We start from the raw sequence: 230,686 nt of genomic DNA on the forward strand, positions 1-230,686 counted from the left end.
TTCACGGTTCTCAGTATGCACAAATAAGATTGAGTGAGTTTTATTTTTATGGTGTTAGCGTTAAACGAGATATTGAAATGGCATATGCATGGTCTATGATTGCTAACGATTCCTTTATCTATTTTAATAAAGAAGGTTACAAAAGACATGCTTCGGAAAGATATAAAGAAAATATTCTGAATGAATATAACAACGTTAACTTAAAAAATCTGATTCCGCTACAAATGACGAAAATAGAGATAGAGAGAAGTGTCGCGCTGGCGTCAAAAATCAAAGAAACGTTGGTTGAGGATGACTACTATTCCTGGGAGGTTCAAATGGATGCGGTTCCGCCGGCGCCTTGATGTTCAACGTTTGGTTTGTACCTGTATGCGATTATTCATCGGCCGTATAATGAGACAACAAGTGTCTGCTCGCGTAGGGCCAATACGCGCAGCGCCATCGGGCATTCCGAGTTCTGACATCAGAAAAAGGCCCGCACTAGCGGGCCTTTTGTTGATTCATGCCAATTACAGGCTGGAAACGTTCTCGGTCAGGTATTTTGCTACGCCGTCCGGAGACGCGTTCATACCTTCTTTACCTTTTTCCCACTGTGCCGGGCATACGTCGCCGTGCTCTTCGTGGAACTGCAGCGCGTCAACCATGCGCAGCATTTCGTCGATGTTACGACCCAGCGGCAGATCGTTAACCACCTGGTGGCGAACAACGCCGTTAGCGTCGATCAGGAAAGAACCGCGCAGAGCAACGCCAGCTTCCGGGTGCTCGATGCCGTAGGCTTTCTGGATTTCGCGTTTAATGTCAGCAACCATTGCGTATTTCACTGCACCGATGCCGCCTTTGTCGACAGGGGTGTTACGCCATGCGTTGTGGACAAATTCGGAGTCGAAGGAAACGCCAACAACTTCAACGCCGCGTTTCTGGAATTCTTCGTAACGTTTGTCGAATGCGATCAGTTCAGACGGGCAAACGAAGGTGAAGTCCATCGGCCAGAAGAACAGAACGGTAGTTTTACCGTTGGTATGCTGTTTGAAGTTGAAGTTTTCAACGATCTCACCGCTACCCAGTACCGCAGCTGCTGTGAAATCCGGAGCCTGACGAGTTACCAGTACCATATAATTCTCCTGCAATGTTAAGGGGTTTTTGGAACGCAACGCGGGCCAGTATAGAGAGTGTTCGTGAATAAGACAAAGAGGCGTTGGCAATCAATGAGACAGGTTTTGTCTATCAATCTTTTGCCGGATGACGGCTACGGCTTATCCGGCGGGGAATGCGGGTTGCAATCAAAGGGTTTTACGCCGCGCCTGGTCCATCATTTGCGGATAAAACTGCCAGAATCGCTCTTCTAACGCATCGTAATGCGTATTGAGGTCATACCATGAGTCGCGTAGGGCATCGAGCCGTGGACGGCGGCTGGCCATGCCGTTCAGGACGTTCTGGATAAAATCCATGTCCCGGTAGCGCTCAAGCCATTTCTCTGACCATATATAGTTATTCAGATTGATAAAGCGTTGCGGCGATTCCGGCAAAATAGTGGTTACCTGGGTACGGGCATAGCGCACAAAGTCCGTCAGCGGGAAGTCAGGGGAGATCTCCGACCAGTGGCGCGACAGAAAATGATCCCACATGACATCCAGCGTAATCGGCGCGACGCGGCGCGTTTCGCTACGAAACCATTCTTTGGCTTCACGCACCTGCGGCAGGTTATCTGTCATCACGTCGATACGACGATGCATGAAGATGCCTTCTACCACATCAGGCGAGTAGTGCGTTTCCGGATTACCCCGGACAAAATCGGCCAGCAGATTGCCGGAAAGCGAACTGTCGGCAAGGTGAGCGAGATGCAAATGTGCAAGAAAATTCATCGTTAAATGTTTATCCAGAGGGGTAAAGGTTGCAGGGAGAACGCCCCGGCACTAGACTACCCGCCTCTTATTTTAGTCTGAGTCAGTGTCATGCGCGTTACCGATTTCACCTTTGAACTACCCGAATCCCTGATTGCCCACTATCCGCAAGCTGAGCGCAGTAGCTGTCGCTTGCTGTCTTTGGACGGGCCGACGGGCGCGCTGACGCACGGTACTTTCACCGATTTGCTCGATAAGCTCAACCCTGGCGATTTGCTGGTCTTTAACAACACCCGCGTCATTCCTGCGCGTCTGTTTGGTCGTAAAGCCAGCGGCGGTAAAATTGAAGTGCTGGTCGAGCGTATGCTGGATGACAAACGTATTCTGGCGCATATTCGTGCCTCGAAAGCGCCGAAACCGGGCGCCGAGCTGCTGCTGGGCGATGACGAAAGCATTAAAGCAACGATGGTGGCGCGCCATGACGCGCTGTTTGAAGTTGAGTTTAACGACGAACGCAGCGTGCTGGATATCCTCAACGCGATTGGCCATATGCCGTTGCCGCCGTATATCGACCGTCCGGATGAAGACGCCGACCGCGAGCTGTACCAGACCGTGTACAGCGAAAAACCGGGTGCCGTCGCTGCGCCGACCGCGGGTCTGCATTTTGACGATCCGCTGCTGGCTAAACTGCGCGATAAAGGCATTGAAATGGCGTTCGTCACCCTGCACGTTGGAGCGGGCACTTTCCAGCCGGTGCGCGTAGACACTATTGAAGAACACATTATGCACTCCGAATATGCGGAAGTGCCGCAGGATGTGGTGGACGCGGTGCTGGCGGCGAAAGCGCGCGGTAACCGCGTGATTGCGGTGGGCACCACCTCCGTACGTTCACTGGAAAGTGCGGCGCAGGCGGCCAAAAACGATCTAATCGAGCCGTTCTTCGGCGATACACAAATCTTTATTTATCCAGGCTATAAATATCAGGTGATTGATGCTCTGGTCACCAACTTCCACCTGCCGGAATCGACACTGATTATGCTGGTTTCCGCATTTGCTGGTTATAAAAACACCATGCACGCCTATCATGAAGCGGTAAAAGCGGAATATCGCTTTTTTAGTTACGGGGATGCGATGTTTATCACGTACAATCCGCAGGCTATTTCTGAGCGTGTCGGGGAATAAGTTTCCGGCATGAGTGTTTAAAACGTCGGACTGTTTTTCTGACGCAGGAGTGAAGATGAAATTTGAACTGGATACCACAGACGGTCGCGCTCGCCGCGGCCGCCTGGTTTTTGATCGTGGCGTAGTAGAAACGCCTGCTTTTATGCCGGTCGGTACTTACGGCACAGTAAAAGGCATGACGCCGGAAGAAGTTGAAGCGACCGGCGCACAGATCATCCTCGGCAACACTTTCCACCTGTGGCTACGCCCGGGGCAGGAAATCATGAAACTGCACGGCGATCTGCACGATTTTATGCAGTGGAAAGGGCCGATCCTCACCGATTCCGGCGGCTTCCAGGTGTTCAGCCTGGGCGATATCCGGAAGATAACCGAACAAGGCGTGCATTTCCGTAACCCGATCAACGGCGATCCGATTTTCCTCGATCCCGAGAAGTCGATGGAGATTCAATACGATCTCGGTTCCGATATCGTGATGATCTTCGACGAATGTACACCGTATCCGGCCGACTGGGACTATGCTAAACGCTCGATGGAGATGTCTCTGCGTTGGGCGAAGCGCAGCCGTGACCGTTTTGATAGCCTCGGCAACAAAAATGCGCTTTTTGGCATCATTCAGGGCAGTGTTTACGAAGATTTACGTGATATCTCCGTCAAAGGTCTGGTAGATATCGGCTTTGATGGCTACGCTGTCGGCGGTTTGGCTGTCGGTGAGCCGAAGGAAGATATGCACCGCATTCTGGAACATGTTTGCCCGCAGATTCCGGCAGATAAACCGCGTTACCTGATGGGCGTCGGTAAACCAGAAGATCTGGTTGAAGGCGTGCGTCGCGGTATCGATATGTTTGACTGTGTGATGCCAACGCGAAATGCCCGTAATGGTCATTTGTTTGTGACTGACGGCGTGGTAAAAATTCGTAACGCGAAACATAAAAGCGACACCAGTCCGCTCGATGCTGAGTGTGATTGCTACACCTGTCGCAATTATTCGCGCGCTTACTTGCATCATCTCGACCGTTGCAACGAAATATTGGGCGCGCGTCTCAACACGATTCATAACCTTCGCTACTACCAGCGTTTGATGGCGGGTTTACGCAAGGCTATTGAAGAGGGTAAATTAGAGAGCTTCGTGACTGATTTTTACCAACGTCAGGGTAGACCAGTTCCACCTGTGAACGTTGATTAATTTTAATAATGAGGGAATTTGAATGAGCTTTTTTATTTCTGATGCGGTAGCGGCAACAGGTGCTCCGGCGCAGGGCAGCCCGATGTCTCTGATTCTGATGCTGGTGGTGTTTGGTCTGATTTTCTACTTCATGATCCTGCGCCCGCAGCAAAAGCGTACCAAAGAACACAAAAATCTGATGAACTCCATTGCGAAAGGCGATGAAGTGCTGACTAACGGTGGTCTGGTGGGTCGCGTGACCAAAGTAGCAGAATCTGGCTACATCGCTATCGCGCTGAACGACACCACTGAAGTGGTTATTAAACGTGATTTCGTAGCTGCCGTTCTGCCGAAAGGCACCATGAAGGCGCTGTAATTTATTGTTTTCCCAAAGGGAACTGCCGTGTTAAACCGTTATCCTTTGTGGAAGTATGTCATGCTGATCGTCGTTATTGTCGTCGGTCTGCTCTATGCGCTTCCCAACCTGTATGGTGAGGATCCGGCTGTTCAAATCACTGGCGTGCGCGGTGCCGCCGCCAGTGAGCAAACGCTGATCCAGGTCCAGAAAACGTTACAAGAAGATAAAATCACACCTAAGTCTGTGGCTCTGGAAGAGGGTGCTATTCTCGCGCGCTTCGACTCCACTGATACCCAACTGCGCGCACGTGAAGTATTAATGGGCGTACTGGGCGATCAGTACGTCGTGGCGCTTAACCTTGCTCCGGCAACCCCGCGCTGGCTGGCTGCCATTCATGCAGAACCGATGAAACTCGGTCTTGACCTGCGTGGCGGCGTTCACTTCCTGATGGAAGTGGATATGGATACCGCGCTGAGTAAGTTGCAGGAACAAAATATCGATAGCCTGCGCAGCGATCTGCGTGAAAAAGGCATTCCTTATACTACCGTTCGCAAAGAAGATAACTACGGTCTGAGCATCACTTTCCGTGATAGCAGCGCCCGTGATGAAGCTATCTCTTACTTGAGCAAACGTCACCAGGATCTGGTTATTTCCAGCCAGGGCAGCAATGCACTGCGCGCTGTAATGACCGATGCGCGCCTGAGTGAAGCCCGTGAGTACGCGGTACAGCAGAACATCAACATTCTGCGTAATCGTGTTAACCAACTGGGTGTTGCTGAGCCGGTGGTACAACGTCAAGGTGCTGACCGCATCGTGGTCGAACTGCCGGGTATTCAGGATACCGCGCGTGCGAAAGAAATTCTGGGCGCAACCGCGACGCTGGAGTTCCGTCTGGTAAACACCAACGTTGACCAGTCCGCTGCAGCATCGGGTCGTGTTCCGGGTGATTCGGAAGTGAAACAGTCTCGTGAAGGTCAGCCTGTTGTGCTGTACAAGCGCGTGATCCTGACCGGTGACCATATCACCGATTCCACTTCCAGCCAGGACGAATATAATCAGCCGCAGGTTAACATCTCGCTGGATAGCGCGGGTGGTAACATCATGTCCAACTTCACCAAGGACAACATCGGTAAGCCGATGGCGACCCTGTTCGTGGAGTACAAAGACAGCGGTAAGAAAGATGCTAACGGTCGTGCAGTACTGGTGAAACAGGAAGAGGTGATTAACATTGCCAATATCCAGTCTCGCCTGGGTAACAGCTTCCGTATCACCGGTATCAACAACCCGAACGAAGCGCGTCAGCTTTCTCTGCTGTTACGTGCCGGTGCGTTGATTGCGCCGATTCAGATTGTGGAAGAACGTACCATCGGCCCAACCCTGGGTATGCAGAACATTAAACAGGGTCTGGAAGCGTGTCTGGCCGGTCTGGTGGTGTCTATCCTGTTCATGATCTTCTTCTATAAGAAGTTCGGTCTGATTGCGACCAGTGCGCTGATTGCTAACCTGGTATTGATTGTCGGTATTATGTCGTTGCTGCCGGGCGCTACGCTAAGTATGCCGGGGATTGCGGGGATTGTCTTAACCCTTGCCGTCGCGGTCGATGCGAACGTACTGATCAACGAACGTATCAAAGAAGAGTTGAGTAACGGGCGTTCGGTGCAGCAGGCCATCAACGAAGGTTATGCGGGCGCATTTAGCTCCATCTTTGATGCGAACATTACGACGCTGATCAAGGTCATCATCCTGTACGCAGTTGGCACCGGGGCAATTAAAGGGTTCGCGATTACTACCGGTATTGGTGTGGCGACGTCGATGTTTACCGCGATTGTCGGTACACGTGCCATCGTAAACCTGTTGTATGGCGGCAAGCGCGTCAAAAAGCTGTCAATCTGAGGAGTGCGAAGTGGCACAGGAATATACTGTTGAACAATTAAACCACGGCCGTAAAGTCTGGGACTTTATGCGCTGGGACTACTGGGCTTTCGGCATTTCAGGTTTCCTGCTGATTGCGGCCATCGTGGTGATGGGCGTACGCGGGTTTAACTGGGGTCTCGATTTCACCGGTGGTACGGTTATTGAAATCACGCTGGAAAAACCGGCCGATATGGACGTGATGCGCGATGCACTGGAGAAAGCGGGCTTCGTTGATCCGCTTCTGCAGAACTTCGGCAGCAGCCACGACATTATGGTACGTATGCCGCCAACTGAAGGTGCAGACGGCGGTCAGGTGCTGGGCAGCAAAGTGTTGAGTGTGATTAACGAATCCACCAACCAAAACGCCGCGGTGAAGCGAATTGAATTCGTGGGTCCGAGCGTGGGGGCTGATCTGGCGCAAACCGGTGCGATGGCGCTAATGGCGGCGCTGATCTCCATCCTGGTGTACGTCGGTTTCCGCTTTGAGTGGCGACTGGCGGCGGGGGTGGTTATCGCTCTGGCGCACGACGTGATTATCACACTTGGGATCCTGTCGTTGTTCCATATCGAGATTGACCTGACGATCGTCGCATCACTGATGTCGGTAATCGGTTACTCGCTGAACGATAGTATCGTTGTATCTGACCGTATTCGTGAAAACTTCCGCAAAATTCGTCGCGGTACGCCTTACGAAATCTTTAACGTGTCACTGACTCAAACGCTGCACCGTACGTTGATTACGTCCGGTACAACGTTGATGGTTATTCTGATGCTGTTCCTGTTCGGTGGTCCGGTACTGGAAGGCTTCTCGCTGACGATGCTGATCGGTGTTTCCATCGGTACCGCATCCTCTATCTACGTGGCATCGGCGCTGGCGCTGAAGCTGGGTATGAAGCGTGAGCACATGCTGCAGCAGAAGGTCGAGAAAGAAGGGGCGGATCAACCGTCGATTCTTCCTTAACCATTAAGAGTGAAGATACTGGAATCCCGATCGTAAGGTCGGGATTTTTTTTGCCTGTGAATTAGCGACAGGCAATTATCTTTTCCTGTCGCCATACTACTGACAGTATGCTGTCAGTAGTCCTGTCTTATAGTCCTTCTGAGATTACCCACACAGGCAGGAGGAAGTATGAGCAACGTAATTAATTGGTTTGAAATCCCTGTAGCACAAATGGATCGCGCCATCGCTTTTTATGAACCAGTGATGCAGGTTTCTTTGCGTCGGGAGAACATGGACTGCGCTGAGCTGGCCGTATTTCCGCATCAGGATCCCGCTCCCGGCGGGGCGCTGGCTAAATTTGAAGGTATTACTCCTTCAGCGCAGGGCGCTATTATTTATCTGCATACGGACGATTTGACTGCAACGCTTGAACGCGTCGCCACTGCTGGCGGTCAGTGTGTGTTTGGCCCACTCGAACTGGGGCAGGACATTGGTACGATTGCGCTATTTACTGACAGCGAAGGCAATCGTGTTGGTTTACATCAACCCGCGTAATATTTTCAGCACTGAGGATTAAAATGAGCAGACGCGCCGACCGCTTGTTTCAGATTGTACAAATCCTGCGTGGCAGGCGAGTGACAACGGCGGCGCTGCTGGCAGAACGTCTTGAAGTTTCTGAACGGACGATTTATCGCGATATCCGCGATCTCTCTTTATCCGGCGTGCCCATTGAAGGCGAAGTGGGCAGTGGATACCGCTTAATGGCGGGGTTTGATCTGCCGCCGTTGATGTTAACTCAGCACGAATCAGAAGCGTTGATGGTAGCGATTCGGTTGCTGAAAACATGGGGCGGGGATTCACTCTCACAGGCGCTGGAATCAGCACAGGAAAAAGTGTTGGCGATATTGCCGCCAGAGAGTCGGCGCAGAGCCGAGCAAACGCGGATTTTCGCGCCAGATTTTGGTAATCAGCCGCATTCACGCAGTGCGTTCGATCTCATACATCGCGCGGTTTCAGCTCAGCAGGTGCTGGCGCTGCATTATCGCGATGAGTCCGGGAACCTCTCGTGGCGCGACGTTCAGCCGCTGGGATTATTTTTCTGGGGCGAGCACTGGCTGCTGGTTGGCTGGTGCGAGAAGCGTGATGATTATCGTTGCTTTCGCGTTGATCGATGTCTGAAGATCACGCCACTCGACAGGCACTTTCGCGAATCTGCGGAGCGTTCGCTAAGTGACTTTTTACGTAAAGTACGCTGTGAAGACCAGCCATAAAAAAGCCAGCGGTTAAGCTGGCTTGTTTGCGATAAATTGTCTGGATTAGAAGTTGTAACCTACGACCAGGTAACCACCCCAACCGGTAGATTTCGCGCTGAAATCGCCTTCGCCCCAGTTCAGAGTATCCCCACCTTTCCACTGACCGCCGTTATGGAAGTAACGCGCTACGACAGAGTAGTGCCAGTGATCGTAGTTCAGCGCCAGGACGTGGCTGGAAGCGATAGAGTTGCTGGTGCGGTTCGGGTCATCACCCAAATCTGAGCCCCAGTCGAAGTTGGTGAAGCCGATGTAGGTCAGTTGGCCGCCCCAAACCTGGGTGATCGGCACAAAGTATTTCACTTTGAAACGGTAGCCATCCCACTCGTTTTCGTTGGATGCGCCATAGTTCTGCCACTGGTATTTAGCATAGACGTTCAGGGACAGACCCATCGGCAGACCGGTATCGATATCGGTACCCAGACCCATATACCAGGTGCTCTGGCGGCTGGCTTTGTTATCACCCATGTCGTAGATGTAGTTGTTGGCGAAATACCATTCTTTGAACGGACCAAAGCTCAGGTCAGCGCCGGTCAGTTTGTCGATGGAGAAACGCGGTTCGATTTCCATAAACAACGGGGAACCGTCAGACCAGATACCTTTATCGTTGCCGTTACCCCAGTCGAAGGTTTTCGGAATATCGATGTAGCCATAGAAATCAAACCAGTCTTTTTTGGCAAATGCTTCGTATTCCAGATACACGTCGTTGTTCAGTTTCGGAGAGAAACGGGTGTGATAGCTACCCACCACGTTAACGCTCTGGTGCCACCAGTCGGACAGATATTGCGGTTTGTCATTTTCTGCTGCGTTGGCAGTAAAAGACGAGGAGAGCGCCAGCACTGCACCGGCTGCAAGTAATGTTTTTTTCATATGTATGCCACTGTTTGAAATCCCTTTCGGGAGTGAAAAATGCGCAATTTGCGTTTCTAAATATTTCGTAATTCTTCGGAGCCTATTATAAAAATCATTGTTCACAAAAATATGTCTTGTTTCACAGTTCTATCATTTACGTAATCGATTGCGTTCACGTTTGCGTACTTTAGGCGGCGAATTGTACTGGCTCTCATGAATGTTGCCAAGTTTTACCAGAAATATCGGTTATGTCAGAGGAGTAACAAAATGGAGCGGAGTGATGTTGCGGAACGCACAAAACGTTCCGCAAAAAAGTTTATTGGCTAACAGGCTGGATGTCGTGGATGCGAACAAATCCTAACCTCTCTGGAGTGAGGCCATTTATCTGCAACGGAATGTCTACGTCGCTGGGAGCAAGAATACTCGCCGGAGCGTTGACCAACTGGTTGTGAACGTTCACTTCCTGATAATTGTCCGTGGTGCCCTGAATTTGCCCGTACTCGACGGTGGCGCTAAAGGCGGGTAAAGGCGTGTTGGATTCACCCTGAATCCGTAGCGTCAGGCGCGTACCATCCGCGTTCGGTGCAATGTTTACCAGCGACATGCGTAAAGTGCCAATCTGGCTGTCCAGCCGTGCCGGAGTTTTGGAACCCGGTAGCAGATAGACGCCGCTGGTTGATTTTGCATTCAACATATTTTGTTGCGTAATTTTTACTGTTTCCTGATTAAGCTGCGCCATCTCTTTATTCAATGTGCTAACGCTTTGATGCATCTGGCGTACTTCGCTTTGCTGTGCGCAGGCACTAAGACTAAAGAGACTTCCCACCAGGAGAATTCTTAGGTAACGTCTTGTCATTGTGATTACTTCCTTCATTGTCGCGATAGCATAATGGTAGTGTGGACTGAGCACGAAGGCATCGATCCTTTGTCTCAAAAGCGCAGTGCCTTTGTTGTCACGGCAGTTCAGGGTAAAATAGATTCTGTTAACCACTGAGGTACAGGACGCCGTATGCATTGCCCATTCTGTTTCGCCGTAGACACTAAGGTAATTGACTCTCGTCTTGTAGGCGAGGGCTCCTCGGTACGCCGCCGTCGGCAGTGTCTGGTCTGTAACGAACGTTTCACCACTTTTGAAGTGGCTGAACTTGTCATGCCGCGCGTTGTGAAAAGCAACGACGTGCGTGAACCCTTTAATGAAGAAAAGCTGCGTAGCGGCATGCTCAGAGCGCTTGAGAAACGGCCTGTTAGCGCGGATGACGTCGAAATGGCGTTAAACCATATCAAATCACAGCTGCGTGCGACTGGTGAGCGTGAGGTGCCGAGCAAGATGATTGGCAACCTGGTGATGGAGCAGTTGAAAAAGCTCGATAAAGTCGCCTACATCCGCTTTGCCTCTGTCTACCGGAGTTTCGAAGACATCAAAGAATTTGGCGAAGAGATTGCTCGCCTACAGGACTAAGCCATGCAGGATGAATTGTACATGGCGCGTGCGCTGAAGCTTGCTGCGCGCGGACGTTTTACCACTCACCCCAACCCCAACGTGGGCTGCGTGATTGTGAAGGATGGGGAGATCGTCGGTGAAGGATATCACCACCGTGCGGGCGAACCGCATGCCGAAGTTCATGCTCTGCGGATGGCTGGAGAAAAAGCGCAAGGGGCAACGGCCTATGTGACGCTTGAACCCTGTAGTCATCATGGTCGCACGCCGCCGTGTTGCGATGCGCTGATTGCGGCGGGTGTATCGCGTGTGGTTGCGGCGATGCAGGATCCCAATCCGCAGGTCGCAGGACGTGGGCTCTACCGTTTGCAGCAGGCGGGCATCGACGTCAGCCACGGGCTGATGATGAGCGAAGTTGAGCAACTGAATAAAGGCTTTCTCAAGCGCATGCGTACGGGATTCCCGTATCTGCAGCTTAAGCTTGGCGCGTCGCTTGATGGCCGTACGGCGATGGCCAGCGGTGAAAGCCAGTGGATTACCTCACCACAGGCGCGCCGCGATGTGCAACGCTTGCGCGCGCAAAGCCATGCCATTTTAACCAGCAGTGCTACGGTGCTGGCAGACGACCCTCAGCTTACCGTGCGTTGGTCGGAGCTTGGGGAGTCAACTCAGGCGAGTTACCCGCAGGAAGAGTTGCGCCAACCAATCCGCATTGTTCTGGATAGCCAGAATCAGGTCACGCCGGAGCACCGTATTGTCCAACAGCCTGGAGAAACCTGGATTGTCCGGACTGAAGACGACCCCCGTAGCTGGCCGGAGACGGTTCGTAGCCTGAAGGTGCCGGAACATAACGGGCATCTGGATCTGGTGGTGCTGATGATGCAACTGGGCAAACAGCAAATTAACAGTATTTGGGTTGAGGCAGGCCCAACGCTCGCGGGGGCATTATTACAGGCCGGTTTGGTCGATGAGCTAATCGTGTATGTTGCGCCTAAACTGTTAGGCAGCGATGCGCGTGGATTATGTGTGCTTCCAGGCCTTGAGAAACTGGCTGACGCACCCCATTTCAAATTCAATGAGATACGCCAGGTGGGCCCGGACGTTTGCCTGCATTTAACGACTGCGTGAGGCTTTCTGATTTAGAGGAAGCAGCGCACAGAATATTATGATAAAATCCGCCCCCCTTACGGGGCCATAAATCGAACCCGAAGGAAGAATATGAACATTATTGAAGCTAACGTTGCTACCCCGGACGCTCGCGTCGCCATCACCATTGCGCGTTTCAACAACTTTATCAATGACAGCCTGCTGGAAGGGGCTATCGACGCCCTGAAACGTATTGGCCAGGTTAAAGATGAAAACATTACCGTTGTTTGGGTTCCAGGTGCATATGAGCTGCCGCTGGCCGCTGACGCACTGGCAAAAACCGGTAAATACGACGCGGTGATTGCGCTCGGTACGGTGATCCGTGGCGGTACCGCGCACTTCGAATATGTGGCTGGCGGTGCAAGCAATGGCCTGGCGCATGTCGCTCAGGACAGTGGCATTCCGGTAGCCTTCGGTGTTCTGACCACCGAAAGTATTGAACAAGCCATCGAACGTGCTGGCACCAAAGCCGGCAACAAAGGCGCAGAAGCTGCACTGACTGCGCTTGAAATGATTAATGTATTGAAAGCCATTAAGGCCTGATTTTTGTAAGGGGAAATCCGTGAAACCTGCTGCTCGTCGCCGCGCCCGTGAGTGTGCCGTCCAGGCGCTCTACTCCTGGCAGTTGTCCCAGAACGACATCGCTGATGTTGAATACCAGTTCCTGGCGGAACAGGACGTTAAAGATGTCGACGTTCTGTATTTCCGTGAACTGCTGTCCGGGGTGGCGACTAACAGCGCGTACCTGGATGGATTAATGAAGCCTTACCTGTCTCGTCTGTTAGAAGAGCTGGGTCAGGTAGAAAAAGCCGTACTGCGTATTGCGCTGTTTGAACTGTCTAAACGTAGTGATGTGCCGTACAAAGTGGCCATCAACGAAGCGATTGAACTGGCGAAAACCTTCGGCGCTGAAGATAGCCATAAATTCGTGAACGGCGTACTGGATAAAGCAGCACCTGTGATTCGCCCCAACAAAAAGTAATCCCGAGGCCGGCTGGATGGTGGAAGCTGTTTCCGCTGTCCCCGGCTTTTTCTTTTTTTTCTGCTGAGGCATAACGTATGGCATGCGGCGAGTTTTCCCTGATTGCCCGTTATTTTGACCGCGTAAGAACGTCTCGTCTTGATGTCGAAACCGGTATTGGTGACGACTGCGCACTCCTGAATATCCCTGAAAAACAGACGCTGGCGATCAGTACCGATACGCTGGTGGCAGGCAATCACTTCCTCCCCGACATTGATCCCGCCGATCTCGCCTGGAAAGCACTGGCGGTGAATTTGAGCGATCTGGCGGCGATGGGGGCCGATCCTGCGTGGTTGACGCTGGCACTCACGTTACCTGACGTTGATGAAGCCTGGCTTGAAGCCTTCAGCGATGGCCTGTTTGAACTCCTTAATTACTATGATATGCAGCTGATTGGCGGTGACACCACGCGTGGGCCACTGTCGATGACGTTGGGTATCCATGGCTACGTCCCCATTGGGCGGGCCTTAAAACGCTCTGGTGCGAAGCCGGGGGACTGGATTTATGTTACCGGTACGCCGGGAGACAGCGCGGCGGGGCTGGCGATTTTACAGAATCGGTTGCAGGTTGGAGATGCAAAAGACGCAGACTATCTGCTTAAACGCCATCTGCGTCCCACGCCGCGTATTTTACAGGGACAAGCCCTGCGCGATCTGGCCAGTGCGGCTATCGATATCTCCGATGGCCTGATTTCCGATCTGGGGCATATCGTTAATGCCAGCGGCTGTGGCGCGCGGGTTAACGTCGATGCGCTGCCTTACTCCACGGCATTCGCCCGGCACGTTGAGCCGGAACAGGCCCTACGCTGGGCGCTCTCGGGCGGTGAAGATTATGAGTTATGCTTTACCGTACCGGAAATTAACCGTGGTGCGCTGGATGTGGCGCTGGGAAATCTCGGCGCAGCGTTTACCTGCATTGGGCAGATGAGCGCAGACGTGGAAGGCATTCACTTTACGCGCGATGGAAAATCCGTCACGTTTGACTGGAAAGGATATGACCATTTTGCCGCGCCTTAAAAAAGATGTCGCCAAAAGCCGCCTGAGTATGCGCAATCCGTGGCACCTGCTAGCCACCGGTTTTGGCAGCGGGTTGAGCCCAATTGTTCCTGGCACGATGGGATCGCTGGCGGCGATCCCTTTTTGGTATTTAATGACCTTTCTACCGTGGCAGCTGTATTCACTGGTGGTGATGTTATCTATCTGTATCGGCGTTTATCTGTGCCATCAAACGGCGAAAGATATGGGTGTGCACGATCACGGTAGCATTGTCTGGGACGAGTTTGTCGGGATGTGGATTACCCTGATGGCGCTGCCGACCAATGACTGGCAGTGGGTTGCCGCCGGATTTGTGATTTTCCGTATTCTGGATATGTGGAAGCCGTGGCCGATTCGTTGGTTCGATCGCAACGTGCATGGCGGGACGGGGATCATGATCGACGATATTGTGGCCGGAATACTCTCTGCCGGAATTTTGTATTTTATCGGTCATCACTGGCCGGTAGGTATCATTTAACCCTTTTGGGGGCTGTTGTAGGCCCGATAAGCGTCGCGCCATCGGGCAATCAGTGCCGGATGCGCTATGCTTATCCGGCCTACAATTAGCCATCGCCAATACTTATTTAAATCCCACCACCGGATGCTGTTTGTACGGTGTTTCCAGCTCGGCAATCTGCTCCGGCTTCAGCGTTAAATCCACCGCATTGAGCAACTCATCCAGCTGTTCCTCGCGCGATGTGCCGATAATCGGCGCTGCTACACCCGGTTTGCTCAGCAGCCAGGCCAGCGCAACCTGCGCGCGCGTTACGCCCAGTTCCCCACTGACGCCGGTCAGCCGTGCGGCAATTTGCGCGTCGTTTTCATCGCTCTCGTTGTACAAATTTTTACCGACTTCATCGGAAACCAGACGTGCTGTCGTTTCTCCCCATGGGCGCGTCAGGCGTCCACGTGCCAGTGGACTCCAGGGGATCACTGCCACACCTTCCTGGTAGCACAGTGGCAGCATTTCGCGTTCTTCTTCGCGGTAGATCAGATTGTAGTGATCCTGCATGCTAACGAACTGCGCCCAGCCGTGTTGCTTCTGTAAGGCCAGCGCCTGAGCAAATTGCGAAGCGTGCATGGAGGAGGCGCCGATATAGCGCGCTTTACCGGCTTTCACGACGTCGTTTAGAGCCTCAAGGGTTTCTTCAATAGGTGTGTTGTAATCCCAGCGGTGAATTTGCAGGATGTCGACATAGTCCATACCCAGACGTCTGAGGCTGTCGTCGATTGAGCGCAGGATTTGTGCGCGGGATAATCCTTCTGCTAAATCATCAACCTGGTGAAAAACCTTGGTAGCGACCACGATATCTTCGCGGCGGGCGAAATCACGCAGCGCGCGACCGACAATCTCTTCGCTACTGCCAGCGGAGTAGCTGTTGGCGGTATCGAAAAAGTTAATGCCGCCCTCAAGGGCGTGTTTGATTATCGGGCGGCTGCTTTCTTCAGGTAGCGTCCAGGCGTGATTGCCGCGATTAGGCTCGCCAAACGTCATGCAGCCCAGGCAAAGGCGGGAGACCCGTAGGTCGGTTTTTCCTAAGATGTTGTATTTCATCAATCCACTCCTGCTTAGCTCGTGATGAATTAAGCATAGCAGGAGCGGGGAGGGGATTATGCCAGCCAGGCCTTGATTTTGGCCTCAATTCCGACGGCATTCAGACCCAGATCGGCGCGAGCTTCATCCTGAGTTCCCTGCGGGATGAAGAAGTCTGGTAGGCCAATGTTCAGCACCGGGACGGGCTTACGATGGGCCATCAGCACTTCGTTTACACCGCTGCCAGCACCACCCATAATGGCGTTCTCTTCAATGGTAACCAGCACCTCGTGTTGGGCAGCCATTTCAAGGATCAACGTTTCATCCAGGGGTTTCACAAAACGCATATCGACCAGCGTGGCGTTCATCGACTCTGCGACCTGAGCGGCTTCCGGCATCAGGGTACCGAAGTTGAGAATTGCCACTTTCTCCCCGTGACGTCTCACTATACCTTTCCCGATAGGCAGTTGTTCCAGCGGGGTCAACTCTACGCCCACCGCGTTACCGCGCGGGTAGCGCACGACCGTTGGACCGTCGTTGTAGTGATAGCCGGTGAACAGCATCTGGCGGCATTCGTTTTCATCACTCGGGGTCATAATGACCATTTCCGGGATGCAGCGCAGGAAGGAAAGATCGAACGCCCCTTGATGGGTTTGTCCATCTGCGCCAACAATTCCTGCCCGGTCAACGGCGAACAGAACTGGCAGTTTCTGGATGGCGACATCATGCAGCACCTGATCGTAGGCGCGCTGCAGGAAGGTCGAGTAAATAGCCACGACCGGCTTATAGCCGCCAATCGCCAGACCGGCAGCAAACGTCACCGCGTGCTGTTCGGCGATCGCCACATCGAAGTAGCGGTCCGGAAACTTACGTGAAAATTCCACCATACCGGAGCCTTCGCGCATCGCCGGGGTGATTGCCATCAGCTTATTGTCTTTCGCCGCGGTTTCGCACAGCCAGTCACCGAAGATTTTTGAATAGCTCGGCAGGCCACCGCTGCTTTTCGGCAGGCATCCGCTGGACGGATCGAATTTTGGTACCGCGTGGAAGGTGATTGGATCTTTTTCTGCCGGCTCGTAACCACGACCTTTTTTGGTCATGATGTGCAGGAACTGCGGGCCTTTCAGATCGCGCATGTTCTTCAGTGTGGTAATAAGCCCCAGCACGTCGTGCCCGTCCACCGGACCGATATAGTTAAAGCCCAGTTCTTCAAACAGCGTACCCGGCACAACCATGCCTTTAATGTGTTCTTCGGTACGTTTGAGCAACTCTTTAATTGGCGGCACGCCGGAGAAGACTTTTTTCCCGCCTTCGCGCAGCGAGGAGTAGAGTTTGCCAGAGAGTAGTTGCGCCAGATGATTGTTCAGCGCGCCAACGTTCTCTGAAATCGACATTTCATTGTCGTTGAGGATAACCAGCATGTCGGGCTTAATATCGCCTGCGTGGTTCATCGCTTCAAACGCCATCCCGGCGGTGATAGCGCCGTCGCCAATCACACATACGGTACGACGTTCTTTGCCTTCTTTCTCAGCGGCAACCGCAATACCGATACCTGCGCTAATGGAGGTTGAAGAGTGCCCAACGCTCAGTACGTCATACTCGCTCTCACCGCGCCACGGGAACGGATGCAAACCGCCTTTCTGACGAATGGTGCCGATTTTATCACGGCGTCCGGTCAGTATTTTGTGCGGGTAAGCCTGATGTCCTACATCCCAGATTAACTGGTCAAACGGGGTATTGTAGACATAGTGCAGCGCGACGGTGAGTTCCACCGTGCCCAGACCAGAGGCGAAGTGCCCGCTGGAACGGCTTACGCTGTCGAGCAAATAGCGGCGCAGTTCGTCGCAAAGCTTTGGCAGGCTCTCTTTTGGCAGCAGACGTAACTCCTGGGTGGAGTCGACCAGCGCCAGGGTCGGGTATTTGGCTATATCAAAACTCATCGCAAGCTCATGGGATATGTTGGTTTATTTATCACGCTGGATTATGTAGTCCGCTAGCGCTTCCAGTGCCGAGGTATCGAGTGACTGTGCGGCCAGCAAACTTAGCGACTGGCGGGCATCCTCGATTAAATCCCGGGCTTTATTCTGGGCTTGCTCAAGACCCAGAAGTGCAGGATAGGTACTTTTGCCAAGCTGCTGGTCAGCACCCTGACGTTTACCCAATGTTGCAGTATCGCCTACCACATCCAGGATGTCATCCTGAACCTGGAAGGCCAGACCGATGCTTTCTGCGTATTTGTCGAGTATTGCCAGGCATTCTCGCCCTTTATCGCCTGCGCTTAATGCTCCCAGACGTACGGCGGCGCGAATCAATGCCCCGGTTTTATGGCGGTGAATACGCTCCAGCGCATCCAGCTCAACCTGATGACCTTCAGCTTCCAGATCCAGCGCCTGACCGCCGCACATACCGGCGATACCGCTGGCCTGAGCCAGTTCAGAGATCATCGCGATGCGGTCACGGTCAGATACTTCCGGCATTGGAGCGTCGCTGATAATGGAGAATGCCAGCGTTTGCAGCGCATCTCCGGCCAGGATCGCGTTTGCCTCACCAAATTTTACGTGGCAAGTCGGCAGACCGCGGCGCAGGTCATCGTCGTCCATCGCGGGTAAATCATCGTGCATCAGCGAATAGGCGTGAATGCATTCGACGGCGGCAGCGGGAGCATCAAGCGTACTCAGGCTGACACCAAACATCTGACCGGTCGCATACACCAGGAACGGGCGCAGGCGTTTACCGCCTAATAATGCGCCATATTGCATGGTTTCGACCACGGGAGTGTTCTGAAAGGGCAGTGGCGCGATAAAACGGCTCAGTGCCTGGTTGGCCTGCTCAACGCAAGCCTGTAACTGCTGCGTAAAATCCATTTACTCATTATCCGGTGTAAAAGGCGTAAGGGCCGCGTCTTCAGTATCTGACAGCAGGATTTGTACGCGCTGTTCAGCCTGTTGCAATTTGACCTGTCCCTGACGCGCCAACTGTACGCCACGTTCGAATTCGTTCAACGCTTCTTCTAACGGCAGGTCGCCGCCTTCCAGACGGGTAACAATTTGTTCCAGCTCGCTCAGCGCGGTTTCAAAACTGGCGGGCGCTTCATTTTTCTTCGGCATAATGAATGTCTGACTCTCTGTATTGGCAGCACAAGACTATGGTAACGGACTCGCACTGATAAGCAAATAACGCGCAATGTGCACAGTAGCCGCGTGATGGTGATATACTTGCGCGCCTGGATGCAGTCGCGGGTATGGGCTGCTGTATTTTTTTCCATTACAAGTCATTCAGACTTGCCTAAGAACCATTGCCGCCATGAAGTTTATCATTAAATTGTTCCCAGAAATCACCATCAAAAGCCAATCTGTGCGTTTGCGCTTTATAAAAATTCTGACAGGGAACATTCGTAACGTTTTAAAGCACTATGATGAAGACCTTGCCGTTGTCCGTCACTGGGATCACGTTGAGGTTCGCGCTAAAGATGAAAGCCAGCGTCTGGACATTCGCGACGCGCTGACCCGTATTCCGGGGATCCACCACATTCTCGAAGTAGAAGACGTGCCGTTTACCGATATGCACGATATTTTCGAGAAAGCACTGGTGCAGTATCGCGACCAACTAGAAGGTAAAACCTTCTGCGTACGCGTTAAGCGTCGTGGTAAGCATGAGTTTAGCTCCATTGAGGTGGAACGTTATGTTGGCGGTGGACTGAACCAGCATATTGAATCCGCGCGCGTGAAGCTGACGAAGCCGGACGTGACTGTTAATCTTGAAATCGAAAACGACCGTCTGTTGCTGGTTAAAGGCCGCTATGAAGGTATTGGCGGTTTCCCTATTGGTACGCAGGAAGACGTACTGTCGCTGATCTCCGGTGGTTTCGACTCCGGCGTGTCCAGCTACATGCTGATGCGTCGCGGCTGCCGCGTGCACTACTGCTTCTTCAACCTTGGCGGGGCAGCGCATGAAATCGGTGTTCGCCAGGTGGCGCATTACCTGTGGAATCGCTTCGGTAGTTCGCATCGCGTGCGTTTTGTTGCTATCAACTTTGAACCGGTGGTTGGTGAGATCCTGGAGAAAGTTGATGACGGCCAGATGGGCGTGGTTCTCAAGCGTATGATGGTTCGCGCGGCGTCGAAAGTCGCTGAGCGCTACGGCGTACAGGCGCTGGTAACCGGTGAAGCACTGGGCCAGGTGTCCAGTCAGACGCTGACCAACCTGCGTTTGATCGATAACGTATCAGACACCCTGATCCTGCGCCCACTTATCTCCCATGATAAAGAGCACATCATCAATCTGGCGCGTGAAATTGGCACCGAGGATTTTGCTCGTACCATGCCGGAATACTGCGGTGTAATTTCAAAAAGCCCGACGGTGAAAGCGATCAAATCGAAGATTGAGGCCGAAGAAGAAAACTTCGATTTCTCTATCCTCGATAAAGTGGTTGAAGAAGCGAATAATATTGATATTCGCGATATCGCCCAGCAGACGCAGCAAACCGTGGTAGAAGTGGAAACCGTGAGCGGTTTCGGCCCGAACGATGTGATCCTGGATATCCGTTCTGTGGATGAACAGGATGATAAACCGCTGAAGGTTGACGGCGTGGACGTCGTTTCTCTGCCGTTCTACAAGCTGAGCACCAAATTCGGCGATCTGGACCAGAGCAAAACCTGGCTGCTGTGGTGTGAACGCGGGGTGATGAGCCGCCTGCAGGCGCTGTATCTGCGCGAGCAGGGCTTTGAGAACGTGAAGGTGTATCGCCCGTAAGCGTTACGCTTGTAGCAAAAAAAACCTCGCGATGCGAGGTTTTTTTATGTGCGTTTATGGATAAGGCAATGCCATTTTAGATTCTGTATTCTATAGTTGCGCCAATTACATTATCCCTTATGGTAGAGCATAGTGTATCAACGCGCCTTAGCAAAATGGTGACGCCCAATAAAACTTATTCACAAACAAATTATATGGCATAAAGTGACCACTATCTTCCGGAAACTGCATCAGTTACATGGCTACGTAAGCCAAAAATATAAAGAACATATTTGATTAATACAGGGACGGAGCATTGATTATGATGTCGGATCATCAGAAACAGGCACTATTCAGCGTCAGCGTGCCGGGCGGTTCATTATCGTTCGCGCAATATCTTTGGGGCGGTCGGCTGGCGTTGCGGTGGTTGCCTGCACATCATCGTAGGCTTGAGAAGTTGTTGATATGGCTCTGTATTGCTGTCGTGCTATGTTGTATTAGCTATTTTTTGGGCACGTATAAGGTTGTATTCAGAAGTTGGTCGAGAGAAACGGGTGAATATCTCTTTAAACTCCAGGGAGAAGGGGTAATATCTATTTGTCTGGGATGTTATATCCTCGGCATATTGGTGGCTCGTTTACTCTTTGCAAATTATTCACGGCGTTCACACCATAGTTTTTACGAATCTAATAGCGGAATTCACAGCGGATATAATCTGCAGATTACCGACTCGGGCATTTCCTGGAGTGTTGATGACTACTATTCTTTTGTTGCGTGGGAACGGCTGAAGGGCGTTACTACACATGATGGTATTGATTATTATGATTTAGGTACGCTTGGATTTTTGTGGATACCCGCTGCGTTGGCTGATTATCCGCGTACTTCCATGCGGGAGTTTATCAATAAAAAGCTCCGTGAGAATGCGAAAAAGTGAAAACCAGAATATATATTTGGAGGCGGCAATATACCCGACAAGTGCAACGCCATCGGGCATATCATATTTGTTACTCGTAGTAGTTATAAATTCCCGCTGCCATCACCAGTTGTGATGCAACTTCGTAAGCCTTTTCACGACTGACCAGAAGATCAATGATTTTCAAACCGAAATCGATTGAGGTTCCCGGTCCCTGGCTGGTTAACAGGTTGACGCGCGGATCCCATACGACGCGCTTGTCCTGCCATTGATCAGCGGGGATTTGGTCTTTCAGCGCCGGAAAACCGGTCATGTTACCGATGGGGAAAATATCGTGCGGGACGAGGACGGTGGCAGCCGCGGCACAGATTGCCGCGACAATGCGTCCGGAGCGATGAAACTGCTTCACGGTTTCGACCAGCAGAGGGCTGTCGCGAAAACACTCGGCGCCTTTAATACCGCCCGGCAGTACGATAATGTCGAAATCGCCGTCAGCAACTTCGACTAATGGCGCATCCGCCAGCAGTTTCACACCGCGCGAGCACACGATCGTCAGGTTGCCATCGCTGGCGACGCTGGCGGTTGTGACCTTAATTCCGCCGCGAACCAGTAGATCGATAGTAGTAACCGCTTCGGTTTCTTCACTACCAGGGGCGAGACATACCAGTGCTTGAGCGCTCATACTCACTTTCCTTTCTTTTAACCATTTCAAACAGGCGGGCATTTTCCGGAACGGCGATGCCGTGCGCGCGTGCACGTTTTAACAAATAACCGGTAATGTAGTCGATCTCGGTATGACGCATGGCGCGAATGTCCTGCAGCATAGATGAGATATTTTCCGCCGTACTGTCAATCACTTGCTCGACATAATAGCGTAAATCATCCGCTGATGTGTGGTGGCCTTCGCGTTCGATCACCGCTGCTACTTCCTCGCAGATGAGCGCTATTTTTTCCGGATGATGGCGTAACTCACCGTTTGGGCAATCCCATAATGCGGTCAGCGGGTTAATGACGCAGTTGACGGCCAGCTTGCGCCAAAGCTCGGCGCGAATAGTGTTATGCCAGGCGACGTCCGGCAGCACCTCTTGCAGGGTTTCAGCCAGATAGCTGAAATCGCCGTCTTGCTCACGCGCCGGCCCAATACGCGTTGTTCCCTGAGCGACATGAATGATGACGTTCCCGTCACGGCGTGCTGCGTGGGTGGTGGTTCCCATCAGCAAGGGTTGCTTAATGTTATGTAACTCTTCAATCGTCCCCATGCCGTTGTGAATAAGCAGAATGGGCGTGGTTTCAGGCAGAATTGCAGACAGGCCTTTTACCGCATCAGAAACCTGCCAGGCCTTCAGGGTGACTAGCAGCAGGTCACTTTTTGCCAAAAAGTCGGGATCATTTGCCGTCAGGGATTCATTAAAAACTGAGCCATCCGTGTCGATCAGGTTTACGCTGCAGTAGGGTTGCGGTACGCGCAGCCACCCTTGCACCTCATGTCCATGTTTGCACAGCGCTGTAAGCCATAGCTGTCCTAACGCTCCACATCCCAGTACGGTAATTTTCATTCTTCCTCCTCACCTGCAACAGCACCAGGTGTTAATCCATATCGACCGCACCCTATTATTGTTCGCAGATGTCGCTACCACGTACAATGAAAGGATACAGCCTAGTATAGCGCTGTCTGTTGAGTAACTTTGCAGGTATTATGCTTCGCATCAAAAATGAAGGGAGAGGAAAAGATGCCATCTTTCGATATTGTCTCTGAAGTTGATCTTCAGGAAGCCCGTAACGCGGTGGATAACGCCAGCCGTGAAGTCGAGTCACGCTTTGATTTTCGTGGCGTTGAAGCCACTTTTGAGCTGAATGAGTCAAATAAGACGATTAAGGTGCTGAGCGAGTCTGATTTTCAGGTTAATCAGCTGCTGGATATTTTGCGTGCCAAGCTGCTGAAACGCGGTATTGAAGGCACCTCACTGGACGTACCAGAAACTTTCGTGCACAGCGGTAAAACCTGGTTTGTTGAAGCTAAGCTGAAGCAGGGCATTGAAAGCGCGGTGCAAAAGAAAATCGTTAAGCTGATCAAAGACAGCAAGCTGAAGGTGCAGGCGCAGATTCAGGGTGAAGAAATTCGTGTGACCGGTAAGGCGCGTGACGATCTGCAATCCGTCATGGCGCTGGTTCGCGGTGGCGATCTCGGCCAGCCGTTCCAGTTTAAAAACTTCCGTGATTAAGTCGTAATGCCTGATCCGGCCTACAGGTCGCACACGCTATTTGTAGGCCGGACGAGACGTTAGTTACCATCCGGTAATCATCACGTCTGGCTGATGGTCTGCTCAACCTCAAATCGATTGGTGACTTTGCTGTCGATTTTCACGTAGGCCGAATGCTCTTTCGCCACAATTAACACTTCGCTTATTCCTTCTTTCGCCAGCAGGCGCTGCTTTAACGTGTCATCTGCGGCAATTTCTGGTGGAATTTCCACACGCAGGCTGCTGACGTACGGTGGCTCTTTCATTGTGCTTGCCACAATCAACCAAACTGCCGCCAGTAGCGCACCGGCCAGAAATACGGCCTGACCATCAAACATTTCAACCACCCAACCGCCGAGCGAACCGCCAATCGCCACGCCAAGAAACTGGCTGGTGGAGTAAACACCCATTGCCGTGCCTTTGTAACCCGCAGGCGATTCTTTGCTGATAAGCGAGGGGAGGAGGGCTTCCATCAGGTTGAAGGCGAGGAAGAAAATCTGCACGCCCGCAATCAGACCCCAGAAACGCACGTTAGCGCTCCACAATACAATCTCTGCAATAAGGATTAGTAACACGCAGGCGAGGAACACGCGTTTCATCCGGCGCTTCACTTCGGCGTAAATGATGAACGGCACCACGGAAACAAAGGATAGCAGCATCGTCACCAGATAAATTTTCCAGTGTTCTGCGGCGGGGAAACCGGCTTTCGCCAGTTGTCCTGGTAACGCGACGAAAGTGGACATCAGCAAAATGTGCAGGCACATAATGCCGAAATTGAGCTTCAGCAGTTTGGGCTCCGCCAGCACTTTGCTGAAGCTATCTTTTACCATGCCCGATTCACGGTTTAGTACGTGGCTGGTGCTATTGGGAACGACCCAAATGGTCAGCACGATACCCGTGGTAGCAAGGGCGGCAATCATCCAGAACAGCGCGTGGAGCCCCAGCGCATGGGTAACGATTGGCCCCAGCACCATCGCAATGGCAAAGGTGATACCAAAGCTGACGCCGATAAACGCCATCGCTTTGGTGCGGTTTTGCTCGCGGGTTAAGTCGGAAAGCAGCGCCATCACGGCCGCGGCAATTGCTCCGGAACCTTGCAATGCGCGACCAAGAATAATGCCCCAGATTGAATCGGAGAGCGCGGCAATCACGCTGCCGAGAACGAATACAGCCAGTCCGCCGACAATAAGCGGCTTACGACCAATGCGGTCAGAGAGCAGACCAAAGGGGATCTGGAAGACGGCTTGCGCCAGGCCGTAAATGCCGATGGCAAGGCCAATCAACGCTTCGCTGGCGCCCTGTAGCGCCATACCGTACGTGGTCAGAACCGGTAGAACCATAAACATGCCAAGCATGCGCAACGAGAATACGGTCCCTAAACCCCAGGTGGCGCGCAACTCACCGGGCGTCATTTTGTAATCGTTCATTCCCACCTCTGTATTAATTTCGCGCCTAGTGTAAAGCGCTAAGCAGGCTGGGTAAATATGCGCTTTATTAACAAATGTTGGGGTTGTGAGGGGAGTCGGCTGGAAACGAAAATGCCGGATGACGATACTCACGTATCTTATCCGGCCTACAAGCAATGTGCTTTTTTGTAGGCCGGATAAGGCGTCAGCCGCCATCCGGCATAGAAGATGTGACGATTAACTTACCAGACGTAAGTCAGCAGGTTCTGCGAGTTTGGCACCATAAAGTCGACGGACATCATCACGGAAAGCGCGGTAATGGCGATGATGGAGAAACCGAACAGCTTGCGCGCCCAGACTTTGTCATCTTCCACTTTATAACCGCGCAGCGCCATGCCCAACCACCAGACGCTCACCGCCGCAGCAACAATCAGGTATTTATAACCTGCATAGCCGCCCAGGGTTAGCATCAGCGTGGCGATAGCAAATGCGATGATATACAGCGTGATATGGTTTTTCGCGACTGAAATGCCTTTCACCACCGGCAGTACTGGGATGTTGGCAGCCTGATAATCCTTAAAGCGGAAAATCGCAATCGCGTAAGAGTGCGGCATCTGCCACAGGCTGAAAATAGCCAGCAGAATCAGCGCACCGCTATCGAACTCACCGGTTACGGCGCAGTAGCCAATCACCGGCGGCGCAGCGCCGGAGAGTGAGCCAATCAGCGTGCCATAAACGGAATGGCGCTTCATGTACAGGCTATAGACGCCCACATAGACCACGAAGCCCATTACCCCCAGCCAGCAGGCCAGAGGGTTCGCGCCAAACCACAGCAGCATAAAGCCAGCAATACCCAGCAGGGTGGCGTATACCAGTGAGACCGCAGGGGAAATCAGACCTTTAACCAGCACGCGGTTTTTGGTCCTCTCCATCTTCCTGTCGATATCCCTGTCGATGTAGTTGTTAAATACACAACCCGACGCCACAACCAGTGACACCCCAACCAGCGTGTAGATAAACAGGGGATAATCAATGCTGCCTTTCGAGGCCAGCAGGAACCCCCCAATCACCGAGATCAGGTTGCCAAAGATGATGCCTGGTTTCGTTACTTGCAGGTATTGCTTAAACATCATAATCGCCGCTCTTAGTGCATCATCATGTTGTAGTTAAGGTTCCACATAATCCAGATGGAGCCCACAACCAGGATGGCGATGATTAGCACAGTAAAGACAAAGGCCGTCATGTTCCAACCTTCATCAGATTTGCTATTCATGTGCAGGAAGCACACCAGGTGCACCAGAATCTGTACCACTGCCATTGCCAGAATAGTTCCCAGAATGACGGCCGGAGAGGCAGAACCTGTCATCACCATCCAGAACGGAATGACCGTCAGGATGATCGACAGGATAAAACCTGTCATGTAGGTTTTTACGCTGCCATGGGATGCGCCGCCGCTCTCGTTAGCATGACTCATTACATCGCCCCCATCAGATAAACAACAGTGAACACACAGATCCATACCACATCCAGGAAGTGCCAGAACAGGCTCAGGCACATGATGCGGGTACGGTTAGTACTGGTCAGGCCGCGACGAGCGACTTGCACCATCAGAACCGCCATCCAGATAAGACCGGAGGTGACGTGCAGACCGTGCGTGCCGACCAGCGCGAAGAACGCAGACAGGAAACCGCTACGATCCGGGCCCATGCCGTTAACAATCAGGTGATGGAATTCATAGAGTTCCATCCCGATGAATCCGGCACCGAACAAGAAGGTCAACGCCAGCCAGGAGATAACTTGGCTCTTGTTGTTCTTGTACATGGCAATCGCTGCCATGCCGTAAGTAATGGAGCTGAATAACAGCAGGAATGTTTCAACCAGAACGAACGGCAGTTCAAAAATGTCTTTACCTGTTGGGCCACCTGCGGTGCCGTTCACCAGAACGGCATAGGTTGCAAACAGAATAGAGAACAGAATGCAGTCGCTCATCAGGTAGACCCAGAATCCGAAGATCTTGGTCTGGCCTGCATCGTGGTGCCCGTGTTCGTGCGCGTGGGCAGTCGCGTGCGTTAAAGTATCAGTTGCCATTTTTCAGCCCTGCCTTAGTAATCTCATCGAAATGCTGGTTTTCCAGTTTTTCGACTTCCGGGACCGGCACGTAGTAATCCACGTCTTCATCAAAGCTTTTCACAATCCAGCTGATGATCATGCCTGCGAAGCTTGCAATCGCCAGCCACCAGATATGCCAGATCATGGCGAAACCAAACAGTGTTGCGAAGGCGGTAATGACGATACCGGCACCGCTGTTCTTCGGCATATGAATTTCTTCATAGTGCGCAGGCTGCTTGTACGCTTCACCTTTTTCTTTCATTTCCCAGAAGGCATCACGCTCGTGAACGTGCGGCACAACGGCAAAGTTATAGAACGGAGGCGGGGAAGATGTTGCCCACTCCAGCGTACGACCACCCCATGGGTCACCGGTCAGGTCACGGTTCTGCTCGCGGTCGCGAATAGAAACGTAGATCTGAATCAGCTGGCACAGGATACCCAATGCAATCAGCGCGGCACCGCAGGCGGCAACGACCAGCATCGGATGGAACTGCGGGTCAATCTGCTGGCTGAGGCGACGGGTCATACCCATGAAGCCCAGCACGTACAGCGGCATAAATGCCACGAAGAAGCCGATGATCCAGAACCAGAATGCGCGTTTACCCCAGGTTTCGTTCAGCGTGAAGCCAAACGCTTTTGGCCACCAGTAGGTCATACCTGCGAAGCAGCCAAATACGACGCCGCCGATGATAACGTTATGGAAGTGCGCAATCAGGAACAGACTGTTGTGCAGTACGAAGTCTGCACCCGGAACCGCCAGCAGTACGCCGGTCATGCCGCCGACTGAGAAGGTCACGATAAAGCCAATCGTCCACAGCATCGCTGAGTGGAATACGATACGGCCCTGATACATGGTGAACAGCCAGTTGAAGATCTTCACCCCGGTCGGGATGGCGATAATCATGGTGGTAATACCGAAGAAGGCGTTTACGTTAGCGCCTGCACCCATGGTGAAGAAGTGGTGCAGCCAAACAACGAACGACAGAACGGTGATACACACGGTTGCCCACACCAGCGAGGTGTAACCAAACAGACGTTTACGTGAGAAGGTTGCTGCGATTTCGGAGAACACCCCGAAGACCGGCAGAACCAGGATGTACACTTCCGGATGGCCCCAGGCCCAAATCAGGTTGATGTACATCATCATGTTGCCGCCCATATCGTTGGTAAAGAAATGGGTACCCAGATAGCGATCCAGGGTCAGCAACGCGACGGTAACCGTCAGGATTGGGAAAGAGGCGATAATCAGGATGTTCGCGCACAGAGACGCCCAGCTGAATACCGGCATCTTGAACATGGTCATTCCTGGTGCACGCATCTTAATGATGGTCACAAAGAAGTTGATACCGGTCAGGGTTGTACCAATACCGGACAACTGGACTGCCCATATCCAATAATCGACCCCGACGCTTGGACTGTACTCTATTCCCGAGAGCGGCGGATACGCCAGCCAACCGGTCTGCGCGAATTCACCCACGCCCAGAGACAGGTTAACCAGGATTACGCCGACAACGGTGAACCAGAAGCTCAGGTTGTTCAGGAACGGGAATGCAACGTCACGTGCACCGATCTGCAGTGGAACCACCAGGTTCATCAGACCGATAACAAATGGCATTGCCACGAAGAAGATCATAATCACGCCGTGAGCCGTGAAGATCTGATCATAGTGGTGAGGTGGCAAGAAGCCCGCTTCACCTGCAGAAGCCAGCGCTTGCTGACTACGCATCATGATGGCGTCGGCAAAGCCACGAATCAACATGACGATTGCAACAATGACATACATGATGCCAAGGCGTTTGTGGTCAACCGAAGTCAGCCACTCTTTCCACAGGTAGGTCCACTTACCGAAGTAAGTGATTAGGCCCAGTAAGGCCGCACCACCGATGATAATGGCAGCGATCGTAACCATGACAATGGGTTCATGGAACGGCACTGCATCCAGCGTCAATTTTCCGAACATCGTATTCTTCCTCGGCCCCTTAGTGAGCGGATTCCGCGTGGCTCATGTCCATGCCTTCCATGCCTTCGTGTGCGTTGTGCTCACCTTCGGGTTGGGTCATGTCCATGCTCTTACCGTGAGCCATAAATTTGTTAATAACATCTTTAAACAAATCGGGTTTCACGTTGGAGAAGTATTCCACCTGGTTGTATTCGCTTGGCACAGCCACTTTCTCGAACGCAGCCATGTCGCTCATGGTGTTCGTGGACTGTTTAGCTTTAGCAACCCATTGGTCGAATTCGGCGCGGTCCTTTGTTGCGATAGCCTTGAACTTCATACCGGAGAAGCCTGGTCCGCTATAGCTTGCGGAGATACCATCATAAGTACCGACTTCGTTGGCGATCAGATGCAGTCGAGTCTGCATACCGGCCATGGCATAAATCTGGCTACCCAGACGCGGGATAAAGAAGGAGTTCATCACGGAGTTGGATGTCACTTTGAACTCAACCGGAGTATTCGCCGGGAAGGCGATTTCATTCACGGTAGCGATACCCTGTTCCGGATAGATGAAGAACCATTTCCAGTCCATGGAAACCACTTCGATGGTAATGGGCTTCTCGTCATGCGCCAGCGGTTTGCTTGGCTCAAGAGCGTGAGTGGTTTTCCAGGTCAGAACGGCAAGGAAAATGATGATTAAGATCGGCACCGTCCAGACCACAGCTTCCACTTTATTGGAGTGTGACCAGTTCGGGCTGTACTTCGCATCTTTATTGCTTGCACGATACTTCCAGGCAAAACCAACAGCCATCAAGATGGCAGGAATAACGACAATCAACATCAGGCCAAATGCCGTCAGTATCAGTGAACGTTGTTCCAGTCCAATCTGTCCTTTAGGGTCAAGCAGCGCAGAATTACAGCCACTGAGTAACGCAGTGCCTGCAATTAATGACAACCATCCCAAACTTTTATTGTATTTCCTGAGTCTCATTTAACGACCTCAATTCCACGGGACCGGGTGGCGTTTAAAGTGTGAGGGCATTTTACGGGAAGGTTACATTACTGTAAACATCCTTGGATCTGTGTTACTGGGTTCTGCCGTGCATGTCACATATGTTGCAATATATGTCGCTTTGACTTTAAGAACCTGTTGCAACATCACGTTATAACGAAAGCAGGCAGGCGGGGGACAGGCTGAGGGCAATTGGTATAACCAATACGAAAATAAAACAATTGCTTAACAATTGATTATCAATAAAAAGACAATTTGGGAACAAAAAATAAATCTGTAGTGGCTGAATCGAGTAAGGAAAATAAAATATATAAAAGGCGTCAATAATTTCCAAATTCTTTGGCGCACAAAATAACAAATATTATTTTTATCAATTGTTGTTTATTTAGCCGTTATAATTACGCAAGGTGATTACAACGGCTTATTAATACGGTTTTTTACGCCAGACGGTTTTTGCGCAGAGCCAGATAATCCAGCAATCCGCCAAAAATCACCCCGCAGACCGCGACCGCCACCGAGACTTCAAGTAGTTCCGGCAGGAAGGAGAAGTTGGTGTAATCCAGCGCATTCATGGTTAACAGCAGCAGCCAAGCCAGCAGCAGGCAGCAGCCCACTACCAACGTCATTAATGCCAGACTGTATGCTCCACGAAATTCCGTACGCGGAATAAAGCTTTCATTTTGCCAGCTATGTTCCAGGGTCTGGCGACATACCAGCAGCAGTATGAGGCCGGGGATCGCTGCAAACACGGAGAACAGATAAAATGTCGGCCAGCCGTGTGCTTCGACAAACCAACCCGCCACCGGGCCAACATAAACGCGACCAACGGCTGAAAGCGCGGAGAGCAGGGCGAACTGGGTCGCTGAGAAGGACTTATTGCACAGCGTCATTAATAAAGCGACAAACGCCGCCGTGCCCATTCCGCCACACAGGTTTTCAAAGAAGACGGCGGCCGCCATACTGAACATGTGTTTGTCAGTGATGGACAATAGCCAGTAGCCTGCATTTGACGCCCCTTGCAGAATGCCAAATATCAGCAATGCGCGGAACAGCGAAAGGCGCTGCATCAGGATCCCGCCGTACAATGCACCAACGATGGTTGCCAGAAGCCCGAGCGTTTTATTCACCACACCAACCTCACCCGCATCAAATCCAACGCCGCGGATCAAAAAGGTGGTGGTCAGGCTCATGGCGAAGGCATCCCCGAGCTTATACAGCACAATAAGCAGCAGGATAAGCCAGGCGTTGTTACGACCAAAGAAGTCGCGCAGCGGAGCCGCAACCGCCTGTTCCAGCGTTTTAGGTACCGGAATGGTATCAGTCGGTTCAGGTGCTAACAGGGTGGCGATGATACAAGGAATCAACAGCGCTGCCATCAGCCAGTACATCCCTTGCCAGCCCAGCCAGCGATCGGCCATCCACAGGGCCAGTCCGCCTGAAACCAGCATCCCTAATCGATAGCCCAGCACGCTGATAGCAGCGCCGGTGCCGCGCTCTTCTGCGGGCAACACGTCGGTTTTCCAGGCATCAAAGACGATATCCTGCGAGGCCGAGCAAAAAGCGATCACCACTGCGAGTGCGGCCATCCAGCGTAACTGTGTGCCAGGCTCCAGAAAGCCCATCGCGGCGATAGAAATTAACAACAGCACCTGGGTCGCCAGCAGCCAGCCGCGACGTCGACCTAAAAACGGTGGCGTGTAACGGTCCATCAACGGGGACCAGAGAAACTTAAATACGTAGGCCTGACCTACCAGGGAAAAGAAACCGATGGTTTTAAGATCGATATTCTCGACCGTCATCCACGCCTGAAGCGTACCGGAGGTGAGTGCGAGCGGTAAACCGGAGGCGAACCCCAGAATAAGCAGGATAGCTGAGCGTGGTTGCTGAAAAATACGTAAGTAATGACTGGACATGGGCTTCTATAGGCCCGACGAACGCCGGGCCATATGGGCAGAAATTAACGAGCGTTCTGCTTGATGAAATCGTGAACGCTGGTGTCCTGAGACATATCAGCGATGGTGTCGGTCAGCACGCTGTTAACGGCGTCAGCGATATTTTTGTTAGAGGCCTGCAGTGCGCCTTCAACAGAATAGCTTGCGCGGTAGTTTTTGGTCATCTTGTTGCCGTTAGCAGCGGTCGCAATGATGGCGATATCTGCTTTGGTGGCAATGTTATAGCGCACGCTACCCTGAGACACGTCAGCGTACAGCTGGCTAACAATGATTTGCAGGTTTACAGCGCCGTTTGGTCCAATCATATAACCGCGTGCGGTCATCTGTTTTTCCAGTACTTCTTGCAGCAGGAAGCGCAGATCGCGGGACGCAGTCAGCGTAACCAGTTGGTTGTCGCGGGTGACTTTTGCCAGCGCTTGATCCTGACGCTGGTCGGCACCGTTGATGCTAACGGTCACGCCCATCAGGCTTGGGTCCTGCTGTGGCAGGGTAATTTTCGGGGAGACTTCAATAGTGGTCGGCGGCGTTGCGCATCCAGCTAACATGAACATTGCGACTAACGGGAAGAGGATTTTTTTAAACATGCCAGGGCTCTCAGCGAATCTAAATTGTATGGTTGGAGAAAATTCCCGCCATCATAACATCGCCAACGATGAGGGGAAGTGGGTAACGCATGTAAATTCATTGTGTTGTCCGTTTTATGACTTTGTGGAGACCATAAACGGACTTTTTGCAATAAAACGAAGTGAGGATTCAGTGAACTTCATCCGTTTGGCTGAGAAAATCAGACAAGCGCTAATTTTTTGTTGCTAAGGTGTAATGAAAACGGTAAAAGCGGCTAGTATTTAAAGGGATGGGTGACATCTCAGCGTTGTCGGAGGAAAATTTCATGATGATTCGTGAGCAAATAGAAGAAAAATTAAGGGCAGCGTTCGAACCCGTGTTCCTCGAAGTTGTGGATGAAAGCTATCGTCACAATGTCCCGGCTGGTTCTGAAAGCCACTTTAAGGTTGTGCTGGTTAGCGATCGCTTTACAGGTGAACGTTTTCTTAATCGTCATCGGATGATTTACAGCACGTTAACGGCGGAGCTTTCCACAACCGTTCATGCTCTTGCCCTGCATACCTACACCATTAAGGAGTGGGAAGCGTTGCAGGATACGATTTTTGCATCGCCTCCGTGTCGTGGGGCGGGAAGCATCGCGTAAAACGGATTTGCAACAACCGACGCTTTTCCAGTATGTTGCTACAGATTATGTGAAAACGGCCTGCGGGCCGTTTTGTTTTGTCTGAATTCTGGGGCAGTCGTACAGTATTCAGACAAAAATTAGCCGGGAATTGTGAAAAAAGCCGCAGCAACGCGCGATAACCGTTCTCGACTCATAAAAGTGATGCCGCTATAATGCGCGTCTTATTTTTCGGAATGTCTTCGGGATGATTCTGACGACAGGGAATGTGATTGCTTATGAGAACATCCCAGTTCCGCGAAGCCAACAACCTGTGCTTGCGGAGAAGAGTTGACCGAGCACTGTGATTTTTTGAGGTAACAAGATGCAAGTTTCAGTTGAAACCACTCAAGGCCTTGGCCGCCGTGTAACGATTACTATCGCTGCTGACAGCATCGAGACCGCTGTGAAAAGCGAGCTGGTCAACGTAGCGAAGAAAGTGCGTATTGACGGTTTCCGCAAAGGAAAAGTACCGATGAATGTTGTTGCTCAGCGTTATGGCGCATCTGTTCGCCAGGACGTTCTGGGCGATCTGATGAGCCGCAACTTCGTTGACGCGATCATCAAAGAAAAAATCAATCCGGCTGGCGCACCGAACTACGTTCCGGGCGAATACAAACTGGGTGAAGATTTTACTTACGCGGTAGAGTTCGAAGTTTACCCGGAAGTTGAGCTGACTGGTCTGGAAGCAATCGAAGTTGAAAAACCGGTTGTTGAAGTCACCGACGCTGACGTTGACGTGATGCTGGATACCCTGCGTAAGCAGCAGGCTACCTGGAAAGACAAATACGGCGCTGCTGATGCAGAAGACCGTGTAACCATCGACTTCACCGGTTCTGTAGACGGCGAAGAGTTCGAAGGCGGCAAAGCGTCTGACTTCGTACTGGCGATGGGGCAGGGTCGTATGATCCCAGGCTTTGAAGAAGGCGTTAAAGGCCACAAAGCTGGCGAAGAGTTCACTATCGACGTGACTTTCCCGGAAGAGTACCACGCTGAAAACCTGAAAGGTAAAGCAGCTAAGTTCGTTATCAACCTGAAGAAAGTTGAAGAACGCGAACTGCCGGAACTGACTGAAGAATTCATCAAACGTTTCGGCGTTGAAGATGGTTCCGTAGCAGGTCTGCGCGCTGAAGTACGCAAAAACATGGAACGCGAGCTGAAAGGCGCTGTGCGTAACCGCGTTAAGTCTCAGGCGATCGAAGGTCTGGTAAAAGCTAACGACATCGACGTTCCGGCTGCGCTGATCGACAGCGAAATCGACGTTCTGCGTCGTCAGGCTGCACAGCGTTTCGGCGGCAACGAGAAACAAGCTCTGGAACTGCCGCGTGAACTGTTCGAAGAACAGGCTAAGCGTCGCGTAGTTGTTGGTCTGCTGCTGGGCGAAGTGATTCGCACCAACGAACTGAAAGCTGACGAAGATCGCGTTAAAGGCCTGATCGAAGAGATGGCTTCTGCTTACGAAGATCCGAAAGAAGTGGTTGAGTTCTACAGCAAAAATAAAGAGCTGATGGACAACATGCGTAACGTCGCTCTGGAAGAGCAGGCTGTTGAAGCCGTTCTGGCGAAAGCGAAAGTGACTGAAAAAGCCACTTCCTTCAACGAGCTGATGAACCAGCAGGCGTAATTCGTCGCTTTTTTAGCACGAATTTCGTACGCAAGCCCGTCACCTTTTGGTGGCGGGTTTTTTTTTGTCACGCATTTTGCATGGGAAGAGTGCGAAAACAGCGTTTCAGTGTTAGCGTTACAACAAAAGATTGTTATGCTTGAATTATGGCGATGTCGTACCCATTACTGAGGGACTAGCTGATAATCCGTCCATAAGGTTACAATCAGCACAGCAGGTTTTTTCAAATTTTATCCAGGAGACGGAAATGTCATACAGCGGCGAACGAGATAACTTTGCACCCCATATGGCGCTGGTGCCGATGGTCATTGAACAGACCTCACGTGGTGAGCGCTCTTTTGATATCTATTCTCGTCTACTTAAGGAACGCGTCATTTTTCTGACCGGCCAGGTCGAAGACCATATGGCTAACCTGATCGTGGCGCAGATGCTGTTCCTGGAAGCAGAAAACCCAGAAAAAGATATCTACCTGTACATCAACTCCCCTGGTGGAGTGATCACTGCCGGGATGTCTATCTATGACACCATGCAGTTTATTAAGCCGGACGTCAGCACCATTTGTATGGGCCAGGCGGCCTCAATGGGGGCGTTCCTGCTGACCGCCGGGGCGAAAGGCAAACGTTTTTGCCTGCCTAACTCTCGCGTCATGATCCACCAGCCTCTGGGCGGTTACCAGGGCCAGGCAACGGATATTGAAATTCATGCCCGTGAAATCCTGAAGGTAAAAGGGCGCATGAACGAACTTATGGCGCATCATACGGGTCAATCTCTTGAGCAGATTGAACGTGATACCGAGCGCGATCGCTTCCTCTCCGCTTCTGAAGCGGTAGAGTACGGTCTGGTCGACTCGATTTTGACCCATCGTAATTAATGCCCAGTGCGCAGGTGTGCCGCTATAATTACCTGGAGCGGCACAACGCTGACTAGCGTCTTGCGCCTGAGAATGGCATTTGCGTCGTCGTGTGCGGCACAAAGAACAAAGAAGAGGTTTTGACCCATGACAGATAAACGCAAAGATGGCTCGGGCAAATTGTTGTACTGCTCTTTTTGCGGCAAAAGCCAGCATGAAGTGCGTAAGCTGATTGCCGGTCCATCCGTGTATATCTGCGACGAATGTGTTGATTTATGCAACGACATCATTCGCGAAGAGATTAAGGAAGTAGCACCGCACCGTGAACGCAGTGCGCTGCCGACGCCACATGAAATTCGCAACCACCTGGACGATTACGTTATCGGTCAGGAGCAGGCGAAGAAAGTGCTGGCGGTCGCGGTATACAACCATTACAAACGTCTGCGCAACGGCGACACCAGCAATGGGGTTGAGTTGGGCAAAAGTAACATCCTGCTGATTGGCCCGACGGGTTCCGGTAAAACGCTGCTGGCTGAAACGCTGGCGCGCCTGCTGGACGTTCCGTTCACTATGGCCGACGCCACCACGCTGACCGAAGCCGGTTATGTGGGTGAAGATGTTGAAAATATTATTCAGAAACTGTTGCAGAAGTGCGATTACGACGTGCAGAAAGCACAGCGTGGGATCGTCTATATCGATGAAATCGACAAGATTTCTCGTAAGTCTGATAACCCGTCCATTACCCGTGACGTTTCTGGCGAAGGCGTACAGCAGGCGCTGTTGAAACTGATCGAAGGTACGGTTGCTGCCGTTCCGCCGCAGGGTGGTCGTAAACATCCTCAGCAGGAATTCCTGCAGGTTGATACCTCCAAGATCCTGTTTATCTGCGGTGGTGCCTTTGCCGGTCTGGATAAAGTGATTGCTAATCGTGTTGAAACTGGCTCCGGCATTGGTTTTGGCGCAACGGTAAAAGCGCAGTCTGATAAAGCCAGCGAAGGTGAACTGCTGTCGCAGGTCGAACCGGAAGATCTGATCAAATTTGGTCTGATCCCTGAGTTCATCGGTCGTCTGCCGGTTGTGGCAACCCTGAGCGAACTGAGTGAAGAAGCGCTGATTCAGATCCTCAAAGAGCCGAAAAATGCCCTGACCAAGCAGTACCAGGCGTTGTTCAATCTTGAAGGTGTTGATCTGGAGTTCCGTGAGGAAGCGCTGGATGCGATCGCCAAGAAAGCGATGGCGCGTAAAACCGGTGCCCGTGGTCTGCGTTCTATCGTCGAAGCCGCGCTGCTTGACACCATGTACGATCTGCCTTCTATGGAAGACGTCGAAAAAGTGGTGATCGACGAGTCGGTGATTGGCGGCCAGAGCAAGCCATTGCTGATTTACGGTAAGCCGGAAGCACAGCAGGCATCTGGCGAATAATTCATCAATTCATACAGACATTTAATTAAAAAGGGGGGATTTTATCTCCCCTTTTATTTTTCCGTAAACATGGCGTTGAATGTGTGGGAAACATCCCCATATACTGACATACATGTTAAAGGTGGTGTGAAGCACAGTCGTACCACCTGATTACCTGGCGGAAACTAAACTAAGAGAGAGCTCTATGAATCCTGAGCGTTCTGAACGCATTGAAATCCCCGTATTGCCGTTGCGCGATGTGGTGGTTTATCCGCACATGGTCATACCCTTATTTGTAGGGCGGGAAAAATCTATCCGTTGTCTGGAAGCGGCTATGGACCATGATAAAAAAATCATGCTGGTCGCACAGAAAGAAGCGTCAACGGATGAGCCGGGTGTAAACGATCTTTTCACCGTCGGGACCGTGGCCTCTATTTTGCAGATGCTGAAACTGCCTGACGGCACCGTAAAAGTGCTGGTCGAGGGGTTACAGCGCGCGCGTATTTCAGCGCTGTCTGACAACGGCGAGCATTTCTCTGCGAAAGCAGAGTACCTTGACTCGCCTGCTATTGATGAGCGCGAACAGGAAGTGCTGGTGCGTACTGCTATCAGCCAGTTCGAAGGTTACATCAAGCTGAACAAGAAAATCCCACCAGAAGTGCTGACGTCGCTGAACAGCATCGACGATCCTGCACGTCTGGCGGACACCATCGCTGCGCACATGCCGCTGAAGCTGGCTGACAAACAGTCCGTGCTGGAGATGTCCGACGTTAACGAACGTCTGGAATATCTGATGGCGATGATGGAGTCTGAAATCGATCTGCTGCAGGTTGAGAAACGCATTCGCAACCGCGTGAAAAAGCAGATGGAAAAATCCCAGCGTGAGTACTATCTGAACGAGCAGATGAAAGCTATTCAGAAAGAGCTCGGCGAGATGGACGATGCGCCGGACGAAAACGAAGCGCTGAAGCGTAAGATCGACGCGGCGAAAATGCCGAAAGAGGCAAAAGAGAAAGCGGAAGCGGAACTGCAGAAGCTGAAAATGATGTCTCCGATGTCGGCGGAAGCGACCGTAGTGCGTGGCTACATCGACTGGATGGTTCAGGTACCGTGGAATGCGCGTAGCAAGGTCAAAAAAGACCTGCGTCAGGCGCAGGAAATCCTCGATACCGACCATTACGGTCTGGAACGCGTCAAAGATCGTATCCTTGAGTATCTCGCGGTCCAAAGCCGTGTGAATAAAATCAAGGGGCCGATCCTGTGTCTGGTTGGGCCGCCGGGGGTAGGTAAAACTTCTCTGGGGCAGTCCATCGCCAAGGCGACCGGGCGTAAATACATCCGTATGGCGCTGGGCGGCGTGCGTGATGAGGCTGAAATTCGCGGTCACCGCCGGACCTATATCGGTTCTATGCCGGGTAAACTGATCCAGAAAATGGCTAAAGTGGGTGTTAAAAACCCGCTGTTCCTGCTTGATGAGATCGACAAAATGTCTTCCGACATGCGTGGCGATCCGGCTTCCGCACTGCTTGAGGTGCTGGATCCAGAGCAGAACGTGGCGTTCAGCGATCACTACCTGGAAGTGGACTACGATCTCAGCGACGTGATGTTCGTTGCGACCTCTAACTCCATGAATATTCCGGCGCCGTTGCTGGATCGTATGGAAGTGATCCGTCTGTCCGGTTATACCGAAGACGAGAAGCTGAATATTGCAAAACGTCACCTGTTGCCGAAACAGATTGAGCGTAACGCGCTGAAAAAAGGTGAGCTGACGGTCGACGATAGCGCCATTGTAGGCATTATTCGTTACTACACCCGTGAAGCGGGCGTGCGTAGTCTGGAGCGCGAAATCTCCAAACTGTGCCGTAAAGCGGTGAAACAGCTGTTGCTCGACAAGTCGCTGAAACATATCGAGATCAATGGCGATAATCTGCACGACTATCTGGGCGTACAGCGCTTTGATTATGGCCGCGCGGACAACGAAAACCGCGTTGGTCAGGTAACCGGCCTGGCGTGGACGGAAGTGGGCGGCGATCTGTTGACCATCGAAACCGCCTGCGTACCGGGTAAAGGTAAACTGACCTACACCGGTTCTCTGGGTGAAGTCATGCAGGAATCTATTCAGGCTGCACTGACCGTGGTACGTGCGCGTGCGGAAAAACTGGGTATTAATCCGGACTTTTACGAAAAACGCGACATTCACGTTCACGTACCTGAAGGAGCGACGCCGAAAGATGGCCCAAGTGCGGGTATTGCCATGTGTACCGCGCTGGTTTCTTGTCTTACCGGTAACCCGGTTCGCGCCGACGTGGCGATGACCGGCGAGATCACCCTGCGTGGTCAGGTTCTGCCAATCGGTGGTTTGAAAGAAAAACTGCTGGCGGCACACCGTGGCGGTATTAAAACGGTCTTAATTCCTGATGAGAACAAACGTGACCTGGAAGAGATTCCGGATAACGTAATTGCCGATCTGGACATCCATCCGGTGAAACGCATTGAGGAAGTTCTGGCTCTTGCGTTGCAAAATGAACCCTCTGGAATGCAGGTTGTGACGGCAAAATAGTGACCTCGCGCAAAGAGCATTAATAAAAACAGGGCTGGCAGGCCATTTCGGGCTTGCCAGCCTTTTTTTGTATAGCTAATTTAGATGACGGATTAGGCTTGCCATCATTAACGGGTGTTGTAAGGGCATGGCAGGCCTGATATAACTGCTGCGCGGTCGCACTTTGAAGGATTCAGGTGCGATATAAATTATAAAGAGGAAGAGAAGAGTGAATAAATCTCAACTGATCGACAAAATTGCTGCAGGGGCTGATATCTCTAAAGCTGCGGCTGGACGTGCGTTAGATGCAATTATTGCTTCTGTTACCGAATCTCTGAAAGAAGGTGATGACGTAGCGCTGGTAGGTTTTGGTACTTTTGCCGTTAAAGAGCGTGCTGCCCGTACTGGTCGCAACCCGCAAACAGGTAAAGAGATCACCATTGCCGCGGCTAAAGTACCGGGCTTCCGTGCAGGTAAAGCACTGAAAGACGCGGTAAACTAAGTGATTTCCCCTTTGGGGATGTGACGAAGTACAAGGGCGCATCGACTGATGTGCCTTTTTTATTTGTAATTCCGGTACTTTCTACGTGTTGTGGGCTGACAATTACCCCTGTTTCTTGTCACAATAGGCCTTTGTGCGCAGCGTTCAGGAAACGCTATGCTGCGTGAAGCATATATACTCAAAATCCTTGCCGCCGTTGTTGTGTCAACGCGCAGGCGGCTTTAGAGATAACGCGTATAGTCATCTACAGCGGAGTGTGGTTACACCATGATGGACAGCTTACGCACGGCTGCTAACAGTCTCGTGCTCAAGATTATTTTCGGTATCATTATCGTGTCGTTCATTTTGACCGGCGTGAGTGGTTACCTGATTGGCGGGGGCAATAACTTCGCCGCCAAAGTGAATGGCCAGGAGATCAGCCGCGGGCAGTTCGAGAATGCGTTCAACAGCGAACGTAACCGCATGCAGCAACAGCTGGGCGATCAATACTCCGAGCTGGCCGCGAACGAAGGTTACATGAAAACGCTGCGTCAGCAGGTGCTGAATCGTCTTGTTGACGAAGCGCTGCTGGATCAGTATTCCCGCGAGCTTAAGCTCAACATCAGCGACGATCAGATTAAACAGGCTATTTTTGCCACGCCTGCTTTCCAGGTCGACGGTAAATTTGATAACAACCGCTATAACGCAATTGTTAATCAGATGGGCATGACTGCAGACCAGTACGCTCAGGCATTACGTAATCAGCTTACTACCCAGCAGCTGATTAACGGTGTTGCCGGTACGGACTTTATGCTGAAAGGCGAAACGGACGAACTGGCGGCGCTGGTCGCACAGCAGCGGATCGTGCGCGAGGCGACGATTGACGTTAACGCACTGGCCGCGAAGCAGTCTGTTACCGAGCAGGAAGTTGCCAGCTACTACGAGCAGAATAAAAACAACTTTATGACGCCGGAACAGTTCCGCGTGAGCTACATCAAGCTGGATGCTGCTGCTATGCAGGAGACGGCCAGCGATGCTGATATTCAGTCTTACTATGACCAGCATCAGGATCAGTTCACTCAGCCGCAGCGTAACCGCTATAGCATCATTCAGACCAAAACTGAAGATGAAGCCAAAGCGGTACTGGACGAGCTGAATAAAGGCGGTGACTTTGCTGCGCTGGCGAAAGAAAAATCTGCCGATATCATCTCTGCCCGTAAAGGCGGCGATATGGGATGGCTGGAAGATTCAACCACCCCGGATGAGCTGAAAAATGCCGGTCTGAAAGAAAAAGGCCAACTGTCTGGCGTAATTAAGTCTTCCGTTGGTTTCCTCGTTGCGCGTCTTGACGACGTACAGCCTGCACAGGTTAAACCGCTGAGCGAAGCCCGTGACGACATTGCGGCAAAAGTGAAGCAGGAAAAAGCGCTGGATGCCTACTATGCGCTGCAACAGAAAGTCAGCGATGCGGCCAGCAACGATAACGAATCTCTGGCGGGTGCAGAGCAGGCAGCAGGTATGAAAGCGGTTGAAACGGGCTGGTTTAGCCGTGACAGCCTGCCGGAAGAACTGAATTTCAAACCAGTCGCTGACATCATTTTCAATGGTGGTCTGGTTGGCGAGAACGGTACACCTGGCAGTAACTCCGATATCATCACCGTGGATGGCGATCGCGCGTTCGTGCTGCGTATTGCAGAGCACAAAGCTGAAGCCGTGAAGCCACTGGCTGAAGTGAAAGAGCAGGTAACTGCGCTCGTTAAGCACAATAAAGCAGAGCAGCAGGCGAAGCTTGATGCCGATAAACTGCTGGCGGATCTGAAAGCCGGTAAAGGTGATGAAGCGATGAAAGCTGCGGGTCTGAGCTTTGGCGAGGCAAAAACGCTGAGCCGTACGGGTCAGGATCCGTTGAGCCAGGCTGCCTTTGGTCTGAGCCTGCCGGCGAAAGACAAGCCGAGCTACGGCGTAGCGAACGACATGCAGGGTAACGTTGTTCTGTTGGCGCTGGACGAGGTGAAAGCCGGTTCTATGCCTGAAGCGCAGAAGAAAGCGATGGTTCAGGGGATCACTCAGAACAACGCGCAGATTGTCTTCGAAGCGCTGATGAGCAACCTGCGTAAAGCCGCAAAAATTAAAATCGGTGATGCGCTGGAACAGCAGCAATAACCGAGGCAGTTCGCAAAAAATTGCAAAAAGTTGTATCTACCAAAGGCCGCTTTCGCGGCCTTTTCCATTTCTGATATTTGCCATTTGTCTGCCGTTCTGCACCTCGCTATCGTGATTCCACTGTTAACAAACAAGGAGAAAACAGTATGAAACATGGAATCAAAGCCCTGCTTATCACTCTTTCATTGACCTGCGCTGGTATGGCCCAAACTGTATTGGCGGCTGATCCTGTCGCCAAAAGCCAGGCGACTCAAACCAAAGCGGAAAATTCAGGGACGGCACAAAGCAAAGCCACACTGCCCGCTAAAGCAAGCGACGATGAAGGCACCAGGGTAAGCATCAACAGCGCTTCTGCGGAGGATTTAGCGCGAGTCATGAATGGCGTAGGTCTGAAGAAAGCGCAGGCGATTGTGAGCTATCGTGAGGAGTACGGACCGTTTAAAACGGTGGAGGACTTAAAGCAGGTGCCGGGTATGGGCAGTTCGCTGGTGGAGCGTAATTTGGCAGTTTTAACACTTTAATAACTTGCACAGCGCTGAAAATTTGCCAGACTAGAGAGGTCATACCAGTTATGGCCTCACTACCCTGAATATATTCCTATAAAAACGTAAGGTTCCTGCGCTATGCAAACACAAATCAAAGTCCGTGGTTTTCATCTTGATGTCTATCAGCACGTCAACAACGCCCGCTATCTCGAGTTTTTGGAAGAAGCCCGCTGGGATGGTCTGGAAAACAGCGACAGCTTTCAATGGATGACTGCACATAACATCGCTTTTGTGGTCGTGAATATAAATATTAACTACCGTCGTCCAGCGGTGCTAAGCGACCTGCTGACCATCACTAGTCAGGTGCAACAGCTAAATGGCAAAAGCGGGGTGTTAAACCAGACTATTACCCTGGAGCCGGAAGGGCAGGTAGTGGCCGACGCGTTGATTACCTTCGTCTGTATTGATTTGAAAACGCAAAAAGCGCTGCCGCTGGAAGGGGAGTTACGCGAAAAACTGGAGCAGATGGTGCAGTAGCTCAACGTTGCCTGATGGCGCTTCGCTTATCAGGCCTACGGGCGATATTGTGTACGATGAATGCTGTCGGTAGGCCGGATAAGGCGTTTACGCCGCCATCCGGCACTATTCGCTCAATTATTTCAGGCCGGTTTTCTGCTTCATTGCCGCCATCACTCCCGGTTTATCCGCCAGATAATGGTTCAGGCCGTTGGCACGCAGATTACACGCCGCACAGTGACCGCAACCGTCACCTTTGATGCCGTTATAGCAGGTTAGTGTTTCTTCGCGTACCAGGTCCAGCTTGCCCCAGTAATCAGCCAGCGCCCAGGTTTCGGCTTTATCGATCCACATCAGTGGGGTTTCAAAGCGAATATCTTTCGCCATCCCCAGGCTTACGGCATGGTTCAGGGCTTTGACGAACTCATCGCGACAGTCCGGGTATCCAGAGAAATCCGTTTCACAAACGCCGGTAATGACAGCCTCTGCCTGCACCTGGTACGCGTAAATTGCTGCCAGCGTTAAGAACAGAATATTGCGTCCTGGCACAAAGGTATTGGGAATGCCGTTCGCATCCGGTTCATAATCGGGTACCGGAATATTATCGCGGGTCAGGCTGCTGACAGCCAGTTCACTGAGCAGCGTGACATCAAGCACTTTGTGCGCGCGTGCGCCAAGTTTTAAGGCCAGGTCACGTGCGACATCAATCTCAGCGCGATGGCGCTGACCATAATCAAAGGTCACGCAGTGCACTTCATCATACTGATGCAGCGCTTGCGCCAGACAAGTCGTGGAGTCCTGACCTCCACTGAATACAACAACGGCACGTTTCATGGCTTTTCCTGACAAAATAACGAAGCCCTTATGGTAGCGCCTGGGCGTGTCGCCGACCAGCTTCTTCACGCTGAAGGAGGTGGCAGCCAGGCTTCGGTAAACTCAAACCAGCCACGAGGATTCAGGCGTACGCCGTTCACCCCTGGTGGCGCGCTGATGCGATAGTGATAATTGAACAGTGGCGTCAGGGTAGCGTCATGCATTAGCGTGGCGAAAACTTGTTGTAAAGCCGCGTGGCGATCGTCCTCATCGGCCTGGATTTGTAGGGCATCCAGGGTCGTTTGCAAATGTGTGTATGCTGGCGCATTCAATACATGTGACCAGAGCTGATCGCAGCGCAGCCACTGTTCGAGAGTATATTCAGGTGCTTCACCAATCAGCCTGTCGCCCATCATCAGGTCAGCCTGGGCTAGGGGATGATTGCCATCCCAGTTTTTAGCATTATGAAAAATAAGCGTTAATTCACAGCCGAGCAGAGCCAACGCATGGCAAAGCTGTTCAGCCATAGCGTGAAGTTCTACCGGCAGATGATAAGCCAGCGTCAGCTTTTCCGGTAATGCTACCTCGTCGAGTTCATCCCATTGCGGGATACTCCATCCGGGCAGCAGCGCATTGCTCGGCGTGATCAGATTTTCATCCACTTCAAGCGTTTGTAGCAGGGAAGAACGGTGGATAATATCGACCAGTCGACGAGCCTGCTGCGTATTCAGGCGCGCGCTTTTTCTGAGTGTGAGATAGCAAAAACCAAGGCTGATGCCGCTGCTTACCTGGCTTAGCATAGGTAACTCTTCGGGTTTACCAATCGCAATTTGCACCGGATGGCGGCAGCTGGTGCCCAAATCCTGGGAGAAGAGCTGCGGGGTTATCCAGTATTCAATGGCTTTTAGCAGCGGATGACTCAGATGGTAGTGATCGTGACTCTCGATACGCACCAGCTCAGGAGTAAACAGTGTCAACCGGAACGGGCCGGTACCCACAAACGGGTGCTCAGGATGCGCCAGGTGACTGCTGTAGCTCGCCAGACGGTGCGCCAGCCAGAAGTCGGGACGATGCAGAATAAAGGTCAGACACTGGGGATGCGTAACCTCAATGCGCTTTACGCTGATAAATAGCTTATTCAGCGCAGGTAACTCTAACAGCTTCAGCAACTGTTGATGTAGCTGCGTGCTGCTTACCGTATCGCCGTTATGCCAATGCAGGGTGGAACGAATATAGAAATCCCAGCGCAGGCCGTCAGCGGAGATATTCCAGTGGTGGGCTAAGTCTCCACAGGGACGTTGCGTAGTGCTGTCAAATCGGGTCAGGCCAGAGAAAACTTGTCCAGCAAGGTGTTGCTCCGCGCGGCCGGGGAGAAATCCAGGGTGCAAAGGGTCAAGCTGGCGATAATAGGGGATACGCAGGGTTGGCGTGTCGTTTTGCCATTGGCCGCCCATAAACGGTTGTAGCAACGTTCTTAATTCTCCCGGTGCTAACTGAGCGAGTTCCAGCACGCTAAGCTGTTCTCCCTTTTGCAGCGCCTGTTCCATCATGGTGTTGCGTAGGGAATCCGGCGTCACCAAAAAGCGTAATTGCCCGCGTTTCCCACGCCCAGATTGGGCGTGCCACTCCAGCCAGCCAGCATCCTGCGCTTGCTTCAGCAGGGTACGCACGTGGCGCTCACTGCAAAAACAGCGTTCGGCCAGTTCCCCGACGGTCACCGACTGCGGTTCGCCGTTCGAAGGCTGCCACAGGCGTTGGTACTGGTTCAGGCGATTCAACAATCTCATATAAACCCGGAACAATTTATTTTATCTATTCACTATTACTTCCGTATATCTCAGGTGATACTGAATCACAAGTTAACCGCGTCACAGTGTGGAGAAAGAAATGGCTCGTCTGGCTGCATTTGATATGGATGGCACCCTTTTGATGCCGAATCACCATTTAGGTGACGAAACGCTTTCAACGCTGGCGCGCCTGCGTGAACGCGATATCACCCTGACATTTGCCACTGGCCGCCATGTGCTGGAAATGCGCCACATTTTGGGTTCTATTTCACTGGACGCCTTTTTGATCACCGGTAACGGCACGCGCATTCACTCTCTTGAGGGCGATGTGTTGCACCGTCAGGATCTGGATCCGAATGTTGCGGATATCGTGTTACATCAGAAATGGGATACCACCGCCAGCATGCATGTCTTTAATGACAACGGTTGGTTTACCGGACAAGAGATCCCCTCGCTGCTACAGGCGCATGTGTATAGCGGATTTCGCTACCAGATCGTCGATGTGAAACGTATTCCGGCTCATCAGGTAACGAAGATCTGTTTCTGCGGCGATCATGAGTCTCTGATCCAGTTGCGCATTCAACTGAATGAAGCGCTGGGAGAACAGGCGAATCTCTGTTTCTCCGCGGTTGATTGCCTTGAGGTACTGCCGCTGGGCTGTAACAAAGGATCCGCGCTGGCGGTGTTGAGTGACCACTTAGGATATTCAATGTCCGAGTGTATGGCGTTTGGTGATGCTATGAACGATCGCGAAATGTTAGGCAGCGTTGGGCGCGGCCTGATTATGGGTAACGCAATGCCGCAACTGATGGCTGAACTGCCTCATTTATCGGTGATTGGACATTGCCGTAATCAGGCGGTGTCACACTTTTTGACGCATTGGCTGGACAATCCGCATCTACCTTATTCCCCCGAATGAGAGATCCCTTCCAGCAAGCCAGACTTCGCGTCTGGCTTTTTTTTGTCTGCTTAGTGTGTATTCAGCAACTGGGCAAGTTCCGCTTTCCACGGCGTTAAATCACCGATGTGCGCGTCAACCCATTGCGGGTTGTAGTAGGTTTCCAGATAGCGTTCACCGCTGTCGCAGAGCAGCGTCACCAGTGAACCGGTTTCTCCGGCGTTGCGCATGCGCGCGGCAAGTTGCAGCGTTCCCCACATGTTAGTGCCGGTTGAGGCACCGACTTTACGACCCAACTGCGTTTCCAGCCAGTGCGCGGTAGCCACGCTGGCGGCATCCGGCACGCGCAGCATTTCATCGACCACGTCAGGAATGAAAGAGGGTTCTACGCGCGGACGCCCGATACCTTCAATTTTGCTTCCTACCGGGCTGCGCAATGTCGCATCGCGATCCTGCCAGAAGGGCAGAAAAACCGAATTCTCCGGATCCACTACCATCAGGCGAGTATCGTAGCCCTGACAGCGGATATAGCGGCCAATGGTTGCTGAGGTGCCGCCGGTGCCAGCGCTCATCACGATATGGCGGGGAACGGGATTGGGCTCGCACTGCATCTGACGAAAGATGCTGTCGGCAATATTATTATTGCCACGCCAGTCGGTGGCGCGCTCAGCATAAGTGAACTGGTCCATGTAATGACCGTTCAGTTCACGCGCCAATTGTTCAGAGGCCGCGTAGATTTCGCAGGCGCTTTGCACGAAATGACAGCGACCGCCGTAAAATTCAATCTGTTCAACTTTACGTTTCGCCGTACAGGAAGGCATGACGGCAATAAACGGCAGCCCTAACAGTCGAGCGAAATAAGCCTCAGATACCGCCGTTGAACCGGACGATGATTCAATGATGGTGGTGCCTTCTTTGATCCAGCCATTGCACAACCCGTACAGAAACAGTGAGCGCGCCAGACGATGCTTCAGGCTCCCGGTCGGATGCGTGCTCTCATCTTTTAAATAGATCTGAATGCCCGGAAACGCCGGTAGCGACAGACGAATGAGATGTGTATCTGCAGAACGCTGATAATCCGCGTTGATTTCATTGATGGCGTTTTTAACCCAGGAGCTATTCATCATTAATAAATATCCATTTGTCATTTTGTGCCCAGAATAGCGAAAAGCACGGAAAAAATTGTTGCCATTTAGCCTTTAAAATAGAATGTAAGTAGAAAATTCTTCTCTGTGGAGTGGATATGCTAGACAAAATTGACCGTAAGCTGCTTGGCTTACTGCAACAGGACTGCACCCTTTCTTTGCAGGCGTTAGCAGATGCCGTTAATCTGACTACCACTCCCTGTTGGAAACGCCTCAAACGGCTCGAGGATGACGGTGTTCTGCTGGGCAGAGTCGCCTTGCTGGATCCGGAAAAACTGGGGCTGGGCTTAACCGCGTTTGTGCTGATCAAAACTCAGCATCACAGCAGCGAATGGTATTGCCGCTTTGTCACTGAAGTGACCGGAATGCCCGAGGTTCTGGGGTTCTGGCGTATGGCAGGGGAGTATGATTACCTGATGCGAGTGCAGGTCGCTGATATGAAAAGCTACGATGAATTTTATAAGCGCCTGGTGAACAGCGTACCGGGCCTGTCTGACGTCACCTCCAGCTTTGCCATGGAACAGATTAAATACACAACTGCTCTCCCTATTGAATAATTCTCCCGGCGCTTATTGCCGGAAATTTTGTCAGGACATAACGCGTGCGATTATTTGCTCAATTAAGCTGGTACTTCCGCCGGGAGTGGCGTCGCTACCTCGGGGCGGTGGCCCTGCTTATCATCATCGCTATCCTTCAGCTTATTCCGCCGAAAGTGGTGGGGATCATTGTGGATGGCGTAACGACACAACGCTTCACCACCGAGCGGCTGCTGATGTGGGTGGGAACCATTGCTCTGATCGCCGTGGTGGTTTATTTACTGCGCTATGTCTGGCGCGTGCTGCTGTTTGGCGCATCCTACCAACTGGCAGTTGAGCTGCGGGAAGATTATTACCGTCAGTTGAGTCGTCAGCATCCAGAGTTTTATCTGCGTCACCGCACGGGCGATCTGATGGCGCGTGCAACTAACGATGTTGACCGCGTGGTATTCGCCGCCGGGGAAGGCGTACTGACGCTGGTAGATTCGCTGGTCATGGGATGTGCGGTGCTGATCGTGATGTCAACGCAGATAAGCTGGCAACTTACGTTGATTGCGCTGCTGCCGATGCCGGTGATGGCGATAATGATCAAACGTTACGGTGATCGACTCCATAACCGCTTTAAGCTGGCGCAGGCGGCGTTTTCCAGCCTCAACGATCGTACTCAGGAAAGCCTGACCAGTATTCGTATGATCAAGGCCTTTGGTCTGGAGGATCGGCAGTCGGCATTATTTGCCGCTGATGCTGAAGATACAGGTAAGAAAAACCTGCGCGTGGCGCGCATTGACGCCCGCTTTGATCCCACGATTTATATCGCCATTGGGATGGCTAACCTGCTGGCGATTGCCGGGGGAAGCTGGATGGTGGTTCACGGTTCGCTGACGCTCGGCCAGCTCACCAGCTTTATGATGTATCTCGGTCTGATGATTTGGCCGATGCTGGCGCTGGCATGGATGTTTAACATCGTCGAGCGCGGCAGCGCCGCGTATAGCCGAATTCGCGCCATGCTGGCAGAAGCGCCGGTAGTGGATGACGGTACTGAACTGGTGCCGGAAGGACGCGGCGAGCTGGCGGTAGCGATTCGCGAATTTTGTTACCCGCAAACCACCCACCCGGCGCTGGAAAATGTGAATTTTCAGCTTAAACCAGGGCAGATGCTGGGCATCTGTGGTCCGACCGGCGCGGGGAAAAGTACGGTGCTGTCGCTGATCCAGCGTCATTTTGATATCACCCAAGGCGATGTACGCTTTCATGATATCCCATTAACGCGCTTACAGCTGGATAGCTGGCGCAGCCGACTGGCGGTTGTCAGCCAGACGCCATTCCTGTTTTCCGATACCGTCGGCAATAACATCGCCTTAGGACGCCCGCAGGCCACCCAGGCAGAGATCGAGCATGTGGCGCGCCTTGCCAGCGTTCATGAAGATATTCTACGTCTTCCTCAGGGCTATGACACCGAAGTGGGCGAACGTGGGGTGATGCTGTCTGGTGGACAAAAACAGCGTATTTCTATCGCCCGAGCGCTACTGCTGAATGCTGAAATCCTGATTCTGGATGATGCGTTATCGGCGGTAGATGGTCGTACCGAGCATCAGATCCTGCATAACCTGCGTCAGTGGGGCGAAGGCAGAACCGTGATTATCAGCGCCCACCGTTTATCGGCTCTGACGGAAGCCAACGAGATTATCGTGATGCAGCATGGGCATATTGCCCAGCGCGGTGAGCATGAATCTTTAGTGCAACAGCCCGGCTGGTATCGCGATATGTACCGCTATCAGCAACTGGAAGCGGCACTGTCTGATGCGCCAGAAATAAACGAGGAGGCGGCTAATGCGTAGTTTTGGGCAACTATGGCCGACCCTGAAAAGATTGCTGGCGTATGGTTCACCATGGCGAAAACAGTTGGCGATTGCGGTAGTTATGCTGTGGGTGGCGGCTGCGGCGGAAGTCAGCGGTCCGCTGTTGATTAGCTATTTTATCGATAACATGGTGGCGAAGAACAATCTGCCGTTGGCGATGGTTGTCGGGCTGGTTGCGGCCTATGTCGGTCTGCAACTGCTGGCGGCAGGCCTGCATTACGCGCAGTCGTTGTTGTTTAACCAGGCGGCGGTTGGCGTCGTACAACAGTTACGCACTGACGTAATGGACGCTGCGCTACGCCAGCCGCTCAGCGCCTTTGATACTCAGCCCGTCGGGCAGCTTATCTCACGTGTGACCAATGACACCGAAGTTATTCGCGACCTGTACGTGACGGTGGTCGCAACGGTCCTGCGCAGCGCGGCCTTAATCGGTGCCATGCTGGTGGCGATGTTCAGCCTCGAGTGGCGTATGGCGCTGGTGGCGATGGCCATTTTCCCGGCGGTGATGGTGGTGATGGTGATTTATCAACGCTACAGCACCCCGATTGTGCGTCGGGTGCGCGCTTATCTGGCGGATATTAACGATGGCTTTAACGAAGTCATCAACGGCATGAGCGTTATCCAGCAGTTCCGCCAGCAGGCGCGATTTGGCGAGAGAATGGGGGAGGCCAGCCGCTCGCACTATATGGCGCGTATGCAAACCCTGCGACTGGATGGCTTTTTGCTGCGCCCGCTGCTGAGCCTTTTCTCGGCGCTGATCCTCTGCGGTTTGCTGATGCTGTTCAGCTTTACCTCTGGCAGCTCCATTGAGGTTGGCGTGTTGTACGCGTTTATCAGCTACCTCGGTCGTTTGAACGAGCCGCTGATCGAGCTGACCACCCAGCAATCCATGCTACAGCAGGCGGTTGTCGCCGGCGAGCGAGTGTTCGAACTGATGGACGGGCCTCGTCAGCGCTATGGTGACGATGATCGACCGCTGAAGAGCGGGGACATTGAGGTGGATAACGTTTCATTTGCCTATCGTGACGACAATCTGGTGCTGCAAAATATCTGTCTGTCCGTGCCTTCGCGCAGCTTTGTAGCCTTGGTCGGACACACCGGTAGCGGCAAAAGTACGCTGGCCAGTCTGCTGATGGGTTACTACCCGTTGACGCAGGGCGAAATCCGCCTTGACGGACGTCCGCTGTCTTCTCTGAGCCACAGTGCGTTACGTCAGGGCATCGCGATGGTGCAGCAGGATCCGGTGGTGATGGCGGATACCTTCCTGGCAAACGTCACGCTGGGTCGTGATATCTCAGAAGAGCGGGTATGGCAGGCTCTGGAGACTGTGCAACTGGCAGCACTGGCGCGGGGGCTGAGCGAGGGGATCCATACCCGGCTGGGCGAGCAGGGCAATAATCTCTCCGTTGGGCAGAAACAGCTGCTGGCGCTGGCGCGGGTATTGGTGGAAACGCCGCAGGTACTGATCCTCGATGAAGCCACGGCCAGTATTGATTCCGGTACTGAACAGGCCATTCAGCACGCGCTGGCGGCGGTACGTGAACACACCACGTTGGTAGTGATTGCACATCGGTTATCGACGATTGTCGATGCGGATACCATTCTGGTGCTGCATCGCGGGCAGGCGGTTGAGCGTGGTACGCACCAGCAACTACTGGCGGCGCAAGGCCGTTACTGGCAGATGTATCAGCTTCAACTGGCGGGTGAAGAGCTGGCGGCCAGCGCACATGAGGATTCGGTTATCGCCTGATGGTGCTGCGCTTATCAGGCCTACGGTCAACGCGGTTTTGTAGGCCGGATAAGGCGTTTACACCGCCATCCGGCAATCAACAATCTGGTGCAAAAATGTAACGCACTATGCACCGTCATAGTGCGTTTTTTCTTTTTCTCCCCCAGCAATACCCTGCAAGCCTGAATTATTCCGCGTTTTTCATTCCTGGCACACCCCTTGCAATATTCCTCTCGTGTATCTGCAGCCACTACTGAATTCTGACTGGAGGGGATCTATGAAGCTGGTTACCGTGGTAATCAAACCGTTCAAACTGGAAGACGTCCGTGAAGCACTGTCGTCTATTGGTATTCAGGGGCTGACCGTCACCGAAGTGAAGGGCTTTGGCCGACAGAAAGGTCATGCTGAGCTGTACCGTGGGGCTGAATATAGCGTCAATTTTCTGCCAAAGGTGAAGATTGATGTGGCGATTGCCGACGACCAACTGGATGGCGTGATTGATGTCATCAGTAAAGCGGCATACACCGGAAAAATTGGCGACGGCAAAATCTTCGTCGCCGAGCTGCAACGTGTGATTCGTATTCGTACCGGCGAAGCCGACGAAGCCGCACTGTAACTTCTGGCACACAGTGATAGGAAACCAAAAAATGAAGATAGCAACGATGAAAACAGGTATTGCTTCACTGGCGCTACTGCCGGGACTGGCAATGGCGGCACCGGCGGTTGCGGATAAAGCAGATAACGCTTTTATGATGATCTGTACCGCGCTGGTGCTGTTTATGACTATCCCTGGCATTGCGTTGTTCTACGGCGGTTTGATTCGCGGTAAGAACGTGCTGTCGATGCTGACTCAGGTGACGGTGACATTCGCTCTGGTTTGTATTCTATGGGTGGTTTATGGCTACTCACTGGCATTTGGCGAAGGGAATAATTTCTTCGGCAACTTCAACTGGGTATTGTTGAAGAACATCGCGCTGACGGCGGTCACGGGGAGCTTCTACCAGTACATTCACGTTGCTTTTCAGGGTTCTTTCGCCTGCATCACCGTTGGGCTGATTGTCGGGGCGCTGGCTGAACGTATTCGCTTCTCTGCGGTGCTGATTTTTGTAGTGGTATGGTTAACGTTGTCGTACATCCCCATTGCCCATATGGTCTGGGGCGGCGGCTTGCTGGCTTCCCACGGTGCGTTGGATTTTGCCGGCGGAACAGTCGTGCATATCAACGCGGCGATTGCCGGTCTGGTTGGTGCGTATCTGATTGGCAAACGCGTCGGTTTTGGCAAAGAAGCCTTTAAACCGCATAACCTGCCGATGGTCTTCACCGGTACCGCTATTCTCTATATTGGTTGGTTTGGCTTTAACGCCGGTTCAGCGGGAACGGCGAATGAGATTGCCGCACTGGCCTTCGTCAATACCGTGGTCGCCACCGCCGCAGCCATCCTCGGATGGATCTTCGGTGAATGGGCGCTGCGTGGCAAACCGTCCCTGCTGGGCGCGTGTTCTGGTGCTATTGCGGGTCTGGTGGGGGTAACACCGGCATGTGGCTATATTGGTGTCGGCGGCGCGCTGATTATTGGTGTCGTTGCGGGACTGGCTGGCCTGTGGGGTGTGACCATCCTGAAGCGTATTCTGCGCGTGGACGATCCGTGTGATGTGTTTGGCGTGCACGGCGTGTGCGGCATTGTCGGCTGCATCCTGACCGGGGTGTTCGCTGCCAGCTCTCTGGGCGGCGTGGGCTTTGCCGAGGGCGTGACCATGGGGCATCAGCTGCTGGTGCAACTGGAAAGCGTGGCGATTACCATCGTCTGGTCCGGTGTGGTGGCTTTCATTGGCTATAAGCTGGCGGATATGACGGTGGGTCTGCGTGTACCGGAAGAGCAGGAACGCGAAGGTCTGGATGTGAACAGCCACGGCGAGAACGCTTACAACGCTTGATGTTTCAATCTGCCGGATGGCAACGCTTTTGCGCCGCCATCCGGTAATTCTCAATTACGATTACGCATTACCCCTTCCTGCACGGTAGAGGCGACCAGCACGCCGTCCTGCGTATAAAACTCCCCGCGTACAAAACCCCGGGCACCGGAGGCCGAAGTACTCTCGACGTTATACAACAACCACTCATTGATATTGAACGGACGATGGAACCACATGGAGTGGTCAATGGTGGCGATCTGAATCCCTTTTTCCAGGAAACCAATTCCGTACGGCTGCAGCGCAACAGGCAGGAAGTTCAGGTCTGAAGCATAACCCAGCAGATATTGATGGACGCGCAGATCGTCCTGCAGCTCGCCGTTTGCGCGGATCCAAACCTGGCGCGCCGGAGGTGCGACGTGACCTTTTAAGGGGTTATGAAATTCAACCGGACGCACTTCCAATGGACGATCGTTGATAAATTTTTCTTTCAACAGCGGCGGCAGCAAATGCGCCACTGAGCGGGCAATTTCTGTTTCTGATTTAAGCTCATCGGGACTCGGCGCATCCGGCATGGTTTTCTGATGTTCAAATCCGTCTTCCGGCGCCTGGAAAGAGGCTGTCATGTAAAAAATAGGTTTACCATTCTGGATTGCGGCAACGCGGCGCGCGCTGAAGCTATTACCATCACGCAGGACTTCTACATCATAGATGATGGGCTTTTGGCTATCGCCGGGGCGTAAAAAGTAGCTGTGAAAGGAGTGGACCAGACGCTCTTCTGGTACGGTTTCCTTTGCGGCATATAGCGCCTGACCGACAACCTGTCCCCCAAAAACCTGACGTAACCCTAAGTCTTCACTTTGGCCCCGAAAGAGTCCTTCTTCAATTTTTTCCAGATTTAACAATGTCAGCAAATTTTTCAGCGCCAGACTCATACGTGCTCTCCAGGTTATATCGTTCTCGCAGCGAGGTAGGCAGAGTATAACGCAATTTTGAAAGTGGTCCGATGGGTGCAATTGTCTGAATTAAAGGCCTATTACAGGCAAAAACAGCTATCTTGTGCCACACTTAGTCACGTTATGTTTTTGTTAACCACTCTTCTGGCGAGGAAAGTTCTCGCTGGTGCATAGATGAAAAGGAGAATTTAATGAAACTCGTGCACATGGTAAGTGGTTTAGCGGTTGCGGTCGCTCTGGCAGCTTGCGCCGATAAAAGCGCGGATATTCAGACACCTGCGCCAAGCCCTAATACGTCAATTGCTGACACACAGTCTAAAATTCAGCAGCCTAATGTCTCCGGTACAGTATGGATCCGCCAGAAAGTGGCCTTGCCACCTGATGCGGTGCTGACCGTAACGCTGTCAGATGCTTCACTGGCCGATGCGCCGTCAAAAGTGCTGTCGCAAAAAGCGGTCCGTACTGAAGGTAAACAAGCGCCATTCAGCTTTGTATTACCGTTTAACCCGGCTGATATTCAACCTAACGCCCGTATTCTGCTAAGTGCGGCAATTACGGTTAATGACAAACTGGTCTTCATTACTGATACCGTGCAGACGGTCATCAATCAGGGGGGGACAAAAGCTGACCTGACGCTGGTCCCTGTACAGCAAACGGCAGTACCGGTTCAGGCGAGCGGTGGGGCTGCCACCACGGTGCCGTCAACGTCACCAACCCAGGTGAATCCGTCTTCTGCCGTCCCTGCTCCCACACAGTACTAAGGCAGTCGTAACCCTCTCCGCCCAGAGAGGGTTAGTACACCCAGCGATAGCGCTGTAAATCGATCTGTCCGCTTCCTGAAACCACTACTCCTTCAGCCAGCAACGCCTGGCGCTGCCGTTGCAGGTCGGGGCCTGTCAGCGAAATGGCACCATGACGATTAACCACCCGATGCCAGGGCAAAGTGCTGCCTTCGGGGAGACGCTTAAGCACGCCGCCTACCTGGCGCGCAGCACGCGGCGAACCGGCAAGCCTGGCAACATCGCCATAGGTGGTGACGAAACCTTCGGGGATCGACGCGACGATTTGCCAGACGCGTTGGGGGAAAGTGTCTTGTATATCCATCATTTATTCCTGCGCTAATCCTCCAGCATAATGCTGAACGGCGAAGGAGTGAAGCCGCATTGCACAAGAAAACAGCATCCGATGCTGGATGGGTTGCAATTACAGGGTGCAGCAGTGATAATGCGCCTGCGCGTTGGTTAACAACGCTCTCAATGGGGGCTCTGTTGGTTCTCCCGCAACACTACTCTGTTTACCAGGTCAGGTCCGGAAGGAAGCAGCCAAGGCAGATGACGTGTGTGCCGGGATGTAGCTGGCAGGGCCCCCACCCAATTCTGCCGTCCGGCAATTTTCCTTCTGCTTATCTTCTTTTCTTTGTCATCGTATTGTCATTTTAATGTCATCAAATGCTGTCAATGTGTTTCGGGGATGTTATTTGATGCTTTTGCCGCCGCCATCGCACTGTAACGACAGGGGTCTTACATTCGGTGTGTTTTGGCTGACCACAAGGATTTTCTACGATGTCGACCGCTGTATTGAATGTCAAAATTGATGAGGCGCTAAAAGAAAAGCTTCGCCATTACGCTGAAGTGCATAGTGAAAATTTAAGTATCGCGACGGAAAAACTACTGCTGATCGCGTTTTCCGCCGTTGAAGAGGCGGGAGTCTCCGCTGAGGATATCGATAGCCAGCATACGGAAGAATCCGTGGTTGAAGCACTGACTCCTAAAGAAATCAAAGCATTGCGAAGACTACTGAAGAAGAAAAAATGAAACAACAACCGCTCTCAACCGCCTGTAATTATGGCGAAGCCTGTGAAATGCTGCGTTCCGGTTATGTGAAACATGTTCGTCTGAGCTGGAACGTCGGCAGCGATGAGTTCTTCCGTATTGCCTCCGACTGGTGTGATGCCGGGGCAAAAATTAAGAAAGACGGTGAGAATTTCGTGATTTCTCTGAAGGGGTTTCCGGTTCCTCCTCAGCGGTAATATTGCCGGGACATCCTCGTCCATCACGGCATTCAAGGACGAGTCCTTTGACTCGTCGTTTAGATTATTTTACGTATTTTCCCGCTGCTGGCCTGCAAACGCAGGTTATCCCAAATGGGTTGCAACACCCGGAAGGCGGCACGCGTTGTGTCATCCGGTAATGTGAAGGGCATACGCAAAAAGCGGTCAAATGCACCATCAAGACCGAAACGCGTACCGGTTCCCAACTGAATGCCTGCGATTTCGGCGCGCGTAGCGAATAGCGTTGCCAGCGTATCGGGCAGTTCAACCCAAAAAGAGAGTCCTCCCTGTGGCTGGGTAAACTGCCACTCCGGGAAATGCGCGTTCATCAGGTCCGAGCACAGATCTCGCTGCGATGTGAGTAGCCGTCTTCTGTCAGGAAGAAAGTCGGCGGCATTATCCAGCAGCCAGCTGGTGGCGAGTTGTTCAAGCACCGGGGAGCCTAAATCGAAGGTGTCGCGAGTTTGTACCAGCGCCGCAATGGTTCGCGCCGACGCCCGAATCCAGCCCAGACGTAATCCTCCCCAAAAGCTTTTCCCGGCAGATCCCAGCAGGATGATCGGCGCATCGCGGTTGAATGCGGCAAGCGGCGGTGGTGGCGGGGTGTCATACCACAGGTTCACCATGGTCTCATCAATCACCAACGTGGTGCGGGTCCTTTCAGCAATATCTGCCACGACCTGGCGAGTTGCAGCGTCCATGCAACGCCCGGTCGGATTGTGAAAGTCCGGCATCAGATAGGCCATTCTCGGTGCGGTTTGCGCGATGGTGGCGACCAGACCTGCCGTATCCCAACCGTGTTCGGGCAGCGACACACCGACGGGACGACATGATGCACCTTGAATCGCGGCAATCGCCAGCGGATACGTGGGATGATCGACCACCACGCGATCGCCTGGGCCGGTGAGTAAACGCAGGATCAGCGCCAGGCCACTGACCGCGCCGTTCACGACCATAATCTCATCGGGCTGCGTCGGGAGTCCGCGTTCGCAATAATGCCGGGCGATGGATTCACGCAAAACCGCCAGTCCCTGTGGTAGATACCCGGAACTCAGCAAATGCTGCGGCATCGCAAACAGCGCTTGTTGGTAAGCATGGTGAATTTCGGGACCTGCACTCAGCGCCGCCGTGGACAAATCCAGCGCTGTACCGGTACTGGTTCGTGTAGGCACATGACGAATGTGTTCCGGCAGGATCACCCGTGAGCCGCTCCCATGACGGCTTTCCAGATATCCCTCTTCACGCAGTTGCGCCATGGCGCTGGCGACGGTGGTTCGGCTCACTTGCAGAACGGCAGCGAGCTCGCGTTCGCCGGGTAAGCGACTATCCAGCGCCAGTCGACCATCAAGGATCAGCAGACGTAACGCTTCTGCCAGCTGTCGCCAGATGGGCGTTCGTGAGGGGTTTTCCTGCCAGTGTCCGAGCAGGCGCTGCAAAGACTGGCTTCCGTAACGGCGTGATGACATAGCAGTCCACTTTTTGAAAACTGGACATTAATCATAGTGCCAATTGCGGTGATGATGAAAGTTATCTGAGAGTGAGAGGGGAAAAGCATGCTGCGTCGTTTACTTCAGCTGTTCATCGGGCTGACGCTGTATGGTGTGTCGACGGCGATGTTTGTCCGTGCCGATTTAGGGGCCGATCCGTGGAACGTGTTTCACCTGGGCGTGGCCAATTTATTGTCGATGAATATTGGCGTGGTGATCATTGCCGTGGGTGTGTTGGTACTGCTGGCGTGGATACCGCTGCGCCAGCGTCCAGGGTTTGGCACGTTGAGCAACGTGATTATGATCGGGCTGGCGGCAGATGCCGTGCTGCTGGTGATTCCGGGATTTGAATCCCTGCTGGCGCGCAGCGGGCTGTTGGTGTCAGCGGTGATCTTGAATGCGTTAGCAACCAGCCTGTACATTGGTGCCGGTTTTGGCGCCGGTCCGCGTGATGGTCTGATGACCGGTATCCACGCACGTACCGGCTGGCCAGTACGACGAATTCGAACCGCAATTGAAGTGTCGGTGCTGCTTATCGGTTGGTTGCTGGGAGGAACAGTGGGGGTTGGTACGGTGCTGTATGCCTTGGCTATCGGACCGCTCATTCAGCTTTGCTTGCCGTGGTTTCGCCATCAGCCGCAGGCACGTATTCGCATCAAGAATACGCCTGGGGCGCGATCGACTGCTGGCGACTAAACTTAACCTCGACTGACGCGGCCGGAATCGGCTTGCCGCGCAGTACACTTCGGAGGTTTTTCTCATGAAGTATGTTGATGGCTTTGTGGTTGCCGTACCCGCTGAAAACAAGGAGGCGTACATTGCGATGGCGGCAAAAGCAGCTCCGCTTTTCAAGGAGTTCGGTGCATTGCGCGTGGTGGAGTGCTGGGCAGATGATGTCCCCGACGGCAAATTGACCGATTTTCGCATGGCTGTGAAAGCGCAGGATCATGAAGAAGTGGTATTCAGCTGGATTGAATACCCTTCCAAAGAGGTCCGCGACGCGGCGAATCAGAAGATGATGTCCGATCCCCGTATGAAGGAATTCGGTGAATCTATGCCATTTGATGGCAAGCGAATGATCTACGGTGGATTTGCGCCCATTATGGAAGAGTGATGTGACTGGCTGTGCGGCGTGCCGCCAGCCATCTCAACATCAACAGCCATGTTAAAGCCGTTTTTCTGCCCACAGTATAAATTCCGTTTTCGGCAGCGCTTTGCTGTAAAGCCAGCCTTGACCGTACTGCACTCCGTGCTTGCGTAGCCAGGTTTCCTGATTCTCGGTTTCGATACCTTCCGCCACCATCTCAAGTTTCAGCGCTTTTGCTATCTCGATGATATGCGGCGTGACGTTGTTGTACTCCAGTGCATCGACGAACGATTTGTCTATCTTCAGGATGTCTACATCCAGATCCTGCAAATAACTCAGGCTGGAATAGCCGGTACCAAAGTCATCAATATAGATTGAATGACCCGCCTGACGGTATTTGGCAATAAACGGCGCGCTGTTTTTTGGGTCAGCAAATTCGCGTTCAGTTAGCTCCAGCGCGATTTGCGCAGGCTTAAGTTGCCAGTGGTTCACCTTCTGGCTTAACAGGGCTGGAAGCGTTTCGGAGGACAGATCGGCTGACTCAAGGTTGATGGATATATGCTGCTCAGGATGCTGACGCAGCCATTTGCCTAAATCTTCAAATACGCTTTCAATAATCAACCGGGTGAGGGACTCTGTCAGCCCGGTTTCATGCGCCAGCGCGACGAAAATTTCAGGTGACAGATAACTCCCATCGGCCTGCTGCCAGCGAGCCAGCGCCTCTGCCCCAACCACTTTCCCCGTTTTGAGCGAGATAATTGGTTGATAGTGGACTTTGATGTCCCGATGCTGGATAGCGTCCTGCAACTGATGATGGGGCGACTGTAAGCGGCGCAAAATACGCAAAACAAAGGCGGCGGTGAGCAAGCCGATAAGAATGCCTGCCGGGAGCCAGATCAGTGCCTGCCGGTGCCAGGTTTTTTGCAATGGCAGGGTAGACGCCCAGGTTACGATCGTGATGCCCAACTCAGGAAAGGGGCGGGCGTTATAAATGCTGCCATCTTTGTTAAAATGGGTAATCGATCGTTCTTGCTGTATATGCTGCAAAACGTCCGATGGCAGATCGGCGCTACTGGCAACCACGACGTTGCGCATGGTGCCAATGATAGTCACTTCAATCGGCCATGAGCCAAACGGGATGACGTCAATGAAAGAACCCGGATCGACCATCACAATATAATGTTCGCTCCCTAATGCTGCCATAAAGCGCTTGATGCCCAAATCATTTTGCGTGGTAAGCCATGCGCGATATCCATCAGGAGTGACTTTCATTGCGGGTGGAAATGCGTCTGCCTGGCTTCTTTTTTCCAGAGATGAGCATTGCGGAACGTTATCTTTGAGGTACAGCACTTCCTGAATATAGCGATAGCTATATGACAAACGACGCATTTCCAGCAGATGCTCATCACTACAAGGCACCCCCTGAAATGCTTCAATATGGCGTAATGCTTTTTTCGCCTGCTCGCCTACGCGTTCCGTACGTAATGCGACTCGTGTTGAGAACATGTCGAGTTCATCGATAAATTTCGTTTCGACCTGACGATGTGCAAGCCACAGGCTTAAACCTACAGGCGCGAGGATGGAAAGGAACAGTACCCCAGTCACCAGGCTTATCAGATGTCGTGTTGTCACAGTGATATCCTTATTTACACAGCGTAGGGAAAGTATATCCGAAACCCCGAAAAGCTATTCGATTGACATCATATATTTACGGCCACTTATCATCCCGTTTAACTCCCTGTAGCGTAAATCAGATTGTGGTTTGTACAAGAGTGGTGTATTTTGTTGGTTATGTTATAACGTAACAAATTGAGGTTGCCATGAAACCGGATATTCATCCTTTTTACCGTACCGTGGTGTTTCACGATACCAGTGCCAATGAATTCTTTAAGGTCGGTTCGACCATTAAGACGGAGCGTGAAATTGAGTTTGAGGGGGAAATGTACCCGTACGTGACCCTCGATATATCTTCTAAATCGCATCCGTATTATACCGGGAAACAAAAAACCTTTGATAATGAAGGTAGTGCAGCACGTTTCCAAAAACGTTTTGGTCATTTTATTGGCGTTAAGCGGGGTTAAAATGCAGGTACTCAATTCACTTCGCAGTGCAAAACAGCGCCATCCTGACTGCCAGATAGTAAAACGCAAAGGGCGTTTGTACGTTATCTGCAAAACGAATCCGCGCTTTAAAGCAGTACAGGGGCGTAAAAAGAGACGTTAGTTTCTTTGCCAGCATTTCAGGGATTAAAGTGCGTTGCCTGGGCTGGAACGCACTTTTTTATCTGCGTTGAGATACCGTTACTGGGTGGTCTGGGCGCGGGTAAGCGTAAAGACATCGTAAAACGAGAGTTCGCCTTTGCGCGATATCATCTTTTGCAGCTGTGCTTTATGTTCGCTATCCACGGACGGTGAGTGCAGGATAGTATCGATGAGCGAGGAGGGGACAAAGCGCGTGTTGTACCATTCTCCGTTATAGCAAACTCTAAAATCCAGAACGTCGATATCTTCAAAGCGGTACCGTGGCGCAACGTCGAAAAAGAAAAAGCCGTTGAGTACAACGAACAGCACCACCAGCAGCCATACTGAATCGACTAACGTTTCTGACTGTAGCATCACCGCCAGCGTGGCAAACCAGGCAACATACATGCCGATAAACAGCCCTGGGTGTTTGCGAATGAAGCTGATGCTAAAGCGCGGTTTGTTGTCGCGCTTCTCGCGAATATTTAAGTCGTCGATTGTTTCAGTAAGCAGGCGCTGTATTTCTGTCATCTCTTGCCTTCATGATATCTGCAAAATTCAGGAGGGATCGCCCTATTTTAAAAGGGGATACCCTTTTAAGAAAGTAACAGATTAACCGCAATTTAGCATAACAGTTACATTTAAGATCACAGCGTTTTGATGATCCTTGCGGGATTGCCCCCAACCACGGTGTTTGCTGGAAAGCTTTTAGTGACTACTGCGCCTGATGCCACAACCACGTTATCGCCCAGCGTGACGCCAGGATTGATCACTGCACGGCCACCTATCCAGACATTATTGCCGATAGTCACGGGCTTTCCGAACTCAAGGCCACTGTTGCGCTCGGTAGCATCCAGCGGATGGGTCGCGGTATAAATATGAACGCCAGGTGCCAGCATGCAGTTGTCGCCAATATGAATTGGACAGACGTCGAGCATAACGCAGTCGAAATTAGCGTAAAAGTCTTTACCAAGATAGATGTTATAACCGTAATCACACCGGAAAGAGGGTTCAATATAGGCACCCTCACTCTGACCTAACAGATCATGCAGGATTGCCTGACGCTCATTTTTTTCATCGGGAGCGGTGAGATTGTAGCGATGGATCAACTGACGAGCGCGTAGTCGGTCACTGCGCAGCGTTTCATCTGCCGGGCGATAGTATTCGCCGGCGATCATTTTTTGCTTTTCATTACGCATTACGATTTCCCTGTGTACTGAAGGTTATTTCAGCACAGTAAAACGTAATGCAAGCAAGGGGAACGTTCCCGCTTCTTTGCTGTGATCATAGTCACGTGATTTGAATTAAATAACCATTGTAAATACGAAAATGGTTAGCCAGACAACTGTGCCGCTATACCTGACTTAACCTTGAGTGCAATTAGCGAATGAATTTCCAAACAGAAGTTGGGATCTTGTCGTAAAGCTTATTCATGGTCAATTCAGCAAGGCGATGATCTGCTGCTGAGTAAAATACAGCCAGTTCGTTGTCGGACAATTCATATTTATTTTTTTCAATAACGCGCTCTAGCGTATCAATTGTCTGGCAACGTCGCAGGCGCATCAAATAATCTGTTTTAGTTAATGGTTTATCGGACATAACTCTTACCTATGATTGTAATAATTTTTAACAAGACAAACTAACAGGATTAGCCCTGGTGGCATTGACAAAACAGCGAAACAGTCGATTACCTGACTTCCGCCATTTCTGCAGATCCTGCGTATTAATACCATAACTGCTGAACAACATAAAAGTGTCATCCAGGTATTCATCTATCTGCGCGATCAGCTTATTGTCCTCATTGTACTTAATTTTATAATTAAGTGCGAAGGTTGCAATATGCTCTATCAGTTCATTGAGCTGCAAGCTGGTTGCAGAGGTAGGGTCATTAACCCAGCCATGGTTACTTTGTTCAAGGTTTGCAAGACAGTCATGATACAGAGTTTCGCAGAGAAATTTAAGCTGCGCGATATCATGTCTTTTGGGTGAGTATTCATCCATAACGCATCCCCTTCTTAGTGGCTTAAACTAACCGAACACCTTTCGGGATGGATACAACAACTACCTGGAACTTGCCCGCGACTCCTGATGATTTAACTATAATCTACTCTAAAAAAGATTTCATCGTCATATCACGAAAAATTACAATTATGTAAAATTATGATGCTACGTCATTTTTACATTTTAACAGATAAATGCCGCAATTCGAAATGGGACAATTTCTTTATTCTTCGGGCAATCATCGGGTTATCTTGTTTAGGTTTAGCAACGAAAGGCAACAACCGACAATGAAAACCAGTGGATAGGATTAATCTTAATATTTATTAAAGTAAATAAGAACTCTCGCTGTTTTTTTAAGAATAGCCTTTAAGGCTGCAAGGATTATATCGCTTATTTACCCGATAGAAAATAAACGGAATGGCAATAAGTGATTTTTATGATTTTTCCAGAAAAAAGGCCGCTTGCGCGGCCTTATCTTTAGAGATGTATCAATGATGCTCTACTGAGTGGCTATGCTCAATATCTTCATTTTTGCGGCTAAAGCGGCGGCGTACCACCACAAAGAACACCGGAACAAAGAAGATCGCCAACACGGTTGCCGTCACCATCCCACCCATTACGCCAGTACCAACGGCGTTCTGCGCACCGGAGCCTGCGCCGGAGCTGATGACCAGCGGCATTACGCCCAGAATAAAGGCCAGTGACGTCATCAGGATTGGACGTAAACGCATGCGTACTGCGTCCAGCGTCGCCTCTATCAGACCTTTACCCTCTTTATCCATCAAGTCTTTGGCGAATTCGACGATAAGTATCGCGTTCTTCGCCGACAACCCAATGGTTGTAAGCAGGCCTACCTGGAAGTAAACGTCGTTGGTCAGGCCGCGGAACGTTGCTGCCAGCAATGCACCGATAACACCCAGTGGTACAACCAGCATTACGGAGAACGGAATTGACCAGCTCTCGTACAACGCTGCCAGACACAAGAATACGACGATCAGTGAAATGGCATACAGGGCAGGAGCCTGGTTGCCGGACAGTCGTTCCTGGTAGGACATACCGGTCCAGTCATAACCGATACCGGATGGCAGTTTGCTGGCCAGTTGCTCCATCATCGCCATGGCTTCACCGGTACTTTTACCCGGAGCGGCCTGGCCTAAGATTTCCATGGAAGGCAAACCGTTATAGCGTTCCAGACGCGGCGAACCGTATTCCCAACGTGAGGTTGAGAAGGCGGAGAACGGTACCATCTGTCCATCGCTACCGCGGACATACCAGTTTCCAATATCTTCCGGCAACATACGGTATTTCGCTTCAGACATGACGTAAACTTTCTTCACACGACCACGGTCGATGAAGTCATTCACGTAGCTTCCGCCCCATGCTGCACCCAGCGTTGTATTAATATCACTAATGGAAACGCCCAGAGCCTGCGCTTTTTCCTGATCGATATCGATCTTGAACTGCGGCGTATCTTCCAGACCGTTAGGACGAACACCGACCAACAGATCAGGATGCTTCGCGACTTCACCAAACAGTTGGTTACGCGCCTGAGTCAGCTTCTCATGGCCCAGACCCGCCTGGTCAATCAACTGGAAGTCAAAACCGGTTGCGGTCCCTAACTCCACAATCGCTGGCAGGTTAAAGGCAAAGACCATCGCGTCTTTAATCTGCGAGAATGCGCCCATTGCACGCTGAGTAATCGCTTCAACCTTGTTCTCTTCGCCAGGACGTTCACTCCAGTCTTTCAGAGAAACGAACGCGATGCCGGTGTTCTGACCACGACCAGCAAAACCGAAACCGTTAACGGCAAACACCGATTCAACGTTCGCTTTTTCCTTGGTCAGGTAGTAATCCGTCATTTCGTCCAGTACCTTCTGGGTACGCTCTTGCGTCGCACCCGCTGGCAGCTGAGCCATAGACAGGAATACCCCCTGGTCTTCATCTGGCAGGAACGAACTTGGCAGACGAACGAACAGATAGGCCATGCCCACAACGATAATCAGATACAGCGCCAGATAACGACCGGTGCTGCGCAGAATACCGCCCACGCTATCGGTGTAATGATGCGTGCTCTTATCGAACATGCGGTTAAACCAGCCGAAGAAGCCTTTTTTGCCTTCTCCGTGATCGCCTTTAGCAATCGGTTTGAGCATGGTCGCACACAGGGCAGGGGTCAGAATCAATGCCACCAGTACAGACAGCGCCATCGCGGAAACAATGGTGATGGAGAACTGACGGTAAATTGCACCGGTCGACCCCCCGAAGAACGCCATTGGGATAAATACCGCTGACAGCACCATCGCGATACCCACCAATGCGCCCTGAATCTGGCCCATCGATTTTCGCGTTGCTTCCTTCGGCGGTAGTCCTTCCTCAGCCATTACACGTTCAACGTTCTCGACCACAACGATGGCGTCATCCACCAGCAGGCCGATGGCGAGCACCATCCCGAACATCGTCAGGGTATTTATTGAGAAGCCGAAAATCGCCAGGACGGCAAACGTACCCAAGAGTACCACCGGCACGGCGATAGTCGGAATCAGCGTCGCGCGGAAGTTCTGCAGGAACAGATACATTACCAGGAACACGAGGATGATTGCTTCTGCCAGCGTTTTCACTACTTCGTGAATAGAAATTTTCACGAACGGCGTGGTGTCATACGGGTAAACGATCTTCAGACCTGACGGGAAGAACGGCTCCATCTTCTTCAGTTCTTCGCGGATAGCGTTTGCGGTGTCCAGGGCGTTAGCACCTGTAGCCAGCTTGATACCCAGACCGGATGCCGGTTTACCGTTGAACTTCGCAATGATGTCGTAGTTCTCACCGCCCAGTTCCACTTTCGCCACGTCACGCAGACGAACCTGGGAACCATCCTGATTCACTTTCAGCAGGATTTTGCCGAACTCATCAGCGGAGGTCAGACGGGTTTGCGCAATGATCGATGCGTTAAGCTGCTGACCTTTCACCGGCGGCGTACCACCTAACTGACCGGCTGCAACCTGGGCGTTCTGCGCTTTGATGGCGCTGATTACATCAACCGGTGTCAGCTGGAAGTTGTTCAGTTTGTTCGGATCCATCCAGATACGCATCGCGTACTGAGAACCAAACAGCTGAACGTCGCCCACGCCTGAAGTACGGCTAATGGCATCCTTCATGTTGGCGCCAACGTAGTCGGAAATATCCTCCTGCGTCATGGTGCCGTTGGTGTTGATAACACCGACAACCATCAGGAAGCTGCTGGATGACTTCTCAACGCTAACCCCTTGCTGCTGTACTTCCTGAGGCAGCAACGGCATGGCCAGCTGCAGTTTGTTCTGCACCTGTACCTGTGCGATATCCGCATCAGTACCAGACTGGAAGGTTAGGGTGATCTGCACGGTACCCGTGGAGTCACTGTTAGAGGACATGTACATCAGGTTATCGATACCGTTCATGTTCTGTTCGATAACCTGCGTAACAGTATCCTGTACTGTTTTGGCATCAGCGCCAGGGTAGGTCGCGGAGATCGTCACTGCTGGCGGTGCAATAGTCGGATATTGCGCTACCGGCAATTTGAGGATCGCGAGCCCCCCTGCCAACATGATGATAATGGCGATCACCCACGCAAATATTGGGCGATCGATAAAGAAATTAGGCATGTCTTAACGGCTCCTGTTTAAGTTAAGACTTGGACTGTTCAGGCTGGCTACCGCTTTGGCCTTGCTGGTTGTTATCAGCGGTGATTTCCTGCGCTTTTACCTGCGCGCCAGGACGTACTTTCTGCAGCCCAGTAACAATCACGCGGTCGCCCGGCTTAAGTCCATCAGTGACTAACCATTTGTCGCCAATCGCTTGTGCGGCGACAATTTGACGAGTTTCAACTTTGTTGTCTGCACCGATAACCAATGCACTGGCATCGCCACGCGGTGTGCGGGTAACGCCTTGCTGTGGAACCAGTAATGCTGTTGGGTTAATCCCTTCTTCCAGACGAGCGCGGACGAACATACCCGGCAGTAAGGTATGATCCGGGTTCGGGAAAATTGCGCGTAACGTAATTGACCCAGTGGTTTGATCTACCGTCACATCAGAAAATTCCAGCGTACCGGACTGCGGGTATTTAATGCCGTCATTGGTCACCAGTTCGACTTTCGCTTTACCGTTCTCTTGCTTCAGCGTGCCGTTGGCCAGCTCTTGTTTCAGGCGCAGGAAGTCGTTGCTTGACTGCGTCACGTCTACATAGATGGGATCCAACTGCTGAACGGTCGCCAGTGCGGTCGCCTGACCGTTTTGCACCAGAGCGCCTTCCGTAACGGATGATTTACCAATGCGACCGCTGATCGGTGACGTCACTTTGGTGTAAGCCAGATTGATGCGTGCAGTTTCTACCGCAGCTTTCGCGGCAACAACGGCGGCGTTTGCCTGCTGTGCGTCAGCCAACGCGCTATCGTAGTCCTGTTGGCTGATGTACTTAGTACCCAACAGTTTCTGATAACGTTTCACCGTCAGTTGAGCAATATTTGCTGCGGCTTGTGCTTTGGCCAGATCGCCTTTTGCACTTTCATAAGCGGCCTGGTAAGTAGCAGGATCAATCTGATAGAGAGATACACCCGCTTCGATGTCACCACCTTCCGTGAAATTACGTTTCAGGATAATCCCGCTAACCTGAGGACGAACTTCAGCAATACGAAACGCACTGGTGCGACCCGGAAGTTCGGTTGTGATCTGTAGAGGTTCAGTTTTGAGCGTAACAACTCCAACCTCTGGCATTTGCTGGCCCCCTTGCTGGGCCTGTTTGTCGTCACATCCTGTTAGCGCTAAGCTGCCTGAGAGCATCAGAACGACTGCCAGAGGCGTTAACCCTCTGTTTTTGTTCATATGTAAACCTCGAGTGTCCGATTTCAAATTGATCAATGGCTTAAAGCCCATAAACCCATTGCTGCGTTTATATTATCGTCGTGCTATGGTACATACATTCACAAATGTATGTAAATCTAACGCCTGTAAATTCACTGACCTATGGCACGAAAAACCAAACAACAAGCACAGGAAACACGACAACACATTCTTGATGTCGCTCTGCGTATGTTTTCGCAACAAGGGGTCTCATCCACCTCGCTGGCTGAGATCGCAAAAGCCGCTGGTGTGACGCGCGGTGCAATCTATTGGCATTTCAAAAACAAATCGGATTTATTCAGTGAAATCTGGGAGCTAGCAAAACCTAACATTGATGAGTTAGAGACTGAGTATCAGGCAAAATTCCCTGACGATCCACTATCAGTATTAAGAGAAATTTTAATTTACGTTCTTGAAACTACCGTGACAGAAGAACGCCGACGTTTATTGATGGAGATTATATTCCACAAATGCGAATTTGTCGGGGAAATAGCATCAGTTCAGTTAGTCGAACGTAGCCTGTGTCTGGAAAACTATGACCGTATAGAAAAAACGTTACGCCACTGTATGGATGTCAACATGTTGCCGGAAAACCTGAACACACGTCGTGTAGCGGTGTTAATGCGTAGCTATATTTCCGGGATCATGGAGAACTGGTTATTTGCTCCCGAATCGTTTGATCTGAAGAATGAGGCTCGTCAGTACGTGGCGGTGCTGCTGGAGATGTGTCTGCTTTGTCCAAGCTTGCGCCTGCAGGCAGGAGAGACAAGCTAGTTTGCCATTCTGCACCAGGAATTCTCCTGGTCGTTTTGCCTGCTGCTATTCTGCCGGTCACAGCCGTGATATTCTTGCCGCTTGACTATTTCCGGTCACTTTCCCGGTTCAGAAACATTCATTCTCATGACTATGTTGCAGCTCTATAAACGTTCACAGCATGTAATTGCTATTAGCATACTTTTCTTCATTCTATTGTTATCCTGCCAGTCATCTGCATTTGCGCGGGCGCAACAGAGTGGTGAACTGCCGACGAAAGCAGATATTCAGAGCCAACTGGACGCACTGAGTAAACAAAAAGATCTCTCCGCGCAGGATAAGCTGGTCCAACAGGATCTCATCGATACTATCGCCACGCTGGATAAAATCGATCGCGTGAAAGATGAGACCGTACAGCTTCGCCAGAAAGTGGCCCAGGCGCCGGAGAAAATGCGCCAGGCGACGGATGCGCTAAATTCGCTCAGCGATGTCGACAATGACGACGAAACGCGAAAAACGCTGAGCACGCTTTCCTTACGACAGCTTGAGTCACGCGTCGCGCAGGTGCTCGATGACCTGCAAAGCTCGCAAAACGATCTGGCCACGTATAACAGCCAGCTGGTGTCGCTCCAGACTCAGCCAGAGCGCGTACAAAATGCGATGTACACCGCGTCGCAGCAGATGCAGCAAATCCGCAACCGACTTGATGGTACTAATGTAGGCGAAGGTGCTTTACGCCCCAGCCAGCAGGTGCTGTTACAGGCGCAGCAGGCGCTGCTGAATGCGCAGATCGACCAACAGCGTAAGAGCCTTGAAGGTAATACGATTTTGCAAGATACCTTGCAAAAACAACGTGATTACGTGACGGCGAACAGTAACCGCCTTGAGCATCAGCTCCAGCTCCTGCAGGAAGCGGTGAACAGCAAGCGACTGACGTTAACCGAAAAAACGGCGCAGGAAGCAGTCACGCCGGATGAAGCCGAGCGTATTCAGTCCAATCCGTTAGTGAAGCAGGAGCTTGATGTTAACCATCAGCTCAGCCAGCGTCTGATTGCCGCGACCGAAAACGGCAACAGCCTGATGCAGCAAAATATCAAAGTCAAAAACTGGCTTGACCGCGCGCTGCAATCCGAACGCAACATTAAAGAACAGATCGCCGTTCTGAAAGGCAGTCTGCTGCTGTCGCGTATTCTGTATCAGCAACAACAAACGCTGCCGTCGGCGGATGAACTTGCCGATATGACCAACCGGATCGCCGACTTGCGTCTGGAGCAGTTCGAGGTCAACCAGCAGCGCGACGCGCTGTTCCAGAATGATGCGTTTGTCGCCAAACTGGAAGAAGGGCACAGCAACGAAGTTAACGGCGAAGTCCATGATGCCTTACTGCAGGTTGTGGATATGCGTCGTGAACTGTTGGATCAGCTCAATAAGCAACTGGGCAACCAGCTGATGATGGCGATTAATCTGCAAATTAACCAGCAGCAGTTAATGAGCGTGTCGAAAAACCTGAAAGGGATCCTCACGCAGCAGATTTTCTGGGTTAACAGTAACCGCCCGATGGACTGGGACTGGATCAAAGCTTTCCCGCAAACGCTTAAAGACCAGTTTAAGTCGATGAAAATCACGGTGAACTGGGAAAAAGCGTGGCCCGCAGTATTTATTGCGTTCCTGGCGGGATTGCCGCTGCTGCTCATTGCCGGGTTAATCCGCTGGCGTCTGAAATGGTTGAAAGAGTATCAGGCGAAATTAGCCGCTGCGGTGGGTAACCTGCGTAATGACAGTCAGCTCAACACGCCAAAAGCGATTCTGATCGATCTCATCAGAGCCTTGCCGGCGTGCCTGATTATCCTTGCGGTAGGTCTGATTCTGCTTACCATGCAGTTGAATATCAGCGACCTACTGTGGGCGTTCAGTAAGAAGATGACAGTCTTCTGGCTGGTGTTTGGTTTGTGCTGGAAGGTGCTGGAAAAAGATGGCGTGGCAATTCGTCATTTTGGTATGCCAGCAAAACAAACTAGCCATTGGCGCCGCCAAATCGTGCGTATTAGCCTGGCGCTGTTGCCGCTTAATTTTTGGTCGGTCATTGCTGAACTGTCACCGCTCAATCTGATGGACGATGTGCTGGGTCAGGTGGTGATTTTCCTCAACCTGCTGCTGATCGCCTTCCTGGTATGGCCAATGTGCCGCGAAAGCTGGCGTGATAAAGAGTCGCATGGTCTGCGTCTGGTGACGATTACCGTGCTGTCTATTATCCCGATAGCATTAATGGTGCTGACGGCGACCGGCTATTTCTACACCACGCTGCGTCTGGCGGGACGCTGGATTGAAACGGTTTATCTGGTCATTCTCTGGAACCTGCTGTACCAGACCGTACTGCGTGGATTGAGCGTCGCGGCACGCCGTATCGCCTGGCGTCGTGCGCTGGCGCGTCGTCAGAACCTGGTGAAAGAAGGTGCGGAAGGTGCCGAACCGCAGGAAGAACCGACCATCGCGCTTGAGCAGGTTAACCAGCAAACGCTGCGTATAACTATGCTGGTGATGGTTGCCCTGTTTGGTGTCTTGTTCTGGGCCATTTGGTCTGATTTGATCACCGTGTTCAGCTATCTCGACAGCATTACGCTCTGGCATTACAACGGTACCGAAGCGGGTGCGGCAGTGGTGAAAGACGTCACCATGGGTAGCCTGCTGTTTGCGATTATTGCCTCAATGGTCGCGTGGGCGCTGATCCGTAACTTACCCGGCCTGTTGGAAGTGCTGGTGCTCTCGCGACTGAAGATGCGTCAGGGCGCTTCGTATGCGATCACCACGATCCTTAACTACGCGATCATCGCCATCGGCGCGATGACGGTCTTCGGATCGCTCGGTGTTTCGTGGGATAAACTACAGTGGCTGGCAGCAGCCCTGTCGGTTGGTCTTGGTTTTGGTTTGCAGGAAATCTTCGGTAACTTTGTTTCGGGTCTGATTATTTTGTTTGAACGCCCGGTCCGCATCGGCGATACCGTGACTATCGGTACGTTCTCAGGAACGGTCAGCAAGATCCGTATCCGTGCCACCACCATTACCGACTTCGATCGCAAAGAGGTGATCATCCCGAACAAAGCCTTTGTGACGGAGCGTTTGATCAACTGGTCGCTTTCCGATACCACCACGCGTCTGGTGATCCGCATCGGCGTGGCCTACGGTTCGGATCTGGACAAAGTGAAGAAAGTGCTGCTGCAGGCGGCGATGGAACACCCGAAAGTGATGCACGATCCGGAGCCTGCTGTGTTCTTTACCGCCTTCGGCGCCAGCACGCTGGATCATGAACTGCGTTTATACGTGCGTGAACTGCGCGATCGTAGTCACACGGTTGATGAACTGAACCGTGCGGTCGATCGTTTGTGCCGTGAAAACGACATTGATATCGCCTTTAACCAGCTTGAAGTGCACCTGCACAACGCGAAGGGCGACACCGTGACCGAGGTTAAGCGTGACATCATTAAAGGTGATGATCCGACGCCTTCGGTAGGTTAATAGAAAAACTCATCAGGCCTGCGAGCTTCGATTCATTCGTAGGCCTGGTAAGTGCAACGCTATCAGGCATTTCAGCTATAGCGCGTTTTTTGAAGAAGAGAGCTGTTTCTTTTCGTAATCCCGTTTAACAATCTCCAGCGCCTTCAGTACGGTTTCAGGTGCAACCTGATTTTCCTCAAGTAAAACAATCAAATCGACGGCCAGTTTGACCTCGTCCGGGGCGTTCTCTAATGACATAAATTCTCCGGGGATTAACGGGTTAAACGCGCCAGCACGTTTTCTATTCTTGCCAGAGCATGACGGCAGCGCGCCAGTCGCGCCTCGAATGCTTCTACTTCACGATGCAGTTTTTGCTGTTCTGCAAAGCCGGTAGCCTGAGCCAGACGCTCTTTGCGTTCACGCGTCATTTCAACCAGACGGCGTTCAAACTCCTGATGTTGGACCCGCTTGCGCTGCCAGCGCGCCAGACCTGGAGATGCGCTGTCCCACTCGCGTAGCGACCAACTGGCAGTTTCACGTGAAATCGCCTCTAACTGTGAGGCAAGGTGTTCCGCAAGCCAGGTGATTTGTGGTAGTTGTTGCTGCTCAACGGCGCGACGTAGGGCAGTAAGATTATCGTCAGCTTCATCCAGGCAGGCCTGCAGCAATGTGCTGCGCGTGTGAAACAGATGCCTGTCAAAGCGGGCGCTAAGCGTTGTGTGGTGCGCCAGCGGAGCACAACGCTGTCGCAGGCGGTTAAGCTGGTTTTCGAGCGTCTGTAACAGCATGGCGGTTTTCACAACAACACTCCGATGAAAATGAGAACTGTTATGCTAAAGTAGCGATTCTCTGTGTTAAGTACTGATATTATGCAACGCATTATTCTAATCATCATTGGCTGGATAGCGGTAGTGCTAGGTACGCTGGGCGTAGTATTGCCTCTGTTACCGACGACGCCGTTTATACTGCTGGCCGCCTGGTGTTTTGCCCGCTCATCGCCGCGTTTTCACGACTGGTTGCTTTACCGTTCGTGGTTCGGCGGGTATCTGCGTCACTGGCAAAAACATCGCGCGATGCCGCCGGGAGCAAAACCGCGCGCTATTTTGTTGATTCTGGTGACGTTTGCTATTTCCCTCTGGATGGTCAATATGATGTGGGTACGCGGCCTGCTGCTGGTTATTCTCGCCTGTTTACTGATTTTTATGTGGCGGATCCCGGTGATTGATGAAAAACAACAAAAGCAGTAAAGCGCAATAATCGCTGTTGCAATTGTCTCTCGCAGCCAGTAAATTCGACCGTTTTCGAGCACAGGCGCAGATGGTCAAAGGTTAACCAAGTGTAACCTTGGCCCTAATATAGACACAAAATCATTCAAGATACGTCGAGGATGAAGTGTATAGTGCGCCGTGAAGTAATACTGTATTAATCAGGCACAAACTTATGACCGCGACTGCACAGCAGCTTGAGTTTCTCAAAAATAGCATCAAAAGCATCCACGACTACCCAAAACCGGGCATTCTTTTCCGTGATGTCACCAGTTTACTGGAAGATCCGAAAGCCTACGCCCTCAGCATTGAATTGCTGGTTGAGCGCTACAAAAATGCGGGGATCACTAAAGTGGTTGGCACCGAAGCGCGTGGCTTCCTGTTTGGCGCGCCGGTAGCGTTGGGGCTGGGCGTCGGCTTTGTTCCGGTACGCAAACCGCGTAAGCTTCCGCGTGAAGTTATTGCTGAGACCTATGAGCTGGAGTACGGCACCGATCAGCTGGAAATCCACGTTGATGCCATCAAACCGGGTGATAAAGTCCTGGTTGTGGACGATCTTCTGGCAACTGGCGGCACGATTGAAGCGACCGTGAAGCTGATCCGCCGTCTGGGTGGCGAAGTGACCGATGCTGCCTTTATCATTAACCTGTTTGATCTGGGCGGCGAGCAGCGTCTTGAAAAGCAGGGACTGACTTGTTATAGCCTGGTTCCATTCCCGGGCCACTAAGTCAGGCTATCTTATCCCGGTTGAAGTAATACCGAGATACACAACCTCGCCGTTGCTGCGAGGTTGTGTTAGCATTACCCTCCTGTGAATCCACCCTCCAGCCTTTCAGAGCCTGCCAATGAGTTATCAGGTCTTAGCCCGAAAATGGCGCCCACAAACCTTTGCTGACGTCGTCGGCCAGGAACATGTGCTGACGGCACTGGCGAACGGCTTGTCGTTAGGGCGTATTCATCATGCTTATTTGTTTTCCGGCACCCGTGGCGTCGGAAAAACCTCTATCGCCCGCTTGCTGGCGAAGGGATTAAACTGTGAAACTGGCATCACCGCTACGCCGTGCGGCGTGTGCGATAACTGCCGGGAAATTGAGCAGGGGCGTTTTGTCGATTTGATTGAAATCGATGCCGCCTCACGCACCAAAGTCGAAGATACTCGCGATCTGCTGGATAACGTTCAGTATGCGCCCGCGCGCGGTCGCTTTAAGGTCTATTTGATCGACGAAGTGCACATGCTGTCGCGCCACAGTTTTAACGCCTTGCTGAAAACGCTCGAAGAGCCGCCCGCGCACGTCAAATTCCTGCTGGCGACCACCGATCCGCAGAAGCTGCCGGTGACCATCCTGTCACGCTGTCTGCAATTCCATCTTAAAGCGCTGGATGTCGAACAGATTCGCCATCAGCTTGAGCATATTCTCAAAGAAGAGCATATCGCCCATGAGCCACGTGCGCTGCAACTGCTGGCTCGTGCCGCAGACGGCAGCCTGCGCGATGCGCTGAGTTTGACCGATCAGGCGATTGCCAGCGGCGATGGTCAGGTCTCGACCGACGCGGTCAGCACTATGCTCGGCACGCTGGACGACGACCAGGCGCTCTCGCTTGTTGAAGCGGTTGTGGCTGCGGACGGCGAACGCGTGATGACGCTGGTGAACGACGCCGCCGCGCGTGGTATCGAATGGGAAGCGCTGCTGGTTGAGATGTCGGCTTTGCTGCATCGTATTGCCATGGTTCAGCTTTCACCTGCTGCGCTCGGTAGCGATATGGCCGCCATTGAACAGCGTATGCGTGAACTGGCGCGAATTGTACCGCCTACCGATGTGCAGCTTTACTACCAGACCCTGTTAATCGGACGCAAAGAACTGCCGTATGCGCCGGACAGACGAATGGGCGTCGAAATGACGCTGCTGCGTGCGCTGGCTTTTCATCCGCGCATGCCGCTCCCGGAACCTGAAGTCCCGCGCCAGTCGTTTGCCCCGGTCGCACCCACAGCGGTGATGACCCCGACGCAGGTGCCACAGCAGCAACCTGCGCCAGCGCAACAGCAACAGAATGTGCCGCTTTCCGATGCCACCAGTCAGGTGCTGGCGGCGCGCAGTCAACTGCAACGTGCTCAGGGAGCAACCAAAGCAAAAAAGAGTGAACCGGCAGCCGCTTCCCGCGCGCGGCCGGTGAATAATGCTGCGCTGGAAAGACTGGCTTCGGTGTCGGAACGTGTTCAGGCGCGTCCGGCAGTCTCTGCGCTGGAAAAAGCACCAGCGAAGAAAGAAGCGTATCGCTGGAAAGCGACCAATCCTGTTGCAGAAGTCAAAGAAGTCGTCGCCACGCCGAAAGCGCTGAAAAAAGCGCTTGAGCATGAAAAAACGCCGGAACTGGCAGCAAAGCTTGCGGCTGAAGCCATTGAACGCGACCCGTGGGCCGCCCAGGTGAGCCAGCTCTCGCTGCCTAAACTGGTGGAGCAGGTGGCGCTTAATGCCTGGAAAGAAGAGAATGGCAACGTGGTTTGCCTGCACCTGCGTTCCACGCAGCGACACCTTAATTCCAGCGGCGCGCAGCAAAAACTGGCCGAAGCACTGAGTTCCTTAACGGGGTCAACGGTTGAATTGACCATCGTTGAAGATGATAATCCTGCGGTGCGCACGCCGCTGGAGTGGCGTCAGGCCATTTATGAAGAGAAGCTCGCGCAGGCGCGTGAGTCGATTATTGCGGATAATAACATCCAGACGCTGCGTCGTTTTTTCGATGCGGAGCTGGACGAAGAGAGTATTCGCCCCATTTGATCGTCAGCCTAATGGTTTGACGGTCGTCATCCCTTAACGTGATTGAGAGAGAAGCCTATGTTTGGTAAAGGCGGTCTGGGTAACCTGATGAAACAGGCCCAGCAGATGCAAGAAAAAATGCAGCAGATGCAGGAAGAAGTCGCCAAGCTGGAAGTGACCGGCGAATCTGGCGCGGGTCTGGTAAAAGTGACCATCAACGGCGCGCATAACTGCCGTCGCGTGGAGATCGATCCAAGCCTGCTGGAAGACGACAAAGAGATGCTGGAAGACCTGGTTGCTGCGGCATTCAATGACGCGGCGCGTCGCATTGAAGAGACGCAGAAAGAGAAGATGGCCTCTGTTTCTTCCGGAATGCAGTTGCCGCCTGGCTTTAAGATGCCGTTCTGATGCAAACCAGCCCGCTGTTAACTCAGCTTATGGAAGCACTGCGCTGTCTGCCGGGCGTTGGCCCGAAGTCGGCGCAGCGCATGGCGTTCACGCTGCTTCAGCGCGATCGCAGCGGCGGGATGCGTCTGGCGCAGGCGTTAACGAAGGCGATGTCGGAAATCGGCCACTGTGCCGATTGCCGCACCTTCACAGAGCAGGAAGTCTGCAACATCTGCTCGAACCCGCGTCGCCAGGAAAACGGTCAGATTTGCGTGGTGGAGAGTCCGGCGGACATCTACGCCATTGAGCAAACCGGGCAATTTTCCGGACGTTACTTCGTGCTGATGGGACACCTGTCGCCGCTGGACGGTATCGGGCCTGATGATATCGGGCTGGATCGTCTTGAACAGCGACTGGCGTCTGAGCAAATCAACGAACTGATTCTGGCGACCAATCCCACGGTCGAAGGAGAGGCGACCGCCAACTATATTGCTGAGCTTTGCATGCAATATGGCGTTGAAGCCAGCCGTATCGCCCATGGCGTTCCGGTAGGCGGCGAGCTGGAAATGGTCGATGGCACCACGCTGTCGCACTCTCTGGCAGGACGACACAAGATTAAATTCTGAACAAACGGAGGCCGCGACGGCGGCTTCCGCTTGAAATCCTTCCCGCTTGTCCCCATTTCACCCTCAACGTGTTTTTACCATTGAATATGGCATTGTTGAGGTAGATCTACATGAAAGGACAAGAAACTCGTGGTTTTCAGTCAGAAGTAAAACAGCTTCTGCACCTGATGATCCATTCTCTGTATTCCAATAAAGAAATCTTCCTGCGTGAGCTTATCTCTAACGCCTCGGATGCGGCAGACAAGCTGCGTTTCCGCGCACTGTCTAACCCGGACCTGTATGAAGGTGACGGTGAGCTGCGTGTGCGTGTTTCCTTCGATAAAGATAAGCGTACGTTGACCATTGCCGATAACGGCGTGGGGATGAACCGTGATGACGTTATCGATCATCTGGGGACCATTGCGAAATCCGGCACCAAATCTTTCCTCGAATCTATGGGCTCCGATCAGGCGAAAGACAGCCAGTTGATCGGTCAGTTCGGGGTTGGTTTCTACTCTGCCTTCATCGTGGCGGACAAAGTCACCGTGCGTACCCGTGCTGCGGGTGATAAACCGGAAAACGGCGTGTTCTGGGAATCTGCGGGCGAAGGCGAGTACACCGTTGCTGATATTACCAAAGAAGACCGTGGTACCGAAATTACTCTGCATCTGCGTGAAGGCGAAGACGAGTTCCTCGATGACTGGCGCGTACGTTCCATCATCAGCAAATATTCCGACCATATTGCGCTGCCGGTAGAGATCGAAAAATCCGAAGAGAAAGACGGCGAGACCGTGGTTTCCTGGGAAAAAATCAACAAGGCGCAGGCGCTGTGGACCCGTAACAAGTCGGAAATCAAAGACGACGAGTACAACGAATTCTACAAGCACATCGCCCACGACTTCACTGACCCGCTGACCTGGAGCCACAACCGTGTGGAAGGTAAGCAGGAGTACACCAGCCTGCTGTATATCCCGTCGCAGGCGCCGTGGGATATGTGGAACCGCGATCACAAGCATGGTCTGAAACTGTACGTCCAGCGTGTCTTCATCATGGACGATGCCGAGCAGTTCATGCCGAACTACCTGCGCTTTGTCCGCGGTCTGATAGATTCTAACGATCTGCCGCTGAACGTTTCTCGCGAGATCCTGCAGGACAGCACCGTCACTCGTAACCTGCGCAGCGCGCTGACCAAACGCGTACTGCAGATGCTGGAAAAACTGGCGAAAGACGACGCGGAAAAATACCAGACCTTCTGGAAGCAATTCGGCCTGGTGCTGAAAGAAGGCCCGGCGGAAGACCACGCCAACCAGGAAACGATCGCTAAACTGATGCGCTTCGCGTCTACGCACACTGACTCCTCCGCGCAAACCGTGTCGCTGGAAGATTACATGTCGCGAATGAAAGAAGGGCAGGAGAAAATCTACTACATCACTGCAGACAGCTATGCGGCGGCGAAGAGCAGCCCGCACCTGGAACTGCTGCGTAAGAAAGGCATCGAAGTGCTGCTGCTTTCTGACCGCATCGATGAGTGGATGATGAACTACCTGACCGAGTTCGACGGTAAGGCATTCCAGTCCGTTGCTAAAGCTGACGAGTCCATCGACAAGCTGGCGGATGAAGTTGACGAATCGGCAAAAGAAGCGGAAAAAGCGCTGACGCCGTTCGTTGAGCGTGTGAAAACCCTGTTGGGTGACCGCGTGAAAGAAGTGCGTCTGACTCACCGTCTGACCGACACGCCAGCCATCGTTACCACCGATGCGGATGAAATGAGCACCCAGATGGCGAAACTGTTTGCCGCTGCAGGCCAGGCCGTACCGGAAGTGAAATATATCTTTGAACTGAACCCGGACCACGTGCTGGTAAAACGCACGGCGGATACTCAGGACGAAGCACAGTTCAAAGAGTGGGTTGAGCTGCTGCTGGATCAGGCGCTGTTTGCCGAGCGCGGCACGCTGGAAGACCCGAACCAGTTCATTCGTCGTATGAACCAGTTGCTGGTATCCTGATACCTGTAATGTAATGCCGGATGGCGCTAACGCTTATCCGGCCTACAACATCTTTTTGATCGTAGGCCGGATAAGGTGTTTACACCGCCATCCGGCAATTTCTTTCCTTATTTTCAATTTTCCCGCCATTAACCGTTTCAGCGCAGACTACCTTCCTTGAGCCAATTGCGTGATGGTGGTATCGTTTAGCGCTTTTTAAAAAATATCGACAACCTTTAAGGGGATTTTCGTAATGCGTATCATTCTGCTTGGCGCTCCGGGCGCGGGTAAAGGAACTCAGGCTCAGTTCATCATGGAGAAGTATGGTATTCCGCAAATCTCCACCGGTGATATGCTGCGTGCCGCCGTGAAATCTGGCTCCGAGCTGGGCAAACAAGCGAAAGACATCATGGACGCCGGTAAGTTGGTGACTGATGAGCTGGTGATCGCGCTGGTAAAAGAGCGTATTGCTCAGGAAGACTGCCGTAATGGTTTCCTGCTTGATGGCTTCCCGCGTACTATTCCGCAGGCAGACGCCATGAAAGAAGCGGGCATCAACGTGGACTACGTTCTGGAGTTTGACGTACCTGACGAACTGATCGTTGACCGTATCGTCGGTCGCCGCGTACACGCTGCTTCTGGCCGCGTTTACCACATCAAATTCAACCCGCCTAAGGTTGAAGGCAAAGACGACGTGACCGGCGAAGAGCTGACCACCCGTAAAGACGATCAGGAAGAGACCGTACGTAAGCGCCTGGTGGAATACCATCAGATGACCGCACCGCTGATCGGCTACTACTCTAAAGAAGCGCAGGCGGGTAACACCAAATACGCGAAAGTTGACGGCACTCAGGCCGTGGCTGACGTGCGCGCAGCGCTGGAAAAAATCCTCGGCTAATTTTTTCGCGTAATAAACCTCTTATCAGGTCTGCCATTATCTCGTAGGCCTGATAAGCGCAGCGTCATCAGGCAAATTCTCGTCTTACCTTTCACAGCAATTAGTTCTTCTTTACCGCTTTTCCGCTACAATTATCAACAATTTGAATCGATAAGAGGCGGTAATGCGTCAGACGAAAACCGGTATCCTGCTGGCAAACCTCGGCACTCCCGATGCCCCAACTCCCGAAGCCGTTAAGCGCTACCTGCGCCAGTTTTTAAGCGATCCACGCGTAGTTGATACGTCCCCTGCACTGTGGTGGCCGCTGCTGCGTGGTGTGATTTTGCCGCTGCGAGCGCCGCGTGTGGCAAAGCTGTACCAGTCAATCTGGATGGAAGACGGTTCCCCGCTGATGGTCTACAGCAAGGCGCAACAGCAGGCGCTGGCACAACGTCTGCCTGATACCCCTGTCGCGCTGGGGATGAGCTACGGTTCGCCATCGCTCGAAAGCGCGGTCGATGAACTGTTGGCAAGCGGAGTGGAACACATGGTGGTGTTACCGCTGTACCCGCAATATTCCTGTTCGACGGTTGCAGCAGTCTGGGACGAGCTGGCGCGCATCTTAGCGCGTAAACGCGGTATTCCCGGCGTCTCTTTTATTCGTGATTACGCCGATGACAGCAGCTACATTGATGCGCTGGCCAAGAGTGCCCGGGATTCATTCGCTCAACATGGCGAACCTGATTTACTGGTGCTCTCCTACCACGGCATTCCGCAGCGCTACGCCGATGAAGGCGATGACTACCCGCAGCGCTGTCGCGATACGACGCGTGAGCTGGTTTCAGCGCTTGGTCTGCCGCCGGAAAAAGTCATGATGACCTTCCAGTCTCGCTTTGGCCGCGAACCCTGGCTGACGCCGTATACCGACGAAACGTTAAAAATGCTGGCGGAGAAAGGAACCAGACATATCCAGGTTATGTGTCCGGGCTTCGCGGCTGATTGCCTCGAAACGCTGGAAGAGATAGCGGTGCAAAACCGGGAGATTTTCCTTGAGGCTGGCGGTAAGCAATATGAGTATATTCCGGCGTTGAATGCCACACCGGAACATATCGAAATGATGGTTAAACTGACCGCCGCCTACCGCTAAAGCTGTTGCTTAAAGAAACGCGCGCCGTCCTGCAGAGCTTCATCGGCGGTTTTCATCACCCGCGAATAGTGCAGGAAGGCGTGCAGCGTACCGGGATACATTTTGTACTGGCAGGGCTGCTGATGCGCCTGTAACGTCTGGAATAATAAGCGGCTATCGTCAATCAGTGGATCGAACTCCGCGCCGGCGATAAAACACGGCGGCACGTCACGCGTCAGGTCGTTATTAAACAGGCAATAGTACGGTGACTCGCGATCGTCAGCGCTACGTAGGTACGCGTTTTCATACATCTGCAAGTCCTCGCGGGTTAACCCATCCCACGCTCCGCCCATCAGCCGTCGGCTCAGTGAATCCTGTAGCCCGTAAAGCCCATACCACAACAGCACGCCAGCCACCTTGCCGCAGGCAATGCGTTTATCCCGCAGCCACAGCGCACTGGCAAGCGCCAGCATGGCTCCGGCGGAATCGCCCGCAAAACCAATCGTATTGATATTGAGGGAATAGTCGCCAGCATGTTGATGATAGTACTGGCAAACGGCGACGATCTCTTCGACGGCTTGTGGGTAGCGGGCCTCCGGCGCCAGCGAATAGTCGATGCCGATCACCGTGCACTGGGTGTAATGCGCAAGTAAACGCATAATACGGTCATGGGTATCCAGATTACCGAGAATAAAACCGCCGCCGTGCAGGTAATACAGCGTGGCCTGGCTTTGGGGCTGCGGAGCGTAGATGCGTGTGGCAACGGGGCCGCACGCGGTAGAAATCACGCATTCTCGGGTATGCATCTGCGGGGCATCGGCATTCCACAGTCGCCGCTCATGAATGTAGTGTTGGCGCTGGGCCACGAAGTCATCGGCAGCGGGCCACGGCGGCAAATCGTCGCGATGAAAATTCACCACGCTTTTCATTTCATCCGAAATTTTGTCGAGTACGGGGATTTTGTTTTCCGGCTTCATAAAACGCTCCTTGTGAAGGTGAGTTATTGTAGAAATTAATCCCGGATAAACTGCGATCTCACCGTCCGATATTGAAACTCAGCGTCGCATCGCATGCGCAGCAGGGAATGTGCTACCATGCATCGCTCAGTTAACCACCCGTAAAATCGACCATGAAATTTCCCGGTAAACGTAAATCCAAACACTATTTTCCCGTCAGCGCGCGCGATCCGTTGTTGCAACAAATTCAGCCAGAAAATGAAACCAGCGCAGCCTGGGTGGTGGGTATCGACCAGACGCTGGTGGATATTGAAGCCAAAGTGGATGATGACTTTGTAAAACGTTATGGATTAAGCGCCGGGCATTCTCTGGTGATTGCCGATGATGTCGCGGAAGCGCTCTATCAGGAACTGGTGCGTGAAAATTTGATCACCCATCAGTTTGCGGGCGGTACGATCGGTAACACGATGCACAACTACTCCGTGCTGGCGGATGACCGCTCGGTGCTGCTGGGCGTGATGTGCAGCAATATCGAGATTGGCAGCTATGCGTACCGCTATTTATGCAATACCTCCAGCCGTACCGATCTGAACTACCTACAAGGCGTTAATGGACCGATTGGTCGTTGCTTTACGCTGATTGGTGAATCCGGAGAGCGTACCTTCGCAATCAGCCCTGGGCATATGAATAAGCTACGGGCGGATAGCATCCCTGAGTCGGTGATTGCCGGAGCGTCCGCGTTGGTGCTGACGTCCTATCTGGTGCGCTGCGAGCCGGGCGAGCCGATGCCGGAAGCGACCATGAAGGCGATTGAATACGCTAAAAAACACAATGTGCCGGTGGTACTGACGCTGGGCACCAAATTCGTCATTGCCGATAACCCGCAGTGGTGGCAGGCATTCCTCAAAGAGCATGTCTCTATTCTGGCGATGAATGAAGAAGAGGCTGAAGCGCTGACCGGCGAGAACGATCCGCTGCTGGCGTCTGACAAGGCGCTGGACTGGGTGGATCTGGTGCTGTGCACTGCGGGTCCGGCGGGTCTGTATATGGCGGGCTTTACGGAAGAAGAAGTCAAACGTAAAACCCAGCATCCGCTGCTGCCTGGAGCGATTGCCGAATTCAATCAGTACGAATTCAGCCGCGCCATGCGCCATAAAGACTGTACCAATCCGCTGCGTGTGTATTCGCACATTGCACCGTATATGGGCGGGCCAGAAAAGATAATGAATACCAACGGTGCTGGCGACGGCGCGCTGGCGGCATTGCTGCATGATATTACTGCCAACAGCTATCACCGCAGTAACGTGCCTAACTCCAGCAAGCACAAGTTCACCTGGCTGACCTATTCGTCGCTAGCCCAGGTGTGTAAATATGCTAACCGCGTGAGTTACCAGGTGCTGAACCAGCATTCACCGCGCCTGACGCGCGGTTTGCCGGAACGTGAAGACAGTCTCGAAGAGTCGTACTGGGATCGCTGAGTTCTTGCCCGATGGCGCTACGCTTATCGGGCCTACGCGTAGCAATAGCAGGCCGGATAAGGCGTTTTACGCCGCCATCCGGCACGTAACATTAACTGGCGGTAGCAACTTCACCGGCAGGCGGCGTTTCAATTAGCTCCAGCATGGTACGGGCGATTTCACGCTCGCCCATGACGACCTGATTGGCGCCGCGCTCGGTAATATATTCCACCTCATCGTCATAATGTGCGCGGGCGATAATCTCAATCGACGGGCACTTCTCGCGAGCGGAAGCGACAATTTCACCCGCTTCATAGCCATTCGGAATGGTTAGCAACAGCCAGCGTGCGCAATCCAGATGCGCCAGATTCATAATCTCTTCGTTAGCGGCATTTCCTAGCACCGCGCGGATCCCACGCTCGCGCAGTTCATCCACCCGGGTACGTGAGGTTTCGATAACCACCAGCGGGATCCCGGCAGCCATCAATTTCTCACCCAGCAGGCTGCCGACGCGACCAAAGCCAACCAGCAGGGCGTGATTGCAGATATCCACCGGAATTTGCTTCTCTTCTTCGATAGCCTCTTCCAGAGTCTGCTCTTCCAGCGTTTCTGTTTTGGCGAGATATTTTTCTAACACCGCGAACAGCACCGGGTTGAGCATTATGGACAGGATTGCCCCTGCCAGCACCAGATTCTGTCCGGCCTGCGGCAGCAGGTTTAACGCCATTCCCAGACCCGCCAGGATAAAGGCAAATTCACCAATTTGCGCCAGACTGGTGGCAATGGTGAGCGCCGTGCGTTGAGAGTGACCAAACATGCGCACCAGGAAATAGGCGGCAAGGGATTTACCAAAGATGATAATCGCCAGCGTGCCCAGTACTGCCAACGGCTGCTGGATCAGGACTAACGGATCGAACAGCATTCCGACGGAAACGAAGAACAGCACGGCGAACGCATCGCGCAGCGGCAGGGTGTCATGCGCCGCACGGTGGCTCAGCTCAGATTCATTCAGCACCATACCGGCGAAGAACGCGCCCAGTGCAAAGGAGACATCGAACAGCTCTACTGCGCCGAAGGCGATACCTAAGGCGAGGGCGAGGACTGAGAGGGTAAACAGTTCGCGTGAACCGGTTGCGGCGCTGCGGGCCATAATCCACGGTACCAGGCGACGACCCACCAGCATCATAATCGCGATAAACGCCACCACCTTACCGATGGTAATGCCCATATCGACAGCCAGCGAAGCGAAGCCGACATCTTCTTTTTCCAACATTCCGGCGACGGCTGGCAGGAGAACCAGCGTCAGTACCATCATCAGATCTTCGACAATCAGCCAGCCAATGGCAATTTGCCCGCGCTGGCTGTCAATGAGCTGTCGTTCTTCAAGCGCACGCAGTAGCACCACGGTGCTGGCGGTTGAAAGACACAGACCAAACACGATCCCCACCATCAGCGACCAGCCTAATACAGCTGAAAGCGCCATACCCAGCAGCGTTGCCACTGCTATCTGGGCAATCGCGCCGGGAATGGCGATTGACTTTACCGCCATCAAATCCTTCAGGGAAAAGTGCAGCCCGACGCCGAACATCAGCAGAATAACGCCAAGCTCGGCCAGTTCAGGCGCGAGCTTAGTATCAGCAACAAAACCAGGTGTAAATGGACCGGCCAGAACGCCCGCTAACAGATATCCCACCAGAGGAGAAATACGTAGTTTATTGGCAATCATGCCTAATATAAAAGCGAGTACAAGGCCGCCGACAATGGTGGTGATAAGCGGGGTGGCGTGATGCATTCCGTCTCCTTTGGTTGCTGTGATGATCCTAAAAACCCAAACTGCGAGTAATAGTTTATGACAATTTTAATGTTTATGTTTATGAATAATTATTGAATTTTGAAGAAAACGGGATTTTAAAGGAAAAAAAGCACGGATCGGAAAACTACGAGGGGATGTTTGAGGCAAACGCTTATGGTCACTGTAAGTGATGACGACCAAAGTTTACCTTTGGCCGTCAGAAAATCAGGCTTTATGTCGGTTATCAGGTAAGAATATGGTCAGTATCCCCAGAAGTGGCAGGAAAGCACATATTTTGTAGACCAAATCGATACTGGTATGGTCGGCAATCAGCCCTAACACCGCGGCTCCCAAGCCACCCATGCCGAAGGCAAAACCGAAAAATAACCCAGAAACCATGCCGATACGCCCAGGAAGCAACTCCTGTGCGTAAACCAGAATGGCAGAAAACGCCGATGCGAGGATAAAACCAATGATCACGGTTAAAATCCCGGTCCATTCCAGCGTTGCGTAGGGTAAAACGAGGGTAAATGGCGCAACGCCGAGGATAGACCCCCAAATAACATATTTTCTGCCAATTTTATCGCCTAATGGTCCGCCAATCACCGTCCCGGCCGCGACGGCAAACAGGAAGGCAAACAGGTGAAACTGGGCGTTTTGTACCGATAATCCGAATTTTTGCATCAGATAAAAGGTGTAATAGCTGCTGATGCTCGCCATATAGAAGTATTTGGAGAAAATCAGTACCAGCAGGATGCTTACAGCCAGCACCACTTTATTACGCGGCAACGGATTAACGATAGCGACCTTCGGCTTTCCTTTACTCATCCGATGCTGCGCGGCATACCAACGGCTGATTTGTGCCAGGACGACAATCGCTAATAGCGCAGCCAGAACAAACCAGGCCACATTACCCTTACCATATGGCGCGATGATGACAGCCGCCAGCAACGGTCCCAGTGAGCTGCCGAAGTTGCCGCCAACCTGGAAAATCGATTGGGCAAGGCCGTGGCGACCGCCGGAGGCCATACGCGCCACACGGGACGATTCCGGGTGAAATACCGAAGAGCCGGTGCCAACCAGCGCCGCGGCGAGCAGCACCATATGGAAGCTGCCGGCCATGGCCAGCAAAACAAGCCCGCTCAGCGTGAAGCACATTCCTATGGGCAGCGACCACGGCATCGGGTATTTGTCCGTCCAGTAACCCACCACCGGTTGCAGCAGCGAAGAAGCTAACTGGAAGGTTAGGGTGATCATCCCGATCTGCATAAACGTCAGCGAGAACTCTGACTGCAATAGCGGATAAATCGCCAGGATCAGCGACTGAATCATATCGTTTAGCAAATGGGAGAGGCTGATCGCTCCTAAAATGCCAAATGAGGTGCGTGCTTTAGCAACCGACGCTGACGCGCCAGCCACAGGCTGGGTTGGTTCACTTATTGCCATAGAAAGTCACTTCTGTTTGGGTTGCGATTATGAGGGTAATCTAATTTGTTATTATTACCTGACTAACATACCTGCGGAAGGTGTTTGAAGGAAGTCTCATTTCTGAAAACATTTTCGACTATTATTTCATATCATTGTAATTTCAGTCGTTGATTTTGGCTCAGGGAGAGAAATATGAAGTTTTTAAAACGGGGCGTGGCGCTGGCGTTATTAGCCGCATTTACGCTGGCAGGTCAGCCAGCTCAGGCGTACGAAAAAGATAAAACCTACAAAATTACCATTCTGCATACCAACGATCATCACGGTCACTTCTGGCGTAGCGAATATGGGGAATACGGACTGGCGGCGCAAAAAACGCTGGTGGACGGTATTCGTAAAGAGGTGGCTGAGGAAGGGGGCAGCGTACTGCTGCTTTCTGGTGGTGATATTAATACCGGCGTACCGGAGTCCGATCTGCAGGATGCGGAACCTGATTTCCGCGGTATGAACCTGATTGGCTATGACGCGATGGCGGTCGGAAACCACGAGTTTGATAATCCGCTTAGCGTATTGCGCCAGCAGGAAAAATGGTCCAAATTTCCGTTTCTCTCGGCCAACATTTATCAGAAAAGCACCGGCGAGCGTTTATTTAAGCCGTGGGCCATCTTTAAGCGCCAGGATTTAAAAATTGCCGTACTTGGTTTAACCACTGACGATACGGCGAAAATTGGCAACCCCGAGTTCTTTACCGATATCGAATTCCGTAAACCTGCTGATGAAGCCAAACTGGTTATTCAGGAACTGAATATGGGTGAAAAGCCAGACATCATTGTCGCGACCACCCATATGGGACATTATGACAACGGCAACCACGGCTCGAACGCCCCTGGCGATGTCGAAATGGCGCGCAGCCTGCCAGCAGGTTCGCTGGCGATGATTGTCGGTGGCCACTCGCAGGATCCGGTGTGTATGGCTGCGGAAAATAAGAAGCAGGTTGATTACGTACCGGGTACGCCGTGTGCGCCAGATAAGCAAAATGGGATCTGGATTGTACAGGCACACGAGTGGGGCAAATACGTGGGCCGGGCGGACTTTGAGTTCCGTAACGGCGAAATGAAAATGGTTAACTACCAACTCATTCCCGTTAATCTGAAGAAAAAAGTGACCTGGGACAACGGTAAAAGTGAGCGCGTACTCTACACCCCGGAGATTGTTGAAAATCAGCAAATGCTTTCGCTGCTGACGCCGTTCCAGAATAAAGGTAAAGCGCAGCTCGACGTGAAAATCGGTAGCGTCAATGCGCGCCTCGAAGGCGACCGTAGCAAAGTCCGTTTCGTGCAAACCAATATGGGGCACTTGCTGCTGGCTGCGCAAATGGCGCGAACCAGCGCTGATTTTGGCGTGATGAGCGGCGGCGGTATCCGTGACTCCATCGAAGGCGGCGATATCACCTATAAGAACGTGCTGAAGGTACAGCCGTTTGGCAATATCGTGGTGTATGCCGATATGAGCGGGAAAGAAGTGATTGATTATCTGACCGCGGTGGCGCAAATGAAGCCGGACTCCGGAGCCTACCCGCAGTTTGCCAACGTCAGCTTTGTAGCGAAAGACGGCAAACTTAACGATTTGAAAATCAAAGGCGAACCTGTCGACCCAGCCAAAACCTATCGTATGGCAACGCTGAGCTTCAACGCCACCGGCGGTGATGGCTATCCGCGCATTGATAACAAACCAGGCTATGTGAATACCGGGTTTATTGATGCGGAAGTGCTGAAAGAGTACGTACAGAAGAACTCACCGCTGGATGCCAGTGCGTATGAGCCGAAGGGTGATGTGAGCTGGCAGTAACAGGGCGGAGTGCCGGATGGCGGTGCTGGCACCTTATCCGGCCTACAGGTCAGTGCGATTTGTAGGCCTTAAAGCTGCGCGCCATCAGGCATTCATTCTATAACCGCTTAATCCCGGCGGGCGATATCGGCGAATTTCGCATCCAGAATTTTCGCCAGATCGCTCGCTGCCAGTTCGATATCCAGCCCGCGTTTGCCGCCGGAAACATAAATGGTGTCAAACGTTTGAGCAGGCGCGTCGATAAGCGTCGGCAATCTTTTTTTCTGCCCCAGCGGGCTAATACCGCCTACCAGATAGCCGGTAGTGCGTTGCGCGACCATGGGATCGGCCATATCGACCTTTTTGGCACCCAATGCTTTGGCAACCTTTTTGAGATCCAGTTGACCTGCTACCGGTGTGACGGCGACCGCCAGATGCTTCATGTCGCCATTCACGGCAACCAGCAGCGTTTTGTAAACCTGGTCCGCGTTCAGACCTAACTTTCGCACCACTTCATCACCAAAGTTCGTCTCGGACGGATCGTGATCGTAGGTGTGGATCTGGAAAGAAATTTTGTTTTTTTCGAGTAATTTAACGGCGGGTGTCATAGCAATTTTCCTGGCCCAGACAAAATACGACTCAAGCATACGCCTGATGTCTGTCTAAAAAATAGTACCATCTTGCGCAATAGTATTGGCAGGATGATGACTTTGAGCGACAATCGAACTACACCGACGCTTTAAGCGCCGGGATCATAATAATGATGAAATTCCTCTTTGACGGGCCAATAGAGATATTGGCCATTTTTTTTTACCGTAACATCTCCGGCAAATTTCCTTCTCCGTATAAATGCAGCGCGCCAACGGCCACGACGTAGTGACCAGCAGGCATCGCTCTGAGCCGATCGCGCCAGGCTGTGTTGCGTTGATGCATCAATACGTCATACAACGACTGGCTAAAGGTATTGGGAAGCGTCAGTTCGCTATTGTGCGGTGGCGTTTCAAGCCACCAGCCCATCATCTGCTGGAGCAGTCTGGCATTGGTATGCCAATGCGTCAGAGTATCGTCCAACAGGGCCAGTCCGTTATCAGGCAACTGACATAACAGCTCGATTTGACTGGATGCGCCTTCCAGTTCGATTATCGGTTTATGCGCCTGTTTAGCCGCATTCAACAGTTGATAATCAATCCCGTATTCCGCTCGCAGCCCTAGCTGCTGTGCCTGCGTTGCCTGTAATACCATGGCAATTTGCCACAACGGCTGAGTAGATAACAAGGATGGGGAAATGCCCAGTTCGTTGGTGACTTTACGCAGGTTTTCTAACTGCTCCGGGCTGAGACGTTCTTCGAGTGCAGCAAAGATCGGAAGGTTGGCAAACGGCGCGTCGTCACCGGAAACATCCGCTTCGACAATCAGCGCATCGGCATGCTTGAGCTTTTTGAGTAATTTGGCAGGCAGAGGCGCCATATCGCGGCTGCCCATGTGAATGCTGCCAATCAGATGAAAATGGCGGTTGCCGGGCAAAGAGATGTCGATGGCAGGCCAGGTATAGTGGTTGCCGCGCAGTGCAGACCATAATGCTTTTACCCGGTATAACAAATCCATACGACCTCCCTAAGTGGAGAACCATGCTAGCGCGTGGCCGGAAAAGTCGCAATGTGTGAATTGCCGGATGGCGCAGTTGATAGCGCCATCCGGCAAAGGGTTACTCTTTAGGTTTGAAGCGCAGCAGTCGGTTCGCGTTGCTCACCACGGTAATGGAAGAAAGCGCCATCGCCGCCCCGGCGACTACCGGGTTGAGCAGCGTGCCGGTGAACGGCCACAGGATCCCAGCGGCAACCGGGATGCCGATGCTGTTGTAGATAAACGCGCCGAGCAGGTTCTGTTTCATATTGCGTAGCGTTGCCCGGGAGATAGACAGCGCATCCGCAACGCCCATCAGGCTATGACGCATCAGCGTAATCGCGGCTGTTTCAATCGCCACATCGCTGCCGCCACCCATGGCGATCCCTACATCGGCCTGAGCCAGCGCAGGTGCATCGTTGATACCGTCACCGACCATGGCGACCTGACGCCCCTGGCTCTGCAGACGCTTGATCGCCTCGGCCTTACCGTCCGGCAGAACGCCCGCAATCACCTCGTCAATACCCGCCTCTTTGGCGATGGCGTTGGCGGTCGTTGGGTTGTCGCCGGTCAGCATCACCAAACGATACCCGGCGCGGTGCAGGCGCTGGAGCGCTGCCACGCTGTCGCTACGCAGTGGATCTCGCACCGCTAACAGCGCCGCTGCTTTACCATCAATCGCCAACAGGACCGGAGTTGAACCCTGGGAAGCCTGAGCGGTGATTTCAGCCTCCATTTCAGTGGTATCTACCTGCTGTTCATTGAGCAGTGCCTGATTTCCCAGCAGCAACGTATGACCTTCGGTCTCGCCGCTGACGCCTAACCCGCGCAGCGTACGGAAACCGTTGACCTGCGGCAGCGAGACATCGCCTGCTTTGTCCAGAATCGCCCTGGCCAGCGGGTGGCTGGAACCCTGTTCAAGGGCTGCAGCCAGACGAATTGCCCGCGCTTCATCGGTGTTGCCAAACGTTTTGATGGCGACAACCTGCGGTTTGCCTTCAGTCAGCGTCCCGGTCTTATCAAAGACGAGAGTATCGAGCGTGCTGGCGCGCTGCAGCGCATCGGCATCGCGTACCAGTACCCCAAACTCAGCGGCACGCCCCACGCCGGAAATAATCGACATCGGCGTTGCCAGACCCAGCGCACAAGGGCAGGCGATAATCAGAACGGTGGTGGCAATGACCAGCGTATAGACAATCTGCGGTGCTGGTCCAAAGAAATACCAGATAGCCGCACTGACCAGCGCAATGGCGACCACGACCGGAACGAACACCGAGGAGATACGGTCGGCCAGTTTGCCAATTTCCGGTTTGCTGCTTTGCGCTTGACGCACCATACGAATAATGCGTGACAGCGTGGTGTGACTGCCAACGGCGCTGGCGCGGAACAGCACGCTGCCGTCCTGTACGACCGTACCGGCGTGGACGCTATCGCCTTCACCTTTTTGCTGAGGAATCGGCTCACCGGTGAGCATAGCTTCATCCAGCCAGGCTTCGCCCTGGGTGATTTCGCCATCGACCGGCACGCGGTCGCCGGTGGTCAGGCGCAGTAACATTCCCGCCTGAACGTCTGCCAGCGGCACGTTCTTTTCACCTTCGTCAGTAACGACGCGTGCGGTCGGTGGCGTCAGATCAAGCAGTTTTTCCAGCGCTTTGGATGAGCGCTGGCGAGCCCGCGCTTCCAGCATGTGTCCGAGGTTAATCAGACCAATAATCATGGCGCTGGCTTCATAATAGAGGTGTCGCGCTTCCATCGGGAACCATTGCGGCCAGAGGTTGACGCTCATGGAATAGAGCCATGCCACCCCTGTACCCAGCGCGACCAACGTATCCATAGTCGCGGTGCCGTTCATCAGGCTTTTCCACGCATTGCGGTAAAAGTGACCGCCCGCGAAAACCATCACCGCAAGCGTTGCCAGACCAATCGTCAGCCACAGGCTGCGGTTGTCATCGCTCACCATCATGTTGTCGCCAATCATTCCCCATACCATGACAGGGATACCCAGCAGCAGCGCGACGGCTGCCTGCCAGCGAAAACGTTTCATGGTTGCCACGGCGGTTTCTTGCTGACGCTCGCGGCGCTTAGCATCATCTTCAATGGCTTCTGCGCCGTAGCCTGCTTTTTCCACCGCCTGCACTAAATCTGCGGCGGAGGCACTGCCCATTACCAGCGCAGTGCGTTCCGCCAGGTTTACCCGTGCCTGGGTGACACCCGGTACGCTTTGCAATGCATTTTGTACACGGGTCACACAACTGGCGCAGCTCATGCCGTTTAACAGCAACTGTTGGCTGTCATCATCAGCCGTAGCTGCCGGAAGCTCGGAAGGGACCGCTGCCAGTGCTTCCGACGGGATTGATGACTCCGTCAGCGGTTTAGCCTTTGGGTGGCTTAACTCCGCGCCGTAACCGGCTTGTTTGATGGTTTCAATCAGCGCTTCTGCGCTGGCGCTCCCGGTAACATGGGCCTCTGTCACGGTAACATCCGCTTGCTCAACATCCGGACGTTGTTCCAGACTTTCTTTAACGCGTTTTACGCAGTGACCACAGGACAAACCGTCCAGGGTTAGATCGATTGTTTGAGACATAACCAACTCCTTCATTGCAGGTTTAACTGACTGTGATAAAGGTTAAACCTTCCAGCAAGGGGAAGGTCAAGGGTGTTTTTAGAAAAGATGAAAAAAGGGGCGAAGGGGGAAAAAAACGGGAACGTCACCTCAGAGCGTTCCCGGTCTGTTATTGATTGAGAACGATAAGCGGCGTTCGATGCTCCGGTTCATTTATGACCGTGAGATCGGCACCGTACAGCGCGTTCAGCGCCCGTTGCTTCAGGACATCCTGCGGATACCCGTTATCAATAATCCTGCCGCGTTCCATCAATACCACGCGGTCGGCATAACGCGCTGCGAGGTTGAGATCGTGCAGGACGCAGCAGACGCTAAACTGCCGTTCACGCGCCAGGCGACGCAGCAGACGAAAAAGGTGCTGCTGGTGGTGAATATCCAGGGCGGAGGTAGGTTCATCGAGAAATAACCATTTGGGCCGAGGCACGGGCTCCCAAAGCTGAACCAGCAGACGTGCCAGCTGTACTCGCTGTTGTTCTCCTCCCGACAGATGCCGGTAATCGCGCGCGGCCAGCGCCTGGCAGTCGCACAACGTCATGATGTGTTCCGTTTCATCGCCCGTATTGCGCGTGCGATACGGATGCCTGCCCATGCGAATGACTTCCTGCACGCTAAACGGGAAGGCCATATGACTGTTCTGGCGCATCACGGCACGGGTTTTTGCCAGCTCGGTGATTGACCATTCGTTCAGCGGCTTGCCGAATAAGCTACAGCGCCCACTGTGAGGTTGCAGATAACCCGTGAGCTGGCGGAGCAGCGTTGATTTCCCGGCGCCATTCGGGCCCAGAATCGCGATAATCTCTCCTTCAGGTAGCGTCAGGGAAACATCATCGGTCAATCGTCTGCCCTGAATGTGGTAAACCAGATTTTCAGCAACGATCATGACACCCTCCGGCTACGCAGTATTAACCACAGAAAATACGGTCCTCCGATCAGGCTGGTTAACAGACCAACGGGCATTTCGGCAGGCTGCACCAGAGTGCGGGCCAGCGTATCGGCAATCAGGAGTAGACAGGCGCCCGCCAGCGTAGAGCAGGGAATCAACCAGCGATGATCGGCGCCGGTAGTCATTCTGATCAGATGTGGGATCACCAGGCCAATAAAGCCAATTACGCCGCTGACGGAAACGGCAGCACCAACCAGTAGCGAGCTGAGCAACAGTAACTGCTGGCGCTTACGTTTGACGTTCACGCCGAGGTAATGCGCCTCTTCATCACCCAATTGCAGCAAATTAAGCGTGCCCGCCATACAGACGGTGACAGCAATGGCTGGAAGAACAAAGGTACTGGCAACCAGCAGCGTTGGCCACTGGGCCTGGCCGAGATTGCCCATCATCCACAGCGTAAGTTGACGTAGCTGTTGCTCATCGCCCACATAGCTCAGCACGCCAATAGCCGAACCGCACAAAGCATTGATAGCGATACCGGCTAACAGCAGTTGCATCATTCCGCCGTGGCTATGACGCTGGCTTATCAGGAAAATAATCGTGCAGACCACCATGCTGCCTGCGACGGCAAAAATCATCTGCTCATACAGCATCAGCACCACGGGAAACGAAAAGGGGATAACTATCGCGATACCGACCATCAGCGCGGAGCCGCTACTGACACCAAGCAGGCCAGGATCGGCCATCGGATTGCGAAAAAGCCCCTGCATAATGACCCCTGCCGTTGCCAGCGCTGCGCCTACCAGAACGGCCAGCAACACGCGGGGCAAGCGGATGTTCAACCAGATGTCACGGTATTCGTCGTTGAACAGCGCGCTGAAGCTAATGTTCAGCGCCCCCTGGCTGGCTCCGAAGAGCATCAGAGCGACCAACAACAGAGAAAGCCCCGTCAGAATGCTGACGGAAGAAAGCGAGTCCTTAAGCACGCAACGCTCCATAACGTCTTTGCGGCGCGAAGTTCCCGCGCCGCGAGGGGTTTACGCGGGTTTCAGTCCTGGCTCAACCAAACTGTAAATCTGGTTATTGAGTGACGGGGCTGTAGCCAGTTCGTGAATGTGCCTTGCAACATCTGCACGCATCACAAAACCATGGCACTCCTCGGCCTGTATCCGTTGCGCCTGACCTGTGGCTGCACCGTTCAGCAAACCGCCGGGGCGGAGAATGGCGTAGTCCAGTTGACTGGTTTGTAGCCAGCTTTCAGCCAACGATTTTTCGCGTACCGCCTGACCAAATGCGGCCCTGGCGCGTGGGGACAAAAAGGGCCAACTGTCGCCACAGCCAAGCGAAGTCACCAGAATCATGCGTTTGATCTCCGCTTTTTCTGCTTCATCAATGACGGTTCTGTGCGCCAGATAATCCTGGGCACCGCCCATGGAGGAGATCACCGTGGCATGTTGACCCGCTGCGCGACAGGCACAGGCGGTGACCTGGCTGTCGCAGGCGTCGCCAATGAAGACCTGCACACCTTTTTCCTGCAACCCGGCAGCGACCTGCGCGTTGCGAACGACGGCAATCACCGGACGTTGTTCCGCCAGTGCGAGTGCCAGTGTTTTCGCGCCGACGCCGCTACCACCTGCACCAAAAATGAGCCATGGAGCCATCAGGCATGTTCCTTTAAGGATGAAGACAGCGCGTGAAAGGCGCTGACCTGGTCGGCCAGTAGCTGACGATGCTCATCCCGACCGAGGAAAATTTTGAACATAGCGCTACCCGCCTGGTTAAAGAAGAGAATGGACGCGGTGTCCATGCCCATAAATTTGCGTTCAATCAGGGCGATATGTGTGCAGTTTTCTGCCTTGATATGACCGGTCATGCCTTTTTTGCCGCGCAGGTTGAAGTAACCGTGGCGGTGGAATCCTGAAGGTAATTCACCCGTGAATTCCAGTATGACATCAGCAGTATGGACCAGGGTGGTGACTTTGCCCCATTCGCTGACGGTTTCCCAGACGGTATCAAATTGATCGCCGGAAACCAGCGTCGGGGAGGGGAGGTTTTTCACCACCTCCAGCAGCGTGGTGTTGTACTGGGCTGCGATAGCTTCCAGCGTACCGTCCGGCTCAGTTTTCAAAAAATCCTGTAAAGAGACATGGCTCATACTTCACTCCTTTTATGGTTGCTCTACCGCAATGCGCGGCGCGTTAAGTGCCTGAATCAGTTCATCAAGAGACTGCAAAATATTGCTCGCCCAAAAACGCCCTTCATTGGTCAGGCGTACACAGGTGCTGGCATCTCGCGTCAGTCCTGCGTGATGCCACTGGGTCAGTAGCGGGGTCAGTTTTTGTGCATGAGGTGTCAGTTCATCCAGCGGGACGCGGGCCGTTTCAATACCGGCCTGGAGGGTGTGTCGCCACTGGAAACCACGCTCGGCGGTGCGCATCATCATCATGAGCGGTTTTTTTCCGGCGGCGATGGATTCATGCCATGTGGTCAGATTGCGCTCGACCATCCAGGAATAGCCATTGACTGACCCTCCTGCGCCAGAGCCGAATGCCAGACAGTCTGCGCCCTGTTTAATCAGCAGGTTGTACAGATTGCGTTCCCGTGTGGTGCGCGCCCAGTGGCTGTTGCTGATGCAGCGCCAGCCCGCGCTGTCCATAAAATCGCAGCCCTGAAGATAGAGGTCGCGACGTTCGGCAGGAGAGGGAACCGTTGTGCGCCCGGTTTCAACCGCTTTGCCAAGCGGTGTATTAGGGAGCAGGTTCAGAGCATAAAGATCTACGCCGTCGAGGCCGATGTCGCGGGCAATCGCCAGATCCTCGCTCCACACCTTTGCGTCCTGTCCTGGCAGACCAAACAGCAGATCGCAGACCACGGCGGCTCGATCCCGTTTTACCAACCCCTGCATAAAGGCCATCGCGGTCGGGCCGTCCGAAGTGCGCGCCATTTTCTTGCGGATCCGGCTGTTAAATGACTGAATGCCGATCGAAAATCGATTGGCGCCAGCGTCAAGGCAGGCATCTATTCGCGCATCGTCAAAATTGAGTACCCGCCCCTCAATGGTGATTTCGCAGTCCGGCGCCAGCGGTAGCTTGTCACGTAGTGCGGTGATGATTCTGGCCAGATCCCGTGCCGACAGCGCAGACGGTGTACCGCCGCCAAAATAGACGGCGTGAATCGGGGCCGACTGATGCAATGCGCTATCGGCTTCCATCTCTATTTCGCGTAATAGCGCGTTGGTGTAGCGGGCGCAGTGATCCTCTTCAAAGCGGTTTTGATAAAAACCGCAGAAAGTACAATGTGTTGCACAGAAAGGGATATGCAAGTACACCAACCGTTTCCGCGGTGGGGTTGGCTGGCTGATGACCTCCTGCCAGGTTTGTGACAATAGCTCTTTGGCAACCGGGATCGCCCCACGCCAGGGCATCGTGGCGCGGCGATCCTTAAATGGCTGACTTCCCTCGAGCGCAAAATGCGCGGTGAGATCCAGCGAGTGTTCAGTTTTCATTGTTCTTTATAAATCCAGTTAGTGAGGCCAGAATTGCTGGTGCAGGGCTTCAACCGCATCGGCGACGCGCGGCCCCATACCCAGAATCAGCGCCTGGTCAATCGCCACAATGCGCTGGTTTTTCCAGGCCGCAGTGTGGGTAATCCCGGCAATCGCGCTCAGACGAGCCAGACCGCCATCGACCATTTGCGACGTCACCACGAGCACCTCTGGGTTGGCGGCGATCAGCGATTCCGCGCTGTAGCTTTTATACTGCGCATGGGTGGCGACATTTTGTGCGCCTGCGAGGGTCATAATGGCATCGGCAACGCTGCCTTTTCCGGCGACCTGTGGCGCGCTGCCGCCAGCGGAGAGAATGAACATGGCTTTGACCGGCGCGTTTTTCGCTGCCACGTTGTGCTGAACGCGATCCAGACGTTGACGTATGCGATCGATCAACGTCTCACCTTGTTCGGGAATGCGCAGGGTTTGAGCCAGTTCCCGAATGTTGGCGTACATCTGTTCGACGGTGGCCGGTACGCGCGGCAACGTCACGACGTTAACTTTTTGCGCCCGCAACTGATCCAACACGATTTGAGGGCCAGCATCCTGCCAGGTGATAAAGCTGTCCGGATGCAGCGATAAAATGCCCTCGCTGCTTAACTGCTTCCAGTAGCCGATATGCGGGAGTGCGGCAGTTTCGGGTGGATACGAGGTGGTTTCATCAACGCCGACCACCCGGTTGCCGATGCCCATGGCGTATATCAGTTCGCTAAGAGAGCCGCCCGCCACCACCAGGCGGTCGGCGGACTGGGCACTGAAAACGCAGGCGAGGCTCAGTAAGCCAATCAAGAGTTTTTTCATCGTCAGAAATTCCACGCAAAGCCAACGGCGGCATTGAAACCAGCGTCTGGAATAGATTCATGCGCGGTTCTGTAACGCTTGTCGGTCAGGTTGTTGAGCGCGAGGTTGACCTGATACTGATCCTGCGGACCGAACTCGGTGTTGAATGCAAGGTTAAGCGTGGCCCAGCCTGGGTAGTTGATTTCCGTGGTGCCGGTATTATCTTTGGCGCTGGACGCCGCGCGGATAAAGACATCGGACGTCAGGTTAGCGGCGTTCATCAACCAGGTATGTTTCAGGCCGACGCGCCCGGTCAGAGTGGGTTCGCCGGTATCCCAGGTTTTAAGGGTGTTGCCTTCGTACTGACGGCGAATGAGATTACCGCTCAGGTAAGGTGAAACTGCCCAGCCGTCGTATTCTGCGGTGAGTTCCATGCCCCAGGTTTTGGCCCGATCGATGTTGTCGTAGTAGTAATAGCCGCCCCGTGAAGAGGTGGTATTACCGCTGCATACGGGTTGACCTGAACAGGCCAGGCTGGCGATATAGTCTTTGGCTTCGGAGTAATAAATGGCACCGTCAATCAGCCACATATTCCCTTTATACCGTGCACCCAGCTCATAGTTATTCGAGTGTTCCGCCTTCAGGTTTGGATTGCCGTAGGTAACGCTGCCGCCTGCGGACGTCTGCATAAACAGCTGAGTCAGCGTGGGGAAGACATAGCCTTGGGCATATGCAGCCCGAAGTTCAAGATCTTTAAAACCGGAATAGCGTAGGCTGGTTGAGGTCACCAGTTCATCATCGTGAACGGAATTTCCTCCGGTGGATTGCCAGGTGCTGCCGCTGCTTTGCAGGGTTTGCGTATCGTTGCGATTGAGCTTCGAAGACAGCCAGTACTGGCGTGCGCCCACGGTCCACGTCCAGTCATCGGCAAAGCGCCAGTCGTTTTGCGCGAACAATGAGGTGTTGCTTTGCTCCGCTTCGTTGTATGACAGGGTACGTGTTTGCGTATCGAAGAAGCCGGTAGCTGCGGTCTGGCGCGTACTGCCGTCCGTGTCCTGTTTTATTTTGTCATGCTGATATTGAGTGCCAATCACCAGCTCGTTGTTAGCAGGCAGGGAGAAGTTGCTCTGTAGCGTTACCCCCTGGGTATACTGTTTGTCGTTGGTATTGGTCTGATTGCTGACCGTCAGCGCTTTAATCATCGGGCTGGGAATAACCTGGGTCGTTTTGACCCGGTTTTCAAATTTGCGCTCTATTGTCTGGCTGTATGCGTCAACATGGATGTTCTTCAGGTAATCCCCATCGGCCGCGTAGTCGTAGAAAAGACCGATTTTCTCGCGTTCCAGCTTAGGTATTTTGACGCTAAAGTCGTCGAACTGGCCCTCTGGATCGTCAAACCAGGTTTGAGTAGACAGTTTGTAACGATCGAGGGAGAGCCCAATTTTGTGGCGATCGAAGTTGTAACCCAGCCATACGCCCTGGCCGTTATTACGGAAGTTGGTGTTGGGCAATCTTCCGTCAGGCGTATCGCGGTCCCCCTGGTCGGAATAGCTGCCATTGATGCGGTAGTCAAAGTTTCCGATGCTACCCCAGGCCGCTGCCGACTCTTCCCATCCTGCCGTTGCGGAGTTATAAACAGCCTTAACGCTGCCGCCGAGAGGCTTATCACCGCCTTTTTTGGTAATAAAGTTTACGACACCGCCAATCGCCTGCGAACCGTAGAGGACAGAATAAGGGCCTTTGACCACTTCAATCCGTTCCAGCGCGGATTCGTCAATCAGCAAACCGGCTCCGTAGTTTTGTCCGGCACGTTGGTAACTGACGACCTGGCCGTCGATCAAAATCAGCACCCGCGAAGACGCTTCGCCACGGATACGAATTTGTTTCCGCCCTGCGAGGGCGTTATCGGTGACTTCGACGCCGGGAATATCTTGTAAATCATCAGCAATAGAAACGCTGGTGGAGTTTTGCAGTGTCTGGCGATCGATAACCTGGATGGTTGCCGGGCTATCCCAAAGACTACTTTCTGTGCGGTTAGCCGTGACGATAACCGTGTCTTCGTCGGACGTAGAAGCGTGTGTTGGAGAGGTAGCTGCAAAAGCGGCGCCGGACATGCATAATGTCAGGGCTGAAAGAATAAATGGCCTTTGGTTATTCCGTGGCAACATAAGAGAACCTTTATTGAATGTAAATGATCATCATTATCATTCGCGTTTATATATAAAATTGTTTCCCTTTGTTCAAGATGAAAGATGTAGAACCAATATATCTTTTGATTTGAGTCAATTTCGTGCAGTCATTAAATGCATAAATGTGATCTAAATCGGATATAACAATGTGAATTAAAAGGATTTGTGCATCGTGGTGAGGGTGGGGAATGTGCAGGGTTCACGGGTAAATCATTAGGACAATCTGGGCTATAATGGGCTCAGTACCAACAAGATCCGCGGGGGAAATGTGAATATTAGCGATGTTGCGAAAAGAACCGGTTTGACCAGCAAAGCGATACGTTTTTATGAAGAAAAAGGCTTAGTGACGCCACCGCTGCGTAGCGAAAATGGCTATCGCACATACAACCAACAGCATCTGAATGAACTTACGCTGCTGCGCCAGGCACGCCAGGTGGGTTTTAATCTCGAAGAGTGCGGCGAACTGGTGAATCTGTTTAACGATCCGGCGCGTCATAGCGCAGATGTGAAAAAGCGTACCTTAGAAAAGGTCGCGGACATTGAGCGGCATATCAGCGAGCTGCAGGCCATGCGCTTGCATTTGCTGGCACTGGCGGAGAGTTGCCCTGGCGATGACAGCGCCGAATGCCCGATCATTGATAACCTCTCCGGCTGCTGCCACCATAAAGCGAAGGCTTAACGGCGAGGGGGATTAAGCATAAATACCACCGTGCCGCGGTACCACGGGGATTTCTCAAGCTGCGCTTCAGCCTGCGGGTCCCGGCTACCGTTTTGCACCAGCCCCAGCTTAAACGGAATGCGCAGACGACTGAGTGCGGGCAGATACGCCTGATAATTCGTTACCGTATGACGGCCCTGATAGCTCTGGACCACCAGTTCATCGACCGCCAGCGCATTCAGCGTGGCGACGTCGCCCGTTTTTGCCCAATCCAGCAGTCCAGTCACGCCAAGTGCAAACTCGGCCGGTAACTGTTGGCGTAATTGCTGCAGAAAGCGGGCGTAATCGGCAAGCTGATGGGTCGCCGCGTCAAAATCAACCTGCAGGCCGAGCACATGATTCCCGGCGGTCTGCCAGCGTTGCATCAATCTTATGATGCGAGCCGGGATCGCCTCCGGTACGTCGAGCGTGGTAAAGCGCACGGTCAGCCAGATAGAGGGAAAAGACAGGCGGCTGACCGGCAGCCCGAGACGCTGGAAAACCACGTTACCCGAACGAACCAGCACCTCACCCTGATGCAGATAGACCGTTTGCGCGTCTTTCAGTTCGTCACTGGCCTTCACGCCGGACCACAGCCAGAAGGCCGGATGCTCACGGGCGGCGACGATATCCGCCGCCTGCGGCTGGCCTGTCAGCAGCGCGGTTACCAGTAGTATTTGAGTTTTTGCGCCCACGGACTTCCCGGATACTGCGTTTTCAGTTGGGTGAACCAGCCTTTACGCTGCAGTTTATCCACTTCCTCACCGCCGCACTCGTTAGAGCCTGACGGCGCATAGCACATGATGGCGCGATACAGCGCGAAGCTCTTGTCTTCAACCTCTGCTTTCGGCGAAGTGATCACCTGCTGATAGTAGCGTTGCCTGTCGAACTGACCGAACGGCTCCTTGCGCGATATTGCTGATTCAAGTACGTCGTTGCCAGCACTGTTTTTCCACAAATCGACGTGTGTTTGCGTGGTGCGGAAGAATTCGCCTAAGCAGTTCAGCGCGTGGGCATCATCCGCTTTTTTGCTCAATACCGTTACCGTTTCATTGAGGCTGCGACAGGTGTAACCGCGCTCGGCAGCGTCGCCGTTCCAGTCGAAAATACTCAGATTAACGTCATCAAACGCGTCGCCAATAACCGGCGGAGTAATGGCGCTGGCCAGTTTTCTGTCATTCAACCAGTCGCCAAAGCGGTTTTCGGTAAGATCGCGTACCAGCAGCGTATGCAGGGCGATGGTACGCTCTTCATTGTTAGGTCCATGGACGGCCTGCTGGCGCAGCAGTTCAGGCGAGGCCTGAGTTTTCAGTATCTGCGAGCGAAAACGCAGGTTGGTTACTGCGCTTTCTGGGGCAAAAACCGCCGCCACGTCGCCGCTATAAACCAGCGTTGCGGCGAGCTTAGCCTGTACATACTGCTGCTGTTCGTTGTCCTGGCTGAGTTTTAGCAACTGCAGCCAGAAATCACGCGCCGCGCTCCAGTTCTTCTGGCCCATCAGCGCTTCGCCGTACAGCACTTGTTCGCTGAAGGCGAGGGTATCGTGAACGGCGAGTTTCTGCGCTGGCGTAACTGCCTGAATAATCGCCGCGTAGTTCTCCGTCGCCAGCCACAGATTCAGTTGCAGATCGCGCCATAGCGGCAATTTTTGGCTCTGCTCAAACACCGGTTTGCTGGCATCGAGCTGCGCCTGGGTCAGCGTGGGTTTACTGTTGTTATCCAGACGCAGCGCGCGCAGCAGTTCGATATAGCTGACAAGCGGCGCATCGGGGAATGCTTCCACCACGGACTGTTCGTAGAACGCCATACCGTAGACATTATCGTATTCGATGACAATTTCACGCAGTTGCCGAGCGTCAGCCGACTGCTGGAGCGTCTGCTCATACAACCCGGCCAGCTGCGGCCACGCCTGTAAATACCAGTTGATGCGACGCAGCATACCGCGCGCGGAGTCGGCATACAGGCCTTGCGGGAAGCGTTGCAGGTAGGCTTGTGCCTGCGTCTGAGCCTGAGTCGCGTCCTCGCGGTTAATTTTTGCAATATCAAAATCGCCGTACTCGCCCACGCTGTTCTGGCTGCTCTTGTTCAAGGCCGCACGCATCAGCATGTATTGCGCGGTCTCTGCCAGCCACGGGCGCTCACTTTTGGCAAGCTGAGTGAAATCCCGTTCGGCGCTGGCATAATCACCGGCATAGAAACTGGCAGCTGCGGCCAGATAATTTTTATAGGACTGAGCCGGTGAATCAGCCGGGAGGGTGGCAAGTGAAGACTCAATTTGCTCGCGGGTTGCCCCGGATAGCAGCCCCGTACGCGCCTGGGCTAAGGCCTGGCGCTGTTCCGCCGCTAACGTCGGGTCGGCCAGCAGTGCGGCAAAAAATGCGCTGACGCTCTCGGTGTTATTTGAAACATGACGGTTCTCAAGCTCAGCGTCGTTGACGTTTATTTCGTCTGCGCTAATGTTCAGTTCGGCCATCTGTCGGGAGAGTGAGCTGTCTGCGGCGGATGCCGGTGCAGCGGCTGGCTGCGGGGCTGCCTCATCCCATTGCGGGTGATAGGCAAAATAGAAATCCCGGGAGCGGGTGATATCCGCTGGCATTGATTGCACCGGCAGAGCAAATGATTTTTCCTGGCTCAGCAGCCGCAGCAGGTTGTCGCGGCTGTCGTTTTCAGGGTTAAAGGTCGGCGTGCCTTTCAGCAGGCAGCTGTCGTCGCTCCATTTGCAGTCTTCCATATCGAAAGAGGCGAATGCCTGCGGGGCGGCGGTCAGTAATGTGCAAAGGGCAAAGGCAAGGGGTGTCTTCCTGACCATAGTCTTATTTCCTGTCTTTTTAATGTGATACCGCTTTAATAATCAGGGTTATCCCTTCAACGGCAATGACTTCAACCTGCGTACCGGCGCTCAAATCGTCGCTGGCGCTAACGGGCCAGGAACTGTCGCCGACGCGCATGTGTCCGCGACCATTGACCAGGGCGGTTTCCAGAATAAATCGTCGGCCAACCAGCTGCTGTCCGCGCTGGTTAAGATGGCTGTCGGCGGGTTTCTGCTCCTGAACGCGCCTTGCCAGCCATTTCCACCACAGCCACGCCGCCAGCAGGGTGAGGACGGCGAACATCGCCCCCTGCCACGCCCAGTCTAGCGGAACGAGCCAGACGACCAGACCGGTAATTACCGCCGCTACGCCGCTCCACAGCAGATAGCCGTTACCGCCCAGCATCTCGGCGGCGAGTAGCAAACCGCCGAGGCTGAGCCAGAAGATGTGCGGATGCACCAGAATCATCGCTATCATGATTTTTTCCGCTCGCTGGCGCTGTCCTTAACCAGTTCGGCGATCCCGGCAATAGAGCCCATCAGGCTGCTGGCATCCAGCGGCATCATCACCACTTTGCTGTTATTCGACGAGCCGATATGCTGCAGCGCTTCAGTGTATTTCTGCGCCACGAAGTAGTTCACTGCCTGAATATCCCCTGCGGCAATGGCCTCAGACACCATCTGCGTTGCGCGAGCTTCGGCTTCTGCTGAACGTTCACGCGCTTCAGCCTGTAAAAACGCAGACTGGCGTTCACCTTCCGCTTTAAGGATCTTCGACTGTTTCTCTCCTTCGGCCTTGACGATTTCTGCCTGACGGATCCCTTCGGCCTCAAGAATGTAGGCGCGCTTGGTACGTTCGGCTTTCATCTGCGCGTTCATCGCGTCGATAAGTTCTGCCGGAGGACGCACGTCGCGGATCTCGATACGGGTGATTTTGATGCCCCAGGGATTCGTGGCTTCATCAACAATATGCAGCAGGCGCGTGTTGATGTTGTCGCGTTGGGAAAGCATTTCATCGAGTTCCATCGAACCGAGAACGGTACGAATGTTAGTCATGGTCAGGTTGATAATCGCCAGTTCCAGGTTGCTGACTTCATAGGCTGCTTTCGGCGCATCGATCACCTGAATAAAGCACACGGCATCAATTGCGACGTTGGCGTTATCTTTGGAGATGACTTCCTGAGAAGGGATATCAAGCACCTGTTCCATCATGTTGATCTTACGACCAATGCGGTCCATGAACGGCACAACAAGGCTTAAACCCGGTTGCAGGGTTTTGGTGTAACGGCCAAAACGCTCTACCGTCCACTGATATCCCTGCGGGACGATTTTGACGCCAGCGCCGACGATCACCAGCGCGACAAAAATAAGAATAGGAATAAAAATGAGCATTGATGAAACCTCCTGTTGTGCTGTCCTTTACTGCCTCATTAATCAAATTATACCCGATTTATCAAGGTGGGCTCCCTTATAATAAATTACAGGCATAGACTGTCTGCACGAAAGATGTAAAAAAGGAATGGGTAATGGAAGAAAGCAGTATTTTGCTTCAGTTAAAAAATGTCGCATGGCAGGCAGGTGAGACGCAGGTTCTCAATAACATCTGTTTTGATCTCCGCGCCGGAGAATTTAAGTTGATTACCGGCCAGTCCGGCTGTGGGAAAAGTACGTTACTCAAGATTGTGGCGTCATTAATGAGTCCGACTGCCGGTGAAATTCTCTTTGAAGGCAAGGAGATCAATACCCTCAAGCCGGAAACGTATCGCCAGCAGGTCTCCTATTGTGCGCAAACGCCTGCTTTGTTTGGTGACACCGTTTACGACAACCTCATTTTCCCCTGGCAAATCCGTAACAAACGTCCGGAGCCGGATGCGTTTCTGAGCGATCTGGCCCGTTTTGATCTCCCCGAGACGATCCTCAGAAAAAGCATAAATGAGCTGTCCGGTGGCGAGAAGCAGCGCATCTCGCTAATTCGTAATTTGCAGTTTCTGCCCAAAATTCTGCTGCTTGATGAAATCACCAGCGCGCTGGATGAGGCTAATAAACGTAATGTGAACGAATTAATTCACCACTATGTTCGCGATAAGAATATTGCGGTGCTGTGGGTGACGCACGACAAAGATGAAATTACGCATGCGGATAATGTCATAACCCTTCAACCGCACGCCGGAGAAATGCAGGAAGCACGCAATGAACGAGCATAATATTACCAATGAGTCCCTGGCATTAGCGATGATGCTGGTGGTGGTGGCGATCCTGATTAGCCACAAAGAAAAACTGGCGCTGGAGAAAGATATTCTCTGGAGCGTTTGCCGGGCAGTGGTTCAGCTGATTATCGTCGGCTATGTGCTGAAATATATTTTTGGCGTTAACCACAGTATTCTGACCTTACTGATGGTGCTGTTTATCTGCTTTAACGCGGCTTATAACGCACAAAAGCGCAGTAAATATATTGATAAAGCTTTCCTCTCGTCGTTTATCGCTATCACGGTGGGGGCGGGGCTAACGCTTTCGGTGCTGGTTTTGTCTGGCTCTATCGAGTTCACGCCGATGCAGGTCATCCCGATCTCCGGCATGATTGCAGGCAATGCGATGGTGGCAGTGGGGCTGTGTTACAACAATCTGGGACAGCGGTTTAACAGCGAACAGCAGCAAATTCAGGAAAAACTTAGCCTCGGCGCGACGCCGAAAGTGGCCTCTGCGCCGCTGATTCGCGACAGCATTCGCGCCTCGCTGATCCCAACGATCGACTCTGCAAAAACGGTAGGGCTGGTGAGTTTACCGGGGATGATGTCCGGGTTGATCTTCGCGGGTATTGATCCAGTAAAAGCGATTAAGTATCAGATTATGGTGACGTTTATGCTGCTTTCTACCGCCAGCCTGTCGACCATTATTGCCTGCTACCTGACCTATCGGAAGTTCTATAATTCGCGCCACCAATTAGTCGTAACGCATTTGAAGAAGACGTGATGTGATGCCGGAGGGATCGGTATTGGTAGAATTTGTATGCCCGATAAGCGCAAGCGCTATCGGGCAAAATCAAACGGATTAGTACAACAGTGCGTACAGTTGGCGGCGGTATTTTGAGGCCAGCGCATCGCCGGTTCCGAGTGCGGCAAGGATCTCCTGGAAGGTCTTACGTGCCTGACCGTCGGCAGCAGTGAGATCATTCTTCAGGTGGCTGAACAGCAGTTCCAGTGATTCCTCGTTACGTCCGACCTGATGTAACTGGATGGCTAGTTGAGTTGCCAGCGCCGCATCCTGCGGATTACTGGCGACTTGCTGCTGCAGCTGTTGGATTTCCGGCGTATCCGCCGCCTGCTTCAGCAGTTCTATCTGCGCCACCAGTCCCTGATAGCGGGTATCCTGATCCTGCAACGGAATGGTTTTCAGCACCGCTTCGGCATCGTCAGAACGATTGAGGGCGATTTGCGTTTCCGCCAGCAGCAGGCCAATTTCGCTGCTCTGGTTGGAGATCTGCCAGGCTTCTTTCAGCAGCGGCAGTGCATCCGCGTGATTACCGGCTTCGATGAATTCGATAGCCTGACGCGCTTTCAGCTCTTCTTCGCTCGGCAACACTTTTTCCAGCAGTGCGCGGATAACCTCTTCCGGCTGCGGGCCCTGGAATCCGTCCACTGGCTGACCGTTCTGGAACAGATAAACCGTAGGGATGGCGCGCAGGCCAAACTGAGAAGCGATCATCTGCTCGGCGTCGCAGTCGAGCTTGGCGAGAATAAACTGGCCGTTGTACTGGGCGGCAAGGCTCTCCAGTACCGGCGTCAATTGCAGGCAGTGCTGGCTGCGCTCAGACCAAAAATAGAACAGGACCGGCGTGGTCATCGACTGTTCAAGGGTCTGCTGCAGGTTCGATTCGTTAATGTTAACAATATTCTGTGTGGACATGGAGTTACTCTCTTTTGTCGATTTCTTGTTACATGGGGGCTGACGCGCGTGCTTCAACTCAACCCTGTAAAATTTTGTCCATTATGCGGCCTGGCAACAGGCGTTTAAGTAGCATCACTGCCCAGGTCACCAGCGTAACCGGATAACGTAGCTTCGGTTTATCGCTCTCAAATGCATGACGTACTTTGGCGACAACCGCTTCTGGTCCCAGCGTAAAACGCGCGGCAATGCCGGGGTTTTCCACGGGAGCATCGCTCTGGGTCTGGTTGACGTTTTCGGTAAAGCGGGTACGGATGGGGCCGGGCTCAATCAGGCTGACCTTAATCCCGCTGTGGCGCAGTTCCATACGCAGCGCGTCGGACCAGGCTTCCAGTGCATATTTGCTGGCGGCATAGGCGCCGCGTCCCGGCGTTGAGATCAATCCCATCACCGATGAAGTCATCACGATACGTCCTTCGCCGTGAGGGAGCATAGCGGGCAACAGGCGCATGGTAAGCTGATGTGCGCCAAAGAAGTTGGCGGAAAATTGCTGTTCCATCTGTTCACGGCTGATGGTGGGCAGGGGACCATAGACACCGTATCCGGCGTTGTTAAAGATCCCATATAAACGATTATCGGTCAGGGCGATCACTTCATCGGCGGCACGATCCACGCTTTCGGGTGAATCCAGATCCAGCAATATGCCAGTGAATCCCATACTGTTCATACGCGCGACATCGTCAGGTTTGCGACAGCCTGCCAGAATTTGAAAACCCTGGCGCTTTAGTTCAAGCGCGCTTTCCAGACCGATTCCGCTGGAACATCCTGTTATTAAGACCGATTTTTGCATAACTTTACCTGTCAGGATCTCCGTAGCATTACGACTCATGATTTACTAGAGGTGTGAGATGTTGCGCCATCCAGTCGGCAATAAACGGCTGAGCGTCACGGTTAGGATGAATACCATCATCCTGCATCCACTGGGGTTTCAGATAAACCTCTTCCATAAAAAATGGCAGCAGAGGAATATCAAACTCTTTGGCGAGCTTTGGATAAATCGCGCTAAAGGTTTCATTATAACGGCGACCATAGTTTGCTGGCAGACGAATTTGCATCAGCAGCGGTTCGGCATTTGCCGCTTTCACATCCTGCAGAATCGTGCGCAGGGTTTGTTCGGTTTGTGCAGGCGCAAATCCGCGCAGGCCATCGTTACCGCCAAGTTCGACCAGCACCCAGCGCGGCTGGTGCTGCTTGAGTAATGCAGGCAGACGGGCCAGACCTTGCTGCGAGGTGTCGCCGCTAATGCTGGCATTCACGACTGGCGTTTTGGTTTGCCATTTATCATTAAGTAGCGCAGGCCACGCGGCGCTGGCGGACATACGGTATCCGGCGCTCAGGCTGTCACCCAGAATTAATAACGTGTCCGCAGCGGCGGCGCGGAAAGTTAACAGGACCAGGAACAGGAAAGGCCAATGCCAGCGGAAAACATTGTTGAAGTTCATCATCTTAAGAAATCCGTCGGTCAGGGTGATCAAGAGCTATCCATCCTTACCGGAGTTGAACTGGTTGTCAAACGCGCCGAGACCATTGCGTTGATTGGCGAGTCGGGATCGGGGAAATCCACGCTGCTGGCGATCCTCGCCGGGCTGGACGATGGCACCAGCGGTGAAGTCAGCCTGGTGGGGCAGGCGCTGCACACTATGGACGAAGAAGCCCGGGCGCAGCTGCGGGCGCGGCACGTCGGTTTTGTCTTCCAGTCATTCATGTTAATTCCAACTCTCAACGCGCTGGAAAACGTCGAACTGCCCGCGCTGCTACGCGGCGAAAATAGCGGAAAAAGTCGTGACGGGGCAAAAACGCTGCTGGAGCAACTGGGGTTGGGAAAACGCCTTGATCATCTTCCGGCCCAGCTTTCCGGCGGGGAGCAGCAACGCGTAGCGCTGGCACGGGCGTTTAACGGACGGCCTGACGTGCTGTTTGCCGATGAACCAACGGGCAATCTGGACCGCCAGACCGGAGACAAAATCGCCGACCTGCTGTTTTCTCTGAACCGGGAACACGGTACCACCCTGATTCTGGTGACCCATGACCCGCAGCTGGCGGCGCGTTGCGATAGGCGTTTACGCCTGGTGAACGGACAGTTGCAGGAGGAGGCATGATTGCACGCTGGTTCTGGCGCGAATGGCGCTCGCCTTCATTACTGATTGTCTGGCTGGCGTTAAGCCTGGCGGTGGCCTGTGTACTGGCGCTGGGCAATATCAGCGATCGCATGGAAAAAGGGCTGAGCCAGCAAAGCCGTGAGTTTATGGCGGGGGACCGGTCGCTGCAAAGTTCGCGCGCTGTGCCGAAAGCGTGGATTGACGAGGCGCGACAGCGTGGTCTGAAAGTGGGTGAACAGCTCACCTTTGCCACCATGACCTTTGCCCGGGATACGCCGCAGCTGGCGAACGTCAAAGCAGTGGATGATGTGTATCCGATGTACGGCACGCTGCAAACCAATCCGCCGGGGCTGAAACCGCAGCCGGGCTCAGTGCTGTTGGCCCCGCGTCTGATGGCGCTACTCAACTTAAAAATCGGTGATTCCATCGACGTTGGCGATGCCACCCTGCGCATCGCCGGAGAAGTGGTGCAGGAACCGGATTCCGGTTTTAATCCCTTCCAGATAGCGCCGCGCCTGATGATGAACATGGCGGATGTCGAAAAAACGGCGGCGGTCCAGCCGGGAAGCCGTGTGACCTGGCGCTATAAATTTGGCGGTACGCCACAGCAACTGGAAGCCTATGAAAAATGGCTGCTTCCGCAGTTAAAGCCGGAACAGCGTTGGTATGGGCTGGAGCAGGATGAAGGGGCGTTGGGGAAATCACTGGAGCGTTCGCAACAGTTCCTGCTGCTGTCGGCACTGTTAACGCTACTGCTGGCGGTTGCTGCCGTTGCCGTGGCGATGAATCATTACTGTCGCAGTCGTTACGATTTGGTGGCGATATTAAAAACGCTCGGCGCGGGCAGGGCGCAGCTGCGCAAGCTGATTATCGGCCAGTGGCTGATGGTGCTGACGCTTTCTGGCGTGACCGGCGGGCTGTTCGGGCTGTTATTTGAGCGGGTGCTGGTTGTATTACTGAAGCCAGTTCTGCCCGGTGAGCTGCCGCCCGCCAGCCTGTGGCCGTGGCTGTGGGCACTCGGTACCATGACCGTCATTTCTCTGTTGGTGGGGCTACGCCCTTATCGCTTGCTGCTGGCGACGCAGCCGCTGCGGGTACTGCGTCGCGACGTGGTGGCAAACGTCTGGCCGCTTAAGGTCTATCTGCCCGTAGCAACGATAGTTGTGGTTGCGCTGCTGGCCGGATTGATGGGCGGAAGTATGCTGCTGTGGGCGGTACTGGCCGGGGCTGTGGTGCTGGCGCTGCTGTGCGGCGTGTTGGGCTGGATGTTGCTTAACCTGCTGCGTGGTCTGACGCTGACCTCGCTGCCGCTGCGTTTGGCGGTCAGCCGGCTGTTGCGCCAGCCGTGGTCAACGCTGAGCCAACTGTCGGCATTTTCGCTGTCCTTTATGCTGCTGGCGCTGTTGCTGGTGCTGCGCGGCGATCTCCTCGACCGCTGGCAGCAGCAAATGCCGCCGGAAAGTCCAAACTATTTTCTGATCAACATTGCCACTGAGCAGGTGGCTCCGCTGAAGGCTTTCCTTGCTGAGCATCAGGTGATCCCTGAGTCGTTCTACCCGATAGTGCGGGCCCGTCTGACGGCGATCAATGAGAAATCGACCGAAGGTAATCAGGATGAAGCGCTGAACCGCGAGCTTAATCTGACCTGGCAGGATACCCGCCCGGATCATAACCCGATCGTTGCCGGGAGCTGGCCGCCAAAAGCGGGCGAAGTGTCGATGGAAGAGGGGCTGGCGAAACGACTGAGCGTTAAGCTTGGCGATCGGGTGACCTTTATGGGGGATACCCAGGATTTCAGCGCCACGGTCAGCAGTCTGCGCAAAGTGGACTGGGAAAGCCTGCGACCAAACTTTTTCTTTATCTTCCCTTCCGGCGCGCTGGATGCTCAGCCACAAAGCTGGTTAACCAGCTTTCGCTGGGAGAACGGCAACGGCATGCTGACGCAGCTTAACCGCGAATTCCCGACTATCAGCCTGCTGGATATTGGTGCCATTCTCAAACAGGTGAGTCAGGTGCTGGAGCAGGTGAGCCGCGCGCTGGAGGTGATGGTAGTGCTGGTCACCGCTTGCGGTATGTTGCTGCTATTGGCGCAGGTGCAGGTCGGGATGCGTCAGCGTCATCAGGAACTGGTGGTCTGGCGCACGCTGGGAGCGGGTAAGAAGCTGCTGCGTACCACGCTGTGGTGCGAGTTCGCGATGCTCGGGATGGTCGCCGGACTGGTGGCGGCCATCGGGGCGGAAACTGCGCTGGCGGTGCTGCAAACCCGCGTGTTTGATTTCCCCTGGGAGCCAGACTGGCGGCTGTGGGTTGTGTTGCCGCTTTGTGGGGCATTGCTGCTCTCTCTCTGCGGCGGATGGCTCGGTTCACGTCTTCTTAAAGGCAAAGCGCTGTTCCGTCAGTTCATCAGTTAATTCATATTCGTGATGATTACGCACCGGTTTTTTTAAATCGGTGCGTTTTTTTATCTATGTAGCACAAAATGATAACTAATTGATATTTAACAGCACAGAACAATAAAAACCCGACAACACGAGTGTATTAATAAACGTTAATATTTGTATGCTGAATAATTGGCAGGCTATCTATCAAGGTACAAATAATGACTATAAAAAAAACGGCGCTGGCGGTATCGATCGGCGCAGCAGTGGCATTAACGACTTTCGCCTCCCAGGCGGAAATCACGGTCCTGAAACAAGATCCGCAGGCGGGCAACCCGCTGAGCCGTCTTAATTTCACCGTCGGCGGGAGTATTCGTCCGCAGTTCCAGAATATGGCCGGTGACGATGGTAAGAATGGCTACAAACGTAATGGCTTCGACGGTGGAACGCGTTTCCGCTTCGCTGCTGACTACTATCTGTTTGATGACATCAGTTGGGTGAGCTATTACGAGCTGGGCGTTAACTTCCCGGCGATGTTCAACTGGGACAATCACTATGCTAACGGCGCCAACGATACTACGCGTCGTATGCTGTACACCGGTCTGAAGAGCGCGACCTGGGGTACGCTGACCTTCGGTCAACAGAACAGCATTTACTATGATGTGGTGGGTGCGAAAACGGATATCTGGGACTACGACATGATCGGCCAGGCGCCAGGTAACGGTATCAATGGCGACTACGACGGTTCCTATCGTACACGTAAGTCACTGAAGTATAAAAATACGGTAGGCGATGTTGATCTTTACGCATCTTATCTGTTCAGCGATGACTACAACCCGAACAACGGTTTGCGCTACAAACGTAAAGGCGGCGGCTCCCTGGGTGTGGATTATCACATCACTGATGACCTGACCTGGGGTACGGCGTGGAACTACACCCGCGCGGAAATGCGTGGCAACACCAGCAAAACCTACGATCAAAACATCGTCGGTACTGCGCTGAGCTGGAAACCGGACAACTGGACTTTCTCGCTGGGCGGCGGTTGGTATCAAAACTTCATGACCACCAAAAAAGTCTCTGTTAATGATTATTTTGCCGGTGACGCCTGGGGTCTGGAATACTTTGCGGGATACACCTTCCCGGTTGGCCAGTATGCGCTGAAATCCGTGCAGCCATACTTTATGGGCGATCGTATTGAATACGTGAATGGCCGTAACTACCTGCGTACCGACAACGGTGTGGGTATCAGCTTCCAGCTGGATTACGGTTTCCGTGTGGATTACGAACACGTCTTCACCTCCAGCACTGACAATCTGGGCGACATGAACCTGGTGCGTCTGCGTTACGACTTCTAATCGAACGCCTGCCGCCCGATGCGTTTATCGGGCCTACGAGAGCAGGGGGATCGCGTTATTTGTAGGCCGGATAAGGCACTTGTGCCGACATCCGGCTTTTTCATGCCTTCTCACATTTAAAAACACACTCTGCAACATCATGAAATAATTTCAAGGACAGCAGGTTGTGATCTGTGTCATGTTAACAATCAGCCTGTTAACAGGCCAACAAGAACAACGCCGCAAGAACGGCGTGAGACATGACACCACAACGTTAAAATGGAGAGATTATGGGATTGCGTCAGAGTTTACGCGTCGCGACCGGGGCGCTGTTACTGGCCTGTGGATTACAATTTGCTCATGCGAACAGTGATCCGCACACCATCGTATTTGGCGTCGCACCTGGGCCGTACGGCGATATGGTAAAACAAGCCATTGCCCCTACGCTGAAAGAGAAAGGCTATAAGGTAGTAGTGCGCGAATTCAGCGACTACGTGCAGCCTAACATGGCGCTCTCCAATGGCAGCATCGATGCTAACCTGTTCCAGCATTCACTCTACTTTGACAAATTCACCGCCGATAAAGGCCTGAAGCTGAGCAAGCTGATTGTGGTCCCGACGGCCGGGATGGGTTTTTACTCACATAAAATCAAAAGTCTGGATGAGTTGAAAAAAGGGGATGTGATCACGCTTTCCAACGATCCCACCAACCTGGCTCGCGGTCTGCGTTTCCTGCAGTCTATTGGCCTTATCACCATCAAAGATAACATCGATCCAACTAAAGCCTCCGAGCGCGATATTGCCAGCAACCCGAAAGGGCTGGTGTTTAAACCGCTGGAAGCGGCACAGCTGCCGCGTACGCTGGACGGTGTGACCGGTGCGCTGGTCAACGGCAACTTTGCCGTAGCGGCGAAACTGGATCTCGCCAGCGCCATCAAGCAGGAACACCTGGACGAAAATCTGAAAAATATCATCGCGGTACGCAGTGAAGATGCGGATAAACCATTTGCGAAAGATATTGTCGAGGCGGTGAAATCTCCGGCGTATCGTGCGGTGATCGACGATCCGCAAAATATCTACAGCGCCTTCCAGAAACCGGAATGGATGTCGGCAGCCCAATAATCGCTGCGCACAAGGGTTAACAGGGGCAGCGACGACTGCCCTTTTCGCATTTCTGAGGTGGCTATGATTGAGATTGAGAAAGTTTGCGTGGATTTTAGCGCAGGCCGTGGAGCATCAACCCGGGCGGTTGATGACGTTAGCTTGCGCATTGGCGCAGGTGAGATATTTGGCATTGTCGGGACCAGCGGCGCGGGAAAAAGTACGCTGCTGCGCACCCTGAACGCCTTAACGCGTCCGAGCCAGGGAAGCGTTAAGGTGAACGGCGTAGAAATTTCCGCACTGGAAGGCGCGCATCTACGTAAAGCCCGTCAGCGTATCGGGATGATTTTTCAACATTTTAATCTGATGCATACCCGTACCGTGGCGCAAAACGTCGCCTTTAGCCTGAAGGCTGCCGGATGGGAACGCAGTAAAATTGGCCCGCGCGTGAGCGAAATCCTGTCGCTGGTGGGGCTGTCAGACAAGGCGAACCGCTTTCCGGTTCAGCTCAGCGGTGGGCAAAAGCAGCGTGTGGGTATTGCCCGCGCAATTGCCAATCACCCGGATGTGCTGCTGTGTGATGAACCCACTTCCGCGCTGGATCTGGAAACCTCGGCCACGATTCTGACGTTGCTAAAGCAGATCAACCAACAGTTAGGGATCACGATCGTGCTGATCACCCATGAGATGAACGTGATCAAATCCATTTGCGATCGCGTGGCGGTGATGTCCGGTGGCAAGGTAGTGGAGTCTGGCGAGGTGTTTGATGTTTTTGCTCACCCGCAGCACGCTTTCACTCAGCAACTGGTGTCGCATACCCTCAATCTGACGTTACCCGACCGTCTGCGCCAGCATCTGCCTGGCCAGTTGCTAAAAATTCTGTTCATCGGTGATTCGGCAGAACAGCCGGTGTTGTCAGAAGTGGCGGTTAAATTTGGCGTGGCGGTGAACATTCTGCACGGCAAAATTGAATATATCGGCGAACGTGCGCTGGGGATTCTGGTGGTGCAACTGACCGCGCCGCATAACCCTTCTGCGGTGGATGTCGCCGTGGAACATATTCGTCAACGTACTGCACAGGTGGAGGTGATTCGTGGATGATTTATTGCCTGATTTGACGCTGGCGTTTAATGAAACCTTCCAGATGCTGAGCATCTCTACGCTGTTGGCAATTATTGGCGGTCTGCCGCTCGGTTTTCTTATTTTCGTTACCGACCGGCATTTATTCTGGCAAAACCGTTTTGTGTATCTGCTCAGCTCCGTGCTGGTGAATATTATCCGCTCGGTGCCGTTTGTGATCCTGCTGGTTCTGTTGTTGCCGCTAACCCAGTTTTTGCTCGGCAATACCATTGGACCCATCGCGGCGTCGGTTCCGCTGTCGGTAGCAGCAATTGCTTTCTATGCCCGTCTGGTTGATAGCGCGCTACGTGAAGTCGATAAAGGCATTATCGAGGCGGCGGAAGCGTTTGGCGCCAGCCCGATGCGCATCATCTGCACCGTTCTGTTACCGGAGGCGAGCGCGGGTCTGCTGCGTGGGCTGACGATAACGCTGGTGAGTCTGATCGGTTACTCCGCAATGGCCGGTATCGTTGGCGGCGGTGGAGTCGGCGACCTGGCGATTCGCTTTGGTTATTACCGCTACGAAACCCAGGTCATGATCGTCACCGTGGTGGCGCTGATTATTCTGGTGCAGGTCGTTCAGGTGCTGGGCGACTGGTTGGCGAAACGCGCAGACAAGCGCGACAGACATTGATTACTGTACGCTAAGCCAGTCAGCCACCTCCGGCCATGAGCCGCGAAAGACGATTTTCGCGGCTTTCTTTTCCAGCTGATAGCGATACATCGGGTCGTAATACTCGTTGAGCAACGGTACCAGCCAGCTCATATGCGCGTCGGTGCTGCCCGTTGCCTGCTGTTCGCGCAGAGCCACGTCGAGCAGGGTGGTCAGCTCGGCAAAACGTTGCAAACCCAGACGACGGCGGATAGCAAACAGACCGTGGTGCAGATACTCGCTGTACTCCTGCCAGCCCTGACTCTCGCCATAAGCGTGAGTGAAATCGTGGTGCATACGCACAAAATACTCTTCGCGCAGCCGCTCCAGCCGTAGCTCAAAAGGATCGTCCACCACCGCAATAGCGGCCTGGCTCATGCGTTCGCGCAAACATTCGGGCAGATGATTAGCGCCGATCATGCGGCCTTCGTCCTCAAGTACCCACAGACGCAGATCCTGACGGCTGTCGGTTTTCAGCATTTCGACCGCCAGCAGGTTTTCAAAGCTTGCCTGGCTCAGCTGCGGTTCGACGGTGCGACCAAATGAGGAACCGCGATGGTGCGCCAGACCTTCGAGATCCACACCGTTTGGCTGCTGTTGCACCAGCTGCGTTTTACCGTTCCCGGTACAGCCGCCAATTAAGACGATCGGTTTTTGCACCAACTCTTCAGTCAGTTGAATCACCGCCTGACGCAATGCTTTATAACCGCCTTGTATTAGCGGGTAGTCAGTACCGGACTCGTGCAACCATTGCTGCACAATGTGCGAACGCTGGCCGCCGCGCGCGCAGCATAAGTAGCCCGCAGGATTTTGACGACAGGCATTAAGCCAGGCCTTCATGCGTTGCTGGCGAGTCTCGCCACAGACCAGTTGATGGCCGAGCGCGAGGGCGGCCTCAGGCCCCTGACGTTTATAACAGGTACCCACGGCAGCACGTTCGTCATCGTTCATTAAGGGAAGGTTTATTGCGCCCGGCATGGCGCCCTGCTGAAATTCGACGGGGGCGCGTACATCGATTAAAGGCGTACCGGCGAGCAGAATTGCGCGATAGTCCTGTACTGTTTGTGTGTCTTGCATAGTAAAAAACGAAACCTCAAATCATCCTGCGTACCATTTTACGCGTCAAATGAGAGGATGACTTGATTTTCAATCGCGTGAGTTGTTGAAAATTGCTAAAAACCCGGCAATTTCAGGCTTTCGCTGGGTAAACAGCGTCACGATATCTTCAACGGCCTTACCCGCGCCGAACTTATGCCAGGCAAGGCTTAAGGGAGAAGGAGGACGCATAGTGGGGATGATATTGCTGACCAGATGCCCGCTATCCAGTAAAGGTTGGCATATCGGTTGCGGAACGAATCCAATGCCCACTCCTGCAAGATGCGCTGCGAGCTTGGTTTCCATGTCCGGGACGATGATCTCTTTTTGACCGGGAAGGCGCCACGCGACACGTTTGCTCAGCGTCCGCGCGCTGTCCTCAATGTTAATCGCCGGAAAACGGCGCAGTTGGGCTTCTGTTAATGGACCGCTCGCGTCTGCCAGCGGATGATCTGCTGACATAACAAATCGCCACTGAACAGAACCCAAAGGATCGAGGGTAAAGGTGTTGGCCATCGGTTCCGTGCCGGTAACGCCGATAGCCAACGAGAATCCTTCATACAAGAGTGAATCCCACACGCCCATATAAATTTGCCGGGAAAAGTGAAACTGAGTAAAGGGATAGCGCGCGTTAAGCCAGGATAACAGACGAGCGACGGCTTCAGGGCTGTACAGTAGGTTGTTAACCACAATATTCACCTGGCGCTCTACGCCGTCGTTCACTTGCTGCAATTCGCTGGGCATGCTGTCCAGCCAGGCGAGCCAGTCTTTTGCCTGTGAAAGAAGGTGAGACCCTGCGGCGGTTAACGTCACGCTTCGGGTTGTACGAAAAAACAGCGCGACACCGGTGTTTTCTTCCAGAAGCTTAATACGATAGCTGATCGTGGCCGTGGTTTTACACAAGCGCTCCGCCGCCCTGGAGAAACTCCCCGTTTCGGCGACGCCGATAAAGGTACGCAGTGTTTCCGGGTCAAACATCGTCAGCTACTCCCTTAATGATCTTCTACAAGCATGATTTCTTGTTCTCTGATTTATAAGTATTTTTGCATAATGGCCTTGTTCAAATTGTGGTCTAAATCTAGTTTTGGAAAATTTTTCCAATTTTTGTGTTGATGTTAAATCACGAAGGTTTTAGATTGCATGGTATTGAAGCCGCTATGTGTTCTGGTCGCGGTTCAACGGAATTCAGTTACAAGGAAATAATGATGAAACTTGAGGTCTTACCGTTAAATCAGCACACGTTCAGCGCCTATGGTGATGTCATTGAGACGCATAAACGTGATTTTTTTCATATCAATGATGGGCTTGTTGAGCGTTATCACGATCTGGCCAATGTGGAGATCCTTAATCAGGATCGCACCCTCATCAGTATCAATCGCGCGCAACCGGCAGCAATGCCAATTGTTGTGCATGAGCTGGAGCGCCACCCGTTAGGCACCCAGGCATTTATGCCAATGAATGGCGAAGCGTTTGTGGTGATTGTCGCACTCGGTGAGGACAAACCTGACCTTTCCACCTTAAAAGCCTTTATCACCAATGGCCAACAAGGCGTGAATTATCATCGAAATGTCTGGCATCACCCGCTGTTTGCCTGGCAAACCGTCACCGATTTTCTGACGGTCGATCGCGGTGGCAGCGATAATTGTGATGTTGAAAGTATCCCGACGCATGAGCTCTGTTTTGCGTGACGCTTTCGGCCTTCTTGCTTAATATGCGCATATTGTTCATTGTTTATGCTCATATTTTGGGCCGGAGTAAACGTAGTGGAGACGGAAGTAAGACGGCGCGGCAGGCCTGGACAGGCGGAGCCGGTTGCGCAGAAAGGCGCTCAGGCGCTTGAGAGAGGCATTGCGATTTTGCAGTACCTCGAAAGAAGTGGAGGCAGTTCGTCAGTGAGCGATATTTCCGCCAGTCTGGATTTGCCGCTCTCTACGACCTTTCGCTTGTTGAAGGTTTTACAGGGTGCTGATTTTGTCTATCAGGACAGCCAGTTAGGCTGGTGGCACATCGGTTTAGGCGTATTTAACGTGGGCTCCGCGTATATTCATAATCGCGACGTCCTGTCGGTAGCCGGACCGTTTATGCACCGATTAATGCTGCTGTCAGGCGAAACGGTTAATGTCGCGATTCGCAATGGCACCGAAGCGGTGTTGATTGGTCAGAAGGAGTGCAAATCGATGGTCAGAATGTGCGCACCTTTAGGCAGTCGTATGCCGTTACATGCTTCCGGTGCGGGAAAAGCGCTGCTTTATCCATTGATGGAAGAAGAGTTAATGGACATCGTCGTGAAAACGGGGTTACAGCAGTTTACGCCGAACACGTTGGTGGATTTTCCTACTCTGCTGCGCAATCTGGAACTGGCGCGTGACAATGGTTATATCGTCGATCACGAAGAGCATGTTATTGGTTTGAATTGCATCGCATCAGCTATCTATGACGATGCAGGCAGTGTCGTTGCTGCCATCTCTATTTCGGGGCCCGCATCCAGACTGACAGAAGATCGTTTTATCAGTCAGGGGGAGCTGGTACGGGATACTGCACGAGATATCAGTACGGCGCTGGGTTTAAAAGCCCCCGTAGCTTAAGTCGCAACCCGCTCAGAGGAGCGGGACTTTTTTGGATTTTTTCAAAGTTGGAAAATTTTTCCAATAAATAGAGGTAGAAAGAAAATGGCAAAAATGAGAGCCGTTGACGCGGCAATGTATGTGCTGGAAAAAGAAGGCATCACCACCGCATTTGGGGTTCCGGGGGCGGCAATTAACCCGTTCTATTCCGCAATGCGTAAGCACGGAGACATCCGTCACATTCTGGCTCGTCACGTTGAAGGCGCTTCCCATATGGCGGAAGGCTATACGCGTGCGACGGCAGGAAACATTGGCGTCTGCCTTGGCACCTCTGGCCCGGCAGGCACTGACATGATCACTGCGCTGTATTCCGCTTCTGCCGATTCTATTCCTATTTTATGCATCACCGGCCAGGCGCCTCGCGCTCGCCTGCATAAGGAAGATTTTCAGGCTGTTGATATTGAATCTATTGCCAAACCGGTCAGTAAAATGGCGGTAACGGTGCGTGAAGCCGCGCTGCTTCCCCGGGTTTTGCAGCAGGCATTTCATGTCATGCGCTCTGGTCGTCCTGGTCCGGTATTGATCGATTTGCCTTTTGATATTCAGGTTGAAGAAATCGAATTCGATCCAGACATGTATGAACCGCTGCCAGTCTACAAGCCTGCGGCCAGCCGTAAACAGATTGAGAAAGCGCTTGAAATGCTGATTCAGGCTGAGCGCCCGGTCATCGTGGCTGGAGGCGGGGTGATTAATGCTGATGCCAGCGAACTGCTGCAACACTTTGCTGAATTAACCCACGTACCGGTAATTCCTACGCTGATGGGCTGGGGATGCATCCCGGACGATCATGAGTTAATGGCAGGAATGGTGGGTTTGCAAACGGCGCATCGTTACGGCAACGCCACGCTGTTGGCCTCCGATATGGTGTTCGGTATTGGTAACCGTTTTGCTAACCGACACACCGGTTCCGTCGCGAAATATACCGAAGGTCGCAAGATCATTCACATCGATATTGAGCCGACGCAAATTGGCCGCGTCCTGTGTCCGGATTTAGGTATCGTTTCGGATGCCAAAGCCGCGTTGACTTTGTTGATTGACGTTGCTCAGGAGATGCAGAAAGCTGGACGTTTACCTTGCCGGAATACCTGGGTTGATGAATGCCAGCAGCGTAAGCGGACGCTCCTGCGTAAAACACACTTCGACAATGTCCCGGTTAAACCGCAGCGTGTGTATGAAGAGATGAATAAAGCCTTTGGCCGTGATGTCTGCTACGTCACGACTATTGGCTTATCGCAAATTGCCGCCGCGCAAATGCTGCACGTATTTAAAGATCGTCATTGGATCAACTGCGGTCAGGCAGGCCCTCTGGGCTGGACGCTGCCGGCGGCATTAGGGGTTTGTGTGGCCGATCCGGCGCGTAATGTTGTTGGGATTTCCGGTGATTTTGACTTCCAGTTCCTGATCGAAGAGCTGGCGGTGGGTGCACAGTTCAACATTCCTTACATCCATGTACTGGTCAACAACGCCTATCTCGGCCTGATTCGCCAGTCGCAACGCGCTTTTGATATGGATTACTGCGTCCAACTGGCGTTCGAAAACATTAACTCCAGCGAAGTAAACGGCTATGGCGTCGATCACGTCAAAGTGGCAGAAGGACTCGGCTGTAAAGCCATCCGCGTATTTAAACCTGAAGATCTTGCTCCAGCCTTTGAACAAGCCAAAGTACTGATGGCGCAGTACCGCGTTCCGGTTGTGGTCGAAGTGATCCTTGAGCGCGTGACCAACATCTCTATGGGCAGCGAGCTGGATAATGTCACCGAGTTTGAAGAGATTGCAGACGGTGCGATGGATGCGCCAACCGAAACCTGTTTTATGAAATACGAATAGAAGGGGTGACAGATGTTACGTTTCTCAGCCAATCTTTCCATGCTGTTTCTGGAATACAGTTTTCTTGAACGCTTCGATAAAGCGGCACAATCGGGGTTTCGTGGCGTAGAGTTTATGTTTCCCTACGATTACGACATTGATGTATTAAAGGAAAAACTGCAGACCAATAAGCTGGAGCATACGCTGCACAATCTCCCGGCAGGAGACTGGGCAGCGGGTGAGCGGGGTATCGCCTGTATTCCGGGTCGCGAAGAAGAATTTCGCGATGGTGTCGCGGCAGCTGTTCGCTATGCTAAAGGGCTCGGTAATAAGAAGATCAATTGTCTGGTGGGTAAAACACCCGCGGGTTTTTCTGCCGAACAGATCCAGCTGACGCTGGTGGAAAACCTGCGCTATGCGGCAAATATGTTAGCGAAAGAAGATATTTTATTGCTGATTGAGCCGATCAACCATTTTGATATTCCTGGATTCCATCTCACCGGAACTCAGCAGGCGCTGGCTTTAATAGATTGCGTCGGTAGCAATAATATCAAGATACAGTACGACATTTACCATATGCAGCGTATGGAAGGGGAATTAACCCAGACCATGACCACATGGGCAAATAAAATAGGTCATTTGCAAATTGCCGATAACCCTCGTCGCGGAGAGCCGGGAACCGGTGAGATTAATTATGACTTTATTTTTAAGTTTATCGATAAATCAGGTTATGACGGATGGGTTGGTTGTGAATATAAACCACTAACCACCACCGAAGCGGGATTATCGTGGATTAATCAATATCGATAATTTGTAAGGAATTTCAGGCATCGCCATTTTTTCCACTTTGCTGGAAGGGGATCGTGTTGCCTGAATTCGGGAAAACCGACAGAGATATATGAGGTTAAAAATGAAACTGGGATTTATTGGCCTGGGTATTATGGGTTCGCCAATGGCTGTCAATCTGGCTCGCGCCGGACATCAATTGCATGTCACGACCATTGGTCCGGTTGCGGACGAATTGCTGTCATTGGGGGCAGTTAATGTTGAAACTGCGCGTCAGGTAACTGATTTCGCAGACATCATCTTCATAATGGTTCCCGACACGCCGCAGGTAGAAGAGGTACTTTTTGGCGAACAGGGTTGTGCCAAAACCGTATTGCAGGGAAAAACCATTGTCGATATGAGTTCTATCTCTCCTATCGAAACTAAACGTTTTGCGAAACAGGTTAATGAATTGGGCGGGGATTATCTCGATGCGCCCGTCTCTGGCGGGGAAATTGGCGCTCGCGAAGGTACTTTGTCCATTATGGTTGGCGGTGAGCCAGATGTATTTGCACGGGTCAAACCGCTATTTGATATTTTGGGTAAAAATATCACGCTGGTTGGCGGTAATGGTGATGGTCAAACCTGTAAGGTGGCAAACCAAATTATCGTTGCCTTAAATATTGAAGCGGTTTCAGAGGCGTTAGTCTTTGCTTCGAAAGCTGGCGCGGATCCTGTTCGTGTACGTCAGGCATTAATGGGCGGATTTGCCTCTTCCCGTATTCTGGAGGTTCATGGCGAGAGGATGATCAAGCGCACATTTGAGCCTGGTTTCAAAATTGCATTGCATCAAAAAGATCTCAATCTTGCATTACAAAGCGCCAAGGCACTGTCATTGAATTTGCCTAATACGGCAACCTGTCAGGAATTATTTAACACCTGTGCCGCGAATGGGGGAAGCCAGTTGGATCACTCGGCTATGGTTCAGGCGTTGGAATTAATGGCAAATCATAAATTGTCATGATCATTGGTATCGCTGCAATTACTGCAGCGATACATTTTAATCAGACACACTTTGGAAAGGTGCATGTCATGAGTGAAAAGAAAACATCCGGTATTGAATACTGGAAGAAGATTGTCGTCGTAATGAGTCTGGGCTGGGTGGCAATATGGATATATCGAACCGTGCTCACACCTATTTATCCTGAGATTCAGGCATCGCTGGGCAATGTCAGCAATGCTGAAATTGGCGCCATCGCCAGTTTCTATTTTTTCGCCTATTGCAGCATGCAAATTCCCTGTGGAATTCTGGTTGATAAATTTGGCCAGAAAATTATGCTGATGTGTGGGTTTACGCTGTTTATTATTGGTACGCTGAGTATTGCAAAAGCCACTGGGCTGGTGATGATTTATGCGGGTTCGCTAATGGCGGGCGCGGGCTGCGCCTCGTTCTTTAGTTCTGCGTATTCACTCTCTTCGGCAAATGTCCCACAGGCTCGTCGGGCACTGGCTAACGCCATTATTAATAGCGGCTCAGCAATTGGGATGGGAATCGGGTTAATCGGTTCCAGCGTGCTGGTAAAAAGCATGAGCATGGCCTGGCAAAATGTGTTGTTCCTGGTTGCTGCTATTCTGGTGGTGATGCTGTGCGTATTCACTCTGGTTATCCGTGGTAAGGTAAAAAATGAAGTACCTGCTGCAGACCAGAAAATTCAAACGGTAACGGCGTCAGAAGAAAAGAGTCCGCCGCTGTTTTCAGGTCTGTTATGTAGCGTGTACTTCCTCTACTTCTGTACCTGCTATGGCTATTACCTGATCGTGACCTGGCTTCCGTCTTATCTGCAGACCGAAAGAGGATTTGATGGCGGCGCAATTGGGGTGGCCTCGGCGCTAGTCGCCGTGGTGGGTGTCCCGGGCGCATTGTTCTTTAGTAATCTGTCCGATAAGTTTCGCAACAGCAAAGTCAAAGTCATTCTTGGTCTGGAAATTATGGCCGCCGCAATGCTGGTATTTACGGTGCTATCGCCGAATACCACTATGCTGATGGTCAGCCTGACTCTGTACGGTTTACTGGGCAAAATGGCGGTGGATCCGATTCTGATCTCCTTTGTTTCTGAGCAAGCGTCGTCAAAAACGTTGGGCAGAGCATTTAGCCTGTTTAACTTCTTTGGCATGAGCTCAGCGGTTATTGCGCCAACATTAACCGGATTTATTTCTGATTTGACTGGTTCTAAAGAAATAAGCTTTGTGATCTCCGCTTGTCTGGTTGTTACCGGAACGCTTATTTTTGCGGCCGTTACGTTATATAAAAAGAAAGCAACGACAGTCATTGCTTCAGCATAAAAACATAATTAAAACTATTTAACTTATTTCTTTATTGTTTTTGTTCCGCATAGCTAAACCCATTACAACGTTATCCGATACGTGACAAGAGGGATTTATGGAACATCAAAGAGATCTATACCAACAACGTGGTTATAGTGACGATTTATTACCAAAAACGGCCGAGCAACGAAACTGGAAAACATTCAACTATTTTACATTATGGATGGGTTCTGTGCATAACGTACCTAATTACGTTATGGTTGGCGGATTCTTTATTCTTGGGCTTTCTACATTCAGCATTATGCTGGCTATTATTATTAGTGCATTGTTTATTGCGTTAGTTATGGTAATGAACGGTGCAGCCGGAAGTAAATACGGCGTACCTTTTGCCATGATTTTGCGGGGCTCGTATGGTGTCCGTGGAGCGCTATTCCCAGGATTATTAAGAGGGGGGATTGCCGCAATCATGTGGTTCGGTCTACAGTGTTACGCCGGATCGCTGGCCTTTCTTATTTTGATTGGCAAGATATGGCCAGGGTTTTTAACGTTGGGCGGTGACTTTACCTTATTGGGGCTTTCTCTGCCGGGGCTGATTACATTTCTTATTTTTTGGCTCATTAACGTCGGTATTGGTTTTGGTGGTGGTAAGGTATTAAACAAATTTACCGCAATCCTCAACCCCTGTATTTATATTGTATTCGGCGGGATGGCTATCTGGGCGATATCACTGGTAGGAATTGGACCGATTCTGGACTACATTCCCGGTGGTGTGCAAAAGGCGGGCAACAGCGGATTCCTGTTCCTGGTAGTGATTAATGCAGTCGTTGCAGTATGGGCCGCTCCGGCGGTAAGCGCATCCGACTTCACGCAAAATGCCCACTCATTTCGTGAACAAGCGTTGGGTCAGACGCTGGGGCTAATTGTCGCATACGTGCTATTTGCCATTGCCAGCGTGTGTATTATCGCCGGAGCCAGCATTCATTACGGCATGGATACGTGGAATGTTCTGGATATCGTCCAGCGTTGGGACAGCTTATTTGCTTCGTTTTTTGCGGTACTGGTTATTTTGATGACGACAATCTCTACGAATGCCACTGGTAATATTATTCCGGCTGGTTATCAGATTGCCGCTATTGCACCTACTAAATTAACGTATAAAAATGGTGTATTGATTGCCAGTATTATTAGTTTGCTGATTTGTCCGTGGAAGTTAATGGAAAATCAGAGCAGTATTTATCTGTTTCTGGATATTATTGGTGGAATGCTTGGTCCAGTTATTGGCGTTATGTTAGCGCATTATTTTGTCGTGATGCGCGGTAAGATTAATCTTGATGAATTATATACCGCCAGCGGTGATTACCAATATTATAAAAACGGATTTAATCTGACCGCTTTCTCCGTAACGTTAGTGGCAGTCATTCTTTCACTGGGGGGTAAATTTATTCCTCTCCTCGAACCGTTATCGCGAGTGTCGTGGTTTGTTGGCGTTATTGTCGCATTTATCGCCTATGCCTTGCTGAAGAAAAGAACGGTTGCTGAATCAGCCGGAGCGCAAAAAGCCACAGGGCAGATGTGATGAAATCAGTAAGCGCTTATTTAAGCGTGAGTTATTTATAAAAATTATCTGTATCCATACAAGGAGTTCGTTATGTCTTTTGATTTAATTATTAAGAACGGTACTGTTATTTTAGAAAATGAAGCTCGTATTGTTGATATTGCCGTCCACGCTGGAAAAATCGCCGCCATTGGCGAGAATCTGGGGGAGGCGAAGCAGGTTATGGATGCGACGGGTCTGGTAGTTTCACCTGGTATGGTTGATGCGCATACCCATATCTCTGAGCCAGGTCGTACCCATTGGGAAGGGTATGAGACAGGGACGCGTGCCGCGGCAAAAGGCGGTATCACCACGATGATCGAAATGCCCCTCAACCAGCTGCCAGCAACGGTGGATCGTGAAACCATCGAACTGAAATTTGATGCGGCCAAAGGCAAGTTGACCATTGATGCCGCGCAGCTTGGGGGGCTGGTTTCTTACAACCTCGATCGTTTGCACGAACTGGATGACGTCGGTGTCGTTGGCTTTAAATGCTTTGTTGCCACCTGCGGTGACCGCGGTATCGATAATGATTTCCGCGATGTGAACGACTGGCAGTTCTACAAAGGCGCGCAGAAGCTGGCGGAAATGAATCAGACGGTACTGGTGCATTGCGAAAACGCGCTCATCTGTGACGAGCTTGGTGAGGAAGCTAAACGCGAAGGTCGCGTCACGGCGCATGACTATGTGGCCTCACGCCCGGTGTTTACCGAAGTGGAAGCGATTCGTCGCGTACTGTATCTGGCGAAAGTTGCTGGTTGTCGCCTGCATGTCTGCCATATCAGCAGTCCGGAAGGCGTGGAAGAAGTAACCCGCGCCCGTCAGGAAGGTCAAGATGTGACCTGCGAATCTTGCCCGCATTATTTCGTGCTGGATACCGATCAGTTTGAAGAGATTGGCACCTTGGCGAAATGTTCTCCACCGATCCGCGATCTGCAAAATCAGCAAGGTATGTGGGAAAAGCTGTTTAACGGTGAAATTGACTGCCTGGTTTCCGACCACTCTCCGTGCCCGCCGGAAATGAAAGCCGGCAATATCATGCAGGCGTGGGGCGGTATCGCCGGACTGCAGAACTGCATGGACGTTATGTTTGATGAAGCCGTGCAAAAACGCGGTATGTCGTTGCCGCTGTTCGCGAAATTGATGGCAACCAATGCCGCCGATATTTTTGGTCTGAAGCAGAAGGGACGTATCGCCCCGGGTAAAGACGCCGATTTCGTCTTTATTCAACCTGACAGCAAATACGTTCTGAAGAACGAAGACCTGGAATATCGCCATAAAGTCAGCCCGTATGTAGGCCGTACAATTGGCGCGCGCATTACGAAAACCATTCTGCGTGGTGATGTTATTTATGACATTGAGCAGGGTTTCCCGGTATCGCCTAAAGGTCAATTTATCCTTAAACATCAACAATAATGTGATGTGAATTAATGCCCGTCATGTTGGCGGGCATTCTCTATTTTAAGGTATGAATATGCTTCCTGTTATTAACCGCGAAAGTTTGTTGTCCGGCTTTCAGTGGTTTTTCTTTATTTTTTGTAACACGGTCGTGGTCCCGCCAACGCTGGTTTCTGCCTTTCATCTTCCTGTCAGCAATCTGCTAATGCTCACGCAGTACGCTTTTTTAACAACGTCGCTGGCCTGTCTGGCGCAGGTAATTTGTGGCCACCGCCGCGCCATTATGGAAGGTCCCACCGGTTTATGGTGGGGAACCATTCTGACGATTACCCTGGCTGAGGCATCACGTGGGACACCGCTCAATGATATTGCTACCAGCCTGTCCGTTGGCATTGTGATTTCCGCTGTACTGACGATGATTATCGGCTTTAGCGGTTTAGGGCATCGATTAGCCCGGTTTTTTACCCCAACGGTGATGGTTTTTTTTATGCTGCTGCTCGGTGCGCAGCTGACCACCATCTTTTTTAAGGGCATGTTGGGATTGCCCTTTGGTATTGCGGATACCAGCGTCAAAATTCAACTGGCTCCCTTTAGTCTGGCCGTTGCCGTGATGTGCTTCATCCTTGCGATGATCATCTTTTTACCACAGCGGATCTCGCGCTATGCCCTGTTGGTGGGGGCGATAGTGGGATGGGGGCTTTGGCGATTGTGTTTTCCATCAATGACCTTGCCGGCTGGTGATTCAAGTTGGCAATGGTTTCCACTAGGTAGCCACGGCAAACTGTTACCGGGCATTATTTTGACGGCCGTGATCACTGGTCTGGTGAATGTCAGTAATACCTATGGGGCAGTGCGCGGCACGGACGTCTTTTATGCGCAGCAAGGCTCCAGCAGTTCGCGTTATCGCCGCAGTTTTATTATTTCCGGTTTTATGACGTTGGTGACAGTCCCTTTTGCCGTTATTCCATTTTCACCTTTTGTCTCTTCTATTGGCTTGTTAACACAGACCGGCGACAGCTCGCGAAAATCATTTATTTGCGGCAGTGTATTATGTTTATTCGTGGCGATAGTGACGCCGCTAACCCGCTTATTTTGCGCTATTCCGCTGGCGATCAGCAGTGCCGTGATGCTGGTTTCTTATCTTCCGCTACTCTATTCCGGCCTGGTTTTTAGCCAACAAATCACATTTACCGCACGCAATATTTATCGACTGGCGCTCCCGCTATTTGTCGGCATTTTTTTGATGGGGTTGCCTCCAGTTTATTTACAAGATCTTCCGCTGACGATTCGGCCATTACTGAGCAATGGCTTGTTGGTGGGAATTTTACTGGCGGTGCTTATGGAAAATCTCATTCCATGGGAACGCATTAAATAACATGATGAAAAAGGATTGATGATGAAAATTGTAATTGCGCCAGATTCATTTAAAGAGAGCTTAAGCGCAGACCAATGCTGCAAGGCAATTAAAGCTGGATTTTCAGCCATATTCCCGGATGCAGAATATATTTGTTTGCCGGTTGCTGATGGCGGAGAGGGAACTGTAGATGCAATGGTGGCGGCGACAGGCGGAAAAGTTATCTCTGTGGAAGTCTGCGGGCCGATGGGGGAACAGGTTATGGGATTTTATGGCCTGACCGGGGATGGTAAGACCGCAATTATTGAAATGGCGGCGGCGAGTGGGCTGATGCTGGTCGAACCGCAGGCGCGCAATCCACTGCTGGCCTCAAGTTACGGCACTGGTGAACTGATTCGCCATGCGCTGGATACCGGTATTCGTCATATTATTCTTGGTATTGGCGGGAGTGCGACGGTTGATGGCGGTATGGGGATGGCCCAGGCGCTTGGCGTTCGTTTTCTGGATGCGCAAGGTGCGCCATTAAGCGCTGGGGGCGGGAGTTTGTCTCGCCTTGCGCGCATCGACCTGCAACACTGCGATCCGCGGCTGAAAGCGTGTCGCATTGACGTCGCCTGTGACGTTGATAATCCGCTGGTTGGCCCGCGCGGCGCGGCAAGAGTATTCGGCCCGCAGAAAGGGGCGACGGCGGAAATGGTTGAGAGGCTGGAAGAAGGGTTGCTCAACTATGCCCATGTGCTGCAAACGCTGACCGGCGAGGATGTTGCTCAGGTGGCGGGCGGCGGAGCGGCTGGAGGAATGGGGATTGCTGCGTTTATCTTCCTGCAGGCCAGCATGAAACCCGGGATCGAGATTGTGCTGCAGGCTGTACAGCTGGAGCAGGCAATCCAGGACGCGGCGCTGGTTATTACCGGCGAAGGGCGTATTGATTCGCAAACGGTCGGTGGCAAAGCGCCAATCGGTGTCGCGTCGGTAGCCATGCGGCATCATGTTCCCGTGATCGGCATCGCCGGGGTGTTGGGCGAAGGCGTAGAGGTGGTTCACGATCATGGTATCGATGCGGTGTTCAGTATTCTGCCGCGACTCGCGCCGTTAGCAGAAGTGCTGACAAACGGCGAAACCAATCTCTATCACTGTGCGCGTAATATCGCTTGTGCGATGAAATTGGGTCAGGTGGTGGCTCAGCGTTAAGCATAAAAAAAGCCACGGTATACACCGTGGCAAAACCCAACATAGCTAAATAAAAAAGTATCAGGAGGGCTATACGCTGTTAGATCTCAACATCCCGGTTGCAATCTTTGGAATAGATGTAGCTGAATGCTTCGCCACGACCCACGCCGTATCCGGCCTGCAGGGAATAAGCTCCCATAAAGATGTAGTCGCCTTTTTTCACCGGGATCCACTGATTGTCGAGGTTATAAACGCCCTGGCCTGAAAGAATATACGCCCCGTGTTCCTGGACGTGCGTTTCGATATAACCGTGGCTAGCGCCCGGCTCGAACGACAGAATGTGCATATTCATATCGAAGCCCAATTCTTTAGGCAGGAAATCCAGCAGGATCACGTCATCCATGCCTTCATAATGAATACGTTCTAACTGGTTGGTGTTACCGGAAACCAGCCACGGCGAATGACCTGCTACTGGCGTATAACGACGTTTGTATAAAAACAGCTGGCTGTCTTCAGCCTGGGCATTACTAAAGGTGAGCAGCTCGCCGGGCGGGCAATAAAGGTATCCACCCTGAGTTAAAGCGAATGTTTTACCCTCTGCTTTTGCTTCAATTTTGCCGGAGATAACATAGACGAACGTTTCAACGCCTTCGCCGCCGAAACCGCTCTGGTTACCACCGCTTTGGTGAACCGTCACCAGATAATCAACAAACGACGCGCCTAGTTTCGGCGTTGAGAGGATGGTGACGTCACAGTTTTCAAAACCCGGAATGATGTTTTTAACCAGTCCGTCCGGGGTTAGCAGGGCGAAGTTACCGTGTTTTACAATTGCGCGATTAGCCAGTAAATCATCGCGATAACCCGTAACGTTATTCAGATATCCCATGGGTGACTCCTTATTTCTGCCAGGCAAGTTGATGAAGCATTAATGCCAGAGTTTTGACCCCTTCGGCAAGGTCGTTAATGTTTGTGCGTTCAGCGGGGTTGTGGCTGATACCGTTAATGCTGGGAATGAAAATCATGCAGGTCGGTACGCGAGGCGCGAAAATTTGCGCATCATGGCCCGCGCCGCTGTGCATCACACGGTAGTTCAGCTGTTCTTTTTCACACAGTTCGGTAAGGGTGGAGACCAGTTTACTGTCCATCGGGACCGGCGTTTCATCCATCCACAAATCGATATCAATACCGATATCCATTTCATCGCAGATGGCGCGCATGTCGTTTTCCAGTTGCTGAGTAAAATCACGTAATACATCGGCATCGGTATGACGGCAATCGATCGTGAAGGTCGTTTTTCCTGGCACCACGTTGACGGTGTTCGGCTGCGGCTCGACCTTACCAAAGGTCAGTACCAGAGGATCGCCATGCTTTTTGGCTTTCTCGATAGACTGGCTGCAGATGCGACTGAAAGCGTAAACGGTATCGCGACGGTAGCTCAGCGGCGTTGTACCCGCATGGTTGGATTCGCCGTTCAGCGTTACCGTGTAGCGACGTTGTCCTACAATCGCGCTGACGACGCCTATCGACTGGCCATTGCTTTCAAGCACGCAACCTTGTTCGATGTGTAATTCAACGAAGGCTTTGATGTCACTGCGGGCATGAAGTGGTTCTGAGGGGAGGGTAAAGCCGCAGGCGTTCATTGCGTCAACAAAACGGGTGCCTTTCGCGTCCTGGATGTTACGGACGTCATCGGGATTGGCCAGCCCAAAAATGTTTTTGCTGCCCCAGAAGACATACGGGAAGCGGCTGCCTTCTTCTTCTGCCATCGAGACCACTTCGACCGTTTTCAGCGGTGCGCCGTAGGTGGTCTTAAGCCAGTCAATTGCTAACCACGCCGCCAGCGCGCCAAACTGGCCGTCAAGATTGCCGCCGTTGACGACGGTATCAATATGCGAGCCGCTTAAAATGACTTGTTCCGGGGATTCACTCCCGCGCAGGCGACCGTATAAATTACCTACTTCATCAAAGCGTGTTTCCAGGCCGCTGACATCCATACGCTTTTTAAATTGCTGTTGTGTTTCAAGCCATTCTGGCGAATACAGCAGGCGCGTCATCCCACCGGATGGATCTGCGCCAAAGGAAGAGAGCCAGGGAAGGGTTTCTTCTATTGCGTGACGAAAATGATTAATCATATGAAATTCCTGTTTCAATAATTATTGCGCAAAGGGGTTCTTTGTTTCGTATGACTTGATATAGAGAGCATCGGAAATCAGGTATTGATAAATATCATCAACAATGTCAATGCCATGAACGGCGGCATTACGTTGATTAATATCTTGATCCTGTCCGGGGTAATAAACCTGTTTAAAACCAGGCGCAGGAGTAACGGCATTCAACTCTTGCATGGTTTGACTGAGATGCTGACGAAATAATTGGCTGGAGGAGAAAAACTCGGGGTTAATCACCAAATGCAGTTGGCCTAAATTACGTCCAGCATGGAGATCTTCATACATAGAACTGACCTGACGACCAAACGGTAATCCCAGCAGAATCCCGGATAACACATCGATCATCATCATCAGACCATAGCCTTTCGGCCCGGCAGCGGGAAGCAACGCATTAACCGTAAAAGGATCGGTGGTCGGCGCGCCATTTTTATCGACAGCCCAGGTATCGGGGATTAGTTCATTGCGTGAGCGGGCATCCAGAACTTTGCCCCAGGCCTGCACCGTCGTCGCCATATCGAAGGTCATGATATCGTCGCCAGCCCCTGGCGCTGCGAAGGCTAACGGATTGGTTCCGTAGTAAATTTCTGCGCCGCCGAACGGTACGACCATCGGATCGGACTGGCAGACAGAGAGTCCAATCAGGCCTGCGCGGGCGGCTTGCTGCACAAAGTAAGAAATGGCTCCGCTGTGCCCCATTCGGCTAATGCCGACAACGGCGACGCCATTTTTTTCAGCAATTTCAATTGCATGCTCCATACCCATTTTTGCTGCGACTTGCCCGGCGGCATTATCGGCATGCAAAATCGCTGTGCAGGGACCGGTATCTTCAAAACGAAATGTGGGTTCGCGGTTGGTGCCGCCTTTTGAAATGCGCTCGGCATAGTATTCAACGCGTACAGCGCCATGAGAATGAATGCCTCTGGCATCGGCATAAACCAATACCTCGGCAACCGTTGCGGCGTGCTCACGTTTTAGTCCGGCCTTGCAAAGCTTATTCTCGATAAGCTGGTGGAGTGTTTCCCGACTGATTTTCATCTGTCTTCCTTTTTAACGACGGTGTGAAGCATGACTGCCGTTAACATACCGGGAAAATAAATCTAATATGTGATCCAGACAGGCAAAAAAATATAGTTAGAATTTATTTGATAATCAGCATTGGTTTGCCTTTTCTTTTTAAATAAATAATGTCGTTAGAAAATAACATGTAATCCTTAGGTGGTTATTAAAATTCTTTTGCTAATAAATCGTATGTGATATCAGTCACTCTATTTGCTATGCCAGATATATACCTTGAGTTCCACATTAACACTACTCGTGCAATTGCCATGGGTGCAATTATTAAGGGGTTGTTATGATCCACGCCTTTATTAAAAAAGGGTGTTTTCAGGACTCTGTCAGTTTAATGATTATTTCACGCAAGCTGAGTGAGTCCGAAAATGTAGACGATGTATCGGTGATGATGGGAACGCCAGCGAATAAATCATTGCTGGAAACAACCGGATTCTGGCATGACGATTTTAATCAGGCGACGCCGAATGATATTTGCGTGGCGATTCGTACTGAAGCGGCGGATGAAAGTATTACCCAGACTATTTTGCAGCAACTGGATGAGTCGTTGCAGCAGTTGGCGCAGGCAACCGGGGGGAGCCAAACGCTATTGCAGGTCAGGCGCTGGGAAAGCGCGTGTCAGAAATTGCCTGAAGCGAATATGACGTTAATTTCTGTAGCGGGCGAATACGCGGCTGAACTGGCGAACCAGGCGCTGGATCGCAACCTGAACGTCATGATGTTCTCCGACAACGTCACGCTGGAAGATGAAATCAATCTGAAGCGGCGTGCACAAGATAAAGGCCTGCTGGTGATGGGACCCGATTGCGGAACCGCCATGATCGCTGGTACGCCGCTGGCATTTGCCAACGTGATGCCGGAAGGCAACATTGGCGTCATAGGCGCCTCCGGCACAGGGATCCAGGAGCTGTGTTCACAGATAGCACTGGCCGGGGAAGGCATCACTCACGCCATTGGTCTGGGTGGACGCGACCTGAGCGCTGAGGTGGGAGGAATTAGCGCACTTACCGCGCTGGATATGCTCGGCGCGGATGATAAAAGTCAGGTGTTGGCTTTTGTGTCTAAACCACCTGCGGAAGCCGTTCGCCAGCGGATTGTCACGGCGATGAAAGCCACGGGTAAACCCGTTGTGGCCCTGTTTTTAGGTTACAACAGCGCAGCGACCCGCGATGAGAACGTCTGGTTTGCCTCGACGCTGGATGATGCGGCCCGTCTCGCCTGTTTGCTGGCGCGCGTCACGGCGCGACGTGGCGCGCTTTCTGCCACGGGGGACGGCCTTATTCGGGGGCTCTATACCGGAGGAACGCTGGCTGCCGAAGCGGCGGGTCTGCTGGCCGCAAACCTTAATGTTGCAGCGGATGCACAACATCATCACGGCATGATGTTGGATGCCGCCGGGCATCAGATTATCGACCTCGGGGATGATTTTTACACCGTCGGGCGTCCGCATCCGATGATCGACCCTGCGTTACGCAATCAGCTTATTACGGACCTCGGCTCTCAGCCGCAGGTGCGGGTGTTATTGGTCGACGTCGTGATTGGTTACGGGGCGACGGCAGATCCAGCTGCATCACTGGTTGAGGCCTGGCAAAAGGCATGCGCTGTGCGTGACATCGACCAACCGCTGTTTGCGATCGCCACGGTGACCGGTACAGAACGCGATCCGCAGTGTCGTTCACTGCAAATCGCCACGCTGGAAGATGCCGGTATCGCCGTGGTGAGTTCACTGCCTGAGGCTACCTTGCTTGCCGCCGAACTGATTCGCCCATCTCAACCTTTATCTCATCAATCCTCACCTTCGCTACTGGAAAAAGTGGCGGTCATTAATGCCGGGTTACGCAGTTTTGCACTGGATTTACAGGCGGCAGAAAAGCCTGTGGTGCATTACCAGTGGGCGCCTGTCGCTGGCGGTAACAAAAAACTGGCTCGTTTATTAGAACGTTTGCAATAAGGGGTTCCAATGTTTACATCAGTGGCACAAGCCAATACTGCAGTAATCGAACAAATTCGTCGCGCGCGCCCGCACTGGCTGGATGTGCAACCCGCGTCCTCGTTAATCAGTGAACTTAATGAAGGAAAAACGCTGCTTCATGCGGGACCGCCAATGCGCTGGCAAGAGATGACCGGCCCGATGAAAGGGGCCTGCATTGGTGCGTGCCTGTTTGAAGGGTGGGCCAATGACGAAATGAGCGCGCTGGCATTACTGGAGCAGGGGAAAGTCAATTTTGTACCTTGCCATCACGTTAATGCCGTGGGGCCAATGGGCGGGATCACTTCTGCCAGCATGCCGATGTTGGTGGTGGAAAACATTACTGAAGGGAACCGCGCGTACTGCAATCTCAACGAAGGCATTGGCAAGGTGATGCGCTTCGGTGCGTACGGCGAGGATGTCCAGCAGCGCTTACGCTGGATGCGCGATGTTCTGATGCCGGTCTTAAGCGCCGCATTGGGGACGCTGGAACAGGGTATTGATCTGACCGCCATGATGGCACAGGGCATTACGATGGGCGACGAGTTCCATCAGCGCAACATTGCCTCTTCAGCCCTGCTGATGCGTACGCTGGCACCGCAAATTGCCCGTCTACAACATGATAAGCAGCAGATTGCTGAAGTGATGGATTTCCTCAGCGTAACCGACCAGTTCTTCCTCAACCTTGCGATGGCTTACTGTAAAGCGGCGATGGACGCCGGAGCGATGGTGCGTTCTGGCAGTATTGTGACGGCGATGACCCGTAATGGCGACATGTTCGGAATTAGGGTGAGTGGACTTGGCGATCGCTGGTTTACCGCACCGGTTAACACCCCGCAGGGACTGTTCTTTACTGGTTTTTCGCAGGAACAGGCTAACCCTGATATGGGTGATAGCGCCATCACCGAAACGTTTGGCATTGGCGGAGCAGCGATGATCGCCGCACCAGGCGTCACGCGTTTTGTCGGGGCTGGTGGAATGGAAGCGGCGAAATCTGTGTCCGAGGAGATGGCGGAAATCTATCTGGAGCGCAATATGCAGTTGCAGATCCCTGGCTGGGATTTCCAGGGGGCTTGTCTGGGACTCGATATTCGCCGCGTGGTCGAAACGGGGATTACGCCACTGATCAATACCGGTATTGCGCATAAAGAGGCCGGTATTGGTCAGATTGGCGCGGGAACCGTCCGTGCGCCGTTGGCCTGTTTTGAGCTGGCTCTCGAAGCGCTGGCTGAAAGCATGGGCATTAGCTAAAAGAGGCGCGCATGATGATCATCCATCCTTTGCTGGCCAGCCAACAGTCCCCGGATTTCCGCCAGTCCTGGCAATTGTCTGGCGTCTGGCGACGCGCGATTAATCTCGTGGCCGAAGGGGGCGCACTGTTGACATTGCACCGCCAGGGGAGCGGCTTTAGCCCGGCAGGATGGGTGATCCGTACGCATGATTTTGATGCGCTGAGTGCGGTGTTACGTGGAAACGAATCTCCTCAGGCTGTCCCTGGTGGGATCCAACTGGGGCCATTTTTACTGTGCCAGCCGCATCGCCGCTGTTCGTTGAGAATCACTTCCCGGCCACATTCCCCGCGCCTTGCACCTGCCTGGATGGATCGCGGTGAGGAAACGGGATTGTTCGGGCCGTTAATGTTGGCGGCAAACCTGCCTTTGTGCCCCGAACTACGCCAGTTCCGTCACTGCTTTTTCTCGGCGCTTGCGGGGTTGTCGACAGACTGGCGACAGTGGTTAGGCAAGGGGCCCGGGCTAACGCCCAGCCATGATGACACGTTGACCGGCATGCTGCTGGCAGCCTGGTATTTCGGTGCGCTGAATAAGGTTTCCGGCCAACATTTCTTTGCTGCTTCCGGCAACCTTGAACAGGCGACGACTGTGGTTAGCGTGAGCTACTTGCGTTACGCGGCTGCAGGTTACTTCGCTTCACCTTTACTCCACTTTACCCATGCATTGCGTCGTCAGGAAAGACTGGATGCGGCGATTGATTCGCTGCTGGCGCTTGGGCATACCTCCGGCGCAGATACTCTGCTGGGGTTCTGGATTGGACAACAAATCATAGAAGGATAGGGAATGAAAACGCTGGTTGTTGCTCTCGGTGGCAACGCATTATTGCAGCGCGGCGAGGCGCTGACTGCAGAAAATCAATACCGTAATATTGCCAGCGCCGTACCCGCCCTGGCGCGTCTGGCGCGCACATATCGCCTGGCTATTGTCCATGGCAATGGGCCGCAGGTTGGCCTGCTTTCGTTACAGAATCTCGCCTGGAAGGAGGTCGAGCCTTATCCATTAGATGTGCTGGTGGCCGAGACGCAGGGCATGATTGGTTATATGTTGGCCCAGAGCCTGACCGCTGAACCGGAAATGCCGCCAGTGACCACAGTGTTGACACGAATTGTTGTCTCAGAAGACGATCCTGCGTTTATGGCACCGGAAAAATTTATTGGTCCGGTCTATTCGCCAGAAGAACAAACGCAGCTGGAAGCGACCTACGGCTGGCATATGAAGCGTGACGGCAAATACCTGCGGCGCGTTGTCGCTTCGCCAGAACCTCGCCAGATCGTTGAAAGTGACGCCATTAAGCTCTTACTCAAGGAAGGGCATGTGGTGATTTGCAGCGGGGGTGGCGGTGTCCCGGTTACTGGCGAAGGATTAGGGTCTGAAGCGGTCATTGATAAGGACCTGGCGGCGGCGTTGCTGGCTGAACAGATTGATGCCGATGGTCTGGTTATTTTGACCGATGCTGATGCGGTCTATGAAAACTGGGGAACGCCGGAACAGCGCGCGATTCGTCAGGCCTCTCCGGATGAACTGGCGCCGTTTGCTAAAGCAGATGGTTCGATGGGACCAAAGGTCACCGCTGTCAGTGGATATGTGAAACGCCGTGGGAAACCAGCATGGATTGGCGCGCTGTCACGCATTGAAGATACGCTGGCGGGAAATGCTGGAACCTGTATCCGTCTGTAAAAAAACGGGGCGTGTGTATACCCGCCCCGCGTCTTCTTATTTCAGCTTTGACTGCGCCCAGATAATACCGCTGGCATATTCCGGCGGCAGCAGGGGGATAAGCGCTTCCAGTGTCGCGCTAAGGCGCGCGGTATCGCTGTCGCTCAGGTTCAGGTGCCCCACCTTACGCCCTTCACGCACTTCTTTGTCATACCAGTGCAGGTGTACCAGCGGTAGCTTCAGCCAGTCGTAGTTCAGGTCGCTACCAATCAGGTTTACCATCACCGAAGGATTATTCACCACCGGCGTAGGTAACGGCAGGTTGGTAATGGCGCGCAGGTGCAGCTCAAACTGGCTGATGCTGGCGCCGTTTTGCGTCCAGTGTCCGCTGTTGTGCACGCGCGGAGCCAGTTCGTTGATCAGCAGACCTTCCGGGGTGATGAAACATTCCATCGCCATCACGCCGACATAGCCCAGCTCCTGCATGATGGCGGAGAGCATCGCTTCAGCCTGTGCCTGCTGTCTGGCGTTAGCCTGCGGGAACACCACGCTGGTGCGCAGAATGCCGTCCTGATGCAGGTTATGGGTTAGCGGATAGAAAACGGTGCTGCCGTCATGCGCCCGAGCGCCAACCAGTGAGACTTCGCCAGAGAAGTTGATTCCCCGCTCGACGATGCACTCGCCATAGCAATCATCCGGCAGTTGTGCGGTTTCATTTGCGCGCAAACGCCACTGCCCACGACCGTCGTAGCCGCCGACGCGACGTTTGACGATCGCCAGCTCGCCGAGTTTGTCGAATACCGCAGACCATTCGCTTTTATCTGCCAGCAGTTGCCACGGCGCGGTCGCCAGACCGAGCTTGTCAAAAAGCTGCTTTTGCGTCAGACGGTCGGCAATAATCGGGAAGACGTCGCGGTTAACAAACGCCGGGTGGCGCGCCAGTTCGCGAGTGAGCGCCGTTTCCGGCCAGCGCTCAATCTCTGCGGTGATCACGCTTTGCTGAAAAGGGACAGCAGCCGGTTCAGCGTCCAGCCCGACGGGCCAGACCGCAATGCCCAGCGGCTCGCCGGCCTGGCGCAGCATGCGTCCTAGCTGACCGTTACCGAGTACGCAGACCTGCTTCATGCCGCACCTCGCGGGTCCGGATTCTCCAGTACCTCATCGGTTTGTGCTTTGCGCCAGTCGTCCAGACGCTGGTGTAATGCGTTGTCGTGTGTAGCCAGAATTTGCGCTGCCAGTAGGGCCGCATTGGCCGCACCCGCTTTGCCGATCGCCAGTGTTCCAACGGGAATACCGCGAGGCATTTGAACAATGGAGTAGAGGCTATCTACGCCGCTCAACGCTGCGCTTTGCACCGGAACGCCGAGAACTGGCACCAGCGTTTTCGCCGCAATCATGCCAGGCAAATGCGCTGCGCCACCGGCTCCGGCAATAATCACCTGATAACCGTTCTCTTCAGCGCTTTCGGCGAAGCTGAACAATTTGTCTGGGGTGCGGTGGGCGGAGACGACTTCAACATGATGCGGAACGTCCAGGATTTCGAAGATTTCGGCGGCGAACTGCATGGTAGCCCAGTCGCTTTTGGACCCCATCACGATGGCGACACGCGCCGGATTATTGCGGGAAGACATGCGTCTGAAAACTCCTGTGGTGCACTACACTCGACTTTTGAGGCCACAGAGAATAGCATAATTAACCTTCAAGGAAAACGATTGCGCGATCTACACTTCACTCTTCAAGCTGCCTCTTTGTTGGCTGTATCGGCTCACCCCAGTCACTTACTTTTGTAAGCTCCTGGGGACTCACAGATTTGCCGCCTCGATGCAACTCGGATAGTTTTGTGTAAAGAGGAACTGGATATCTGCAGAATTAAAACGGAAACGCGATCAGCTCAACGTCGCTGGGCGTGACTTTCACCATTGAGCCTTCGGTATGCCATGCGCCTAATACCACGCGGAAAGCGGGTTGCTCATTGGCCGTGAGTTCGTGGACAGCCGGACGGTGTGTATGTCCGTGAATTAACCACTGGACCTGATGTTTTTCCATCTCGTTAATCACGGCCTGCGGATTCACATCCATGATTTCCAGCGATTTACTGCTGTTGGCGGCTTTACTGTTGGCGCGCATTTTTGCGGCAATGCGCTGGCGAACAAACAGGGGCAGGGCGAGAAACAGCTTCTGTAGCCAGGGTTGATGTACTTTGGTGCGAAACGCCTGATAGCCTGCGTCGTCGGTGCATAAGGTGTCGCCATGCATGATCAGAACCTTGCGGCCATACAGGTCGAGCACTTTTTCTTCGGGAAGCAAGGTCATGCCGCTCGCACGGGCAAAACGCTTGCCGAGCAGAAAATCACGGTTGCCGTGAATAAAAAAGCAGGGGACGCCGGAATCTGCCAGCGTTTTTATCGCTGCGGCCATTTCATGATGCAGTGGATTCGGGTCGTCGTCGCCAATCCAGGCTTCAAACAGGTCGCCGAGAATGTATAGCGCATCGGCATTGCGTGCATCGCCGGCTAAAAAACGCAGAAAACCGGCGGTGATCGCCGGTTCTTCTGTGCAGAGGTGAAGATCTGCAATAAACAGTGTCGCCACGATTACTCGCTGACGGTCACGTTTTCAATGATGACGTCTTCTTTTGGCACATCCTGGTGCATGCCGCTGCGACCGGTGGAAACGCCTTTGATTTTATCAACCACGTCCATGCCTTCAACAACTTCAGCGAACACGCAGTAACCCCAACCCTGCATGCTTTCACCGGAGAAGTTCAGGAAGTCGTTGTCAGCAACGTTGATGAAGAACTGTGCGGTTGCGGAGTGCGGAGCCTGAGTACGCGCCATTGCCAGCGTACCACGGGTATTTTTCAGACCGTTGTTCGCTTCGTTTTTGATCGCTTCTTTCGTGGCTTTTTGCTTCATGCCTGGCTCGAAACCGCCGCCCTGGATCATGAAACCGTTAATAACACGGTGGAAAATGGTGTTGTTGTAAAAACCTTCGCGGCAGTAGTCCAGGAAGTTTTTAACTGTTTCAGGCGCTTTATCATCAAACGTTTTGATTACGATATCGCCGTGATTAGTGTGGAAAGTAACCATTTTTGCATCCTGTTCCGATAGATTGGTGCTTCGACCCCGTCAAGGGTCAGAGTTAGGGGTGTGTTATAGCATAACCGCAAGCTGTGATCACCTCGCAAAGTGTGCTGCTTCCGGTCTAAATTATGGGTATTATACAGACTTTACTATCCACACACGTCTACACGGAATCTTCGATGTTAAAAATCTTTAATACACTGACGCGCCAAAAAGAGGAATTCAAACCTATTCATGCCGGGGAAGTCGGCATGTACGTGTGTGGTATTACCGTTTACGATCTCTGTCATATTGGCCACGGACGTACCTTTGTTTCTTTCGACGTCGTCGCGCGCTACCTGCGCTTCCTCGGCTATAAGCTGAAGTATGTACGCAACATTACCGATATTGATGACAAAATCATCAAGCGCGCGAATGAAAACGGTGAAAGCTTTGTCGCGTTGGTCGACAGAATGATCGCGGAAATGCATAGCGATTTCGATGCGCTGAATATTCTGCGCCCGGATCTGGAGCCGCGCGCTACGCACCATATCGCTGAAATTATCGAAATCACTGAGCAGTTGATTGCCAAAGGTCACGCTTACGTTGCTGATAACGGCGACGTGATGTTCGACGTGCCGACTGACCCGAACTACGGTCAGCTGTCACGCCAGGATCTGGATCAGCTGCAGGCGGGTGCTCGCGTTGACGTGGTTGATGTGAAGCGTAACCCGATGGACTTCGTGCTGTGGAAAATGTCCAAAGAAGGCGAGCCGAGCTGGCCGTCTCCATGGGGCGCAGGTCGTCCGGGCTGGCACATCGAATGTTCGGCGATGAACTGCAAACAACTGGGTAACCATTTCGATATTCACGGCGGCGGTTCGGACCTGATGTTCCCGCATCATGAAAACGAAATCGCGCAGTCCACCTGTGCGCATGACGGTGAGTACGTTAATTACTGGATGCACTCCGGGATGGTGATGGTTGACCGCGAGAAAATGTCTAAATCGCTGGGCAACTTCTTTACCGTGCGCGATGTGCTGAAATACTACGACGCCGAAACCATTCGCTACTTCCTGATGTCGGGTCACTATCGTAGCCAGCTCAACTACAGCGAAGAGAACCTGAAACAGGCGCGTTCTGCGCTGGAGCGTCTGTACACTGCACTGCGCGGTACCGACAAATCCGTTGCCCCTGCGGGTGGCGAGGCCTTTGAAGCACGTTTCATTGAAGCGATGGACGATGACTTCAACACGCCGGAAGCTTACTCCGTGCTGTTTGATATGGCGCGTGAAGTTAACCGCCTGAAGGGTGAAGATATGGCGGCGGCTAACGGTATGGCTGCGCATCTGCGCAAGCTCTCCAGCGTGCTGGGACTGCTGGAACAGGATCCGGAAGCGTTCCTGCAAAGCGGGGCGCAGGCGGATGACGGTGAAGTTGCTGAAATTGAAGCGTTAATCCAACAGCGCTTAGATGCGCGTAAAGCGAAAGACTGGGCGGCAGCTGATGCCGCGCGTGACCGTCTCAATGAGATGGGCATCGTGCTGGAAGACGGCCCGCAGGGCACCACCTGGCGTCGTAAGTAACGCTCTATATTGCCGGATGGCGGCTTACGTCTTATCCGGCCTACGATGGAATGATCGGTAGGCCTGATAAGCGTAGCGCCATCAGGCACTATTAATGACGTTTGTACCACCACAGCACACCCATCATCATAACGCCCGGCAGCCATACCCACATCAACTCCGAAGTTATTACCTGATGCCCATACGGTGTGGCGTAGCGTGATAGCGCAAACGGGGCGACTTTAATCACCTGCCACGGTGCAAAGAAGCGTTCATCCGACCACGGCCACAGCCAGCCGACGCCTTTGCCGCCTGTCGTAACGGAATCCAGCAGACTGTGTGACAGCAGTGAAACCGTCAGGAATAGCCAGCAGCGAATCAATCCCGCCTTAAACCATCGTCGGCCAACCAACACGCAGAGCAGCGGTACCACGAAGGCGAACAGCAGTGAGTGGGTAAATCCCCGGTGGCCAAACACATTGCCATAGGCGACACCGAACTTAAATGACAACACATCGGCATCTGGCAGCATAGCCAGAACGACGCCAGCAAACAGTAATCGTGGGGGGATGACTTTAAGTCCGAGACCTAACCCTAAACAGAGCGGAACGGCTGCGTGGGTAACAATAGTGGGCATGATGATCGCTTCGTGTGGAAAAACAACATGCTAACAGTTCACTGTGAAGCGGGGATGAAGTCATTATCTGAAAACGAGAGGGAGAAGTGGCCGGATACGGTGTTTACCTCATCCGGCACTTAGGGTCACGCCACGACGCTAATGCTGTGACCTTCAAAGCTCACGGTCTGTCCGGCAACGATTTTGCATCGTTTACGCGTTTCAACAACGCCATCGACCTTCACCAACCCTTCGCCAATAGCAATTTTTGCCTGGGCGCCGCTTTCGCTCCAGCCTTCCAGCTTCAGCAGATCGCAGAGTTCAACATGCGGGTGTTTACCCAGTGAAAATGTGGCCATCTTAAACGTCCTTTACATCATGATATTCAACACACGCCTGCAGCGTGTTTTCGATAAGTGTGGCTACGGTCATGGGGCCAACGCCGCCCGGCACTGGCGTGATATATGACGCGCGTGCGGCAGCATCTTCAAAGACCACATCGCCAACAACCTTACCATTCTCCAGACGGTTGATGCCGACATCAATCACAATCGCACCTTCTTTAATCCACTCGCCAGGAATAAAGCCCGGTTTACCGACGGCAACAATTAGCAGGTCAGCATGCTCAACGTGGCGACGCAGATCTTTGGTGAAGCGATGGGTGACGGTGGTGGTGCAGCCAGCCAGCAGCAGTTCCATGCTCATTGGGCGACCGACGATGTTTGAAGCGCCAATGACGACCGCATTAAGGCCGTAGGTGTCGATGTTGTAACGCTCAAGCAGAGTCACAATACCGCGCGGGGTACAAGGACGCAGGCGCGGCGCACGCTGGCACAGGCGACCGACGTTATACGGATGAAAACCGTCAACGTCTTTATCTGGTGCAATACGCTCCAGCACTTTAACGTTGTCGATACCGGCAGGTAACGGCAGTTGTACCAGAATACCGTCGATGGTGGTATCTGCATTGAGCGTATCGATCAGCTCAAGAAGCTCCGCCTCGCTGGTGGTTTCGGGCAGGTCATAGGAGCGGGAGACGAACCCCACTTCGTCGCAGGCTTTGCGTTTACTCGCGACGTAAATTTGCGAAGCCGGATTGCTGCCTACCAGCACAACAGCCAGGCCTGGGGCGCGTAATCCAGCCGCTAAACGCGCCTGAACTTTTTGAGCAACCTCAGAGCGCACCTGCTGCGCAATCGTTTTACCGTCAATAATCTTTGCTGCCATCAGAGAGAGGATTCCGTCTGTTACGTTAAATCGAAGGGGATGCCACTATTTTGTCAGAAGCGGGACGTGCTGTCAGTTTTCGTTTGCGTTTTTATGTGCGCCAGGGCCGTCACGGGCTGCAAATGGTGTCAGCACAAAGGCTGAAGCCTTACGAATAAATAGTAAGCATGCTAATTAAAATTAACGTGAATGAAACATCTCATCACCCTGGGTTCTTTATGGGTAATGCTTCATAAACCAGACTGTTACGTACTATTACGGCGGCATTTAGGTAATATTAACCAAGACTTTTCTTAGATCCCATTAAGAATTAGCCAGGGCTATTAAAAGGATTTGCAGGTATTTTTCATTAATTGAAATGTTTAATTTATCGCTGTGACGAATAGTCATATTCGCGAAGGATAATTAGTAAATCAAATACTCAGGAGAGTCGGGGTAAAAGGTTAGCTAATTCTCTTGCGATATATATCTTTACAGGATGCAGAGATAATTAGCCTGACATTTAATGTCGATAATGAAAACGGATCCCGCAGGATGCTGGAGCCGGATGTGTGTAATTCAAGGGAAATCCATGAAACGTAAATTAATGACCTCTTCTGTTATTGCCAGCCTGATGTTAGTCGCAGGTGCTGCGGTTGCAGCCGATCCGGTAAGCGTGAGCGGCGGTACTGTGCATTTTGAAGGTGAACTGGTCAATGCAGCCTGTGCAGTCAGTACTCAGTCATCCGATCAGGTTGTTACCTTAGGCCAGTATCGTACTGCCAGTTTTGCCGCAGTAGGTGATACAACGGCACAAATTCCGTTCTCCATCGTGCTGAACGACTGTGACCCGAAAGTTGCCGCAACCGCAGCTGTGGCTTTCTCTGGTCAATCCGATATTACCAACAACAACCTGCTGGCTGTCACTTCTGCAGATAACGGTACCACTGCCAGCGGTGTCGGGATTGAAATTCTGGACAATACGTCCACCGCGCTGAAGCCGGATGGTGCCACCTTCTCTACCGCTCAGGCTCTGGTAGAAGGGACCAACACCCTGCGTTTCTCTGCGCGTTACAAAGCCACTGCCACCAGCGCTACGCCGGGTCAGGCAAATGCCGACGCGACGTTCATCATGAAGTACGAATAAGCCGTTTTGATTTGCGCAAGGATGACGTTCGCCTCACTGGATGAGGCAATTTCCGGGGATGATGAAGGATGCGGCAGATGATAGGGAAAGGCGTGGCGCTGGCGGGAATGCTGTGCGTACTGCCTGTGTTTGCACATACGGTAATACTGGAAAGTGGCCGCCTTCACTTACGGGGGCAGCTCGTCAATGGTGCCTGCACGGTCGCTACTGACAGCCAAAATTTGCGGGTGCAAATGGGGCAGTATCGCACCAATGCTTTCTCCGGGACGGGGAGCTTTGCCTCTACCAGCGTGCCGTTTTCACTGCGCTTAACGTCATGCAGCTCCGATGTTTATGACCACGTTGGGATTGCGTTTGCAGGCGTGACGCCAGCGGAAGATCCGCAGGTGTTCCTTGCCAGTGGAGATGCGTCTGCGGCTTCGGGGATCGGCCTGGCGTTATTTGACCAGCGCCAACGGCAAATTATTCCGAACGCGCTGCCGCTTCATTATGCGCCGATTATAACGCAAGAGATGACGTTTCATTTCACTGCTCGTTATCGGGCTGTCTCGGAAAATATAACGCCGGGAACGCTTCGTTCAGACGTGTGGTTTACGTTGGTTTATCCCTGATTTATTTCCCAACGATAATCACACCAAAGGTATTTGTAGCTATGTTTAATTATCTAAAATCAGGTTTTATCCTTTTACTGTTCTTATTTCCTGTTGCCAGTGTTCAGGCTGCCGGAGGCATTGCATTAGGCGCTACCCGTGTTATTTATCCAGCCGATGCCAAACAAACGTCACTGTCTATTAGCAATAGTGATACCAAAGAACGTTACCTGGTCAATTCATGGATTGAGAATAGCGCAGGTGTTAAAGAAAAATCGTTTGTGGTTACACCTCCGTTGTTTGTCAGCGAGCCCAAAAGCGAAAACACGTTGCGTATTATCTATGCAGGTGTTCCGTTGCCCAAAGATCGTGAGTCGCTGTTCTGGATGAACGTAAAAGCCATTCCGTCAGTCAATAAAAACAGCCTTGAGGGCAAAAACGTTCTGCAACTGGCGATTCTGTCCCGCATCAAGCTTTTCGTCCGTCCGAATAATTTGCCGCAAATCCCGGAAGATGCCCCGGGGATGCTGACGTTTTCCCGTTCCGGCAACCACCTGAAAATTAACAATCCGTCAGCGTATTACGTCACGTTGGTCAATCTCAACGTGGGGAAAACGAAGGTCGATAACGTGATGGTTGCACCGAAAAGCGATGCGCAGGTTCTGTTGCCAACAGGCGTGCAGGGCAACGTTACGTTCCAGACGGTCAATGATTATGGTGCTGTGACCCCGGCCCAAACGGTCAGCGTGCGTTGAGATAACGATGAATAAGACAACGTATTTTCCTGGCCTGTTACCGGGGGTTACGCCACCGCTGGCGGGGGTGGCGTTGTCCACGCTGGCGGCGCTCTTTCCCTCTTTAAGCCATGGTGAAAGCTATTTTAATCCGGCCTTTTTATCTGCGGATACGGCAACCGTGGCGGATTTATCACGTTTTGAAAAAGGTAATCACCAGCCTGAAGGTGTTTATCGCGTGGATATCTGGCGCAACGATGAGTTTGTGGCTACTCAGGATATTCGTTTTACGACCAGCGCGGGAAAATCCGGGGAGAAGTCCGGTGGGCTGATGCCGTGCTTTGGGCTCGACTGGGTGAAGCGCCTTGGCGTCAATATCGCCGCGTTTCCGGCACTCAGTAAGGATGCGAACGATACCTGCATCAATCTACCAGAGGCGATTCCAGGCAGCGAGATTGCGTTTGATTTTTCTACCCTGCGACTAAACGTCAGCCTGCCGCAGGCGTCGATGTTAAACAGCGCGCGTGGCTATATTCCACCGGAAGAGTGGGATGAAGGCATCCCGGCCGCGCTGGTTAACTACAGTTTCACCGGCAGTCGCGGGAGTGATACGGACAGTTATTTCTTAAGTATGCTCAGTGGCCTGAACTATGGCCCCTGGCGTTTGAGAAATAACGGCGCATGGAGCTATTCCAAAGGTGACGGATATCACTCACAAAGCTGGAAAAACATCGGCACATGGCTTCAGCGCGCGATTATTCCGCTGAAGGGCGAGCTGGTGATGGGTGACAGCAACACCGGCAACGACGTTTTTGACAGCGTCGGATTTCGCGGGGCGCGGCTCTATTCCTCAGACAGTATGTATCCCGACAGCTTACAGGGCTACGCGCCTACCGTTCGCGGTATTGCGCGAACAGCGGCAAAGCTAACCATTCGTCAGAATGGCTATGTGATTTATCAAAGCTATGTTTCACCGGGCGCTTTCTCGATAACCGATCTCAACCCGACGTCATCCAGCGGTGACCTTGAGGTGACGGTGGACGAAAAGGACGGCAGCCAACAGCGCTATACGGTGCCGTACTCCACGGTTCCCTTGTTACAACGAGAAGGGCGTTTCAAATATGACGTGGTCGCAGGGGATTTTCGCAGCGGCAATAGCCAACAATCTTCTCCATTCTTTTTCCAGGGAACATTAATTGCTGGGTTACCAGAAGGCTACACCGCTTACGGCGGTACGCAGTTGGCCTCACGCTACACGGCGGTGGTTTTAGGCACCGGCCGAAACCTGGGGGACTGGGGAGCGGTTTCTGTCGATCTGACCCATGCCCGCAGCCAACTGGCGGATGACAGTACGCATCAGGGGCAGTCATTGCGTTTTCTATATGCGAAATCGCTGAACAATTTTGGCACCAACTTTCAGTTGTTGGGATATCGCTACTCTACGCGTGGTTTCTATACCCTCGACGATGTGGCGTATCGCAGTATGGAAGGCTATGAGTACGAATACGACAGCGAGGGCAATCGCCACGATGTGCCCGATGTGAAGAGTTACCACAACCTGAGCTACAGCAAAAAGGGCCGTTTCCAGATAAACATTTCGCAGAATCTGGGGGATTACGGATCGCTGTATGTCTCGGGTAGTCAGCAAACGTACTGGAATACCTCAGACACCAATACCTGGTATCAACTGGGCTATGCCAGCGGCTGGCAAGGTATTAGCTATTCACTCTCCTGGTCGTGGAATGAATCGGTTGGTATCTCCGACACCGACCGTATTGTCGCGTTCAATATGTCAATACCGTTCAGCCTGCTGAGCGGACGGCGCTACTCGCGAGATAGCGCCTTCGATCGCACCTACGCCACCTTTAATGCTAACCGTAATAGCAATGGACAAAACAGTTGGCAGAGCGGGATCGGCGGTACGTTGCTGGATGGACGCAACCTGAGCTACAGCGTGAATCAGGGGCACAGCAGCACCAATGGTTACAGCGGAAACGCCAGTGCCAACTGGCAGGCGGCCTATGGCACGCTGGGCGTGGGATACAACTACGATCGCGATCAGCATGACTACAACTGGCAACTCTCTGGCGGCGTGGTGGGGCATGCGGATGGCATTACGCTCAGTCAGCCTCTGGGTGATACCAACGTGCTGATTAAAGCGCCTGGCGCACAGGGTGTGCGGATAGAAAACCAGACCGGCGTTCAAACCGACTGGCGTGGATACGCGGTGATGCCGTATGCCACCGTCTATCGCTATAACCGTGTCGCGTTAGACACCAATTCCATGAACAACAATACCGATGTGGAAAATAACGTCAGCAGCGTAGTGCCAACGCAAGGGGCGCTGGTGCGAGCGGCGTTTGATACACGAATCGGTGTGCGGGCGCTGATTACCGCCAAACATGCCGGTAAACCCGTGCCGTTTGGCTCTATTGTGCGGGAAAACACCAGTGGCGTGGCCAGTATGGTGGGCGAAGACGGGCAAATTTATCTCAGTGGTCTGCCGCTAAAAGGCGAGTTGCTGATCCAATGGGGGGAAGGCGCAAACGCTCGCTGCGTGGCGCGCTATGCCTTGCCTGAGGAGAGTCTGAAACAGGCGGTGACGCTCACGAACGTGACGTGCGAATCTCCAACGGCACGACAGGAATAATACGATGAAAAGACAAACGGGTTTGTTACTGGGAAGCGCTTTACTGCTGATGGCACATTCGTCATGGGCGACGGTCTGCCATAACTCGAATGGCACGCCAACGGATGTTTTTTACGATTTGTCGAATGTCTTTAACAGCAGCAACAACCAGCCGGGACAGGTGGTAACGTTACCGGAAAAATCGGGCTGGATTGGCGTGAATGCCACCTGTCCGGCCGGAACGTCGGTGAATTACACCTACCGAAGCTATGTCACTGAACTTCCGGTGCAAAGTACCGAGAGCGGTTTTCAGTATCTGAAGCTCAATGACTACCTGCTGGGAGCCATGAGCATCACCGACAGCTATGCCGGGTTGTTTTATCCTCCGCGTAATTATATCCGCATGGGGACTCACCCCAACGTATCGAAACAGCAGCCTTTTGGCGTAATGGATTCAAAGCTGGTGTTTAAACTCAAAGTGATCCGCTCGTTTATTAACATGGTTCCGATTCCGCGTCAGACGATGTTCAGCGTCTATGTCACGACCAGTACCGGAGATGCGCTAAGCACGCCGGTGTACACCATCAGCTACAGCGGTAAGGTGGAGGTTCCACAAAACTGTGAGGTGAACGCCGGGCAGATTGTTGAGTTTGATTTTGGCGATATTGGCGCATCGTTGTTTAGCAAGGCGGGGGCAGGAAACCGGCCCGAAGGCATTAATCCGCAGACCAAAACCGTGGCGATAAAATGCACCAACGTCGCCGCACAGGCCTACTTGACCATGCGTGTAGAGGCTGAGAAAGCCACCGGACAAATGATGGTTTCTGACAACCCGGATTTAGGTTTTATCGTCGCCGATAGCAGTGGTAACCCGCTGACGCCTAACAATTTGTCCAGCAATATCCCATTTCAATTGGATGATAATGCCGCAGCCAGGGTCGGTATTCGGGCATGGCCGGTCAGCGTGACGGGGAATAAACCTACCGAAGGGCCTTTTACGGCTCGTGGTTATCTGCGAGTGGATTATGACTAACAAGCAAACGCCATTCGCAGGGGCGCTTCTGGCGATGGTGTCCCTGCTAACATTCAGTTCGTTGGGCCATGCCTCCTCGTCGCTGGGGGAAATCAATATTGAGCTGCGTGGCAACGTGGTGGACTTTACCTGTGCGGTGATTGCCAGCGACAGCAATAAGTCGGTGGAGTTAGGGACCTGGCCGACAAAGCAGCTTCAGACCAGCGGAGATACCACTCAACCGGTCGCGTTTACGCTGAAGCTTGAAGGTTGCCCGCCGGGATCCGCGTCGATAACGTTTTCCGGTACTCCGGCTCCGGGCACGACGCTGTTGGCGCTTGATGATGCGGTCATGGCGCAAAAGGTGGCGATTGAACTGCACGACAGCGATCGTACGCGATTACCGCTCGAACAGGCGAGCCAGGCCGTGGGGATTGATGAGAACGGCAATGCCACGCTGACCTTTTTCGCCAACTATATCGCGTTAGCCGATGGAGTTCAGCCTGGCGTCGCCAGGGCTGATGCCACGTTTATGATTAACTATAACTAATCAATAAGCTGACAAAACGCTCCCGAACGACATCTCGCCGGGAGTGTTATTACATTAACTCATGCATTTTTGCATAATCGATCAGCTCAACGATGGTGTGCAACCCGAGCTTGGAGTAGATATTCGCCTTGTGAGCGCTAATCGTTTTATTGCTGAGTAACAACTGTTCAGCAATTTCCTTATTGGACAGACCGTTTGCCAGATAACGCAAAACCGTAACCTCGCGGTTAGAGAGCGGCATGTCATTCAGCACACCTTTTTGTGCGTTTATATTGTTAATGAAATTAAGGGTGTCCGACGGGAAAAAAGAATATCCCGATAAAATCATTTTTACTGCATTGTAGATATCATTGAGATCCTTTCGTTTACTGACAAAACCATTTGCACCGGCCCGGATAGCACGCCCGGCATAAAAAGACTCCGATTTGGAAGAGAGAAACAGCACCCGAGTTTTCTCCTGCAGAGACTTTATTCTCTTGAGTAATGTAAATCCATCCGAACCAGGTAGTTCAATATCCAGGATGACAAGATCGACCGGGTATGTGCGCAGGTGTTCTATTGCCGTACGGCTGTCGTCGGTTTTCAATACTACCTGAATATTACTGTTTTTCTCGAGTAGTACTTCTATCGACATTCTGACAATAGGGTGTTCGTCCATAATGATAACGGATGCTGGTTTCATTGTTGTATGCCTCAAACTGTTTGCGTATCTTGCGAATTTGATAAAACATCAGGCGTTATAATATTGTCAAATAGCCAAGAATTGTTCTGCGGGAAAACCGAATAAATATTATTTCATCCTTGTTTATTCGGTTGTTCTTCTGCAGAACAATGAATTTGTGGAAAATCCATTTCACACCGGGAAAACTAACAATTAATCAGGAAACTGTGGGGATTATACCTGCTCTGTTCTTTCGGAAAAGACTTACAACATCCCGGTTGTTAATGTCAGTTAGGATATTCTGAAAGACCCAGATGTGTTAATGACTATTGGTATTATTTATCTGCAGTTCGAATTATGGCAGATTGAAAATTTTTTTTAAATAGTAAAAACGATACAATAAACCAATTGTTTAGGTTTTGTTAAGACTGCAATTAGGCTTTTTTATATTGAAATGCACAGAATCAGTAAGGTTAAGTGTGACAGTGGCACCAGTCATAATACCAGGAATAGTTGTAAATATTAAATATTTGTAAAAATTAGATCTTTTTTCTTATTCAAAAATAAGTAGTTTCCTAAAAAATCTTATCGTACATAGGGTTATGGTGTTAAATTAAATGAAGAGAGGTAACGTTGAGGCGGTGTATCAGATGCAAAAAGCGTTGTCTGCTGGGTAACCCCAGGCGCGTAATCAATTGGTTCAGGCGATAGATGATACGGTGGTAGGGTTGTGTTTGTAACAATGCAATCTTTTTTAAGGAGTTACCTTGTAAAAGTAAGGCAATCATCTCCCAATCGAGCTGATTTATGCGTCTGGAATGAATATAGTCAGGAACCGGCGATAATAAGGCGTGACGCACCTCCGGAAGGCGTAAATTACGTGATAAGATATAAAATGGCCCGGATAGTGAAATAAAGGTAGTCAGGTCTTCATCACGACTGGAAAGCATTATGAAGATCTGGATGTCATTACGCTGCTTAATTAGCTGGCGCAAACGTTCAAGTATATCGAAATAGGGGTGTGTTAAGCTTTCTATGTCAATCACTAACTGGCTAATTACTGGTTCCTGCATGCTGGGTAAGGCCGACTCAACGCTCTGGAAGACCGCCGTACGTGTGCCTGAGAATAAATGTCGACTTAACGCATAGGCCAGGTAGTAGTCTGTTGTAATTATCGCCTGAGATATAGTGTCGTCCGGTAATGTGTATTCGAGTTTTTGCGCCAGATACTCGAGCCTGTCAAATACTTGTGAGGTACAGTGGGGATATTGCCAGGTACAGTTAGTGTTTCGTATGCGGCGATAGCGGTCCCGGCGTTTTGCGCTGTGCATCCTTTTCCATTCCATTTCTGTTGCGGCAGGTCTGGATAAATTGCTGACTATAAACATCCCTGACCCAAATTTTTGCCAGCGTAAAGGTCAATGTCCTTGTGCCGTTGGGTTTCAGTACTTCAACAATCATCAGACTGGCAATTGCGTATCCCATCAGAATAATCTGCCGGAAGTTTTCTGATGTCTTACTCAATGCCCAAAAGATCGTTTTATCCAGTTCAACCTCTCTCTGATATTAGATAAAATATTACCGGGTGTGTCTTTCTGTTACCCCGGAAATAGTATGGCTGGATTATTCTGGCAGTCAGAGGATAGGTACAGTAGGAGTCGATACTTAATCGAGGATGAGATATTTCTCAATAAAAATTAGGCAGAGATACCCCGTCTAATTTTGTAGAAAATTCAGATGGGCGCGGATGTATCTTAAGAATTGCTGATCGTTTTTCACATGCAGCTTTTTCATTATGCCGCGGCGGGTCGCTTTGGCCTGAAGATCGCTTATTGAGAGTAGGTGAGCCGTTTCGGCTAAGGTATATCCGCTGGCAAGAAACATTAAGAACTTGCGTTCGTCGACAGAAAAGTTGCGGGTAGTGCAGTAATGGCAGATAGTTGCAGGCACGTTGTTGCGAAGCGCACGTTTTTGCAGGATGGGGACTAATTTTTTAGTCATTTCCTCAACGTCATCTTCCCGATAGATCAGCGGCAACATGTACAGGCAGGGCCGGAACATCAGCTTATCTTTATCATTTCTGTTGCAGATGACAACCCGGTGTTGGCGGCGGGTATGGATCGGAATCTGATAGCAATCGGCGCTGAGCCAATCTTCATCCAGGGAGATAAACGCGATGTCAGCGCGATCGATATTCTCGACAGGTAAAAAGCAGATCTCCTGATGCCACTGATTTGACAGATGGGAGATGATGATTTTCAGTCCATGTTCGAAGTGACTGTTTTCTTCCTTGATGGCGATACTTAACATTAAAGAGTTCCTGAACCACTGGAGGGGTAAGGGAATGTTAAGCAAAATCATAAATATTCTAAATACATGTATCCTTAAATCTGGCGTTTCGTGGGCTGAGTTGTTACCAGGTGATTTCCTGGATACCCTTGAACAAGCAGAAAAAATCAACATTCGTACACTTCGCCAGCAACTGAAATAAAAGGCATTGACTCAGCAGGCGCTGACCGTATAATTCACGCGTTTCATCTGCATGAAGTAATCACTTCGCAATGCGCCCTTAGCTCAGTTGGATAGAGCAACGGCCTTCTAAGCCGTAGGTCGTAGGTTCGAATCCTACAGGGCGTACCATTCAAAGTTAGTCCCTATGCTCAGCTTCAACGCACCGTTACGCGCGGGACGGTTTTTCTGCTTCCAGCCAATGTTCTACCTCATAAAGACTTTGTTGGATCTCCTCTCTGAGTGAAAAATCACCCAACGGCTGCTGTTCAAGTGCTGCACACATCGTGCTGGCTGAGCGCATTCCCATGCTGACGCAGCTGCTTTTGAGCTGATGTGCCAGACGTTTTATCTGCTCGCGCTCATTTAAATCTCGCGCCGTGTCAATTTCATCTAATAAAGGAAGGGCGTGTTGCTTAAAGAGCGCTAACCATTCGTGCACCTTTTGCCATCCCATGACCTGGATATCCCCAGCCAATTGCTGAAAATCTAACCGTTTGTTGTCATTGTCTGATGCAAGCGGGAGAGACTCGTTGGCGTGCAGATAATGCGTAATAAGTCGACTGAGTTCATCCCGGGGAACCGGTTTTTGAATAATGCCGAGAAACAGGGTACTGGTTCTTTGGTTAAGCGTTTCGTCGATGACGTGTGCGCTAAAGCCGATCAGGTTAAGTGCCGGATAGTCGTAGGCTAACTGCTGCGCCAGCGTGATCCCGTCGATATCAGGAAGATCGAAATCAACCAGAGCAGCATTAAAGCTGGCATCTTCCCGCAACAGGCTTAACGCCTCCTCGGCACAGTCGACAGCGGTGACCTGTGCGCCATTGAGAGTGAGCATTTCTGTGCTGATGCGCTGCGTAAGAGGATTATCCTCGATAAGCAATAAGCGTAAGCCCTGTAACGATATGGAGCGTTGTGCGGGTTTAATGACGGGCATCGTGGTTGCCCGCAATGGCAGACGCAGCTGAAAACAACTCCCGACGCCGGGTGTGCTGGTAACGCTTAGTTCTCCCTGCATTGCCTTGGCGAGACTGGCGCTGATGGTGAGTCCGAGCCCGGTTCCTCCGCGTTTACCGCTTACCTGAACGAACGGCTGAAAAATATCGTGCTGACGGGCAGGGTCAATTCCGCATCCCGTATCCTCAACCTCAACATACCAGTCCTGATCTTCACGCCGACTACGCAGGATAATGTGTCCTCGATCGGTAAAGCGTAGTGCGTTGTTTAATAAGTTAGTAATGATTTGCCGGATACGGCGCGGATCGCCACGCAGGGAAGCGGGAACGTCATCGGCAAAATCCGCAACCAGCACGACCGGGCGACCGCTAACGCGGCTGTTCATGAGTTGAAGCGTACTTTCCAGCAAGGGTTTGGGTTCAAAAGGCTCATCGCCTATCGCCACATTCTTTCCACCGGCTTCGATGGCGGAATAGTCGAGGATATCGTTGAGGATGGTCAGTAGAGACTCGCCCGAGTCGGTGATTGCGCGTAGATTTTCCCGATGCTGTGCCAGGGCTGGATTGTCTGAGAGCAACTGCGCAGTGCCGAGGATACCATACAACGGAGTGCGTATTTCATGACTCATGGCGGCAAGAAACGCCGATTTTGCCTGGTTAGCTTTTTCAGCTTCTGCACGGGCCTGCCGGTGTTCAGATACCATAGAATGCAGCTCGGCGGTGCGAGCTTTAACCTGTGCGGCCAGATGTTTGCGATGGTTATTGAGGGCGTGAACGCTACTGCGAAAGGCATCCATCAACCGCCCGATGGTATCCAGCTCGCGAACGCCTGCGGTTTCCGGAAAGGGGGAGTCAATATCCCCCTCAAGTAGACGCTGCAACGCCTGGGTTTGCTGTGCCAGTGGGCGTGTGACTGAGCGATAAACCACACGCCAAAGTATAAGAATCAGCAAACATAATGACACGCCACCTAACAGCAGCAGCAAGTGTTGCCCGCGCTGGCTGGCCTGTTTGAGATGCGCGAGTCCGCTTTGATTGCGTTGGCCGATGATTTCCACCAACTGGCTGACTTCGCTACTGAAACGGGTAAATTGTTCGATATTATTCTGCGATAAGATCTGCAATTGGGTCGTGATGTCATTATCCTGGCGATACAGGGACAGCAGCTCAATATAACGGCTAATCGTATTGACGGTGTCGGCCACCTGAGTGCGCACCACCGGATCTTCAATACGTATTTGTCGGCGGTGAAGCACTCTGACGGCGGCATTCAACTGAGTTTCCAGCGCAGCCAGGTTATTCTGCGCCTGGTTATTCCCCAGATTCATCACCATTTGCTGCACGCGTAGCGCGCTCAGGCGCAGCTCATTCATCTGGTTATAATATTCCAGATCGATATCGATGAGCCTGTCCAACGCGTGTTCAGCCGCTTGCCCCTGATGACTCTCAATTAAATCATAAATGCTTGCCTGCGTGGCGCCCGCCGAGGTAGCTGCATTGCTGGCCTGGCCGCGCGCCATTTCGGCAACGTCAGCGGTGGCCTCAATAATTTGCTGGCTAAGTTGTTGCTGTTGAGCGCGTAATTTCAGGCGTTCGCCAACCATCTCCCCCTGATGGCTTAACGACTGGGCGATCTCTTTTTCCTGTTGTTCAATGGCCGAGGTATCAAAGCCCTGTTCACGAAGAGTTTTGAGTAATGTGGTTATTTTCAGACTCTGGGCGGTTAGCATTCTCCCCTGAGCCAGCCACATATTTTCATTGTCTGCGGTGGTCAGATTTTGTGCGGAAAACAGTTCCCAGGCACTGGCCTCGCTGAGCTGGCGCGCCATATCCATGGTTGGAATTAGCGCCTGGGTATTGGCCTGCTCAACCTGGCTGACAAAACGCAGGTTATACCAGCCTGTCAGTGTACTGATAAGAGTCAGTGCCGCCATCAGCGCAAAGCCTATCCACAGTCGTTTGGTCAGAGATAAATTCACTGTCTGGTCGCCACAGATTAAAAAGGTTGAGTCCAAAAGAGGAAAGCAACTAGGATAAAGCCTTATCAATGTTGAGGCTATCATGCGCGTATTGGTTTTCCTGCTTATCACACTTTTTCCCGGCTTAAGTCACGCGGCCGGGTCTGCACTGCTGCGCTGGCAGGATACCCGGCAGTCAGTCTCGGTGCCGCAGACGGACGTTACTGCAAGCAAAGTCTGGAAACTGTGCGCGTTGTATCCCAGTCTGAAAGATTCCTATTGGCTCTCCGTGAATTACGGCATGCTTGAGGCGGCAAAAAAATATGGAGTAAGCCTGAAGGTGTTTGAGGCGGGAGGGTATCGTCAGTTCACCACGCAAAAAACACAAATCGCCCAGTGCCAGCAGTGGGGCGCGGATGCCATTTTATTGGGCAGCAGCACAACGACTTTTCCGGATTTGCAGGCGCAGGTTGGTACGTTGCCGGTCATTGAGGTAGTGAATGCGATACACGATCCGACGGTGAAAGCACGGGTCGGAGTTCCATGGTTCCAGATGGGTTACCAGCCAGGCCACTATCTGGTTAAGTGGAGCGCGGGAAAACCGTTAAAGGTCTTATTATTGCCCGGACCTGATGACGCCGGAGGCAGCCGCGAAATGGTGGCAGGATTCCGTCAGGCGATTGCCGGTAGTCAGGTGCACATCGTGGATGTGGCGCTGGGGGATAATGATATTGAAGTTCAGCGCAACCTGTTACAAGAGATGCTTGAACGTCACCCGGATGTCGATGTGGTTGCCGGTACAGCAATTGCTGCGGAGGCAGCGATGGGAGAGAAGCGGAATCAGGGGACGCCGCTAACCGTTGTCTCTTTTTACCTGTCGCATCAGGTTTATCGCGGACTTAAACGCGAAAGAATCATTATGGCTGCCAGTGATCAAATGGTCTGGCAAGGTGAACTGGCGATTCAACAGGCTATCAGAGTATTACAAGGGCAACCGGTGCGGGAAAATATCAGTCCGCCGATCCTGGTGCTCACCCCGAAAAATGCCGACAGCCAGCATGTTCAGCGCTCACTTTCTCCTGGTGGGTTCCGTCCGGTTTATCTGTATCAGTACACGTCGGCCGCTAAAAAATAACCTTCGCCGTGCTGCGTCACCAGTAAATCAGCCCGTAGCTTATGGCGCAAACGGCGGATCAATACATCCACGGTGCGTAAGTCTGGATTGTCTACCCGTCGTGCCGAAAGCATACGCAGTAAACGTTCGCGGCTGAGAATTTCCCCCGGATTGGTGACAAAGGCGACCAGCATTTCATACTCGGCGCGGGTGAGTTTGATCGTCTCATCGCCCAGCTCCAGGGTATGCCGGGAGACATTCAGACAGTATCCGGCAAACTGATAGCAGTTATCTTTGGTCTCCGGCTGTGCCTGGCGGGCAAGATCGATACGCCAGAGCAAATTTTTAACCCGAACCACCAGTTCACGTAGCTCCAGCGGCTTGGTGACATAATCATCAGCACCCATTTCCAGGCCAACGATCCGGTCAATTTGATCGCTACGACCCGTCACCAGAATGATCCCTACCGTTGAGCGTTCGCGCAGGGCACGGGTCAGCATTAAGCCATTTTCGTCCGGGAGGTTGATATCCAACAGAATAAGATCGACAGGATGTTGTGACATGATTTCACGTAGGCCTGTAGCGCTGGCGGTGACCGAGACGTGGTAACCCTCCTGTTCAAAGTATGCCTGTAACCTCGCCTGGGTGACGGGTTCATCTTCAACAATTACAATGTGATGCGACATCCTGATGGCGTGCTCTTTCTGTTCATATCTGTTCACATTGTGCCGTAAGTCATTCATCCTGACCAGTGTTGCTGTTCACATTTGAAAAATAAGATCCTCTGTAACTAAACCATAAGATTACAGGGGCTATTATGCGGAAACTATGGAGGGCGCTGCTCAGACCGAGCGCACGTTGGTCAGTGTTGGCGCTGGTCGTTATCGGGATTGTGGTCGGTATTGCGCTGATCGTCTTGCCGCACGTTGGTATTAAATTAACCAGTTCTACCGAGTTTTGCGTGAGCTGCCACAGTATGCAGCCGGTTTACGAAGAATATAAACAGTCTGCGCATTTTCAGAATGCCTCCGGGGTACGCGCAGAATGTCATGACTGCCACATTCCATCCGATATTCCAGGCATGGTGAAACGTAAGCTGGAGGCCAGCAACGATATTTACCAAACCTTTGTTGCCCACTCTATTGATACTCCAGAGAAATTCGAAGCCAAACGCGCTGAGCTGGCGGAGCGCGAATGGGCGCGAATGAAGGAGAACAACTCCGCGACCTGTCGTTCTTGTCATGACTATGATGCGATGGACCACGCTAAACAGCATCCTGAAGCTGCGCGCCAGATGAAGATTGCGGCCAAGGACAACCAATCCTGTATCGACTGCCATAAAGGAATCGCGCACCAGCTTCCCGATATGAGTAGCGGTTTCCGTAAGCAGTTTGACCAGTTACGCGCCAATGCAAACGACGATGCCGAGACGCTCTACTCTCTGGACATCAAACCTATTTATGCCGCCAAAGGTGATAAAGAACCTGCAGGCTCACTGCTGCCCGCTTCTGAAGTGAAAGTGTTAAAGCGTGACGGTGACTGGCTGCAAATTGAAATTGTGGGCTGGACCGAGAGTAATGGGCGTCAGCGCGTGTTGGCGCAACTGCCGGGCAAGCGCATTTTTGTGGCTTCCATTCGTGGCGACATCCAGCAGCACGTGAAGACGCTGGAGCAAACCACCGTTGCGGAAACGAATACACCATGGAGTAAATTGCAGGCCACCGCCTGGATGCAGAAGGGCGATATGGTCAACGACATCAAACCTATCTGGGCTTATGCCGACTCGCTCTATAACGGAACCTGTAACCAATGCCACGGCGCGCCAGAGAAAGAACACTTTGATGCTAACGGTTGGATTGGCACGTTGAACGGCATGATTGGCTTTACCAGTCTGGATAAACGTGAAGAACGTACCTTACTGAAATATTTGCAGATGAATGCCTCTGACACTACGGATAAGCCGCATGGCGATAAGGGAGAAAGCAATGAAAAATAACGATCTCTTTCAGGCATCTCGCCGACGTTTTCTAATGCAGTTGGGGGGCTTGACCGTAGCTGGTATGTTAGGGCCTTCGCTGCTCACGCCGCGTAGCGCCAACGCCGCAGAAGTCCAGGGCACTGGCGTCAAAGAGGGGATTCTGACCGGTTCTCACTGGGGGGCTATCCGTGCCACCGTGGTTGATGGTCGTTTTATTGAGGCCAAACCGTTTGAGCATGATAAATACCCGTCAAAAATGATCGCTGGACTCCCGGATCACGTACACGGTGGAGCGCGTATTCGCTACCCGATGGTCCGCGTGGACTGGTTGCGTAAGCGCCATCAGAGCGATACCACTCAGCGCGGAGATAACCGCTTTGTACGCGTTTCGTGGGATGAAGCGCTGGACTTCTTCTACCAGGAGCTGGAACGCATTCAGAAGACCTATGGTCCGAGCGCGCTGCTGACTGCCAGCGGCTGGCAATCGACTGGGATGTTCCACAATGCTTCCGGGATGCTGGCACGTGCCATTGCGCTGCATGGCAACAGCGTGAGTACCGGGGGAGACTATTCCACCGGCGCCGCTCAGGTCATTCTGCCGCGCGTTGTAGGGTCAATGGAGGTATATGAGCAGCAGACCTCCTGGCCACTGGTACTAGAAAACAGCAAAACGATTGTGCTGTGGGGTTCCGATCTCATCAAAAACCAGCAGGCGAACTGGTGGTGTCCGGATCATGATGTCTACGAATACTACGAGCAACTGAAGTATAAAGTGGCGCGGGGTGAGATTTCGGTCATCAGCGTTGACCCGGTCGTCACCTCAACGCATGACTATCTGGGCCGCGACAAGGTTAAGCACATCGCCGTGAACCCGCAGGCTGATGTGCCGCTACAGCTGGCGTTGGCACACACGCTGTATACCGAGAAGCTCTACGATAAGCATTTCCTCGATAACTACTGCGTTGGGTTTGAGCAATTTCTACCTTATCTGCTGGGCGAAAGTGACGGACAGCCTAAAGATGCCCAGTGGGCGGAAAAAATCTGCGGAATTGATGCAGATACGATTCGTGAACTGGCGCGGCAGATGGCGGGCGGCAGAACGCAAATTATTGCCGGCTGGTGCGTGCAGCGTATGCAGCATGGGGAACAGTGGGCGTGGATGATCGTGGTGCTGGCCTCGATGCTCGGACAAATCGGTTTACCCGGCGGCGGCTTTGGCTTTGGCTGGCATTACAACGGTGCGGGCACCCCGGGGCGTAAAGGGATTATCCTGAGCGGTTTTTCTGGATCCACCACCGTACCTCCTGTGCATGACAGCACCGATTATAAGGGCTACAGCAGTACTATTCCGATCGCGCGTTTTATCGATGCGATTCTGGAGCCGGGCAAAATCATTAACTGGAACGGCAAAACCGTTAAGTTACCGCCGTTGAAGATGTGTGTTTTTGCCGGGACCAACCCTTTCCATCGTCACCAGCAGATTAATCGCATTATTGAGGGATGGCGTAAGCTGGAAACCGTCATCGCCATCGATAATCAGTGGACGTCGACCTGTCGATTCGCCGACATCGTATTGCCGGCGACGACCCAGTTTGAACGTAACGATCTTGACCAATATGGCAACCACTCCAACCGCGGAATTATCGCCATGAAGCAGTTGGTGCAGCCGCAGTTTGAAGCGCGTAATGATTTCGATATTTTCCGTGATCTTTGCCGCCGCTTTAACCGTGAAGAAGCGTTCACTGAAGGGCTGGATGAGATGGGCTGGTTGAAGCGTATCTGGCAGGAAGGAAGCCAGCAAGGGAAGGGACGCGGTGTTCATCTTCCGGCCTTCGACGTTTTCTGGAATCAGCAAGAGTACGTTGAATTCGAACATCCGCAGATGTTTGTTCGTCATCAGGCCTTCCGCGAAGATCCCGACCTTGAACCGTTGGGGACGCCAAGCGGTTTGATCGAGATATATTCGAAAACCATTGCCGATATGCAATATGACGATTGCCAGGGGCATCCGATGTGGTTCGAGAAAATCGAACGTTCACACGGTGGGCCAGGGTCGCAACGTTGGCCGCTGCATCTGCAATCCATCCACCCGGATTTCCGTCTGCATTCACAGCTCTGCGAGTCTGAAGCGTTGCGTAAGCATTACGCGGTAGGTGGCAAAGAGCCGGTGTTTATTAACCCGCAGGATGCCAGCGCCAGGGGCATTCGCAACGGCGATATAGTTCGTGTATTTAACGCGCGTGGACAAGTGCTGGCCGGGGCGGTTGTCTCCGATCTCTACTCGCCGGGCGTGGCGCGCATCCATGAAGGTGCCTGGTACGATCCTGATAACGGTGGAGAAACCGGAGCGCTGTGTAAATACGGCAATCCGAACGTGTTAACGATAGATATCGGCACGTCTCAGCTGGCGCAGGCAACCAGCGCCCATACTACGCTGGTGGAAATTGAGAAGTATACCGGCAAGGTGGATAACGTGACGGCGTTCAGTGGCCCGATAAAAATGGTGGCGCAGTGTGAATATGTCCCGGCTGAGCAGGTGAAGTCATGATGAAAGACACCTCCCTGACAAAAGAACAAATGGCCTGCGTGTACGCCTGGCTGGCGCAGTTGTTTTCCCGGGAGCGTGACGATGAAAGCCTGGGGCTTTTGCAGTCCAGCGAAATGGCTGAGTGGTTCGCGGTGCTCAAAGGCGAGCCGCTGCTTGAGGCGCAGGTCCTTCTGCTGGAGGCGAAAATTGCCGCGCTCAAGGTGCGGGAAGACGCCACCCTGGAACTGGCGGCTGATTTTTGCAGCCTGTTCCTGATGTCGGATAAACACGCGGCGTTACCCTATGCATCGGCTCATCTTGAAGGAGGGCCAAACTATGGGGTCATTAAACAACTATTATCTGATGCGGGCATGCAGGTAAGCGATACGTTTAGCGAGTCAGCCGATCATCTGGCGATTTTTATCGAACTGCTGAGCCATCTGCATTTTTCCCTGGCAGAGGCAGGACCGCGTCATCAGCAGGTTGATGCGTTGCGCAGAGAAACGCTGGCAGGGCTGTTACGCTGGTTACCGGAGTTCACCACTAAATGCTGTCGGTATGATGACTTTGGTTTTTACGGCGCGCTAAGTCAGCTGTTGCTGGCTTTGGTCAGACTGGATAATCAGCGCTGAGAGCAGCACATCCGGTGGTAATGAATCTGTTGCCTCCGTCGTATTGCTACGTTCACCTTATGTTTTTCACTTCTCTGAAACGATACTGTCTGTGAACGTGTTAAGGGTACTATCGCCGTACCCTTAACAATCCCGGCTCCCGGCGGGAAAATTGTTGCTGCGCAATACCCTCCGCTTATTCCTTCAGGCTACCGGGCCGGGCGCGAGGCAACGTCCCTGTAAAACGCGCCCTGAACCCGCATCCCTGTGGGTTCTCCCGGCCTTACGGAAACACGTCGGCAATTTTCAGCCGGACCAGTCCACACTTGACCTCCTGCGCTTTTATTTGAAAATCGCTGAACTGCAAAACAGATTTAACTGGAAATTAGGGCGTTGAAGCGATGACCTCGCTATGGTTGTTCCACTCCCAGTTATTTCCATGGTCTTTCATCTTCGTGAACTGAATGGCATTAGCACATTCGCTCCCGTTTTAACCCTATCACCGTACAACCAGCACCGGACATTTCGCGTGGCGTACCACGGCTGCTGCCGTTGAACCCAGCAGATAAGTGCTAAAACCGGGTTTATGTGAGGCGATGACAATAAGCTCGGCGTCTACTGATTCCGCCAGTTTGAGGATCTGATCCTTTGGCGGGCCGTAAACGACATGAGTTTGACTCCTGCCTGCAGGAATATTGAACTGCTTAATAATCTCTTCGAGTTTTTCGCTGGCCTTGGCCTGCAGACCACTCCTGTCCGGAAATTCGGTAGAGTAGGCCAGCCCCAGCGAGGCATAGAACGGAACGGTAGGAATAACGGCTAAAAAGTGAACCTTCGCGGTTTTGGCATGCGCCTGAACCTGTGGAACAACATGGCGAGTCAAATCGGTTTCAGAGATATCAATGGGCACCAGAATTGAGCGATACATATTCACTACCTCCTGTTTGTTTACCTCTACTCTGAGTGTAGCGAAAGTTGTCTTTGTATAATAAGTGACCAGATCAAGGTTACGTGCATAAGTGTGCGTCAATGAAATGTGTGTGTCGCATGTCTGGCCGTATATGTATATGTGAGCAAAATTGTAAGACAGATATCTTCATTAATACGTGTAATCAAAAAACAGAAAAGGGTTCTTTTTTATGTGTTTTCATTATATATTTAATTATATAACGATTGTCACCAAAGGATTAATTTCAGCAGCTTTTAATCGTTATCAAACTTTTATTCTGATGTTTGTGTGATTAATAGTTAATCAAACTTTATGTTTGGTTTAAAACTCTAATTTTAAACGAAATTTGATATTTACATTTCGTTCTCATTAATTATGCGAGCCCCTTCAAACTTACCCGTTGGCTGATTCTTATTTCTCTCTTCGCTTGATGAATATCAATAAGTAGCTGCTTTAGTATATTTATTGTCTACCTCTAAAAGGGTATTCGTCTGATGGAAATATAAGATGAGAAAAATAAATAAAACTATCATATGGACGATGCTGCTGTGCATTGTTCTTGGTGCAGTTATTGTTTTGGCAGGGCAATGGACATTGCACAAAACCTCGAGCACGGAATTTTGTTTGTCGTGCCATACGATGCAGGCACCTTACGAGGAATATACCGGCTCGGTTCACTTCCAGAATCAGAAAGGCATTCGCGCAGAGTGCGCGGACTGTCATATCCCGGAGGGCGGGCTGGATTATCTGGTGGCTAAGCTGCGGGCCTCAAAAGATGTTTATCACCAGTTCATAACCAAAAAAATCGATACCCCGGAAAAATTTGAAGAACATCGTCTGGAGATGGCGCAAACCGTCTGGGCACAGCTCAAGGCGAGTGATTCTGCGACCTGCCGTAGCTGCCACAGTATGGACGCCATGGATCTTGCTGCACAAAGCGCGGATGCCCAGAAGATGCACAAAATGGGCATCGCGGAAAAGCAAACCTGTATTGATTGCCATAAAGGCGTCGCCCATTTCCCACCTGAAATAAAAATGGATGACAGTGCGCTTAAAGGGCTTGAAGCGCAGTCAGCCTCTACTCCAGCCTCGGCAACTGAGCTTTATGCCGTAAGCAATACCGCGCTTGGCGATCTGGGAACCGTTTACCCGGCAACAAAAATGCAGGTTCTGAAAACAACGGACAACGCACGACTGGTCGAGATTCGCGGTAGCCAGATGCAAGGAAGTGAACAGGTTATTTACTACGCAGCAGGGCAGCGTTTGATTCTTGCCAGCCTGAGTGAAAAAGGTCAGCAGTCGCTGAAGATCCTCTCCGACTGGAAAAAAGATGACTACGGCAATGCGTGGCGAGATGTCGTGCTGCAGGGTGAATGGAGCGGTTCCGCTCTCGCTAGCCGCGAACCCATGTGGGATTACGCACGCAAACTCGACAATGTGTACTGCGCGGGTTGTCATGCGCCAATTCCGGCGAATCATTTCACGCTCAACGCCTGGCCTTCTGTGGCAAAAGGGATGGGTGCTCGTACCAATATCAGTGAAAACGAACTGGATATCCTGAGCCGTTACTTCCAGTACAACGCGAAAGACATGAACAAATAAGCGATAAATCAGGAGAAATCATGAAACTCACAAGACGTGACTTTATCAAGACGGCTGGCGCGGCAACCGGGACAATGGCGATTTCTTCGGTGATCCCAATGCCGGCCTGGGCCGAAGGCCAGAATGGCGGGGCAATCCTGACGGCAGCACGTTGGGGTGCGGTATACGTGGAAGTAAAAGACGGCAAAGTGGTTTCCTCAAAAGGTGCGTTGCCGAAAACGGTGCCGAACTCATTACAGCAAACCGCGCCGGATCAGGTTCATACCAATATCCGCGTTAAGTATCCGATGGTGCGCAAAAGCTATCTGGAAAACCCGGGTAAAGCGGATGGTAAACGTGGTAACGATCCTTTCGTGCGTGTGAGTTGGGAACAAGCGCTGAAGCTCATTCACGAGCAGCATAGCCGGATCCGTAGCAGCTATGGCCCGTCCTCAATATTTGCCGGTTCCTATGGCTGGCGCTCCAGTGGCGTTCTGCATAAGGCGCAAACCCTACTGCAACGCTATATGAGCATGGCCGGTGGCTACGCCGGTCATACCGGAGATTATTCAACCGGGGCCGCGCAGGTGATCATGCCTTACGTTGTGGGATCGGTTGAAGTCTATGAGCAGCAAACCACCTGGCCGATGGTGCTAGAGCACAGTCAGGTCGTGGTGCTGTGGGGGATGAACCCGCTCAATACCCTCAAAATTGCCTGGAGCAGCACGGATGAACAGGGGATTGAATACTTTAATCTGCTGAAAAAATCAGGGAAAAGCGTCATCGCCATCGATCCGATGCGTTCTGAAACCATCGAGTTCTTTGGTGATAATGCGACCTGGATTGCGCCACATATGGGGACCGATGTGGCGATGATGTTAGGGATCGCCCACACGCTGGTGAAGAAAAATCTTCACGACAAAGCCTTCCTGGAAAAATACACCACCGGATATCCGCAGTTTGAAGAGTACCTGCTCGGCAAGAGCGACAAAATTGAGAAAACCGCCGAGTGGGCATCTGGCGTGTGTGGCGTGCCTGCTGAGCAACTGGAAAAGCTGGCGGAAATTTTCTCCAGCAACAAAACCATGCTCATGGCAGGCTGGGGGATTCAGCGTCAGCAATACGGTGAGCAAAAACACTGGATGCTGGTGACTCTGGCGGCGATGCTGGGGCAAATTGGTACCGAAGGCGGTGGTTTCGGGTTCTCTTATCACTATTCTAACGGCGGTAACCCAACACGCACCGGTGGGGTATTGCCAGCAATTTCCGCCAAAATTGAGGGGGGATCATCTGCTGGCAACGACTGGGCGGTTTCCGATGCGGTGACCAGCCTGCCGGTAGCGCGAATTGTCGAGGCGCTGGAAAACCCAGGCGGCAAATATCAGCATAACGGTAAAGAGCAAACCTTCCCGGATATCAAAATGATCTGGTGGGCGGGTGGCGCTAACTTTACCCATCATCAGGATACCAACCGCTTAATCAAAGCCTGGCAGAAGCCTGAACTGGTTGTCATCTCTGAGTGTTACTGGACCGCAGCGGCCAAACACGCCGATATCGTTCTGCCAATCACCACCTCGTTTGAGCGTAATGATCTGACCATGACCGGTGATTACAGTAACCAGCATCTGGTGCCTATGAAGCAGGTCATCGCGCCGCAGTTTGAAGCGCGTAGTGATTTTGACGTATTTGCCGATCTGGCTGAGATGCTCAAGCCGGGTGGTAAGGCGGTCTACACCGAAGGCAAAGACGAAATGGCGTGGCTGAAGCAGTTCTATGACGTCGCGCAAAAAGCCGCCCGCGCCCAGCGTGTCGCCATGCCTCAGTTCAACGCGTTCTGGCAGCAGAATAAACTGATCGAAATGCGTGAGAATGAAAAGAATAACAAATATGTGCGCTACGCGGATTTCCGCAGCGATCCGGTGATGAATGCGCTGGGAACGCCGAGCGGCAAGATAGAAATCTACTCGAAAACGATTGAAGGCTATCAGTATAAAGACTGTCCGCCGCATGCGTCCTGGATTGAACCGGATGAATGGAAAGGAACTGCGGATAAAGATCAGCTGCAGCTACTGACGGCGCACCCGGCACATCGTCTGCATAGCCAGCTGAACTACGCGTCGCTGCGTAAAGAATACGCGATTGCCAATCGTGAACCGGTGACGATTCATCCGGATGACGCGAAAGCCAGAGGGATTGTCGAGGGCGATCTGGTTCGTGTATGGAATGCTCGCGGACAGGTTCTGGTGGGGGCACACGTCAGCGACGGTATCAAACCGGGAATCATCTGTATCCATGAAGGCGCATGGCCGGATATTGAAAACGGTATCTGTAAAAATGGCGGCGCGAACGTGCTGACGGCGGATATCCCAACCTCACGGCTGGCGAATGGCTGTGCGGGGAATACCAGCCTTGTATATGCAGAAAAATTCACCGGTGAAGCGCCAAAACTCACCGTCTTTGATGAGCCAGCAATTGTCACCATGTAATGATGATGGCTGATAAACGGGGGCCGTAAGGCTCCCGTTTTTTATTACTGTTTGGGCAACGTTTTACTGTTGTTACTCAGCCAGTTCAATCACATCTCCCGTTGCCGGTGCGTCAGTTCCCGGTAGCCACAATCGACCCCATGAACCAGTGCAATGACAGCCGAGTAGTTTTTCGGGTTGTTGTTGCTTAATAAATTGTCGGGTCCGCCATAGCTTAGCGGGGGAGGCAGCACGTAAATGAAACCCACCGACCAGGGCATAAATTTGGTTAACCCCTGTGATTTTCTGGCAATGGCGTACGATGTTCTCTATTCCCCGATGCCCGCAACCAGTAATGATGACTAACCCGCGTTCAGATTTATAGATCAACACGCCTTCGTCACTGATGTAATCTGGTTGGAGTGTTTTTTCGCTAATCACACCATAGGATTGTAGCGTGGGGACGCTAATTTCCCCGGACCACAAAAAGCGATCGCTGATAGCCAGCGGCTCGCGGGTGTATTCCATGATGAATCGAGAGTAGTTGTTATCACGCGAGAGTTTTTTAATTTTTCGTGGTGTTCCCGCAACCGTAACTGAGGCGTATCGTTCACAGGCTATTTGGGGATGGCAAATGATACGGCTGTTATCCGCAAGCCACGGCACGCCGCCGCAGTGATCGTAATGGCCGTGCGACAGCACCACGGCGGTTAAGTGCGTCAGGTCCACGCCCATTTGTGCAGCGTTATGCATGAAGCTGCCATCCGGCCCGGTATCAAACAATATTGTGGTCGTTTCATCCTGAACTAACAGACTTAATCCAGGCTTTGCCAGTAATGTTTTTCCAGCGCCAGCAGCACGTCGGTTTTCAAGCAGCACCGTGAGGGTCAAAGCCATGTCTGACTCCAGTATTAAAACGGCATACTGTAATGCATGGCTTTTGAGGGTGCTGTGATCGCAGCGCTCTTTAGCGGTATCTGTTATTCACGCACAATTTTGCCAGCGTTTCCTGCATCGCTGTCATTCCAGCTACCGCGACCATTTGTTTTAATGGTGTAAGTGGCATAACCGACGCGGAAGGTCATCGTATCCTTATAGGTATTTACGTCACGCACTTCCTTACCATTGACGTAAACGCCGGAATCTTCGACGTGAATATCAACGCTGCGTTGACCATTGGCAAATTTGGCCACGTAATTTCCGCTGAATTTACCATCAATACCCGCATTATCGTGGTTATCCCGGCCTGTGGTATTTTGCTGCTCTTCACCATGGCGATGATGACGATTTTGCTGGCTGTTATCGCTCTCGATAAAGCCATGATCGTGGTTCCACTGATAGGATTTGTTCACATCACAACCATTGAGTTCGCTCATTTGCGTACAACCTGAACGTTCATATTTTTTCTGCATTGCCGGGGTAATTGCATATGCCGTTGTGGCCGTTGTCAGACCAAGGACCAGGAGGGTCAGCAGACGTTTATTCATTTTTCACTCACTATCATCATTAAGTTTATTTATAGGAACACGAACTTTTTGGCTGTCATTTTTACGACGATGGCAGTCTCCCATTAAATATTAACGACGCATACCAGGGGGAATCCTAATTTATAATTAGGGTGAGGTGATAAATGTTGTGATACGCAACATAATAAGTAGTTGATTTACGATTTTTATACAATCTGAATAAAGAGTTAAAAGGTTTTTACTTTTTAATGGAAGATTTAATGAATTATTAATGTTGACATTAACGATGAACAAGGATGCAGGCTTGTATATAAACAGGCCTGCACGGGGAGAGTAGTCCACAATATTCAAACTTAGCGTATTTATGGATATTGTCGTCAATACAGCTCGTCTTTACCCTTGAGTGGAGATCTGTGCGCGGTGCTGCTCGGCCTGTATCTCATGAGCAAATGAATGGCCGTTATTTACTGATTGGTGAACAACCATTGCTTTTTCATGTTCATTCATTTGTGAAAATGATTGCGCATTGGTTGGTGTTGACGATGAATTATTTGCCTGTGAGGCGTGTGTCTGCGCCATTTGTTGATGTGCAGAGGCATGACTGTTATTCATCATTTCATGAGCCATTGCGGCCTGTTGATGCATTTTAGGTGTTTCTGCCGCATTAACGCCAACTGAAATAAAAAACGCGATAGCTAAAAAAGAGGACATCTTATTCATCATATTTCTCCTGTTTGGGTTTACGGAAGAAAGTATAATTAATGGGGACTGTCAGTGGCGTGACAGGATTATGACGGTTGTGTCAGAGAATAGGTGATGACAGGTATAAGCGTCATCACCATAAATTACATCGCGTGCTTGGGAAGCGTCAGAATAAAGCGAGTGACATAAGGATCGGAAGTTACCGAGACTTTTCCGTGATGGGCAATCACAATCGATTTCACAATCGCCAGACCAATACCGCTGCCTTCGCCTTTACGCTGCCGTGAAGGGTCCACGCGATAAAAGCGGTCAAAGAGTCGCGGAAGATGTTGCGGGGGAATGGGGGGGCCGGGATTCTCAACGACTATCTGGACCAGACCATCCGCCTCTTTCACCCGCACGGTTACCGACTCACCTTTTGGCGTATAGCGCATGGCATTTGACAGCAGGTTACTCATTGCCCGGCGTAACATTAATGGGTCGCCTGAAACCCAGCATGCGCGTCCTTCAAACCGTAAACCAACCTCACGCTCCTCTGCCCAGGCTTCGAAAAAGTCGAACACTTTACCGACCTCATCAGCCAGATTGAGCGCTTTTTTTTCTGGGATCAGCTGATTGTTATCTGCCTGCGCCAGAAACAGCATATCACTCACCATTTTCGACATACGGCCAAACTCTTCGAGATTGGAATACAGCACATCTTCCAGTTCTTTTTGGGTGCGGGTCTGGCTGAGCGCAATTTCCGTTTGGGTGACGAGGTTAGTTATTGGCGTGCGGATCTCATGGGCAATATCCGCCGAGAAGTTCGACTGACGTTTAAATACGTCCTCGATGCGTTCGAGCATGTGATTAAACGAACTAACCAGTTGTTCCAGTTCAATAGGCACAGCCTGCGGATCGAGACGGACATCGAGATCTTTCGAGGTGATATTTTGGATGCGACGACTAACATTACGGATCGGTTCATGGCCTTTGTATACGGCGAACAGCACGATAAAAACAATCATGATGCTAATCAACGAAGCCGTCATAATTAACTTGTTTTTCAGATCGTTAATATAGTGCAGGTGAAAATCGATCGATAACGCCAGATACAGCGTATATGCTGGTTTTCCATCGGCAAGCTTTCCTACTGGCAGACGAATCATTCGCCAGTTAGACGATGTTTTCTGTCCGTGGATATGTCTGGAGGTTTGCAGTGTAGGGCCTGAGATAATAAAAACGTCGCTGGCATGAGCATTTTTATCCGGCCTTGCGCTGGCGATAAATTGCCGAAGATCCGGCGCATTGGGCGAATGAAAAATGGCCTTCTGGTTGCTATCTACCAGAGAAATAATGACGTTCGAGTAACCCGCCACCACATTTTTTAGCGTTTCCAGTCGGCGTGATTCTGGCTCGTTAGGTTGGTTAATAATCCGCTCCAGCGTGGTGCTAATCTCTTGTAAATCATTGATGTCCTGCTCGGCGAAGTGGACTTTCACGGAGTGGATCATTATCCATGCAAAGGCGAAAAATGACGCAATTGTCGCCAGACTGATAAAAAAGGTTAGTCGTGTCGCCAGTGAAAAAGGGCGCCGCCATCGTTTACTGGCCATCAGGAACCTCAAGCATATATCCCACGCCGCGCACGGTCTGAATCAGTTTCGGCTCATAATCGTTATCAATTTTGGCGCGCAGACGCTTAACGGCGACATCGATGGCATTAGTATCGCTGTCAAAATTCATATCCCAGACCTGGGAGGCGATCAGCGAGCGGGGTAAAACTTCCCCCTGATGGCGCAGGAAAAACTCAAGCAGCGTAAACTCTTTGCTGGTCAGAGTGATGCGCGTACCGCTGCGGGTAACTTTTCTGCTGACCAGATCGACCATTAAATCCGCGACCTGAAACTGGCTTTCGACAATCACCGCCGCGCCTCGACGCAACAGCGTTCTGACCCGTGCCAGCAGTTCGGCGAAGGCAAACGGTTTAACCAGGTAATCATCAGCACCCAATTCCAGACCTTTAACCCGATGTTCAATGGTACCCAGTGCGGTGAGGAGAAGAATGGGCATTCCTTTGTTGGCGGAACGCAGCATCCGCACGATATCCCAGCCGTTTACATCCGGCAGCATGATGTCGAGTATGAGCAGGTCGTAATCGCCGGTCATCGCCAGGTGATACCCGTTCAGGCCGTTATCCGCTAAATCCACGACAAAACCCGCTTCCGTCAGGCCTTTCGTCAGGTATTCACCGGTTTTTTTCTCATCTTCGACTATCAAAACCTTCATCGCATTCTCCTTCACGCACGGGTTGTGCGGACTTTCAATTCTAGGGAAGCGGGATCGGATAGCAATCGGTTATTGGGAAAATGACAGTTTTGTCATTTTCCTGTCACCGGTTAAACAGAGTCACTTGGTTAAAGTACTGCACTATAAATTCCTACACATTTTAGGGACATCAGTCCGGTCAGGACGAGAAGAACTATGAGCAAATTTAAGCTTCTTACCCTCAGCGCTATATTCGTGCTCGCCGGTTGTTCATTGGCGCCGGACTATCAGCGCCCGGCTTTGCCGGTGCCGCAGCAATTTTCTTTAAAACAGAATGCCCTGGTAGCGGCTCCTGGTGAATATCAGGACACGGGCTGGCGGAGCTTCTTCGTTGACTCCCAGGTAAAGGCGCTGATTGGCGAGGCATTGGTTAATAACCGCGATTTACGTATGGCTGTGCTAAAAGTTCAGGAAGCGAGAGCGCAATATGGCGTCACGGACGCCGACCGCTACCCGCAACTCACGGCAGGCTCCAGTGGTACTTACAGCGGTAAATTAAAAGGTGATAGCAGCACCGATCGTGAATTCGAAGCTGGACTCAATCTTAGTTTCGACCTGGATTTCTTTGGGCGGCTAAAAAATATGAGTGAAGCTGAGCGACAGAATTTCTTTGCCAGCGAAGAAGCGCGTCGGGCGGTGCACATCTCATTAATCTCCAACGTGTCGCAAAGTTATTTTAATCAGCGTCTGGCTTACGCGCAGTTGCAAGTTGCTGAAGAAACGCTGCAAAACTACCAGCGCTCTTACGCTTTTGTAGAGAAGCAACTGGTAACCGGTAGCACCAACGTACTGGCGTTGGAACAAGCGCGCGGTGTGATCGAAAGTACGCGTAGCGAAATTGCCAAGCGTAAAGGTGATCTGGCGCAGGCCAATAACGCGCTGCAGTTGTTGCTGGGTACATACGGGAAATTACCCGATGACCACGCGCGCAGCCGTGGGGATATTAAACCGGTAACGCTGCCGCCATCGCTCTCGTCGCAAATACTGTTGCAGCGCCCGGATATTATGGAAGCTGAGCACGGATTATTGGCGGCAAATGCCAATATCGGTGCTGCGCGGGCGGCATTTTTTCCGTCTATAACGTTAACCAGTTCCGTGTCCAGTAGCAGCAGCGATCTTTCCAGTTTATTTAATGCCGCCAGCGGCATGTGGAATTTTGTCCCCAAAATAGATATTCCAATATTTAACGCCGGACGTAATCAGTCCAATCTCGACCTGGCAGAAATTCGCCAGCAACAGTCGGTAGTGAATTACGAACAAAAAATTCAGAACGCGTTTAAAGAAGTGGCGGATGCACTGGTGTTGCGCCAAAGCATTGCCGATCAAATTAGCGGGCAGCAGCGTTATCTGGATTCATTGCAAATCACACTACAACGCGCCAGAGCGCTTTATCAGAATGGTGCAGTTAGCTATATCGAAGTATTAGACGCAGAACGTTCTTTATTCGCTACGCGGCAATCGCTGCTCGATCTTAATTACGCCCAACAGGTTAATGAAATTAAGCTGTTTGCTGCCTTAGGCGGCGGTTGGGTGGAGTAATCCTTAATATTAATCTTTCAGGAGCATCAATTATGAATACGACCGCCAAAGCTGTGCTGTTTAGTCTTTTCTCTATGATCATGTTTAACGCTCAGGCCAATGAGCATCAGCATGGTGAGATGATGAATATGCAGCCAGCGGCTCAACAGGAACAACTCATTAGCGCTACCGGGGTGATTGAAGCTGTTGATATGGGAAGTAAAAAGATTACGATCAAGCATGATCCTATTCCTGCGGTGAACTGGCCAGCCATGACGATGCGTTTTACACGGGTTGCCGATACGAAGGCTGATGATATTAAGCCAGGCGATAAGGTCGCGTTTACGTTTGTTCAGCAGGGAAATCTCTCTGTGTTACGCGATATTCACATCAGTAAATAACGTTCTCGTTGGTCTCTTTTATTCTTGCCCGGGTTTTTGCGAACGCGGGTGAGACTATCGCGCAATGGAAATCACTATGGCGTCTTTAAATATTAAAAATACCGCGCTTATTCTTGCTGGCATGATTGCCGGTGGGGTTATTTCTGTCGGTATTTATACTTATTATTCATCCGCAAAAGCAACGGCTGAAACCGGGCAGGCTTCGCCAAAAGAAGCCAGAAAAGTGTTGTTCTGGTACGACCCCATGTACCCAAACACGCGTTTTGAAAAACCGGGTAAATCGCCATTTATGGATATGGATCTGATCCCGAAATATGCCGATGAAGAGACCGCGAACGCGTCATCACCAGGCGTGCGCATCGATCCTACACAAACCCAGAACTTGGGGCTGAAAACAGAGCCAGTGCGTCGTGGACCACTGCACTACGCGCAAACTTTCCCGGCCAACGTTAGTTATAACGAATACCAGTTTGTTATTGTCCAGGCACGCGCAGCGGGCTTTATCGAGAAGGTTTACCCACTGACCGTGGGGGACAAAATTAAGCAAGGCGCGCCGCTGATCGACCTGACTATCCCCGATTGGGTTGAGGCGCAGAGCGAATATTTATTGCTGCGGGAAACTGGCGGCAGCGCGACGCAGGTGGAAGGAATTCTGGAGAGATTACGTCTGGCTGGAATGCCTGAAGCGGATATTCAGCGTTTAAAATCGACGCGTAAAATTCAGACCCGCTTTACCCTGAAAGCGCCTATTGATGGGGTGATCACCGCATTCGATTTGCGTACTGGTATGAACATTTCCAAAGACAATGTGGTCGCGAAAATTCAGGGTATGGACCCGGTATGGGTCAGCGCGTCGGTCCCGGAATCTATCGCCTGGCTGATTAAAGATGCCTCGCAATTTACCATCACCGTGCCCGCCTGGCCGGATAAGCCTTTCACCATCAGCAAGTGGAGTATCTTACCCAGCGTTGATGCTACCACGCGTACGCTCCAGCTCCGTTTACAGGTCGATAATCCTGACGAGGCGCTCAAGCCCGGGATGAATGCTTACCTGCAACTGAAAACACAAAGCGAGCCAATGCTGCTGATCCCGTCTAAAGCGCTAATTAATACGGGTACCGAGCAGCGGGTAATCACCGTTGATAACGAAGGCCGATTTGTGCCGAAACAGGTTGCGGTATTCCATGAATCTCAAGGACTGACGGCTATCCGCTCCGGCCTGACCGAAGGCGAAAAAGTGGTTTCCAGCGGTCTGTTCCTGATTGATTCCGAAGCGAATATCTCTGGCGCACTGGACCGTATGCGCGCCCAGAACAGTAAGACGCAAGACGCAGCCGCCATGCCAGCCCAGGCGACCCATTCACACTGAGGATATGATAAATGATTGAATGGATTATCCGCCGCTCGGTGGCAAACCGTTTTCTGGTGATGATGGGGGCGCTGTCTCTCAGTATTTGGGGAACCTGGACCATCATCAATACCCCGGTTGATGCGCTGCCCGATCTCTCTGATGTTCAGGTGATCGTCAAAACCAGCTATCCGGGTCAGGCGCCGCAAATTGTTGAAAATCAGGTGACCTACCCGCTGACCACTACCATGCTGTCGGTACCGGGCGCGAAAACTGTGCGTGGTTTCTCGCAGTTTGGCGATTCCTACGTGTACGTCATTTTCGAAGATGGTACCGATCCTTACTGGGCGCGCTCGCGCGTACTGGAGTACCTCAACCAGGTTCAGGGAAAATTGCCGGCGGGCGTTAGCGCGGAAATGGGACCGGACGCCACGGGTGTCGGCTGGATATTTGAGTACGCGCTGGTGGATCGCAGCGGGAAACACGATCTGGCGGAATTACGTTCTCTTCAGGACTGGTTTTTAAAGTATGAGTTAAAAACGATTCCCAACGTGGCGGAAGTCGCCTCGGTAGGCGGCGTGGTTAAACAGTATCAGGTCGTTATTGATCCGATGAAGCTGACGCAATATGGCATCAGTCTGGCGGACGTGAAATCAGCGCTGGATACGTCGAATCAGGAAGCGGGCGGCTCATCTGTTGAGATGGCTGAAGCGGAATATATGGTCCGCGCCAGTGGATATCTGCAAACTCTTGATGATTTCAATAACATCGTCCTGAAAACAGGGGCCGACGGTGTACCTGTTTACCTGCGCGATGTGGCGCGCGTACAGATTGGGCCGGAAATGCGCCGTGGGATCGCCGAACTGAATGGCGAAGGCGAAGTGGCGGGCGGGGTGGTTATTCTGCGGTCCGGTAAAAATGCGCGTGAGGTGATCTCCGCGGTTAAAGCCAAGCTCGATACGCTGAAAAGTAGCCTGCCGGAAGGCGTAGAAATAGTTACAACATACGATCGCAGTCAGCTCATTGACCGCGCCATTGATAACCTGAGCTACAAGCTGCTGGAAGAGTTTATCGTTGTTGCGCTGGTGTGTGCATTGTTCCTGTGGCATCTGCGTTCTGCGCTGGTGGCGATTATTTCCCTGCCGCTGGGGCTGTGTATCGCGTTCATCGTGATGCATTTCCAGGGGCTGAACGCCAATATCATGTCGCTGGGGGGCATTGCCATTGCCGTCGGGGCGATGGTCGATGCCGCCATCGTGATGATTGAAAACGCCCATAAGCGGCTGGAAGAGTGGGGGCATCAGCATCCGCATGAAAAGCTGGATAACGCAACGCGCTGGAAGGTTATTACTGACGCCTCGGTAGAAGTCGGCCCGGCATTGTTCATCAGCCTGCTGATTATCACATTGTCGTTTATCCCTATTTTCACGCTTGAGGGGCAAGAGGGGCGACTGTTCGGGCCGCTGGCGTTCACCAAAACGTATGCCATGGCAGGTGCGGCGTTTCTGGCCATCGTGGTTATTCCAATCCTGATGGGATTCTGGATCCGCGGAAAAATACCTGCAGAAAGCAGCAACCCGCTTAACCGTTTCCTGATCCGTATTTACCATCCGCTATTGCTGAAGGTATTGCACTGGCCCAAGACCACCATTCTGGTGGCGGTGCTTTCAATACTGACGGTTATCTACCCGCTGAATAAAGTCGGTGGTGAATTCCTACCGCAGATTAACGAAGGTGACCTGCTGTATATGCCTTCGACATTGCCGGGGATCTCAGCGGCACAGGCAGCGGACATGCTGCAAAAAACCGACAAGCTGATCATGACCGTTCCGGAAGTGGCGCGCGTGTTTGGTAAAACCGGTAAGGCAGAAACCGCAACAGACTCTGCACCGCTGGAAATGGTTGAAACGACGATCCAACTGAAGCCGCAGGACCAGTGGCGTCCGGGGATGACGATGGACAAAATCATTGCCGAGCTCGATAAAACCGTACGCTTGCCGGGACTAGCGAATCTGTGGGTTCCGCCGATTCGTAACCGTATCGACATGCTCTCTACGGGGATCAAAAGCCCAATTGGCATTAAGGTGTCAGGTAACGTTCTGGCAGATATCGACGCCACGGCGGAGCAAATTGAAGAGGTGGCCAGAACCGTGCCGGGCGTCTCTTCGGCGCTGGCTGAGCGCCTGGTCGGGGGGCGCTATATCAATGTGGATATTAATCGGGAGAAAGCGGCCCGGTACGGGATGACCGTCGGCGCGGTGCAACTGTTTGTCACCTCTGCGGTCGGAGGCGCAATGGTCGGCGAAACGGTGGAAGGGATTGCACGTTATCCGATTAACCTTCGCTATGCGCAGAGCTATCGTGATAGCCCGGAAGCGCTGCGTAATCTGCCCATTCTGACGCCCATGAAACAGCAAATCACGCTGGCGGATGTCGCCGATGTGACGGTGGTTTCGGGGCCTTCGATGCTGAAAACCGAAGATGCGCGACCAACCAGCTGGATTTACATCGACGCCCGCGATCGTGACATGGTCTCAGTGGTGAACGATCTGAAAAAAGCGATCGCTGAAAACGTACAGTTAAAACCGGGGACCAGCGTGGCGTTTTCCGGGCAGTTCGAGCTGCTTGAGCGCGCCAGTCATAAGCTCAAACTGATGGTGCCGATGACGCTGATGATAATCTTCGTTCTGCTTTATCTGGCCTTCCGTCGCTTTGGTGAAGCGCTGCTGATTATCACCAGTGTGCCTTTTGCGCTGGTGGGCGGCATCTGGTTCCTTTACTGGATGGGGTTCCATATGTCGGTTGCAACCGGAACCGGATTTATCGCCCTGGCCGGTGTTGCTGCGGAGTTTGGCGTGGTGATGCTGATGTACTTGCGCCACGCTATTGAAGCCGACCCCGCGCTGGAAAATCCGCAAACCTTTGCGGCGGATAAGCTGGATGAAGCGTTATATCACGGTGCTGTGCTGCGCGTGCGCCCGAAAGCGATGACCGTGGCGGTGATTATTGCGGGTCTGTTACCTATCTTGTGGGGGACGGGAGCTGGCTCAGAAGTCATGAGCCGCATAGCCGCGCCGATGATTGGCGGCATGATCACCGCACCATTGCTCTCACTGTTCATTATTCCGGCCGCTTATAAGCTGATGTGGCTGCACAGGCATCGCCACCAAAAGTAATGCCCTGAAGCGCTCGTCTGCCTCGGTTTTACTGCCGAAGCAGGCGTTGCGTTATGCCGCCAACGCTTTCACGCGTTTGCGGTACTCGCCCGGCGTGCAGCCAAATTCCCGTAAAAAGACTTTATGAAACGACGATTCGCTGGCGTAACCCACCGACTCGGCAATAACGATTAACGGCTGTGTACCGCGCGATAGCATCTGGGCGGCGAACTGCAGGCGCAGCGCGGTTAACACCGCCAGCGGCGTGGAGTTTGATACTTCACGGAATAGCTGTGCGAAGCTGGCCCGCGACATATGTGCACGTTTTGCCAGTTCTTCGACGGTCCAGGCAAAAGCCGGTGACTCCAGCATCATGAATACAACGGCTCCAAGCCTGGGGTGCAGCAGTAAATTCAGCACATTTTTAGCGGGTGTCGACTGGGCGAGCCACTCGCGAACGGTTAACGCGAACAGCGTAGCGCATTGCTGGCTGCAAACGATGCTGGAGCCAGGCAGGTCGTTGATGTATTCCTCCTGCATTAGCGTAATCATGGCCTTCAGCCAATGGCTGACGGGGCTGTTCTCCTCAGGCGCCAGTAATAATACTTCCGGAAGCGCGGTTAAAAAATAGCGTGAAGATGCCTGTAATCGCAGGCTCCCGCAGACAATATGCGTTTGTTCTTCCCCTGTCTGGCACAGACGATGCGCGGAGTTTTGCGGCAGAATGACTATTGTTCCAGGGCGTAATGTGGAAGATGTTCCGTCAGGCATATCCAGTTGAGCGAATCCCTGGGTTACCGTATGCCAGCGAATAACGGACAGTTCACCCGCCGCATGCGGCAGTTGCCAGTCCCTGCTCAACAGGCAGTTTTGATCAATCGAGCCCTGCGGGTCGTTAAGCATAAGTAATCGGCTAAGTGCGTCCATGAAGACTCCTGGGCAGTTTTTGCTAATGCTAATTGAGATGAAAACAATGCTATTACACATAATTTTATTAATAATTTTATGGTATTAGTTTAATTTCTCAATAAGTTGAGTGGAAGGGGAAGAGTGGTTTTTTAGACGATCTGACAGTAATTGGCGCGTTATGGATACATTGTTCGTGCATCGCTAAACCTATAATTCAGTTCAACAAACGAACAGTGACATGGCGGAGAGACAGCATGAATCAGTATCAGGCGATTGTTATCGGATTTGGTAAAGCGGGTAAAACGCTGGCGGCAACACTGGCCAAAACGGGTTGGCGGGTAGCGATTATTGAACAGTCAAACACCATGTATGGTGGGACATGCATCAATATCGGCTGCATTCCCACCAAAACCCTGGTACACGATGCTGAACTTCAGCATGACTTTGCCGCAGCGATGCAGCGCAAGACCTCCGTTGTCAGTTTTCTGCGCGATAAAAACTTCCACAATCTTGCCGATCTGGAAAACGTGGATGTGATTGAAGGTCGTGCTGAATTCATTGATAACCATACAGTGCGGGTCGTACAGCCAACAGGTGAGGTTGAACTGAGCGGCGAGAAAATCTTTATTAATACTGGTGCCCAGTCAACGATTCCGAACGTTGAGGGATTAACCACGACGCCTGGCGTATTTGACAGCACCGGGTTGTTGAATTTGACGCAACGTCCCGAGCGTCTGGGCATTTTGGGCGGTGGGTATATCGGCGTTGAATTCGCATCGATGTTTGCCAACTTTGGTAGCAAAGTCACTATTTATGAAGCAGCTCCGCAGTTTTTGCCTCGTGAAGACCGGGATATTGCTGACACTATCGCCAACATTTTACGCGACCAGGGCGTTGAGCTGATCCTCAATGCCAACGTGCAGTCTGTCTCCTCTCACGATGGTGCAGTACAGCTGCACATGCCGGAAGGTACCCAGACGGTGGATGTGCTGCTGGTGGCATCGGGTCGCAAACCGGCGACTGAAAATCTGCAGCTGCAGAATGCGGGTGTAGATGTAAACGACCGTGGTGCCATTATTGTAAATAAATATCTACGTACCTCGGCAGATAACATATGGGCAATGGGCGATGTCACTGGTGGATTACAATTTACCTATATCTCGCTGGATGACTTCCGTATTGTGCGCGACAACCTGCTAGGCGAGGGGGTACGTAACACGGGTGATCGTCAAAATGTACCATATTCCGTCTTTATGACGCCCCCGCTTTCCCGCGTCGGAATGACTGAAGAACAGGCTCGTGCCAGTGGTGCGGCGGTGCAGGTCGTGACGTTGCCGGTAGCGGCTATCCCGCGTGCGCGGGTGATGAATGATACCCGTGGCGTACTTAAAGCGGTGGTGGATAGCGAAACGAAACAAATATTAGGTGTGTCGCTGCTGTGCGTGGATTCTCATGAAATGATTAATATCATCAAGACGGTTATGGATGCGGGGTTACCTTATACCACATTGCGTGACCAAATATTTACCCATCCAAGCATGAGCGAATCACTAAACGATCTCTTTTCTCTCATTAAATAATAATAGCGTAGTCTACATATTTGCCCCACCCGTGTGGGGCTTTTTTATTTGTTTTTATACTTCCTGATACTAATTGACAGTTATTTTGGCGTTACGGATGAAATAAAATAAAGTGACATGTTTTATTATATTTCCACTGAAATAACTTGTTAATGGGAATAGAAATGAACATGTTTAAAACTACGTTACTAATGACTGCATTACTGACTGCTCCGGTGACATTTTCCGTGTTAGCGCAAACCGAGGTTGCCCACGTTAGCGTATCAGCTGTGTCTGGCACTCCTTCCGTGGTGGAAGATGCCATTGCGAAACTGGCACAGGAAAAGAAAGCGACTTCCTGGAAAATTACCTCAATGCGTATTGATAGCAGCACTCACGCAACGGCAATTTTGTACAAGTGAGGAGAGCTGGAATGGAAAAATATCTTCGTATATTGGGCAAAGGTGATAGGGTTGGATTAACCTTGATTCGCCTGAGTATCGCGATTGTTTTTATCTGGATTGGGTTATTAAAATTTGTACCTTACGAAGCCGACAGCATTACGCCGTTTGTCGCCAATAGTCCGGTAATGTCATTTTTTTATGAGCATCCAGAAGAATACAAACAACATTTAACCCACGAAGGTGAATTCAAACCGCAGGAGCGTGAATGGCAGACGGCGAATAACACGTATACGTTCTCAAATGGCCTGGGCGTAGTCGAAGTTCTTATCGCTTTGCTGGTGCTGGCTAATCCTGTTAGCCGTTGGCTGGGATTAATTGGCGGCGTTCTGGCATTTGCCACACCAATTGTAACTTTATCATTTTTAATAACCACACCAGAAGCATGGGTGATGCCGCTGGGTGATTTACACCACGGATTTCCGTACTTGTCAGGCGCTGGACGGTTGGTGTTAAAAGATACGTTAATGTTGGCGGGAGCGGTGATGATCATCGCGGATTCTTCCCGATCAATTATTAAGCAAAAGTATTGAATTTTTAACGTTGTACCCTCTGCAAGACAGTAAGCCACTATAGTTCGATTCGGTAATTACCGGGCCAGCAGGACGCTGGCCTTTTTTCTGCCCTAAGGGAAATTTATGTTATACATGAAATACAATGATTCGCTTTGCCACAATAACCAGTCGGACTTATATTACTGATTAATAATATAGTGAAGTAAGCATCTTCTTTCTTCTTTCGATAGCGCACCAGTTCGCATATTGCGTAGTTCCTCCATCAAAACCCATTCATTTTTCTCTGTTTTTTTCTGTGCAATTCTTGCTATTTGTTATCTCAAAATGACACTTTAAAAAAGATTGTTATTCACTTTTGTTATAATTAAACAACACGTTCGCATGGTTTTAGGCATGACTTCAGCTAGAATTAACTTTGATTAAATGTTTTTACGTATCAATAAATGGCTAAAGATAGTTAAAAACTTAATTTTTAATCAACTGTTCGACATGGAATCCACTATGGTAATTAAGCACCAGGGGTGGATGCTGATCTCGCGTTTTGTGAGTAACCAAACGCGGGACATATCTTAAATATGGAAATAAGGGTTTTAGAATGAGCTTTGGATTAGCAAAGGAAGATAAGTTTGAAATCATAGCTACCCTTCGTGAAGAGCTGCACAAGAAAACGAAACTGGAAGTGTTATGTGAAAACAGTAGCGTTATCACGCAGTTAGAGAAGGTTGATTTCGAGCGGTTTGTTATCTCCTGGCACGAAGACATTGTTCCTGAAAAGGTCCAATACTTTATCCTGCACAGCGAAAGCGGGATTGTGAAATTTAGTGCCAGATTCGAGCAAACCCCATCAGCAGGTGCAGAAGTAGGATTATCCTACCTCATACCGGATTTGATTTTCTTTGCCCAGCAGAGACAAAATCAGCGTTTTTCCTTCATGAAGGGGTATGACTTTTTCTGTTTTGGTCGTTACAAAAATGGAGAAAACTACTCTTTCAAGATTAAAAATATCTCGCAGGGTGGTTGTGCGTTAATCGTTCAAGATGTAAACGCCCGTTTTCTTTATAAAGATGCGGTGATTAAAAATGCATCTCTGGATTTCGATACATTTGGCAGTTTACAACTGGACTTAAAAGTGATCGATGTCGTCCTGATCAATGAGTTTGATGAGGATAACCAGTTGTATTCCTGTCATCAGATCTCGTGTGAGTTTGATTTTAAAAATCGTCGTGAAGAGACTGAAGTCGAGAAAATTATTATTAAATTTTTAATGAGTAACAAGATTAGAAGCTTATAAGGAACGGTGAACAGGATGTTGATGTGTGGCAGTGATAATTTTGTGGGCAATGGTATGTTTGCCTACCTCACCAGCAAACATGTACCGATACAAACATTCCAGTTTGAGGATATGTTGCATCAGTCATCATTATGCCAGCATCAAACCATGGTTTTTAATATCATCGATAATGAACATGCGTGTTCGGACATTGTTCAGTTTTTGAATAAAAACCGATTCAAATTTTATAATAACGTCGTGGTGATTGTTGCTGATAGTTTGGTGGCGAAATTATGCGTAGAGTTATTATATGTCGAAAAAATAATAGTTTTGACTGAAAAATCTTCATTGCGTGATTTTGGTCAATTGGCGACATTATCAGTCGGGAAATGGAACCCCCGACTGTATCGTTCGCAGAAAAGATTAACCGAAAGAGAGCAGCAGATCCTGAACTTACTGGTAAGTGGTTATACAGCCAAAGAAATTTCTGAGTTAGTTAGCCTGAACTATAAAACGATTCAGGCACATAAGATGAGAGTCGTCGCCAAGCTTGGCCTGACCAATACCTCTGATTTAAATAAGTTAATTGTCAGATTTACCCATCGTATGTCTTTTTTACCCTAACCTGACCATTCTTTTCTGATGTAATACACCTAATAGTAGATACAATTCGGGAGTGATTTTGACTGGTTTTTAATGTTATGATTTGTAGAGGGAGAGGGGAATGTTTAATTCCAATGAGGTGCTAACTGCGCTTGAAAAGGCTTTGAATACCAGTCAACTTTATATGGTTTATCAGCCTATTTTCAATTTACATGCCCAGTGTATAAGCGGATTTGAAGCATTAATGCGTTGGAATAGTCCTCAGATGGGTATGATCTCTCCCGATGTTTTTATTACGTTACTGGAAGATAGCGGCAATATTATTTCAATTGAAGATATGGTTACTCACTCTCCGTGGGATGTTGCAACTTCCTGGCCTGACCCCATTGTATTATCCGTCAATATTTCCGCGCTTGAATTCTGCGATCCTCTGTTACCCCAACGCGTCAGACAAAATCTTGCCACCTCCGGATTGCCGGTCCATCGATGCCAAATAGAGGTCACCGAAACGTCACCGCTGTACGACAGTCAGATTGCGGCTAAAAATATGACGGAATTAAAGGCGATAGGGGTCAAGCTTGCGCTTGATGATTTTGGAACCGGTCATGCTAATCTTAATTACCTGTTGAAATATCCTTTTGATACCTTAAAAATTGATAAAGAATTTGTCACTGGCATTGAACCCGACACCCGATCGACAAAGATTGTTGAGGGTATTATTTCACTGGCGCATAATTTTGGTATCGAAGTTCTTGCCGAAGGGGTGGAAACCCAGTCCCAACTGGACCGGTTGATGCAGATTGGTTGTGACAAAATTCAAGGCTTTTTCATTTCTCCCCCGGTGCAGGCACAAGAGATCCCTTCACTCTTAGCGCAATATAATCGTTAATCCTTCCGTATTTACGTTTCCCAATCCCTTGATTGTTCCACGTTGCTGGTAAGTCTGTAGGCCTGATAAGCGTCGCGCATCAGTCACCCCTGTAATACTGATAAGCAAAAAAAAGCCCCCTGCTGAACAGGAGGCTGGCGAGTTTATGTCAGCTTAGAACGATTTCTTAAAGCCGATAGAGGCATTGACCGGCGCTTCGACCTGCGACTTACTGCCGCCGTTGCTGAATTGCGTACCCAGCTCACCGTAGACCTGCAGGTTTCTGTCGATGGACCATGACAGGCCGGCTGCAACTTCAGTGCTGGAGTACTGCTGTGAAGATTCCAGCGTAGTGGTGGCTACCGCATTGCTAAAGTGCGTTTTGTCTTTTGAACCCAGACCCTGCCAGACGTTAACCCTGCCGTACGGCTGGAATTTGCCATGGTTGGTGTCATAGTCAGCGACCAGACGCACGCCCAGACGCGCGGTAAAGGAGTCTGCGGTATCCATTTTCACTTTCGTTGGGGTTACACCATCCAGCGTGCTGTTATCAAAGTCGCTGTATTGGTAGATCAACTGAGCCTGAGGCTCCAGACTCCATGCGCTGGCGCCTAAACGGAACGATTTACCCACCTCTGTCGACGCCGTCAGCGTGTTGCCTCTGACGGTATACGAGCCGTTGTTACCGGTCGCCGCCAGGCGGGATTTATGGTTACCGTACTGCAGGACGTTATCAACATACATACCGTCACCCGAGAACCAGGTCGCATAGCCACCGACGTAAAATGCGTTGTCGTCGATGTTACCGCCTTTGCCATCGCTGCCTGTCTTCGTGCCTTTCACATTGCTGTCGATATCAAGGATGCTGGTATACATCCCGGCTTTCCAGCTTTCGTTAGCATACATATCAACGCCGACCTGGATACCCATGGTATGGGAGCTGGTTTGCGTACCGGCTGCATCATCCAGTTTGGTTTTACCGGAGTAGCCAATCATTCTTGCCCAGGCGCGATTGTCTTCATCAATGCCCGGTTTAACCTCGTCCCCCATACGTTGGTGCATGTTACCTAACAGGCTAATATCACCCTGACGTACTACGCTGGCGAGGCCAGAATACAGCATGGTTTCTGGACGGTATTCACTTCTCAGATACCAGTTTTCACCCTGGCCCAGAGCATTACCCGCATGTAGTTGGTACTCAAACGCACCTGCAGCCATACGATCGGCGGCAAGATGGAAGGCATCCCGTGAGGTTTGCGCGGTTGTGGTTGCGCCATTGAGCGCAGTCACCACTTCGATACCATCCCCAATGGTCGGCGCGCCAAGACCAGAACCATCGACATCCAGCAGTGTGCTACCGCTGACTTTACCGCCATCGATAATCAGACGGTCGGCAATGCCTGCTCCGCTACCATTCTGGATAGCTGCCATGTTGATAGTCCCTTTTTCGCCGGTGTAATCCCCTTTGACGGTTAAGGTTGTGCCAGTCTGCTGACCGATGAGCGAGACATCGCCACCGTTGCTCAGGCCCGCTACCGTCTGGTTATAGCCCTGCGTGTTCAACGTGGTGTCTGCGACCACATAGTGGTGTGATGCGCTACTCAGGGTGTTGGTATTACCCGCTTGCAGCACGCCGTTGGCGATCAACGTAGCGCCGCTGTAGCTGTTTTCACCTTGCAGCTCGGTAATGCCGCTACCGGTCTGATGCAACTGGCCTTTACCACTGATATTGCCGGTCAGCGCCAGGGTATCGCCACGATTGACGTTGAGTACGCCGTTATCAACGACATCCCCCTGAATGCTGCCAATATCACCGCCGTTACCCAGTTGTAAAACGCCTTGTTCGATGGTGGTGCCACCGGTGTAGGTGTTATCCAGCGTCAGGGTGAGGGAGCCTTTACCGGTTTTGGTCAGTTGACCGTTACCTTCGACTTCCGTCAGCAGAGAAACGTCATGCCCGTTGGTGTCGAATGTCCCGCCGCCGGATTCCAGCGTCACCTGACGGGCAGTATCAAACGCTTCGCCATACTTCAGCGTACCGCCATTAAAGGTAATTCCCGTATCTGCCGCACCCAGGTTGGTATCACCCGCCACCTGCAGCGTCCCTGAGGTGATGGTGGTGCCACCGCTGTAAGTATTGTCGCCGGTGAGAATCAGCGTACCGAGATCGCCTTTATTCAGGCCGCCGGTACCGCGGATAACGCTGTCGATAGTGGCGGTGTAACTGGCGCCGTCTACTGTGCCATCGCCGACACGAATCAGGGTGTTTGCCGTGTCGGTGGTAATGGCTTCGCCGCCCACACGATAACCATCGGTGGCGAACTGCGCGCCGCTGATGATGACATCGCCTTTGCTGTTATCGACGGTTACGTTGCCCGCTTCACCCTGGAAGACGGCGAATGCGGCATCGGTAAACGGTGCGTTCAACGCGCCTTCTGGCGTCGATTCATCGGTGGTCCAGTTGTCGTTACCCTGGCTGGATTGCCAGATACCGTCGCCGCCGTTAATGACGCCGTTATTTTTCAGCTCGCCATTCTCACCGCCGGTGCCGTCCCAGAAGCGCAGCGTCAGTCCGGCGTGGTTGACCAGGTTGACCTGATTTTTCACCGATGTCTGCACGTACAGGCTGTCAGCTGCTTCCGGTGCGTTAGCAATATCCATCACATTGTTGGTCAATGTGCCGGTGTAGTTGATGACGCGGTAAACGCCCACATCAAAGCTTCCACCTGGTGAGGTTTCAATGTTGAGCTTACCGTCGAGCGTCAGATCGCCATTTACGTCAATCAAGTCGTTGAAGGCACCGCCCGGGGTATAAGCCTGACCAAACTGATAATCCAGTTGGGCGTTATCACTGAGCGTCAGAGAACCGGTAGTCAGTTTACCCACACTGTTGATAGCTGCACCCGCGGTAATATGCGCGTCGTCCAGCACATCAACCGCGCCGCCGATAATACCGTTACCGCCGAGCGTTGCCCCGGATTTCACCGTCACCTGGCCGGTAGCCGCAGACTGATTACCGTTGACCAGCAGCACGCCTTCATTGACGTCCGTGGTGCCGGTGTAAGTGTTATCGCCGGTCAGCGTCAACGTACCGTCACCGATTTTCACCAGGCTGCCGTCGTTGCCGCTGATAATACCGCTGATGGTGTCATCAAGATGCAGATTACCCAGCGACAGTTCTTTATTGCCCAGTTCGACATTACCCGCGCCGGACAACGAGCCGATAGACGTTGCGCTGTCGACTGCGCTGATATCGACCTTACCGCCCACCAGGTTTTTAACGACAGTGTTCTCTGCCATCGCATAGTCAGCAAAGGTCATCAGTCCGCTGTTATTCACGGTGGCATTGCCCCCGCTGGCATTTTCTTCCAGCGCCAGGGTACTGTCTTTTGACACGTTAACCGTCGCGTTGCCCGCGCTGGCGTTGTTGGTTAACACCGCTTTCGCCGTGCCCGTCAGGTTCAGCATTGCGCTTGCGGCGGTGACGTTATCCGCCAGCGTTAACAGGCTGTCGGCGATGTTCATAGTCAGGGATTTCAGGCTGGTATCTGTCCCGCTGACATTGAGCGTCGCACCCTTATTGACGTTCACGGTGCTGCTTTCATTACTGCCAAAGGCTCCGGTTTTGCTGACGTTGACCGTCACATTGTTGGCGTTTCCGGTACCGGCAATTTCGGTGTCGCCTTTGTAGCTGTTTGCGCGGTCGAGCGACAAGGTGCTGCCCGCATCGCTAGAGCTGCTGGTGACTTTCAGTTTACCCTCGCCGGTAATCTCACCGGTTGGCGTGAAGTGGTGCGAATTGAGATCGAACACCGCAGCATTCTCATTCGCTCCCAGCTCAATGGTGCGATTGCTGGTCAGGTCCGCGCCCAGTTGCAGCGTTGAACCGTTATTGATGGCCAGATCAGTTCCGCTCTGGCCGAGATTGCTGTCGGAGGAGATCTGCAACGTGCCGCCATCAATGCGCGTGCCGCCGCGATACTCGTTGTCACCGCTGAGGATCAGACGGCCAAGGTCGGTTTTCACCAGCGTCAGCTTGTCAGCAGTACTGGCCTCGCGGATAACGGACTCAATGGTCGCGGTATAGTTTTGCCCCGCGCCACCGGCGCCAACGCGCACCAGCAGTTCGCCAGTCCCCGGCGTCTGGCCTGCGTGGGTCGCGTTTTCCGTGGTGGCATACGCGTTAAGCGCATCGCCTTTAACGACATAGCCATCAGCATCAAACTGTGCTCCGGAGAAGTTAACTTCTCCCGCGGCGTTATCCACGGTAACGGTACCGCCTTTGGTGGTGAAGACGGCGAAGGACTTCTGTGCCCAAGGGGCGTTACCTTCACCGGTTGCGGTGGTCCAGTTGTTATCACCCTGACTGCCGATTGCCATCCATTTGCCATCGCCACCGTCAATTTTGCTGTCGCCTTCAATGCCCGACGCGCCGTGGCTTAGATTAACGGTTGCGCCGTCCCAGAACTGCAAGGTAACGCCGTTGGCATTCACCAGGTTGACCTGTTTGTCGATGGAGGTCTGAACAAAAATATTGCTCTTATCCTGGCTATTCGGTATCGCGCCTAATTCCAGCGTCTGGTTATCCAGCGTGCCACCGTAGTTATAGATACGGTACACGCCCGGTCCGAAGTTACCGTCCTGTGAAGTGGTGACGTCCAGAGTCCCGTCCAGTTGCAGATCGCCTGCGACGTTAATCAGATCGTTTAGCGCGCCGCCTGGCGTATAGGCTTGACCCAGTTCGAAAGCGGAGGTCGTTTTGCTGCCAAGCTGTAGATTACCGTTAATGGATAACGTACCCGCACCGCCGTCACCGGCGCTGAGGGTAGAGGCATCGTTCATCAGCACGTCGCCGCCGATCACCCCGTTACCCCCCAGCGTCGCCGTACCGCTTACGTTGGTCACACCCGTCGCGGCACTCTGATTACCTTTCACCAGTAGCGTACCGCTGGTGACGGTCGTGTCGCCGGTATAGGTGTTATTGCCCGTCAGGCGAGTAATACCGTTACCAATCTGCTGTAAAGCACCGATCCCGGAGATTACGCCGCCAAGCAGCACATCATCGGCCCGATTAATCGCCAGCACGCCATTGTCGATGATGTCAGACACGGCGTTGACTCCGCCTGTATTTCCGCCGTCACCCAACTGCAGAGTACCGGTTTGATCAATAGTGGTGGAGCCGGTATAGGTGTTGTTGGCGGTAAAGACAGTGGTGCCGCCTGCCGCGCGTTCAAACTTCCCATCACCGCTGATGACGCCGTTATAGATCTGCGCAGCCGTCGTGTCGCCCTGCGTGTCAAAGATGACCCGGCTGCCTGCACCCTGAGTCGTCACATTGTAGTCAGCGATGGTCGCGGCAGTGCTGGTGGACTCGCCGTGATCGCCGGTACGCAGCGTTGCGCCATTGGTAACCGCAATGGTTTTACTTGCCAGTTGCAGACGATCGACGATGCGCATATCTGCACTTGAACCGCTAATGGTCAGTGAGTCCCAACCCGTGCCGATGTTGGTACCGGTGGTCAGGTTATCGCTGCTCAGACTGCCAATTTTCGCACTGTTACCGTGTGTATTGGTGAAGGTGAGGGCGTTGCCACTGCCGGCTTCGGTAGTGATATGGCGCGTTTTATCCAGCGTCACATTGCCGATGTTGGCTTTATTGTTGCCGTCGGTTCCGGCGAAATTCACCTCGCCCGCAAAGGTTCCGCTTTGCCAGTTAAAGGTGTCCTTGCCTTCTCCAGTGTTGATCACGCCACTGGTGATACCCTGGCTGATATCAATGGTGTCATTGCCCTTGCCAGATTGAATCGCCACTGCCGTATCGTTGATAGCCTGAAGGGTACCGGTATTGGTGATTTTTTTATTGCTGTCACCGCTGGCATCAATAACGGGTGCGATGGTGCTGGCAGAGGTAATTTTTCCGCTATTGGCTATTGCGCTAACATTTTTAGCGATGATTGCAGAACCACCTGCGCTGTCGTAGACGTTGATGTCGGCATTGGTGGTGACCTTACCGTCCGTATTGGCGCGGATACCGCTGCCTTCGCTGTTATGCACCTCAACGGTATAGCCTTTACCGATGGTCAGATTGCCTGTCACTGCGTCACCATTGCGCTGCTCAAAGGCGAAGCCGGTACCTTTACCGTTAACGTTCAGAATGTTATTCAGGCCATCTTTCATGTTTAACGCGACGCTGGTACGGATCCCCGGACCGTCGTTGGCATTGATGGTGACATCATTGAGTGTGATATCGGTATTGTTGGCATCGTTTTGAATGCCCGCGCCAGTACCTTTGGCACTAATAATCACCCCTTTGGCAGCCAGCTTACCGGCCCCTGTGTCCAGGCGAATACCGTCAGCAGTGCCATTGGTGGTGATGGCATCGCCAGTATTACCAGTAATATTCAGGCTGGCGCCGTTGGTCAGCAGAACTCCTGCGGTTCCATCATCGACTTGAATCTGACCCAGTTTTTTAATCTGTGCGTTCGAACCCGAAGCTTGTACGCCAATGCCGTTACTCACATGTAAGGCAGCGGTCGCGTTATTGGTTAAACTCCCGCCTTGTTGCACGTTAACACCAATGCTGTCGGTGCTGGCAAGATCGATAATTGCCTGGGTATCGAGGATCAGGCTGCCCTGGTTCCTTGCCACATAGGCAATAACCTTGTTGCCGCTGGCTTCTGAAGTGATTTTTGCGTTTGAGGTGAGGATGGTCGGAGTGGCGCTACCTTCTGCGTTGCCATTCAACTGGTGAGCCTGACCGTCCACTACCCCGGCAATGGTTCTTTCACCGGTTAAATTGATGGTGGTTTTATCGCTGATGTTACCTGTGGCGCCGCCTTCAACCAGCAGCGCTGCGGAGTCGGTGCCCTGCACGGTGAACGTGGCTTCGCCGGTATCCACACTACTGCCTGTGCCCGTCGCTAATACGCCAACGGACTGTTCGCCGCTTAAGGTCAGGTCAAGGTTAGAGCTGGCCTGACCGTCAGGAGTGGTGGTGTTACCGGCCAGCATTGCACCATTGGCAATACGGAAAATGGTGGTGCGATCTTGCCCGTTGTCATTCATTACCGCCTGACCAATATTGGCGGTCGCGCCTTGACCATACAGGTAATAGCCAATCTGATCGGTGCTGTTGAATGCCGGGCTACTCAGGCTGTCGACGTTAGCGACGGCGTTATCACGCACGTGTACGCCGATGTTCCCGGCTTTGTTTAGCGTGATGTTGGAATAGACGTTGACCACTGCCTTTCCAACTTTGCCACCTTCAGCCCAGACGGCATAGTTACGGTTACCGACACTACCTTCACCATCAACTACGATAGAGCCTGAAGCGCTGGTCGTGGCTTCGGCATTTTTGTTAGTTGCGCTGACGTGGATGCCGACGTTGTTGGTGCCGTTGACGTTAATCTTGCCGTCGTTGCGGATTTCCTGATTATTTTCCGCGCCGCTGTCACGCACGGTGATACCGTAGTTCCTGCTACTCCCCGCGCTGGAATCGCCATTGATCACGATATTACCGGTATTGATGACGTTGCCGGTCGCGTTACCAATCAGCATACCTGCGGCGTTACGTACGCCGGTTCCCAGCGTGATAAGGCCGTTGTTAATCACCTCTTTGGCGCTCTTGGTCATGATCCCGGCGCTCAGACTTGAACCGCCTGCCATGGTGACATCTTTAGACGGATCACTTGCGTTACGGCCAAGATAAATAGAGGCACCTGCGCTGTTGGTAAAGGTGGCGTTGTCGGCGACTTCTACGCCATAGGCGATGCCGCTGCCGTAGGATGCACCGTTTTTGCGCCCGTCCACGACGTTGATATCGCCGTTGTTGACCCCTTGAGCATTGTCAGACAGTTGCATACCAATGGCCAGCGTCAGCTCGCCAGCGGGTTTGTCCTTGCTCCAGGGATCGGCGGCAGAAGCGGTACCGAAGTTATCGGTGGTGATCGCCTGGTTGATGGTGCCTTCGTTGGTGATTTGACTGGCGCCTTGCCCCTGCATACCAAATGCGCCATAGCTGTTGACGTTTTGGTTGCCGTCTTTATCAATAAACAGCCCGGAGTTGATGATCCCGTTGTTGGTTGCCGTCGCGTCTTTTGCCAGCATGCCAATCGCCAGGCTTTGCCCGGTAGACGTGCGTAATGCGTTCAGCTCACCAAGGTTAGTGATAACCCCACCATTAATGGCTTTCATCACGCCATTAATACTGCCGTCAACGGCAATAATCGCGTCTTTGTTCAAGGTGCCTGAGGTGCCTGCGCCGTTGGCGTAGATGGCATGTAACTCACCACGGCCAGCGGTCGCGTTGTTGGTATGTGACAAACCGTCGGTCCAGACGTCGTAATCCCAGCTGAGTATGTCAGCTGGCTTACCGGAGGTGAGCAGATTTTCAATCAGCCCGGCGTACTTTGTTTGTGCTGCGGTGACGGTTGTGACTTCCTCCGCATCTATCCACAGCTGGATTTGGCTGACTTTTTCACCATCAGGGTTGAGTGCCGCGTCGTCGCTTTTGCCCAACAGCCAGTCATTGAATTCGGCCAGTTCTTGTGTGTTGGTAATGGTAAATGTGCGCTCCCCGGTTTTGACGACCTGACCATCCTCGTCATAGCCATAGGTCATCAGCGTCACATCATCGCCAAACACGGAGGTTTGCGCTGAACCGGTGAACGTTTTTTCAGGGATCACCGGGGCTGCGTTAAATTTTATATAGTTATCTGACTGCCAGTTCACCTGGCTTGCAGTACCTTGTGCTTCCAGCAGCGAGGAATCTTTTGCCAGCATTTCAATGGTATTGGCTTTGTCACGCACATTGAGGGTGTCGTTGCCAATATTCAGATTGGCAATGGAGCCATTTGTCGCCAGTGCGATACCAAATTGCTTATAGATTTCTGATTTCTGAGCATCAAAGGTGTTTAATACCGCATCGCCGACTTGCGCTTCGGTAAGAAAACCATTTAACTCATTGGTATCAAAGACTTTGATGGTCGTTTTTTCGCCGGGAAACGCCGGATCGTTGATATCAAATTCTGTGCTCTGCGAAGGCGTTGACGACTGGTTGTAAGTCAGGTATTCCGCCAGTTCTTCAGAGTTGGTAATGGTTTTTACGCTCTGGTCAGGGCTGGTCGCCAGCAGGGTGATTTTGCCGCTTTCCAGCAGTTCCCGGATAGTGGTTGATTCAACAACGCCGCTTTGACCCGGGCTAAATGTTGGGATTGCACCACTGATATTCAGTGCCTGACCAGTTGTGTTATCTTCATATAAGAAGCCGTAGTCGTGGATACCCTCATAAACCCCAGCGGAAATACCTGTCTTGAAGTCTTCATGAATATCGTGTTCACCCGTTGCGGTAATCTGGGCTGCAGAAGCCAGCAATGAAGCACCGCTTAATGCGCCAGCTGCCAGTACGGCGACAGTTTTACGCGAGCTGCTTTTTTTCTTTCCTTTCGTTAATTCAGAAACGACCACCCAGATACCGAGCGCCGCGTTCCAAATAATGCTGTAAACTTTGTTCATATATAACCCTTGTCTACATTCCTGTTATGTATGTGTTAATACGTTGAGTTGTTGGCTATGGTTGGCACGCGGATGTGCTACCCGGTAATGGATTTTGGAAATAGGGTTCCCTTCCGTGCGATGCGGAATTAAAAAAGCGAGTCGAAAGAAAACCTCTTTAAATAATAACCGTGATAATTGTCCTTAAATAAGTTAGTTACGGCTGGCTATAGTGGGAAATGGTGTACTTGAGCCGGGTGTTATTTTTGCCGAGTTTTCTGGCAATATTGCTTTTGTACGCCCCGATGGTTTTTTCACTTTTTTGTGATGCCCCGGCGATTTGTGTCAGTGACCATCCTCGGGCAAGCATCATCATTACGTTAAATTCGTTAGCTGTAATTTTTGTGTGTAGTTCTTTGATACTTTGTTGTTTTTTGTTTTGCGCGATACGTGTGACGGTCTGTAATAGCTGATCAAGGCTAGTGTCTTGATCGAGAAATTGCATGTTCTTCCCGCAAACGGTTTGAAAAATGGCAAAGGTAGCTTCATCTGCCAAAACAATAATTTTGGTGATAGGTCGTAAAGCCATGTTGCGGATAATCCTGGCATATTTTAAAAAATCTGATTTGTCAGGATTAATGATGATGCAATCCGTTTCATAAGGGAGCATTTTGACAGCAGAAAGTGTCTGGGAGGAGTAGTACGTGATATCAATAAATAATGATGAGCCACGTAGGATTTCTCGCATGCCTAGCCAAGGGTAAATTGAGTCACCCAAAAAAATAGCTTTTGACATAACGATCTCCTTGAAATTTTGGTGCAAGCAGTCGCCTCTTTTTTTAGGTTAAAAAAGAGTTTCTTGCGACGCGTGAAATGTTAATTAAATCTCGTATAACGTTCTGTGCTGTGAACGTATCCTTATTAATTTCAGATCAAACAGAAATTCTCTGTATTAATTAGAATCATTAACTATCCTTAAAGTGGATATTACACTTTGTTAAAATTTAAGATAAATCGTTTATTTCAGCTCTGAGTAAATGATTGATAGATTTCGCTTATGGATCGGGATAATAATAAGAAGGAGGTTTGTATAAAGGCAGGGTATTCCTAGGGTTAAAGAAAGGTATTTATATGTAATGGCTTTAATTTCAATAAGATACTCATTTTTCTTCATGGGATTAATTGAGGGTAGGAGAATTCTTAATCCTGGCCAGGACGTAGGAGGTGGAAGGTCAGGAGAAGAGGGAAATATTGCCGAATTTACACCTATCGGCTAAAAATAGGATTATTCCAGATTATATTTCTACGTTAAAGCAATTTATTAGTGCTTTATCCTTTTTTGGTCTTTTTGTGCCTAATGTTGAAATCTGGCTTGCAGGTGTCATTTTGTCTTAATGCGCTAGCGATAGCGCTTAGCCCGCCAACAGCTCTTGCTCAACCTGTTGCACCTGTTGTTCCAGCGTATTGCGGATTTCCGTAAGCGCCCGTTGTTGATCGGAGAAGTAGGCCTCTTTATCTGTCACGGAGGTGGCAAGCCGCCAGGCGTTCTCCGCTTCCAGTTCGGTAATCTCTTTCAGCAGCGCGTTAATGTGTTCTCTGAGCTGTTGTATTTTGCTGCGTAAATGCTGCAAATCGTTCAATCGGTCACTCGCCATCATCGGTTCGAGGCCGCTTTGCAATTGAGTCAGTAGCGCCCGGACGGCGGCAAGATCGGCATTTTGGCGTGCCTGGTTAAGCTGCACCATCATCTGATGCGCTTTCTCTTTCAGATCATCGGCTACCACGTCCGGGTGGCAAAGACGGCTGGCCTGACGCCACAGGCGTTTTAGCTCATTACGTTCATCAGAGGAAAGCCGCTGGTCACGACTAAAACGATGCTGCGCATCCTGCTGCTGCTCCTGATATTCATCATATTCATGGCTGGCCTCTTCCTGTGCCTGACGGGTTGCGCTGTCGTCCTGGCGAGAAAAGTCGTTTTCCAACTCACGAATCTCCGCCAGCAGGGCGGTAATCAGTTCCGTTTGTTGCTGAATACGTTGGCGTGTTTCCACCGATTCGCGCGAATCTGAATTCTGGTTCATCCAGTGCTGTTTGAGCCTGGCCAGTTGATCAACAGCCTGGGAAATATAGTGCTGGCAGGATTGATAGTCTTTTTCCCGGCGTTTTCGCTCCGCTTCCTGTTTGCGCTGGGCGCTGGCGGCGAGCTGTTTACGCAGTTCGAGAATGCGGCTCATCAGCGGTCCAAGACGAAGGTGATACAGATCGTTGAAATCATCGAGGATTTGAATGCGCGTGTTGCGCTTATCGATCAGGTCACGCAGCTGTGTTTCGAGCGCTTTGAGTTCCAGCTTACTGGCGGCAATGGCTGGATCCTGCCACGTAGAGACTGCCCGTTGAGATTGCAGCCAGGCCGAGATTTCACGCAGGGCATCACTAAAACGTCGTTCTTCGATCGCCTGCACAATGGTGCCAGGTACGACTGACAAAGGTTCATTTTTAAGATGCGCCACCTGCTGGAAAATAATCTCCTCATCTTCCAGTTCAATAGCGCTTTTGATGATTTCCAGTCGTTTGATGATCTTATTCATGACAGTCGTTGCCTGGCCTGACTCAAAAACGAGTGCCTGAAACACAGCTGGTTCACCCGTTTGAAAATGTTAGAAAAACAGTAAAGCGCATTCTGTGGCCTGTCATGCCTTTTCGTCCAGAATAATTCACCGTAATTATGAACAAACGCAATGCTACGGGCATAGCAGGTCCTTATTGCGCCTTGCGACAACCAGGTTGAAATGTTAAAAGAAGCCCCTTCAATAAAAACGACACAGGGGAAGGGCGTGAAAAACGCGTCAACTGCATCTGACACCAGCGTGTCTGATGCCGCGTCAACAAATGAGCCGACGCTTCAACGAGGGTTGCAAAACCGCCATATTCAGTTAATTGCACTGGGCGGTGCAATTGGTACGGGCCTGTTTTTAGGCATTGGCCCGGCTATTCAGATGGCGGGACCTGCGGTGTTACTGGGTTACGGCGTTGCCGGGATCATCGCTTTTTTGATTATGCGTCAACTGGGCGAAATGGTAGTGGAAGAACCCGTTTCCGGATCCTTTGCCCACTTTGCCTATAAATACTGGGGACCGTTCGCGGGTTTTCTGTCCGGTTGGAACTACTGGGTGATGTTTGTGCTGGTCGGTATGGCGGAACTGACAGCGGCCGGGATCTATATGCAGTACTGGCTGCCCGATGTCCCGACCTGGATTTGGGCCGCGGCATTCTTCGTGATCATCAACGCCGTCAATCTGGTCAACGTACGTCTGTATGGCGAAACGGAATTCTGGTTCGCACTGATTAAAGTGCTGGCCATTATCGGCATGATTGGTTTTGGCGTGTGGATGCTGTTTTCCGGTAACGGCGGGGAACATGCAAGCATCGATAACCTGTGGCGTTACAACGGCTTTTTTGCTACCGGCTGGAATGGATTAATTCTGTCGCTGGCAGTGATTATGTTCTCCTTTGGCGGGCTGGAGCTTATCGGGATTACCGCCGCGGAAGCGCAGGATCCGCAGAAAAGCATTCCAAAGGCGGTAAACCAGGTGGTGTACCGTATCCTGCTGTTTTACATCGGTTCTCTGGTGGTGCTGTTGGCGCTATACCCGTGGGTGGAAGTGAAATCCAACAGCAGCCCGTTTGTGATGATTTTCCATAATCTTGATAGCAACGTGGTGGCTTCTGCGCTGAACTTTGTCATCCTGGTGGCTTCGCTGTCGGTGTATAACAGTGGCGTCTACTCTAACAGTCGTATGCTATTTGGTCTCTCGGTTCAGGGGAACGCGCCGAAGTTCTTAACCCGCGTCAGCCGTCGCGGCGTACCGGTGAATTCACTGATCCTTTCCGGTGCTATTACGTCGCTGGTGGTACTGATCAACTATGTGCTGCCGCAAAAGGCCTTTAGCCTGCTGATGGCGCTGGTGGTGGCGACGCTGCTGCTGAACTGGATTATGATCTGCCTGGCACATCTGCGATTCCGGGCGGCGATGCGTCGCAAGGGACGTGACACGCAGTTTAAAGCGCTGCTGTATCCAGCAGGGAACTACCTGTGTATTGCTTTCCTTGGCATGATCCTGGTGCTGATGTGTACGATGGATGAGATGCGCCTGTCAGCTATCCTGCTGCCAGTGTGGATCATGTTCTTGTTTGTGGCCTTCAAACTGCTGCGTCGTAAGTCCCGCTAAGTTTCTACCGATCTCATCCTGGTGATGAGATCGGTGATTTATCTATTCTGCAGATTAACGCTGAAATGCGCCAGACAGTGCGCGAATATCGTTTCCGGTAGGCGACTGATGAATGCGTAGGCCAAACTCTTCGACCACGGCAAAGATATGGTCGAAGATATCAGCCTGAATACTTTCATATTCCAGCCAGACCACCGTATTGGTAAAAGCATAAATTTCGATTGGTAATCCGTGATCGTCTGGCGCAAGCTGGCGCACCATTAACGTCATATCTTTGCGAATACGCGGGTGATGACGCAAATATTCGTTCAGATAAGCGCGGAAGGTGCCAATATTGGTCATTTGACGGTGATTCAATACCGATTCAGGCGCATCTAATTGCTGATTCCACGCGTCGATTTCCTGGTGACGCGTGGTCAAATACGGTTTCAGCAGGTGCGCTTTATGCAGTCGCTGACGCTCATCCTCATCAAGAAAATGGATGCTGGTGGCATCAATGCTGATGCTGCGTTTAATTCTCCGACCGCCTGAAGCCGACATTCCGCTCCAGTTTTTAAAAGAGTCTGATACCAGTGACCAGGTGGGGATCGTGGTGATGGTGTTATCCCAGTTGCGCACTTTGACGGTGGTTAAACCAATATCGATAACAGCACCGTCTGCACCGTATTTCGGCATTTCCAGCCAGTCGCCAAGCTTAAGCATGTCGTTGGCCGAGAGCTGTATTCCGGCCACCAGACCGAGAATCGGGTCTTTAAATACCAGCATTAGCACGGCTGCCATGGCACCCAGGCCGCTTATCAGTATTGCCGGCGATTGACCTATCAGCAGGGAAATCATCAGGATCCCGACCAGGATGGCGGCGATCAGTTTAATACCCTGAAATATACCTTTTAAGGGTAATTGGGATGCGGCTGGGAGCTTTTGTGACAGGTTAAGAATAACGTCCAGCAGAGAAAACAGGGACAGCAGGGCGTACATCATGATCCACAGCTGTGCGCAAGTCACTAATATATCGGCCGCTTCACTGCCTTTTTGTAGCCAGAGTGTGGCCTGTATATTGACGATGATACCTTGCAGCGTAAACGCCAGGCGGTGGAATAATTTGTTCTGCGTGATAATTTGCAACCACAGACGGGAACTGGTGCTGGCGCGTTTTTCAAATGCGCGTAATACCACCCAGTGCAAAATAACGTGAACAATAATGGCGGTGATAAAAATAATGCCAAAAATCATCACCAGCGAAGTGGTGTGATTTATTTCAATGCCGAGTTCTTCTACCTGAGATATCAATTCCTGCATAACGTCTCCTTAATAAACAGCGGTCTATGATGACCGCTGTGTGGAGCTTATGCAAATGCGGGGATTAGACTTCTGTCAGCGTTGTTTCCAGCGGCAGGCGGGATTTCGGCAGCGCGGCGTTGAAATCTTCTACGCTGTGATGACCCACCGGGACCACCACTACGCTGGTGAAACCTTTTTCTTTCAGACCAAACTCTGCATCCATCACCGCCGCATCAAAGCCTTCGATCGGCACTGCATCCAGACCCATTGCTGCAACGCCCAGCAGGAAGTTACCAACGTTCAGGTACACCTGTTTTGCCATCCAGTGGTTGTCATCTTTCAGTTCTTTGCGATGCATATCAGCAAAGAAGGTACGACCTTTGTGGTTTGCAGCTTTAGCTTCAGGGGTGGCGAAGCGGCCATCGCTCTCTTCCTGATCCACCACGCGCTCCAGCCACGCGTCGTCCATCGCCGTTTTGGCGCAGAACACTACTACGTGGGAAGCATCCAGCATTTTACGTTCGTTGAACACAAAGCCGCCGGCTGCGGATTTGGCCACACGCGCTTTACCTTCATCAGTACTGGCAACGATAAAATGCCATGGCTGAGAGTTGGTGCTGGATGGGCTAAACTGCAGCAGCGTTTTTAATTTTTCGGCCTGCTCAGCGGTCAGTTTTTTAGTCGGATCGAATGCCTTAGTGGAGTAACGTTTTAAGGCGACAGAAACAATATCCATAACTACTCCTGGTGGTTTTTTATACCCTGCGGGTACGTTTTGTTTCAGCAGGGTACAGGGTTAGCAGGAAAAAGATAAGACAGGAAAATGCAAAAACACTTATCGGGGTTAACGATAAATCAATCAGGACGCAGGCGTTTTTGATCCCGCTTCGGCAAGCCGTCAACGACGCGGTGCCAGGAATCATTCACCAGCTCTGCCAGTAATGACTCGGTAATGTCGTCGCCCGGATAGACCGAGATCCAGTGCTTTTTATTCATGTGATAGCCGGGTTTAATGCTGGGGTAGATCTGCTGGTTTAACAGTGATTTTTGCGGATCGGATTTCAGGTTAATAAGCGGACGTCCGCGAAGCTCCGTGACCAGCATAAAAATTTTACCGCCAACCTTGAAGACATCGTATTCCGGGCCGAATGGCCAGCAGTGTTCGGTAAAAGGCAGTTCGAGCGCAAGGCGTTTCGCACAGGTATGCAGTATCTGGCCGTCCATTATTGTTCCTCGCGGGTTAGTGCGCGCCACATCGCTTCAAATCCCATCGATATGTATTCCTTGGCCCGGGCAGAGTCGCGGGCTGCGAACTCCATGGTGGTTTCCGCCAAAGAGAGAAAAAGGCCATCGCCGAATGCGCGATATTCGTCAGACATAAACTCAGGTCGCACGGAGCGATGACAAAGATCGCGCAGTTCCGGGAACATATCGTCGGCCTGCTGTTCTGTTTCTTTGCTGATTTTCTCGCTAACGGCTAACTGGCGAATCGTGCGATGCCCACAGGTATGGTTCAGGCCCCAGCTAATGTAGCTGTTCCAGATATAGTGAGTCATGGTTTTGGCATCGGTAACTGAGCGATCCAGATTTGCCATCATCGACTGACAGAGATCGTGCTTTAAAAAGAGGTAAAGCTCGTTGATCAAATCATCTTTGGTCGCGAAATAGCGAAACAACGTTCCCTCCGCAACACCTGCATTGCGGGCGATTACGGCGGTAGACGCCGCAATACCTGATTGTGCAAATGCTGTGGTTGCAGCTTCCAGTAATGCCAATTTTTTGTCTTCACTCTTCGGACGAGCCACTACACTTTACCCTTAAGTTGTAAAAAGCATGATTGAATCACGGCCTTTGCAGCACCGCAACGGTGAATGTCAAAGATTGAAAATCATCTTGACGGCGAACTTTCGATTTCTATAATGAGTGCTTACTCACTCATAATCAAGAGTCAGTCACGCAAACCAGCGGAAAGGGGGCGTGTTTAAGGTCAGGATATGAAGCGTCTCACAGTTTGTGTGGTTGTTATTATGCTCATTGGCGCAGCTGCAAGTTTACCGTTTTTACTCAATGCCGGGTTTGGTCAGGCACCGAAAGGGGCACAGCTGAGTCAGGTTGAACAGTCACCGCACTATCGTGATGGACAGTTTCATAACCAGGTACCAACACCGGGCTATACCGGCAACAAAAGTATGCTGGCTGCCTGGTGGGAGTTTTTGGTCGCTAAGCGCGAAAATGCGCGGCCAGCACATCCGTTGCCATTGGTGGCGACCGATCTCGCCGGGTTATCTCCAGAGCAGGACACGCTTGTCTGGCTGGGTCACTCTTCGTGGTATTTGCAGCTGGCGGGTCAACGTATCCTGATCGATCCCGTGTTTAGCAACTATGCCGCACCGCTTTCATTCCTGAACAAAGCCTTTGTCGGTGATTATCCGTGGTCCGCACAGACGATGCCGGAGATCGATCTGCTCATTATCTCGCACGATCACTATGACCATCTGGATCTCGCTACGATCAAGGCGTTAATGCCGAAAATTAAGCGGGTGATTACGCCGCTTGGCGTAGGGTCACATCTACGTTATTGGGGAATGCGCGGCGAGATAATCGACGAGATGGACTGGAATCAATCCATCAGAGTAACGGATTCGCTGATCGTTCATGCGTTGCCAGCCCGTCATTTTTCGGGGAGAGGCATCAAGCGCAATCAGACGCTATGGGCGAGTTTCATGTTTGAAACGCCGGAGCAGAACGTTTATTACAGCGGCGATTCCGGCTATGGACCGCATTTTAAAGCCATCGGCGAGCAGTTTGGCTCGGTTGATTTGGCGATTATGGAGAACGGCCAGTATGACCATGACTGGAAGTTTATTCACATGATGCCGGAAGAGACGGCACAGGCTGCGGTCGATCTGCATGCGAAAGCCGTTCTACCAGGGCATGCAGGTCGTTTCGTTCTGGCGAAACATACCTGGGATGATCCTTACAAACGACTGGCGCTTGCCAGCCGTCGTTACGATTACCGATTGCTGACGCCAATGCTGGGTGAACCGGTAATACTGTCCGCACCGGACCAACTGTTTACGGCCTGGTGGCAACAGGTGACTCAATGAATACAGGGGAGAGCATGATGACGATTTCTGCTCAGGTAATTGATACGATTGTTGAATGGATTGATGATAATTTGAATCAACCATTGCGCATTGATGATATTGCACGCCATGCGGGATATTCAAAATGGCACCTGCAGCGTCTTTTTATGCAGTATAAAGGCGAAAGCCTCGGGCGTTACATTCGGGAACGCAAGCTGCTACTGGCCGCGCGCGATCTACGCGATACCGACCAGAAAGTGTACGACATCTGTTTGAAATACGGATTCGATTCGCAGCAGACCTTTACGCGTATTTTCACCCGTACGTTCAGCCAGCCGCCGGGCGCTTATCGCAAAGAAAATCATAGCCGAACGCATTAACAGCTAAGGGTTCTCGCGGGCCTAATCCGCCAGCGAGAACCAGCGCCGCCAGATGAAGCGCAAAACGAAATACTCAACCACCCCCAGCAGTAAAAACCACAGACAAAACAGCAAAGTATAAAACTGGTTGAGATCCATCAAATGAAAGGTGGCCACGAGTTTTTGCGCCAGTACCAGGCCAACTGAGGGGGCGGGCAGCAGCAGACAGGACAAAAATGCCAGCAACAGGATCCCGGCGGCGGTCATCAGTGATTCAAGCGGGTGTTTCATGGTATTGTTAAACTTGAGTTAAAAAGCCATTGTCCGGGATCTCTGTGGGCAACGCAAACGCCACGCTTACAGCCCGGCCCAAATCTCACAATGTTTTTTCACCAGACCACTCAGCGACCCGCCTTCGGCGACGAAGTCACGCATGTTTTGCGCCTCGTCATGACCATGCTTAACCTGCAGATGCAAGGCTTCAATCGCGCTGGCCGCGCCCACTTTATCCGCAGAGACAGTAACATTCTCCAGTAGTCGCAATGTGTCATCTGACAAGCGACAACCGTCGCCGGTATTGACGTCGGTGATGATTCCCGCCATACCAAAGCGACAGGCCTGAAAACGATTGAATTTATACAACAGGTAATCACGCTCCTGGTGCTTGAACGGACGTTTGGTGAGTAACCAGTGGGTGGTAGCCTGAATAAGCCCTGCCATATTGACCGCATGATCAAGGGTCAGTGGCGTATCCATTACCCGAACCTCTACCGTGCCAAAGTGCGGGCTGGGACGGATATCCCAGTGTAAATCTTTAATACTATCAATCATGCTGGTGTAAGCCAGTCGACGGAATAGCCCCTCGAATTCCTGCCAGTTATTCACCCATGGCATCGGGCCATTATCGGGAAATCCGGAGAATATATTCAGTCGCGCGCAGGCAAACCGCGTGTCGGACGTCTGCATATAAGGTGAAGCGGCAGAGAGCGCAATAAAATGCGGAACAAATCGCGACAGGCCATGCAGAAGGTATATGGCATCGTCGCCGTTTGCGCAGCCGATATGCACATGCTGACCGAATACCGTCGCCTGCTGAATGAGATAACCGAAATTTTCCAGGTTACGCCGATAGCGTTCATCATCGCAGACTTCCTGACGTTGCCATTTTTGAAATGGATGCGTACCCCCGCCACAAATGGCGAGGTGCTGCTCTGCAGCAACCCGCGTGATTATCTGCTGCATAGCGGATAATTCAGCACTCGCCTGGTCGATATTGCGACAAACTCCGGTCGCCATCTCCAGCATACTTTCCGTGATATCGTGCTTGACTTCTCCGGCGGTAAGCAGCGGCTTTACGGCGTCAATCAGCCGGGAAGAATCCTGGCTCAGGTCGTAGCCTGGAGGATTGACCACCTGCATTTCCAGTTCAATGCCTAACGTGAAAGGGTCAGAAACATGAAAATCGGGAAGTGGCATAAGACTCTCTTCAGCGTTGATTTTTAATCAGTATAGAAGGGCGGCTGATTTTCTGTTCGTTGTCAGATATTCCCTGGTGACGCTTTGAAGGTGAAATAGCTGGTGTTATAACTATTTTTTACTTCGCAACAGGGGTTGAATCGTGCCGGAAATAAATCTTTATGGGCAGACCGTCGGCGATGTTGTGCCGGACTGGAATGGCGCTGCCGTACTGCCACGGGAAACGCTTGTCGGTCAATATTGTCGACTGGTTCCTCTGGATGCCGACAGCCATGCCGCCGATCTGTTTGATGCTTACGCGCAGGCACCGGACGATCGCGACTGGACCTGGCTTGCAAGCTCTCGCCCCACAAGCGTTGAGGCTGCAGCTTGTTGGGTTGAGGGGAAATCCACTGATGCCTCTTTGGTTCCCTATGCCGTCATTGATCAGCGTTTCGGACGTGCCGTCGGACTGGTGTGTTTTATGGCGATCGAACGAGAGCACGGTTCGGTCGAAATTGGTCATGTGACCTGGTCACCGCGCATGAAAAATACGGTACTTGGCACCGAAAGCATCTGGCTGCTGCTGCGCCAGGCGTTTGCGTTGGGTTATCGTCGCGTGGAGTGGAAATGCGATTCTTTGAACACCGCTTCTCGACGAGCGGCGGAGCGCCTTGGGTTTATCTTCGAAGGACGCTTTCGCCAGAAGATTGTGCGCAAGGGTCGCAATCGCGACAGCGACTGGTTATCGATGATTGACGGTGAATGGCCCCAGTGTGACGCCGTGTTACAACGCTGGCTGGCGGCGGAGAACTTTGATGAACACGGGCGGCAACGCCGGTCAATGGCTGACTTTGTTACAAAGTCGCTTCACACAGAGTAATGATGTTTTCATCATGCTGAAACCAGCGAACATTAACTTCCTGCCCGGCGAGATTTTGCGAAAATGACGGGGTGATTTGCACCGTTAAGTGTGTCGCTGTGAGTGCAACTATTTTGGCGCTGGCAAATCCCGGCAGCTCCGATGCCTGCGCGGAAAATGTTTTATACACGCTCTCTTTGGCGGAAAACGCCAGGGTTAAGGCGATCGGAAAGGGAACCAAACTGAACTGTAAAAGCCGTTGTTCACAGTTATCGATAATGCCGCCAGTCAGATCAACTGCGGTTTGTGGTGTAAAAATAGCTTCTATATCCAGTCCGACGGGATGCGTCGATACCACCGCCAGTGCTGTTGACGTACTGTGACTGATGCTGCCAAACAACTTTTGTGGCCACAGCGGTTGTCGCTGCCCGCCGATGCCAGGCACAGTTTTGATACCGTATTCACGTAATGCATGTACTGCGGCAATACGCCCCGCTAAGTGCTCAGCTTTACGCTTACGCCCACAGGATTGAAGCTGAGTATGGTGGGGGAGCCAGAACAGGTCGTGCTCTTGGAAGGTGTCGGGATCGAACTCGACAATGTGCAGCGTGTGGTCTGCGAAAGTGAGCGTTGTGTGCGTTGTGTGCATCGTCGTTATTGTTTCCCTCTCCCCGTAGCGAGGAGAGGGAGAAACGTTATCAGAAGTGCGTGTTAACGCTCATGAACCACGTCCGGCCCGGTTCGTTATAGGTGTGCGCGCCAGCGCCCGCCATATAGTTCCCGGTTACAATATCGCCCGTGGTCTGGGCATTGCCTTCACGCCACAGACGTTTGTCGAAGACGTTATCCACGCCGCCAGTCAGGCTGACATTTTTCGTCACATCCCAGGTCGCGCTCAGGCCGACGATGCTGTACGGGCTGACTTCACTCGCCGAACTACCGGTTACCGGTTTACCCTGGTAATCGTATTTCTTCGGCTGCTGTTTACCGTACCAGGTGAAGGTTGACTGCAGCGATAAATCTTCACGCGCTTGCCAGCTCAGCGTTGAGTTCAGCGTGTATTCAGGAATAATCGACAAGCGCTCGCCGGTCTCTTTATTCTTACTTTGCAGCATGTAGGTAATGTTGTTGGTCCAGTTAACGGTTTCGCTAACCGGTACGTTCAACGTACCCTCCAGACCCTCAACCACTGCTTTAGGAATGTTTTCCCACTGATAGATATCAGTGTAAGTCGTCTTCCCTTTGCTGGTGATAGACGTTCTGTCGAACGGTACCGTACCCGCTTCAATCTTGTTGCGGTAATCGTTACGGAACCAGGTTACCCCGGCCAGCCAGCCGTCACGTTTGAACTCAAGACCAATCTCTTTGTTGATACTGGTTTCGGCCTTCAGGTCATCGTTGCCCATCATGTAGCAACCAATGCCCGTCGCGGAACCGGTGGCGTAGCAACCCTGGCCTTTGCTGTACAGAATGTAGTTCGGGTTGAGCTGGTACAGGCTTGGTGCTTTATAGGCTCGCGCAATCCCCATCTTCAGCGTGAAGTCATCACCCAGACCCTGGGACAGGTTCAGAGATGGGCTCCAGTTGTCACCAACGATGCTGTGGTGGTCGAAACGCAGACCCGGCGTCAACATGGTGCTGTCGGTCAGTTCCATGTTGTTTTCAGCAAACAGAGAGAAAATCTCCGCGTCTGAGTATGGGCTACGGTTGGTACTGCTCGAACCTGGAATATCACCGCCCATAAAGGTCTGTGAATTGGACAACATGTCCTTCATGCGTTGCTGGTTCCATTCGGTACCAAGCGTCAGGTTTTGGTTGACCAGCAGATCTAACGGAATGCTGACTTCACTGTGCAGCATGACGTCACTCAGGTCGGCGTCGAGATATTTTTGTGACGCATTCGGGTCGAAGATACCCTCAGTACCGCCCGCCAGACCTTCAGGCGTACGGGAGTTACGTGTATGTTCGTACTGTACCCAGTTGCTGGTGGTGACGCCGTTATCCCAGCCGCCATTCCAGGTCAGAGAATAGTTCTGACGGTAAAGACGGTTGGTCTCTTTCCCGTAGTTATCTTTCACCAGTTGGTTGGTGTTAGTGTTTTGAGTGTCGCCCGCATACAGGTTGCCCTGACGGCTATAACCGGCTTCCAGTTCCAGTGACTGGAGTGGGGCGAAATCCCAGCGAACCACACCGTTAATGTCTTTGTTGATCACCCCTTCACGACCGGCTGGTAAGGTATTTGAATATGTGCCGGTACGTTCTGACTGATGACCCTGGTTGATGTCCCATGCGTCGGCCTGGGTTTTATCGAGATTACCGTACAGGCGGAAGCTGAAATCCCCACCCATTGGACCATTCAGGCTAAAGTTGGTGCGCTTGGTCGATCCTTCGTCTTTGTGTTCCGGGGCGTTGAAATAGGTATCCCAGGAACCGTGCCATTCATTGCTGCCTTTTTTGGTGATGATATTCACCACGCCGCCAGCTGCGCCATTGCCATAGCGTGCCGCGGCAGGACCGCGCAGTACTTCAATACGCTCAATCATTTCCGGTGGAACCCAGGCGGTATCGCCGCGGGTATCACGCTCGCCGCGCCAGCCCTGGCGTACGGAGTTACGGCTGGTAACCGGTTTACCGTCGATCAAAATCAGGGTGTTTTCTGGCCCCATGCCGCGAATATCGATCTGGCGGTTGTTGCCGCGCTGACCGCTGGTTGAGTTACCGGTCAGGTTAACGCCAGGCATGGTACGGATGATTTCCGACACATCGCGAGCGGGAGGGTTCTTACGAATTTCATCAGCGGTAATGGTTGACACGCCCGGCGCCTGTAGGTTCTGCTGGGCGGCGGTAACGACGATGGTGTCTTCATGAGAGACAGCTACGCTATCGGTTTGATCTTCTGCCATTGCTGGCAGGGCTACCCCGTAAATCCCTAAATTGACCAATAAAGCCAGTGAATGAATCTTGTTGTTCATTGTATGTCCTGCTGTTCTTTTAGCCACGAGTACCAATGTGCCTCGGTGCGGCATTTGGTCTGATGTCGCCCGCATCTGCGTAAACTATCCATTCCAGAAAAAGTACGCAGCGCCAGGTCGGTTTATAAGTGGTGAAAAACTGTGCGCGCTTCCCACAGCGCGACAATACGCTATTGCAAATGCAAATAGTTATCAATAATATTATCAATATATTTCACGCTAAATCATAAAATTTCACAATAAACATGGGGTTATGGCGGTGACGACGTTAAAGATGGGAAGCGAGGCGTGGTGGCAGTCAAAAAAAGGCCCGGAGTGGGAGCGTGAAGACAACGGAAATTATCGGGTAACCTTCTGGTGGCGTGACCCGCAGGGAACGGAGAAAGAGTCAGCCATTCATTGCGTGTGGGTCTATATCACTGGCGTCACCGATCATCATCAAAACGCTACCCCTCAGTCGATGCAACGCATTGATGGAACAAATGTTTGGTGCTGGCGTGTTTCTCTCAGCGCCAACTGGCGCGGCAGCTACTGTTTTATCCCGACAACACGAAACGATATCTTTTCCTCGCTGGCGGTGGGCGCAGCGCCTGACCGAAGCGTACTGCGTGAAGGCTGGCGGCAATTGCTGCCGCAGGCCATTGCCGATCCCCTTAATCCGCAGAGCTGGCAGGGCGGTCGCGGCCATGCGGTGTCTGCGCTGGAAATGCCGGAGGCGCCCGTACAGCCCGGATGGGATCGACCTGAAAACCCCGATTCACCCGCAGTTTGCCTGCAATGGCGGAGCGCCAGGCTTGGTAATACGCGTCGCGTATGGGTATTTACCACCGGAGAGGCCCAAGCGGAATCTCGTCCGCTGGCTATCCTGCTGGATGGGCAGTTTTGGGCACAGAGTATGCCGGTCTGGCCTGCGCTAACTTCACTTACGCATCGTGGACACCTTCCTCCTGCCGTTTATCTCCTGATTGATGCCATCGATACGGCTCACCGTAGCCGCGAACTGCCGTGTAACGCGGATTTTTGGTTGGCGGTACAAGAGGAGCTGTTGCCGCTGGTGAAGACGACGACCGCATTCAGTGACGATCCGCAGCGTACTGTGGTCGCCGGACAAAGTTTTGGCGGGTTGTCATCGCTGTATGCCGGGCTGAACTGGCCCGCGCGCTTTGGCTGTGTTCTTAGCCAGTCGGGCTCTTACTGGTGGCCGCATCGTGGTGGTGGTCAGGACGGGGCGATCGTCGAGCAACTGAAGACCGGGACCATCAGCGCTCAGGGACTGCGTATTGTCCTGGAAGCGGGGATCCGCGAGCCCATTATTTATCGCGCTAATCAGGCGTTATATGCCCAGTTACCTTCTGCACCACAGTCTATTTTCTGGCGTCAGGTTGATGGTGGACACGATGCGCTTTGTTGGCGCGGCGGTCTGATGCAAGGGCTAATGACGCTCTGGCAACCGCTTACCGACACGATTTAACCGGACGACATTCCACGACAGGAGTTGAGTATGGAATTCAGTAACCCCTTCGATAATCCGCAGGGCCAGTTTTACATTCTGCAAAATCCCCAACGTCAGTTTAGCCTTTGGCCGCAGCAGTGTTCACTTCCTGCTGGTTGGCAAATTGCTTGCGGACCCCAATCCCAGGAAGCCTGCCAGCAATGGCTGGATGCAAACTGGACCACGCTGACGCCCGCGAACTATGTCGATGTGCAGGAGGCTCCATGACTCAGCGTTTACCGTTAGTGGCGGCTCAGCCGGGGATCTGGATGGCGGAAAAACTCTCCACATTGCCCTCGGCGTGGAGCGTGGCGCACTACGTAGAATTAACCGGCGAACTGGACGCGTTGTTGCTGGCGAAAGCGGTTGTGGCGGGCCTGGAGCAGGCCGATACCTTGCGAATGCAGTTTAGCGAAGATAACGGTGAGGTCTGGCAATGGGTGGATCCTGCGCTCACTTTTGCGCAACCCGAAATCATCGATCTGCGCGAAAAATCCAACCCACATGAGGCGGCGCGTGCGTTGATGCAGGCAGACCTGCAGCAGGACATACGTGCTGACGGCAATAAGCCGCTGGTTTTTCACCAGCTTTTACAGGTGGGAGATAAACGTTGGTATTGGTATCAGCGTTACCATCATTTGCTGGTCGATGGCTTCAGCTTCCCGGCCATTACCCGCCAGATAGCCGCAATCTATCGCGCATGGCTAGATGGCGAGTCTACGCCAGACTCGTCTTTTACGCCGTTCGCCGAGGTGGTGGAAGAGTATCAACAGTACCGTCAAAGTGATGCCTGGCAACGCGACGGCGCCTTCTGGCGCGATCAGCGAAAGCAACTCCCACCTCCTGCTTCGCTGTCGAACAATCCGTTGCCGGGACGTTCGGCCAGCGCGGATATTATTCGCATGAAGTTAACCGCGCCTGAAGGAGCGTTTCGCCGACTTGCGGCACGCATGCCTGACGTTCAGCGTGCGGATCTGGCTCTGGCGCTGGTGGCGTTGTGGCTGGGACGCTTATGCAGCCGAATGGATTATGCCGCCGGGTTTATCTTTATGCGGCGTATGGGCTCGGCGGCGTTGACGTCCACTGGACCGGTTTTAAACGTTCTGCCATTTGGTGTGAGGCTGGATGCGGCAGAAAGCTTGCCTGCGCTTGCACAACGACTGGCCGGGCAGTTGAAGAAAATGCGTCGGCATCAACGTTATGATGCCGAACAAATCGTTCGCGACAGCGGGCGTGCAGCCAGTGCAGAGCCGCTGTTTGGCCCGGTGCTGAATGTGAAAATATTCGACTATCATCTGAATATTCCCGGCGTTCAGGCGCAAACTCATACGCTGGCGACAGGACCGGTGAACGATCTTGAACTGGCGTTGTTCCCGGATGAAAACGGCGGGCTGAGTATTGAAATCCTGGCCAATAAACAGCGCTACGATGCAGAAACGCTGGCGCAGCATGCCTCGCGTTTAATCGGGCTTATCGAGCAGTTTGCTGACAATCCGTCGCTATGCTGCGGCGACGCCGGGATGCTGTTGCCTACAGAACATGAGCGGCTGGCGAAGATTAACGACACGACCGTGGAGATCCCGTTCACTACGCTTAGCGCACTGGTGACACAGCAGGCCGATAAAACGCCGGATGCCCCGGCGCTGGCCGATGCCCGTTATCAGTTTAGCTATCGCGAAATGCGCCAGCAGGTCGTGGCGCTGGCGAGCCTTCTGCGCGAACGCGGCGTCCGTCCTGGCGACAGCGTAGCTGTGGCATTACCGCGTTCTGTGTTCCTGACGCTGGCGCTGCACGGTATTGTGGAAGCCGGAGCTGCCTGGCTGCCGTTGGATACCGGATACCCGGACGATCGCCTGCGGATGATGCTCGAAGACGCGAAGCCAAAATTGTTGATAGCGACTGAAGAGCAACTGGCGCGTTTTAGCGATATCCCAGGGCTGGAAAGTCTGTGCTATGACTCGCCGCTGCCAGCAGAAGATGCTGCTCCGTTGGCGCTATCTCAACCCAATCATACCGCCTATATCATTTTTACTTCCGGTTCTACCGGTAGACCAAAAGGGGTGATGGTTGGGCAAACCGCCATCGTTAACCGTCTGCTGTGGATGCAAAATCACTATCCGCTGACCGCAGATGATGTGGTGGCGCAAAAAACGCCATGCAGTTTTGACGTCTCGGTATGGGAGTTTTTCTGGCCGTTTATTGCCGGGGCAAAACTGGTCATGGCAGAACCTGAAGCGCACCGCGATCCGCTGGCGATGCAGCAGTTCTTTGCCCGTTATGGGGTGACGACCACGCACTTTGTCCCCTCTATGTTGGCCGCTTTTGTCGCTTCACTGACGCCGGAAACCGCGCGGGAGAGTTGTGCCTCTCTGAAACGGGTATTTTGCAGCGGCGAAGCCTTGCCAGTCGATTTATGCCGTGAGTGGGAGCAGTTGACTCATGCGCCACTGCACAATTTGTACGGACCAACGGAAGCTGCGGTCGATGTGAGCTGGTATCCGGCCTGGGGAGAAGATCTCGCTGCCGTAACCGGCAACAGCGTACCGATTGGCTATCCGGTATGGAATACCGGTTTACGCATTCTGGATGCCATGATGCGCCCGGTGCCTTTCGGCGTAGCGGGTGACCTGTATCTGACGGGGATCCAACTGGCGCAAGGCTATCTGGGGCGTCCGGATCTGACGGCGAGCCGCTTTATCGCCGATCCGTTTAGCGTCGGTGAACGTATGTACCGCACCGGAGATGTGGCGCGCTGGCTGGAAAATGGCGCGGTGGAATACCTCGGGCGCAGCGATGACCAGCTTAAAATTCGTGGACAGCGCATTGAGCTCGGCGAGATTGACCGGGTGATGCAGCAGTTGCCTGATGTCGAGCATGCCGTTGCCCATGCCTGCGTATTCAACCAGGCTGCGGCGACAGGCGGCGATGCGCGCCAACTGGTGGGGTATCTGGTGTCGCAATCGGGTTTGCCGCTGGATACGACTGTGTTGCGGGAACGTCTGCGCGAAAAACTGCCTGCGCACATGGTACCGACGGTATTGTTACAACTGGCGGAGTTGCCGCTTAGTGCGAACGGTAAACTGGATCGTAAAGCGCTACCGATGCCGCAGTTGACGTCGCGTGTTTCCGGGCGCGCACCGCGAACAGAGACTGAGACCACCATCGCGCAGTCTTTTGCGGCCTTGCTGGATTGTGAGGTGAATGATGTAGAGGCTGATTTCTTTGCGCTTGGTGGGCATTCGCTGCTGGCGATGAAGCTGGCAGCGCAGTTGAGCCGCATTTTTGAGCGTCAGGTGACGCCCGGGCAGATTATGGTGGCTTCCACCGTGGAACAACTGAGCGCATTGCTGGAGAGCAATGATGATGAACAGTCGCAGCGTCTGGGATTTGAGACGCTATTGCCACTGCGTGAAAGTCACGGCCCAACGTTGTTCTGCTTCCATCCGGCGTCGGGTTTTGCCTGGCAGTTTAGCGTGCTGTCGCGTTATCTCAGCCCTCAGTGGTCGATTATGGGTATTCAGTCGCCACGACCGGATGGCCCGATGCAGACGGCGGAAAATCTCGACTCGGTATGCGAACATCACCTGGCAACGCTGCTCAGTCAACAACCTCACGGACCTTACTATTTATTAGGTTATTCGCTGGGCGGCACGCTGGCACAGGGGATCGCCGCGCGCTTACATGCCAGAGGAGAGTCGGTTGCATTCCTCGGTCTGTTGGATACCTGGCCGCCAGAGACGCAAAACTGGCAAGAAAAAGAGGCCAATGGGCTGGATCCAGCGGTGCTGGCGGAGATCGAGCGTGAACGCGAAGCGTTTCTGGCGGCGCAGCAGGGGAATGCGTCAGAGGCCTTATTTAACGCGATCGAAGGCAACTACGCCGATGCGGTTCGCCTGCTCACCACGGCGCACAGCGTGCCGTTTGCAGGTCACGCCACGCTGTTCGTTGCTGAGCGTACCTTAGTGCCGGGTGTCAGCCCTGAACGTAGCTGGGCCCCGTGGATATCCAGTCTGGATGTTTACCGCCACGACTGCGCGCATGTTGATATTATTTCCCCCGTCTCGTTTGAGGTGATAGGGCCAATCATAAACACCCTGATCAATAAATCGGTATAACCAGACTTATTTCGTTATCGGAACGATCGAATAACTCCATAATGTAAATGATATGTTATGGAGTTGATCTTTCTTGGGGACAGAGGGCGATTAAAGGGGTGAATAAATTCCTAATATAATTTTTGGTAGGGCTTCCAGCACAAAGAGTGTTTCGGATTATTCTGACTAGCTGGTAGACTCCCCCCACAGAAGTGTTTTTCTTTTGGGAAAGTTTTCAGGTCACGCAACATGTCATCATTAAATATTAAGCAAGAGAACGTTTCGGAATTTACTGGCTATCCTCAGCCAGCGGCAAACGCAAATGAAATCGATTTAGTGAACCTAATCGAAATCTTATGGCGAGCAAGAACGAAAATTATCGCGACCGTTTTCGCCTTTGCTTGTGCGGGTATTCTGGTATCTTTCCTGCTTCCGCAAAAATGGACCAGTCAGGCAATCGTGACCCCCGCAGAACCGGTTCAGTGGCAGAGTCTCGAGAATACGTTGACCAAATTGCGCGTGCTGGATATGGATATTAGCGTTAGCCGTGGTGATGTGTTTAACCTGTTTATCAAAAAATTCCAGTCGCCTTCATTGTTAGAAGAATATCTGCGCTCTTCACCTTACGTGATGGATCAATTGAAAGGCGCTGATATCGACGAAATGGACCTGCACCGGGCAATCGTGAGGCTCAGTGAAAATATGAAAGCGACCGACAGCAATGCAGTAAAAAAGAATGAAACCTCGCTGTATACCGCATGGACTCTGAGTTTTACCGCGCCGCTAGCCGAAGAAGCCCAGTCTGTGCTGAAGGGCTATATCCAGTATATTTCTGATGTTGTAGTGAAAGAAACGCTGGAAGATATTCGCAATAAACTGTCCATCAAAACCAGCTTCGAGAAAGAAAGGCTGGAGATGGATCGCGTCAGGCTCAAGAACCAACTGGAAGCAAATATCCAGCGACTGAACTACTCGCTGGAGATTGCCAATGCCGCCGGGATTAAAAAGCCGGTCTACAGTAATGGCCAGGCGGTGAAGGATGACCCTGATTTCTCTATTTCACTGGGTGCTGACGGCATCGAACGTAAATTAGAAATAGAAAAATCAGTAACGGATGTTGCTGAAATTAACGGTGAATTACGTAATCGGCAGTATCACGTTGAGCAACTGTTAGCGATGAATGTGAGCGACGTAAAATTCACACCGTTTAAATATCAACTTACGCCTTCTCTGCCGGTGAAAAAAGATGGCCCGGCTAAATCAATGATCGTTATTCTGGCCGCATTACTGGGTGGAATGGTGGCGTGTGGTGGTGTTCTGCTGAACTATGCCATGGTGTCGCGTAAGCAAAAAATGACGTTTATTGATCAGCAACTGGTGTGATGAATTATCGTATGGCGGCAAGCCAGCCGCCTTACGATAACGCGTGTTATTTGCTGCGTCCAAGCGGCACTACTAACGGCGTTCCGGCAACTGGATCGTCGATAATCATACAGCGCAGTCCATAGATTTTTTCAATAAGCTGCGCGGTGACGATCTCCTTCGGTGCACCCTCGGCAATAATTTTTCCATCTCGCAGCGCAATCAGATGCGTCGCATAGCGACAGGCCTGATTCAGGTCGTGCAAAACGGCGGCCAGCGTGTAGCCTTTTTCCCGGTTTAACTCACTCAGCAGTTCCAGCAGATCGATCTGATGACTGATATCCAGCCAGGTGGTGGGTTCATCAAGCAGCATAATCGACGTTTCCTGCGCCAGCACCATCGCAATCCATGCACGTTGACGTTGTCCGCCGGAAAGGGTATCCACACTTTGTGATGCCAGGTGGGTGATACCCGTCGCCTGCATGGCGTTTGAGACCGCAATTTCATCCTCTTGCCGCCAGCGGGTAAACAGCGGCTGGTGCGGATAGCGCCCGCGGGCAACCAGCTCCTGTACCGTAATATCTCCCGGCGTGGTTGCATTTTGCGCCAGCAAACCTATTCGTCGGGCGACTTCCTTGCTGGCATAGTGTTGAATATGTTCGCCGTCGAGCCAGACCTTGCCGTTCGCGGGCGTCATCAGGCGACTAAGCGTGCGCAGCAATGTCGATTTCCCGCAGCCATTTGGCCCGATAATCGCGGTGAAGTGACCGTCGGGAATCGACACATTGAGGTTTTCCGCCACGGTAAACTTGCCATAACCCAGCGTTAACTGGTCGCCACGCAAACGGGCTACTGATTCGGTCATTTTTTGCGGGACTCCTGAATTAACAAGACGATAAGATAAATACCGCCGAGGCTTACGGTGACAACGCCCACCGGAAGCTGATAAGGCATAAACAGCTGTTGGGCGCATAAATCCGCCATCAACAGCAGCAACGCGCCGCACAGCGCTGACAGGGTTAATCCCCAGCGCGATGTGCCGCTTATACGTCGCGCGATATGCGGCGCGACAAGGGCAATAAACGAGATAGGACCCGCCAGCGCGGTGGCGGCAGCGGTCAGTACAACCGCAACCAGCATCATCATCAGACGCGAGCGCTCAACGCTGACACCAAGCGCACAGGCGCTGTCATCACCCATTTCCAGTAAGCGCATCCGGCGTACCAGCAATGTGGCGCATACCAGCATGATGATAATCAGCGGGGCAGACGGCCAGGTTTTGGCCCAGGTCAGGCCATTGAGCGATCCAGCGTTCCACAGTCCGGCCGTTAGCGCGGTTTCTAATGATGCTTTCAGCAGTAGCCAGGTGTTGAACGCCACCAGCATGGCGCGTATGCCGATACCAATAATAATTAGCCGGAAGGTGTCGATCCCATTGCGCCAGGCGAGCGCCCAGACCACCAGAGAAGTCAGGATCCCACCGAGCATGGCCGCCAGCGCGATCGCGGTAAGATGCTGTCCGAACAGCACCATTGCCACCAGCACACCGCTCCAGGCACCGGTATTAAAGCCCATCACATCCGGACTGCCCAAAGGGTTACGCATCAGCGACTGAAATATTGCGCCGCTCACGCCGAGCGCTGCGCCAATCAATAGCGCCATGAGCACGCGTGGCAAACGCCATTCGGTCACCACCAGGGTAATACTGCGCGGCGCATCGCCGAGCAGGGCGGCAATAATTTGCTGGGTTTCCAGCGTAACAACGCCGCTACGCAGGCTCCATAAACCAATGACGAGACAACCTGCAACCAGCAGCAGGCTGCTGATTATCAGGCGGCGGGAGAGGTGCATCATGCGCCACCCCCGCGCGATTTACGGCGTACCAGAAAGATAAGCACCGGCGCGCCGATGAAAGCGCTGACCACCGACACGCGCAGCTCGCCGGGAACAATCAGGCGACCGATGATATCGGCAATCAGTAACAGAGAAGGGGTTGCCAACAGGGTGACGGGCAGTGACCAGCGGTGATCCGCCCCCACTAGCCAGCGCGCCATGTGAGGTATCATCAGGCCGATAAAGGCGATAGGACCGACAATCGCGGTCGCGCTGCCGCACAGTACGGTAATAACCAGCAGGCCAATAAACTGTGTGCGAGCGACTTTACTACCAAGCGCGGTAGCTGTGTCGCTCCCGAGGCTCAGGCTATTCAGGGCGCGACTGAGGAACAGTGCGACAGCCGCGGCAATCAGTACTGGTACCAATACAACCTTCAGCGTTTGCAGGCTGCGGATATCCAGTGAGCCAGCTTGCCAGAAACGCAACTGATCGTAAACGTCCGGGTTGAGCAGGGCGATGCCGGTGGATAATCCTTCCAGCACCGCGCCCAGGGCAACGCCCGCCAGCGTCAAACGTACCGGGCTTAACTGCCCACCGCCCTGACTACCGGTAAAAGCTACGATCAGCGACGCAGCCAGCGCACCGCAAAAGGCCATCAGCAGTTGCTCTTGCGCAGAGGAAAAGCCGAACAGCGCGGCGCCCAGCACAATAGCGAAGCTGGCACCGGAGTTGACACCCAGAATGCCGGGATCGGCGAGAGGGTTACGAGTGAGCGTTTGCATTAATGCGCCAGCCAGGCCCAGCGCACCACCGGCGAGCAGCCCCGCCAGCGTGCGTGGGAGTCGCGCGTCAAGCACGATGGTGCAATCAGCGCTTTGACAACTGCCGGTGAGCGCATCCAGCACCACGGAGGCAGGTAGCGACTTGGCGCCAATAACCAGACTTAATACCGTGGTTAGAACAAGTAATAACAATAGTCCGGGCACGGCGAAGGCGCGTGTCGCGGAAACAGAGCATGACATATCAACTTCCCTGATAATGATAGTAATTATCGTTATCGATCTTATTTGGATATGTTAGCATGTGCAGCCATCGAATGGATATTGAAAAAGTACCTGGTAAGGCTCTGTAATGAATCGACAATCATGGCTGCTCAATCTCAGCCTGTTAAAGACCCACCCTGCATTTCGTGCAGTCTTCCTCGCCCGTTTTATTTCCATTGTCTCTCTGGGGCTACTCGGCGTAGCGGTTCCGGTACAAATCCAGATGATGACCCAGTCGACCTGGCAGGTCGGTTTGTCGGTGACGCTGACCGGCAGTGCAATGTTTATTGGCCTGATGGTGGGCGGTGTGCTGGCCGACCGCTATGAGCGTAAAAAAGTGATCCTGCTGGCGCGTGGTACCTGTGGCATTGGCTTTATTGGCCTGTGTTTGAATGCGTTACTTCCCGAACCGTCGTTACTGGCAATTTATCTGCTTGGCTTATGGGACGGTTTCTTTGCTTCGCTGGGCGTGACTGCTTTACTGGCAGCGACGCCAGCGCTGGTCGGGCGGGAGAATCTGATGCAGGCCGGGGCGATTACCATGCTGACGGTACGTCTGGGATCGGTAATTTCGCCGATGCTTGGCGGGGTGTTGCTCGCGACCGGCGGCGTGGCCTGGAACTACGGACTGGCGGCGGCGGGGACCTTCATTACCTTACTACCGTTGCTGAGTCTTCCCGCGTTGCCGCCTCCGCCGCAGCCGCGTGAGCATCCGCTGAAATCGCTGCTGGCAGCATTCCGCTTTCTGCTTGCCAGCCCACTGATTGGCGGCATTGCACTGCTCGGTGGTCTGTTAACCATGGCGAGCGCCGTGCGCGTGCTGTATCCGGCGTTGGCGATTAACTGGCACATGTCGAGTGCGCAAATTGGCCTGCTGTATGCGGCTATTCCGCTGGGGGCAGCCGTGGGTGCATTGACCAGCGGACAACTGGCGCACAGTCTTCGTCCGGGACTGATCATGCTGGCATCGACCGTGGCTTCATTTCTGGCTATCGGTCTGTTTGGCTTGATGCCCATTTGGCAGCTTGGTGTGGTTTGTCTGGCGCTGTTCGGCTGGTTGAGTGCGGTCAGCTCTTTGTTGCAGTACACCCTGTTACAGACGCAGACGCCGGAAGCGATGCTCGGGCGAATTAATGGTTTGTGGACCGCGCAGAACGTCACCGGTGATGCCATTGGCGCGGCGTTGTTAGGTGGTCTGGGCGCGATGATGACGCCGGTTGCTTCGGCAAGCGTGAGTGGGTTTGGGCTGGTGATTGTCGGTCTTTTATTGCTGCTGTTGTTGGGAGAAGTGCGCCGATTCCGGCAAGTCCCCGTGAATGTCTGATCGCGTTGTGCTCTACGGATTGTAGGCCGGATAAGGCGTTAGCCGCATCCGGCGCTGGCAATTAAAACAGAGCCGACAGACGTTGCAGCAGCAGCATTGCGCTGTAGTAGTCGAGACGGAAGGTTTCCGTACCCAGGGCGTAAACACGTTTATTTTGCACGGCTGGCAGATGCGCCAGAAGCGGATTAGCGTAAATAGCATCGGCATCTTTGCTGTCGCCAGCAAACAGGAACAGCGCTTCGCCGTTCAGGCCTGCCGCCAGGTTCTCACCGCCAAGCTGGATGATATCGTGGCGTTTGCCCTGACTCTGGCTGGTATGCAAGTTGGCAGGCAGCGTTGCCAGCGTGAACCCTAACTGCTCCATCAGCTTGCCTTGCGCTGACTCGGGCGTCCACAGATTGGCGCTGTGCGCCGCGGCGGTATATACCAGCGCACTGACCGGCTGTGGTGGCAGGGTAATACGTTGCTTAACTGCCTGTAGTTGCTTATCAAACTCGGCAATACGCGCAGCAGCCTGTTGCTCCTGACCGGTAATTTCACCTAACTGGGTCAGCAGCGACTGCCAGCTTTTATCGTCGTAATTAATGATGAGCGTTGGCGCAATGGTGGACAGCTGATCGTACAGCGCGAGGGCAGAATCGCCCCCGGTGGCGCTTACCAGAATCAAATCCGGCATTTGAGCTGCGACGGCCTCGGCGCTAGGTTCGCCGATATACAGGCGGCTCAGTTTGCGTTCTTTTGCCACTTCGCTCCACTGGCGTAAAAAGCCCTGCGCATCGCCGATGCGATTGTTCGGCGTAGTGGCACCGCTGGCGATGACCGGGGCATCAATCGCCAGCAGCGAACCGGTGAGGGTCACGCTGGTGGAGACAATTCGCTGCGGTTTATGCTCCAGCGTATGCGTGCCGCGGCTGTCAGTAACCTGACGCGGCCAGTCGGCGGCGTGACCTGAAGAAATTCCTGAAAGAGATAAACCTGCCAGTAAGAGCACGGTGCGGCAAAAATAGGGGAGACTCACGAATCAGCTTCCTGTTATCAGTATGAGTAATGCTTCTCATTTTCATTGTTAGCGAGCAAGGATGCAAGCCAAAGTCGCACATTGTGCTACCACAAGAGTTGACATACCGCCGCTTTACTTTTAGGTTAGCGACCGAAAATATAAATGATAATCATTATTAGAGCCTTTATCATTTTTGGAGGATGATATGGATACGTCACTGGCCGAGGAAAAAACGCAGACTATGCCGACGCTCGCTCCCGACAGTTTTTTCTTTATGTCGCCGTACCGTAGTTTTACGACGTCAGGATGCTTCGCCCGCTATGCGGAACCGGCAATTGATGGCGATTCGCCAGACAGCCCTTTCCAACAAAAAATGAACGCACTGTTTGCTGATGCCAAATCACAGGGTATCGCGAACCCTGTCATGGTCGGGGCGATTCCCTTTGATACCCGCCAGCCATCATCGCTGTTTATTCCCCAATCGTGGCAGAGCTTTTCTCGTACGGCGAAGCAGCAATCATCACGTTACTTTACCGCGCATCAGTCGCTGAACGTCGTGGAACGTAAATCGATCCCGGAACAGGACTTTTTTGAAGATATGGTCGCCCGGGCGGCTGCGCTGACGTCTACTCCGGAAGTCGACAAAGTGGTGTTGTCACGCCTGATCGATATCACCACCGATGCCAACATTGACAGTGGTGCGCTGCTGGAGCGTCTGGTGGCGCAAAATCCAGCGAGCTACAACTTCCATGTGCCGATTGAAGACGGCGGCGTATTGATTGGTGCCAGCCCGGAATTGCTTCTGCGCAAAGAAGGCGAGCGTTTCAGTTCTCTGCCGCTGGCGGGCTCTGCACGTCGTCAGCCTGATGATGTGCTGGATCGCGAAGCAGGGATCCGCCTGCTGGCATCTGAGAAGGACCGCCATGAGCACGAACTGGTGACGCAAGCGATGAAAACGGTATTGCGCGATCGCAGCCGTGAACTGCAACTGCCTTCTTCTCCGCAGCTGGTTACTACGCCGACGCTCTGGCACCTCGGCACGCCGTTTGAAGGTAAAGCCAACGCGCAGGAAAACGCCCTGACGCTGGCGTGCCTGTTGCACCCGACGCCTGCGCTGAGTGGCTTCCCACATCAGGTTGCGCGCAAGCTTATCGCCGAGCTGGAGCCGTTCGATCGCGAACTGTTCGGCGGTATTGTCGGCTGGTGTGATGCCGAAGGTAACGGTGAGTGGGTGGTGACGATCCGCTGTGCGAAGCTGCTGCGCAATCAAGTGCGTTTCTTTGCCGGAGCAGGAATTGTTCCAGCCTCTTCCCCGGTTGCGGAATGGCGTGAAACGGGGGCCAAGCTATCCACGATGTTGAATGTTTTTGGACTGCATTAAGAGCCTTGTGGACTGGTTTTAAGGAGCAAAAATGAGTATTCCATTCACCCGCTGGCCGGAAGAGTTTGCCCGCAGGTATCGTGAAAAAGGTTACTGGCAGGATTTGCCGCTGACCGACATTCTGACCCGTCACGCCGACAGCGACCATACGGCGGTTATTGATGGTGAACGCCACCTGAGCTATCGCCAGCTGAATCAGGCCGCTGACAATCTAGCCTGCAGTTTGCGTCGCCAAGGGATTAAACCCGGTGAAACCGCGCTGGTACAACTGGGCAATGTGGCTGAGCTGTATATCACCTTCTTTGCGTTACTCAAGCTGGGCGTAGCTCCGGTGTTGGCCCTGTTCAGCCATCAGCGTAACGAACTCAACGCCTATGCCAAACAGATTGAACCGGCGTTGCTGATTGCCGATCGCCAGCATACGCTGTTTAGCGGGGACGATTTTCTAAACGCTTTTGTGGCCGAACACAATTCAGTGCGCGTGGTGCAACTGCACAACGACGAAGGTGAACACAATCTGCAAACGGCGATAAGCCAACCTGCGACTGATTTTACTGCTACACCGTCGCCCGCTGATGAGGTGGCGTACTTCCAGCTTTCCGGCGGGACGACCGGGACGCCAAAGCTGATTCCTCGCACTCATAACGATTACTACTACAGCGTGCGTCGCAGCAATGAGATTTGCCGCTTCACCGGGGAAACGCGTTATTTATGCGCAATCCCGGCGGCGCATAACTACGCCATGAGTTCGCCAGGCGCGCTGGGTGTGTTCCTGGCCGGCGGCACCGTCGTGCTGGCGGCCGACCCTAGCGCTACCCTGTGTTTCCCGCTGATTGAACAGCATCAGGTTAACGTCACGGCGCTGGTGCCACCTGCGGTGAGCCTGTGGTTGCAGGCGATTGCGGAGTGGGGCCGCAATGCGCAATTGGCTTCGCTGAAACTGCTACAGGTCGGTGGAGCGAGACTTTCCGCCACGCTTGCGGCGCGTATTCCGGCTGAGATTGGCTGCCAGTTGCAGCAGGTCTTCGGCATGGCGGAAGGGCTGGTGAACTACACCCGTCTGGACGACAGTCCTGAGCGCATCATCAATACCCAGGGTCGCCCGATGTGTCCTGATGATGAAGTCTGGGTAGCAGACGCTGACGGCAACCCCTTAGCCCAGGGAGAGACCGGACGCCTGATGACACGTGGTCCGTACACCTTCCGTGGTTATTTCAAAAGCCCTGAGCATAATGCCAGCGCCTTTGACGCCAACGGCTTTTACTGTTCCGGCGATCTGATCGCTATCGACCCGGATGGCTACATCACCGTTCAGGGACGCGAAAAGGATCAGATCAACCGCGGCGGGGAGAAGATCGCTGCTGAAGAGATTGAAAACCTGCTGCTGCGCCATCCAATGGTTATCCATGCCGCGCTGGTCAGTATGGATGACGAACTGATGGGCGAGAAAAGCTGTGCCTGGCTTGTGGTAAAAGAGCCGCTGCGCGCGGTTCAGGTGCGCCGTTTTCTGCGCGAACAGGGTGTGGCGGAATTCAAATTACCCGATCGTGTTGAGTGCGTTGAGTCATTACCGCTGACTCCAGTGGGGAAGGTAGATAAAAAACAATTACGTCAGTGGCTGGCATCACGTTCACTGGTCTGAAGGAGAAATAGAAATGGCAATTCCTAAACTGCAGGCTTATGCGCTACCAACGGCGCTCGATATTCCGGTGAACAAAGTCGACTGGGCATTTGACCCTGAACGCGCCGCGCTGCTGATCCACGACATGCAGGATTATTTTATCGGCTTTTGGGGCGATAACTGTCCGATGATGGAGCAGGTCGTCGCGAACATCGCCGCGCTGCGCCAGTACTGCAAAGAGCATAATATTCCGGTGTATTACACCGCTCAACCGAAAGAGCAGAGTGATGAAGACCGCGCTCTGCTCAATGATATGTGGGGGCCGGGCCTGACGCGTTCGCCGGAACAACAAAAGATTGTTGAGGCGCTGGCGCCGGATGAAGCGGATACCATTCTTGTGAAATGGCGTTATAGCGCATTCCATCGCTCCCCGCTGGAACAGATGCTCAAGGAAACCGGGCGTAATCAACTGATCATTACCGGGGTGTATGCACATATTGGTTGTATGACCACCGCAACGGACGCTTTCATGCGTAACATCAAGCCGTTTATGGTTGCCGATGCGCTGGCGGACTTTAGCCGTGACGAACACTTGATGTCGCTGAACTACGTAGCGGGACGTTCCGGGCGTGTGGTTATGACCCAGGAATTATTACCGACGCCGGTTCCGGCCAGTAAAGATGCGTTGCGCAGCATTATTCTGCCGCTGCTGGATGAGTCCGAAGAGCCGATGGATGACGAAAACCTGATCGACTATGGGCTGGATTCCGTGCGCATGATGGCGCTGGCGGCGCGTTGGCGTAAGGTTCATGGTGACATTGATTTCGTGATGCTGGCGAAAAAACCGACCATTGACGCATGGTGGGCGCTGCTCTCCCGCGAGGTGAAGTAATGGCCGGATTTGATTTTGCCGGGAAAACCGTCTGGGTAACCGGGGCGGGAAAAGGGATTGGCTACACCACGGCGCTGGCGTTTGCGAATGCAGGTGCTGAGGTGACTGGATTCGATCGCGAATTTCCTCAGGATAACTACCCGTTTACGACCGAAGTGCTGGATGTGGCGAATGCCGGACAGGTAGCTGAGGTGTGCCAGCGCGTCCTCAAAGCGCGCGAGCGTTTGGATGTGTTGGTCAATGCCGCAGGTATTTTGCGTATGGGTGCCACCGATGCGCTAAGCGCTGAGGAGTGGCAGCAGACGTTTGCGGTTAACGTTGGCGGAGCGTTCAATCTGTTTCAGCAGACGATGGCGCAGTTTCGTCGCCAGCAGGGCGGGGCGATCGTGACCGTCGCGTCGGATGCGGCGCACACGCCGCGTATCGGCATGAGTGCTTACGGTGCGTCAAAGGCCGCGTTGAAAAGCCTGGCTCTGACCGTCGGACTTGAACTGGCAGGCAGCGGTGTGCGTTGTAACGTGGTTTCTCCGGGTTCGACCGATACCGACATGCAGCGTACGCTGTGGGTCAGCGATGACGCGGAGCAACAGCGCATTCGTGGATTTGGCGAGCAGTTTAAGCTTGGGATTCCGCTGGGGAAAATCGCCCGGCCGCAAGAGATCACCAACACTATTTTATTCCTCGCTTCCGATCTGGCCAGCCACATTACATTACAGGATATCGTGGTGGACGGCGGTTCCACGCTGGGGGCATGACGATGATCTGGAAACGTCATTTGACGCTGGATGAACTCAATGCCACCAGTCAGAACACAATGGTGGCGCATCTGGGAATGGTCTATACACGACTGGGTGATGATGTGCTGGAAGCCGAAATGCCGGTGGATAGCCGAACGCATCAGCCGTTTGGCCTGCTGCATGGCGGCGCGTCGGCGGCCCTGGCGGAAACGTTGGGTTCGATGGCGGGTTATCTGATGACGCGCGACGGGGAGTGTGTGGTGGGGACGGAACTAAACGCCACGCATCATCGGGCGGTATCGCAGGGGAAAGTACGCGGCGTTTGTCAGCCGTTGCATCTTGGGCGTCAAAATCAAAGCTGGGAAATCGTCATCTTTGATGAGCAGGGACGACGCTGTTGCACCTGCCGTTTAGGCACGGCGGTGATGGGGTGAAAGATAAAACGCGTCTGAGCATACCAGACGCGTTTTTGTGTAGATTACCAGCTATAGTGCAGGTTAACGCTGCCACTGAGATCGCTGAAATCGTTGTTTCCTTTCTGCCCTGTTGCCTGCGCGCTAATGTTCCATTGATTGTTGATAGCGGCCTGGATCCCGAGTTTTATTTCAGCGCGATCGGCGGGAAGATCCTGGTTTACCGCTGAGTTATCAAAGGATACCGCCATATCATCGGTCATATGTAGCCAGTTGACTTCGGCGAATGGCTGAAGAACCGCATTGGTTGTCGGTGACGAACCCTCGACGCGAAGACCGAGGCGAGTGGTCCAGTTTTCGCTATTTTGACCGTCAATACGCGTATTGTGTGCTTGCACGCTGTCCGCTTTGTAGCTTTGCCAGACAACCTGTAATTGCGGTATCAGACTTAACGATTGGTTACTGACGAAGTCCATCGTATATCGATAGCCGCTTTCCAGAGAGAGCGCGTTGGCGGTTGAGTCGTAATGTGTTGTTCCTGCATCACCGTTTTCAACGCTATTATCGTAGAAACCATATTGATACCAACTGTCGACATACCAGCCACGATGACGCATAGCATCAGCATACCAGGTTGCGTAAACGCCCAAATTGTAGCCGTCGATATCTCCGGTGGCTGAAAACTGGCTGCCATCTGCGCCGCGGTTTCCTGTGCTATCTGTACTGCCATTGATATAGCTTCCCATGAGTCCCAGCGTCAGACTTTGCTGACCGTTGTTCCAGGTGGCGATATCCCCGCCAAGTTGGAACTGGACGTAATCGCTGTCCATGTCGACATTTCCATCCGCAGCAGTAGAGTCCGTGTTTCCGCCTTTTACACGTAGCCATAAGTCGCCTTCATGTGAACGATACTGGCTATCTTCACGGTCGAAAAGCGTTTGCATTTGTAGCTCGCGAGCCAGCCACTGATTCCCCAGATAAGCGCCGATATCGGCACGGTATTGTGGATTTGATGGTTTACCGTCGCTGCCGCCGTCGTCGGGGTCGACAGGGGTTACGTCGCTGCCGCCGTCGTCGGGGTCGACAGGGGTTACGTCGCTGCCGCCGTCATCGGGGTCGACAGGGGTTACGTCGCTGCCGTCGTCGTCGGGGTCGACAGGGGTTACGTCGCTGCCGCCATCGTCGGGGTCGACGGGGGTTACGTCGCTGCCGCCATCGTCGGGGTCGACGGGGGTTACGTCGCCGCCGCCATCGTCGGGGTCGACAGGGGTGACGTCACTGCCATCGTCGTCAGGATCGACAGGAGTAATATCTCCCCCGTCATCGGGTGTCTCCGCCTGTGAGCGTAAATACCAATTTTCATTATCTTCGTATAAGCGATATTCGTACGGCCCAATCAGGACCCGATTGCCAAGCGAGAAAGCATCATCTGTTGATGTACCGCCAACATTCACAATTTCAATACCCTGGTCGGTGAATGCGCCTTCCCCTCCAGCCTGGTTGATGTACAGCGTGGTTTTACCGTCCACGTCACCCGCTACAATCAGTTCATCGGTCGGCGAGCTATCGTCGCCTAAATAAGTATTGAGTGTCAGGTTACCGCCAGTGCCAGTGTAGTTGCCGTTAATAGTCAATGTATTGCCCGGCGTCGTCCCGGAGCTTGCGATATTGCCCTTGTTGGTGACATTACCGTTTATGATAAAACCGCTTTGGGCGGCAGTATTATTGCCAAAGCGTAATGTTCCAGCGTTGTCCACGTTGCCGTTAACGGTGCCATTGCCACCTAAGGTTGAACCTTGCCCGACGGTGACATACTGTTGACTGCCTGCGGCACCAATAACGCCTATCTCTGTTAGCCATAACGTCCCCTCCTGCACGGCGGTGGTACCGCTATAGGTGTTATTCGACGTCAGAGTGAGTGTGCCTTCTCCTTTTTTGGTCAGGCTCTTACCATCCCAACCGCTGCGCGTGTCTGATGCGACGTCTTCCAGTTGGCTATTGACAGTAAACTGCTTGCCGCCATCGAGGGTGAATGTGCCGTGAGCAGGGGTGGCGACGGAGCCAGACTGTCCGGCATACCAGCTCAGGCCAACACCCAATTGGTATTGGGTGTTATCTGTGGCGCTGGTTTGTCCGAATACTGACAGGTAATCCGGCATTGAGTCAGTATCCGTTGATAAGCTGGCAAAATCTCCGGTGATTGCAGTGTCTGTATCAATCAACGTAATAGTTTCAATGTCTTGTAATTGAGCGTCAGAGGTGAGTGTGCCGATATCCAGCGCGTTGCCGCTATCACTGATATGTAAATCACCGTCTAACGCAATCTCACCCCCGGTAATCAATGGTGCGCTATTGGCGCTGGCCAGGGCTGTTGCGCTAAGATCAACATTCAGGATGCTACTTTCCTGCAACGTCAGGCTATTAGCATGTAATGTGCTGTCGGCTGCCAGTTCTACGGTACCCGCATTGTCCAGCGATGTCAGGGTTGAACTGTCAGTAACGAGCCATTTTCCTTGATCGGCGAGCGTAAGGTTAAGCTCAGAGTCCAGGCCCCGGGTGTTAAAGTCGTGATTGATGGATGTTGCGCCCTCAAAATAAGATCCCGCATCCATTGTCAGATTGATATATCCCCAGCCGCTGTTAACGATGTCGCCGATAATCGTCATTTTTCCCGTACCGTTGATGGTGCCACCGGGCAATATATTGCTGCCGGACGACACTTTAGGTACCCAGATAGCGATTCCATCGTCGTTGGTTTTAATCGTTGTGTCACCACTCAGATTGACGATGCCGCCCTGTTGAACCAT

204 protein-coding genes, 1 tRNA gene, 1 other RNA gene, 1 pseudogene and 1 other annotated feature (2 of these 208 cut by a window edge) are annotated in these 230,686 nt (G+C 52.3%); of the genes and pseudogenes, 114 read left to right on the forward strand and 93 right to left on the reverse strand.

Translation table 11 applies throughout. The features are described 5' to 3' along the window. Positions 1–344, forward strand: the final stretch of a protein-coding gene (locus OGV98_RS14905; protein ID WP_048233177.1) for an SEL1-like repeat protein. It extends 631 nt beyond the left edge of the window; the window shows 344 of its 975 coding nt (coding positions 632–975); the start codon falls outside the window, past its left edge; the stop codon is at positions 342–344. A 165-nt stretch (positions 345–509) separates the two neighbouring features. Here the strand turns inward: OGV98_RS14905 and OGV98_RS14910 are convergent, their stop codons facing one another. Both OGV98_RS14910 and acpH read right to left on the reverse strand, forming a co-directional pair. Next, on the reverse strand, positions 510–1,112 hold the full coding sequence (locus tag OGV98_RS14910; RefSeq protein ID WP_003021524.1) for a peroxiredoxin: 603 nt from the start codon (positions 1,110–1,112) through the stop codon (positions 510–512). A 168-nt stretch (positions 1,113–1,280) separates the two neighbouring features. Further along, complete coding sequence (gene acpH / locus OGV98_RS14915) at positions 1,281–1,862, reverse strand: ACP phosphodiesterase (RefSeq protein ID WP_210943512.1); 582 nt, start codon at positions 1,860–1,862, stop codon at positions 1,281–1,283. A 90-nt stretch (positions 1,863–1,952) separates the two neighbouring features. Here acpH and queA point away from each other — a divergent pair, with 90 nt between their 5' ends. From queA to OGV98_RS14950, 7 genes are all read left to right on the forward strand, one after another. Then, the gene (gene queA, locus OGV98_RS14920) at positions 1,953–3,023 is read left to right on the forward strand and encodes a tRNA preQ1(34) S-adenosylmethionine ribosyltransferase-isomerase QueA (RefSeq protein WP_202580721.1); all 1,071 of its coding nucleotides are present in this window, start codon (positions 1,953–1,955) and stop codon (positions 3,021–3,023) included. A gap of 55 nt (positions 3,024–3,078) precedes the next feature. Beyond that, complete coding sequence (gene tgt, locus OGV98_RS14925; protein WP_003021535.1) at positions 3,079–4,206, forward strand: tRNA guanosine(34) transglycosylase Tgt; 1,128 nt, start codon at positions 3,079–3,081, stop codon at positions 4,204–4,206. 22 nt (positions 4,207–4,228) lie between these two features. Next, positions 4,229–4,561: a preprotein translocase subunit YajC gene (yajC, locus tag OGV98_RS14930; RefSeq protein WP_003021544.1), complete on the forward strand. Its 333-nt coding sequence runs from the start codon at positions 4,229–4,231 to the stop codon at positions 4,559–4,561. A gap of 27 nt (positions 4,562–4,588) precedes the next feature. Continuing rightward, positions 4,589–6,436: a protein translocase subunit SecD gene (gene secD, locus OGV98_RS14935; RefSeq protein ID WP_003021547.1), complete on the forward strand. Its 1,848-nt coding sequence runs from the start codon at positions 4,589–4,591 to the stop codon at positions 6,434–6,436. Positions 6,437–6,446: 10 nt separating this feature from the next. Beyond that, on the forward strand, positions 6,447–7,418 hold the full coding sequence (gene secF / locus OGV98_RS14940) for a protein translocase subunit SecF (RefSeq protein WP_003021550.1): 972 nt from the start codon (positions 6,447–6,449) through the stop codon (positions 7,416–7,418). A 168-nt stretch (positions 7,419–7,586) separates the two neighbouring features. Then, the gene (locus OGV98_RS14945; protein WP_054528147.1) at positions 7,587–7,952 is read left to right on the forward strand and encodes a VOC family protein; all 366 of its coding nucleotides are present in this window, start codon (positions 7,587–7,589) and stop codon (positions 7,950–7,952) included. A 23-nt stretch (positions 7,953–7,975) separates the two neighbouring features. Next, positions 7,976–8,668 (forward strand): helix-turn-helix transcriptional regulator, encoded by a 693-nt coding sequence (locus tag OGV98_RS14950; protein WP_003835974.1) that lies wholly within the window; start codon positions 7,976–7,978, stop codon positions 8,666–8,668. 45 nt (positions 8,669–8,713) lie between these two features. Here OGV98_RS14950 and OGV98_RS14955 read toward each other — a convergent pair whose 3' ends face one another. Then, the gene (locus OGV98_RS14955) at positions 8,714–9,577 is read right to left on the reverse strand and encodes a nucleoside-specific channel-forming protein Tsx (protein ID WP_003021561.1); all 864 of its coding nucleotides are present in this window, start codon (positions 9,575–9,577) and stop codon (positions 8,714–8,716) included. A gap of 298 nt (positions 9,578–9,875) precedes the next feature. Next, positions 9,876–10,415 carry a SadB/YajI family lipoprotein gene (locus OGV98_RS14960; protein ID WP_003835973.1) on the reverse strand — a complete coding sequence of 180 codons (540 nt, stop codon included), beginning with the start codon at positions 10,413–10,415 and terminating at the stop codon, positions 9,876–9,878. A gap of 153 nt (positions 10,416–10,568) precedes the next feature. Between OGV98_RS14960 and nrdR the strand changes: the two genes are divergently transcribed. The 6 genes from nrdR to pgpA all read left to right on the forward strand — a co-directional run bounded on the left by nrdR (position 10,569) and on the right by pgpA (position 14,676). Beyond that, positions 10,569–11,018: a transcriptional regulator NrdR gene (nrdR, locus tag OGV98_RS14965; RefSeq protein ID WP_003021571.1), complete on the forward strand. Its 450-nt coding sequence runs from the start codon at positions 10,569–10,571 to the stop codon at positions 11,016–11,018. Between the two features lie 3 nt (positions 11,019–11,021). Further along, entirely contained in the window at positions 11,022–12,125 is a 1,104-nt protein-coding gene (ribD, locus tag OGV98_RS14970; protein WP_003021573.1) for a bifunctional diaminohydroxyphosphoribosylaminopyrimidine deaminase/5-amino-6-(5-phosphoribosylamino)uracil reductase RibD, read from the forward strand. A gap of 90 nt (positions 12,126–12,215) precedes the next feature. Continuing rightward, a complete protein-coding gene (gene ribH / locus OGV98_RS14975) occupies positions 12,216–12,686 on the forward strand; it encodes a 6,7-dimethyl-8-ribityllumazine synthase (protein WP_003021575.1) in 471 nt (156 codons plus the stop codon). A gap of 19 nt (positions 12,687–12,705) precedes the next feature. Then, on the forward strand, positions 12,706–13,125 hold the full coding sequence (nusB, locus tag OGV98_RS14980; RefSeq protein WP_000801129.1) for a transcription antitermination factor NusB: 420 nt from the start codon (positions 12,706–12,708) through the stop codon (positions 13,123–13,125). A gap of 77 nt (positions 13,126–13,202) precedes the next feature. Beyond that, complete coding sequence (thiL, locus tag OGV98_RS14985; RefSeq protein WP_032948686.1) at positions 13,203–14,180, forward strand: thiamine-phosphate kinase; 978 nt, start codon at positions 13,203–13,205, stop codon at positions 14,178–14,180. Next, positions 14,158–14,676 carry a phosphatidylglycerophosphatase A gene (gene pgpA, locus OGV98_RS14990; RefSeq protein WP_003021578.1) on the forward strand — a complete coding sequence of 173 codons (519 nt, stop codon included), beginning with the start codon at positions 14,158–14,160 and terminating at the stop codon, positions 14,674–14,676. Before thiL ends, pgpA begins: the two co-directional genes overlap by 23 nt. Before the next feature lie 102 nt (positions 14,677–14,778). Here pgpA and yajO read toward each other — a convergent pair whose 3' ends face one another. The 4 genes from yajO to xseB are packed head-to-tail and all read right to left on the reverse strand — an operon-like array spanning position 14,779 to position 18,839. Then, complete coding sequence (gene yajO / locus OGV98_RS14995; protein ID WP_210943509.1) at positions 14,779–15,753, reverse strand: 1-deoxyxylulose-5-phosphate synthase YajO; 975 nt, start codon at positions 15,751–15,753, stop codon at positions 14,779–14,781. A gap of 56 nt (positions 15,754–15,809) precedes the next feature. Then, the gene (gene dxs / locus OGV98_RS15000) at positions 15,810–17,672 is read right to left on the reverse strand and encodes a 1-deoxy-D-xylulose-5-phosphate synthase (RefSeq protein WP_003021581.1); all 1,863 of its coding nucleotides are present in this window, start codon (positions 17,670–17,672) and stop codon (positions 15,810–15,812) included. Positions 17,673–17,696: 24 nt separating this feature from the next. Further along, positions 17,697–18,596, reverse strand: coding sequence for a (2E,6E)-farnesyl diphosphate synthase (gene ispA / locus OGV98_RS15005; protein WP_003021584.1), 900 nt, complete (start codon positions 18,594–18,596; stop codon positions 17,697–17,699). Beyond that, the gene (gene xseB, locus OGV98_RS15010; protein WP_003021586.1) at positions 18,597–18,839 is read right to left on the reverse strand and encodes an exodeoxyribonuclease VII small subunit; all 243 of its coding nucleotides are present in this window, start codon (positions 18,837–18,839) and stop codon (positions 18,597–18,599) included. Between the two features lie 196 nt (positions 18,840–19,035). Between xseB and thiI the strand changes: the two genes are divergently transcribed. Beyond that, on the forward strand, positions 19,036–20,484 hold the full coding sequence (thiI, locus tag OGV98_RS15015) for a tRNA uracil 4-sulfurtransferase ThiI (protein WP_003835961.1): 1,449 nt from the start codon (positions 19,036–19,038) through the stop codon (positions 20,482–20,484). A 301-nt stretch (positions 20,485–20,785) separates the two neighbouring features. Then, a complete protein-coding gene (locus OGV98_RS15020) occupies positions 20,786–21,397 on the forward strand; it encodes a hypothetical protein (RefSeq protein ID WP_149911159.1) in 612 nt (203 codons plus the stop codon). A 70-nt stretch (positions 21,398–21,467) separates the two neighbouring features. On the opposite strand, the gene yajL is transcribed toward OGV98_RS15020, so the two are convergent. Further along, positions 21,468–22,058 carry a protein deglycase YajL gene (yajL, locus tag OGV98_RS15025; protein ID WP_003847587.1) on the reverse strand — a complete coding sequence of 197 codons (591 nt, stop codon included), beginning with the start codon at positions 22,056–22,058 and terminating at the stop codon, positions 21,468–21,470. Further along, entirely contained in the window at positions 22,021–22,932 is a 912-nt protein-coding gene (gene panE, locus OGV98_RS15030; RefSeq protein WP_003021593.1) for a 2-dehydropantoate 2-reductase, read from the reverse strand. Before panE ends, yajL begins: the two co-directional genes overlap by 38 nt. Positions 22,933–23,106: 174 nt before the next feature. Between panE and OGV98_RS15035 the strand changes: the two genes are divergently transcribed. Further along, the gene (locus tag OGV98_RS15035) at positions 23,107–23,598 is read left to right on the forward strand and encodes a YajQ family cyclic di-GMP-binding protein (RefSeq protein WP_003831002.1); all 492 of its coding nucleotides are present in this window, start codon (positions 23,107–23,109) and stop codon (positions 23,596–23,598) included. 80 nt (positions 23,599–23,678) lie between these two features. Here OGV98_RS15035 and OGV98_RS15040 read toward each other — a convergent pair whose 3' ends face one another. The 8 genes from OGV98_RS15040 to OGV98_RS15075 all read right to left on the reverse strand — a co-directional run bounded on the left by OGV98_RS15040 (position 23,679) and on the right by OGV98_RS15075 (position 32,615). After that, complete coding sequence (locus tag OGV98_RS15040; RefSeq protein ID WP_138828269.1) at positions 23,679–25,043, reverse strand: MFS transporter; 1,365 nt, start codon at positions 25,041–25,043, stop codon at positions 23,679–23,681. 221 nt (positions 25,044–25,264) lie between these two features. Next, positions 25,265–26,155, reverse strand: coding sequence for a heme o synthase (gene cyoE, locus OGV98_RS15045; protein ID WP_003835956.1), 891 nt, complete (start codon positions 26,153–26,155; stop codon positions 25,265–25,267). A gap of 11 nt (positions 26,156–26,166) precedes the next feature. Next, the gene (locus OGV98_RS15050) at positions 26,167–26,496 is read right to left on the reverse strand and encodes a cytochrome o ubiquinol oxidase subunit IV (protein ID WP_003021607.1); all 330 of its coding nucleotides are present in this window, start codon (positions 26,494–26,496) and stop codon (positions 26,167–26,169) included. Next, on the reverse strand, positions 26,496–27,110 hold the full coding sequence (locus OGV98_RS15055) for a cytochrome o ubiquinol oxidase subunit III (RefSeq protein ID WP_003831007.1): 615 nt from the start codon (positions 27,108–27,110) through the stop codon (positions 26,496–26,498). Before OGV98_RS15055 ends, OGV98_RS15050 begins: the two co-directional genes overlap by 1 nt. Next, complete coding sequence (gene cyoB, locus OGV98_RS15060) at positions 27,100–29,091, reverse strand: cytochrome o ubiquinol oxidase subunit I (RefSeq protein ID WP_003021610.1); 1,992 nt, start codon at positions 29,089–29,091, stop codon at positions 27,100–27,102. The genes OGV98_RS15055 and cyoB overlap by 11 nt, the downstream gene beginning before the upstream one ends. Positions 29,092–29,110: 19 nt before the next feature. Further along, positions 29,111–30,058, reverse strand: a complete 948-nt coding sequence (gene cyoA / locus OGV98_RS15065) for a cytochrome o ubiquinol oxidase subunit II (protein ID WP_003021613.1) — start codon at positions 30,056–30,058, stop codon at positions 29,111–29,113. A 458-nt stretch (positions 30,059–30,516) separates the two neighbouring features. Continuing rightward, positions 30,517–31,992, reverse strand: a complete 1,476-nt coding sequence (ampG, locus tag OGV98_RS15070; RefSeq protein ID WP_016149701.1) for a muropeptide MFS transporter AmpG — start codon at positions 31,990–31,992, stop codon at positions 30,517–30,519. A 44-nt stretch (positions 31,993–32,036) separates the two neighbouring features. Next, complete coding sequence (locus OGV98_RS15075; RefSeq protein ID WP_003021617.1) at positions 32,037–32,615, reverse strand: lipoprotein; 579 nt, start codon at positions 32,613–32,615, stop codon at positions 32,037–32,039. 305 nt (positions 32,616–32,920) lie between these two features. On the opposite strand from OGV98_RS15075, the gene bolA reads away from it, so the two are divergent. From bolA to fadM, 9 genes are all read left to right on the forward strand, one after another. Beyond that, positions 32,921–33,238: a transcriptional regulator BolA gene (bolA, locus tag OGV98_RS15080; protein WP_003021619.1), complete on the forward strand. Its 318-nt coding sequence runs from the start codon at positions 32,921–32,923 to the stop codon at positions 33,236–33,238. Positions 33,239–33,581: 343 nt separating this feature from the next. Then, on the forward strand, positions 33,582–34,880 hold the full coding sequence (tig, locus tag OGV98_RS15085; RefSeq protein ID WP_202580720.1) for a trigger factor: 1,299 nt from the start codon (positions 33,582–33,584) through the stop codon (positions 34,878–34,880). A 247-nt stretch (positions 34,881–35,127) separates the two neighbouring features. Then, positions 35,128–35,751 carry an ATP-dependent Clp endopeptidase proteolytic subunit ClpP gene (gene clpP, locus OGV98_RS15090; protein WP_003021624.1) on the forward strand — a complete coding sequence of 208 codons (624 nt, stop codon included), beginning with the start codon at positions 35,128–35,130 and terminating at the stop codon, positions 35,749–35,751. Between the two features lie 126 nt (positions 35,752–35,877). Beyond that, a complete protein-coding gene (gene clpX / locus OGV98_RS15095) occupies positions 35,878–37,152 on the forward strand; it encodes an ATP-dependent protease ATP-binding subunit ClpX (RefSeq protein WP_003831013.1) in 1,275 nt (424 codons plus the stop codon). Between the two features lie 184 nt (positions 37,153–37,336). Then, positions 37,337–39,691 carry an endopeptidase La gene (gene lon, locus OGV98_RS15100; protein WP_003021627.1) on the forward strand — a complete coding sequence of 785 codons (2,355 nt, stop codon included), beginning with the start codon at positions 37,337–37,339 and terminating at the stop codon, positions 39,689–39,691. Positions 39,692–39,881: 190 nt separating this feature from the next. Continuing rightward, positions 39,882–40,172, forward strand: a complete 291-nt coding sequence (gene hupB / locus OGV98_RS15105) for a nucleoid-associated protein HU-beta (protein WP_219352570.1) — start codon at positions 39,882–39,884, stop codon at positions 40,170–40,172. 267 nt (positions 40,173–40,439) lie between these two features. Further along, a complete protein-coding gene (ppiD, locus tag OGV98_RS15110) occupies positions 40,440–42,314 on the forward strand; it encodes a peptidylprolyl isomerase (RefSeq protein ID WP_016149702.1) in 1,875 nt (624 codons plus the stop codon). Positions 42,315–42,460: 146 nt separating this feature from the next. After that, positions 42,461–42,835, forward strand: coding sequence for a helix-hairpin-helix domain-containing protein (locus OGV98_RS15115; protein ID WP_003847573.1), 375 nt, complete (start codon positions 42,461–42,463; stop codon positions 42,833–42,835). 102 nt (positions 42,836–42,937) lie between these two features. Further along, positions 42,938–43,336: a long-chain acyl-CoA thioesterase FadM gene (gene fadM / locus OGV98_RS15120; protein ID WP_003021636.1), complete on the forward strand. Its 399-nt coding sequence runs from the start codon at positions 42,938–42,940 to the stop codon at positions 43,334–43,336. Positions 43,337–43,453: 117 nt separating this feature from the next. Here fadM and queC read toward each other — a convergent pair whose 3' ends face one another. Both queC and OGV98_RS15130 read right to left on the reverse strand, forming a co-directional pair. Beyond that, positions 43,454–44,149 carry a 7-cyano-7-deazaguanine synthase QueC gene (gene queC, locus OGV98_RS15125; RefSeq protein WP_003835948.1) on the reverse strand — a complete coding sequence of 232 codons (696 nt, stop codon included), beginning with the start codon at positions 44,147–44,149 and terminating at the stop codon, positions 43,454–43,456. A gap of 65 nt (positions 44,150–44,214) precedes the next feature. Continuing rightward, positions 44,215–45,915 carry an SgrR family transcriptional regulator gene (locus OGV98_RS15130; RefSeq protein WP_032936972.1) on the reverse strand — a complete coding sequence of 567 codons (1,701 nt, stop codon included), beginning with the start codon at positions 45,913–45,915 and terminating at the stop codon, positions 44,215–44,217. A 100-nt stretch (positions 45,916–46,015) separates the two neighbouring features. Between OGV98_RS15130 and cof the strand changes: the two genes are divergently transcribed. Further along, the gene (gene cof, locus OGV98_RS15135; protein ID WP_003021643.1) at positions 46,016–46,834 is read left to right on the forward strand and encodes an HMP-PP phosphatase; all 819 of its coding nucleotides are present in this window, start codon (positions 46,016–46,018) and stop codon (positions 46,832–46,834) included. Between the two features lie 50 nt (positions 46,835–46,884). On the opposite strand, the gene OGV98_RS15140 is transcribed toward cof, so the two are convergent. Continuing rightward, complete coding sequence (locus OGV98_RS15140) at positions 46,885–47,940, reverse strand: PLP-dependent cysteine synthase family protein (RefSeq protein WP_016149704.1); 1,056 nt, start codon at positions 47,938–47,940, stop codon at positions 46,885–46,887. A gap of 116 nt (positions 47,941–48,056) precedes the next feature. Here OGV98_RS15140 and OGV98_RS15145 point away from each other — a divergent pair, with 116 nt between their 5' ends. From OGV98_RS15145 to amtB, 5 genes are all read left to right on the forward strand, one after another. Continuing rightward, positions 48,057–48,515, forward strand: a complete 459-nt coding sequence (locus OGV98_RS15145; RefSeq protein ID WP_003021649.1) for an Lrp/AsnC family transcriptional regulator — start codon at positions 48,057–48,059, stop codon at positions 48,513–48,515. 44 nt (positions 48,516–48,559) lie between these two features. After that, the gene (locus OGV98_RS15150) at positions 48,560–50,332 is read left to right on the forward strand and encodes a SmdA family multidrug ABC transporter permease/ATP-binding protein (RefSeq protein WP_016149705.1); all 1,773 of its coding nucleotides are present in this window, start codon (positions 48,560–48,562) and stop codon (positions 50,330–50,332) included. After that, the gene (locus OGV98_RS15155) at positions 50,325–52,103 is read left to right on the forward strand and encodes a SmdB family multidrug efflux ABC transporter permease/ATP-binding protein (RefSeq protein WP_071698334.1); all 1,779 of its coding nucleotides are present in this window, start codon (positions 50,325–50,327) and stop codon (positions 52,101–52,103) included. The genes OGV98_RS15150 and OGV98_RS15155 overlap by 8 nt, the downstream gene beginning before the upstream one ends. Before the next feature lie 256 nt (positions 52,104–52,359). After that, on the forward strand, positions 52,360–52,698 hold the full coding sequence (gene glnK / locus OGV98_RS15160; RefSeq protein WP_003021657.1) for a P-II family nitrogen regulator: 339 nt from the start codon (positions 52,360–52,362) through the stop codon (positions 52,696–52,698). A 31-nt stretch (positions 52,699–52,729) separates the two neighbouring features. After that, a complete protein-coding gene (amtB, locus tag OGV98_RS15165; protein ID WP_003835936.1) occupies positions 52,730–54,016 on the forward strand; it encodes an ammonium transporter AmtB in 1,287 nt (428 codons plus the stop codon). A gap of 50 nt (positions 54,017–54,066) precedes the next feature. Here the strand turns inward: amtB and tesB are convergent, their stop codons facing one another. Next, positions 54,067–54,927, reverse strand: a complete 861-nt coding sequence (tesB, locus tag OGV98_RS15170; RefSeq protein ID WP_003835934.1) for an acyl-CoA thioesterase II — start codon at positions 54,925–54,927, stop codon at positions 54,067–54,069. Between the two features lie 212 nt (positions 54,928–55,139). Between tesB and OGV98_RS15175 the strand changes: the two genes are divergently transcribed. Next, positions 55,140–55,709, forward strand: a complete 570-nt coding sequence (locus OGV98_RS15175; RefSeq protein ID WP_003021666.1) for a YbaY family lipoprotein — start codon at positions 55,140–55,142, stop codon at positions 55,707–55,709. Positions 55,710–55,740: 31 nt separating this feature from the next. Here OGV98_RS15175 and OGV98_RS15180 read toward each other — a convergent pair. Continuing rightward, a pseudogene (locus OGV98_RS15180) lies at positions 55,741–56,130 on the reverse strand (MGMT family protein). Between the two features lie 84 nt (positions 56,131–56,214). On the opposite strand from OGV98_RS15180, the gene ffs reads away from it, so the two are divergent. From ffs to OGV98_RS15195, 3 genes are all read left to right on the forward strand, one after another. Then, an RNA gene (gene ffs, locus OGV98_RS15185) (signal recognition particle sRNA small type) lies at positions 56,215–56,311 on the forward strand. 199 nt (positions 56,312–56,510) lie between these two features. Beyond that, the gene (locus OGV98_RS15190) at positions 56,511–56,762 is read left to right on the forward strand and encodes a hypothetical protein (protein WP_003021699.1); all 252 of its coding nucleotides are present in this window, start codon (positions 56,511–56,513) and stop codon (positions 56,760–56,762) included. Further along, positions 56,759–56,977 carry a hypothetical protein gene (locus OGV98_RS15195; protein WP_003021701.1) on the forward strand — a complete coding sequence of 73 codons (219 nt, stop codon included), beginning with the start codon at positions 56,759–56,761 and terminating at the stop codon, positions 56,975–56,977. The genes OGV98_RS15190 and OGV98_RS15195 overlap by 4 nt, the downstream gene beginning before the upstream one ends. A gap of 59 nt (positions 56,978–57,036) precedes the next feature. Here OGV98_RS15195 and yczR read toward each other — a convergent pair whose 3' ends face one another. After that, positions 57,037–58,464: a MocR-like transcription factor YczR gene (gene yczR / locus OGV98_RS15200; protein WP_202580718.1), complete on the reverse strand. Its 1,428-nt coding sequence runs from the start codon at positions 58,462–58,464 to the stop codon at positions 57,037–57,039. Positions 58,465–58,551: 87 nt separating this feature from the next. Here yczR and yczE point away from each other — a divergent pair, with 87 nt between their 5' ends. Beyond that, positions 58,552–59,181, forward strand: a complete 630-nt coding sequence (gene yczE / locus OGV98_RS15205; RefSeq protein WP_286551661.1) for a membrane protein YczE — start codon at positions 58,552–58,554, stop codon at positions 59,179–59,181. Between the two features lie 64 nt (positions 59,182–59,245). Beyond that, positions 59,246–59,599 carry a DUF1428 domain-containing protein gene (locus OGV98_RS15210; protein WP_003831033.1) on the forward strand — a complete coding sequence of 118 codons (354 nt, stop codon included), beginning with the start codon at positions 59,246–59,248 and terminating at the stop codon, positions 59,597–59,599. Positions 59,600–59,650: 51 nt separating this feature from the next. Here OGV98_RS15210 and pdeB read toward each other — a convergent pair whose 3' ends face one another. Next, entirely contained in the window at positions 59,651–61,204 is a 1,554-nt protein-coding gene (pdeB, locus tag OGV98_RS15215) for a cyclic di-3',5'-guanosine monophosphate phosphodiesterase PdeB (RefSeq protein ID WP_003835927.1), read from the reverse strand. Positions 61,205–61,392: 188 nt separating this feature from the next. Between pdeB and OGV98_RS15220 the strand changes: the two genes are divergently transcribed. Then, the gene (locus OGV98_RS15220) at positions 61,393–61,653 is read left to right on the forward strand and encodes a type B 50S ribosomal protein L31 (RefSeq protein ID WP_003021719.1); all 261 of its coding nucleotides are present in this window, start codon (positions 61,393–61,395) and stop codon (positions 61,651–61,653) included. 1 nt (position 61,654) lies between these two features. Further along, positions 61,655–61,795 (forward strand): type B 50S ribosomal protein L36, encoded by a 141-nt coding sequence (gene ykgO, locus OGV98_RS15225; RefSeq protein WP_005125190.1) that lies wholly within the window; start codon positions 61,655–61,657, stop codon positions 61,793–61,795. 77 nt (positions 61,796–61,872) lie between these two features. Here the strand turns inward: ykgO and OGV98_RS15230 are convergent, their stop codons facing one another. The 6 genes from OGV98_RS15230 to acrA form a co-directional block, all read right to left on the reverse strand. Further along, positions 61,873–62,343 (reverse strand): YlaC family protein, encoded by a 471-nt coding sequence (locus tag OGV98_RS15230; RefSeq protein ID WP_003021724.1) that lies wholly within the window; start codon positions 62,341–62,343, stop codon positions 61,873–61,875. A 116-nt stretch (positions 62,344–62,459) separates the two neighbouring features. After that, positions 62,460–63,011: a maltose O-acetyltransferase gene (maa, locus tag OGV98_RS15235; RefSeq protein WP_138828274.1), complete on the reverse strand. Its 552-nt coding sequence runs from the start codon at positions 63,009–63,011 to the stop codon at positions 62,460–62,462. 181 nt (positions 63,012–63,192) lie between these two features. Then, positions 63,193–63,411 carry a hemolysin expression-modulating protein Hha gene (gene hha, locus OGV98_RS15240; protein ID WP_002892050.1) on the reverse strand — a complete coding sequence of 73 codons (219 nt, stop codon included), beginning with the start codon at positions 63,409–63,411 and terminating at the stop codon, positions 63,193–63,195. A gap of 27 nt (positions 63,412–63,438) precedes the next feature. Further along, positions 63,439–63,813, reverse strand: a complete 375-nt coding sequence (gene tomB, locus OGV98_RS15245; RefSeq protein WP_003021733.1) for an Hha toxicity modulator TomB — start codon at positions 63,811–63,813, stop codon at positions 63,439–63,441. Between the two features lie 488 nt (positions 63,814–64,301). Next, positions 64,302–67,451 carry an efflux RND transporter permease AcrB gene (acrB, locus tag OGV98_RS15250; protein WP_003021736.1) on the reverse strand — a complete coding sequence of 1,050 codons (3,150 nt, stop codon included), beginning with the start codon at positions 67,449–67,451 and terminating at the stop codon, positions 64,302–64,304. 22 nt (positions 67,452–67,473) lie between these two features. Continuing rightward, positions 67,474–68,667, reverse strand: a complete 1,194-nt coding sequence (gene acrA / locus OGV98_RS15255) for a multidrug efflux RND transporter periplasmic adaptor subunit AcrA (RefSeq protein WP_003835922.1) — start codon at positions 68,665–68,667, stop codon at positions 67,474–67,476. A 141-nt stretch (positions 68,668–68,808) separates the two neighbouring features. On the opposite strand from acrA, the gene acrR reads away from it, so the two are divergent. Further along, the gene (gene acrR / locus OGV98_RS15260; RefSeq protein WP_003021744.1) at positions 68,809–69,459 is read left to right on the forward strand and encodes a multidrug efflux transporter transcriptional repressor AcrR; all 651 of its coding nucleotides are present in this window, start codon (positions 68,809–68,811) and stop codon (positions 69,457–69,459) included. Positions 69,460–69,585: 126 nt separating this feature from the next. Continuing rightward, complete coding sequence (gene mscK / locus OGV98_RS15265) at positions 69,586–72,951, forward strand: mechanosensitive channel MscK (RefSeq protein ID WP_003835917.1); 3,366 nt, start codon at positions 69,586–69,588, stop codon at positions 72,949–72,951. A gap of 75 nt (positions 72,952–73,026) precedes the next feature. On the opposite strand, the gene rsmS is transcribed toward mscK, so the two are convergent. Together rsmS and priC are read right to left on the reverse strand one after the other, a co-directional pair. Next, positions 73,027–73,188, reverse strand: coding sequence for a pleiotropic regulatory protein RsmS (rsmS, locus tag OGV98_RS15270; protein WP_003021750.1), 162 nt, complete (start codon positions 73,186–73,188; stop codon positions 73,027–73,029). Between the two features lie 14 nt (positions 73,189–73,202). Further along, positions 73,203–73,730: a primosomal replication protein N'' gene (gene priC / locus OGV98_RS15275; protein ID WP_003021753.1), complete on the reverse strand. Its 528-nt coding sequence runs from the start codon at positions 73,728–73,730 to the stop codon at positions 73,203–73,205. Between the two features lie 69 nt (positions 73,731–73,799). Between priC and OGV98_RS15280 the strand changes: the two genes are divergently transcribed. From OGV98_RS15280 to hemH, 8 genes are all read left to right on the forward strand, one after another. Beyond that, entirely contained in the window at positions 73,800–74,177 is a 378-nt protein-coding gene (locus tag OGV98_RS15280; RefSeq protein WP_200018460.1) for a DUF454 family protein, read from the forward strand. A gap of 193 nt (positions 74,178–74,370) precedes the next feature. Beyond that, entirely contained in the window at positions 74,371–74,922 is a 552-nt protein-coding gene (apt, locus tag OGV98_RS15285; RefSeq protein WP_003021759.1) for an adenine phosphoribosyltransferase, read from the forward strand. A gap of 118 nt (positions 74,923–75,040) precedes the next feature. Next, positions 75,041–76,972, forward strand: coding sequence for a DNA polymerase III subunit gamma/tau (dnaX, locus tag OGV98_RS15290; RefSeq protein WP_003021761.1), 1,932 nt, complete (start codon positions 75,041–75,043; stop codon positions 76,970–76,972). Continuing rightward, positions 76,305–76,369, forward strand: a sequence feature (DnaX frameshifting element). (Overlaps the previous gene by 65 nt.) A 57-nt stretch (positions 76,973–77,029) precedes the next feature. Continuing rightward, complete coding sequence (locus tag OGV98_RS15295; RefSeq protein WP_003021764.1) at positions 77,030–77,359, forward strand: YbaB/EbfC family nucleoid-associated protein; 330 nt, start codon at positions 77,030–77,032, stop codon at positions 77,357–77,359. Continuing rightward, the gene (gene recR, locus OGV98_RS15300) at positions 77,359–77,964 is read left to right on the forward strand and encodes a recombination mediator RecR (RefSeq protein ID WP_286551663.1); all 606 of its coding nucleotides are present in this window, start codon (positions 77,359–77,361) and stop codon (positions 77,962–77,964) included. The genes OGV98_RS15295 and recR overlap by 1 nt, the downstream gene beginning before the upstream one ends. Before the next feature lie 110 nt (positions 77,965–78,074). Further along, positions 78,075–79,949, forward strand: a complete 1,875-nt coding sequence (gene htpG / locus OGV98_RS15305) for a molecular chaperone HtpG (RefSeq protein ID WP_088902650.1) — start codon at positions 78,075–78,077, stop codon at positions 79,947–79,949. A gap of 232 nt (positions 79,950–80,181) precedes the next feature. Then, complete coding sequence (adk, locus tag OGV98_RS15310; RefSeq protein ID WP_003021773.1) at positions 80,182–80,826, forward strand: adenylate kinase; 645 nt, start codon at positions 80,182–80,184, stop codon at positions 80,824–80,826. A 163-nt stretch (positions 80,827–80,989) separates the two neighbouring features. Continuing rightward, positions 80,990–81,952, forward strand: coding sequence for a ferrochelatase (gene hemH, locus OGV98_RS15315; RefSeq protein WP_202580716.1), 963 nt, complete (start codon positions 80,990–80,992; stop codon positions 81,950–81,952). On the opposite strand, the gene aes is transcribed toward hemH, so the two are convergent. Continuing rightward, positions 81,949–82,908: an acetyl esterase gene (gene aes / locus OGV98_RS15320; protein ID WP_202580715.1), complete on the reverse strand. Its 960-nt coding sequence runs from the start codon at positions 82,906–82,908 to the stop codon at positions 81,949–81,951. The two genes, hemH and aes, sit on opposite strands and share 4 nt — an antisense overlap. A gap of 152 nt (positions 82,909–83,060) precedes the next feature. Here aes and gsk point away from each other — a divergent pair, with 152 nt between their 5' ends. Further along, positions 83,061–84,365, forward strand: a complete 1,305-nt coding sequence (gsk, locus tag OGV98_RS15325) for an inosine/guanosine kinase (protein WP_003021781.1) — start codon at positions 83,061–83,063, stop codon at positions 84,363–84,365. A gap of 91 nt (positions 84,366–84,456) precedes the next feature. On the opposite strand, the gene ybaL is transcribed toward gsk, so the two are convergent. Both ybaL and fsr read right to left on the reverse strand, forming a co-directional pair. After that, positions 84,457–86,136: a YbaL family putative K(+) efflux transporter gene (gene ybaL, locus OGV98_RS15330; protein WP_003835904.1), complete on the reverse strand. Its 1,680-nt coding sequence runs from the start codon at positions 86,134–86,136 to the stop codon at positions 84,457–84,459. A gap of 225 nt (positions 86,137–86,361) precedes the next feature. After that, positions 86,362–87,582, reverse strand: a complete 1,221-nt coding sequence (gene fsr, locus OGV98_RS15335; protein ID WP_003021788.1) for a fosmidomycin MFS transporter — start codon at positions 87,580–87,582, stop codon at positions 86,362–86,364. A gap of 174 nt (positions 87,583–87,756) precedes the next feature. On the opposite strand from fsr, the gene ushA reads away from it, so the two are divergent. Beyond that, positions 87,757–89,409, forward strand: a complete 1,653-nt coding sequence (gene ushA, locus OGV98_RS15340; protein ID WP_202580714.1) for a bifunctional UDP-sugar hydrolase/5'-nucleotidase UshA — start codon at positions 87,757–87,759, stop codon at positions 89,407–89,409. A gap of 107 nt (positions 89,410–89,516) precedes the next feature. Here the strand turns inward: ushA and ybaK are convergent, their stop codons facing one another. The 10 genes from ybaK to OGV98_RS15390 all read right to left on the reverse strand — a co-directional run bounded on the left by ybaK (position 89,517) and on the right by OGV98_RS15390 (position 101,012). Beyond that, positions 89,517–89,996, reverse strand: coding sequence for a Cys-tRNA(Pro)/Cys-tRNA(Cys) deacylase YbaK (gene ybaK / locus OGV98_RS15345; RefSeq protein ID WP_003021794.1), 480 nt, complete (start codon positions 89,994–89,996; stop codon positions 89,517–89,519). A 202-nt stretch (positions 89,997–90,198) separates the two neighbouring features. Further along, on the reverse strand, positions 90,199–90,993 hold the full coding sequence (locus OGV98_RS15350) for a TraB/GumN family protein (RefSeq protein ID WP_016149720.1): 795 nt from the start codon (positions 90,991–90,993) through the stop codon (positions 90,199–90,201). Between the two features lie 100 nt (positions 90,994–91,093). Then, complete coding sequence (gene copA / locus OGV98_RS15355) at positions 91,094–93,595, reverse strand: copper-exporting P-type ATPase CopA (protein WP_192474492.1); 2,502 nt, start codon at positions 93,593–93,595, stop codon at positions 91,094–91,096. 148 nt (positions 93,596–93,743) lie between these two features. Continuing rightward, entirely contained in the window at positions 93,744–94,514 is a 771-nt protein-coding gene (locus tag OGV98_RS15360) for a heme ABC transporter ATP-binding protein (RefSeq protein WP_202580713.1), read from the reverse strand. Next, positions 94,511–95,503, reverse strand: a complete 993-nt coding sequence (locus OGV98_RS15365) for a FecCD family ABC transporter permease (RefSeq protein WP_210943690.1) — start codon at positions 95,501–95,503, stop codon at positions 94,511–94,513. Before OGV98_RS15365 ends, OGV98_RS15360 begins: the two co-directional genes overlap by 4 nt. Positions 95,504–95,554: 51 nt before the next feature. Continuing rightward, complete coding sequence (gene chuY, locus OGV98_RS15370; protein ID WP_003021809.1) at positions 95,555–96,178, reverse strand: anaerobilin reductase; 624 nt, start codon at positions 96,176–96,178, stop codon at positions 95,555–95,557. Continuing rightward, positions 96,178–96,672: a heme utilization cystosolic carrier protein HutX gene (gene hutX, locus OGV98_RS15375; RefSeq protein ID WP_003021812.1), complete on the reverse strand. Its 495-nt coding sequence runs from the start codon at positions 96,670–96,672 to the stop codon at positions 96,178–96,180. The genes chuY and hutX overlap by 1 nt, the downstream gene beginning before the upstream one ends. A 12-nt stretch (positions 96,673–96,684) precedes the next feature. After that, entirely contained in the window at positions 96,685–98,022 is a 1,338-nt protein-coding gene (hutW, locus tag OGV98_RS15380) for a heme anaerobic degradation radical SAM methyltransferase ChuW/HutW (protein WP_003835810.1), read from the reverse strand. A gap of 18 nt (positions 98,023–98,040) precedes the next feature. Further along, positions 98,041–98,865: a heme/hemin ABC transporter substrate-binding protein gene (locus OGV98_RS15385; protein ID WP_057101242.1), complete on the reverse strand. Its 825-nt coding sequence runs from the start codon at positions 98,863–98,865 to the stop codon at positions 98,041–98,043. A gap of 2 nt (positions 98,866–98,867) precedes the next feature. Continuing rightward, entirely contained in the window at positions 98,868–101,012 is a 2,145-nt protein-coding gene (locus tag OGV98_RS15390) for a TonB-dependent receptor plug domain-containing protein (RefSeq protein WP_286551670.1), read from the reverse strand. Positions 101,013–101,301: 289 nt separating this feature from the next. Here OGV98_RS15390 and cueR point away from each other — a divergent pair, with 289 nt between their 5' ends. Beyond that, positions 101,302–101,712 (forward strand): Cu(I)-responsive transcriptional regulator, encoded by a 411-nt coding sequence (gene cueR / locus OGV98_RS15395; RefSeq protein WP_003021822.1) that lies wholly within the window; start codon positions 101,302–101,304, stop codon positions 101,710–101,712. On the opposite strand, the gene OGV98_RS15400 is transcribed toward cueR, so the two are convergent. The 4 genes from OGV98_RS15400 to OGV98_RS15415 are packed head-to-tail and all read right to left on the reverse strand — an operon-like array spanning position 101,709 to position 105,931. After that, a complete protein-coding gene (locus OGV98_RS15400) occupies positions 101,709–102,425 on the reverse strand; it encodes a DUF3142 domain-containing protein (protein ID WP_003835804.1) in 717 nt (238 codons plus the stop codon). The genes cueR and OGV98_RS15400 overlap by 4 nt on opposite strands. After that, the gene (locus OGV98_RS15405) at positions 102,395–104,539 is read right to left on the reverse strand and encodes a PA5441 family protein (protein ID WP_202580712.1); all 2,145 of its coding nucleotides are present in this window, start codon (positions 104,537–104,539) and stop codon (positions 102,395–102,397) included. The genes OGV98_RS15400 and OGV98_RS15405 overlap by 31 nt, the downstream gene beginning before the upstream one ends. A 19-nt stretch (positions 104,540–104,558) precedes the next feature. Further along, positions 104,559–105,017 (reverse strand): NfeD family protein, encoded by a 459-nt coding sequence (locus tag OGV98_RS15410; RefSeq protein WP_003021832.1) that lies wholly within the window; start codon positions 105,015–105,017, stop codon positions 104,559–104,561. Further along, the gene (locus tag OGV98_RS15415) at positions 105,014–105,931 is read right to left on the reverse strand and encodes an SPFH domain-containing protein (RefSeq protein ID WP_003021835.1); all 918 of its coding nucleotides are present in this window, start codon (positions 105,929–105,931) and stop codon (positions 105,014–105,016) included. The genes OGV98_RS15410 and OGV98_RS15415 overlap by 4 nt, the downstream gene beginning before the upstream one ends. Before the next feature lie 134 nt (positions 105,932–106,065). Between OGV98_RS15415 and fetA the strand changes: the two genes are divergently transcribed. Next, the gene (gene fetA, locus OGV98_RS15420) at positions 106,066–106,743 is read left to right on the forward strand and encodes an iron efflux ABC transporter ATP-binding subunit FetA (protein WP_003847509.1); all 678 of its coding nucleotides are present in this window, start codon (positions 106,066–106,068) and stop codon (positions 106,741–106,743) included. Continuing rightward, entirely contained in the window at positions 106,730–107,509 is a 780-nt protein-coding gene (gene fetB, locus OGV98_RS15425) for an iron efflux ABC transporter permease subunit FetB (protein WP_003021842.1), read from the forward strand. The genes fetA and fetB overlap by 14 nt, the downstream gene beginning before the upstream one ends. 78 nt (positions 107,510–107,587) lie before the next feature. On the opposite strand, the gene OGV98_RS15430 is transcribed toward fetB, so the two are convergent. The 3 genes from OGV98_RS15430 to tesA are packed head-to-tail and all read right to left on the reverse strand — an operon-like array spanning position 107,588 to position 109,923. Continuing rightward, positions 107,588–108,442 carry a co-chaperone YbbN gene (locus OGV98_RS15430; RefSeq protein WP_169328977.1) on the reverse strand — a complete coding sequence of 285 codons (855 nt, stop codon included), beginning with the start codon at positions 108,440–108,442 and terminating at the stop codon, positions 107,588–107,590. A gap of 58 nt (positions 108,443–108,500) precedes the next feature. Further along, positions 108,501–109,310, reverse strand: a complete 810-nt coding sequence (locus OGV98_RS15435) for an SDR family oxidoreductase (protein WP_087879042.1) — start codon at positions 109,308–109,310, stop codon at positions 108,501–108,503. Beyond that, positions 109,300–109,923 carry a multifunctional acyl-CoA thioesterase I/protease I/lysophospholipase L1 gene (gene tesA, locus OGV98_RS15440; protein ID WP_032939314.1) on the reverse strand — a complete coding sequence of 208 codons (624 nt, stop codon included), beginning with the start codon at positions 109,921–109,923 and terminating at the stop codon, positions 109,300–109,302. The genes OGV98_RS15435 and tesA overlap by 11 nt, the downstream gene beginning before the upstream one ends. On the opposite strand from tesA, the gene ybbA reads away from it, so the two are divergent. From ybbA to OGV98_RS15470, 6 genes are all read left to right on the forward strand, one after another. Further along, a complete protein-coding gene (gene ybbA / locus OGV98_RS15445) occupies positions 109,894–110,580 on the forward strand; it encodes a putative ABC transporter ATP-binding protein YbbA (protein ID WP_048233212.1) in 687 nt (228 codons plus the stop codon). The genes tesA and ybbA overlap by 30 nt on opposite strands. Next, the gene (ybbP, locus tag OGV98_RS15450) at positions 110,577–112,991 is read left to right on the forward strand and encodes a putative ABC transporter permease subunit YbbP (RefSeq protein WP_202580711.1); all 2,415 of its coding nucleotides are present in this window, start codon (positions 110,577–110,579) and stop codon (positions 112,989–112,991) included. Before ybbA ends, ybbP begins: the two co-directional genes overlap by 4 nt. 188 nt (positions 112,992–113,179) lie before the next feature. Further along, positions 113,180–114,313, forward strand: coding sequence for a porin (locus tag OGV98_RS15455; protein WP_003021860.1), 1,134 nt, complete (start codon positions 113,180–113,182; stop codon positions 114,311–114,313). Between the two features lie 269 nt (positions 114,314–114,582). After that, positions 114,583–115,413 (forward strand): MetQ/NlpA family ABC transporter substrate-binding protein, encoded by an 831-nt coding sequence (locus tag OGV98_RS15460; RefSeq protein WP_003021862.1) that lies wholly within the window; start codon positions 114,583–114,585, stop codon positions 115,411–115,413. A gap of 63 nt (positions 115,414–115,476) precedes the next feature. After that, the gene (gene sfbB / locus OGV98_RS15465) at positions 115,477–116,493 is read left to right on the forward strand and encodes a virulence-associated ABC transporter ATP-binding protein SfbB (protein WP_049002187.1); all 1,017 of its coding nucleotides are present in this window, start codon (positions 115,477–115,479) and stop codon (positions 116,491–116,493) included. Next, entirely contained in the window at positions 116,486–117,145 is a 660-nt protein-coding gene (locus OGV98_RS15470; RefSeq protein ID WP_003021866.1) for a methionine ABC transporter permease, read from the forward strand. The genes sfbB and OGV98_RS15470 overlap by 8 nt, the downstream gene beginning before the upstream one ends. Here the strand turns inward: OGV98_RS15470 and mnmH are convergent, their stop codons facing one another. Together mnmH and allS are read right to left on the reverse strand one after the other, a co-directional pair. Next, complete coding sequence (gene mnmH / locus OGV98_RS15475; RefSeq protein WP_202580710.1) at positions 117,146–118,240, reverse strand: tRNA 2-selenouridine(34) synthase MnmH; 1,095 nt, start codon at positions 118,238–118,240, stop codon at positions 117,146–117,148. A 69-nt stretch (positions 118,241–118,309) separates the two neighbouring features. After that, positions 118,310–119,236, reverse strand: coding sequence for an HTH-type transcriptional activator AllS (gene allS / locus OGV98_RS15480; protein ID WP_003835779.1), 927 nt, complete (start codon positions 119,234–119,236; stop codon positions 118,310–118,312). Between the two features lie 227 nt (positions 119,237–119,463). Here allS and allA point away from each other — a divergent pair, with 227 nt between their 5' ends. The 10 genes from allA to glxK all read left to right on the forward strand — a co-directional run bounded on the left by allA (position 119,464) and on the right by glxK (position 131,315). Beyond that, positions 119,464–119,946, forward strand: a complete 483-nt coding sequence (gene allA / locus OGV98_RS15485; RefSeq protein ID WP_003835778.1) for an ureidoglycolate lyase — start codon at positions 119,464–119,466, stop codon at positions 119,944–119,946. A gap of 45 nt (positions 119,947–119,991) precedes the next feature. Next, positions 119,992–120,843, forward strand: a complete 852-nt coding sequence (allR, locus tag OGV98_RS15490) for an HTH-type transcriptional repressor AllR (protein ID WP_042269079.1) — start codon at positions 119,992–119,994, stop codon at positions 120,841–120,843. An 84-nt stretch (positions 120,844–120,927) separates the two neighbouring features. Next, complete coding sequence (gene gcl / locus OGV98_RS15495; protein ID WP_202580709.1) at positions 120,928–122,709, forward strand: glyoxylate carboligase; 1,782 nt, start codon at positions 120,928–120,930, stop codon at positions 122,707–122,709. 12 nt (positions 122,710–122,721) lie between these two features. After that, entirely contained in the window at positions 122,722–123,498 is a 777-nt protein-coding gene (gene hyi, locus OGV98_RS15500) for a hydroxypyruvate isomerase (RefSeq protein WP_044712804.1), read from the forward strand. Between the two features lie 100 nt (positions 123,499–123,598). Next, positions 123,599–124,477 (forward strand): 2-hydroxy-3-oxopropionate reductase, encoded by an 879-nt coding sequence (glxR, locus tag OGV98_RS15505; RefSeq protein WP_003835774.1) that lies wholly within the window; start codon positions 123,599–123,601, stop codon positions 124,475–124,477. 68 nt (positions 124,478–124,545) lie between these two features. Continuing rightward, positions 124,546–125,796: an MFS transporter gene (locus OGV98_RS15510; protein WP_237665904.1), complete on the forward strand. Its 1,251-nt coding sequence runs from the start codon at positions 124,546–124,548 to the stop codon at positions 125,794–125,796. A gap of 97 nt (positions 125,797–125,893) precedes the next feature. Continuing rightward, the gene (locus OGV98_RS15515; protein ID WP_286551685.1) at positions 125,894–127,354 is read left to right on the forward strand and encodes an allantoin transporter; all 1,461 of its coding nucleotides are present in this window, start codon (positions 125,894–125,896) and stop codon (positions 127,352–127,354) included. A gap of 72 nt (positions 127,355–127,426) precedes the next feature. After that, a complete protein-coding gene (gene allB / locus OGV98_RS15520) occupies positions 127,427–128,788 on the forward strand; it encodes an allantoinase AllB (protein ID WP_044699426.1) in 1,362 nt (453 codons plus the stop codon). 58 nt (positions 128,789–128,846) lie between these two features. Next, entirely contained in the window at positions 128,847–130,145 is a 1,299-nt protein-coding gene (locus tag OGV98_RS15525; RefSeq protein WP_032936943.1) for a uracil/xanthine transporter, read from the forward strand. 21 nt (positions 130,146–130,166) lie between these two features. Further along, the gene (glxK, locus tag OGV98_RS15530) at positions 130,167–131,315 is read left to right on the forward strand and encodes a glycerate 3-kinase (protein ID WP_003835770.1); all 1,149 of its coding nucleotides are present in this window, start codon (positions 130,167–130,169) and stop codon (positions 131,313–131,315) included. A 79-nt stretch (positions 131,316–131,394) separates the two neighbouring features. Here the strand turns inward: glxK and allE are convergent, their stop codons facing one another. The 3 genes from allE to allD are packed head-to-tail and all read right to left on the reverse strand — an operon-like array spanning position 131,395 to position 134,497. After that, positions 131,395–132,180: a (S)-ureidoglycine aminohydrolase gene (gene allE / locus OGV98_RS15535; protein ID WP_003835769.1), complete on the reverse strand. Its 786-nt coding sequence runs from the start codon at positions 132,178–132,180 to the stop codon at positions 131,395–131,397. A 10-nt stretch (positions 132,181–132,190) separates the two neighbouring features. Beyond that, positions 132,191–133,426, reverse strand: a complete 1,236-nt coding sequence (allC, locus tag OGV98_RS15540; RefSeq protein WP_032936940.1) for an allantoate deiminase — start codon at positions 133,424–133,426, stop codon at positions 132,191–132,193. 21 nt (positions 133,427–133,447) lie between these two features. Then, the gene (allD, locus tag OGV98_RS15545; RefSeq protein ID WP_003835766.1) at positions 133,448–134,497 is read right to left on the reverse strand and encodes an ureidoglycolate dehydrogenase; all 1,050 of its coding nucleotides are present in this window, start codon (positions 134,495–134,497) and stop codon (positions 133,448–133,450) included. Positions 134,498–134,813: 316 nt separating this feature from the next. Between allD and OGV98_RS15550 the strand changes: the two genes are divergently transcribed. Genes OGV98_RS15550 through OGV98_RS15565 form a run of 4 tightly spaced genes read left to right on the forward strand, consistent with a single transcriptional unit; the run spans position 134,814 to position 139,468 of the window. Continuing rightward, positions 134,814–136,481, forward strand: a complete 1,668-nt coding sequence (locus OGV98_RS15550; RefSeq protein WP_174501059.1) for an acyl-CoA synthetase FdrA — start codon at positions 134,814–134,816, stop codon at positions 136,479–136,481. A 9-nt stretch (positions 136,482–136,490) separates the two neighbouring features. Next, positions 136,491–137,750, forward strand: a complete 1,260-nt coding sequence (locus OGV98_RS15555) for a YlbE family protein (protein ID WP_044699437.1) — start codon at positions 136,491–136,493, stop codon at positions 137,748–137,750. 11 nt (positions 137,751–137,761) lie between these two features. After that, a complete protein-coding gene (locus tag OGV98_RS15560; RefSeq protein WP_202580708.1) occupies positions 137,762–138,571 on the forward strand; it encodes an oxamate carbamoyltransferase subunit AllH family protein in 810 nt (269 codons plus the stop codon). A gap of 3 nt (positions 138,572–138,574) precedes the next feature. Beyond that, positions 138,575–139,468, forward strand: coding sequence for a carbamate kinase (locus OGV98_RS15565; RefSeq protein ID WP_003835758.1), 894 nt, complete (start codon positions 138,575–138,577; stop codon positions 139,466–139,468). 36 nt (positions 139,469–139,504) lie between these two features. Here OGV98_RS15565 and purK read toward each other — a convergent pair whose 3' ends face one another. From purK to ppiB, 4 genes are all read right to left on the reverse strand, one after another. Continuing rightward, positions 139,505–140,572 (reverse strand): 5-(carboxyamino)imidazole ribonucleotide synthase, encoded by a 1,068-nt coding sequence (purK, locus tag OGV98_RS15570; RefSeq protein ID WP_003835757.1) that lies wholly within the window; start codon positions 140,570–140,572, stop codon positions 139,505–139,507. Then, positions 140,569–141,078 carry a 5-(carboxyamino)imidazole ribonucleotide mutase gene (gene purE / locus OGV98_RS15575; RefSeq protein ID WP_032948733.1) on the reverse strand — a complete coding sequence of 170 codons (510 nt, stop codon included), beginning with the start codon at positions 141,076–141,078 and terminating at the stop codon, positions 140,569–140,571. The genes purK and purE overlap by 4 nt, the downstream gene beginning before the upstream one ends. Positions 141,079–141,316: 238 nt before the next feature. Continuing rightward, complete coding sequence (lpxH, locus tag OGV98_RS15580; RefSeq protein ID WP_202580707.1) at positions 141,317–142,039, reverse strand: UDP-2,3-diacylglucosamine diphosphatase; 723 nt, start codon at positions 142,037–142,039, stop codon at positions 141,317–141,319. Between the two features lie 2 nt (positions 142,040–142,041). Continuing rightward, positions 142,042–142,536 (reverse strand): peptidylprolyl isomerase B, encoded by a 495-nt coding sequence (gene ppiB / locus OGV98_RS15585; protein WP_003021875.1) that lies wholly within the window; start codon positions 142,534–142,536, stop codon positions 142,042–142,044. Positions 142,537–142,709: 173 nt separating this feature from the next. Between ppiB and cysS the strand changes: the two genes are divergently transcribed. After that, entirely contained in the window at positions 142,710–144,095 is a 1,386-nt protein-coding gene (gene cysS / locus OGV98_RS15590; RefSeq protein WP_003831109.1) for a cysteine--tRNA ligase, read from the forward strand. Positions 144,096–144,186: 91 nt separating this feature from the next. Here the strand turns inward: cysS and OGV98_RS15595 are convergent, their stop codons facing one another. From OGV98_RS15595 to folD, 3 genes are all read right to left on the reverse strand, one after another. After that, positions 144,187–144,711: a metal-dependent hydrolase gene (locus OGV98_RS15595; RefSeq protein WP_202580706.1), complete on the reverse strand. Its 525-nt coding sequence runs from the start codon at positions 144,709–144,711 to the stop codon at positions 144,187–144,189. A 125-nt stretch (positions 144,712–144,836) separates the two neighbouring features. After that, complete coding sequence (ybcJ, locus tag OGV98_RS15600; RefSeq protein WP_003021885.1) at positions 144,837–145,049, reverse strand: ribosome-associated protein YbcJ; 213 nt, start codon at positions 145,047–145,049, stop codon at positions 144,837–144,839. Between the two features lies 1 nt (position 145,050). Beyond that, positions 145,051–145,917, reverse strand: coding sequence for a bifunctional methylenetetrahydrofolate dehydrogenase/methenyltetrahydrofolate cyclohydrolase FolD (gene folD / locus OGV98_RS15605; protein WP_003021887.1), 867 nt, complete (start codon positions 145,915–145,917; stop codon positions 145,051–145,053). A gap of 571 nt (positions 145,918–146,488) precedes the next feature. Here folD and fimA point away from each other — a divergent pair. The 6 genes from fimA to sfmF all read left to right on the forward strand — a co-directional run bounded on the left by fimA (position 146,489) and on the right by sfmF (position 152,558). Next, positions 146,489–147,043 carry a type 1 fimbrial major subunit FimA gene (gene fimA / locus OGV98_RS15610; RefSeq protein ID WP_003835752.1) on the forward strand — a complete coding sequence of 185 codons (555 nt, stop codon included), beginning with the start codon at positions 146,489–146,491 and terminating at the stop codon, positions 147,041–147,043. 77 nt (positions 147,044–147,120) lie between these two features. Next, positions 147,121–147,654, forward strand: a complete 534-nt coding sequence (gene fimI, locus OGV98_RS15615; RefSeq protein WP_003847496.1) for a type 1 fimbrial protein subunit FimI — start codon at positions 147,121–147,123, stop codon at positions 147,652–147,654. A gap of 41 nt (positions 147,655–147,695) precedes the next feature. Further along, on the forward strand, positions 147,696–148,388 hold the full coding sequence (gene fimC, locus OGV98_RS15620) for a type 1 fimbria chaperone FimC (RefSeq protein WP_003835750.1): 693 nt from the start codon (positions 147,696–147,698) through the stop codon (positions 148,386–148,388). Between the two features lie 7 nt (positions 148,389–148,395). Further along, positions 148,396–151,017 (forward strand): fimbrial biogenesis usher protein, encoded by a 2,622-nt coding sequence (locus OGV98_RS15625; protein WP_202580705.1) that lies wholly within the window; start codon positions 148,396–148,398, stop codon positions 151,015–151,017. Between the two features lie 4 nt (positions 151,018–151,021). After that, positions 151,022–152,029, forward strand: coding sequence for a type 1 fimbria D-mannose specific adhesin FimH (gene fimH, locus OGV98_RS15630; RefSeq protein WP_202580704.1), 1,008 nt, complete (start codon positions 151,022–151,024; stop codon positions 152,027–152,029). A gap of 34 nt (positions 152,030–152,063) precedes the next feature. Next, the gene (sfmF, locus tag OGV98_RS15635; protein WP_085951539.1) at positions 152,064–152,558 is read left to right on the forward strand and encodes a fimbria assembly protein; all 495 of its coding nucleotides are present in this window, start codon (positions 152,064–152,066) and stop codon (positions 152,556–152,558) included. A 49-nt stretch (positions 152,559–152,607) separates the two neighbouring features. Here sfmF and fimZ read toward each other — a convergent pair whose 3' ends face one another. From fimZ to fimW, 3 genes are all read right to left on the reverse strand, one after another. After that, on the reverse strand, positions 152,608–153,240 hold the full coding sequence (gene fimZ, locus OGV98_RS15640; RefSeq protein WP_003021902.1) for a fimbria biosynthesis transcriptional regulator FimZ: 633 nt from the start codon (positions 153,238–153,240) through the stop codon (positions 152,608–152,610). A gap of 587 nt (positions 153,241–153,827) precedes the next feature. Beyond that, positions 153,828–154,550 (reverse strand): fimbria biosynthesis regulator FimY, encoded by a 723-nt coding sequence (gene fimY, locus OGV98_RS15645; RefSeq protein WP_088902634.1) that lies wholly within the window; start codon positions 154,548–154,550, stop codon positions 153,828–153,830. A gap of 385 nt (positions 154,551–154,935) precedes the next feature. After that, the gene (fimW, locus tag OGV98_RS15650) at positions 154,936–155,529 is read right to left on the reverse strand and encodes a fimbria biosynthesis transcriptional regulator FimW (RefSeq protein ID WP_044699458.1); all 594 of its coding nucleotides are present in this window, start codon (positions 155,527–155,529) and stop codon (positions 154,936–154,938) included. Positions 155,530–155,782: 253 nt separating this feature from the next. Between fimW and OGV98_RS15655 the strand changes: the two genes are divergently transcribed. Beyond that, positions 155,783–155,859, forward strand: a tRNA-Arg gene (locus OGV98_RS15655). Positions 155,860–155,896: 37 nt separating this feature from the next. On the opposite strand, the gene torS is transcribed toward OGV98_RS15655, so the two are convergent. Further along, positions 155,897–158,662, reverse strand: coding sequence for a TMAO reductase system sensor histidine kinase/response regulator TorS (torS, locus tag OGV98_RS15660; RefSeq protein ID WP_202580703.1), 2,766 nt, complete (start codon positions 158,660–158,662; stop codon positions 155,897–155,899). A gap of 82 nt (positions 158,663–158,744) precedes the next feature. On the opposite strand from torS, the gene torT reads away from it, so the two are divergent. Then, positions 158,745–159,776, forward strand: a complete 1,032-nt coding sequence (torT, locus tag OGV98_RS15665; protein ID WP_044699462.1) for a TMAO reductase system periplasmic protein TorT — start codon at positions 158,745–158,747, stop codon at positions 159,774–159,776. Here the strand turns inward: torT and torR are convergent. Then, positions 159,749–160,441, reverse strand: a complete 693-nt coding sequence (torR, locus tag OGV98_RS15670; RefSeq protein ID WP_003021912.1) for a two-component system response regulator TorR — start codon at positions 160,439–160,441, stop codon at positions 159,749–159,751. The genes torT and torR overlap by 28 nt on opposite strands. Before the next feature lie 131 nt (positions 160,442–160,572). Between torR and torC the strand changes: the two genes are divergently transcribed. Genes torC through torD form a run of 3 tightly spaced genes read left to right on the forward strand, consistent with a single transcriptional unit; the run spans position 160,573 to position 164,892 of the window. Beyond that, entirely contained in the window at positions 160,573–161,751 is a 1,179-nt protein-coding gene (torC, locus tag OGV98_RS15675; protein ID WP_202580702.1) for a pentaheme c-type cytochrome TorC, read from the forward strand. After that, positions 161,741–164,281, forward strand: coding sequence for a trimethylamine-N-oxide reductase TorA (gene torA / locus OGV98_RS15680; RefSeq protein WP_202580701.1), 2,541 nt, complete (start codon positions 161,741–161,743; stop codon positions 164,279–164,281). The genes torC and torA overlap by 11 nt, the downstream gene beginning before the upstream one ends. Further along, positions 164,278–164,892 (forward strand): molecular chaperone TorD, encoded by a 615-nt coding sequence (gene torD, locus OGV98_RS15685; protein ID WP_032936924.1) that lies wholly within the window; start codon positions 164,278–164,280, stop codon positions 164,890–164,892. Before torA ends, torD begins: the two co-directional genes overlap by 4 nt. A gap of 478 nt (positions 164,893–165,370) precedes the next feature. Here the strand turns inward: torD and uspF are convergent, their stop codons facing one another. Then, entirely contained in the window at positions 165,371–165,799 is a 429-nt protein-coding gene (gene uspF, locus OGV98_RS15690) for a universal stress protein UspF (RefSeq protein ID WP_003835732.1), read from the reverse strand. Between the two features lie 528 nt (positions 165,800–166,327). Here uspF and OGV98_RS15695 point away from each other — a divergent pair. Together OGV98_RS15695 and OGV98_RS15700 are read left to right on the forward strand one after the other, a co-directional pair. Further along, positions 166,328–167,422, forward strand: coding sequence for a NapC/NirT family cytochrome c (locus OGV98_RS15695; RefSeq protein WP_003835730.1), 1,095 nt, complete (start codon positions 166,328–166,330; stop codon positions 167,420–167,422). A gap of 20 nt (positions 167,423–167,442) precedes the next feature. After that, entirely contained in the window at positions 167,443–169,887 is a 2,445-nt protein-coding gene (locus OGV98_RS15700) for a trimethylamine-N-oxide reductase 2 (RefSeq protein ID WP_003021928.1), read from the forward strand. Positions 169,888–169,959: 72 nt separating this feature from the next. Here OGV98_RS15700 and OGV98_RS15705 read toward each other — a convergent pair whose 3' ends face one another. The 5 genes from OGV98_RS15705 to cusR all read right to left on the reverse strand — a co-directional run bounded on the left by OGV98_RS15705 (position 169,960) and on the right by cusR (position 174,302). Then, positions 169,960–170,763, reverse strand: a complete 804-nt coding sequence (locus tag OGV98_RS15705; protein ID WP_003847482.1) for an MBL fold metallo-hydrolase — start codon at positions 170,761–170,763, stop codon at positions 169,960–169,962. 83 nt (positions 170,764–170,846) lie between these two features. Then, complete coding sequence (locus OGV98_RS15710) at positions 170,847–171,353, reverse strand: hypothetical protein (protein ID WP_016149744.1); 507 nt, start codon at positions 171,351–171,353, stop codon at positions 170,847–170,849. A 372-nt stretch (positions 171,354–171,725) separates the two neighbouring features. Then, entirely contained in the window at positions 171,726–172,052 is a 327-nt protein-coding gene (locus OGV98_RS15715; RefSeq protein ID WP_003847480.1) for a PcoE/SilE family metal-binding protein, read from the reverse strand. 125 nt (positions 172,053–172,177) lie between these two features. Further along, on the reverse strand, positions 172,178–173,629 hold the full coding sequence (locus tag OGV98_RS15720; protein ID WP_003835722.1) for a Cu(+)/Ag(+) sensor histidine kinase: 1,452 nt from the start codon (positions 173,627–173,629) through the stop codon (positions 172,178–172,180). After that, complete coding sequence (cusR, locus tag OGV98_RS15725) at positions 173,619–174,302, reverse strand: copper response regulator transcription factor CusR (protein ID WP_003021940.1); 684 nt, start codon at positions 174,300–174,302, stop codon at positions 173,619–173,621. The genes OGV98_RS15720 and cusR overlap by 11 nt, the downstream gene beginning before the upstream one ends. Positions 174,303–174,497: 195 nt before the next feature. Between cusR and OGV98_RS15730 the strand changes: the two genes are divergently transcribed. The 4 genes from OGV98_RS15730 to OGV98_RS15745 all read left to right on the forward strand — a co-directional run bounded on the left by OGV98_RS15730 (position 174,498) and on the right by OGV98_RS15745 (position 180,784). Then, entirely contained in the window at positions 174,498–175,880 is a 1,383-nt protein-coding gene (locus OGV98_RS15730; protein ID WP_048216720.1) for an efflux transporter outer membrane subunit, read from the forward strand. A gap of 32 nt (positions 175,881–175,912) precedes the next feature. Then, a complete protein-coding gene (gene cusF / locus OGV98_RS15735) occupies positions 175,913–176,260 on the forward strand; it encodes a cation efflux system protein CusF (protein WP_003835715.1) in 348 nt (115 codons plus the stop codon). Between the two features lie 76 nt (positions 176,261–176,336). Further along, positions 176,337–177,629 (forward strand): efflux RND transporter periplasmic adaptor subunit, encoded by a 1,293-nt coding sequence (locus OGV98_RS15740; RefSeq protein ID WP_202580700.1) that lies wholly within the window; start codon positions 176,337–176,339, stop codon positions 177,627–177,629. Between the two features lie 11 nt (positions 177,630–177,640). Then, entirely contained in the window at positions 177,641–180,784 is a 3,144-nt protein-coding gene (locus OGV98_RS15745; protein ID WP_202580699.1) for a CusA/CzcA family heavy metal efflux RND transporter, read from the forward strand. A 51-nt stretch (positions 180,785–180,835) separates the two neighbouring features. Here OGV98_RS15745 and rclR read toward each other — a convergent pair whose 3' ends face one another. Then, positions 180,836–181,690 (reverse strand): reactive chlorine-specific transcriptional regulator RclR, encoded by an 855-nt coding sequence (rclR, locus tag OGV98_RS15750; RefSeq protein WP_044699470.1) that lies wholly within the window; start codon positions 181,688–181,690, stop codon positions 180,836–180,838. Positions 181,691–181,926: 236 nt separating this feature from the next. On the opposite strand from rclR, the gene rclA reads away from it, so the two are divergent. The 6 genes from rclA to OGV98_RS15780 all read left to right on the forward strand — a co-directional run bounded on the left by rclA (position 181,927) and on the right by OGV98_RS15780 (position 186,969). Further along, positions 181,927–183,252 (forward strand): reactive chlorine resistance oxidoreductase RclA, encoded by a 1,326-nt coding sequence (gene rclA / locus OGV98_RS15755; protein ID WP_003847475.1) that lies wholly within the window; start codon positions 181,927–181,929, stop codon positions 183,250–183,252. Positions 183,253–183,422: 170 nt separating this feature from the next. After that, positions 183,423–183,653: a reactive chlorine resistance periplasmic protein RclB gene (rclB, locus tag OGV98_RS15760; RefSeq protein ID WP_003021959.1), complete on the forward strand. Its 231-nt coding sequence runs from the start codon at positions 183,423–183,425 to the stop codon at positions 183,651–183,653. 11 nt (positions 183,654–183,664) lie between these two features. Beyond that, on the forward strand, positions 183,665–184,225 hold the full coding sequence (gene rclC / locus OGV98_RS15765) for a reactive chlorine resistance membrane protein RclC (protein ID WP_016149749.1): 561 nt from the start codon (positions 183,665–183,667) through the stop codon (positions 184,223–184,225). A 577-nt stretch (positions 184,226–184,802) separates the two neighbouring features. Then, the gene (locus tag OGV98_RS15770; protein ID WP_054528169.1) at positions 184,803–185,498 is read left to right on the forward strand and encodes a flagellar brake protein; all 696 of its coding nucleotides are present in this window, start codon (positions 184,803–184,805) and stop codon (positions 185,496–185,498) included. 21 nt (positions 185,499–185,519) lie between these two features. After that, on the forward strand, positions 185,520–186,101 hold the full coding sequence (locus OGV98_RS15775; protein WP_008319941.1) for a helix-turn-helix domain-containing protein: 582 nt from the start codon (positions 185,520–185,522) through the stop codon (positions 186,099–186,101). 100 nt (positions 186,102–186,201) lie between these two features. Further along, complete coding sequence (locus tag OGV98_RS15780; RefSeq protein WP_032948757.1) at positions 186,202–186,969, forward strand: putative bifunctional diguanylate cyclase/phosphodiesterase; 768 nt, start codon at positions 186,202–186,204, stop codon at positions 186,967–186,969. A 153-nt stretch (positions 186,970–187,122) separates the two neighbouring features. On the opposite strand, the gene OGV98_RS15785 is transcribed toward OGV98_RS15780, so the two are convergent. Both OGV98_RS15785 and OGV98_RS15790 read right to left on the reverse strand, forming a co-directional pair. Further along, positions 187,123–196,461, reverse strand: a complete 9,339-nt coding sequence (locus OGV98_RS15785; RefSeq protein WP_279279025.1) for an autotransporter outer membrane beta-barrel domain-containing protein — start codon at positions 196,459–196,461, stop codon at positions 187,123–187,125. A gap of 196 nt (positions 196,462–196,657) precedes the next feature. Next, on the reverse strand, positions 196,658–197,236 hold the full coding sequence (locus OGV98_RS15790; protein ID WP_061548876.1) for a helix-turn-helix transcriptional regulator: 579 nt from the start codon (positions 197,234–197,236) through the stop codon (positions 196,658–196,660). A 428-nt stretch (positions 197,237–197,664) separates the two neighbouring features. Here OGV98_RS15790 and OGV98_RS15795 point away from each other — a divergent pair, with 428 nt between their 5' ends. Then, positions 197,665–197,835 carry a hypothetical protein gene (locus OGV98_RS15795; RefSeq protein ID WP_156182975.1) on the forward strand — a complete coding sequence of 57 codons (171 nt, stop codon included), beginning with the start codon at positions 197,665–197,667 and terminating at the stop codon, positions 197,833–197,835. A gap of 17 nt (positions 197,836–197,852) precedes the next feature. Here the strand turns inward: OGV98_RS15795 and OGV98_RS15800 are convergent, their stop codons facing one another. Next, the gene (locus OGV98_RS15800) at positions 197,853–199,028 is read right to left on the reverse strand and encodes a coiled-coil domain-containing protein (RefSeq protein WP_016149752.1); all 1,176 of its coding nucleotides are present in this window, start codon (positions 199,026–199,028) and stop codon (positions 197,853–197,855) included. 246 nt (positions 199,029–199,274) lie between these two features. On the opposite strand from OGV98_RS15800, the gene pheP reads away from it, so the two are divergent. Further along, the gene (gene pheP / locus OGV98_RS15805; protein WP_003847467.1) at positions 199,275–200,669 is read left to right on the forward strand and encodes a phenylalanine transporter; all 1,395 of its coding nucleotides are present in this window, start codon (positions 199,275–199,277) and stop codon (positions 200,667–200,669) included. A gap of 54 nt (positions 200,670–200,723) precedes the next feature. Here pheP and OGV98_RS15810 read toward each other — a convergent pair whose 3' ends face one another. The 4 genes from OGV98_RS15810 to OGV98_RS15825 form a co-directional block, all read right to left on the reverse strand. Continuing rightward, positions 200,724–201,968, reverse strand: coding sequence for a mechanosensitive ion channel family protein (locus OGV98_RS15810; RefSeq protein WP_003835682.1), 1,245 nt, complete (start codon positions 201,966–201,968; stop codon positions 200,724–200,726). A gap of 64 nt (positions 201,969–202,032) precedes the next feature. Further along, the gene (gene nfsB / locus OGV98_RS15815; RefSeq protein ID WP_003021982.1) at positions 202,033–202,686 is read right to left on the reverse strand and encodes an oxygen-insensitive NAD(P)H nitroreductase; all 654 of its coding nucleotides are present in this window, start codon (positions 202,684–202,686) and stop codon (positions 202,033–202,035) included. 119 nt (positions 202,687–202,805) lie between these two features. Then, a complete protein-coding gene (locus OGV98_RS15820; RefSeq protein ID WP_049002153.1) occupies positions 202,806–203,174 on the reverse strand; it encodes an MmcQ/YjbR family DNA-binding protein in 369 nt (122 codons plus the stop codon). Then, positions 203,174–203,755, reverse strand: coding sequence for a TetR/AcrR family transcriptional regulator (locus tag OGV98_RS15825; RefSeq protein WP_003835677.1), 582 nt, complete (start codon positions 203,753–203,755; stop codon positions 203,174–203,176). Before OGV98_RS15825 ends, OGV98_RS15820 begins: the two co-directional genes overlap by 1 nt. Positions 203,756–203,944: 189 nt before the next feature. Here OGV98_RS15825 and OGV98_RS15830 point away from each other — a divergent pair, with 189 nt between their 5' ends. Beyond that, positions 203,945–205,057 carry an MBL fold metallo-hydrolase gene (locus tag OGV98_RS15830; protein ID WP_044712761.1) on the forward strand — a complete coding sequence of 371 codons (1,113 nt, stop codon included), beginning with the start codon at positions 203,945–203,947 and terminating at the stop codon, positions 205,055–205,057. Positions 205,058–205,074: 17 nt separating this feature from the next. Then, the gene (locus tag OGV98_RS15835) at positions 205,075–205,416 is read left to right on the forward strand and encodes a RamA family antibiotic efflux transcriptional regulator (protein ID WP_003021996.1); all 342 of its coding nucleotides are present in this window, start codon (positions 205,075–205,077) and stop codon (positions 205,414–205,416) included. Between the two features lie 21 nt (positions 205,417–205,437). Here the strand turns inward: OGV98_RS15835 and OGV98_RS15840 are convergent, their stop codons facing one another. Next, a complete protein-coding gene (locus OGV98_RS15840; RefSeq protein WP_016149756.1) occupies positions 205,438–205,686 on the reverse strand; it encodes a DUF1158 domain-containing protein in 249 nt (82 codons plus the stop codon). A gap of 66 nt (positions 205,687–205,752) precedes the next feature. Next, entirely contained in the window at positions 205,753–206,871 is a 1,119-nt protein-coding gene (locus tag OGV98_RS15845; protein ID WP_016149757.1) for a YbdK family carboxylate-amine ligase, read from the reverse strand. A 142-nt stretch (positions 206,872–207,013) separates the two neighbouring features. Here OGV98_RS15845 and OGV98_RS15850 point away from each other — a divergent pair, with 142 nt between their 5' ends. Next, on the forward strand, positions 207,014–207,733 hold the full coding sequence (locus OGV98_RS15850; RefSeq protein ID WP_003022005.1) for a GNAT family N-acetyltransferase: 720 nt from the start codon (positions 207,014–207,016) through the stop codon (positions 207,731–207,733). Here OGV98_RS15850 and entD read toward each other — a convergent pair. Further along, positions 207,708–208,361, reverse strand: a complete 654-nt coding sequence (gene entD / locus OGV98_RS15855) for an enterobactin synthase subunit EntD (protein WP_279279024.1) — start codon at positions 208,359–208,361, stop codon at positions 207,708–207,710. The genes OGV98_RS15850 and entD overlap by 26 nt on opposite strands. A 49-nt stretch (positions 208,362–208,410) precedes the next feature. Then, positions 208,411–210,684 carry a TonB-dependent siderophore receptor gene (locus OGV98_RS15860; RefSeq protein ID WP_003835658.1) on the reverse strand — a complete coding sequence of 758 codons (2,274 nt, stop codon included), beginning with the start codon at positions 210,682–210,684 and terminating at the stop codon, positions 208,411–208,413. 253 nt (positions 210,685–210,937) lie between these two features. On the opposite strand from OGV98_RS15860, the gene fes reads away from it, so the two are divergent. From fes to wzz(fepE), 4 genes are all read left to right on the forward strand, one after another. Next, positions 210,938–212,155 carry an enterochelin esterase gene (gene fes / locus OGV98_RS15865; protein ID WP_202580697.1) on the forward strand — a complete coding sequence of 406 codons (1,218 nt, stop codon included), beginning with the start codon at positions 210,938–210,940 and terminating at the stop codon, positions 212,153–212,155. Positions 212,156–212,185: 30 nt separating this feature from the next. Further along, the gene (locus OGV98_RS15870; protein ID WP_016149761.1) at positions 212,186–212,404 is read left to right on the forward strand and encodes an MbtH family protein; all 219 of its coding nucleotides are present in this window, start codon (positions 212,186–212,188) and stop codon (positions 212,402–212,404) included. Continuing rightward, positions 212,401–216,291 carry an enterobactin non-ribosomal peptide synthetase EntF gene (gene entF, locus OGV98_RS15875; RefSeq protein WP_202580696.1) on the forward strand — a complete coding sequence of 1,297 codons (3,891 nt, stop codon included), beginning with the start codon at positions 212,401–212,403 and terminating at the stop codon, positions 216,289–216,291. The genes OGV98_RS15870 and entF overlap by 4 nt, the downstream gene beginning before the upstream one ends. 228 nt (positions 216,292–216,519) lie before the next feature. Continuing rightward, a complete protein-coding gene (gene wzz(fepE) / locus OGV98_RS15880; protein ID WP_200010891.1) occupies positions 216,520–217,653 on the forward strand; it encodes an LPS O-antigen length regulator Wzz(fepE) in 1,134 nt (377 codons plus the stop codon). A gap of 46 nt (positions 217,654–217,699) precedes the next feature. Here wzz(fepE) and fepC read toward each other — a convergent pair whose 3' ends face one another. Genes fepC through fepD form a run of 3 tightly spaced genes read right to left on the reverse strand, consistent with a single transcriptional unit; the run spans position 217,700 to position 220,490 of the window. Continuing rightward, positions 217,700–218,497: an iron-enterobactin ABC transporter ATP-binding protein gene (gene fepC / locus OGV98_RS15885; RefSeq protein ID WP_003022023.1), complete on the reverse strand. Its 798-nt coding sequence runs from the start codon at positions 218,495–218,497 to the stop codon at positions 217,700–217,702. Then, positions 218,494–219,486 (reverse strand): iron-enterobactin ABC transporter permease, encoded by a 993-nt coding sequence (gene fepG / locus OGV98_RS15890; RefSeq protein ID WP_003022026.1) that lies wholly within the window; start codon positions 219,484–219,486, stop codon positions 218,494–218,496. The genes fepC and fepG overlap by 4 nt, the downstream gene beginning before the upstream one ends. Further along, entirely contained in the window at positions 219,483–220,490 is a 1,008-nt protein-coding gene (gene fepD, locus OGV98_RS15895) for a Fe(3+)-siderophore ABC transporter permease (protein WP_003835646.1), read from the reverse strand. The genes fepG and fepD overlap by 4 nt, the downstream gene beginning before the upstream one ends. 109 nt (positions 220,491–220,599) lie before the next feature. On the opposite strand from fepD, the gene entS reads away from it, so the two are divergent. Then, positions 220,600–221,835: an enterobactin transporter EntS gene (gene entS / locus OGV98_RS15900; RefSeq protein WP_003847435.1), complete on the forward strand. Its 1,236-nt coding sequence runs from the start codon at positions 220,600–220,602 to the stop codon at positions 221,833–221,835. Between the two features lie 61 nt (positions 221,836–221,896). Here the strand turns inward: entS and fepB are convergent, their stop codons facing one another. Then, positions 221,897–222,853 carry a Fe2+-enterobactin ABC transporter substrate-binding protein gene (gene fepB, locus OGV98_RS15905; protein WP_049002148.1) on the reverse strand — a complete coding sequence of 319 codons (957 nt, stop codon included), beginning with the start codon at positions 222,851–222,853 and terminating at the stop codon, positions 221,897–221,899. A 187-nt stretch (positions 222,854–223,040) separates the two neighbouring features. On the opposite strand from fepB, the gene entC reads away from it, so the two are divergent. From entC to entH, 5 genes are read left to right on the forward strand one after another with little or no spacing between them, the layout of a single operon-like run. Further along, positions 223,041–224,216 (forward strand): isochorismate synthase EntC, encoded by a 1,176-nt coding sequence (gene entC / locus OGV98_RS15910; protein ID WP_044712743.1) that lies wholly within the window; start codon positions 223,041–223,043, stop codon positions 224,214–224,216. Between the two features lie 31 nt (positions 224,217–224,247). Next, positions 224,248–225,858, forward strand: coding sequence for a (2,3-dihydroxybenzoyl)adenylate synthase EntE (gene entE, locus OGV98_RS15915; protein ID WP_202580694.1), 1,611 nt, complete (start codon positions 224,248–224,250; stop codon positions 225,856–225,858). A gap of 13 nt (positions 225,859–225,871) precedes the next feature. Further along, positions 225,872–226,729 (forward strand): isochorismatase, encoded by an 858-nt coding sequence (locus OGV98_RS15920; protein ID WP_202580693.1) that lies wholly within the window; start codon positions 225,872–225,874, stop codon positions 226,727–226,729. Next, a complete protein-coding gene (entA, locus tag OGV98_RS15925; protein ID WP_003022049.1) occupies positions 226,729–227,484 on the forward strand; it encodes a 2,3-dihydro-2,3-dihydroxybenzoate dehydrogenase EntA in 756 nt (251 codons plus the stop codon). Before OGV98_RS15920 ends, entA begins: the two co-directional genes overlap by 1 nt. Positions 227,485–227,486: 2 nt before the next feature. Continuing rightward, positions 227,487–227,900, forward strand: coding sequence for a proofreading thioesterase EntH (gene entH / locus OGV98_RS15930; protein ID WP_071688071.1), 414 nt, complete (start codon positions 227,487–227,489; stop codon positions 227,898–227,900). Positions 227,901–227,944: 44 nt separating this feature from the next. On the opposite strand, the gene OGV98_RS15935 is transcribed toward entH, so the two are convergent. After that, positions 227,945–230,686 carry the 3' portion of an autotransporter outer membrane beta-barrel domain-containing protein gene (locus tag OGV98_RS15935; RefSeq protein ID WP_202580692.1) on the reverse strand. 1,722 nt of this gene lie beyond the right edge of the window, so the window shows 2,742 of its 4,464 coding nt (coding positions 1,723–4,464); its start codon lies off the right edge, out of view; its stop codon occupies positions 227,945–227,947.

Source organism: Citrobacter sp. Cf136 (assembly GCF_030333815.1).
Taxonomy (GTDB): Bacteria; Pseudomonadota; Gammaproteobacteria; order Enterobacterales; family Enterobacteriaceae; genus Citrobacter; species Citrobacter freundii.

What these genes read in the sequence shown, in the direction of transcription:
- fsr (WP_003021788.1), bottom strand. Translation starts at nt 87,582, where the DNA reads ATGGCAATAAGTGAACCAACCCAGCCTGTGGCTGGCGCGTCAGCGTCG.
- OGV98_RS15295 (WP_003021764.1), top strand. Translation starts at nt 77,030, where the DNA reads ATGTTTGGTAAAGGCGGTCTGGGTAACCTGATGAAACAGGCCCAGCAG.
- OGV98_RS15860 (WP_003835658.1), bottom strand. Translation starts at nt 210,684, where the DNA reads ATGAACAACAAGATTCATTCACTGGCTTTATTGGTCAATTTAGGGATT.
- hutW (WP_003835810.1), bottom strand. Translation starts at nt 98,022, where the DNA reads ATGAAAACTGAACACTCGCTGGATCTCACCGCGCATTTTGCGCTCGAG.
- fepC (WP_003022023.1), bottom strand. Translation starts at nt 218,497, where the DNA reads ATGACCGAATCAGTAGCCCGTTTGCGTGGCGACCAGTTAACGCTGGGT.
- OGV98_RS15210 (WP_003831033.1), top strand. Translation starts at nt 59,246, where the DNA reads ATGAAGTATGTTGATGGCTTTGTGGTTGCCGTACCCGCTGAAAACAAG.
- fimA (WP_003835752.1), top strand. Translation starts at nt 146,489, where the DNA reads ATGAAACGTAAATTAATGACCTCTTCTGTTATTGCCAGCCTGATGTTA.
- yajO (WP_210943509.1), bottom strand. Translation starts at nt 15,753, where the DNA reads ATGAAATACAACATCTTAGGAAAAACCGACCTACGGGTCTCCCGCCTT.
- allA (WP_003835778.1), top strand. Translation starts at nt 119,464, where the DNA reads ATGAAACTTGAGGTCTTACCGTTAAATCAGCACACGTTCAGCGCCTAT.
- cyoB (WP_003021610.1), bottom strand. Translation starts at nt 29,091, where the DNA reads ATGTTCGGAAAATTGACGCTGGATGCAGTGCCGTTCCATGAACCCATT.
- OGV98_RS15195 (WP_003021701.1), top strand. Translation starts at nt 56,759, where the DNA reads ATGAAACAACAACCGCTCTCAACCGCCTGTAATTATGGCGAAGCCTGT.
- yczE (WP_286551661.1), top strand. Translation starts at nt 58,552, where the DNA reads ATGCTGCGTCGTTTACTTCAGCTGTTCATCGGGCTGACGCTGTATGGT.
- purE (WP_032948733.1), bottom strand. Translation starts at nt 141,078, where the DNA reads ATGTCTTCCCGCAATAATCCGGCGCGTGTCGCCATCGTGATGGGGTCC.
- aes (WP_202580715.1), bottom strand. Translation starts at nt 82,908, where the DNA reads ATGAAGCCGGAAAACAAAATCCCCGTACTCGACAAAATTTCGGATGAA.
- ampG (WP_016149701.1), bottom strand. Translation starts at nt 31,992, where the DNA reads ATGTCCAGTCATTACTTACGTATTTTTCAGCAACCACGCTCAGCTATC.
- OGV98_RS14945 (WP_054528147.1), top strand. Translation starts at nt 7,587, where the DNA reads ATGAGCAACGTAATTAATTGGTTTGAAATCCCTGTAGCACAAATGGAT.
- hutX (WP_003021812.1), bottom strand. Translation starts at nt 96,672, where the DNA reads ATGAGCCATGTCTCTTTACAGGATTTTTTGAAAACTGAGCCGGACGGT.
- OGV98_RS15810 (WP_003835682.1), bottom strand. Translation starts at nt 201,968, where the DNA reads ATGCAGGAATTGATATCTCAGGTAGAAGAACTCGGCATTGAAATAAAT.
- fimW (WP_044699458.1), bottom strand. Translation starts at nt 155,529, where the DNA reads ATGTTAAGTATCGCCATCAAGGAAGAAAACAGTCACTTCGAACATGGA.
- OGV98_RS15145 (WP_003021649.1), top strand. Translation starts at nt 48,057, where the DNA reads ATGCTAGACAAAATTGACCGTAAGCTGCTTGGCTTACTGCAACAGGAC.
- OGV98_RS15920 (WP_202580693.1), top strand. Translation starts at nt 225,872, where the DNA reads ATGGCAATTCCTAAACTGCAGGCTTATGCGCTACCAACGGCGCTCGAT.
- tgt (WP_003021535.1), top strand. Translation starts at nt 3,079, where the DNA reads ATGAAATTTGAACTGGATACCACAGACGGTCGCGCTCGCCGCGGCCGC.
- cof (WP_003021643.1), top strand. Translation starts at nt 46,016, where the DNA reads ATGGCTCGTCTGGCTGCATTTGATATGGATGGCACCCTTTTGATGCCG.
- fadM (WP_003021636.1), top strand. Translation starts at nt 42,938, where the DNA reads ATGCAAACACAAATCAAAGTCCGTGGTTTTCATCTTGATGTCTATCAG.
- uspF (WP_003835732.1), bottom strand. Translation starts at nt 165,799, where the DNA reads ATGTATCGCTCAATTCTGGTGCCCATTGATATCTCTGAAACCGATTTG.
- thiL (WP_032948686.1), top strand. Translation starts at nt 13,203, where the DNA reads ATGGCATGCGGCGAGTTTTCCCTGATTGCCCGTTATTTTGACCGCGTA.
- sfmF (WP_085951539.1), top strand. Translation starts at nt 152,064, where the DNA reads ATGGTGTCCCTGCTAACATTCAGTTCGTTGGGCCATGCCTCCTCGTCG.
- OGV98_RS15740 (WP_202580700.1), top strand. Translation starts at nt 176,337, where the DNA reads ATGGCGTCTTTAAATATTAAAAATACCGCGCTTATTCTTGCTGGCATG.
- sfbB (WP_049002187.1), top strand. Translation starts at nt 115,477, where the DNA reads ATGATTGAGATTGAGAAAGTTTGCGTGGATTTTAGCGCAGGCCGTGGA.
- glxR (WP_003835774.1), top strand. Translation starts at nt 123,599, where the DNA reads ATGAAACTGGGATTTATTGGCCTGGGTATTATGGGTTCGCCAATGGCT.
- tig (WP_202580720.1), top strand. Translation starts at nt 33,582, where the DNA reads ATGCAAGTTTCAGTTGAAACCACTCAAGGCCTTGGCCGCCGTGTAACG.
- ribD (WP_003021573.1), top strand. Translation starts at nt 11,022, where the DNA reads ATGCAGGATGAATTGTACATGGCGCGTGCGCTGAAGCTTGCTGCGCGC.
- OGV98_RS15410 (WP_003021832.1), bottom strand. Translation starts at nt 105,017, where the DNA reads ATGATAGCGATGATTCTGGTGCATCCGCACATCTTCTGGCTCAGCCTC.
- OGV98_RS15130 (WP_032936972.1), bottom strand. Translation starts at nt 45,915, where the DNA reads ATGAGATTGTTGAATCGCCTGAACCAGTACCAACGCCTGTGGCAGCCT.
- fimZ (WP_003021902.1), bottom strand. Translation starts at nt 153,240, where the DNA reads ATGAAACCAGCATCCGTTATCATTATGGACGAACACCCTATTGTCAGA.
- yajC (WP_003021544.1), top strand. Translation starts at nt 4,229, where the DNA reads ATGAGCTTTTTTATTTCTGATGCGGTAGCGGCAACAGGTGCTCCGGCG.
- rclC (WP_016149749.1), top strand. Translation starts at nt 183,665, where the DNA reads ATGGAAAAATATCTTCGTATATTGGGCAAAGGTGATAGGGTTGGATTA.
- cysS (WP_003831109.1), top strand. Translation starts at nt 142,710, where the DNA reads ATGTTAAAAATCTTTAATACACTGACGCGCCAAAAAGAGGAATTCAAA.
- torT (WP_044699462.1), top strand. Translation starts at nt 158,745, where the DNA reads ATGCGCGTATTGGTTTTCCTGCTTATCACACTTTTTCCCGGCTTAAGT.
- OGV98_RS15800 (WP_016149752.1), bottom strand. Translation starts at nt 199,028, where the DNA reads ATGAATAAGATCATCAAACGACTGGAAATCATCAAAAGCGCTATTGAA.
- entF (WP_202580696.1), top strand. Translation starts at nt 212,401, where the DNA reads ATGACTCAGCGTTTACCGTTAGTGGCGGCTCAGCCGGGGATCTGGATG.
- OGV98_RS15770 (WP_054528169.1), top strand. Translation starts at nt 184,803, where the DNA reads ATGAGCTTTGGATTAGCAAAGGAAGATAAGTTTGAAATCATAGCTACC.
- tesA (WP_032939314.1), bottom strand. Translation starts at nt 109,923, where the DNA reads ATGAACTTCAACAATGTTTTCCGCTGGCATTGGCCTTTCCTGTTCCTG.
- fimH (WP_202580704.1), top strand. Translation starts at nt 151,022, where the DNA reads ATGAAAAGACAAACGGGTTTGTTACTGGGAAGCGCTTTACTGCTGATG.
- panE (WP_003021593.1), bottom strand. Translation starts at nt 22,932, where the DNA reads ATGAAAATTACCGTACTGGGATGTGGAGCGTTAGGACAGCTATGGCTT.
- OGV98_RS15020 (WP_149911159.1), top strand. Translation starts at nt 20,786, where the DNA reads ATGATGTCGGATCATCAGAAACAGGCACTATTCAGCGTCAGCGTGCCG.
- OGV98_RS15455 (WP_003021860.1), top strand. Translation starts at nt 113,180, where the DNA reads ATGACTATAAAAAAAACGGCGCTGGCGGTATCGATCGGCGCAGCAGTG.
- ybcJ (WP_003021885.1), bottom strand. Translation starts at nt 145,049, where the DNA reads ATGGCCACATTTTCACTGGGTAAACACCCGCATGTTGAACTCTGCGAT.
- glxK (WP_003835770.1), top strand. Translation starts at nt 130,167, where the DNA reads ATGAAAATTGTAATTGCGCCAGATTCATTTAAAGAGAGCTTAAGCGCA.
- OGV98_RS15550 (WP_174501059.1), top strand. Translation starts at nt 134,814, where the DNA reads ATGATCCACGCCTTTATTAAAAAAGGGTGTTTTCAGGACTCTGTCAGT.
- fetB (WP_003021842.1), top strand. Translation starts at nt 106,730, where the DNA reads ATGAACGAGCATAATATTACCAATGAGTCCCTGGCATTAGCGATGATG.
- allS (WP_003835779.1), bottom strand. Translation starts at nt 119,236, where the DNA reads ATGTTTGACCCGGAAACACTGCGTACCTTTATCGGCGTCGCCGAAACG.
- torR (WP_003021912.1), bottom strand. Translation starts at nt 160,441, where the DNA reads ATGTCGCATCACATTGTAATTGTTGAAGATGAACCCGTCACCCAGGCG.
- torA (WP_202580701.1), top strand. Translation starts at nt 161,741, where the DNA reads ATGAAAAATAACGATCTCTTTCAGGCATCTCGCCGACGTTTTCTAATG.
- fimI (WP_003847496.1), top strand. Translation starts at nt 147,121, where the DNA reads ATGATAGGGAAAGGCGTGGCGCTGGCGGGAATGCTGTGCGTACTGCCT.
- OGV98_RS15230 (WP_003021724.1), bottom strand. Translation starts at nt 62,343, where the DNA reads ATGACAGAAATACAGCGCCTGCTTACTGAAACAATCGACGACTTAAAT.
- OGV98_RS15595 (WP_202580706.1), bottom strand. Translation starts at nt 144,711, where the DNA reads ATGCCCACTATTGTTACCCACGCAGCCGTTCCGCTCTGTTTAGGGTTA.
- OGV98_RS15715 (WP_003847480.1), bottom strand. Translation starts at nt 172,052, where the DNA reads ATGAATAAGATGTCCTCTTTTTTAGCTATCGCGTTTTTTATTTCAGTT.
- torD (WP_032936924.1), top strand. Translation starts at nt 164,278, where the DNA reads ATGATGAAAGACACCTCCCTGACAAAAGAACAAATGGCCTGCGTGTAC.
- OGV98_RS15510 (WP_237665904.1), top strand. Translation starts at nt 124,546, where the DNA reads ATGAGTGAAAAGAAAACATCCGGTATTGAATACTGGAAGAAGATTGTC.
- OGV98_RS14955 (WP_003021561.1), bottom strand. Translation starts at nt 9,577, where the DNA reads ATGAAAAAAACATTACTTGCAGCCGGTGCAGTGCTGGCGCTCTCCTCG.
- OGV98_RS15720 (WP_003835722.1), bottom strand. Translation starts at nt 173,629, where the DNA reads ATGGCCAGTAAACGATGGCGGCGCCCTTTTTCACTGGCGACACGACTA.
- entA (WP_003022049.1), top strand. Translation starts at nt 226,729, where the DNA reads ATGGCCGGATTTGATTTTGCCGGGAAAACCGTCTGGGTAACCGGGGCG.
- maa (WP_138828274.1), bottom strand. Translation starts at nt 63,011, where the DNA reads ATGCGTAATGAAAAGCAAAAAATGATCGCCGGCGAATACTATCGCCCG.
- ybbP (WP_202580711.1), top strand. Translation starts at nt 110,577, where the DNA reads ATGATTGCACGCTGGTTCTGGCGCGAATGGCGCTCGCCTTCATTACTG.
- thiI (WP_003835961.1), top strand. Translation starts at nt 19,036, where the DNA reads ATGAAGTTTATCATTAAATTGTTCCCAGAAATCACCATCAAAAGCCAA.
- hha (WP_002892050.1), bottom strand. Translation starts at nt 63,411, where the DNA reads ATGTCCGATAAACCATTAACTAAAACAGATTATTTGATGCGCCTGCGA.
- OGV98_RS15075 (WP_003021617.1), bottom strand. Translation starts at nt 32,615, where the DNA reads ATGTTTAAAAAAATCCTCTTCCCGTTAGTCGCAATGTTCATGTTAGCT.
- OGV98_RS14950 (WP_003835974.1), top strand. Translation starts at nt 7,976, where the DNA reads ATGAGCAGACGCGCCGACCGCTTGTTTCAGATTGTACAAATCCTGCGT.
- OGV98_RS15460 (WP_003021862.1), top strand. Translation starts at nt 114,583, where the DNA reads ATGGGATTGCGTCAGAGTTTACGCGTCGCGACCGGGGCGCTGTTACTG.
- OGV98_RS15780 (WP_032948757.1), top strand. Translation starts at nt 186,202, where the DNA reads ATGTTTAATTCCAATGAGGTGCTAACTGCGCTTGAAAAGGCTTTGAAT.
- mscK (WP_003835917.1), top strand. Translation starts at nt 69,586, where the DNA reads ATGACTATGTTGCAGCTCTATAAACGTTCACAGCATGTAATTGCTATT.
- OGV98_RS15350 (WP_016149720.1), bottom strand. Translation starts at nt 90,993, where the DNA reads ATGGATTTGTTATACCGGGTAAAAGCATTATGGTCTGCACTGCGCGGC.
- dxs (WP_003021581.1), bottom strand. Translation starts at nt 17,672, where the DNA reads ATGAGTTTTGATATAGCCAAATACCCGACCCTGGCGCTGGTCGACTCC.
- fimC (WP_003835750.1), top strand. Translation starts at nt 147,696, where the DNA reads ATGTTTAATTATCTAAAATCAGGTTTTATCCTTTTACTGTTCTTATTT.
- OGV98_RS15360 (WP_202580713.1), bottom strand. Translation starts at nt 94,514, where the DNA reads ATGATCGTTGCTGAAAATCTGGTTTACCACATTCAGGGCAGACGATTG.
- OGV98_RS15705 (WP_003847482.1), bottom strand. Translation starts at nt 170,763, where the DNA reads ATGGCTTTGACCCTCACGGTGCTGCTTGAAAACCGACGTGCTGCTGGC.
- rsmS (WP_003021750.1), bottom strand. Translation starts at nt 73,188, where the DNA reads ATGTCATTAGAGAACGCCCCGGACGAGGTCAAACTGGCCGTCGATTTG.
- folD (WP_003021887.1), bottom strand. Translation starts at nt 145,917, where the DNA reads ATGGCAGCAAAGATTATTGACGGTAAAACGATTGCGCAGCAGGTGCGC.
- queA (WP_202580721.1), top strand. Translation starts at nt 1,953, where the DNA reads ATGCGCGTTACCGATTTCACCTTTGAACTACCCGAATCCCTGATTGCC.
- OGV98_RS15730 (WP_048216720.1), top strand. Translation starts at nt 174,498, where the DNA reads ATGAGCAAATTTAAGCTTCTTACCCTCAGCGCTATATTCGTGCTCGCC.
- OGV98_RS15040 (WP_138828269.1), bottom strand. Translation starts at nt 25,043, where the DNA reads ATGAACGATTACAAAATGACGCCCGGTGAGTTGCGCGCCACCTGGGGT.
- allB (WP_044699426.1), top strand. Translation starts at nt 127,427, where the DNA reads ATGTCTTTTGATTTAATTATTAAGAACGGTACTGTTATTTTAGAAAAT.
- dnaX (WP_003021761.1), top strand. Translation starts at nt 75,041, where the DNA reads ATGAGTTATCAGGTCTTAGCCCGAAAATGGCGCCCACAAACCTTTGCT.
- ybbA (WP_048233212.1), top strand. Translation starts at nt 109,894, where the DNA reads ATGCCAGCGGAAAACATTGTTGAAGTTCATCATCTTAAGAAATCCGTC.
- OGV98_RS15155 (WP_071698334.1), top strand. Translation starts at nt 50,325, where the DNA reads ATGCGTAGTTTTGGGCAACTATGGCCGACCCTGAAAAGATTGCTGGCG.
- OGV98_RS15430 (WP_169328977.1), bottom strand. Translation starts at nt 108,442, where the DNA reads ATGTCCACACAGAATATTGTTAACATTAACGAATCGAACCTGCAGCAG.
- recR (WP_286551663.1), top strand. Translation starts at nt 77,359, where the DNA reads ATGCAAACCAGCCCGCTGTTAACTCAGCTTATGGAAGCACTGCGCTGT.
- nrdR (WP_003021571.1), top strand. Translation starts at nt 10,569, where the DNA reads ATGCATTGCCCATTCTGTTTCGCCGTAGACACTAAGGTAATTGACTCT.
- tesB (WP_003835934.1), bottom strand. Translation starts at nt 54,927, where the DNA reads ATGAGTCTGGCGCTGAAAAATTTGCTGACATTGTTAAATCTGGAAAAA.
- allR (WP_042269079.1), top strand. Translation starts at nt 119,992, where the DNA reads ATGCTCATATTTTGGGCCGGAGTAAACGTAGTGGAGACGGAAGTAAGA.
- hyi (WP_044712804.1), top strand. Translation starts at nt 122,722, where the DNA reads ATGTTACGTTTCTCAGCCAATCTTTCCATGCTGTTTCTGGAATACAGT.
- bolA (WP_003021619.1), top strand. Translation starts at nt 32,921, where the DNA reads ATGATGATTCGTGAGCAAATAGAAGAAAAATTAAGGGCAGCGTTCGAA.
- OGV98_RS15435 (WP_087879042.1), bottom strand. Translation starts at nt 109,310, where the DNA reads ATGAGTCGTAATGCTACGGAGATCCTGACAGGTAAAGTTATGCAAAAA.
- gsk (WP_003021781.1), top strand. Translation starts at nt 83,061, where the DNA reads ATGAAATTTCCCGGTAAACGTAAATCCAAACACTATTTTCCCGTCAGC.
- allD (WP_003835766.1), bottom strand. Translation starts at nt 134,497, where the DNA reads ATGAAAATCAGTCGGGAAACACTCCACCAGCTTATCGAGAATAAGCTT.
- glnK (WP_003021657.1), top strand. Translation starts at nt 52,360, where the DNA reads ATGAAGCTGGTTACCGTGGTAATCAAACCGTTCAAACTGGAAGACGTC.
- OGV98_RS15870 (WP_016149761.1), top strand. Translation starts at nt 212,186, where the DNA reads ATGGAATTCAGTAACCCCTTCGATAATCCGCAGGGCCAGTTTTACATT.
- allE (WP_003835769.1), bottom strand. Translation starts at nt 132,180, where the DNA reads ATGGGATATCTGAATAACGTTACGGGTTATCGCGATGATTTACTGGCT.
- entS (WP_003847435.1), top strand. Translation starts at nt 220,600, where the DNA reads ATGAATCGACAATCATGGCTGCTCAATCTCAGCCTGTTAAAGACCCAC.
- OGV98_RS15405 (WP_202580712.1), bottom strand. Translation starts at nt 104,539, where the DNA reads ATGGTCAGGAAGACACCCCTTGCCTTTGCCCTTTGCACATTACTGACC.
- OGV98_RS15830 (WP_044712761.1), top strand. Translation starts at nt 203,945, where the DNA reads ATGAAGCGTCTCACAGTTTGTGTGGTTGTTATTATGCTCATTGGCGCA.
- entH (WP_071688071.1), top strand. Translation starts at nt 227,487, where the DNA reads ATGATCTGGAAACGTCATTTGACGCTGGATGAACTCAATGCCACCAGT.
- cusF (WP_003835715.1), top strand. Translation starts at nt 175,913, where the DNA reads ATGAATACGACCGCCAAAGCTGTGCTGTTTAGTCTTTTCTCTATGATC.
- OGV98_RS15280 (WP_200018460.1), top strand. Translation starts at nt 73,800, where the DNA reads ATGCAACGCATTATTCTAATCATCATTGGCTGGATAGCGGTAGTGCTA.
- OGV98_RS15385 (WP_057101242.1), bottom strand. Translation starts at nt 98,865, where the DNA reads ATGAAAAAACTCTTGATTGGCTTACTGAGCCTCGCCTGCGTTTTCAGT.
- entD (WP_279279024.1), bottom strand. Translation starts at nt 208,361, where the DNA reads ATGCACACAACGCACACAACGCTCACTTTCGCAGACCACACGCTGCAC.
- OGV98_RS15625 (WP_202580705.1), top strand. Translation starts at nt 148,396, where the DNA reads ATGAATAAGACAACGTATTTTCCTGGCCTGTTACCGGGGGTTACGCCA.
- rclR (WP_044699470.1), bottom strand. Translation starts at nt 181,690, where the DNA reads ATGGACGCACTTAGCCGATTACTTATGCTTAACGACCCGCAGGGCTCG.
- copA (WP_192474492.1), bottom strand. Translation starts at nt 93,595, where the DNA reads ATGTCTCAAACAATCGATCTAACCCTGGACGGTTTGTCCTGTGGTCAC.
- ispA (WP_003021584.1), bottom strand. Translation starts at nt 18,596, where the DNA reads ATGGATTTTACGCAGCAGTTACAGGCTTGCGTTGAGCAGGCCAACCAG.
- adk (WP_003021773.1), top strand. Translation starts at nt 80,182, where the DNA reads ATGCGTATCATTCTGCTTGGCGCTCCGGGCGCGGGTAAAGGAACTCAG.
- fes (WP_202580697.1), top strand. Translation starts at nt 210,938, where the DNA reads ATGGCGGTGACGACGTTAAAGATGGGAAGCGAGGCGTGGTGGCAGTCA.
- OGV98_RS15700 (WP_003021928.1), top strand. Translation starts at nt 167,443, where the DNA reads ATGAAACTCACAAGACGTGACTTTATCAAGACGGCTGGCGCGGCAACC.
- OGV98_RS15390 (WP_286551670.1), bottom strand. Translation starts at nt 101,012, where the DNA reads ATGTTGCCACGGAATAACCAAAGGCCATTTATTCTTTCAGCCCTGACA.
- ppiB (WP_003021875.1), bottom strand. Translation starts at nt 142,536, where the DNA reads ATGGTTACTTTCCACACTAATCACGGCGATATCGTAATCAAAACGTTT.
- OGV98_RS15415 (WP_003021835.1), bottom strand. Translation starts at nt 105,931, where the DNA reads ATGCTCATTTTTATTCCTATTCTTATTTTTGTCGCGCTGGTGATCGTC.
- entC (WP_044712743.1), top strand. Translation starts at nt 223,041, where the DNA reads ATGGATACGTCACTGGCCGAGGAAAAAACGCAGACTATGCCGACGCTC.
- OGV98_RS15555 (WP_044699437.1), top strand. Translation starts at nt 136,491, where the DNA reads ATGTTTACATCAGTGGCACAAGCCAATACTGCAGTAATCGAACAAATT.
- OGV98_RS15565 (WP_003835758.1), top strand. Translation starts at nt 138,575, where the DNA reads ATGAAAACGCTGGTTGTTGCTCTCGGTGGCAACGCATTATTGCAGCGC.
- lon (WP_003021627.1), top strand. Translation starts at nt 37,337, where the DNA reads ATGAATCCTGAGCGTTCTGAACGCATTGAAATCCCCGTATTGCCGTTG.
- purK (WP_003835757.1), bottom strand. Translation starts at nt 140,572, where the DNA reads ATGAAGCAGGTCTGCGTACTCGGTAACGGTCAGCTAGGACGCATGCTG.
- ushA (WP_202580714.1), top strand. Translation starts at nt 87,757, where the DNA reads ATGAAGTTTTTAAAACGGGGCGTGGCGCTGGCGTTATTAGCCGCATTT.
- rclA (WP_003847475.1), top strand. Translation starts at nt 181,927, where the DNA reads ATGAATCAGTATCAGGCGATTGTTATCGGATTTGGTAAAGCGGGTAAA.
- OGV98_RS15055 (WP_003831007.1), bottom strand. Translation starts at nt 27,110, where the DNA reads ATGGCAACTGATACTTTAACGCACGCGACTGCCCACGCGCACGAACAC.
- cyoE (WP_003835956.1), bottom strand. Translation starts at nt 26,155, where the DNA reads ATGATGTTTAAGCAATACCTGCAAGTAACGAAACCAGGCATCATCTTT.
- ybaK (WP_003021794.1), bottom strand. Translation starts at nt 89,996, where the DNA reads ATGACACCCGCCGTTAAATTACTCGAAAAAAACAAAATTTCTTTCCAG.
- fimY (WP_088902634.1), bottom strand. Translation starts at nt 154,550, where the DNA reads ATGCACAGCGCAAAACGCCGGGACCGCTATCGCCGCATACGAAACACT.
- xseB (WP_003021586.1), bottom strand. Translation starts at nt 18,839, where the DNA reads ATGCCGAAGAAAAATGAAGCGCCCGCCAGTTTTGAAACCGCGCTGAGC.
- OGV98_RS15840 (WP_016149756.1), bottom strand. Translation starts at nt 205,686, where the DNA reads ATGAAACACCCGCTTGAATCACTGATGACCGCCGCCGGGATCCTGTTG.
- tomB (WP_003021733.1), bottom strand. Translation starts at nt 63,813, where the DNA reads ATGGATGAATACTCACCCAAAAGACATGATATCGCGCAGCTTAAATTT.
- acrA (WP_003835922.1), bottom strand. Translation starts at nt 68,667, where the DNA reads ATGAACAAAAACAGAGGGTTAACGCCTCTGGCAGTCGTTCTGATGCTC.
- nfsB (WP_003021982.1), bottom strand. Translation starts at nt 202,686, where the DNA reads ATGGATATTGTTTCTGTCGCCTTAAAACGTTACTCCACTAAGGCATTC.
- OGV98_RS14960 (WP_003835973.1), bottom strand. Translation starts at nt 10,415, where the DNA reads ATGACAAGACGTTACCTAAGAATTCTCCTGGTGGGAAGTCTCTTTAGT.
- acpH (WP_210943512.1), bottom strand. Translation starts at nt 1,862, where the DNA reads ATGAATTTTCTTGCACATTTGCATCTCGCTCACCTTGCCGACAGTTCG.
- mnmH (WP_202580710.1), bottom strand. Translation starts at nt 118,240, where the DNA reads ATGCAAGACACACAAACAGTACAGGACTATCGCGCAATTCTGCTCGCC.
- OGV98_RS15745 (WP_202580699.1), top strand. Translation starts at nt 177,641, where the DNA reads ATGATTGAATGGATTATCCGCCGCTCGGTGGCAAACCGTTTTCTGGTG.
- acrB (WP_003021736.1), bottom strand. Translation starts at nt 67,451, where the DNA reads ATGCCTAATTTCTTTATCGATCGCCCAATATTTGCGTGGGTGATCGCC.
- cyoA (WP_003021613.1), bottom strand. Translation starts at nt 30,058, where the DNA reads ATGAGACTCAGGAAATACAATAAAAGTTTGGGATGGTTGTCATTAATT.
- fepG (WP_003022026.1), bottom strand. Translation starts at nt 219,486, where the DNA reads ATGATGCACCTCTCCCGCCGCCTGATAATCAGCAGCCTGCTGCTGGTT.
- clpP (WP_003021624.1), top strand. Translation starts at nt 35,128, where the DNA reads ATGTCATACAGCGGCGAACGAGATAACTTTGCACCCCATATGGCGCTG.
- OGV98_RS15560 (WP_202580708.1), top strand. Translation starts at nt 137,762, where the DNA reads ATGATGATCATCCATCCTTTGCTGGCCAGCCAACAGTCCCCGGATTTC.
- amtB (WP_003835936.1), top strand. Translation starts at nt 52,730, where the DNA reads ATGAAGATAGCAACGATGAAAACAGGTATTGCTTCACTGGCGCTACTG.
- yczR (WP_202580718.1), bottom strand. Translation starts at nt 58,464, where the DNA reads ATGTCATCACGCCGTTACGGAAGCCAGTCTTTGCAGCGCCTGCTCGGA.
- OGV98_RS15175 (WP_003021666.1), top strand. Translation starts at nt 55,140, where the DNA reads ATGAAACTCGTGCACATGGTAAGTGGTTTAGCGGTTGCGGTCGCTCTG.
- OGV98_RS15050 (WP_003021607.1), bottom strand. Translation starts at nt 26,496, where the DNA reads ATGAGTCATGCTAACGAGAGCGGCGGCGCATCCCATGGCAGCGTAAAA.
- gcl (WP_202580709.1), top strand. Translation starts at nt 120,928, where the DNA reads ATGGCAAAAATGAGAGCCGTTGACGCGGCAATGTATGTGCTGGAAAAA.
- chuY (WP_003021809.1), bottom strand. Translation starts at nt 96,178, where the DNA reads ATGGCTCCATGGCTCATTTTTGGTGCAGGTGGTAGCGGCGTCGGCGCG.
- OGV98_RS15790 (WP_061548876.1), bottom strand. Translation starts at nt 197,236, where the DNA reads ATGTCAAAAGCTATTTTTTTGGGTGACTCAATTTACCCTTGGCTAGGC.
- OGV98_RS15775 (WP_008319941.1), top strand. Translation starts at nt 185,520, where the DNA reads ATGTGTGGCAGTGATAATTTTGTGGGCAATGGTATGTTTGCCTACCTC.
- OGV98_RS15190 (WP_003021699.1), top strand. Translation starts at nt 56,511, where the DNA reads ATGTCGACCGCTGTATTGAATGTCAAAATTGATGAGGCGCTAAAAGAA.
- cusR (WP_003021940.1), bottom strand. Translation starts at nt 174,302, where the DNA reads ATGAAGGTTTTGATAGTCGAAGATGAGAAAAAAACCGGTGAATACCTG.
- clpX (WP_003831013.1), top strand. Translation starts at nt 35,878, where the DNA reads ATGACAGATAAACGCAAAGATGGCTCGGGCAAATTGTTGTACTGCTCT.
- OGV98_RS15115 (WP_003847573.1), top strand. Translation starts at nt 42,461, where the DNA reads ATGAAACATGGAATCAAAGCCCTGCTTATCACTCTTTCATTGACCTGC.
- OGV98_RS15820 (WP_049002153.1), bottom strand. Translation starts at nt 203,174, where the DNA reads ATGGACGGCCAGATACTGCATACCTGTGCGAAACGCCTTGCGCTCGAA.
- OGV98_RS15835 (WP_003021996.1), top strand. Translation starts at nt 205,075, where the DNA reads ATGACGATTTCTGCTCAGGTAATTGATACGATTGTTGAATGGATTGAT.
- queC (WP_003835948.1), bottom strand. Translation starts at nt 44,149, where the DNA reads ATGAAACGTGCCGTTGTTGTATTCAGTGGAGGTCAGGACTCCACGACT.
- OGV98_RS15785 (WP_279279025.1), bottom strand. Translation starts at nt 196,461, where the DNA reads ATGAACAAAGTTTACAGCATTATTTGGAACGCGGCGCTCGGTATCTGG.
- allC (WP_032936940.1), bottom strand. Translation starts at nt 133,426, where the DNA reads ATGATTAATCATTTTCGTCACGCAATAGAAGAAACCCTTCCCTGGCTC.
- ykgO (WP_005125190.1), top strand. Translation starts at nt 61,655, where the DNA reads ATGCAGGTACTCAATTCACTTCGCAGTGCAAAACAGCGCCATCCTGAC.
- ybaL (WP_003835904.1), bottom strand. Translation starts at nt 86,136, where the DNA reads ATGCATCACGCCACCCCGCTTATCACCACCATTGTCGGCGGCCTTGTA.
- OGV98_RS14910 (WP_003021524.1), bottom strand. Translation starts at nt 1,112, where the DNA reads ATGGTACTGGTAACTCGTCAGGCTCCGGATTTCACAGCAGCTGCGGTA.
- rclB (WP_003021959.1), top strand. Translation starts at nt 183,423, where the DNA reads ATGTTTAAAACTACGTTACTAATGACTGCATTACTGACTGCTCCGGTG.
- torC (WP_202580702.1), top strand. Translation starts at nt 160,573, where the DNA reads ATGCGGAAACTATGGAGGGCGCTGCTCAGACCGAGCGCACGTTGGTCA.
- hemH (WP_202580716.1), top strand. Translation starts at nt 80,990, where the DNA reads ATGCGTCAGACGAAAACCGGTATCCTGCTGGCAAACCTCGGCACTCCC.
- OGV98_RS15710 (WP_016149744.1), bottom strand. Translation starts at nt 171,353, where the DNA reads ATGAATAAACGTCTGCTGACCCTCCTGGTCCTTGGTCTGACAACGGCC.
- entE (WP_202580694.1), top strand. Translation starts at nt 224,248, where the DNA reads ATGAGTATTCCATTCACCCGCTGGCCGGAAGAGTTTGCCCGCAGGTAT.
- fetA (WP_003847509.1), top strand. Translation starts at nt 106,066, where the DNA reads ATGGAAGAAAGCAGTATTTTGCTTCAGTTAAAAAATGTCGCATGGCAG.
- pgpA (WP_003021578.1), top strand. Translation starts at nt 14,158, where the DNA reads ATGACCATTTTGCCGCGCCTTAAAAAAGATGTCGCCAAAAGCCGCCTG.
- OGV98_RS15845 (WP_016149757.1), bottom strand. Translation starts at nt 206,871, where the DNA reads ATGCCACTTCCCGATTTTCATGTTTCTGACCCTTTCACGTTAGGCATT.
- apt (WP_003021759.1), top strand. Translation starts at nt 74,371, where the DNA reads ATGACCGCGACTGCACAGCAGCTTGAGTTTCTCAAAAATAGCATCAAA.
- OGV98_RS15220 (WP_003021719.1), top strand. Translation starts at nt 61,393, where the DNA reads ATGAAACCGGATATTCATCCTTTTTACCGTACCGTGGTGTTTCACGAT.
- ribH (WP_003021575.1), top strand. Translation starts at nt 12,216, where the DNA reads ATGAACATTATTGAAGCTAACGTTGCTACCCCGGACGCTCGCGTCGCC.
- ppiD (WP_016149702.1), top strand. Translation starts at nt 40,440, where the DNA reads ATGATGGACAGCTTACGCACGGCTGCTAACAGTCTCGTGCTCAAGATT.
- htpG (WP_088902650.1), top strand. Translation starts at nt 78,075, where the DNA reads ATGAAAGGACAAGAAACTCGTGGTTTTCAGTCAGAAGTAAAACAGCTT.
- OGV98_RS15035 (WP_003831002.1), top strand. Translation starts at nt 23,107, where the DNA reads ATGCCATCTTTCGATATTGTCTCTGAAGTTGATCTTCAGGAAGCCCGT.
- yajL (WP_003847587.1), bottom strand. Translation starts at nt 22,058, where the DNA reads ATGAGCGCTCAAGCACTGGTATGTCTCGCCCCTGGTAGTGAAGAAACC.
- OGV98_RS15695 (WP_003835730.1), top strand. Translation starts at nt 166,328, where the DNA reads ATGAGAAAAATAAATAAAACTATCATATGGACGATGCTGCTGTGCATT.
- acrR (WP_003021744.1), top strand. Translation starts at nt 68,809, where the DNA reads ATGGCACGAAAAACCAAACAACAAGCACAGGAAACACGACAACACATT.
- OGV98_RS15525 (WP_032936943.1), top strand. Translation starts at nt 128,847, where the DNA reads ATGCTTCCTGTTATTAACCGCGAAAGTTTGTTGTCCGGCTTTCAGTGG.
- OGV98_RS15515 (WP_286551685.1), top strand. Translation starts at nt 125,894, where the DNA reads ATGGAACATCAAAGAGATCTATACCAACAACGTGGTTATAGTGACGAT.
- OGV98_RS15140 (WP_016149704.1), bottom strand. Translation starts at nt 47,940, where the DNA reads ATGATGAATAGCTCCTGGGTTAAAAACGCCATCAATGAAATCAACGCG.
- fepD (WP_003835646.1), bottom strand. Translation starts at nt 220,490, where the DNA reads ATGTCATGCTCTGTTTCCGCGACACGCGCCTTCGCCGTGCCCGGACTA.